The 222,493-nt window shown below is 72.4% G+C and carries 212 protein-coding genes and 7 pseudogenes (1 of these 219 cut by a window edge); 116 read left to right on the top strand and 103 right to left on the bottom strand.

From position 1 onward, the window contains the following. Positions 1–648: 648 nt before the first annotated feature. Positions 649–1,233 (bottom strand): DsbA family protein, encoded by a 585-nt coding sequence (locus tag AB0J76_RS20810; protein WP_352328406.1) that lies wholly within the window; start codon positions 1,231–1,233, stop codon positions 649–651. 71 nt (positions 1,234–1,304) lie between these two features. On the opposite strand from AB0J76_RS20810, the gene AB0J76_RS20815 reads away from it, so the two are divergent. From AB0J76_RS20815 to AB0J76_RS20825, 3 genes are all read left to right on the top strand, one after another. Continuing rightward, positions 1,305–2,189 carry a LysR family transcriptional regulator gene (locus AB0J76_RS20815; protein WP_352328405.1) on the top strand — a complete coding sequence of 295 codons (885 nt, stop codon included), beginning with the start codon at positions 1,305–1,307 and terminating at the stop codon, positions 2,187–2,189. A gap of 68 nt (positions 2,190–2,257) precedes the next feature. Further along, complete coding sequence (locus AB0J76_RS20820) at positions 2,258–2,737, top strand: VOC family protein (protein ID WP_352328404.1); 480 nt, start codon at positions 2,258–2,260, stop codon at positions 2,735–2,737. Between the two features lie 259 nt (positions 2,738–2,996). Further along, positions 2,997–3,512, top strand: a complete 516-nt coding sequence (locus tag AB0J76_RS20825; protein ID WP_352328403.1) for a hypothetical protein — start codon at positions 2,997–2,999, stop codon at positions 3,510–3,512. 112 nt (positions 3,513–3,624) lie between these two features. Here AB0J76_RS20825 and AB0J76_RS20830 read toward each other — a convergent pair whose 3' ends face one another. Both AB0J76_RS20830 and AB0J76_RS20835 read right to left on the bottom strand, forming a co-directional pair. Then, positions 3,625–4,239 carry an MFS transporter gene (locus AB0J76_RS20830; RefSeq protein ID WP_352328402.1) on the bottom strand — a complete coding sequence of 205 codons (615 nt, stop codon included), beginning with the start codon at positions 4,237–4,239 and terminating at the stop codon, positions 3,625–3,627. Then, entirely contained in the window at positions 4,236–4,691 is a 456-nt protein-coding gene (locus AB0J76_RS20835; RefSeq protein WP_352328401.1) for an Rrf2 family transcriptional regulator, read from the bottom strand. Before AB0J76_RS20835 ends, AB0J76_RS20830 begins: the two co-directional genes overlap by 4 nt. 81 nt (positions 4,692–4,772) lie before the next feature. Between AB0J76_RS20835 and AB0J76_RS20840 the strand changes: the two genes are divergently transcribed. Both AB0J76_RS20840 and AB0J76_RS20845 read left to right on the top strand, forming a co-directional pair. After that, positions 4,773–4,919 carry a hypothetical protein gene (locus tag AB0J76_RS20840; protein ID WP_352328400.1) on the top strand — a complete coding sequence of 49 codons (147 nt, stop codon included), beginning with the start codon at positions 4,773–4,775 and terminating at the stop codon, positions 4,917–4,919. 101 nt (positions 4,920–5,020) lie between these two features. Beyond that, the gene (locus AB0J76_RS20845; protein WP_352328399.1) at positions 5,021–6,157 is read left to right on the top strand and encodes a hypothetical protein; all 1,137 of its coding nucleotides are present in this window, start codon (positions 5,021–5,023) and stop codon (positions 6,155–6,157) included. 40 nt (positions 6,158–6,197) lie between these two features. Here AB0J76_RS20845 and AB0J76_RS20850 read toward each other — a convergent pair whose 3' ends face one another. Then, on the bottom strand, positions 6,198–9,611 hold the full coding sequence (locus AB0J76_RS20850) for a tetratricopeptide repeat protein (RefSeq protein WP_364390162.1): 3,414 nt from the start codon (positions 9,609–9,611) through the stop codon (positions 6,198–6,200). 146 nt (positions 9,612–9,757) lie between these two features. Here AB0J76_RS20850 and AB0J76_RS20855 point away from each other — a divergent pair, with 146 nt between their 5' ends. After that, positions 9,758–10,903, top strand: coding sequence for a helix-turn-helix domain-containing protein (locus AB0J76_RS20855; RefSeq protein WP_364390164.1), 1,146 nt, complete (start codon positions 9,758–9,760; stop codon positions 10,901–10,903). Here the strand turns inward: AB0J76_RS20855 and AB0J76_RS20860 are convergent. Next, a complete protein-coding gene (locus tag AB0J76_RS20860; protein ID WP_364390166.1) occupies positions 10,809–15,254 on the bottom strand; it encodes a LamG domain-containing protein in 4,446 nt (1,481 codons plus the stop codon). The genes AB0J76_RS20855 and AB0J76_RS20860 overlap by 95 nt on opposite strands. Before the next feature lie 236 nt (positions 15,255–15,490). Between AB0J76_RS20860 and AB0J76_RS20865 the strand changes: the two genes are divergently transcribed. Beyond that, positions 15,491–21,772 carry an RHS repeat-associated core domain-containing protein gene (locus tag AB0J76_RS20865; protein WP_364390167.1) on the top strand — a complete coding sequence of 2,094 codons (6,282 nt, stop codon included), beginning with the start codon at positions 15,491–15,493 and terminating at the stop codon, positions 21,770–21,772. Between the two features lie 123 nt (positions 21,773–21,895). Here AB0J76_RS20865 and AB0J76_RS20870 read toward each other — a convergent pair whose 3' ends face one another. Continuing rightward, on the bottom strand, positions 21,896–22,351 hold the full coding sequence (locus tag AB0J76_RS20870; RefSeq protein WP_352329696.1) for a hypothetical protein: 456 nt from the start codon (positions 22,349–22,351) through the stop codon (positions 21,896–21,898). 265 nt (positions 22,352–22,616) lie between these two features. Here AB0J76_RS20870 and AB0J76_RS20875 point away from each other — a divergent pair, with 265 nt between their 5' ends. Both AB0J76_RS20875 and AB0J76_RS20880 read left to right on the top strand, forming a co-directional pair. Next, complete coding sequence (locus AB0J76_RS20875) at positions 22,617–23,921, top strand: NB-ARC domain-containing protein (RefSeq protein WP_352329694.1); 1,305 nt, start codon at positions 22,617–22,619, stop codon at positions 23,919–23,921. Then, positions 23,921–25,168: a tetratricopeptide repeat protein gene (locus AB0J76_RS20880; RefSeq protein WP_352329692.1), complete on the top strand. Its 1,248-nt coding sequence runs from the start codon at positions 23,921–23,923 to the stop codon at positions 25,166–25,168. Before AB0J76_RS20875 ends, AB0J76_RS20880 begins: the two co-directional genes overlap by 1 nt. Before the next feature lie 90 nt (positions 25,169–25,258). Here AB0J76_RS20880 and AB0J76_RS20885 read toward each other — a convergent pair whose 3' ends face one another. From AB0J76_RS20885 to AB0J76_RS20895, 3 genes are all read right to left on the bottom strand, one after another. Then, positions 25,259–25,834 carry a GNAT family N-acetyltransferase gene (locus AB0J76_RS20885; RefSeq protein ID WP_352329690.1) on the bottom strand — a complete coding sequence of 192 codons (576 nt, stop codon included), beginning with the start codon at positions 25,832–25,834 and terminating at the stop codon, positions 25,259–25,261. Between the two features lie 392 nt (positions 25,835–26,226). After that, complete coding sequence (locus tag AB0J76_RS20890) at positions 26,227–26,700, bottom strand: MerR family transcriptional regulator (protein ID WP_364390168.1); 474 nt, start codon at positions 26,698–26,700, stop codon at positions 26,227–26,229. Positions 26,701–26,719: 19 nt separating this feature from the next. Beyond that, positions 26,720–27,610: an SDR family NAD(P)-dependent oxidoreductase gene (locus AB0J76_RS20895; RefSeq protein WP_352327293.1), complete on the bottom strand. Its 891-nt coding sequence runs from the start codon at positions 27,608–27,610 to the stop codon at positions 26,720–26,722. Positions 27,611–27,648: 38 nt separating this feature from the next. Between AB0J76_RS20895 and AB0J76_RS20900 the strand changes: the two are divergent. Beyond that, positions 27,649–27,825 (top strand): annotated as a pseudogene (locus AB0J76_RS20900) (hypothetical protein); the annotation flags it as partial. A gap of 104 nt (positions 27,826–27,929) precedes the next feature. Here the strand turns inward: AB0J76_RS20900 and AB0J76_RS20905 are convergent. Together AB0J76_RS20905 and AB0J76_RS20910 are read right to left on the bottom strand one after the other, a co-directional pair. After that, a complete protein-coding gene (locus AB0J76_RS20905; RefSeq protein WP_352327294.1) occupies positions 27,930–28,802 on the bottom strand; it encodes a PhzF family phenazine biosynthesis isomerase in 873 nt (290 codons plus the stop codon). Between the two features lie 107 nt (positions 28,803–28,909). Next, on the bottom strand, positions 28,910–29,221 hold the full coding sequence (locus AB0J76_RS20910) for an EthD family reductase (protein WP_352327295.1): 312 nt from the start codon (positions 29,219–29,221) through the stop codon (positions 28,910–28,912). 182 nt (positions 29,222–29,403) lie between these two features. Between AB0J76_RS20910 and AB0J76_RS20915 the strand changes: the two genes are divergently transcribed. Both AB0J76_RS20915 and AB0J76_RS20920 read left to right on the top strand, forming a co-directional pair. Then, on the top strand, positions 29,404–30,306 hold the full coding sequence (locus tag AB0J76_RS20915) for a LysR family transcriptional regulator (RefSeq protein ID WP_352327296.1): 903 nt from the start codon (positions 29,404–29,406) through the stop codon (positions 30,304–30,306). Between the two features lie 512 nt (positions 30,307–30,818). Beyond that, a complete protein-coding gene (locus tag AB0J76_RS20920; protein WP_352327297.1) occupies positions 30,819–31,181 on the top strand; it encodes a nuclear transport factor 2 family protein in 363 nt (120 codons plus the stop codon). A 93-nt stretch (positions 31,182–31,274) separates the two neighbouring features. Here AB0J76_RS20920 and AB0J76_RS20925 read toward each other — a convergent pair. After that, positions 31,275–31,550: pseudogene (locus AB0J76_RS20925) on the bottom strand (ISKra4 family transposase); the annotation flags it as partial. Positions 31,551–32,879: 1,329 nt separating this feature from the next. Between AB0J76_RS20925 and AB0J76_RS20930 the strand changes: the two are divergent. After that, entirely contained in the window at positions 32,880–33,245 is a 366-nt protein-coding gene (locus tag AB0J76_RS20930) for a hypothetical protein (protein WP_352327298.1), read from the top strand. A 430-nt stretch (positions 33,246–33,675) separates the two neighbouring features. On the opposite strand, the gene AB0J76_RS20935 is transcribed toward AB0J76_RS20930, so the two are convergent. Next, positions 33,676–34,080 carry a hypothetical protein gene (locus AB0J76_RS20935; RefSeq protein ID WP_352327299.1) on the bottom strand — a complete coding sequence of 135 codons (405 nt, stop codon included), beginning with the start codon at positions 34,078–34,080 and terminating at the stop codon, positions 33,676–33,678. Between the two features lie 146 nt (positions 34,081–34,226). On the opposite strand from AB0J76_RS20935, the gene AB0J76_RS20940 reads away from it, so the two are divergent. From AB0J76_RS20940 to AB0J76_RS20950, 3 genes are all read left to right on the top strand, one after another. Continuing rightward, positions 34,227–34,835, top strand: a complete 609-nt coding sequence (locus AB0J76_RS20940) for a GNAT family N-acetyltransferase (RefSeq protein WP_352327300.1) — start codon at positions 34,227–34,229, stop codon at positions 34,833–34,835. A gap of 296 nt (positions 34,836–35,131) precedes the next feature. Then, a complete protein-coding gene (locus AB0J76_RS20945) occupies positions 35,132–35,341 on the top strand; it encodes a hypothetical protein (protein WP_352327301.1) in 210 nt (69 codons plus the stop codon). A 185-nt stretch (positions 35,342–35,526) separates the two neighbouring features. After that, entirely contained in the window at positions 35,527–36,390 is an 864-nt protein-coding gene (locus tag AB0J76_RS20950; protein ID WP_352327302.1) for a hypothetical protein, read from the top strand. Between the two features lie 276 nt (positions 36,391–36,666). Here AB0J76_RS20950 and AB0J76_RS20955 read toward each other — a convergent pair whose 3' ends face one another. Then, positions 36,667–38,448, bottom strand: a complete 1,782-nt coding sequence (locus AB0J76_RS20955) for an amidase domain-containing protein (RefSeq protein ID WP_352327303.1) — start codon at positions 38,446–38,448, stop codon at positions 36,667–36,669. A gap of 176 nt (positions 38,449–38,624) precedes the next feature. Between AB0J76_RS20955 and AB0J76_RS20960 the strand changes: the two genes are divergently transcribed. After that, entirely contained in the window at positions 38,625–39,722 is a 1,098-nt protein-coding gene (locus AB0J76_RS20960; RefSeq protein ID WP_364390172.1) for a hypothetical protein, read from the top strand. 121 nt (positions 39,723–39,843) lie between these two features. After that, positions 39,844–40,924, top strand: a pseudogene (locus tag AB0J76_RS20965) (IS630 family transposase). A gap of 145 nt (positions 40,925–41,069) precedes the next feature. Here the strand turns inward: AB0J76_RS20965 and AB0J76_RS20970 are convergent. Beyond that, positions 41,070–41,849: a neutral zinc metallopeptidase gene (locus AB0J76_RS20970; protein WP_352327640.1), complete on the bottom strand. Its 780-nt coding sequence runs from the start codon at positions 41,847–41,849 to the stop codon at positions 41,070–41,072. A 407-nt stretch (positions 41,850–42,256) separates the two neighbouring features. Further along, complete coding sequence (locus tag AB0J76_RS20975) at positions 42,257–43,771, bottom strand: DNRLRE domain-containing protein (protein ID WP_352327641.1); 1,515 nt, start codon at positions 43,769–43,771, stop codon at positions 42,257–42,259. Between the two features lie 178 nt (positions 43,772–43,949). Between AB0J76_RS20975 and AB0J76_RS20980 the strand changes: the two genes are divergently transcribed. Beyond that, the gene (locus tag AB0J76_RS20980; protein ID WP_352327642.1) at positions 43,950–47,135 is read left to right on the top strand and encodes an RHS repeat-associated core domain-containing protein; all 3,186 of its coding nucleotides are present in this window, start codon (positions 43,950–43,952) and stop codon (positions 47,133–47,135) included. A gap of 981 nt (positions 47,136–48,116) precedes the next feature. Here the strand turns inward: AB0J76_RS20980 and AB0J76_RS20985 are convergent. Further along, positions 48,117–48,509 carry a hypothetical protein gene (locus AB0J76_RS20985; protein ID WP_352327643.1) on the bottom strand — a complete coding sequence of 131 codons (393 nt, stop codon included), beginning with the start codon at positions 48,507–48,509 and terminating at the stop codon, positions 48,117–48,119. 127 nt (positions 48,510–48,636) lie between these two features. On the opposite strand from AB0J76_RS20985, the gene AB0J76_RS20990 reads away from it, so the two are divergent. The 3 genes from AB0J76_RS20990 to AB0J76_RS21000 all read left to right on the top strand — a co-directional run bounded on the left by AB0J76_RS20990 (position 48,637) and on the right by AB0J76_RS21000 (position 50,504). Beyond that, positions 48,637–49,536, top strand: coding sequence for an SDR family NAD(P)-dependent oxidoreductase (locus AB0J76_RS20990; RefSeq protein WP_352327644.1), 900 nt, complete (start codon positions 48,637–48,639; stop codon positions 49,534–49,536). 9 nt (positions 49,537–49,545) lie between these two features. Then, complete coding sequence (locus AB0J76_RS20995) at positions 49,546–50,115, top strand: TetR/AcrR family transcriptional regulator (protein WP_352327645.1); 570 nt, start codon at positions 49,546–49,548, stop codon at positions 50,113–50,115. A gap of 200 nt (positions 50,116–50,315) precedes the next feature. Further along, positions 50,316–50,504: a hypothetical protein gene (locus AB0J76_RS21000; protein ID WP_364390176.1), complete on the top strand. Its 189-nt coding sequence runs from the start codon at positions 50,316–50,318 to the stop codon at positions 50,502–50,504. On the opposite strand, the gene AB0J76_RS21005 is transcribed toward AB0J76_RS21000, so the two are convergent. From AB0J76_RS21005 to AB0J76_RS21015, 3 genes are read right to left on the bottom strand one after another with little or no spacing between them, the layout of a single operon-like run. Further along, the gene (locus AB0J76_RS21005; RefSeq protein WP_352327849.1) at positions 50,501–51,886 is read right to left on the bottom strand and encodes a serine hydrolase domain-containing protein; all 1,386 of its coding nucleotides are present in this window, start codon (positions 51,884–51,886) and stop codon (positions 50,501–50,503) included. The genes AB0J76_RS21000 and AB0J76_RS21005 overlap by 4 nt on opposite strands. Continuing rightward, the gene (locus AB0J76_RS21010; protein WP_352327848.1) at positions 51,883–53,958 is read right to left on the bottom strand and encodes a DPP IV N-terminal domain-containing protein; all 2,076 of its coding nucleotides are present in this window, start codon (positions 53,956–53,958) and stop codon (positions 51,883–51,885) included. Before AB0J76_RS21010 ends, AB0J76_RS21005 begins: the two co-directional genes overlap by 4 nt. Further along, a complete protein-coding gene (locus AB0J76_RS21015; protein WP_352327847.1) occupies positions 53,955–55,358 on the bottom strand; it encodes an MFS transporter in 1,404 nt (467 codons plus the stop codon). The genes AB0J76_RS21010 and AB0J76_RS21015 overlap by 4 nt, the downstream gene beginning before the upstream one ends. Positions 55,359–55,488: 130 nt before the next feature. Here AB0J76_RS21015 and AB0J76_RS21020 point away from each other — a divergent pair, with 130 nt between their 5' ends. Together AB0J76_RS21020 and AB0J76_RS21025 are read left to right on the top strand one after the other, a co-directional pair. Continuing rightward, positions 55,489–56,664: a histidine kinase gene (locus AB0J76_RS21020; RefSeq protein ID WP_352327846.1), complete on the top strand. Its 1,176-nt coding sequence runs from the start codon at positions 55,489–55,491 to the stop codon at positions 56,662–56,664. After that, positions 56,661–57,314: a response regulator transcription factor gene (locus AB0J76_RS21025; protein WP_352327845.1), complete on the top strand. Its 654-nt coding sequence runs from the start codon at positions 56,661–56,663 to the stop codon at positions 57,312–57,314. Before AB0J76_RS21020 ends, AB0J76_RS21025 begins: the two co-directional genes overlap by 4 nt. A gap of 68 nt (positions 57,315–57,382) precedes the next feature. Here the strand turns inward: AB0J76_RS21025 and AB0J76_RS21030 are convergent, their stop codons facing one another. Together AB0J76_RS21030 and AB0J76_RS21035 are read right to left on the bottom strand one after the other, a co-directional pair. Continuing rightward, positions 57,383–58,654 (bottom strand): serine hydrolase domain-containing protein, encoded by a 1,272-nt coding sequence (locus tag AB0J76_RS21030; RefSeq protein ID WP_352327844.1) that lies wholly within the window; start codon positions 58,652–58,654, stop codon positions 57,383–57,385. A 117-nt stretch (positions 58,655–58,771) separates the two neighbouring features. Next, positions 58,772–58,927, bottom strand: coding sequence for a hypothetical protein (locus AB0J76_RS21035; RefSeq protein WP_352327843.1), 156 nt, complete (start codon positions 58,925–58,927; stop codon positions 58,772–58,774). Positions 58,928–59,623: 696 nt separating this feature from the next. On the opposite strand from AB0J76_RS21035, the pseudogene AB0J76_RS21040 reads away from it, so the two are divergent. Then, positions 59,624–59,824 (top strand): annotated as a pseudogene (locus tag AB0J76_RS21040) (IS701 family transposase); the annotation flags it as partial. Positions 59,825–59,982: 158 nt separating this feature from the next. On the opposite strand, the gene AB0J76_RS21045 reads toward AB0J76_RS21040, so the two are convergent. The 3 genes from AB0J76_RS21045 to AB0J76_RS21055 all read right to left on the bottom strand — a co-directional run bounded on the left by AB0J76_RS21045 (position 59,983) and on the right by AB0J76_RS21055 (position 63,725). Then, positions 59,983–61,632, bottom strand: coding sequence for a hypothetical protein (locus AB0J76_RS21045; RefSeq protein ID WP_364390180.1), 1,650 nt, complete (start codon positions 61,630–61,632; stop codon positions 59,983–59,985). Positions 61,633–61,727: 95 nt separating this feature from the next. Further along, positions 61,728–62,135, bottom strand: coding sequence for a hypothetical protein (locus tag AB0J76_RS21050; RefSeq protein ID WP_352330904.1), 408 nt, complete (start codon positions 62,133–62,135; stop codon positions 61,728–61,730). Positions 62,136–62,813: 678 nt separating this feature from the next. Continuing rightward, a complete protein-coding gene (locus tag AB0J76_RS21055; protein WP_364390182.1) occupies positions 62,814–63,725 on the bottom strand; it encodes an SDR family oxidoreductase in 912 nt (303 codons plus the stop codon). A gap of 121 nt (positions 63,726–63,846) precedes the next feature. Between AB0J76_RS21055 and AB0J76_RS21060 the strand changes: the two genes are divergently transcribed. The 4 genes from AB0J76_RS21060 to AB0J76_RS21075 all read left to right on the top strand — a co-directional run bounded on the left by AB0J76_RS21060 (position 63,847) and on the right by AB0J76_RS21075 (position 65,855). Further along, complete coding sequence (locus tag AB0J76_RS21060) at positions 63,847–64,458, top strand: TetR family transcriptional regulator (protein WP_364390184.1); 612 nt, start codon at positions 63,847–63,849, stop codon at positions 64,456–64,458. A 376-nt stretch (positions 64,459–64,834) separates the two neighbouring features. Then, entirely contained in the window at positions 64,835–65,011 is a 177-nt protein-coding gene (locus AB0J76_RS21065; protein WP_352325412.1) for a hypothetical protein, read from the top strand. Positions 65,012–65,028: 17 nt separating this feature from the next. Beyond that, on the top strand, positions 65,029–65,415 hold the full coding sequence (locus AB0J76_RS21070; protein ID WP_352325411.1) for a hypothetical protein: 387 nt from the start codon (positions 65,029–65,031) through the stop codon (positions 65,413–65,415). 50 nt (positions 65,416–65,465) lie between these two features. Next, on the top strand, positions 65,466–65,855 hold the full coding sequence (locus AB0J76_RS21075; protein WP_352325410.1) for a hypothetical protein: 390 nt from the start codon (positions 65,466–65,468) through the stop codon (positions 65,853–65,855). A gap of 60 nt (positions 65,856–65,915) precedes the next feature. Here the strand turns inward: AB0J76_RS21075 and AB0J76_RS21080 are convergent, their stop codons facing one another. Next, positions 65,916–66,740, bottom strand: coding sequence for an aminoglycoside phosphotransferase family protein (locus AB0J76_RS21080; protein WP_352325409.1), 825 nt, complete (start codon positions 66,738–66,740; stop codon positions 65,916–65,918). A 357-nt stretch (positions 66,741–67,097) separates the two neighbouring features. Between AB0J76_RS21080 and AB0J76_RS21085 the strand changes: the two genes are divergently transcribed. From AB0J76_RS21085 to AB0J76_RS21100, 4 genes are all read left to right on the top strand, one after another. Continuing rightward, entirely contained in the window at positions 67,098–67,301 is a 204-nt protein-coding gene (locus tag AB0J76_RS21085) for a hypothetical protein (RefSeq protein ID WP_352325408.1), read from the top strand. A gap of 171 nt (positions 67,302–67,472) precedes the next feature. Then, the gene (locus AB0J76_RS21090) at positions 67,473–67,793 is read left to right on the top strand and encodes a DUF6342 family protein (protein ID WP_352325407.1); all 321 of its coding nucleotides are present in this window, start codon (positions 67,473–67,475) and stop codon (positions 67,791–67,793) included. Between the two features lie 349 nt (positions 67,794–68,142). After that, positions 68,143–68,457, top strand: a complete 315-nt coding sequence (locus AB0J76_RS21095) for a hypothetical protein (RefSeq protein WP_352325406.1) — start codon at positions 68,143–68,145, stop codon at positions 68,455–68,457. Positions 68,458–68,520: 63 nt separating this feature from the next. Further along, positions 68,521–69,324, top strand: coding sequence for a hypothetical protein (locus tag AB0J76_RS21100; RefSeq protein WP_352325405.1), 804 nt, complete (start codon positions 68,521–68,523; stop codon positions 69,322–69,324). A gap of 135 nt (positions 69,325–69,459) precedes the next feature. Here AB0J76_RS21100 and AB0J76_RS21105 read toward each other — a convergent pair whose 3' ends face one another. Together AB0J76_RS21105 and AB0J76_RS21110 are read right to left on the bottom strand one after the other, a co-directional pair. After that, positions 69,460–70,218 (bottom strand): methyltransferase, encoded by a 759-nt coding sequence (locus AB0J76_RS21105; protein ID WP_352325404.1) that lies wholly within the window; start codon positions 70,216–70,218, stop codon positions 69,460–69,462. Positions 70,219–70,477: 259 nt separating this feature from the next. Further along, positions 70,478–71,281 carry a hypothetical protein gene (locus AB0J76_RS21110; RefSeq protein ID WP_352325403.1) on the bottom strand — a complete coding sequence of 268 codons (804 nt, stop codon included), beginning with the start codon at positions 71,279–71,281 and terminating at the stop codon, positions 70,478–70,480. Between the two features lie 507 nt (positions 71,282–71,788). Here AB0J76_RS21110 and AB0J76_RS21115 point away from each other — a divergent pair. Together AB0J76_RS21115 and AB0J76_RS21120 are read left to right on the top strand one after the other, a co-directional pair. Next, the gene (locus AB0J76_RS21115; RefSeq protein ID WP_364390566.1) at positions 71,789–72,433 is read left to right on the top strand and encodes a serine hydrolase domain-containing protein; all 645 of its coding nucleotides are present in this window, start codon (positions 71,789–71,791) and stop codon (positions 72,431–72,433) included. Beyond that, a complete protein-coding gene (locus tag AB0J76_RS21120) occupies positions 72,396–72,548 on the top strand; it encodes a hypothetical protein (protein WP_352325401.1) in 153 nt (50 codons plus the stop codon). The genes AB0J76_RS21115 and AB0J76_RS21120 overlap by 38 nt, the downstream gene beginning before the upstream one ends. 376 nt (positions 72,549–72,924) lie before the next feature. Here AB0J76_RS21120 and AB0J76_RS21125 read toward each other — a convergent pair whose 3' ends face one another. After that, positions 72,925–73,764, bottom strand: coding sequence for a LysR family transcriptional regulator (locus tag AB0J76_RS21125; RefSeq protein WP_352325400.1), 840 nt, complete (start codon positions 73,762–73,764; stop codon positions 72,925–72,927). Positions 73,765–73,853: 89 nt separating this feature from the next. Between AB0J76_RS21125 and AB0J76_RS21130 the strand changes: the two genes are divergently transcribed. Both AB0J76_RS21130 and AB0J76_RS21135 read left to right on the top strand, forming a co-directional pair. Next, on the top strand, positions 73,854–74,591 hold the full coding sequence (locus AB0J76_RS21130) for an SDR family oxidoreductase (RefSeq protein WP_352325399.1): 738 nt from the start codon (positions 73,854–73,856) through the stop codon (positions 74,589–74,591). A 60-nt stretch (positions 74,592–74,651) separates the two neighbouring features. Next, positions 74,652–74,759 (top strand): annotated as a pseudogene (locus tag AB0J76_RS21135) (NADP-dependent oxidoreductase); the annotation flags it as partial. 160 nt (positions 74,760–74,919) lie between these two features. Here AB0J76_RS21135 and AB0J76_RS21140 read toward each other — a convergent pair. Then, positions 74,920–75,747 (bottom strand): SDR family oxidoreductase, encoded by an 828-nt coding sequence (locus tag AB0J76_RS21140; RefSeq protein WP_352325398.1) that lies wholly within the window; start codon positions 75,745–75,747, stop codon positions 74,920–74,922. 57 nt (positions 75,748–75,804) lie between these two features. On the opposite strand from AB0J76_RS21140, the gene AB0J76_RS21145 reads away from it, so the two are divergent. After that, complete coding sequence (locus AB0J76_RS21145) at positions 75,805–76,287, top strand: MarR family transcriptional regulator (RefSeq protein WP_352325397.1); 483 nt, start codon at positions 75,805–75,807, stop codon at positions 76,285–76,287. Positions 76,288–76,314: 27 nt separating this feature from the next. Here AB0J76_RS21145 and AB0J76_RS21150 read toward each other — a convergent pair whose 3' ends face one another. Beyond that, positions 76,315–77,043 carry a TetR/AcrR family transcriptional regulator gene (locus AB0J76_RS21150; RefSeq protein ID WP_352325396.1) on the bottom strand — a complete coding sequence of 243 codons (729 nt, stop codon included), beginning with the start codon at positions 77,041–77,043 and terminating at the stop codon, positions 76,315–76,317. Positions 77,044–77,128: 85 nt separating this feature from the next. On the opposite strand from AB0J76_RS21150, the gene AB0J76_RS21155 reads away from it, so the two are divergent. Beyond that, complete coding sequence (locus AB0J76_RS21155) at positions 77,129–77,962, top strand: alpha/beta hydrolase (protein WP_352325395.1); 834 nt, start codon at positions 77,129–77,131, stop codon at positions 77,960–77,962. Positions 77,963–78,007: 45 nt separating this feature from the next. On the opposite strand, the gene AB0J76_RS21160 is transcribed toward AB0J76_RS21155, so the two are convergent. Beyond that, positions 78,008–78,826 carry an alpha/beta hydrolase gene (locus AB0J76_RS21160; protein WP_352325394.1) on the bottom strand — a complete coding sequence of 273 codons (819 nt, stop codon included), beginning with the start codon at positions 78,824–78,826 and terminating at the stop codon, positions 78,008–78,010. A gap of 59 nt (positions 78,827–78,885) precedes the next feature. Here AB0J76_RS21160 and AB0J76_RS21165 point away from each other — a divergent pair, with 59 nt between their 5' ends. Next, on the top strand, positions 78,886–79,764 hold the full coding sequence (locus AB0J76_RS21165) for a LysR family transcriptional regulator (RefSeq protein ID WP_352325393.1): 879 nt from the start codon (positions 78,886–78,888) through the stop codon (positions 79,762–79,764). A gap of 103 nt (positions 79,765–79,867) precedes the next feature. Here AB0J76_RS21165 and AB0J76_RS21170 read toward each other — a convergent pair whose 3' ends face one another. The 4 genes from AB0J76_RS21170 to AB0J76_RS21185 form a co-directional block, all read right to left on the bottom strand. Beyond that, positions 79,868–80,260: a hypothetical protein gene (locus AB0J76_RS21170; protein ID WP_364390192.1), complete on the bottom strand. Its 393-nt coding sequence runs from the start codon at positions 80,258–80,260 to the stop codon at positions 79,868–79,870. A 150-nt stretch (positions 80,261–80,410) separates the two neighbouring features. Beyond that, complete coding sequence (locus tag AB0J76_RS21175; protein ID WP_352325391.1) at positions 80,411–81,181, bottom strand: alpha/beta hydrolase; 771 nt, start codon at positions 81,179–81,181, stop codon at positions 80,411–80,413. 116 nt (positions 81,182–81,297) lie between these two features. Next, complete coding sequence (locus AB0J76_RS21180) at positions 81,298–82,746, bottom strand: alpha/beta hydrolase (protein ID WP_352325390.1); 1,449 nt, start codon at positions 82,744–82,746, stop codon at positions 81,298–81,300. 77 nt (positions 82,747–82,823) lie between these two features. Further along, positions 82,824–83,426 carry a TetR/AcrR family transcriptional regulator gene (locus AB0J76_RS21185; RefSeq protein WP_352325389.1) on the bottom strand — a complete coding sequence of 201 codons (603 nt, stop codon included), beginning with the start codon at positions 83,424–83,426 and terminating at the stop codon, positions 82,824–82,826. Positions 83,427–83,504: 78 nt separating this feature from the next. Here AB0J76_RS21185 and AB0J76_RS21190 point away from each other — a divergent pair, with 78 nt between their 5' ends. The 3 genes from AB0J76_RS21190 (at position 83,505) to AB0J76_RS21200 (ending at position 86,753) form a co-directional block, all read left to right on the top strand. After that, positions 83,505–84,512 carry a hypothetical protein gene (locus AB0J76_RS21190; RefSeq protein ID WP_364390194.1) on the top strand — a complete coding sequence of 336 codons (1,008 nt, stop codon included), beginning with the start codon at positions 83,505–83,507 and terminating at the stop codon, positions 84,510–84,512. A gap of 103 nt (positions 84,513–84,615) precedes the next feature. Next, positions 84,616–86,142 (top strand): MFS transporter, encoded by a 1,527-nt coding sequence (locus AB0J76_RS21195; RefSeq protein WP_352327574.1) that lies wholly within the window; start codon positions 84,616–84,618, stop codon positions 86,140–86,142. A gap of 26 nt (positions 86,143–86,168) precedes the next feature. Next, positions 86,169–86,753, top strand: a complete 585-nt coding sequence (locus tag AB0J76_RS21200; protein ID WP_352327575.1) for a TetR family transcriptional regulator — start codon at positions 86,169–86,171, stop codon at positions 86,751–86,753. A 94-nt stretch (positions 86,754–86,847) separates the two neighbouring features. Here AB0J76_RS21200 and AB0J76_RS21205 read toward each other — a convergent pair whose 3' ends face one another. The 6 genes from AB0J76_RS21205 to AB0J76_RS21230 all read right to left on the bottom strand — a co-directional run bounded on the left by AB0J76_RS21205 (position 86,848) and on the right by AB0J76_RS21230 (position 92,577). After that, a complete protein-coding gene (locus AB0J76_RS21205) occupies positions 86,848–87,717 on the bottom strand; it encodes a bile acid:sodium symporter (RefSeq protein ID WP_352327576.1) in 870 nt (289 codons plus the stop codon). A 40-nt stretch (positions 87,718–87,757) separates the two neighbouring features. Next, on the bottom strand, positions 87,758–89,092 hold the full coding sequence (locus AB0J76_RS21210) for a Dyp-type peroxidase (protein ID WP_352327577.1): 1,335 nt from the start codon (positions 89,090–89,092) through the stop codon (positions 87,758–87,760). Between the two features lie 10 nt (positions 89,093–89,102). Then, positions 89,103–90,122: a hypothetical protein gene (locus tag AB0J76_RS21215; RefSeq protein WP_352327578.1), complete on the bottom strand. Its 1,020-nt coding sequence runs from the start codon at positions 90,120–90,122 to the stop codon at positions 89,103–89,105. A gap of 26 nt (positions 90,123–90,148) precedes the next feature. Next, positions 90,149–90,709, bottom strand: coding sequence for a hypothetical protein (locus tag AB0J76_RS21220; RefSeq protein ID WP_352327579.1), 561 nt, complete (start codon positions 90,707–90,709; stop codon positions 90,149–90,151). A gap of 153 nt (positions 90,710–90,862) precedes the next feature. Beyond that, complete coding sequence (locus tag AB0J76_RS21225; protein ID WP_352327580.1) at positions 90,863–91,804, bottom strand: zinc-binding dehydrogenase; 942 nt, start codon at positions 91,802–91,804, stop codon at positions 90,863–90,865. Positions 91,805–92,007: 203 nt separating this feature from the next. Beyond that, a complete protein-coding gene (locus AB0J76_RS21230; protein ID WP_352327581.1) occupies positions 92,008–92,577 on the bottom strand; it encodes a TetR/AcrR family transcriptional regulator in 570 nt (189 codons plus the stop codon). Between the two features lie 90 nt (positions 92,578–92,667). On the opposite strand from AB0J76_RS21230, the gene AB0J76_RS21235 reads away from it, so the two are divergent. The 4 genes from AB0J76_RS21235 to AB0J76_RS21250 all read left to right on the top strand — a co-directional run bounded on the left by AB0J76_RS21235 (position 92,668) and on the right by AB0J76_RS21250 (position 96,219). Continuing rightward, positions 92,668–94,071 carry an MFS transporter gene (locus tag AB0J76_RS21235; protein WP_352327582.1) on the top strand — a complete coding sequence of 468 codons (1,404 nt, stop codon included), beginning with the start codon at positions 92,668–92,670 and terminating at the stop codon, positions 94,069–94,071. Positions 94,072–94,136: 65 nt separating this feature from the next. Further along, positions 94,137–94,631, top strand: a complete 495-nt coding sequence (locus AB0J76_RS21240) for an NUDIX domain-containing protein (protein ID WP_352327583.1) — start codon at positions 94,137–94,139, stop codon at positions 94,629–94,631. Between the two features lie 127 nt (positions 94,632–94,758). Next, positions 94,759–95,205: a hypothetical protein gene (locus tag AB0J76_RS21245; protein ID WP_352327584.1), complete on the top strand. Its 447-nt coding sequence runs from the start codon at positions 94,759–94,761 to the stop codon at positions 95,203–95,205. A 111-nt stretch (positions 95,206–95,316) separates the two neighbouring features. Next, positions 95,317–96,219, top strand: coding sequence for an aminoglycoside phosphotransferase family protein (locus tag AB0J76_RS21250; protein ID WP_364390199.1), 903 nt, complete (start codon positions 95,317–95,319; stop codon positions 96,217–96,219). A 306-nt stretch (positions 96,220–96,525) separates the two neighbouring features. Here the strand turns inward: AB0J76_RS21250 and AB0J76_RS21255 are convergent, their stop codons facing one another. The 5 genes from AB0J76_RS21255 to AB0J76_RS21275 form a co-directional block, all read right to left on the bottom strand. Next, complete coding sequence (locus AB0J76_RS21255; RefSeq protein ID WP_352325311.1) at positions 96,526–96,951, bottom strand: hypothetical protein; 426 nt, start codon at positions 96,949–96,951, stop codon at positions 96,526–96,528. Positions 96,952–97,128: 177 nt separating this feature from the next. Beyond that, complete coding sequence (locus tag AB0J76_RS21260; protein ID WP_352325310.1) at positions 97,129–98,037, bottom strand: NmrA family NAD(P)-binding protein; 909 nt, start codon at positions 98,035–98,037, stop codon at positions 97,129–97,131. Between the two features lie 184 nt (positions 98,038–98,221). Beyond that, entirely contained in the window at positions 98,222–98,698 is a 477-nt protein-coding gene (locus AB0J76_RS21265) for a MarR family transcriptional regulator (RefSeq protein WP_364390202.1), read from the bottom strand. Between the two features lie 346 nt (positions 98,699–99,044). Then, the gene (locus AB0J76_RS21270; RefSeq protein ID WP_364390204.1) at positions 99,045–100,340 is read right to left on the bottom strand and encodes a hypothetical protein; all 1,296 of its coding nucleotides are present in this window, start codon (positions 100,338–100,340) and stop codon (positions 99,045–99,047) included. A gap of 33 nt (positions 100,341–100,373) precedes the next feature. After that, a complete protein-coding gene (locus AB0J76_RS21275; RefSeq protein ID WP_352328197.1) occupies positions 100,374–100,901 on the bottom strand; it encodes a ricin-type beta-trefoil lectin domain protein in 528 nt (175 codons plus the stop codon). A gap of 156 nt (positions 100,902–101,057) precedes the next feature. Here AB0J76_RS21275 and AB0J76_RS21280 point away from each other — a divergent pair, with 156 nt between their 5' ends. Both AB0J76_RS21280 and AB0J76_RS21285 read left to right on the top strand, forming a co-directional pair. Beyond that, positions 101,058–104,336, top strand: coding sequence for a hypothetical protein (locus AB0J76_RS21280; protein WP_352328196.1), 3,279 nt, complete (start codon positions 101,058–101,060; stop codon positions 104,334–104,336). Between the two features lie 50 nt (positions 104,337–104,386). Next, positions 104,387–105,256: an oxidoreductase gene (locus tag AB0J76_RS21285; protein WP_352328195.1), complete on the top strand. Its 870-nt coding sequence runs from the start codon at positions 104,387–104,389 to the stop codon at positions 105,254–105,256. A 68-nt stretch (positions 105,257–105,324) separates the two neighbouring features. Here the strand turns inward: AB0J76_RS21285 and AB0J76_RS21290 are convergent, their stop codons facing one another. Next, on the bottom strand, positions 105,325–105,888 hold the full coding sequence (locus AB0J76_RS21290) for a dihydrofolate reductase family protein (protein ID WP_352328194.1): 564 nt from the start codon (positions 105,886–105,888) through the stop codon (positions 105,325–105,327). A gap of 92 nt (positions 105,889–105,980) precedes the next feature. Between AB0J76_RS21290 and AB0J76_RS21295 the strand changes: the two genes are divergently transcribed. Further along, positions 105,981–106,727 carry a TetR/AcrR family transcriptional regulator gene (locus tag AB0J76_RS21295; protein WP_352328193.1) on the top strand — a complete coding sequence of 249 codons (747 nt, stop codon included), beginning with the start codon at positions 105,981–105,983 and terminating at the stop codon, positions 106,725–106,727. A gap of 193 nt (positions 106,728–106,920) precedes the next feature. On the opposite strand, the gene AB0J76_RS21300 is transcribed toward AB0J76_RS21295, so the two are convergent. Then, on the bottom strand, positions 106,921–107,046 hold the full coding sequence (locus AB0J76_RS21300) for a hypothetical protein (protein WP_352328192.1): 126 nt from the start codon (positions 107,044–107,046) through the stop codon (positions 106,921–106,923). A gap of 885 nt (positions 107,047–107,931) precedes the next feature. On the opposite strand from AB0J76_RS21300, the gene AB0J76_RS21305 reads away from it, so the two are divergent. Continuing rightward, positions 107,932–108,786 (top strand): hypothetical protein, encoded by an 855-nt coding sequence (locus tag AB0J76_RS21305; protein ID WP_352324632.1) that lies wholly within the window; start codon positions 107,932–107,934, stop codon positions 108,784–108,786. Then, positions 108,783–109,337 carry a hypothetical protein gene (locus tag AB0J76_RS21310; protein ID WP_352324631.1) on the top strand — a complete coding sequence of 185 codons (555 nt, stop codon included), beginning with the start codon at positions 108,783–108,785 and terminating at the stop codon, positions 109,335–109,337. The genes AB0J76_RS21305 and AB0J76_RS21310 overlap by 4 nt, the downstream gene beginning before the upstream one ends. Positions 109,338–109,403: 66 nt before the next feature. On the opposite strand, the gene AB0J76_RS21315 is transcribed toward AB0J76_RS21310, so the two are convergent. Then, on the bottom strand, positions 109,404–110,372 hold the full coding sequence (locus tag AB0J76_RS21315) for a YafY family protein (protein WP_352324630.1): 969 nt from the start codon (positions 110,370–110,372) through the stop codon (positions 109,404–109,406). Between the two features lie 61 nt (positions 110,373–110,433). Between AB0J76_RS21315 and AB0J76_RS21320 the strand changes: the two genes are divergently transcribed. From AB0J76_RS21320 to AB0J76_RS21330, 3 genes are all read left to right on the top strand, one after another. Then, complete coding sequence (locus AB0J76_RS21320) at positions 110,434–111,420, top strand: NADP-dependent oxidoreductase (RefSeq protein WP_352324629.1); 987 nt, start codon at positions 110,434–110,436, stop codon at positions 111,418–111,420. Further along, on the top strand, positions 111,417–112,475 hold the full coding sequence (locus AB0J76_RS21325) for a winged helix DNA-binding domain-containing protein (protein ID WP_352324628.1): 1,059 nt from the start codon (positions 111,417–111,419) through the stop codon (positions 112,473–112,475). The genes AB0J76_RS21320 and AB0J76_RS21325 overlap by 4 nt, the downstream gene beginning before the upstream one ends. Before the next feature lie 132 nt (positions 112,476–112,607). After that, a complete protein-coding gene (locus AB0J76_RS21330; protein WP_352324627.1) occupies positions 112,608–112,877 on the top strand; it encodes a hypothetical protein in 270 nt (89 codons plus the stop codon). Positions 112,878–112,901: 24 nt separating this feature from the next. Here AB0J76_RS21330 and AB0J76_RS21335 read toward each other — a convergent pair whose 3' ends face one another. Continuing rightward, a complete protein-coding gene (locus tag AB0J76_RS21335) occupies positions 112,902–114,320 on the bottom strand; it encodes a hypothetical protein (protein ID WP_352324626.1) in 1,419 nt (472 codons plus the stop codon). 134 nt (positions 114,321–114,454) lie between these two features. After that, positions 114,455–115,276, bottom strand: a complete 822-nt coding sequence (locus AB0J76_RS21340) for an NAD(P)H-binding protein (RefSeq protein WP_352324625.1) — start codon at positions 115,274–115,276, stop codon at positions 114,455–114,457. A gap of 131 nt (positions 115,277–115,407) precedes the next feature. On the opposite strand from AB0J76_RS21340, the gene AB0J76_RS21345 reads away from it, so the two are divergent. Both AB0J76_RS21345 and AB0J76_RS21350 read left to right on the top strand, forming a co-directional pair. Further along, entirely contained in the window at positions 115,408–115,872 is a 465-nt protein-coding gene (locus tag AB0J76_RS21345) for a MarR family transcriptional regulator (protein WP_352324624.1), read from the top strand. A 198-nt stretch (positions 115,873–116,070) separates the two neighbouring features. Then, the gene (locus AB0J76_RS21350; protein WP_352324623.1) at positions 116,071–117,063 is read left to right on the top strand and encodes an MBL fold metallo-hydrolase; all 993 of its coding nucleotides are present in this window, start codon (positions 116,071–116,073) and stop codon (positions 117,061–117,063) included. On the opposite strand, the gene AB0J76_RS21355 is transcribed toward AB0J76_RS21350, so the two are convergent. Next, on the bottom strand, positions 117,060–117,875 hold the full coding sequence (locus tag AB0J76_RS21355; RefSeq protein ID WP_352324621.1) for an MBL fold metallo-hydrolase: 816 nt from the start codon (positions 117,873–117,875) through the stop codon (positions 117,060–117,062). The genes AB0J76_RS21350 and AB0J76_RS21355 overlap by 4 nt on opposite strands. Then, a complete protein-coding gene (locus AB0J76_RS21360; protein ID WP_352324620.1) occupies positions 117,869–118,018 on the bottom strand; it encodes a hypothetical protein in 150 nt (49 codons plus the stop codon). Before AB0J76_RS21360 ends, AB0J76_RS21355 begins: the two co-directional genes overlap by 7 nt. An 80-nt stretch (positions 118,019–118,098) precedes the next feature. Here AB0J76_RS21360 and AB0J76_RS21365 point away from each other — a divergent pair, with 80 nt between their 5' ends. After that, on the top strand, positions 118,099–118,602 hold the full coding sequence (locus AB0J76_RS21365) for a helix-turn-helix domain-containing protein (RefSeq protein WP_352324619.1): 504 nt from the start codon (positions 118,099–118,101) through the stop codon (positions 118,600–118,602). An 86-nt stretch (positions 118,603–118,688) separates the two neighbouring features. Here the strand turns inward: AB0J76_RS21365 and AB0J76_RS21370 are convergent, their stop codons facing one another. The 3 genes from AB0J76_RS21370 to AB0J76_RS21380 are packed head-to-tail and all read right to left on the bottom strand — an operon-like array spanning position 118,689 to position 121,920. Beyond that, positions 118,689–119,453 carry an ABC transporter permease gene (locus AB0J76_RS21370; RefSeq protein WP_352324618.1) on the bottom strand — a complete coding sequence of 255 codons (765 nt, stop codon included), beginning with the start codon at positions 119,451–119,453 and terminating at the stop codon, positions 118,689–118,691. Then, positions 119,450–121,006, bottom strand: coding sequence for an ABC transporter permease subunit (locus tag AB0J76_RS21375; RefSeq protein ID WP_352324617.1), 1,557 nt, complete (start codon positions 121,004–121,006; stop codon positions 119,450–119,452). The genes AB0J76_RS21370 and AB0J76_RS21375 overlap by 4 nt, the downstream gene beginning before the upstream one ends. Continuing rightward, positions 121,003–121,920 (bottom strand): ATP-binding cassette domain-containing protein, encoded by a 918-nt coding sequence (locus tag AB0J76_RS21380; protein WP_352324616.1) that lies wholly within the window; start codon positions 121,918–121,920, stop codon positions 121,003–121,005. The genes AB0J76_RS21375 and AB0J76_RS21380 overlap by 4 nt, the downstream gene beginning before the upstream one ends. Before the next feature lie 123 nt (positions 121,921–122,043). Here AB0J76_RS21380 and AB0J76_RS21385 point away from each other — a divergent pair, with 123 nt between their 5' ends. From AB0J76_RS21385 to AB0J76_RS21410, 6 genes are all read left to right on the top strand, one after another. Next, complete coding sequence (locus AB0J76_RS21385) at positions 122,044–123,213, top strand: HAMP domain-containing sensor histidine kinase (protein ID WP_364390212.1); 1,170 nt, start codon at positions 122,044–122,046, stop codon at positions 123,211–123,213. Next, the gene (locus AB0J76_RS21390) at positions 123,210–123,881 is read left to right on the top strand and encodes a response regulator transcription factor (RefSeq protein WP_352324614.1); all 672 of its coding nucleotides are present in this window, start codon (positions 123,210–123,212) and stop codon (positions 123,879–123,881) included. Before AB0J76_RS21385 ends, AB0J76_RS21390 begins: the two co-directional genes overlap by 4 nt. Before the next feature lie 123 nt (positions 123,882–124,004). After that, on the top strand, positions 124,005–125,165 hold the full coding sequence (locus AB0J76_RS21395) for a serine hydrolase domain-containing protein (RefSeq protein ID WP_352324612.1): 1,161 nt from the start codon (positions 124,005–124,007) through the stop codon (positions 125,163–125,165). A 163-nt stretch (positions 125,166–125,328) separates the two neighbouring features. Continuing rightward, the gene (locus AB0J76_RS21400; protein ID WP_352324611.1) at positions 125,329–125,523 is read left to right on the top strand and encodes a hypothetical protein; all 195 of its coding nucleotides are present in this window, start codon (positions 125,329–125,331) and stop codon (positions 125,521–125,523) included. A 60-nt stretch (positions 125,524–125,583) separates the two neighbouring features. Continuing rightward, on the top strand, positions 125,584–127,107 hold the full coding sequence (locus AB0J76_RS21405) for an ABC transporter ATP-binding protein (protein ID WP_352324610.1): 1,524 nt from the start codon (positions 125,584–125,586) through the stop codon (positions 127,105–127,107). Further along, the gene (locus AB0J76_RS21410; protein WP_352324609.1) at positions 127,104–128,831 is read left to right on the top strand and encodes an ABC transporter ATP-binding protein; all 1,728 of its coding nucleotides are present in this window, start codon (positions 127,104–127,106) and stop codon (positions 128,829–128,831) included. The genes AB0J76_RS21405 and AB0J76_RS21410 overlap by 4 nt, the downstream gene beginning before the upstream one ends. 51 nt (positions 128,832–128,882) lie before the next feature. Here AB0J76_RS21410 and AB0J76_RS21415 read toward each other — a convergent pair whose 3' ends face one another. The 3 genes from AB0J76_RS21415 to AB0J76_RS21425 form a co-directional block, all read right to left on the bottom strand. Beyond that, positions 128,883–129,380: a flavin reductase family protein gene (locus AB0J76_RS21415; protein WP_352324608.1), complete on the bottom strand. Its 498-nt coding sequence runs from the start codon at positions 129,378–129,380 to the stop codon at positions 128,883–128,885. Beyond that, the gene (locus tag AB0J76_RS21420) at positions 129,377–130,600 is read right to left on the bottom strand and encodes a styrene monooxygenase/indole monooxygenase family protein (RefSeq protein WP_352324607.1); all 1,224 of its coding nucleotides are present in this window, start codon (positions 130,598–130,600) and stop codon (positions 129,377–129,379) included. The genes AB0J76_RS21415 and AB0J76_RS21420 overlap by 4 nt, the downstream gene beginning before the upstream one ends. A gap of 98 nt (positions 130,601–130,698) precedes the next feature. Beyond that, the gene (locus AB0J76_RS21425) at positions 130,699–131,682 is read right to left on the bottom strand and encodes an AraC family transcriptional regulator (RefSeq protein ID WP_352324606.1); all 984 of its coding nucleotides are present in this window, start codon (positions 131,680–131,682) and stop codon (positions 130,699–130,701) included. A 143-nt stretch (positions 131,683–131,825) separates the two neighbouring features. Here AB0J76_RS21425 and AB0J76_RS21430 point away from each other — a divergent pair, with 143 nt between their 5' ends. Then, a complete protein-coding gene (locus AB0J76_RS21430) occupies positions 131,826–132,149 on the top strand; it encodes a YciI family protein (protein ID WP_364390216.1) in 324 nt (107 codons plus the stop codon). Further along, a complete protein-coding gene (locus AB0J76_RS21435) occupies positions 132,146–133,384 on the top strand; it encodes a DUF6596 domain-containing protein (RefSeq protein ID WP_364390218.1) in 1,239 nt (412 codons plus the stop codon). The genes AB0J76_RS21430 and AB0J76_RS21435 overlap by 4 nt, the downstream gene beginning before the upstream one ends. On the opposite strand, the gene AB0J76_RS21440 is transcribed toward AB0J76_RS21435, so the two are convergent. The 5 genes from AB0J76_RS21440 to AB0J76_RS21460 all read right to left on the bottom strand — a co-directional run bounded on the left by AB0J76_RS21440 (position 133,385) and on the right by AB0J76_RS21460 (position 138,145). Next, positions 133,385–134,716 carry a tetratricopeptide repeat protein gene (locus tag AB0J76_RS21440; RefSeq protein ID WP_352323294.1) on the bottom strand — a complete coding sequence of 444 codons (1,332 nt, stop codon included), beginning with the start codon at positions 134,714–134,716 and terminating at the stop codon, positions 133,385–133,387. It lies immediately after the preceding gene. A gap of 87 nt (positions 134,717–134,803) precedes the next feature. After that, positions 134,804–135,547, bottom strand: a complete 744-nt coding sequence (locus tag AB0J76_RS21445) for a glucose 1-dehydrogenase (RefSeq protein ID WP_352323293.1) — start codon at positions 135,545–135,547, stop codon at positions 134,804–134,806. A gap of 151 nt (positions 135,548–135,698) precedes the next feature. After that, complete coding sequence (locus tag AB0J76_RS21450) at positions 135,699–136,211, bottom strand: N-acetyltransferase (RefSeq protein ID WP_352323292.1); 513 nt, start codon at positions 136,209–136,211, stop codon at positions 135,699–135,701. An 89-nt stretch (positions 136,212–136,300) separates the two neighbouring features. Then, the gene (locus AB0J76_RS21455; RefSeq protein WP_352323291.1) at positions 136,301–136,972 is read right to left on the bottom strand and encodes a hypothetical protein; all 672 of its coding nucleotides are present in this window, start codon (positions 136,970–136,972) and stop codon (positions 136,301–136,303) included. Between the two features lie 198 nt (positions 136,973–137,170). Further along, positions 137,171–138,145: a VOC family protein gene (locus AB0J76_RS21460; protein WP_352323290.1), complete on the bottom strand. Its 975-nt coding sequence runs from the start codon at positions 138,143–138,145 to the stop codon at positions 137,171–137,173. Between the two features lie 115 nt (positions 138,146–138,260). Here AB0J76_RS21460 and AB0J76_RS21465 point away from each other — a divergent pair, with 115 nt between their 5' ends. Both AB0J76_RS21465 and AB0J76_RS21470 read left to right on the top strand, forming a co-directional pair. Then, on the top strand, positions 138,261–138,842 hold the full coding sequence (locus tag AB0J76_RS21465) for a TetR family transcriptional regulator (protein WP_352323289.1): 582 nt from the start codon (positions 138,261–138,263) through the stop codon (positions 138,840–138,842). A gap of 112 nt (positions 138,843–138,954) precedes the next feature. Continuing rightward, positions 138,955–140,448 (top strand): FAD-dependent monooxygenase, encoded by a 1,494-nt coding sequence (locus AB0J76_RS21470; RefSeq protein WP_352323312.1) that lies wholly within the window; start codon positions 138,955–138,957, stop codon positions 140,446–140,448. Between the two features lie 4 nt (positions 140,449–140,452). Here AB0J76_RS21470 and AB0J76_RS21475 read toward each other — a convergent pair whose 3' ends face one another. Together AB0J76_RS21475 and AB0J76_RS21480 are read right to left on the bottom strand one after the other, a co-directional pair. Then, positions 140,453–141,721, bottom strand: coding sequence for an MFS transporter (locus tag AB0J76_RS21475; protein WP_352323288.1), 1,269 nt, complete (start codon positions 141,719–141,721; stop codon positions 140,453–140,455). A 59-nt stretch (positions 141,722–141,780) separates the two neighbouring features. Next, positions 141,781–142,569, bottom strand: coding sequence for an MBL fold metallo-hydrolase (locus tag AB0J76_RS21480; protein WP_352323287.1), 789 nt, complete (start codon positions 142,567–142,569; stop codon positions 141,781–141,783). 86 nt (positions 142,570–142,655) lie between these two features. On the opposite strand from AB0J76_RS21480, the gene AB0J76_RS21485 reads away from it, so the two are divergent. Next, positions 142,656–143,255: a CGNR zinc finger domain-containing protein gene (locus AB0J76_RS21485; protein WP_352323286.1), complete on the top strand. Its 600-nt coding sequence runs from the start codon at positions 142,656–142,658 to the stop codon at positions 143,253–143,255. A 195-nt stretch (positions 143,256–143,450) separates the two neighbouring features. Here the strand turns inward: AB0J76_RS21485 and AB0J76_RS21490 are convergent, their stop codons facing one another. Beyond that, entirely contained in the window at positions 143,451–143,846 is a 396-nt protein-coding gene (locus tag AB0J76_RS21490) for a RidA family protein (protein ID WP_352323311.1), read from the bottom strand. A gap of 103 nt (positions 143,847–143,949) precedes the next feature. Between AB0J76_RS21490 and AB0J76_RS21495 the strand changes: the two genes are divergently transcribed. The 12 genes from AB0J76_RS21495 to AB0J76_RS21550 all read left to right on the top strand — a co-directional run bounded on the left by AB0J76_RS21495 (position 143,950) and on the right by AB0J76_RS21550 (position 159,311). Further along, entirely contained in the window at positions 143,950–144,957 is a 1,008-nt protein-coding gene (locus tag AB0J76_RS21495; RefSeq protein ID WP_352323285.1) for a WYL domain-containing protein, read from the top strand. Between the two features lie 182 nt (positions 144,958–145,139). Beyond that, positions 145,140–146,597: a rifampin monooxygenase gene (gene rox / locus AB0J76_RS21500; protein ID WP_352323284.1), complete on the top strand. Its 1,458-nt coding sequence runs from the start codon at positions 145,140–145,142 to the stop codon at positions 146,595–146,597. Between the two features lie 115 nt (positions 146,598–146,712). Continuing rightward, complete coding sequence (locus AB0J76_RS21505) at positions 146,713–147,219, top strand: pyridoxamine 5'-phosphate oxidase family protein (RefSeq protein ID WP_352323283.1); 507 nt, start codon at positions 146,713–146,715, stop codon at positions 147,217–147,219. A gap of 101 nt (positions 147,220–147,320) precedes the next feature. Further along, positions 147,321–149,168 (top strand): S9 family peptidase, encoded by a 1,848-nt coding sequence (locus AB0J76_RS21510; RefSeq protein ID WP_352323282.1) that lies wholly within the window; start codon positions 147,321–147,323, stop codon positions 149,166–149,168. Beyond that, positions 149,132–150,445 carry a serine hydrolase domain-containing protein gene (locus AB0J76_RS21515; protein ID WP_352323281.1) on the top strand — a complete coding sequence of 438 codons (1,314 nt, stop codon included), beginning with the start codon at positions 149,132–149,134 and terminating at the stop codon, positions 150,443–150,445. The genes AB0J76_RS21510 and AB0J76_RS21515 overlap by 37 nt, the downstream gene beginning before the upstream one ends. 9 nt (positions 150,446–150,454) lie before the next feature. Beyond that, positions 150,455–151,774, top strand: coding sequence for a serine hydrolase domain-containing protein (locus AB0J76_RS21520; protein WP_352323280.1), 1,320 nt, complete (start codon positions 150,455–150,457; stop codon positions 151,772–151,774). Further along, positions 151,767–152,621 carry a serine hydrolase gene (locus AB0J76_RS21525; RefSeq protein ID WP_364390224.1) on the top strand — a complete coding sequence of 285 codons (855 nt, stop codon included), beginning with the start codon at positions 151,767–151,769 and terminating at the stop codon, positions 152,619–152,621. The genes AB0J76_RS21520 and AB0J76_RS21525 overlap by 8 nt, the downstream gene beginning before the upstream one ends. A gap of 29 nt (positions 152,622–152,650) precedes the next feature. Continuing rightward, on the top strand, positions 152,651–154,234 hold the full coding sequence (locus AB0J76_RS21530; protein WP_364390226.1) for a helix-turn-helix domain-containing protein: 1,584 nt from the start codon (positions 152,651–152,653) through the stop codon (positions 154,232–154,234). A gap of 96 nt (positions 154,235–154,330) precedes the next feature. Further along, the gene (locus AB0J76_RS21535) at positions 154,331–155,908 is read left to right on the top strand and encodes an ABC transporter substrate-binding protein (protein WP_364390228.1); all 1,578 of its coding nucleotides are present in this window, start codon (positions 154,331–154,333) and stop codon (positions 155,906–155,908) included. After that, complete coding sequence (locus tag AB0J76_RS21540) at positions 155,909–156,838, top strand: ABC transporter permease (protein ID WP_352328368.1); 930 nt, start codon at positions 155,909–155,911, stop codon at positions 156,836–156,838. Beyond that, a complete protein-coding gene (locus tag AB0J76_RS21545; protein WP_352328367.1) occupies positions 156,838–158,637 on the top strand; it encodes a dipeptide/oligopeptide/nickel ABC transporter permease/ATP-binding protein in 1,800 nt (599 codons plus the stop codon). The genes AB0J76_RS21540 and AB0J76_RS21545 overlap by 1 nt, the downstream gene beginning before the upstream one ends. Beyond that, positions 158,637–159,311 (top strand): ATP-binding cassette domain-containing protein, encoded by a 675-nt coding sequence (locus tag AB0J76_RS21550; RefSeq protein WP_352328366.1) that lies wholly within the window; start codon positions 158,637–158,639, stop codon positions 159,309–159,311. The genes AB0J76_RS21545 and AB0J76_RS21550 overlap by 1 nt, the downstream gene beginning before the upstream one ends. On the opposite strand, the gene AB0J76_RS21555 is transcribed toward AB0J76_RS21550, so the two are convergent. From AB0J76_RS21555 to AB0J76_RS21565, 3 genes are all read right to left on the bottom strand, one after another. Further along, positions 159,257–160,081 (bottom strand): GNAT family N-acetyltransferase, encoded by an 825-nt coding sequence (locus AB0J76_RS21555; protein WP_352328365.1) that lies wholly within the window; start codon positions 160,079–160,081, stop codon positions 159,257–159,259. The two genes, AB0J76_RS21550 and AB0J76_RS21555, sit on opposite strands and share 55 nt — an antisense overlap. Before the next feature lie 100 nt (positions 160,082–160,181). Beyond that, positions 160,182–160,994, bottom strand: a complete 813-nt coding sequence (locus AB0J76_RS21560; protein ID WP_352328364.1) for an SDR family oxidoreductase — start codon at positions 160,992–160,994, stop codon at positions 160,182–160,184. Positions 160,995–161,020: 26 nt separating this feature from the next. Continuing rightward, positions 161,021–161,503, bottom strand: a complete 483-nt coding sequence (locus AB0J76_RS21565) for a TetR/AcrR family transcriptional regulator (RefSeq protein WP_352328363.1) — start codon at positions 161,501–161,503, stop codon at positions 161,021–161,023. Here AB0J76_RS21565 and AB0J76_RS21570 point away from each other — a divergent pair. After that, on the top strand, positions 161,472–162,110 hold the full coding sequence (locus AB0J76_RS21570) for an FAD-dependent monooxygenase (protein WP_352328362.1): 639 nt from the start codon (positions 161,472–161,474) through the stop codon (positions 162,108–162,110). The genes AB0J76_RS21565 and AB0J76_RS21570 overlap by 32 nt on opposite strands. Before the next feature lie 56 nt (positions 162,111–162,166). Here the strand turns inward: AB0J76_RS21570 and AB0J76_RS21575 are convergent, their stop codons facing one another. Then, a complete protein-coding gene (locus AB0J76_RS21575) occupies positions 162,167–163,387 on the bottom strand; it encodes a glycosyltransferase (RefSeq protein ID WP_352328361.1) in 1,221 nt (406 codons plus the stop codon). Positions 163,388–163,481: 94 nt separating this feature from the next. Between AB0J76_RS21575 and AB0J76_RS21580 the strand changes: the two genes are divergently transcribed. The 9 genes from AB0J76_RS21580 to AB0J76_RS21620 all read left to right on the top strand — a co-directional run bounded on the left by AB0J76_RS21580 (position 163,482) and on the right by AB0J76_RS21620 (position 173,299). Further along, entirely contained in the window at positions 163,482–164,072 is a 591-nt protein-coding gene (locus AB0J76_RS21580) for a TetR/AcrR family transcriptional regulator (RefSeq protein WP_352328360.1), read from the top strand. A gap of 582 nt (positions 164,073–164,654) precedes the next feature. After that, positions 164,655–165,983: an exopolysaccharide biosynthesis polyprenyl glycosylphosphotransferase gene (locus AB0J76_RS21585; RefSeq protein WP_352327029.1), complete on the top strand. Its 1,329-nt coding sequence runs from the start codon at positions 164,655–164,657 to the stop codon at positions 165,981–165,983. Next, positions 165,965–167,269 carry an O-antigen ligase family protein gene (locus tag AB0J76_RS21590; RefSeq protein ID WP_364390233.1) on the top strand — a complete coding sequence of 435 codons (1,305 nt, stop codon included), beginning with the start codon at positions 165,965–165,967 and terminating at the stop codon, positions 167,267–167,269. Before AB0J76_RS21585 ends, AB0J76_RS21590 begins: the two co-directional genes overlap by 19 nt. Continuing rightward, on the top strand, positions 167,224–168,597 hold the full coding sequence (locus tag AB0J76_RS21595) for a lipid II flippase MurJ (RefSeq protein ID WP_364390235.1): 1,374 nt from the start codon (positions 167,224–167,226) through the stop codon (positions 168,595–168,597). Before AB0J76_RS21590 ends, AB0J76_RS21595 begins: the two co-directional genes overlap by 46 nt. Next, positions 168,594–169,307: a polysaccharide deacetylase family protein gene (locus AB0J76_RS21600; protein ID WP_352330452.1), complete on the top strand. Its 714-nt coding sequence runs from the start codon at positions 168,594–168,596 to the stop codon at positions 169,305–169,307. The genes AB0J76_RS21595 and AB0J76_RS21600 overlap by 4 nt, the downstream gene beginning before the upstream one ends. Further along, positions 169,304–170,404, top strand: a complete 1,101-nt coding sequence (locus AB0J76_RS21605) for a glycosyltransferase (protein ID WP_352330454.1) — start codon at positions 169,304–169,306, stop codon at positions 170,402–170,404. Before AB0J76_RS21600 ends, AB0J76_RS21605 begins: the two co-directional genes overlap by 4 nt. After that, the gene (locus tag AB0J76_RS21610; protein ID WP_352330456.1) at positions 170,401–171,015 is read left to right on the top strand and encodes a hypothetical protein; all 615 of its coding nucleotides are present in this window, start codon (positions 170,401–170,403) and stop codon (positions 171,013–171,015) included. Before AB0J76_RS21605 ends, AB0J76_RS21610 begins: the two co-directional genes overlap by 4 nt. Then, entirely contained in the window at positions 171,012–172,130 is a 1,119-nt protein-coding gene (locus tag AB0J76_RS21615; RefSeq protein ID WP_364390238.1) for a GNAT family N-acetyltransferase, read from the top strand. Before AB0J76_RS21610 ends, AB0J76_RS21615 begins: the two co-directional genes overlap by 4 nt. Next, positions 172,127–173,299, top strand: coding sequence for a glycosyltransferase (locus AB0J76_RS21620; protein ID WP_364390240.1), 1,173 nt, complete (start codon positions 172,127–172,129; stop codon positions 173,297–173,299). The genes AB0J76_RS21615 and AB0J76_RS21620 overlap by 4 nt, the downstream gene beginning before the upstream one ends. Here the strand turns inward: AB0J76_RS21620 and AB0J76_RS21625 are convergent. Beyond that, positions 173,245–174,399 carry a glycosyl hydrolase gene (locus AB0J76_RS21625; protein ID WP_352330802.1) on the bottom strand — a complete coding sequence of 385 codons (1,155 nt, stop codon included), beginning with the start codon at positions 174,397–174,399 and terminating at the stop codon, positions 173,245–173,247. The two genes, AB0J76_RS21620 and AB0J76_RS21625, sit on opposite strands and share 55 nt — an antisense overlap. Positions 174,400–174,752: 353 nt before the next feature. On the opposite strand from AB0J76_RS21625, the gene AB0J76_RS21630 reads away from it, so the two are divergent. Further along, entirely contained in the window at positions 174,753–175,280 is a 528-nt protein-coding gene (locus AB0J76_RS21630; protein ID WP_352330804.1) for a DUF1062 domain-containing protein, read from the top strand. Here AB0J76_RS21630 and AB0J76_RS21635 read toward each other — a convergent pair. Then, complete coding sequence (locus AB0J76_RS21635; protein WP_364390242.1) at positions 175,219–176,469, bottom strand: MFS transporter; 1,251 nt, start codon at positions 176,467–176,469, stop codon at positions 175,219–175,221. The two genes, AB0J76_RS21630 and AB0J76_RS21635, sit on opposite strands and share 62 nt — an antisense overlap. A 72-nt stretch (positions 176,470–176,541) precedes the next feature. Between AB0J76_RS21635 and AB0J76_RS21640 the strand changes: the two genes are divergently transcribed. After that, entirely contained in the window at positions 176,542–177,384 is an 843-nt protein-coding gene (locus tag AB0J76_RS21640; protein ID WP_364390244.1) for a LysR family transcriptional regulator, read from the top strand. Positions 177,385–177,396: 12 nt separating this feature from the next. Here AB0J76_RS21640 and AB0J76_RS21645 read toward each other — a convergent pair whose 3' ends face one another. Beyond that, positions 177,397–178,302, bottom strand: a complete 906-nt coding sequence (locus tag AB0J76_RS21645) for an NADP-dependent oxidoreductase (protein ID WP_352331236.1) — start codon at positions 178,300–178,302, stop codon at positions 177,397–177,399. Between the two features lie 41 nt (positions 178,303–178,343). Further along, positions 178,344–178,808, bottom strand: a complete 465-nt coding sequence (locus tag AB0J76_RS21650; protein ID WP_352331238.1) for a MarR family transcriptional regulator — start codon at positions 178,806–178,808, stop codon at positions 178,344–178,346. A 129-nt stretch (positions 178,809–178,937) separates the two neighbouring features. Here AB0J76_RS21650 and AB0J76_RS21655 point away from each other — a divergent pair. Continuing rightward, positions 178,938–179,240: pseudogene (locus AB0J76_RS21655) on the top strand (multidrug efflux SMR transporter); the annotation flags it as partial. 135 nt (positions 179,241–179,375) lie between these two features. Beyond that, positions 179,376–179,696 carry a multidrug efflux SMR transporter gene (locus tag AB0J76_RS21660; RefSeq protein ID WP_352330784.1) on the top strand — a complete coding sequence of 107 codons (321 nt, stop codon included), beginning with the start codon at positions 179,376–179,378 and terminating at the stop codon, positions 179,694–179,696. On the opposite strand, the gene AB0J76_RS21665 is transcribed toward AB0J76_RS21660, so the two are convergent. Next, positions 179,674–180,999, bottom strand: coding sequence for an MFS transporter (locus AB0J76_RS21665; RefSeq protein ID WP_352330782.1), 1,326 nt, complete (start codon positions 180,997–180,999; stop codon positions 179,674–179,676). The two genes, AB0J76_RS21660 and AB0J76_RS21665, sit on opposite strands and share 23 nt — an antisense overlap. Further along, complete coding sequence (locus AB0J76_RS21670) at positions 180,999–181,679, bottom strand: winged helix-turn-helix domain-containing protein (RefSeq protein WP_352330780.1); 681 nt, start codon at positions 181,677–181,679, stop codon at positions 180,999–181,001. The genes AB0J76_RS21665 and AB0J76_RS21670 overlap by 1 nt, the downstream gene beginning before the upstream one ends. Before the next feature lie 231 nt (positions 181,680–181,910). On the opposite strand from AB0J76_RS21670, the gene AB0J76_RS21675 reads away from it, so the two are divergent. Beyond that, positions 181,911–182,774, top strand: a complete 864-nt coding sequence (locus AB0J76_RS21675) for a YwqG family protein (RefSeq protein WP_364390247.1) — start codon at positions 181,911–181,913, stop codon at positions 182,772–182,774. 216 nt (positions 182,775–182,990) lie between these two features. On the opposite strand, the gene AB0J76_RS21680 is transcribed toward AB0J76_RS21675, so the two are convergent. Further along, the gene (locus AB0J76_RS21680) at positions 182,991–183,587 is read right to left on the bottom strand and encodes a TetR/AcrR family transcriptional regulator (protein WP_352327348.1); all 597 of its coding nucleotides are present in this window, start codon (positions 183,585–183,587) and stop codon (positions 182,991–182,993) included. A gap of 597 nt (positions 183,588–184,184) precedes the next feature. Between AB0J76_RS21680 and AB0J76_RS21685 the strand changes: the two genes are divergently transcribed. Then, positions 184,185–184,763, top strand: coding sequence for a TIGR03086 family metal-binding protein (locus AB0J76_RS21685; protein WP_352327347.1), 579 nt, complete (start codon positions 184,185–184,187; stop codon positions 184,761–184,763). 227 nt (positions 184,764–184,990) lie between these two features. On the opposite strand, the gene AB0J76_RS21690 is transcribed toward AB0J76_RS21685, so the two are convergent. Next, positions 184,991–185,338: a GNAT family N-acetyltransferase gene (locus tag AB0J76_RS21690; RefSeq protein WP_352327346.1), complete on the bottom strand. Its 348-nt coding sequence runs from the start codon at positions 185,336–185,338 to the stop codon at positions 184,991–184,993. A gap of 92 nt (positions 185,339–185,430) precedes the next feature. On the opposite strand from AB0J76_RS21690, the gene AB0J76_RS21695 reads away from it, so the two are divergent. Further along, a complete protein-coding gene (locus tag AB0J76_RS21695) occupies positions 185,431–185,793 on the top strand; it encodes a hypothetical protein (protein ID WP_352327345.1) in 363 nt (120 codons plus the stop codon). Between the two features lie 434 nt (positions 185,794–186,227). Beyond that, positions 186,228–186,821, top strand: coding sequence for a pentapeptide repeat-containing protein (locus AB0J76_RS21700; RefSeq protein WP_352327344.1), 594 nt, complete (start codon positions 186,228–186,230; stop codon positions 186,819–186,821). Between the two features lie 131 nt (positions 186,822–186,952). On the opposite strand, the gene AB0J76_RS21705 is transcribed toward AB0J76_RS21700, so the two are convergent. Further along, positions 186,953–187,789, bottom strand: a complete 837-nt coding sequence (locus AB0J76_RS21705) for a helix-turn-helix transcriptional regulator (RefSeq protein WP_352327343.1) — start codon at positions 187,787–187,789, stop codon at positions 186,953–186,955. A 102-nt stretch (positions 187,790–187,891) separates the two neighbouring features. Here AB0J76_RS21705 and AB0J76_RS21710 point away from each other — a divergent pair, with 102 nt between their 5' ends. Then, the gene (locus AB0J76_RS21710) at positions 187,892–188,617 is read left to right on the top strand and encodes an SDR family oxidoreductase (RefSeq protein WP_352327342.1); all 726 of its coding nucleotides are present in this window, start codon (positions 187,892–187,894) and stop codon (positions 188,615–188,617) included. Positions 188,618–188,625: 8 nt separating this feature from the next. Further along, on the top strand, positions 188,626–188,997 hold the full coding sequence (locus tag AB0J76_RS21715; protein WP_352327341.1) for a hypothetical protein: 372 nt from the start codon (positions 188,626–188,628) through the stop codon (positions 188,995–188,997). 295 nt (positions 188,998–189,292) lie between these two features. On the opposite strand, the gene AB0J76_RS21720 is transcribed toward AB0J76_RS21715, so the two are convergent. Next, positions 189,293–189,427 carry a hypothetical protein gene (locus AB0J76_RS21720; protein WP_352327340.1) on the bottom strand — a complete coding sequence of 45 codons (135 nt, stop codon included), beginning with the start codon at positions 189,425–189,427 and terminating at the stop codon, positions 189,293–189,295. 63 nt (positions 189,428–189,490) lie between these two features. Between AB0J76_RS21720 and AB0J76_RS21725 the strand changes: the two genes are divergently transcribed. Next, positions 189,491–190,075 carry a DinB family protein gene (locus AB0J76_RS21725; RefSeq protein ID WP_352327339.1) on the top strand — a complete coding sequence of 195 codons (585 nt, stop codon included), beginning with the start codon at positions 189,491–189,493 and terminating at the stop codon, positions 190,073–190,075. Positions 190,076–190,182: 107 nt separating this feature from the next. Here AB0J76_RS21725 and AB0J76_RS21730 read toward each other — a convergent pair whose 3' ends face one another. From AB0J76_RS21730 to AB0J76_RS21740, 3 genes are all read right to left on the bottom strand, one after another. Continuing rightward, complete coding sequence (locus tag AB0J76_RS21730) at positions 190,183–190,728, bottom strand: isochorismatase family cysteine hydrolase (RefSeq protein ID WP_352327338.1); 546 nt, start codon at positions 190,726–190,728, stop codon at positions 190,183–190,185. Between the two features lie 157 nt (positions 190,729–190,885). Further along, a complete protein-coding gene (locus AB0J76_RS21735) occupies positions 190,886–192,598 on the bottom strand; it encodes a C39 family peptidase (RefSeq protein WP_352327337.1) in 1,713 nt (570 codons plus the stop codon). A gap of 167 nt (positions 192,599–192,765) precedes the next feature. Further along, on the bottom strand, positions 192,766–193,446 hold the full coding sequence (locus AB0J76_RS21740) for a polymer-forming cytoskeletal protein (protein ID WP_352327336.1): 681 nt from the start codon (positions 193,444–193,446) through the stop codon (positions 192,766–192,768). Between the two features lie 48 nt (positions 193,447–193,494). Here AB0J76_RS21740 and AB0J76_RS21745 point away from each other — a divergent pair, with 48 nt between their 5' ends. After that, positions 193,495–194,601, top strand: coding sequence for a hypothetical protein (locus AB0J76_RS21745; protein ID WP_352327335.1), 1,107 nt, complete (start codon positions 193,495–193,497; stop codon positions 194,599–194,601). Positions 194,602–194,824: 223 nt separating this feature from the next. Further along, positions 194,825–195,682 (top strand): helix-turn-helix domain-containing protein, encoded by an 858-nt coding sequence (locus AB0J76_RS21750; protein ID WP_352328415.1) that lies wholly within the window; start codon positions 194,825–194,827, stop codon positions 195,680–195,682. A gap of 110 nt (positions 195,683–195,792) precedes the next feature. On the opposite strand, the gene AB0J76_RS21755 is transcribed toward AB0J76_RS21750, so the two are convergent. After that, positions 195,793–196,347, bottom strand: a complete 555-nt coding sequence (locus AB0J76_RS21755) for a GNAT family N-acetyltransferase (protein ID WP_352328416.1) — start codon at positions 196,345–196,347, stop codon at positions 195,793–195,795. Positions 196,348–196,518: 171 nt separating this feature from the next. Here AB0J76_RS21755 and AB0J76_RS21760 point away from each other — a divergent pair, with 171 nt between their 5' ends. The 4 genes and pseudogenes from AB0J76_RS21760 (at position 196,519) to AB0J76_RS21775 (ending at position 197,789) form a co-directional block, all read left to right on the top strand. Then, a complete protein-coding gene (locus AB0J76_RS21760; protein ID WP_352328414.1) occupies positions 196,519–196,911 on the top strand; it encodes a GntR family transcriptional regulator in 393 nt (130 codons plus the stop codon). A 20-nt stretch (positions 196,912–196,931) separates the two neighbouring features. Next, positions 196,932–197,117: pseudogene (locus AB0J76_RS21765) on the top strand (ATP-binding cassette domain-containing protein); the annotation flags it as partial. Positions 197,118–197,151: 34 nt separating this feature from the next. Further along, positions 197,152–197,529 (top strand): hypothetical protein, encoded by a 378-nt coding sequence (locus AB0J76_RS21770; RefSeq protein WP_352328417.1) that lies wholly within the window; start codon positions 197,152–197,154, stop codon positions 197,527–197,529. Beyond that, the gene (locus AB0J76_RS21775; RefSeq protein ID WP_352328413.1) at positions 197,478–197,789 is read left to right on the top strand and encodes a hypothetical protein; all 312 of its coding nucleotides are present in this window, start codon (positions 197,478–197,480) and stop codon (positions 197,787–197,789) included. Before AB0J76_RS21770 ends, AB0J76_RS21775 begins: the two co-directional genes overlap by 52 nt. Before the next feature lie 17 nt (positions 197,790–197,806). Here AB0J76_RS21775 and AB0J76_RS21780 read toward each other — a convergent pair whose 3' ends face one another. Both AB0J76_RS21780 and AB0J76_RS21785 read right to left on the bottom strand, forming a co-directional pair. After that, positions 197,807–199,036, bottom strand: coding sequence for an MFS transporter (locus AB0J76_RS21780; protein WP_364390254.1), 1,230 nt, complete (start codon positions 199,034–199,036; stop codon positions 197,807–197,809). Next, entirely contained in the window at positions 199,033–199,725 is a 693-nt protein-coding gene (locus AB0J76_RS21785; RefSeq protein WP_352328411.1) for a TetR/AcrR family transcriptional regulator, read from the bottom strand. Before AB0J76_RS21785 ends, AB0J76_RS21780 begins: the two co-directional genes overlap by 4 nt. A gap of 53 nt (positions 199,726–199,778) precedes the next feature. Between AB0J76_RS21785 and AB0J76_RS21790 the strand changes: the two genes are divergently transcribed. After that, on the top strand, positions 199,779–200,903 hold the full coding sequence (locus tag AB0J76_RS21790) for an NAD(P)/FAD-dependent oxidoreductase (RefSeq protein ID WP_352328410.1): 1,125 nt from the start codon (positions 199,779–199,781) through the stop codon (positions 200,901–200,903). Between the two features lie 7 nt (positions 200,904–200,910). On the opposite strand, the gene AB0J76_RS21795 is transcribed toward AB0J76_RS21790, so the two are convergent. The 5 genes from AB0J76_RS21795 to AB0J76_RS21815 form a co-directional block, all read right to left on the bottom strand. Beyond that, positions 200,911–201,981, bottom strand: a complete 1,071-nt coding sequence (locus AB0J76_RS21795) for a P1 family peptidase (protein WP_352328409.1) — start codon at positions 201,979–201,981, stop codon at positions 200,911–200,913. A 103-nt stretch (positions 201,982–202,084) separates the two neighbouring features. Continuing rightward, a complete protein-coding gene (locus AB0J76_RS21800; RefSeq protein ID WP_352328408.1) occupies positions 202,085–202,834 on the bottom strand; it encodes an SDR family oxidoreductase in 750 nt (249 codons plus the stop codon). A gap of 87 nt (positions 202,835–202,921) precedes the next feature. Next, positions 202,922–203,308, bottom strand: a complete 387-nt coding sequence (locus AB0J76_RS21805) for a MerR family transcriptional regulator (RefSeq protein ID WP_364390257.1) — start codon at positions 203,306–203,308, stop codon at positions 202,922–202,924. After that, positions 203,305–204,777: a DHA2 family efflux MFS transporter permease subunit gene (locus AB0J76_RS21810; protein ID WP_364390259.1), complete on the bottom strand. Its 1,473-nt coding sequence runs from the start codon at positions 204,775–204,777 to the stop codon at positions 203,305–203,307. Before AB0J76_RS21810 ends, AB0J76_RS21805 begins: the two co-directional genes overlap by 4 nt. Then, positions 204,774–205,358 carry an NAD(P)H-dependent oxidoreductase gene (locus AB0J76_RS21815; RefSeq protein WP_352324763.1) on the bottom strand — a complete coding sequence of 195 codons (585 nt, stop codon included), beginning with the start codon at positions 205,356–205,358 and terminating at the stop codon, positions 204,774–204,776. Before AB0J76_RS21815 ends, AB0J76_RS21810 begins: the two co-directional genes overlap by 4 nt. Positions 205,359–205,481: 123 nt before the next feature. Between AB0J76_RS21815 and AB0J76_RS21820 the strand changes: the two genes are divergently transcribed. Together AB0J76_RS21820 and mltG are read left to right on the top strand one after the other, a co-directional pair. After that, positions 205,482–205,994, top strand: a complete 513-nt coding sequence (locus AB0J76_RS21820; protein WP_352324764.1) for a SigE family RNA polymerase sigma factor — start codon at positions 205,482–205,484, stop codon at positions 205,992–205,994. Then, positions 205,991–206,929, top strand: a complete 939-nt coding sequence (gene mltG / locus AB0J76_RS21825; protein ID WP_352324766.1) for an endolytic transglycosylase MltG — start codon at positions 205,991–205,993, stop codon at positions 206,927–206,929. Before AB0J76_RS21820 ends, mltG begins: the two co-directional genes overlap by 4 nt. Before the next feature lie 12 nt (positions 206,930–206,941). On the opposite strand, the gene AB0J76_RS21830 is transcribed toward mltG, so the two are convergent. The 3 genes from AB0J76_RS21830 to AB0J76_RS21840 form a co-directional block, all read right to left on the bottom strand. After that, complete coding sequence (locus tag AB0J76_RS21830; RefSeq protein ID WP_352324767.1) at positions 206,942–207,595, bottom strand: class I SAM-dependent methyltransferase; 654 nt, start codon at positions 207,593–207,595, stop codon at positions 206,942–206,944. 267 nt (positions 207,596–207,862) lie between these two features. Further along, a complete protein-coding gene (locus tag AB0J76_RS21835) occupies positions 207,863–208,228 on the bottom strand; it encodes a hypothetical protein (RefSeq protein WP_352324769.1) in 366 nt (121 codons plus the stop codon). A gap of 155 nt (positions 208,229–208,383) precedes the next feature. Continuing rightward, a complete protein-coding gene (locus tag AB0J76_RS21840; protein ID WP_352324770.1) occupies positions 208,384–209,865 on the bottom strand; it encodes an MFS transporter in 1,482 nt (493 codons plus the stop codon). Positions 209,866–209,969: 104 nt separating this feature from the next. Between AB0J76_RS21840 and AB0J76_RS21845 the strand changes: the two genes are divergently transcribed. After that, positions 209,970–210,818, top strand: coding sequence for a helix-turn-helix transcriptional regulator (locus AB0J76_RS21845; RefSeq protein ID WP_352324771.1), 849 nt, complete (start codon positions 209,970–209,972; stop codon positions 210,816–210,818). A 111-nt stretch (positions 210,819–210,929) separates the two neighbouring features. On the opposite strand, the gene AB0J76_RS21850 is transcribed toward AB0J76_RS21845, so the two are convergent. The 4 genes from AB0J76_RS21850 to AB0J76_RS21865 all read right to left on the bottom strand — a co-directional run bounded on the left by AB0J76_RS21850 (position 210,930) and on the right by AB0J76_RS21865 (position 213,104). Then, positions 210,930–211,286, bottom strand: coding sequence for a PRC-barrel domain containing protein (locus AB0J76_RS21850; RefSeq protein ID WP_352324772.1), 357 nt, complete (start codon positions 211,284–211,286; stop codon positions 210,930–210,932). A gap of 78 nt (positions 211,287–211,364) precedes the next feature. Continuing rightward, on the bottom strand, positions 211,365–211,802 hold the full coding sequence (locus tag AB0J76_RS21855; RefSeq protein WP_352324773.1) for an SRPBCC family protein: 438 nt from the start codon (positions 211,800–211,802) through the stop codon (positions 211,365–211,367). Positions 211,803–211,862: 60 nt separating this feature from the next. Then, complete coding sequence (locus AB0J76_RS21860) at positions 211,863–212,741, bottom strand: AraC family transcriptional regulator (RefSeq protein WP_352324774.1); 879 nt, start codon at positions 212,739–212,741, stop codon at positions 211,863–211,865. 18 nt (positions 212,742–212,759) lie between these two features. Then, positions 212,760–213,104 (bottom strand): VOC family protein, encoded by a 345-nt coding sequence (locus AB0J76_RS21865; protein WP_352324775.1) that lies wholly within the window; start codon positions 213,102–213,104, stop codon positions 212,760–212,762. Between the two features lie 157 nt (positions 213,105–213,261). On the opposite strand from AB0J76_RS21865, the gene AB0J76_RS21870 reads away from it, so the two are divergent. Then, entirely contained in the window at positions 213,262–214,524 is a 1,263-nt protein-coding gene (locus tag AB0J76_RS21870; protein ID WP_352324776.1) for a serine hydrolase domain-containing protein, read from the top strand. 66 nt (positions 214,525–214,590) lie between these two features. Here AB0J76_RS21870 and AB0J76_RS21875 read toward each other — a convergent pair whose 3' ends face one another. Next, on the bottom strand, positions 214,591–217,896 hold the full coding sequence (locus AB0J76_RS21875; protein ID WP_352324777.1) for a BTAD domain-containing putative transcriptional regulator: 3,306 nt from the start codon (positions 217,894–217,896) through the stop codon (positions 214,591–214,593). A 108-nt stretch (positions 217,897–218,004) separates the two neighbouring features. Here AB0J76_RS21875 and AB0J76_RS21880 point away from each other — a divergent pair, with 108 nt between their 5' ends. After that, entirely contained in the window at positions 218,005–218,442 is a 438-nt protein-coding gene (locus AB0J76_RS21880) for a cupin domain-containing protein (protein ID WP_352324779.1), read from the top strand. On the opposite strand, the gene AB0J76_RS21885 is transcribed toward AB0J76_RS21880, so the two are convergent. Next, positions 218,415–219,395 carry a helix-turn-helix domain-containing protein gene (locus tag AB0J76_RS21885; protein ID WP_352324780.1) on the bottom strand — a complete coding sequence of 327 codons (981 nt, stop codon included), beginning with the start codon at positions 219,393–219,395 and terminating at the stop codon, positions 218,415–218,417. The two genes, AB0J76_RS21880 and AB0J76_RS21885, sit on opposite strands and share 28 nt — an antisense overlap. Before the next feature lie 70 nt (positions 219,396–219,465). On the opposite strand from AB0J76_RS21885, the gene AB0J76_RS21890 reads away from it, so the two are divergent. Continuing rightward, positions 219,466–220,539: a saccharopine dehydrogenase NADP-binding domain-containing protein gene (locus AB0J76_RS21890; RefSeq protein WP_352324781.1), complete on the top strand. Its 1,074-nt coding sequence runs from the start codon at positions 219,466–219,468 to the stop codon at positions 220,537–220,539. Positions 220,540–220,572: 33 nt separating this feature from the next. On the opposite strand, the gene AB0J76_RS21895 is transcribed toward AB0J76_RS21890, so the two are convergent. Continuing rightward, positions 220,573–221,238: an SDR family NAD(P)-dependent oxidoreductase gene (locus AB0J76_RS21895; RefSeq protein ID WP_352324782.1), complete on the bottom strand. Its 666-nt coding sequence runs from the start codon at positions 221,236–221,238 to the stop codon at positions 220,573–220,575. A 171-nt stretch (positions 221,239–221,409) separates the two neighbouring features. Here AB0J76_RS21895 and AB0J76_RS21900 point away from each other — a divergent pair, with 171 nt between their 5' ends. Continuing rightward, on the top strand, positions 221,410–222,493 hold the 5' portion of the coding sequence (locus AB0J76_RS21900; protein ID WP_352324783.1) for a sugar ABC transporter substrate-binding protein. It continues 233 nt past the right edge of the window; the window shows 1,084 of its 1,317 coding nt (coding positions 1–1,084); its start codon is at positions 221,410–221,412; its stop codon lies beyond the right edge, outside the window.

The raw sequence follows: 222,493 nt of genomic DNA on the forward strand, positions 1-222,493 counted from the left end.
TGGTGACCAGGGTGACAAGAGCCGTATAAACCGAGAGGTTTACGTACGGATCTGTGGGAGCCGGGAGGTGAGATCCCTCCCGGCTACCCGACCAGATCCGGAGTGATCGTTTCCCGATCTAAGCGAATGAAAGCTCGTATGGTTCGGATTCGCCTACGGCGGTCGGGAGACAGTCCGGCGTGGTTCGCTCGGCCGTCGAACGCATGAGCTCACAGTCATGGCCATGTGGCGCGATTCTCGCAGGCGGGCCTGCACGGGGGACGGCCGGCAGAAAGGGCCGCGGGCTGAGCGTCGCTGAGCAGGGTGATCGTCGTCGTGTTGGTGGCGGTCTTGCGGGTTACGGGTGACCTCGGTCGATCGGTCGGCGTATCCCGGGTTCGCCAGGGTGGTGTCGGCACGGGTGTTGGCCGAGTCGTTCACGCCGACAGAGGCCGAGATCGAACGGGCGCGATGCCGTACCCAGGATGAGAATCACCTGCTGGCGCTGGTGGTGTGGTGGAAGTCCTACCAGCGGCTCAACGCGGCGTTGGAGGAGCTGATCCGGCAGCGGTGTGAGCTGCCGGGTCACCCCGCGCTGGACGCGACCGGCCAGCCTGACACGCGCTCGCGCAGGACCGGCTCGGCCGTCACGGGCGCGGCGAGCCCCGATCACGTCAAGGCGTTCGCGACGACGGTCAGCTGGCCGTACAGGGCCTCCTCCGACAGGGTGCCGCCGTGGAGCGCGGGCTTGCGGCCGAAGCGGAACACCGGCACAGCGGTCACCTCCCGAGCCCACGGCACGGTGACCGTCTCATCCCATCGCACGCCCTGCTCGGCGGCCAGGGCACGCAGCACGCCGAGGCTGCCGATGTGGGCGCCGTCAACGAAGTGGGCCTGGAACAGCCGCGCGGTCATGGCCTCGCCCAGTCCCTGGTCGGCGGCCATGGCGATGAGCTGGTGCGCGTGCCGGGTGTCGGCCGTCACCGCTTTGGCGAAGTCCAGCGGAATGCTCTCGGCCGCCGCCAGAGCGTTGACCCGCGCCACCCCGCTCTCGCCGAACCGGGCCAGGCTCTGCGCGAGCTTCGACTCGCCGCCCACCGCGCCGGGCTCCACCTGCCAGGACCGGATCGTCAGCTCGACGTGCCCGCCCTCGGCTCGGAAGCGTGCGGCGGCTCGCCGGTATCGGGTGAAGGCCAGGTAGGACCAGATGCAGCTGATGTCGAGGGTGATGTCCACGGGTACGGTGTTCGTCATGGTGTCCAGCCTCGCCACTGCCTCCACCTGCGGCAACGCCCGTTCTCGCAACGATCGCTAACCTACGGGTTATGGAACGGCGTGACATCGAGATCTTCCTGACCCTGGCCGAGGAGCTGCATTTCGGTCGTACGGCGGAGCGCCTGGGCGTCAGCGGCGCCCGGGTGAGTCAGACGATCAAGCAACTGGAGCGCCGGTTCGGTGTCGCGTTGTTCCAGCGGACCAGCCGCCACGTGACACTCACCCCGGTGGGCAGCCAGCTCCGCGACGACGTGCAGGCGGGCTACCAGCGCATCCAGGAAGGCATCGCCAAGGCCGTCGCCGCCGGCCGGGGGTTCGCCGGGACCCTTCGGGTGGGCTTTTCCAGCCCCCTGGTGGGCGAGGCCATCATGGCCGCCGCGCAGGCGTTCCGCGCCCTCCATCCGGACTGCGAGGTGCGCATCCGCGAGGTGCACCTGTCGGACGCCTTCCGCGCGCTGCGCGGCGACGAACTCGACCTGCAGATCACCGAGCTGCCCGTCCGGGAGAACGACCTGTCGAGCGGGCCCGCCCTGCTACGCGACCCCCGCCTGCTGGCCGTCTCCGCGCGGCACCCCTTCGCCCGCCGTACCGACGTCACGGTGGAGGACCTGGCCAGGGACACGGTGCTCGTCCCCGCCGACGCGCCCGCCTACCTGCTCGACGCCCTCATCCCGGCGCAGACCCCCAGCGGCCGTCCCATCCGGCGGGAGCAGGTGCTGACCTCGCGGCAGGAACTGCTCACCCTGGTCAGCGGCGGCGCGGGCATGGCCGTCGTGGGCGGACAGGCCACGCGGTACCACTCCCGGCCGGACCTCGCCTACGTGCCCATCGCCGACCTGCCGCCGATCGAGTACGGCCCGGTCTGGCCGGTGGGCGGCCAGACCAGCAGGGTGCGCTCCTTCCTCACGCTCCTGCAGGCCGAGCTCGATCGCTGACCCAGGGGTTAAGGATCGTTTCGGATCTCGTCGTTGGTGCAGGTCGGCGCGGCGCCCAGGATGGAGGCATGACAACGACGAAGGAGCACACCATGACGAACCCCATCCCCGAGGAGTACAAGGGCGGCGTCCCCTACCTCAACGTGCACGACGCCAAGGCGGCGATCGCCTTCTACCGGGAGGCCTTCGGCGCGGACGTGCGCATCGAGATCCCCCGCCAGGGCGACAAGATCGCGCACGCCGAGTTCCGGATCGGCGACGCCGTCTTCATGCTGCGCGACGAGTACCCCGAGTACCGCTTCCGCAGCCCGAAGACGATCGGCGGCACTCCGGTCAACCTGATGGTCTTCGTCCCGGACGTCGAGACGTTCGCGACGCGCGCCATCGCGGCCGGAGCGCACGTCATCCGGCCGGTGGAGATGCAGTTCCACGGCGATCTGCAGGTCGAATTGGAGGACCCCTTCGGGCACTCCTGGTTCTTCACCAGCCGGGTGGCCCACATGGACGAGGCGGAGCTGAAGGAGACCGCCTCGGCGGTGAACCTCTGATCCGGCCGAGCCCCCGTCGCGGCGTCCGCCATCCTTGGCATCTGCGGCGACGCCGGCCTGCACACGCCGTTGTCGACGTTGCGCGCAGTAGGCCTCTGCCCGTACATGGCGATCTACTCGGCGCTGGTGACTGTCAGTCGTTGGCCATTTACAGTGTGGAGTGATTGCCTGTACGCGTGCACACCCGCAGCAGCCGAGCGGGCCCACGCCGACCATCTTCGCCGGCAGCTCACAGCCGTGCAGGCACGGCTGTGAGCGGTTGACCATCACCTTGGAAACCCTGCACGAGTACGCCGAGGCATCTGTCGAGACCGAGCGGACGGCGCACGCCCCGGAGCCCGCGATCGAGCCAGACGATGGCGATGACAGCGCAGATCCGGATGCTCAGGAGGCCGCTCCTGCCGTTTTTCCGAAACTGCGGGGCAGCCGCAGACAAGTGGTGATGTTGCTGGCCAGCTCACAGACGGGATTGAGACCACGGGAGATCGTGCAGGCTCTGGGCAAGCCGGACACCCGCTCGCAGGTGGAGACGATGCGGGCATTGCTGCGCCGCCTGACCGCGGACGGATGGCTTCGTCAGCTGGAGGACATGGACACGATCAAGCAGAAGCTCCGACTAACCAGCCTCATTCATTCACCCGTGACGACCACGGACCGCAATCGTGATCACTCACGCAGTTCCTTTGGGGCTGGGTCAGCTTCGGGGGCGGAGGGCCTTGATGGTGCGCGCGCAGGAGCGGGAAGCGTAGGAATGAGGGGGCCCCTGGACGTATGAATCAGGGCCAGCTCGGGCGCATGGCTTCACGCTAGCAGCCAAGATTCTGGTCACTTTGAGTGGCCATCGGTGGCGTAGCGGCTGCAAGGGCTTCCGACTGTTGCAGCCAGTGTCATACGGGCGGGGCCCGATGAGACGGATCGCTCAACGGACAACTCGCCGGAGCGCAGGGGAGAGCGATGGGACCGGTGGGGCCGGTCGCACCGAGCAGCCGCTGTTGCTGGGCGGGGTTGAACAGCCAGCCGATCAGCGACCAGAGCCCGAGCACCACGCACAGCACCACCACGTGGGTACCGGTGAACCCGAGCGCGGCGAGCACCAGCGTGAAGACCAGCAGACCGGCCATGCCGGCCGCCGAGGCGGCGGGCGTGAACAACGCCGCCGACAATGCGGCGAGAACCCGGCTGACCACCATGACCGGATAGTTGGGGGCGACGGCGGCGAGCAGGTTGGCCGCGACGAAGACCGCCATGGCCACGAACAGCGCGGCACGCCGGTTCCAGTTGCCTGTCAGCACCGCGAGTACGGGAGCGGCCGGCGCGTAGACCGCCGAGAAGATCGTGATCAGTTGGCCGGCCGCGCCGACGCCGACGCCGAGGCTCTGCCCGATCACGGGCAGCACGCCGCTGATCACGAAAGCGTCGGTGCCCAGCGCGAAGGTGCCCAGCGACAGCAGCAGGACCGGCTTGCGGGCCCGCCCTGTCGGCAGTACGGAGTGGAGTTTCATGCTGATGCCGTAGGGGTGACAGGTGTGGGGACCCGGGCGGCGAGGCCGGCGACGGTGACCGTGCGCAGCGAGTCCCGCCAGGCGCGTTCGGCCTCGCCCATCGCGGCGTTGATGAGGCAGGGGCGGACGCACTGTTCGGGTGACAGGGCGCCGCTGCCGCGCCGGCGGATCTCCGTGCACACGAACAGCTGGGAGGTTCCGTCGATCGCCTCGACGACGTCGAGCACGGTGATGTCGGCCGCCGGCCGGCCGAGGCGGTAGCCGCCCTTGGGCCCTGGCGCGGCGTGCAGTACTCCGGCCCGGGTCAAGGCGTGCAGGTGCTTGGCCAGATTGGGCTCGGCCAGGCCGTGGTAGTCGGCGAGGTCGGCACGACGTACGACGGTTTCGGCGGGCAGGCGTGCCAGCAGCACCACGCAGTGCAGACCCCACTCAACGCCTTGGGAGAGCTTCATGTGATCCACTCTAGACCTATTGTCGATATTGTTTATCCACGATTCAGCTATTAGGTAGGGGTTCGAGACCGGCAGGAGTCGTTGATCACGCGGGAGGTGGCCGAGCGACGGTCGCACACCCGGCTGGTCACACTCCGGGGCGACCAGTTCGTACGCGTCCAGGACTCCGCGGGATTCATCGGCGCGATCCAGGACTTCCCGCGAACGCTCGACGTCGCCTCCGCGTGACGGGCGGCTGACGGTTCTCCTGCCGAGGTGGTTTCACGCCATCATGTGGTGCACCGGCCGGAGAGGGAGAAACCGGCACAACATCCACGGAGGAGATCATTGTGGCCCGGCTGATCCGCAGCGTCCACGACGAGGCGCCGACCTCGTACGGGCGGTTCGTCCTGTACGACGCGTGCCGAGACGGCGAGATCGAGCAGGAGAGCGAGCACGGCGCGGTGGTGGCCGAGCCCGACGGCATCGCGCTGGGGGCCGTCGAGCTGGTGAGCCGGGTCCGGGCGCGGCTGGCCGGCGTACGGCTGGAGGCGTGGGACGCCGAGCCCGCGGACGCACCCGGCGAGTCGTGGGCGCCGGCGGGGCGGGTGCTGCTGTGGAGCCCCGGCGGCATCGTGGCGGTCAGCGGCACGGGCTACAGCCCCACCGGGCAGAAACTGCTCCTGGGACCGCCGTGTTTCGCCTACTGGCTGAGCGCCTGCACCGGCCCGGTGCGGAGCGAGCCGACCCCTTGGGATCCTGACGAGGTCGAGGCCGTCGAGGAGAGCTGGCTGCTACGGTTCTGGCCGGCCGCGGACGCCGCGGGGCCCGCCCTTCGGGGGGAGGACGACGACGGATGCAGGGCCAGGATGCGCGAGATCCTGGCGCTCGCCCCCGGGTCGGGGGCGCCGCGGGCGGCGGAGTGGCCGGCGCTGCGTCCGCATCCGCGCCCCGACCCCGCCACGGCTGTCATGCGTTACGACGCGTCGGTTCCGCCGGCCGAGTGGAACGAGCCGAAGGCCGGAGAAGGGCACGCCGACGCCACCGGCCCCGAGCTGGTGCACGAGACGCTGGGCGACCTGGTGTACGACGTCCTCGGCAACCTGCCGCAGAACCTGTGGTCCTGGTCGCGGCCCATGCTGGACGACTACGCGAGACGGTTGCGCGTGGACCGGCGCATCGGCCGCGAACTGAACCCCGACGGCGCGCCCACGCTCGTCCTGCCGGCGTCCAGCGTGCGGACGCCGTTCTTCGGCGTCGAGCCGGGTTTCAGCGGGCGGGCCTGGGTGTGGGGAGCCGGTGAAGACGCCTACGCCGACGTGCTGTCGGTCGACCGGGAGACCGTGGCCCGTGACCGGATCCGGCAGAACACCCTGTTCACCGGGATCGTCACCGTCCTGCGCGTGGAGAACGACTTCGTCGAGGTGCGCGCGGCGACGAGGGCGGAGGCCGCGCGAGTGCTCGACGTGGAACGGCTGCGCGGCTGACGTCCCGCGCACCCGGCGGCGAGCTCTTGGGCGCCGGGTGTCACGGCACCGCGAGCGCCCGGAGCACACGGGCCTCTCCTGGACGGTGACCGGTCTCACGGTGCACGGCCAGGGCGAGGTGGCCCTGGCGGACCGCCTCGGCGCGATCACCGGCGGCCAGCGCCGCCTCGGCGAGCACCGTGTACGCGAGCCCCTCCAGCAGGCGGAAGGAGCGTTCGCGGGCGATCAGCAGAGCCTGTCCGGCGAAGCCGGCCGCCTCCGCGCCGGAGTCCGCCGCACCCGCCAGGCCGATGAGCGCGGCCGCCCGGACGGCCAGATGGACGTCGCCGGCCAGGAACAGCGCCTGACGATGGTGCTCGGCGGCCTCGGCCCGGCGGCCCGCGCGCCCGCAGATCGTCCCGAGGCTGTTGCGCGCCATCGCCTCCGACAGGCGGTCGCCCACGTCGCGGCTGACCGCCAGGGCCCGTTCGGCCAGGGACCGCGCGACGTCGTGCTCGCCGAGCTCGCCATGCACCTCGGCCAGGTCGACCAGGCAGGGCAGGAGGACGGCGGACGACCCGGCCGCCTCGGCCCGGGAACGGGCGAGGCGCAGGTGCCGCAACGCCTCGTCGAAGCGGCCGAGCAGGCGGCAGACCTCGCCGAGGTTGCGGGCGATCATGCCGTCGGTGTCGCCGGGACGGAGCCGCAGCGCCCTGGTGAGATGGCGGTGGGCGGACTCCAGGCGCCCCAGCCGGGCGTGGACCGCCCCCAGGTTGACGAGCTTGGGCGCCTGCCAGATCGGCGGGCCGTCTGCCTGGTCGCGAGCGATGCCCTCCCGCAGGCAGCGGGCGGCCTCGTGCAGACGCCCCATCCGCAGGTGGAGGACGGCCAGATTGTTGCGGACGGAGGAGACACCCTCCGTCCAGCCGCCCTGCTCGGCCAGGGCGAGCGCCCGGGTGTAGAGCGGCAGCGCCACCGGGTCCTCCTGGAAGGCGTGCGCGTTGGCCAGGGCGAGCGTGGCGGCCGCCCGCCCGGCCAGGTCGCCCTCCTCGAACGCCGCCGCCATCGCCGAGCGCGCGCACGACAACCAGTGCTGCATGGTGCCGGTGTGCCAGAAATGGCTGCGCAGCGCGTCGGTGAGCAGCCATGCCGAGGTCCGGGGGCCCGACCGGGCCGCCTGGTGGACCGCGGCCACGAGGTTGCACTGCTCGGCCGTCAGCCAGGCGGCGGCGGAGGCCGGGTCGTCGAAGGAGCGGACGGCCACGCCCGCGGGCGCCGGGCCGAGCGGCAGCCTGGCGTAGTAGGGGTGGCAGCGGCCGACGGCGGCGCGCGTGTTGAGCAGGTACCAGGTGTGCAGCCGCTGCCTGGCCTCGGCGAGAGCGCCGGAGCTCTCCTCCGCCGCGGCCCGCTCCGAGGAGTACAGCCGCAGCAGGTCGTGGAAGCGGTAGCGGCCGGGCACGTGCTGATCGACCAGGTAGGCGCCGGTCAGCGCGGACAGCTGCCTCCTGGCGACGTCGGCGCCCGAACCGGTGAGCGCGGCGACCGCGTCGAGCGTGAAATCCATCCCCGGCACCAGGCTGAGCAGCCGGAACACCCGGGCCGCCGAAGGGGCCAGCGCCGAGTAGGAGAGCTCGAACGCCGCCTCGACCGCCGTGCCGCCGGTGCCGCCCGTGCCGTCGATCGCCAGCTCTGCCAGGCGGTCGCCGCCGCGCAGGGCCGTCACGTACGCGGCCGCCGTGCCGTAGCCGCCCCGCCGGATGTTGGCCGCCGCGATCCGCAGCGCGAGCGGCAGGTTCGCGCAGAGCCGGGCCAGCTCGGCGAGGACCTCGGGCGGCGTGTGGGCGGCGGCCGCCCCGAGGACTTGCGTCAGCAGGCCGGCGGCGTCGCCGGGGGCGAGCACGTCGAGCCGCGTGATCAGGGCGTCGCCGTGGACGTTGAGCCCCGACAGGTCGTTGCGGCTGGTGACCAGGACGGCGCTGTGGCCGCTGGCCGGGATCAGGGGGAAGACCTGCTCGGGACTGGTGACGTTGTCGAGCACCAGCAGCAGCCGCCGGTCGGCCGTCAGGGACCTGAACAGGGAGACGCGGGCCTCCACGTCGGGCGGGACGGCCCCCGGCCGCACGCCGAGCGCGAGCAGGAAGCTGGTCAGGGCGTCGGCGGCGGTCCTGGCGGCCTCAGGGGAGTAGCCGTGCAGGTTGTAGAAGAGCTGGCCGTCGGTGAAGCGCCGGCGGACCCGGTGGGACCAGTGGACGGCCAGCGCCGTCTTGCCGACGCCCGCCGTGCCGCTGACGACCGCGACCCTGGCCGCCGTGGGGGCCGGGTCGCCGGTGCCGAGATGGGCGGCCAGCTCCCGGAGCTCCCGCTCCCGGCCGGTGAACGTGGCGATGTCGGGCGGGAGCTGGGCGGGAGTGGGCGACCCGGCGGGCAGCGACGGCGGCGGACGCTCCGCTGACCGGCCGCCGCCGGACGTCACGGCCTGATCGGAGGCCACGGCAGGCGCCGGGGGCGCTCCTGGGTCGCGGGGCGCGACGGCCTCGCGGCGCAGCACCCGGGCGTGGGCGTCGTGGAGCTCGGGGCCGGGCTCGACGCCCAGCTCGTCGCGGAGCCGGCCGCGCAGCTCGCCGAACAGCCGCAGCGCCGCGGCCCGCTGACCGGCCCCGGCCAGGGCGCGCAGGACGCGCGCGTTGAGGCCCTCGTGCAGGGGCTCGGCCGCGGCCACCTCCCGCAGCCGCGCCAGCGCCGGCTCGTGCCGCCCGTGGGCCATGGCCAGGTCGGCATAGGCCAGGACGGCGGTCAGCCGCTGCTGGGACACCGCGACCACGACAGGATGGTGGGCGGCCCGCGGGGCGAGACCGGCGAGCACCTGCCCGCGCCACAACAGCAGCGCCCGCTCGTAGGCCCGCTCCGCCTCCTCCGGCGCGCCCGCCGCCAGGTGGGCGGCGGCGCCCGCCACCGTGCCGGTGAAGGCGAGGAGATCGCTCTCGTCGCCCGCCAGCCCCAGACGGTAGCCCTCGCCGGCACGGCCGATCAGGTTGGCGCCCGCGCCGGCCCGGACCCCGGCGAGGAAACCGCGCAGCCGCGACACGTGGGTGTGGACCAGATTGTGGTAGCTGGCGGGGATCTCCTCGCCCCACAGGAACTCCACGATGTCGGCCATCGTGACGACGTGGCCGGCGCGCAGCGCCAGCAGGCCGAGGAGCCGGCGCTGCATGGGCGGCCGCAGGTCGGCGGCGCACCCGCGCACGCGCAGCGTCAGCGGACCGAGCAGGCCGACCCGCAGCGCCGGTTCGGGGTCGGCGACGGGCAGGCCGGCCGCCTCCGCCACCAGACGGACCGACCGGGCGCGCGGATCGCGCAGCAGGCCCCGCTCGATGTCGCGCAGCGTGCGCACGCTGACGCCGGCGCGGCCGGCCAGATCCTGCTGGGTGACGCCCTCCCGTTTGCGGTAGGCGAGCAGGCTCTCCGCCAACTTCATGCCGACACGCTACTGCCCCGCGCCGACAGGATCTCCTGACCTCCTTCCGGTACGGTGCCGGTGCCCGCCGTCCCCGCAGGTCATCCGGAGGGTGGGGGCTACAGGTGGCGTCCAGCGCCCGGCAAACAGGCTCTCCTACGCTCGGCGTGTCGATCGCAGGGGGGACGATGTTCCGGTCCGTGGTGGCGTTCGCCGCGAACGGGGTCAGCTCGTACGGGGTGAGCGCGGTGAGCGGCATCTTCGCCGACCGCTCGCACCTGGGGCTGCCCGCCTTCTCCTTCACCGTCTGCGCCGAGGCCGGCGGCCGGCTGCGGACGGACCTCGGCCTGTGCATGCAGGTGGAGCACGGCCCCGAGGCCATGGACCGGGCGGACCTGGTCATCGTGCTGCCGGTCGGCTCCGGCACCCTGAAACTGGGCGAACCGGTCTCCCGGGCCCTCGTCGCCGCCTACCGTCGCGGCGCCGTCGTCGCCGCCTACTGCAGCGGGACGATCCTGCTGGCCGGCACCGGCCTGCTGGACGGACGGCGCGCCACCACCAACTGGCGCCTGACCGGCCTGCTGGCCGACGGATACCCCAAGGTCACGGTGGACCCCGACGTCCTGTACGTCGACGAGGGACGGGTGGTGACCGGGGCGGGCGTGGCCGCCGGCGTCGACATGTGCCTGCACCTGCTGCGCCGGGAGTACGGCACCGCCGTCTCCAACGCGGTGGCGAGGGAGTCGATGGTGGCGCCGCGCGGCGAGCGCGGCCAGGTTCGGTACGTCCCGGCGCCCTCCGGGGACGCCGGGCACGCCGGGCACGGGGACGCGGGCGGCGACGGCCGCCTGGCCGAGGTGCTCGCCATGACGCCGGACCGGCTGCGGGACGTCCTGACCGTGGACGACCTGGCCAGGAACGCGCTGATGAGCCCGCGCACCTTCGCCCGCCGCTTCCGCGAGGCCACCGGCACCACGCCCCACGCCTGGCTGACCGACCAGCGGCTCGACCGGGCCGAGGAGCTTCTGGAGACCACCGCCCTGCCCATCCAGGAAATCGCCAGGCTCGTGGGCTTCAGCTCGGACGCCGTGCTGCGTGACCACTTCGTCAGGCGGCACGGCATCTCGCCCCGCCGTTACCGGCGCACCTTCAGGGAGCGGGCCGAGGCCGTCCGGGCGCGGCAGACGTCCGGACGGCCAGGGCCCTTCCCCGAGCCCGTCAGTTCTCCTGACCCCAGTCGATCCCGGCAGAGTAGAACGACGTGCCGAAACCGGCTCCGGCCGACGGCGTGCACCCCATCCCCTGGGCGGTGAGCGAGCCGGTCCTGCGGCAGTAGTCGGCCCTGCCGTCGCCGTTCACGTCCGCCCAGGACCGGCTGGCGGCGTAGCCCCAGTCCAGGTTCGCGGAGACGATGTCGGGGCCGAAGCCCGTGCCGGTCGAGGGCATGCAGCCGACGCGGGCGTCGGTGTGGTTCTGCGTGCCCAGGACGCGGCAGTAGTCGGCCTTGCCGTCGCCGTTGACGTCCGCCCAGGCCCGGCCCGTCTCCTGGCCCCAGTCGAGCGGCTGGGAGAGGAACGACGTGCCGAAACGGTCGCCGGTCGAGGGCGTGCAGGCCATCGCCTGGCTCGTGGGGGCGCCCACGCCGCGGCAGTAATCGGCCCTGCCGTCGCCGTTGACGTCGGTCCACGCCCGGTTGCCGGTGTAGCCCCAGTCCAGGTTCGCCGAGACGATGTCGGGGCCGAAGGCCGTCCCGGTGGACGGCGTGCAGGACACGTGGGCGTCGGTGTGGTTCTGTGTGCCGACGACGCGGCAGTAGTCGGCCTTGCCGTCGCCGTTGACGTCCGCCCAGGCCCGGCCCGTCTCCTGGCCCCAGTCCAGCGGCCGGGACAGGAACAGGGTGCCGAACCCGCTTCTGGAGAACGGCGTGCAGGCCACCCGCTGGGCGTCCGCGCCGCCCACCCGCCGGCAGTAGTCGACCTTGCCGTCACCGTTGGCGTCCACCCACGCGCGGTCGGCGGCGTAGCCCCAGTCGGTGTTGCCGGAGTTGACCTCGGGGCCGAAGTCGGTGCCGTTCGAGAGCGTGCAGCTCAGGTACGCGTCGGTGTGGTTCCGCGTGCCGCGGACGCGGCAGAAGTCCGACTTGCCGTCGCCGTCGGCGTCCACCCACGCCCTGCCGGTGTCCTGCCCCCAGTCGAGCGGGCCGGAGGTGACCGTGATCCCGAACCCCGTACCCGTGGACAGCGTGCACGCCAGACGGCCGTCGCCGGCACGGCGGCAGTGGTCCGCCCTGCCGTCCCCGTTGAAGTCCACGCGCCCGGCGACGCCGGGGACGGACGCGCCCGGGTTCGGCACCACGCCCTGGAACAGCTGGACCTCGTCGATGTCGCCCTTGACGAAGGCCGCCGCGTAGTTGCCCCCGATCCGCAGCGGCGCCCGGGAGCGCCACGGCTGCCAGGCCGCGCTCATCGGCGTGGTGACCTTCAGCGTGCCGTCCACGTAGAGCCGCAGGTGGCGCTGCTGGGCGTCGAAGACGCCGACCAGGTTGTGGTACTCGCCCGGCGTCACCACCGAGGTGATCGCGAACGTGCCGCCGGACCAGTCGGTGGCGGAGGCGGGGAGCGCGAACACCCATTTGCCACCGTTGATCGGGTCGTAGTACAGGTGGAAGCCCCCGGCGACGAACGTCTGCGCCCGCCCGAGGTCTGCGTGGCGCACCCACGCCGACACGGTGAACGACTGGTCGATGCCGACCACCGCGTCGGCCGGCGCCACGTAGTCGTCCACGCCGTCCAGCCGCAGGCCGGTGCCCGCGTAGCCGGCGCCGCTCTCCGGGATCTGCGCGCCGCCGTAGAAGGTCAGGTCGCGGTACATGCCGGAGGAGTCGTACGCCGGTCCAGGGCCGACCTCGTCGAAGTGCCACTCGGCGACCTTGGCGTTGATCTTCGGGTCGGCCAGCGCCGCCGCCTCGGTGTCGGCGACCACCCTGTTCCACACCTGGACCTCGGCCACGGCGCCGTCGAACGACCCGCCGCCGACCTGGAAGTCGCCGGAGGCGTCCCAGGAGCCCGAGGCGGTCGCCGAGCCCTCCAGGGCGCCGTTCACGTAGAGGTGCACCTTCTTGGTCGCGGCGTCGTGGACGCCGGTGAGGTGGGTCCACACGCCGGCCCGCGGGACCGTGGCCGACCTGGCCGTCGCCGCGGCCGCGCCCGCCGCGTCCCGCGAGGTGACGGTCATCGCCCAGCGGTCCGCACCGGCGTCGTAGGACAGGGAGAAGGCGCGGTTGGCGCCGCCGGGCTGCGCGACCACGTCGCCGTCGGCCCCCTTGCGGGCGAGCTTCACCCACGCCGACACCGCGAAGCTCGTGCCGGTGTCCATGAAGTCGGGCCGCGCGGCGCGGTCGTCGGCGCTGTCCAGGCGCAGCGCGCCGCGCGGCCTGCCGTCGGGGCCCGGCAGCAGCCGGCCCGGCTCGCCGAAGGACGCGCCGCCCCCCAGCGTGAGGTCGCGCCCGTTCCCGGTGTCGTCGGACGCCGTGGCCGTCCCCTCGGGCTCGTCGAGCTTCCATCTGGCCAGCGCGGGCGCGGGTGAGCCCACGATGAACTGGTAGGTCCGGCGCGGCGACTGGTTCCCCGCGCGGTCCACCGCGATCACGGACAGGGTGTGGCCGCCGCCTTCGGCGGGCGTCCAGCTCACCGTGACCGGCGCGCCGGGCCTGGCGGGCGTGGCGGACTCGGCCGGCGGGTCGGAGAGGCCCCATTTGAACATCGCCACGTCCGGCGAGCTCGCGAAGGTGAACGTGCCGGTCTGTCCCACGCCGCCCGAGACCGTGTCGCCCTCCTGGTAGACGTCGCCGGTCACCCGCGCCGCGTCCGGCCTGACGGTGTCGGTGACGAACTCGCACCTGACGGACTCAGCGCCGGTGGCGTGCGCGTCCGACGCGGTCGCCCAGAAGCTGTAGGTGGCGTTCTCCGCGATGCCGGAGGACGGCGTGACCACCGCGGTCGCGCCCGACGGCACGCCGTGCTGATCCAGCGGCCCCTGCCGGGGCGACCACTCGGCGGGAGTGCCGTCGTCGTGGATGAGCTGCCAGTAGAAGGAGGTCTTCAGGCCCTCGCCGTCCCCGTCGGACACGCGGGCCCGCCAGGTCGGGGTGAGCGTGCTGACGTACGGCCGCGAGGCGCCCGTCGCGCACGCCTTGCCGTCCACCGTCAGGTCGGCGGGCGCGGCCGGGACGATGTTGGTGCTGACGATCAGCCGGGCCGTGGTCGCGTCGAACTTCTTCCAGCCCGCCGACGTGCCCTCGTCGGCGGCCCGCAACCCGAAGGTGAGCCAGCCCGCGTGCTGGCGGTCCGACACCACCCACGAGGGCAGCGCGAACTCGGTGAACGTCCTGGCGTAGTGGCAGCTGTTGTTCGCCACGCCGACGACCTCCGTCCCGCTCCACTTCCACGCGTCCAGGTCCCACGTCGTGCCGGGGCTCAGCGTCGTCGGGACGGTGTGCAGCCACGTCGTGCTGTCGGCGCACGAGGCCGAGCTCAGCAGGTCGATGGTGAACCGGGCGCCGTCGAGGATCTGCCTGCCCTGGAAGGGCGCGGCGGAGAACTGGAACATGGACCGGTAGCGGGAGTAGGCGGCGCCGTCGTTGCCGTCCGGGTAGTAGCCGACCTTGGCGCACTCGGTCTCCCAGCCGCCTGAGCAGTTGCTGCGGTCGTAGCTCCAGTACGACGTGCCCTTCGCCGCTTCGTTGATCATCGTCCAGTACGTGTAGCCGATGGTCGGGTCGACGTACAGCGGGAAGGCGGCGGCCGGGTCGGCGAGCAGGCGCGGGTCCGGCTTCAGGACCAGCCGCCCTTGCCGCACGCTCAGCCCGACGGCCGCGGTCCTGGCGTCCTCCGCGGGGGCGGCGGCGGAGGAGCCGCGTCCCGAGGAGTCCCACATCGCCGGGGCGTCGGCGGAGAACAGCGCGCGACCCGACCTGTCCACGGCGCGCGGCCCGTCCCAGGTCAGGCCCGACAGCGTGGTGGTCAGCGAGACCTCGCGCAGCGCCGGGTCGCGCGCCGCCTCGCGGGTCCTCACCACCAGCACGAAGGAGAAGCCGGTGCCCAGCGCCGTGGCCACCAGGTCGAGCCCCGGCCGCACGTCGCGATAGGTCGCCCGCGCGCCGTCCACCTCGGGCGCCGGCAGCGGCTCCGGCCAGGAGAGGGTCAGCTCGCCGCCGTCGCGCCCGGCCCGCACCAGCGGGCCGGGCCCGCCGCCCGAGAAGCGCACGTCCGCGGTGGTGGCCCTCGCCGCCAGCGTCCCGTCCGCACCCCGTGTCAACGTGGTGTCCGGCTTCGTCCAGCTTCCGTCGGCGTGCCGCACCCGCTGAGGGGAGGCGTACTGCTCGACGGTGCCGGTCCCGTCGGGGTTGGCGAAGACCTGCGTGGTGGGGGTGCGCTCGCTCTCGACCTCGACCCGGTCGTCGCACGCCCTGGCCATCGCCAGCGCGACGGCGGCCTTCGCCGCCGACGCCGCGCAGACCGGTTCCTGGGACGGTGGCCGCGCGACGGCGGGTCCGGCGACCATCACCGTGCCCACCGCCGTGCTGGTCACCGTGGCCATCACCAGCGCCACGGCGGCGGCGCGGGCCTTGAGGCGCCGGCGCGGACTGCGTAACAGGGCTGACATTCATCCCCCATCAGTGGCGAAACGTTAGACGTGGCACGCTAACCACCGATCAGCCCAATCGGCCGACTTTGGCTCTCATCACGCGAAAAATGGCGCTCATTAGGCGTTTTTAAATGGTCGAGGGCTCTTGGCGGAAAAGAGCGCTTTTTCGGCAATAAATCTGCTTTTTGTGCTCAATCTCCGGCCGCATGATCGGGAGCATCCCTGCCCGTTCCGCCATGACAAGGATGTGCTCGATGAGACGAAGCCGAAGGTGGGCGTCCGCGGTGTCGGCGACGGCGTTGGCCGCCTCCCTGACGACCGCCGTGATGCTGGACGCCGGAGGCCCGGTGTCGGCCGCCGCGAAACCGCCGGGGGAGCGGGTGGTGGCGGTGCGCCGGCTCGAACCGCCGCCGAAACGCGCTGCGCCGGCGCTGCGGCCCTGGAAGGCAGCGGCGCCCGCGTGGCCGGGCCGGGGCTCGGCCGACGTCACGTTGCCCGCGGCGCCGCCCGCGGCCTCCGCGGCGGAGCGCGTCCCGGCCGGGCAGGCGGTGCGGGCCGGCGACCTTCCGGTGTGGGTCGCGACGGCGGGCGGCGCCGGCGCAGGCCCGTCCGCGGTCCGGGTGGAGACCGTGGAGCGGGGGGCCTTCGAACCGGCGTCCGGCCGGGGAGCACCGGGACGGCAGGCGCTGCTGCTGCGCGTCTCCCGCACCGACGGGAACGCCGCGGCCGCCCCCGTGCGGCTCACCGTGGACTACCGCCGGTTCGCCGCGGCGTTCGGCGGAGACTGGGCCTCGCGGCTGCGGTTGTGGAACGTCCCCGGGTGCGCGGACGCGGCCTCGTGCCGGCCCGCCGAGCTGCCCTCGGCCGTCGACGCCCGCAAGGGCACGGTCACGGCCCAGGTGGACACAGGCTCACTGGTCGCGCTGGCCGCCTCCGCCTCCGGAGCCACCGGCGACTACGCCGCCACCTCGCTGTCGCCGTCGGCGACCTGGAACACCGGCGGCAACAGCGGCGACTTCACCTGGTCGTACCCGCTGCGGGTGCCTCCGGGGCTCGGCGGGCCGGAGCCGCGGGTCTCGCTGTCGTACTCGTCGGCCCGCGTGGACGGCCGCATGGCCGCGGCCAACAGCCAGCCCTCCTGGATCGGCGAGGGCTTCGAGTGGCATCCGGGGTTCGTCGAACGCCGGTACGGCCTGTGCTCCAGGAACATGGGCGACGGCGCGAACAACCAGGAGAAGACCGGCGATCTGTGCTGGATCACCGACAACGCGACGCTGTCGCTGCCCGGCCACTCCGGCGAACTGATCAGGAACGGCGACCGGTGGCACCTGCGCGACGACGACGGCATGAAGGTCGAGCGCAGGACCGGCGCGTCCAACGGCGACGACGACGGCGAGTGGTGGGTCGCCACCGCGACCGACGGCACGCAGTACTGGTTCGGCGGGCGCGCGGGCGCGCAGTCGACGCTCAGCGTGCCGGTCTTCGGCAACCACCAGGGCGAACCCTGCCACCAGAACACCTTCGCCGCGTCGAGCTGCCGCCAGGCCTACCGCTGGCAGCTCGATCACGTGGTGGACACGCACGGCAACACGATGCGCATCTCCTACGCCAAGGAGACCAACCGGTACGGACGCAACCTGAACCCGGCGGACGCGGCCGACTACGACCGGGCGGGCCACCCGGAGACGATCGAGTACGGCACACGCGGCCTCGACGACGCCGCGCCGATGCGCGTGCTGTTCACCACCGCCGATCGCTGCCTGTCCGACTGCGGGGTGAAGGACGCGGCGCACTGGCCCGACGTCCCCTTCGACCAGGAGTGCGCGGCAGCGCCGTGCAGGCCGCAGCAGGTGTCGCCGACGTTCTGGACGACCAGGCGGCTGGCGTCGGTGACCACCCAGGTGCGGGACGCCGCCGGTAGCGACTGGCGCCCGGTCGAGTCGTGGGGCTTCAGCCACGCCTTCCCCGATCCGGACGACCGGGGCGCCGGCAACACGGTGACCCCCGTGCTGTGGCTGGCCGGGATCTCCCACACCGGCCGCGCGAGCACCGAGCCGGGCTCGCAGGCGAACCTGCCCGACGTGCTGTTCACCGGCAAGCTGCTGGCCAACCGGGTGGACACCGCCGGCGACCAGTTCCCGGCCATGAACCGCTACCGGATCGGCGCGATCAGCACCGAAACGGGCGCCAGGATCGAGGTCGTCTACGGGCCGCCGGACTGCGTCGCGGGCGCCAGGATGCCCGCGCCGGACCACCTGCACGACCACGGCCTGCGCTGCTACCCGGTCAAGTGGACCCCATCAGGCCGCACCGCCCCGATCGACGACTTCTTCCACAAGTACGTGGTGACGCGGGTGTCGCAGGCCGAGGCGATCGGCTCGTCGCCACGGGTGATCACCGGCTACGCCTACGGCGGCGCCCCCGCATGGCACTACACCGACGAGGACGGCCTGCTCCAGGAGGAGGACAGGACCTGGTCGGTGTGGCGCGGCTACGACACGGTCACCACGACCACCGGTGAGGGCGGCGCGCGCACCCAGGTCGAGACCCGCTACTTCCGCGGGATGAACGGGGACCGGCTGCCGTCGGGCACCCGCTCGGTGCAGCTGCCCGCCGCGGGCGGCGCGCCCGCCGTCGCCGACGAGGACGCGTTCGCCGGCCTGGTACGCGAGGTCGTCACCCGCGACGTGGGCGACGGCGCCGAGGTCAGCGCGACGGTGAACCAGCCGTGGCAGTCGGAGCCGACCGCCACCCGGACCATCGGCGGATCCAGCGTGCACGCCCGGTTCGTCGGGACGGCCGTCACCCGCACCCGCACCGCCCGCGACGGCGGACGGGCGCCCCGCACCACCACCGCGACCACGGAGTTCGACGCCTACGGCATGCCCACCTGGGCCGAGGACCAGGGGGACGACGCGGTCGACGGCGACGAGAGATGCACCGCCACCGAGTACATCCGCAGGACCGACCTCTGGCTGGTCGACCGGGTCTCGCGGGTGCGCCGGTTCGCGATGGGCTGCGCGGCGGCCAAGGCCAAGGCGGCGGCGGGCACGCTGACCGAGGCCGACCTGATCGGCGACGAGCGCACCGCCTACGACGGCGCCCCGGCCTGGGACGGCGCGCCGGCCCCCACCAAGGGGGAGGCCACCCTGGTCGAGACCGTCAAGGAGATCAAGAACGGCACGCCCTCGTACGTGGCCGAGCGGAAGCGGACCTACGACGCCTACGGACGCGTGCTGACCGAGACCGACGCCCGCGGCGCCACGACCGAGACCAGGTACACGCCCGTGACGGGCGGCCCGGTCACCAGGACGGTGACGACCGGACCGCTGGGCTGGCAGACCACCACCGACCTCGACCCGGCGCTCGGCCTGCCGGTCACCACCACCGACCCCAACGGCCGGGTCACCGACCTGGCCTACGACGGGCTGGGACGGCTGACGGCGGCGTGGCTGCCGGGCAACGACAAGGCCGGCCACCGGGACCGGCCCACGATCAGCCACGACTACCGGGTCCGCGCCGACGGGCCGGTCGTGGTGACCAGTCGGCGGCTCAACCAGGCGGGCACGTACGTGACGACCTACGCCTACTACGACAACCTGCTGCGTCCCCGGCAGACCCAGAGCGCCGACGGCGCGGGCGCGGCCGACCGCGTCGTGGTGACCGACACGTTCTACGACGCCGCCGGCCGGGCCTACAAGACCCACAACCCCTACCTGGCGGGCGCGGTGCCGGGGACGGCTCTCGTCGTGCCCGCCGAGGACGTCCCCTCGGCGGAGGTCACCCTGTTCGACGGCGCCGGCCGCAGGAGCGCCGAGGTGCATATGGTCGACGAGTCGCCGGCCAGCCCGAGCGGCCTCGACGAGCGCTGGCGGACGACCTACTCCTACGGCGGCGACCGGGAGGACGTCATCCCGCCCGCGGGCGGCACCGTCACCTCGACGGTGCAGGACGCCGCCGGGCGCGTGGTGGAGATGCGCCAGTACCGCACCGGGCACGCGGCCGGTTCGGCCTCCGGGTTCGTGCGCACGTCGTACGACTTCGACCGCAAGGGGAAGCTCGCCAAGGTGACCGACGCGGTGGGCAACACCTGGCTCTACACCCATGACCTGCGCGGCCGGCTGGTGCGCAGCACCGACCCCGACGTCGGCACGCTCACCCGCACCTACGACGACGCCGGCGACCTGCTCACCACCACCGACAACGCCGGGTCCGTCGTCGCCTACACCTACGACGCGACCGGCCGCAGGACGACCGTGCGCGACGACTCGGCCACCGGCCCCAAACGCGCCGAGTGGGTGTACGACACCCTCGCCAAGGGGCAGCTCACGAAGAGCGTCAGGTACGACGGCCCCGACGAGTACGTCAAGACCATCGGCGGCTACACCGTCGGGTACCAGCCGACGCAGGTGACGTACACGATCCCGGCCGCGCAGGGCGGGGTGAACGGCGCCTACACCTACGTCCACACCTACCACCCCGACGGCTCGCCCAGGACGACCCGGCTGCCCGCCGCGGGCCAGCTGCCCCAGGAGGAGCTGAGCCACGGCTACGACGCCCTGGGGCTGCCCGACACCCTGGGCACGACCAGCACGTCCGGCGGCACGTACGTGACCGGGACGGACTACACCAGCTTCGCGGAGGTCGCCAAGATCAAGCTGAAGAACAACGCGGGCCGGACGGCCGACATCAGCCGCGTCTACGAGACCGACACCCGGCGCCTGGAGACGATCACCACCGTACGGGAGGCCGCACCGGCGGCCGTCAGCCAGCTGAGCCTGGCCTACGACGCGGCCGGGAACGTCACCCGGCTGTCCGACCTGACCAGCGGCGACCACCAGTGCTTCGCCACCGACTTCCTGCGCAGGCTGACCGAGGCGTGGACGCAGACCTCCTCGGCCTGCCCGGCCGCCCCCTCGGCGGCGGCGGTCGGCGGGACGGGCGCGTACTGGCACTCCTACAACTACGACGACATCGGGAACCGGGTGCGGATGGTCAGGCACGGCGCCGCCTCGGGCGACTCGGTCACCACCTACACCGTCCCCGGCGGCGCCCACCAGCTCAGCGCGTCCTCGACCACCGACGGCACGGGCACGCGGACGACGTCCCAGACCTACGACGCCGCGGGCAACATGAGGACCAGGGCGACGGCGTCCGGAACCCAGACGCTGACCTGGGACAGAGAGGGCCACCTGACCGCGGTCCAGGACGCCGCCGGCACGACCGGCTACGTCTACGACGCCGACGGCGAGCGGCTGATCCGCAAGGACCCGGGCGGCACGACGCTGTACCTGCCCGGCCAGCAGATCCGGTACGCAGCCGGAGCCAGGACCGGCACCCGCTACTACAGCCACGGCGGGCAGGTCGTCGCCGTCCGCTCCGGCGGCACGGCGGCGGGCGTGAGCTGGCTCAGCGGCGACCACCACGGCACCACCGGCGCCGCGATCGCCAACACCGACACCCAGGCCGTCGCCACCCGCCGCCACACGCCCTTCGGCGAGCCCCGCGACGGCGGCGCCGGCGCCTGGCCCGCCTCCATGGACCGCGGTTTCGTCGGCGGGACCACCGACGGCACCGGCCTGACCCACCTGGGCGCCCGCGAGTACGACCCGGGCACGGGCCGGTTCGTCTCGGTCGACCCGCTCGTGGACGTCCAGGACTCCCAGCAGGTCAACGGCTACACCTACGCCAACAACAACCCGCTGGCGCTCAGCGACCCCGACGGGCGGATACCCCGCTCCTGCCCCGACGGGGTGTGCAACGACGGGAAGGGCGGCGGCGCCCACCAGAACCGGGAGAACAACCCGGCCGACTCCTACAACCCGCCGGTCGGCCGGGGCGTCAGGGGCGGCCCGTGCGGCGCCCGCCCGTGCGCGCCCGCCGACGGCCAGGCGGCGACCCGCCCGCGTGGTGACAACCTGCTGCCCAAGGGCGGCCCGTGCGGGGCGCGCCCGTGCCGCGAGTACGAGCAGGCGCCCTTCGTGTGGCATCCGAAGAAGTACCACAAGACGGTGGAGTCGTCGGGGTTCTGTGACGGCTTGTTCAACTGCGCCTGGGAGGTCGGCTGGCGCGGGGCCGCGGCCACGAACCCCCTCACCCTGGTCGGGCAGGCCACGGCAGACCTGACCGGGACGAGCCTCACCCCCGACTATGTGACGGTGGACGGGAACTTCCCCTTGGTCCCGTCGCTCGTCGGGTACGGGCTGACCGGCGGGATCACGATCAGCAAGTACGGCCAGGTGACCGTCAACGCGCCGCTCGGCTCGGGGGGCGTCTCGGCGCCCGGCGGGAGCGCCCGCATGGGATGGACGAACGTCGCCGACGACAGGGCGGCGGTCAACGGGTTCCTCCAGGGGGCCGCGGTGGGCCTGGGCGGCAGCGTGCCGTACATGCCTCCCCTCGCGCTCGCAGGAGGGATGGTGATCTCCATGTCCAGCCCCGACCAGATGGCCTTCGAACTCGGCGCCGCGGTGCCGAGGGGCAGCGGCGTCGGCCTGGCGTCGACGTACGGCATCGTGGTGTGGCCCGGCTGGTGACCACACCGAGGTGAAGGGCCTCCCCGTCCTTCCAGGGCCTCCCCGTCCTAGCAGGGACGGGGAGGCCCTGCGCTCGCCCGCCCGCCCCTGACCGGCTCCGGACCGTCGGCCCGCTGACGTCGTCTACCCGCCCAGGAGGAGGGTCACGACGACGCCGGCGACGAAGAAGAACGCTCCGCTGACGATGTTCAGCCACATGCCTTGCTTGAACGATTTCCTGCCGCTCTCCTCCAGTCGTGCCGCCAGCCGCGCATCGAGCATCTTCTCGACGGCAGCCTGAGCGTCCTTGTGCATCGAGGCGATGCTCTCGGCGTGTCGGGCCTCGGCTTGCAGCTCACGGACTGTCGCGGTGCGTGCCTCCATCTCCGCCGAGAGTTCGGCGAGCAACGCCGTCGAGCGCTTGAGGAGATCAGCCAACTCGTCGGCCCGCTCCTCGATGCCGGGAGCGCTCTGTGCTGGGGACTCCTCCGCGCTGCCAGGCCGTCTGAGTCTGCTCTGCACCTTTTCCAAGGCGCCTGATCCCAGCCCGCTGAGCACGGCGCCGACGATGGTCGAGATGAGAAGGGGGTCCACGTCCACGCGGGCAGGTTAGGAGCGGCGACCCGACATGCGCGCCACAACGAACAAGCGGTGATCGGATCGATACATGCAGCCACGTCACGGCGCACCATGAGCTCACCCGTCGACGAAGTGAGCCCCGCACCACCTCCGGGCCGCCCGCTTGCCCGGCCCCCCTCCCAGCCCACCTGCGGTGACAACGGCCCTGCCGGCCGTGCAGTGGGCGGTCCCACCGGAGCTCACCGAAGCCGCCCGCGCGGACCGGACGATTACTTAGAGTACGGACATGGATCCCGTGAGCGTTGTGGGGGTGTTGACGGGAGTGGCCGCGGCCGTCATCGCAGCCCTGCAGTTGCACCGGACTCCCCGCCGGAGGAACGCGGTGCCCGTCGTCCCGCCGTCGCTCGTCGTGCCCGCGGTCGAGGGACAGCCGGGAGCGCTCGTCGTCCCGGTCCTCCGTGCACCGGTGGGGCGGCTTCCTCAGGTGCACGGCAGGCAGGGCCTGCTGCTGGACCTGGAGCAGCGCCTGACCGAGCCGGACGGAAACTTCCATGTGCTGGGCGGTCTCGGGGGAGTCGGCAAGACCACGGTCGCGCTGGCGCTGGCCGAGCGGGCTCAGAATGCGGGGCGGCCCGTCTGGTGGATCGCCGCCACGGACGTGCAGGCCGTGACGTCCTGCCTGCTGGCGCTGGCCGCCGAGCTGGGCGCGTCGGCGACCGAGATCGAGGAGGCGCGAACCGGACGGCGCGATGCCGCCGACGTCCTCTGGGGGCGGCTGGAGGAGCGGACCGGCTGGCTCCTCGTCCTCGACAACGCCGACGACCCGGCGACGCTGGAAGTGGCGGGGGCGCCGGTGCGCGACGCGACCGGCTGGCTGCGGCCCACCACGTCCGGGCTCCTCGTCGTGACCAGCCGCACCGTCGAGCAACGCGTCTGGGGCCGGTACGGCCGGGTCCACCACCTGTCGTGCCTGTCCGAGGACGACGGGGCACGCGCACTGCTGGACCTCGCCGGGCACGCCGGCAGTCCGGAGCAGGCCCGCACGGTGTCCAGACGGCTGGGTGGGCTGCCGCTGGCGCTGTCCCACGCAGGCAACCACATCGCTTCTCCCTTCAGCACCGAGCAGACCTTCCCCGACTATCTGCTTGCCCTGGACGACCGCTTCCCCAGGCTCCTCGGCAGCAGCGGCGCGGCACCATCGATCGCCACCACCTGGGAGATCTCCCTCGACGCCCTCGCTGAGCGCGGGTGCGCGCAGGCCCGGCCGCTGTTGCGGGTGCTCGCCTGCCTCGCACCCGCCGTGGAGATCGACGCCGCGCTGCTGGACGACACCATGCTGGGCGAGATCTGCGGCGGGGAGCACCAGGTGCGCCCGGGGCTGGAGGCGCTGAGCTCCATGGGCCTGATCGAAGTCCGCGGGCCCACCCGTACGGCGCGTTCGGCGCTGGTCGTTCATCCCCTGGTCGCCGAGGCGAGCCGGACGCACGTCACATCGGTGATCACCACCGTCGCGATCGCCCTCATGCGTGGCGCGGTGGACGGCAGACGGCATGACACGCCGTCCGACTGGCCCGTGTCTGGCAGCAGCTGATGCCTCACCTGCGTGCCCTGCTGTCCCTGGCCCCCGCCGTCCTGGAAGAGCGCGCCCTGGGGGAGCTGGCGGGGGTGGTGAGCCGAGGGTGCGGCGCGTTGCGGGCAAGCGGCTACTACGCCGCCGCCGCGGAACTTGCGACGCTCTCGCTACGCCAGGCCGACGTCCTGGGGGCGGATCACCCGCGGGTTCTGGCCCTGCGCCATCAGCGCGGTGGCGCGTGGGCGTCCATGGTGCACGCCGTCGAGGCGGAGGCGGAGCTGGCCGACGTCCTGCGGGCCCGGTCCGCCGTCCTGGGCGAGGAACATCCCGACACGCTGGCGAGCCGGCACGAGTTCGGTTTCGCCCTGTTCGAGCAGGGCCGCTACGTCGAGGCTCATCGTTGTTACGAACAGACGCTGTCCGTCAGGGCGCGGGTCCTGGGTGCCGACCATCCGGACACCCTCGCCACCTGGCACGAGATCGGCCGTGTCCTGTCCATCCGCGGCCTCCTCGACGAGGCGGAGGCGGTGTGCCGGAGCGTGGTGGAGGCGCGCGCCCAGGTTCTCGGCCCCGAGCATCCCGACACGCTGGCCAGCCGCTTCTACCACGTGCGCGCCATCGGCGATCTCGGCGACTACGCGATGGCGGAGAAGGGCTACGCCGAACTTGTCGCCGCCCGTGCCCGCGTGATCGGCCCGGATCACCATCTCACCCTGCGTACGCGGTTCAACATGCTGATGAACGTGGCTCTTCAGGGGCATACGGCCGAGGCGGCGACGGGCATGGCCGACCTGGCGGCGCACCAGAGCCGGGTCCTCGGCCCCGGGCATCCCGATATCCTGCTCACCAGGTCGAACAGGGGCTGGATGCTTCGTGACCTCGGCCGGCATGCCGAGGCCGAACACGAACTGGGCACGCTCGTGGCATCGGCCCGGCGGGTGTGGGGCGATGACCACATCTACACCTTGGACATACGTTACGAACTCGCGCGGACGTGGCGGGTCGCCGGCGCCCCCGATCGAGCCGAGCGCGAGCTGCGCGACGTCCTGCGACGGCAGGTCCGGGTGCTGGGCCCGGCGCACCTCCAGACGATCGCGACCCGTTACGAGATCGCCCGCGTCCTGGAGGAGCGCAACCTTCAGGAGCAGGCGTGCCGCGAATACCGCGCGGTGATCGAGCTGTACCGGGGCACCTGTGGGCCCGACCATCCGCAGACGAAACGCGTGGAGGAACGACACAGATGTGCGTCCCTGCAAGCCCCGTAGACGATGGCCACTTCGAACCGCCCAAATCCGGGACGAACGGCACCCACTGCCACCAAGGTGGCTGAGGGCTCCCAGGCGTCTTCGCCGCAATCACTCGTGGGCGGGCCATTCCTCGGCCAGGAGCGCGTACGAGAGACCGTCGATCCATCCCTTGGTGCGGTGGAGCGAGTCTCTCACCGTGTGCTGTTCACGGCGCATCCCGACCCGCTCCATCAGCCGCCACGAGGCTTCGTTGTCGTAGAAGCAGTCCGCGTGCAGGCGGCGCAGGCCGAGCCTCCTGAAGGAGATGTCGATGAGGGCGCGTACCGCTTCGGTGGCGTAGCCCTTGCCGCCGTAGGCGGGATCGAGCGTCCACCCGAGCTCTCCTTGGACGCCTTTCGCCTGGTCGGCGACTTCTTCCTGGGCCCAACCGTCCTGGATCCTCAGTGTCAGGTCGCCGATCACCCGGCCGTCCAGTTCGATGAGGAGCAGGTCTGCGAGCCGCTCCTCGCTGAGGAAACGCTCACGGTAGTCGTCGTAGGTCTGTGTGGCGGCCGCGATCCATTCGTGAGTCTCCGGCAGTTGCCGGAAGGCCCAGGTCGCGTCCAGGTCGTCGGGGGCAGCCCGGCGCAACAGCAGCCGCTCGGTGGAAATCGGCCAGTCCAGCGTGTCAAGAGGGTGACTCATGGGCCTTCATGGTGACAGCGGGCTGTGGTGACACACAAACGGATTTCCTGCGGACGACGTCGGTAGAAGACCTCGGGATCACCTTCGTCGAGGCCGTGCACCATCCCTGCCGGCCCCGCCGGCCAACCCGCTGGAGCAGCTGCTGCACGGGATGGTTGGACAGGTTCGTTGAGGTGAACAGCTTCGCGGTCCGGCATGAGCTGCTGCTTCCTGGAGCCGGAAGCCCACGTTGATCGCGGCCTGGCCGTCAAGGAGGTGCCGTCCGGCCTCGCTCTCCACGATGCCGACCGCGACCGACAACCGTGCTGAGAGCGCGGCCACGAGCAGCGCGAGGACGGCGACGCCGTACCATCGTCCGTGGATCACGGCCACGCGGTCACCCCGGCCGCCGGTCAGCCTTCCGGGTGCCCGTCGTAGACGCGGATCTTGTATTCGGTCGTCTCCAGGGCGAGAGTGAGCTCGCGGATCTGCCGCACGATGCGGTCGCGCTGGTCGAGCATGATGCGCCGGCGTTCCGGGACGGTGCTCGGGCCCTGCTCGACGAGGGCGATGTAGCGCTTGAGATCCTGCATGGTCATTCCCGACAGCCGCATCCGGGTGAGGAAGACGAGGCGGCGCAGGTCGAACACCGAGTATTCGCGGTAACCGGAGGCGTTGCGGGCCGGCCGCAGCAGTCCCTCCTGCTCGTAGTAGCGGAGGGTGTGGGGGGACAGGCCGACCAGGCGGGCGGCCTCGGCGACGCTCCTGGGCGTCGCCGAGGCCTCGATCGTGGTGTCGTCGAGGAGGTCGTGCAGCGCGTCGATGACCGATGCTGACGGTTCGTCACCGGCGGCGAGAATGCGCTCGATCAGGTCTTCGGTGGCCATGTTCGACAGGCTACGGAGCTCAGAACGCGCGTAGCGCCGGCGGCATGCCGGGAAAGTCGGCCGTTTGGCTGACATGCGCCCACTTCTCGACGTCGCTGAGCGCGTTCTGGTAGGCGCGGGTGAGATTGCGCACGGCCTCGGCGCCGAGCGGAAGCCTGAGCGGCGCGTCGGGCGTGTCCAGCATGTCGCGGATGGCCGAGGCGGCACGTGCCGGGTCGCCCTCCTGGATGCCGTCCGCCTCGGCCATGTTCGCGCGGACGGCGCCGAGCACGTCGTCGTAGACCGGGTGATGGTCCACGGTCCTGAGCACGTCGGCGGAATTGAAGGCGGTGCGGAAGCGGCTGGGCTCGGCGATGAGGACGCGCACGCCGAACGGCGCGACCTCGCCCGCCAGCGCCTCCGACCAGCCTTCGAGCGCGAACTTGCCGGCCGAGTAGCTGCCGACGGCGGGGAAGGACATCCGCCCGCCCTGACTGCTCATCTGCACGATCGCACCGGAACGACGCGCACGCATGTGCGGCAGCACCGCGCGCACGTAGGCGGCCGGGCCGAAGAGGTGCTGCTCGAGCATGTCGCGCAACTGCGCGTCCGTGACCTCCTCCGCGGCGCCCACCTGCCCGGCTCCGGCATTGTTGACAAGGACGTCGACGTGCCCGAATGCGTCGAGCGCGCGCCGTACGACCGCCGCGGCCGCGTCCGTGTCGCGCACGTCGTGCTCGACCGGCAGCAGCCGGTCACCGTACTGAGCCCGGAGCGCGTCGAACCGGTCGGCACGCCGCGCCGTGCCGACCACCTGTTCGCCCGCGGCCAGTGCCGCCTCGGCCAACGCCAGGCCGAGCCCGGAGCTCGCACCGGTGATGATCCAGGTCTTGGTCCCGTTTGTCGTAGTCATGACGGCGAAGATAGACATTCGAGCGCGCTCGAAGGCAAGCAGGCCTCACCCGCCAGGCCGGCGTCGCGATCGGCACGCTCTACGGCCACTTCTCCAGCCGTCGCGCGCTGGTCGGCGCGCTGCTCCGGGAGCGCGACGAGACCCCGTTCGCGTACGGGGACCGGTTGGCTGCCCTCGGACGCCAGGAATACCGCTGGCGGCACATGCTCACTGTCGCCCAGCGGAACTGGTGACCACGAGGTCGACCAGATGCGATCTGCCTCCGCGGTTCTCGACCGACCAGCAGCCCACCGCCCGGCAGAACCTCGTCCTGGACGCAACCGCAGAAGTGGACGGTCTAGTTGTCGCCGTCGCGGACCACCGCCAACCCGCCGACCCGGGTCGTGATGCCCGCCGGTCCGCGTCGGGCCGAAGCGAGCACGCTGGCCGGTCGCCCCAGGGCGTCGCCCTGCTCCACCTCGATCGCGAGCGTCTGTGCCCCTGTCGTGTCGAGCAGGTGGGCGGCCAGGCAGCCGGTGCTGTTGGCGTTGGCGACGTCCTCGTCGACACCGATCGCCGGCGCGAACATCCGCGCCGCCCCCGGGCGTTCGCCCACCGGCGGTACGTACACGAAACAGCCGAGGAGCCCGTACCGCCGGCACGCCGCCGTCAGCCTGCCGAGGTGCGGGTGGATTCGCAGTAGCGCCGACCGGTCGCGGACCGGTACCAGCATGCGCGGCGCGCCGGGCGCGGCGATCCGTGGCGCGTCGGTCGGATGCGGGTCGTCCGCGGTGAGCCCGAGCGCGGTGACGATCGCGGCGCGTTCGTCCGGTGCCGGGTGACGCAGCTCGACGATGCCCTGGTCGAACCACACCTCGATGCCGGCGGGGCGGCGGATCGCGACGGTGTCGAACGTGCGCCCGCCGGTGTGCTGGCGGTCGTTCAGCTCGCCCAGCGTGGTGCGGGCCAGCCGGACGGCCTGCGCGGCAACGGTGCCGTGGCCGCAGCCGGACAGTTCGGCGGTGGCGGTGAAGAACCGGACCGGCCGGCCACCGTCCGGCGTCCGCCCCGGGCCGAGGAACGCCGCGTGCGAGGTGCCGGCCGCGGAAGCGACCGCACGCCGGTCCGCGTCCGTCGCGGCCGGGTCGTCGTCGGTGACGGCGGTGGGGCTGCCGCCCCGGCCGTCGCGCCGCACGCACGCGTCAACCACCGTGACATCCGGCCAGGTCATCGGCCCTCCTTTGACGCTCGGCGAACCGGCACCCGCGAACGGCGTCCGCCGACAGCCGGGCTTGGCCGGCGGCCGACCGAACGTGTCCCGGAGCGTACCGTCCTGCCTCAGCCGGTGCCGTCCTGCACCGGATAGTGGATGACGACCGCACCGCCGGTGGCGTAGTTGGCGACATCGGCGGTCAGCCGCTGCCCTTGCGGCGACGACTGGGCCGCGGCCATGGCGGCGGCGTCCGCGAATTCGGCCTCGAAGACCGCGAAGTACGGCTTTTCTCCCCTGGTCGCCGCCACGTCGAAGCTGTAGCGCCACGCAAGCAGACCGGGCCATTCCATGACCAGTGGAAGGTGCTTGGTCACGTAGTAGTCGCGGAAGTGGTCAGGGTCGGCGGGCTCGGGATACAGGACCAGCAACTTATGCATGACGACCTCCGTCCAGAGCCGTGAGGGCGGACTCGAAGTCGGCGGTGTGCGTGGGTGCGAAGTCCCGTATCGCGGTCAGTTCTGTCGTCATATGCGCAGGTTAGGGCTTGATGTGCGGTCGAGGGAAAGATCGGTACGGGATAGACTCAGAACGGATCGTTATCAATCGGCGGGGAGGCCAAGTGGCGCCGGATACGGTGAGCCTGCGGTACTTCCTGGTGCTGGCGCAGGAGTTGAACTTCACCCGCGCGGCCGCACGGATCGGTATCGCACAGCCCGCACTCAGCGCCCGGATGCGCCGACTGGAGGCCGAACTCGGTACGGCCCTGCTGATCCGCAACACGCGTAGCGTCGTACTGACCACGGCCGGTGCGGCTTTGGCGGAGTCCGCGCCGCCCGCGCTGGCGGCGCTGGACCGGGCATGGGACGCCGCCCGGAGCGCGGCGGCCGGTGACCTGGGCACGCTGCGCATCGGATACAGCCTCAGCACCGGGGCCGAGACGGCTCCGGCCCTGGTGGACAGGCTGATTCGCGACAACAGCGGACTTGAGGTCAGCGCGGTCCCGATGGCGACACCGGAGATCTCCCCGGCGGTCGCCGACGGCCGCATCGATGCCGGGATCACCCGCGGTGAACAGCCGGGCCGTGGTGTGCGCCGGTTCCTGCTGCGGCGTCAGCGCATCGGGGTCCAGCTGGCGCAGCACCATCCGCTGGCCGTACACCCGGAGATCGAGATCGCCGACGCGGCCGCGTATCCGCTGCGACTCCCCGACCGTGCGGCCAACCCCGTGATCCACGATCAGCTGGCCGCACTGTTCCGAGACACCCGACCCCACCCCCGGTTCCACACGCCCGCGGTCTCTTTCGACATGTCTCAGCGCGACCTGCGCGACGGGCTCACCCTCGCCCCGGCCGGAGAAGCCGCGGTCGCGGCATCACCGGCCGACATCACCTGGCGACCGCTACGGGGCGCCCCCAGCCTGACGATCCACCTGGTCCTCCCACGCGACCCGTCGCCCCTGCACCGCCGCGTCCGTGCTGTCGCCAGAACCCTGGCGTACGAGCTGCACTGGCTGCCGGGCTGACGCGTAAAAGATCAAGCGAGACGGACGTCCAGTGGCGAGGCCGAAGACCTTGCGCTCAGCGGACTTCCCCTGCGCCGTGTTCGGCATCGACGACAAGACCGCCATCCGGCCACGCCAAAGCCGCCCGCCACCTCCTGCAAACGCCACGGAAACGCCCGAACCACCGTGACACCATGGCGTCGTGCCCCCCGCGGATGAGCTTGTCAGCCGGAAGCTGCTCCAGGTGACGGTGTCCTGGCACACCTATCCAAGCGATGATCACGGGTCACTGGTGCACATGTGGTTACACCTGAGCGATCTCGGCCCGGTTCGCTTCCACACCCCCCCGACTCCCGGCGCAGCTCACCGTCGGTCCCGCCGCAGAGAACTCTCTGATGAGCGGATGGCCAGTCGATCCGAGCCGTTCACCGCATCACGGCAACGGCCTGTCGGGAAGCCTTCTGGACTCGCGAAGATCAGCCGAGCGTGAACGCCCTGGCACGGATGCGGCCCCGGCTGGGAGGGTGGACCTCATGACGGAGGACTTGCGGGACGCCGAGCGCCGGCTCCAGGCCGCGCAGCTCGCTGGAGATGTCGAGGCGCTGGATCGGCTGCTGGATGATCGGCTGATCTTCACCTTCGGCGCGAACACTGCCACCAAGGCGGACGACCTGGAGCTGCACCGCACTCGGACACAGGTGATGACGAAGGTGACCGAGGAGGATTTGACCGTGCTCGCCGACGGGCGCACCGGAGTGACGTGGTTTCTCGGCACCGTCGAAGGGACCGTCTCCGGTACGCCGTTCGCGGCCAGGATGCGCTACACCCGTACCTGGATATACGACGAGACACACGGCTGGCGAATCATCGCCGCGCACGCCAGCACGGCCGATTGACCTAGCCGACGAGTTGTCCGATGACCAGCCGGCCGGATGGTCGTCGGAAAGGATCAAAGCCAGAGCGAGACCGGGAGAAACCGTGGGAACGGGTCAGGCCGCGAGGCTGAGTGCTTGATCTGAGCCGGGGTACCAGCGGGCGAAGTCCGCTTCAAGGTCGCGGTTGAGGACGCGGGTACGGATCTGCAGGAGGAGGTGGGCGCCGCGGGGTGTCCATCTCATCTGCTGTTTCTTGACCATGCGGCGGCTGATGACGTGGTTGACGGTGGCTTCGGCGGTGGCGCTGGAGATGGCTTCGCCGTTGCGGTGGCGTTCGCCGTAGTTGGGGATCTCGTGCTGATTGCGGTCGATGTAGGTGCGGAACTCGGCCAGCCGGGTGTGGAAGGCGCGCTGCTTGTCGTCGGGCTCGTTCGCGCAGAGGAGTTCGTAGTCCTCGACGTCCGCGGCCGGCGGCCGAAGGGAGCGGGTGCTCTGTCGCAGGACGGTGAGGCGCATGGTGATGTGGAAACCAGTCGAGGTAGTGCTCGGCCTGGGGGTTGAGGTAGCGGGGCAGGTCGCGGATGTCCTCGCCGCCACCGGTGGGGTGGAGCGGCCGGTGACGGCTTCGAACCAGCCGTCCCGCCGGGAGGTCTGGTTGCTGGAGTGGACATGGCCGCCGTCCAGGGCGACGACCAGCGGCAGGTTGGGGCGGGGCATGGTCTCCAGGTCCCGCGGACAGGTGTCGATGAAGCTGAAGCGTACGTCGCCGAGTTCGTTCTCCAGGCGGGTCGCGGTGCGCTCGACCTGCTGGCGGATCGTGGTGGCGTGCAGGGGCCGACCGAGCGGGAAGGCCTCGGCGAGCAGGGTCGCGGCGGTGCCGTAGGAGGTGAGCGCGGCGTACTTGGCCTCCCACAGCAGCAGCTCCGGGGCAGTGCGCTCGGGCAGCGCCGCGGCGATGGGTCTGAACGTCGCGGCCTCCGACGGCGTGCACGGGCAGGTCTTCATTCGTGGGCTGTCCAGGCGGAGGGTGCCGAACAGGGTGCGGAGCACGATCTGCCGGGTGTCCTTGCGGGCGCGGGCCCGGCCGCAGTGGGCGCAGTTCTGTTCGGCGTCGACGGCGGCCTGGGCCTGGGCGGTGAGGAGGTGATGCTGGAGGCCGGACAGCACCTCGTGCGCTTCGGCGAGCGCCAGCCCGGCGGTCGCGAGGCTGAGGTCGTCGCGGGCGAGGTGTAGGGGCCGGGACCGCAGGCTTCGATGATCGCCGCGCGCGCGGCTTGCACGAACTTCTCGACCCGGTCTCCCAACAGGTCCGCGGTCGAGTAGGAGTAGGTCAGCTGCTGACCGATCGCGGTCTCCAGGTCGACGGACCGGTTCACGGTGCGTGCCGAGCACGATCTGCTGGACGTGCTCGGCACGGCCATCGAGGTCGAGGATGCCGCCGTTGCGGGCGCGGCCGCCGGGTCGCGCAGGCGGTGGCGAACGTGTTCGACGCGGTCAACCTCGGGCGGCGGGCCATGTATGGGGGCGGGCCATGTATGGGGGATGGTAAGAATCCCTCCGCAGAAGCCCTGAACGAGGGGAGAAGCCCCCGTTAGGCTGCTTGACGTGAACCAGCCCCCATATCGGCAGTATCCCGCGCCAATACCGCCGCCGGGTCACCGTCCGGTCCGGAAGCGGCCGGGGCTGCTCGCTGTGATCATATTGGCGGTTTGTCTCGGCGTGAGCCTCATGGGCGTCGGCGGATATCTGGTCGTCCGCGCCATGACCAAGCCAGCTCACAGCGACGTGACCGCAGTCATCTTGCAGCCGACCGCCTCGCAATCGACAAAGGACGCGATCAGTCGGCGCCTGGTGTCGATGCCGCAGACTGATACGGTCTACTACGCTTCACCCGACGAACTGCCTGAGTGGTTTCCCGGCAGCCATCCATGGGGCGCCACTCACCCTGATGCGTATCTGGTGAAGCTGCGGCCGGGCATCGATCCCGACACCGTGCAGGCGAGCCTGCGCGCCTGGCCGGGGGTGTTCATGGTCACCTACGTGACGGTCACTGATCTGACCATCGGCACGGGCGGGACCGAGTGAGCACCGGCTACTGTCGCACGATCCGACTCACGCGGGTCACAGGCCGTGACCGGCTGCCATCCCTCTCGCTTGAGGCTCCTGCCACGATTCTTACGATCATCTCGTGTAGGTAGCCGAACGAGATGAGCGTCAATGCCATGATGCTGTGTGCGGTTGAGGCGAGGCTGGTCAGCGAGGTCAGCGGCGTCGGGACCGTCGGCGTTCGGTTTCCGACAGGGCGGCGCGTCGAGCTCATACAGCCGCTGAGGGTCGGCGTCCGGCAGTTCCCGGAACTCGGGGCTGGCCAGGAACTCGGCCTGGACCTCGGGCCGCAGCTTGCGCAGCAGCGCCACGGCGATGCGGTCGATGTCTCCGTCCGCCATGTCGATCCCTCCTTCCGCAGGCCGGGGGCCCGTCCCCGGCCTGACGTCTTTGCGGCGTCCGCGGCTGGTCAGGCCGGCGTGTCGCGCTGGCGCAGCAGTGCCAGGAGCTCGCCGACGCGGGCGTCCGCCTCCCGGGCCGATGCCTGCGCGGTGGTCTTGGCCTCCTCCAGAGCGGCCGCCCGGGTCTCGGCGACCTCCGCCCGCGCCGTGGCGGCCTGGGCCACGGACTGCGCGTCGGCCAGCTGGCCGCGCGTCTCCTCCAGGCGCCGCGCGGCGACGGCCAGGTCCTTGCCGAGCTCCCGGTTCGCCCTGGTCAGCTCCTGGTTGCTGCGCTGAAGCTGCTCGGCGCGCTCCCACTCCTTCTGCTGTTCCTCCTGGGCGTGGACGGCGGCGGCGGTCTGGCTGGCGGCCTTGCTCTCGGCGGCCGTCCGCGCGCTCTTGTGCTCCAGGGCCGTGGTCCAGGCAGCGTTCACCTCCGCACATCAGCAGCCATGGGACCACAGGCAAGCCGTGTCCCCGTGGCGGGGGCAACCAGGCAGCCAGCGGGATTCAGGGTCCTGCGCTCGGGTTCATGCGAAATCGGATCGCTTCGCCGCCGGCAATGTGCGACGGTCACTGCATGCCTCAACCGATCTTGCGTACCGAGCGTGTGCTGCTGGTCCCGCTCGCCGACCGGCACCTCGACTTGGAGGTTCGACTCGACTCCGATCCCGAGGTGCTTCGCTATCTCGCTGGACGGCCGCCGACCAGGGACGAGGTGGTAGCCGCTCATGCGCGGCGGATGGCCCTGACGCGCAAGGTGGACGGCTTGGGTTTCTGGATGGCCTTCGTCCGCGATGGCGGGGGGCGAGGTTCGACGCCACCGGAACGGGAGGAGGAGGGGGAGTTCATCGGACTCATGATGCTGCCACCGGCGCATGGTCCCGATCAGCCCGACGATCCCACCGTCTCGGATCTGGGGTATCGCCTCGTTCGCCGGTACTGGCGTCGAGGCTTGGCCAGCGAGGCGTCCCTGGCGCTTTTGCGGCATGCCTTCGACACGGTCGGGCAGAGTCGCGTGATCGCGCAGACCATGGCCGTCAACGCCGGATCCCGGGGGGTGATGCAGGCCATCGGCATGCGGTACGTACGCACGTACTACCCGCAGTTCGACGATGCGCTACCAGGTACGCACCTGGGCGAGGTCGAGTACGAGATGACCCGCGCCATGTGGGAGAGGATTCGCTGAGCCGGAGACCCCAGGTGTCAAGGTCACCCAAAGCGACCTGCGGTGATGCCCCCCGTTTGGGCCGTGTGGCACGTTTCTTACTGGCACCCGGTATCGGCCGGGCCGCCCGCTTCCGCCAGTCGCAGGACGTCGTGCGGGGCGCTCATGACGACGACGTATTCAGCAGGCTCGTCGGCCAGCCCGCGCGCGCGCCGCTGAGCCGCCGGGCCCCGCCGACGCCAGCAGGACGGGTTCCAGGTGGGCGGTCAGGCCGAGCGGGAGCCGGATCGGGGCAGCCAGGAACTGGAGGCCGGGCAGTGCTCAACCAGCTGCGCAGCGAGGGCGAGACGGCGCATCGCGAAAACGTCGCCATCATGTCGCCCTACCAGGAGGACAACGTACGCCGCTTCGACGACTACATCCACGACCTGAACGCGCCACTGGAGGTTATGGAGACCCGCGACCGCCGAGATCATCGACACCGTGTCCCGGATTCTGGCGGACGCGTCGCGCCCGGTGGTGATTGAGGTGAACAACGCCACGAGCCGCGTGCTTCGCCGGTTCCGCGGCTCCCACGCGCACGGCGCGGCAGGCCCTGAGGCGGCGGAGCAGGCAGCCCGCGATGTCCGCGGGGTGGCCGGTGAGCGGGAACGCCGAGCAACCACATCACCCGTTGATACGTCTACCGGATATGCGGATCTTTCCAGCCGTAGTGCTCCTCGTGCTCACGGCGGCCTGCGGCTCCGACGCGTCGGTCAGTGCTGACCCGTTCACCGGCCGGGCCCGGCACATCGCCGAACGCTGGCGGAACTCGGTCGAGCGCGGGCCCTGGACCGAGGGATACGTCCCACTGCGCAACTTGACCTTGGAACTCGATTGGGCGCACATGCCCCACTGGGTCGGACAGAGCATGATGAACAGCGCCTGGAAGCTGGAGACCGAACTGCCGGCCGAGGTGCCCGCTCCTGCCGAACTACGCTGGGCCGACGGCGGCACCATGAGCGTGCCGGTGCTGGCCGCCACGGCCGTCTACGCAGGCCTCAGCAAGCCCAAGTCCTTCGTCGACGAGGAGTGTCCCGCTAACGGCTGCCGGCCGCTGCGCGTGATCGCGGTCGCGCGCGGCGAGGCCACAACGCCCAGCAGCCGGGGAGACGTGCGGGTGCCCACGTGGGAGTTCACCGTGAAGGGTATGCCGGCGCCGATCCGGCGGGTCGCCGTGGACCCGGCCGCGATGGGCGGGCCACCGCGACCGCTGGCCGACGGGATCCAGGAGGTGGAGACGTACGAGGTGCGCGCGCCGACGAATCTTCAGCTGAGCTATCTGCACGGCACCTGCGACACAACGTACGGCTCGCGCGTTCATGAGACGGCCGAAGCCGTAGTCGTGGACGTCGACGTCCGGCAGGACGAGGTGGAATTCTGCAATGCGATGGGGAAGATCGACCGGATCGGCGTCACGCTGCGCGAGCCCCTGGGCCGCCGTGTGGTCCTGGACTCCAGCAGCGGGCTCCCGCTGCTCCCGCGGAGCGACATTCGCCTGGCTGAATTCCGGAACTACGACCCACGCCGTTCCTGACCGGCGCCTCGGCGCCGACGCACCCGTCCTCCTGCCCTCCCGCGGCGAGAAGCGCCTCGGTGGCCGGCATGCGCTCGATCCACGTAACGCACAACATCACGTCCGGGTTCTCCGCGAGCAGCTTGCGATAGTGCGTCCGCGCATCGGAGTCCGATGTCGTCTCCCGGCGAAGAGAAAGGGCCCGGCCCACCGAAGAAGCCGGAGGCCGGGCCACACCCTAGACGAAGGACGGACGGTCAAGAAGCGCTCCGGCGTCCTCCTGCCGTGGCAGGCGGGTCAGCCCGTGACGTGGGCTATGTAGACGCGCATCTTCGGGTACTGCCGCCACTTGGCGTTCAGGTGCACGTTGTAGGCGTTCTTCGTGTGCTGGGCGTACCAGATGTGGTTGTCCTTGACGCCATTGATGATGGCCGCGTGGTCGATGGAGCCGTTGCCATTGAGGTCGAAGTAGAGGATGTCGCCCTTCACGGCCTGGTTGAAATACCTGCGGAAGACGGCGCGCCGTTTCTTCCACATGTGGTTCCAGTTATTGTGGGCGGCGTACCAGGTGAACGAGCCGTAATTCGGCCAGACGCCGTTGTACCACCAGTAGCTGTCACTGCGATACCAGCCGCGCCGCATCTTCAGCCCGCCGTGACGCATGGCCTGGGAGACGAAGTTCGTACAGTCGGTGCCCGATTTAACCTTGTACGATTTGTTGCGGTTGTAGGCGTATTTCCAGGCGTACCAGGCGATCGCGTCGGAGCTGACCTTCGTCTGGAGCAGCGGCGGGCCCTCGACGAATCCGTTCTCGTCCATGGCCAGGGGCTCCGGCGGCGGTCCGTCGTCGTCGTCCTTCGTCGTGATCCCGGCCGGCGGGAGTCCTGAGTCGGGGGCGGCGTCCTCGGTGGTCGCCGCGGTGAGCACGGGCGGGGCGGCCGAGGCCGTGCGGGCGGCGGCGGGGGTGGCGAAGGTGAAGGTGAAGCGGTTGCCGTCCTCCTCCGTGACCTGCTCGGTCTGGCCGTCCTTGTAGGTGGCCTGCTGGGTGAGGTGCTCGGTGACGGTGGCGTACACGGTCACCGCGCGGCCGTCGGCCGAGGGCACCACGGCGACGTCGGACAGGCCGGAGTCGTAGCCGGTGTAGCGCAGCTTGGCGCGGCTCTGGTCCTCGCGCTGGTCCACGGCGGTGGGCCCGTTGGCGAGCACGACGTCGCGGATGGCCTCGCCGTACGCGCCGGCTTCGGCCGCGTCCTGCGGCGTGGTGGCGGCGCCGGTGAGCAGTCTGCCCTGGGCGGTCAGGTACTCGCCGGCGACCTGGGTGTACAGCTCCGGCTGCTGCGGGGCGGACGCGGGCCGCGCCGGCGCCGATTGGACGAGCGGTCCCGCGTGCCAGTCGTTGAGCGCGGTGACGGTGTAGACGTAGTCGCCGTCGGCCAGGCTCGTGAAGGCGGCGTAGTTCTGGGTGCCGGGCACGACGACCTGGGCGATCGCGGGCCCGGAGCCGTTGGCCGGCAGGGCCTCCAGGACGTAGTTGCCCACGCTCGCCGCGGGGCCGGGATCGGCGGCCTGCCAGGTCAGGTAGGCGCCGCCGACGGCGGGAGCCACGGTCAGGCCCTCCACCGCGCCCGGGGTGGGCGGTTCGGCGGGGATGTCGGCGCCGTCCACGGTGTCGACACCGATCGGATGGAACTCCGACCAGGCGCCGACCGCGCCGCCGTCGGTGACGCGGGTGCGCCAGGCGTACTCGGCGGTGTCCACGAGTTTCCCGGCGGGGACCGTCCAGACGACCCGGCCGGTGGTCGTGCGCGTGCCCGTGCCGGTGGCCAGCGCGGCCGTCCGGTCGCCGTCCCAGATCTCGAAGTCCACCTTGGGGACGGGCCTGCCGGGACGGGCAGGGGCGTGAACGGAAAGAGCGGGCGTCGCGGACTTGCTGGCGCTGTCGTCGCTCGGATAAGGACCGTTCGAGATGAGGTTGGCGGGCGGGGCGGCGGCCGACGCTCCGGTCGCGGCGAACTGGTCGGTGACGAGCAGCGCGGCGAGCAGGCAGAATGCCGCGGGAATTCGCATTCGTAATCGCACGGATCCTCCTCGGGATCAATTGCCGACGCTCCAGAATTGAGTCGGTGGCAATTTTTGTCAAGAGCCTGCATTTGTTTGAAAGAATTCATCGTCCGGACATCGTTCGTGCATTGACAGCGCTCTCCCCGGTGCATTCTTCTGTTTCCGACACAGAAAACGGAAAGAGGAAATTCAACATGTCGGAAACCTCGCGACGGCGCATGCTCGCCGTCGGCGCCGCGGGGCTCGCCGCGGGCGCGGCCGCCGCCTTACCCTCGGCCGCCTCGGCCTCCGCCGGCGACCCCCTGCTGGTGGGCCGGACCAACGACGCCGGCACGGACGCCGGACCCACCACCCTGGTCACCAACTCGACCAAGGGCCACGGCCTGCACGTCTGGCAGAAGGGCACCAAGTACGGCCTGCTCGGCCAGGCCCAGGCCAGCTTCGGCACCGTCGGCCGTACGGAGAGCGGGGCGAGCTGCGGCCTCTGGGGCACCAACGCCGGGACGGCGGCGGACGCAGGCGCCGGCGTCCGAGCCACCGGCAACCTGCAGCACGGCCTGGAGGCGACCACCGCCAACGCCGGGCGCTGGGCCGTGGTGGCGACCAACGCGGCCACCCAGGCGGCGGGGGAGCCGGGCGGCGCGGTACGGGCGATCGGCGGCGAGTACGGCGCCGGCGTCAGCGCCGAGGGCTCCGACGGAGTCGTGGGCATCGCCGTGTCGCCGCTGGGCTTCGGCCTGGTCGGTCATGCCCCCGCCGGCACGGAGGGCGCCGCGCTGTACGCGCGCGGCCCGTCCATCCTGCAGGGCTTCACCGCCGTGGACACCGGCCTCGACACGCTGGGCCCGGTCACGTACCTGGAGAACGCGTTCCTCATCCCCCACCCCGCCGCCTCCGACCGCTACCTGCAGCACGCGGGGGTCCACGCGGCGGAGCGCAAGAACCTCTATGACGGCACCGTCACCCTCGACGCCGCCGGCGCGGCCACCGTCGTCCTGCCCGCCTACGTGTCGGCGCTGAACGCCGCCTTCTGCTACCAGCTCACGCCGATCGGCGCGGCCGCGCCGAACCTGCACGTCAGCCAGGAACTGGCGGGGGACAGGTTCGGGATCGCGGGCGGCGCCCCCGGGCAGAAGGTCTGCTGGACGCTCACCGGCGTGCGCAAGGACCGATACGCGGCCGACCATCCGTTCCGGGTCGAGGTGCAGCCGGGGACCGCCGCGGCGGCCAGCCGCTCGCAGGACGCGCGACATCGACTAGCGGCCCGCGCCACCGCCACCCGCCTCACCTGACGACGCCCCCGCTCATCCCGGTGCCGCAGCCGTCCTGAACCCCGCGTCGAGCGCGGCCCGCTCGGCCGCGCGCTAGGGTTCTGAGTCGTTAATTCGATGAATAAATAGGCATGATGTCTGCATGGCGAAGCGTGGCAGACCTCGACGGCCCTTGCTTGTCAGCGAAGAGGATCGGCGCGTACTGGAACAGGTCGCGCGCCGGCGAACATTGGCGCAGGTCATGGCACAGCGCGCACGCATCATCCTGCGCTGCCAGGTACCGAGGTCGCCCGCGACCTCGGTATCTGGCCGCAGACGGTCGGTAAGTGGCGCAACCGCTACATCGACGGCGGCCTACAGGCACTGTCCGACAAGGACCGCCCCGGCCAGCCGAGAAAGATCATCGACAGCCACGTCGAGGACGTCATCAGGCAAACCCTGGAACAACCCCCGCCCGACGGCGGCACGCACTGGTCGACCCGGATGATGGCCGAGCGCACCGGACTGAACCAAACCGCCGTCTCACGGATCAGGCGGGCCTTCGGACTCAAACCCCACCTGGTCGACAAGTGGAAGCTATCTGACGACCCCTTCTTCATCGAGAAGGTCCGCGACGTCACCGGCCTCTACCTCAGCCCGCCCGAGGCGGCCCTGGTGCTGTGCGTGGACGAGAAGTCCCAGATCCAGGCGCTGAACCGCTCCTCGCCGGTGCTGCCGATGATGCCCGCGGTCCCCGAGCGCCAGACCCACGACTACATCCGGGCGGGCACCACCACTCTGTTCGCGGCCCTGGATGCGGCCTCGGGCAAGGTGATCTCCGCCCACCGCCGCCGGCACCGTTCGGTGGAGTTCCGCACGTCCTCGACCAGATCGACCGCGAGACACCCGCCGAGCTGGACGTCCACCTCGTCTTAGACAACTACGGAACGCACAAAGCACCGGTCGTCAAGGCTTGGCTGCTGGCTCACCCCCGCTTCCGCCTGCACTTCATTCCCACCTACTCCAGTTGGATGAACCTGGTGGAGCGGTTCTTCGCCGAGATCACCCGCCGGATGATCCGGCGCGGGTCCTACACCTCGGTCACCGATCTGGAACGCGCACTCAAAGCCTGGATCGACACATGGAACGACAATCCCCGGGCGTTCGTCTGGATCAAGACCGCAGAGGAGATCTTCGAGACCATCGCCGCATATCTCAATCGAATTAACGACTCAGAACACTAGCTGCTGGGGTCTACCCCCCAGACCGACTACACGGTCATTGAAGACGCCAGGCCACGGCCCTTTCCGCCGGATCTTTCCCGAGGACTACGGCAACCCTCCTATGGCGATCAGGCTGTTTTGGACAGCCGGGCCGGGGTGAATCGCGTCAGGAGACCTTGGACGAGGCTGCCGCCCAGGTGTTGCAGGAGGCCGGGTCGGCGGTGCGGAAGCCGGCCTTGACCCACCGCTTGCGGTTGGCGGCCTTGCCGTACTCGGCGGAGTCGCGGTAGAAGGACGCCGCAACCTTCTCCCAGTCCCGCTCGGTCTTGCCCGGCAGCGGCCAGACGCTCTTGGTGAAGGCCGCGCCCAGGCATTCGGCCTGCTGGTGGATGCGCCGCCCCTGCTCGAGGTGCTCGGCTTTGCTGGCGGCTCTGAGGTTCTCGCCGGCGTCGTAGAGTCCGGCCTGCTTCTGCACGTGGTAACTGTAGGTGCCGGCGACCGTGTTGAAGAGATCGAGGCCGGTGATTGGCCCGAGGAGCCAGTACTTGCCGATCTTGAAGGACAGCGTGCGGTCCCAGTCGCAATACCACACCTCGGACGCCTGGATCGTCCTGCCGTCCTCGGACCCGCAGTAGTTCTTCGGCAGGCGGGTCACGTACCGCACCTTGACCGGCTCATAGGGCAGGCCGGCCTTCTGCAGGTGCTGTCCCCAGGTGTTCTCCAGGCAGCGCAGGGCCTCGTTGATGTAGGTGCGGGCCTCGGCGGGCGTGGTGGGCTCGTCCGGCAGGTTGTCACAGGTCGTGGTGGGCAGCGGCCCGGCCTGGTACAACGCGTTCTTGACGAGCACGGGGTTCGTCACGGGATACGCCGAGGCGTGCGCGGCCGCCGTGACGGTCAAGGGGGTGAGGACGACGCAGGCGAGTGCCGCGATCTTGAGGGGCTTCACGATGGGCGACAATAGGGCTTGCGGGGTTGGAGCGCCATATCGGTACCGGCCCGGAGCCGAAGCCATTGATCCGCGACGCACGCCGGACCAAACAGCTGAGCCCACACCAGCCGCAGCCTCGGCGCCACGATCGCCGCTCGTGCGGTCGGGCCTCGTCTCACCGCGCTCCGGCAGCGGTCTCCTCCAGCCACCGCCGCGCTGCTGTGCAGCCGGTCTGCGTGGCCTGGCATTCCGGGCAGCGGCACCCGTACTGGCTGTACGTCCGTGGCGAGCCGTGCCGCAGCGACGGATCGCGCCGTTCCGGTGGCACCCCTGGAGAGGCCCGACGGAGTGGTCAGCCAGGCAGCTGGCCTGACCCTCAATTTCGTCAGGCGTCAGCTCTCACCGCCTCGGCACCGCCCGGACGATCAAGCGCCGCGCTCACCGGCCCCCGCGGTGGGCGAGGTCGGGACGCCCGTTCCGGGCAGGCGGACGTAGCGGTAGCCCGTCCAGGGGCCGGTGTCGGTGCCGTCGTCGCCCCTGACGCGCCAGCGGTACAGGACGTCCGGTCGCAGCAGTGCCCGGTCCACGGTGACCGTGCCCGGCCGTCCGGCTCGGGTCGAGGCACTGCCCCGCCAGATCACCATGCCCGTACTCGTACTCGTGCCGTGGGCCGGAGCCACGGAGAGCTCGAACTCGGCGTCCAGCCATTCGCCGTCGGGGTCGGCCACGGCGGCGCTCAGGGTCAGCGAGGTGCCGATGGACTGACCGAGCATGGACGGAGTCCCGGGGACGGCGTTGTAGACGATGTCGAGCCGGGGCGCCGCGCCCTCTTCGCCGCGCTCACCGGCGTAGAACCTGCGCCAGGCGTGCGGGTCGTCCTCGTCGTGGGCGCGTACCTGGAGGCCGTCCTCGGGCTCGCCGGCCGCCCACGCCCGGACGATGCCGGTGACATCGAAGCGCAGGTAGCCACCATCGCAGTGCGGGCCGCCGTGGGCGGCGCGGCTGACCGCCGCTCCCTCGGTGGTGGTGCCGGGCTGGCGGCCAGGCGTGAGAGTGCTGTCCGACCAGGAGGAGGTCACGCGGCGGACCTCGATCCCCCCGTCCAGGGCGGCCCCACAGCCGGGTGAGGCGTGGTTCCAGAGCAGCAGCCGGGCGCTCTTCACGCGCCTGCCCGTCGCCGGTGGCAGGTCAAAGGCGAGATAAGCGCGGTACGAGGCCCCCGCCTGGAGCGTCGTGCCCGTGGCCAAGACGCGGTCGCCGGAGACCGACACGTCGAGCCTGGCGGCCACCTCGACGTTGGCGGCGGGGGCGGCCTTGGCGGGTGCGAGCGGCGCCGCCCGGGTGGGAGGGGAGGCGGGCGCGGGATGGTGCGGCGGTCGTGTGGTGCTCACGGAGTATCCCCATACCAGAACGCCCACCAGAAGGATCGCCGTCATGGTGTGGCGCCGCGTCCGCCGCCCCGGCGAGGAGCCCTTCACCTCGCGCGGGACCGTCGCAGGAGCACCACCGACGACCTCCGGGACGGCGGCGGGGACCGTCGTGGGAGCTCCGGGGTCCGGTGAGGGCGGCGGGGGAGGGGGCTGGCCGGTGGCGGGGCGGGCCAGGCGGCGCCAGGCGGTGACCCAGCGCTCCACCTCGGGGCCGCTACTCGCCGGGTCGCCGCAGGACGCCAGGCAGGCCCCGACGAACCCCCGTACGAACTCCAGCTTGGGAAGCCGAGGCAGGCCGCGCCCGGTGAGCACGTACGACATCGTGCTCGGCGCCAAGGCGTGCACCTTCGCCCCCGAGGGCGCGACAACGAGGCCGCCGAGCTGGCGCAGCCGCCGCAGGGACGGGTTGCCGCACCACAGCCGCAGCTCGTTGAGAAGGGCGACATAGTCGTCCGGAGTGCGGGCCTGAGAGGGATCGGGTGCCCGGTCGGCGAGACGATGATCGGTCATCGGCGTCCCCTGTGGCGTCTGCCGGCTGACGAAGGTACGTGCTGATCGCTGTGCCGCCGCCAGATCTACCCGGACGAGAGCGTGCAATACCGTCCATTTCTGTTCCATCCCTTGCGGCGGTCCAGACCTGGGCTGATCTTCAGGTGTCCCCACCCCCTCCGTGAAGGAGTTCGCGCCCATGCGCCTGCGAACGCTGTTGTGCGCCGGTGTCGTCACCGCGCTCATCACCGCTCTGGCCCCAGCCGCGCCGGCCGCGGCCTTCTGGCCGCCGCAACCTGACCCTCCCGTGGGCACCGGCCCCACACGCAACGGCACCTTCCTCACCTACCAGGTCTCCGACCACGTGGAGGTGAAGGTCAACGTCGGCTCGGGCAACGCGCTCGTACGCACCGCGGACCTGACCCAGCCCGCGCTCAGCCGCACCGTCACACTCGGGGCCGTCTACAACAGCCTGCTGCTCGGTCACGGCATGGACGAGGGCCTGCTCGGTAACGGCTGGCGTACCCGCGAGGGGTTCGAGCAGCAGTTGTTCGAGGCCGAGGACGGCGCGGTCCTGCTGGTGGACGGTGACGGCGTGAACGGGAAGTTCACTCTCAAATCGGGCTCGACCACCTCCTACGCCTCGCCCAAGGAGTTCAAGGCCGACCTCACCAAGAACTCGGCGGGCGACTGGACGCTCACCTACCACGACGAGGGCCGCAAACTGCTGTTCGACAGCTCAGGACGGCTCGACTCCAACAAGGATCGTAACGGCAACTACACCCACTTCTCCTACGTCGACGGCGACCCGGTGGACGTCGAGTTCATCGCGCGCGGCACTCTGTCGGCCGCGGCCGCCCGCGCGGCGGCGGGCGACGACCCCGGCCTGGTGTACGTCACCACCAACGCCGACGGCACCATCAGCGGATACCGGCAGAGCGACGGCACCGGCACCACCCGCACCGTGACCTACGCCTACAACTCCGGCAAAGAACTCGCCTCGCTGACCGACCCCACAGGTGCACGCGTCGAGTTCGGCTACGCCTCCGGCCACCTGCTCACCTCGATCAGGAACGCCCGGGGCAAGGAACTGCGGCTGGCCTACGACGCCGACCGGCGGGTGACCTCCGTCACCCAGGTCAACGACTCCGGGGCACCCTCGATCACCAGGCTGACCTATCCTTCCGCCACGCAGACCCTGGTGGCCGACGCCGGCACCGATCAGGCGCAGCCCGTCTCCTCGGTGCCGCACACAACGTACAAGGTGAACTCCTCAAGCAAGCGGATCACCGAGACGACCGACCCGGCAGGGCACACCCGCAAGCGGGCGTACACACCCTTCTTCGACGTGGCCTCGTCGGTCACGGCCACGGGCGGCACCACAACCAACACCTACGGCGCCAACAACGGCGAATCGATGACCACCAGCAAGGCCGCGACCGGCGCCACCACCACGCTCGCCTACGCCAACCCGGCCACCTCGACCAACCCGACCGCCGCCTTCCAGCCCTCCTCCTTCACCGACCCGCAGAAGAACAAGACGACGCTGACCTACAACGGCGCCGGCAACCTGAGTTCCTCCGCAGACGCAACGGCCGCCAAGGCCAAGGTGGACTACAACGACGACGGCACCGTCAAGTCCTCCACGGACCCCAAGAACGGCAGCAACTCCACCACGTACGCCTACGACACCGACCCGTGGGACGGCACCCCGTTCCGTACCCTCACCAAGATCACCCCGCCGACCGGCAACAGCCTCGGCGTACGGACCTTCACCTACGACGGCTTCGGCCGCCTGCTCACCGGCACCGACGGCGCCGGCCGCAAGGCCAGCTACGAGTACGACCTGAGCGACCGCATCACCCGGGCCTCCTTCTCCGACGGCACCCCCGCCGTCGCCTACGTCTACGATGCGGCGGGCAACCTCACCACTCGCACCGACGCCTCCGGCGCGACCACCTGGACCTACGACGCCCGCAACCAGGTTCTCACCCGGACCTCCGCCTCCGGCGGAGGCACTCTGCGCTACGCCTACGACCTGGTCGGCAACCTGATCTCCCTCACCGACGGCCGCGGCACCACCACCTACGCCTACGACAGCCGCAACCTCATGTCGTCCATGACCGGCGCGAGCGGCCACAAGTGGCGCTTCACCCATGACGACGACGGCCGCCGTACCGGCACCTCCTTCAACTCCCCCGACGACTCCCACTACGCGCTGCGTACCAAGACCTCCTACGACGACTCGGGCCGGATCAAGCGCATCACCTCCACCCGCGCCTCCTCGGACTCCGACGTCGTCTCCGACCTCTCCTACTGCTACTCGGCCGGCACGCCCTGCGCCACCACCTCGGGCAACGACAGCGATCTGCGGTACTCGGCCAAGGACGAGCAGAGCGGCGAGGTCACCGTCTACAGCTACGACAAGGCCAACCGGCTGACCAAGGCCACGAACGTCCACGGTCACGACTACACCTACACCTACGACGCCGACGGCAACCGCACCACCGACAGCAAGGACGGCGCCCAGCAGCACTCCTACACCTTCAACTCGGCCAACCAGATCGACGGCGACAACGCCGCCTTCGACGGTGCGGGCAACCAGACCACCAGCGGCTTCCTCGGCACCATGACCTACAACGCCGCGGGCCAGCTCACCAGCCGCGGCAAGGACGGCACCACGACCACCAACCGCTACGCCGACCGCGGCAACACCGAGCTCGTGTCCGCGGGCGCCTTCAGCCTGGTCTACGGCAAGAGCGACCAGAACGAGCAGCCGTGGCTGCAGTCGTACGCCAACGGCTCGGTCACCAACTACGTGGAGCGGGACGGCCGCGGCACCCCGCTCGGCCTGATCAGCTCCTCCGGCGCCTACGCTTACGTCCTGGACGCCCTCGGCTCGGTCACCGCGGTCGTCGACGCGTCCGGCACGGTGGCGGCCACCCACTCCTACGACGCCTACGGCCAAACCGTCGCCACCACCGGCAGCGTGCCAGGCACCAACATCCTGCGCTACGCAGGCGGCCTCAACTTGGCCCCCGACATCTCACCGGTCAAACTGGGCCAGCGCTGGTACAACTCGGCCACCGGCCGCTTCACCCAGCAGGACTCGCTGACCTTCCTCGGCGACACCAAGCGCGGCAACCGTTACGCCTACGCCGCCTGCAACCCGGTCAACTACACCGACCCGACCGGGCGGGTGCTCAGCGAGACCCAGAACTGCGCCGTACAAGGGTTGATCTGGGGCGGGGCCGCCGCCCTGGCGGGCGGCATCGCCGGAGCCTTCAGCGGAGGTCTCGGCATCGCGGTCGGCGTCATCGGAGGCTTCACCACCGGGCTGGCCGCCGGCGCGGGAAGCTGCCTGGTCTCCTACGCCTCCGAATGACACCCTCCACGCGGGCACGGCAAGCGAAGACATGTCCCACGGGGCACTGAGCTCCTGCCGGCACGTGCGGGCCGCCGCAAAGCGGACCCGCACGTGCGCCGGACGCGATCGTCCGGCGCGCAGCCCCCGGGAACGCCCGCGGGTTCCAGTCCTCGTCGTAGCAGGCCCCCGCTCGGGTCGGCAGGCTGCGGCCGACGCTGCTCACCGGGGATGGCACTGGGCCACTGCCAGCATCGTCATCGGCCTCGTATACCTGGTGGCGACGCCCCTGCTCCTACCACGAAGGAAATGCGTGCCGCGGCCGAAATCCTCGAGGGAACGAAGAGGCTCCCAGCCGAGACAGACGTGGAGATCGAGTGCAGCGACACCGTGTTGGCGATCACCCGCCGGCGGTCGCTGTGGGGACCGCTCAGTCGTCATGAAGTCCTCCGACAAGGAGCGGGAGGAGGCGTTCAACGAAAGCGCGTTATCGTGGCTTCTTGCCATCTTGTCGCAGGTCAGAGACCGATGAGCTTGTCAGGCACGTCAGGCACGTCAGGCACGTGGGCCGGGTTCTCACAGCACGCGGTGTGGCCGCGATCCAGCTCACCATGATCGACGGTCAACTCCGGTACCGAAGTACTCAAGCACGTCAGATTCCGCGCCGTTCCCGCCTCCGTAAGTTGGTGGTCACAAGAGAGCACGATCACTGAGGAGAACGACATGAGCGACATGAACGAGTTAGTCCAGCGCTACCTCGCCGCGTGGAACGAGACCGACGCCGCCGCGCGGCAGGCCGTCCTGGCGGAGGTCTTCGCGCAGGACGCGGTGTACACCGACCTGCTGGTCTCCGTGCGGGGCAGGGACGGGCTCGACGCCACCATCGCGGCGGCCAGGGGGTGCGCCTCACCGAGGCCGGCCGGCGTTTCCTGGAGCCCGCCCGGCAGGCGCTGGCCGCCGCCGACATGGCCGCCCTCCCCGCGATCGTCCCCCGCCGGTTCCCTACCAGAGGGTGGACGGTCCCGCGAGGACCCAGCCGGCGTCCGTGGGCTTGACCCAGAAGCCCAGCGACACCTCGATCGTCCGCGCGCGGTAGGTGACCTCGGCGCAGACATGGCTGTCGGTGTGACCCCAGCGGATGCCTCCCAGGTCGAGCTCGCCGAGCCAGGACAGGTCCCGCTCCTCCTCGCCGGCGGCGGGGCCGCGATCCGCCTCCTCCGCATCGGCGTCCGCTCCGGCCGAGCCCGTCCACAGCGCCCTGAGCACGTGCCGGATCGAGGAGTGGTCGACGAGCTGCTCGGCCTCGGCGATCCGCCCGGCCCGGAGCAGGCCGAAGTAGCGGCGGACGACCGCCTCGACGTCGGTTCTGCCAGGGCGCTCCGTCCATGTCCGCACCGCGCGATCATAAGCGGCTGCCGGCCTGCGGTCCCCCACAGGCCCCCCGCGTAAAGCGGATGGGTCATCCGGATAGGTGCTACAGTGCCAATAAATGGATGACTTATCCGGTATGAGGGGGCAGGGCATGAACAGGACCGCTGTGGTGACGGCCGGGACGGGCGGGATCGGGCTGGAGACGGCGTCGGGGCTGGCGAGGGCGGGGTTCGCGGTCACCGTGGTCGGCCGTGACGCCGGGCGGGGCGCGCAGGCGGTCGAGCAGATCAACGCCGCGGGGGCGGCCCACCCCGCCCGGTTCCTCGCGGCCGACCTCGGCTCGCTCGACCAGGTCCGCATGCTCGCCGCGCGGATCACCGACGCGCATCCGGAGCTGACGGTGCTGGTCAACAACGTCGGGGCGATGTTCCCCGACCGGCAGGAACGCGACGGGGTCGAGGCGTCGTTCGTCGTCAACCACCTCTCGCCGTACCTGCTGACCGAGTTGCTGCTGCCCGCCCTCGCCGCCGGAGCCCCGAGCCGGGTCGTGAACGTCACCTCGGGCGCGGTCGTCGCGGCCAAGCGGGTGTTCGACGCCGCCGAGCCGCCTGGCGGCTACTACGGCTTCCACTGGTACGGCCGCGCCAAGCTCGCCAACCTGGCCTACACCCTCGACCTGGCCGCACGCCTGGACGGCACGGGCGTGTCGGTCTTCGCCGCCGACCCGGGCGGCGCCGCGACCGGCATGACCGACGGCACCATGACCGACCCGAAGATCGTCTCGCCCGCCCTGCGGCTGCTGTGGCCGCTGGTGCGCCGCAGATTCGAACGCTCGACGTCGGGCCCGGCCTCCGCCGCCGCCCGGTCGTCCGTCGTCGCCGCCACCGACGAGGCACTGAAGGGCCGGACCGGGGTGGTCATCGGCCCGCACGGCGGCCCGGCCGCGCCCTTCCGCGTGGCGACAGACCCCCGCATCGCCGACGCGGTACGCGCGCTGAGCGAACGCCACGCGCCGCTGACCCGGCCGCAACTGGATGGACGATCCGGTTAACCTGGGCCCATGACGACGCCACTGCGCAAGGACGCGGCCCGCAACTGGGACAGAATCGTCACCGTGGCCCGTGCCCTGGTCGACGAAGGCGTCCCCTTGCAGCTCAACGACGTCGCGCGCCGCACCGGCGTCGGGGTCGGCACCGTCTACCGCCACTTCGCCACGCCCGAGGCGCTGCTGGAGACCGTCGCCACGCCGTGCCTGGAAGCCCTCGCCGCCCACGGCGAGCGGGCGCTGGCCGAGGCCGACGCCTGGCGCGCGCTGGAGGGCTTCCTGATGCGTACCGTCGAGGCCCAGGTGAGCGACGCCTCCCTGGCTCCGGTCGCCGCGGCGCCGGCCGACGCGCTGCCGCGTACGACGGAGCTGAAGAAGGCGTTGTGGTCGGCGGGCGACACGCTGCTCCAGCGAGCGCGGGAGGCCGGAGCGGTCCGGCCAGGCCTGGCCGCCGACGACCTCGTCCCGCTGATGTGCGGCGTCGCCTACGCCGCGCAGGTGCACGGCGGGGCGACCGCCGACCGGGCCGCCACCGCCCGCCGCTACCTCGCCACGCTGCTGGAGGGCCTGCGGGTCACGCCGTGAACCAGGGCGAACGTGAGCCGATGAACTATCGGTCCTTCGGCCGATGCGGCCGGTCCCAAAGGCCGATGGCGGGGGCCGGTGGGCCGGAGACGATCTAGATCATCAAATGGCCCCCTCTCGTCACGGGCTTGGCGCTGATCGCGGCAGCGGTCCCGGCGGCACCCGCCGCCGGGACGGCCCAGGCGAGCCGAGCAGTACGCGTGACCAGCACGGACGCGATCGACTGGCGAGCCTGCGGGAAGGAGCCGGGAGCCGAGTGCGGCACCCTCGCCGTGCCGGTGGACTGGGCGAAACCGGACGGGCCGCAGGTCTCGCCGAACATGACGCGACGCAAGGCCACCGGACAACGGATCGGGGCGCTGTTCTACAACCCCTCCGTGCCGGTCTAGCCGGCAGTCCGGCCCAACGGTCCTCGCAGGGGATCGCGTACGTTCAGCCGTCCGGTGTGCAGGTAGCGGGCCCGGCCGTCGTCGTCGCCGACGAAGGCGACGGCCGCGTGCGTCCCGCCTCTCGCCTGCGCGAACACGAAGGTGTCGCCGCGCAGCCTGGCCAGCTCGAACGTCTGCGGCGCGCCGTGCTCGGCCATCGCGCCGAGCGGCGTGACGGTCACCCACAGCCGGCCCTCGGCGTCGCCGGTCACCTCCCATGCCGTCACCTCCGAGACGTAGCGCCCGGCGTAGCGGCCGACGTCGAAGGGTAGCGGGGGCACGGGCGGCTTCACGGGCGGCGGCGCGCTGATCCCGGCCAGGCGGCCGAGCACGGGCGTCAGCAGCTCGGCCACCAGCGGGTCGGGGTCGCCGCCGTTCGTCAGCAGCACCGCGGCCACCCCCGCCTCCGGTACGAGCTTCAGCGTGGCGGCCTGGCCGGGGGTGGAGCCGTCGTGCCCGACGACCGTGCCGCCCGCCCATTCCTGCACCTCCCAGCCGAGACCCCAGCTGGAGGGCCGGCCGAGGTCGGGGAGGGCGACCTGCGGCTCCCGCATCGTCCTGGCCAGTTTCGCGGGCAGCACCTGCGCGCCGTCGGCCAGATGGGCGCGGGCGAAGGTCAGCAGATCTGCGGCGGTCATCGCCAGGCTCGCGCCCGCCGGGTCGTTCGAGCGCATCAGCGACCAGGTGGAGACCGGCTCGCCGGCGGCGTGCCCGACCGCCGTCCCGTACAGGATGGCCTCGTCGGCGCTGGTGGCGGTGTGCGTGAGCCCCAGCGGGCCGATCAGGTGCGCGCGCAGCGCCGCGTTGAACGGCAGGCCGCGCAGGACCTCGACGACACGCCCGAGGACGACGTACCCGGCGTTGTTGTACGACCAGATCGCGCCCGGCGGCGACAGCTGCGGCACGTCGGCGAGCAGCGCGACCAGCTTGTCGACCGCGTCGTCACCCCTGCCGGTGTCGGTGAAGACGTCTCCCTCGAACCCGCCGGTGTGCGCCAGCAACTGCCGGATGGTCACCGGCTCCGGCAGCGCGAGCCCGGGCAGCACCGACTGCGCGGTCTGGTCGAGGTCGAGCCGTCCCTCGCCGACGAGCTGGAGCACCAGGGTCGCCGTCCACGCCTTGGTGATCGAGCCGATCTGGAACAGGGAGTCGGTCGTGACGGGCTGGCCCGTACGGGTGTTGAGGACTCCCGTAGCGGCGGCGGCCACCTCCGCGCCAGCGGTGGAGCCGGCGGTGGAGCCGGCGGTGAAGGCGAGGACCGCGCCGGTGACGCCGTGCTCGCCGGCCAGCGCGTGGAGATCGGCCCGCAGATCGGGGAGCAGGTCGGGAAGGGCGGCGCTCATGCGGCGGCTCCGAAGGTCGGGTCGATCCGGTATCCGGCGGGCGGCTCCGCGCCGATCAGGTGGCGGGTGAGGAAGTCCCAGGTGCGGCGCAGCACGTGCGCCTCCGCGTGCAGGTAGCCGTGGGCGGCGTTGGGCACCATGAGCATCTCGAAGTCGGTATCGGCCTCGACCAGCGCATTGACCAGCCGCAGCGACAGGCCGGGATGGCAGTTGTCGTCCATCTCGCCGAAGATGATCAGCAGCTTGCCGGCGAGCGCGCCGGCGTGCGGCAGCATCGAGCCCGCGGCGTAGTCCTGCGGCGGCGGCCCCTGGTACGTCTCGCCCCAGACGGCGTAGTAGCCGTCGTGCTCGTAGTCGCCCGCTGAGGCGACGCCTACGTGGAAGAAGCCGGGATGGGTCAGCATTGCTCTGGCCGTGGCCGCGCCGCCGCCGGAGTGCCCGGTGATCCCCACCCGCTCCAGATCGAGGTAGGGCCGTTCGGCGGCGAGTTGCGTGATCGCCGCCACGTGGTCCTCCAGCCCGGCCGTCACCGCCGGGTCGCCGTAGGAGACGTCCTGGAACGCCTTCCCCCGGTATGGCGTGCCGCGCCCGTCCAGCACCACGACGGCCATGCCGAGCGCGGCCAGCGACGGCGCGCCGCCCGCCGGATCGAGCAGCCACGGGTCGAGCGTGTAGCCGCGCAGGGTGGTGCGCAGTTGCCGGGTGATCTGCGGCCCGTTGTAGATCGAGTCGAGGACGGGATACCGCTTGCCCGGGTCGAAGTCGCCCGGCAGGAACAGCAGCCCGTGGACGTCGGTGACGCCGTCGGCGGCCTTGACGGTGAAGCGTTCGGGCGCCCGCCACCCGGCCTTCTCCAGCAGACTGAGGTCGGCCTGCTCCAGCTGCATGACGAGCGCTCCGGCTGCGTCGCGCAGCACGGTGACGCTCGGCGTGCCGGGTGTGGCGTAGGTGTCGACGAGCCATCGGCCGTCGGGGGAGACGTGGACCTGGTGGTCGGCGTCCTCGTGGGTGAGCACGGTGACCTCGCCCCCGTCCAGGTCCGCGCGGCACAGGCGGCGGTCGTAGGGGTTCGACCCGTGCCCGCCCGACAGGAACAGCACCTGCCTGGCCGTCCAGTCGACCTGAAGCAGCTCGCGGACGAGCCATTCTCCGGTGGTGACGGCGTTCGCGAGCTCGCCGCCTCGGTACAGGTACAGGTGGCCCCAGCCCGACCGGTCGGAGTACCACAGCACCTCCTCGCCGCGGGTGCGCACGAGGGGCGCGACGACGATCGTCGGGGCCGTTGCCACCACCGTCTCGGCGTGCTCCTCCAGGACGACCTCGACGCGGCCGGTCCTGGCGTCGACGCGGTGGAGTACGACTCCCCGGTTGCCGCGGGTGCAGTGCAGCAGCCACAGCGTGTCGTCGTCCTCCCACCAGATCCGGTCGAGGTTGAGCGGGGCGTCGTGCGTGAACGGCAGCGGCCCGAGCGCGACGTCGACCCGCTCGCCCGTCTCCGCGTCGAAGATCGCGTGCGTGACCGTCGGCAGCGGGTCGCCGGGCATCTCGTAGTGCAGGGTGTGCGCCAGCGGACGGCCGCCGCCCGGGGGGCACGACTGCGTGATCGTCAGCGTGGGCACGTGCCGCTGGTCCACGCGGTGGGTGACGAACCGGCGGCCGTCGGGCGCCCAGGCCAGCAGCGGGGGCGTGGTCATGCCCTGCTGGGCGGCGACGATCGGCATCCGGTTCTGGTCGCTCGGCAGGCCGTAGGCGTGGCCGGGCTCGCCGTCGCGGGTGACGCGCGTACCGTTCACCAGCAGGTCGCCGGCCTCGCAGGTCACGGTGAAACGGCCGTCGGGCGAGGTCTGGGCACCGGTGAGCTCGGGCGGGAGCACCGGCTCGGCGGCCGGGGCAGGGCCCTCCACCCGTTCCTTCCGTTCGGGGAAGACCCTGACCTGGCGGGGGCCTTCGGGGGTGCTCGCCAGGTACCAGAAGGAGTCCTCCTCCCAGACCGGCGTCACGGCCGAGCGGTGCACGAGCTTCGCCTCCCGCGAGACGTGCAGCGCCTCGGCGCGGCGATAGGCGTCGATCACTTGGTTTCTCCGATCGCGTGGTCGATGAGGGCGTCGAGATCGCCCATGAGGGTCTTGCGGATGGTCGCGATGAACCACGACCCGAGGACCGCGGGGACGAGCAGCAACAGCAGCGCGCCGCGCAGGTCGAGGAAGGCGGTCGCCAGGGCCAGCAGCCCGGCGCCCACCAGGCCGCCGGCCGCGATGATCAGACCGAGCGCGGCCATGGCGTGCGGACGGTCGGCGGGCCGTACGACCGAGAGGGCGCCGATGAACAGGCACGGCCCGATCACCGCGAGGAAGGCCTGGCCCAGCGCCAGCAGGGCCAGCATCACCCACAGCACGGGCACCACCGAGGACAGGGCGAACGCCGTGGCCGCCGCGGCCAGCGCCGCGCCCGACAGCGCCATGAACCGCGCCGGACCCGCCCGGTAGGCCGCCTCCGCCCTGGTCCCGAAGGCGGCCAGCGCCGCGATCGAGACCGCGGCGGCGGCGCCGGTGAACAGCCCGCGCTGGCCGGGCGTGAGCGCGTACTCCTGCTCCAGCAGGGTCGAGACCACCACCCCGTACGGCGCGGCCAGCGCCCCTACCGCGGTGAAGCCGACGCACATCCGGCGGACGGTCGGGATGCGCAGAGTCCGCGCGAACGCCGCCCGGAATCCGCCGAACTCCGCCGTCCCCGCGTCCGCGGCCGGTACGGCGCTGCCCGACCTGGCCTGGAGCTCGGCCACGTCCCAGCGGCCCAGCACGGGCTCGCGCAGCCGCAGCGCGTACAGGCAGGCCGCCAGCGACAGCCCGCCGAACGTCGCGAACACCGCCCGCCAGTCCATGCCGAGCCACGACACCAGTCCCGCCACGACCAGCGGCGCGAGGACGCCGGCCAGCGGTGACGAGGCCGAGTACAGCGACATGACCCGCATGCGGGCGGGCGGCGGGTAGGCGTCCACGAGAAGCGGCGGGTGCAGCACCGCCACCGTGCCGGTGGTGGCCCCGTTGACCAGCATCAGCACGGCCAGCGAGACGGGCCCGGCCACCGATCCGGTGAACAGCGTGGTCAGGCTCCAGGCGAACCCGGTGCCCACCGCCAGCCGTACCCGATGGGGGTGGCGGCGCAGCAGGGCCGCCACCGCGAACGGGGCGATCCCCGTCGCCACGCCCTGAGCGGCGACGATCCCCGACAGCGAGCCCGCGTCCATCCCGAGCGAGGCGGCGATCTCGGGCGCGAGCACGCCGAACACCTGGGTCTGGAAGTTGTCCACCACGGCCAGCACGGTCAGCGCGACCAGGAACGACAGGCCGACGCCGTGCTCCCTGAGCGTGCGCAGCAGGGGAGCGGTGTCGCCCTCCTTGCCGGTGACGCCCAGGATCGCGCGGGCGTCCTGCCTGGTCAGGGAGGCGTGTTCGCCTGGAAGATCGTTCACGCATCGAGGATCACGCGACGCGGCAGGCCCGCACGAGCGCCGAACGGGGGCTGTCCTGTGGGGATCGTAGGCACCGGCATCCTACTTTCGTCGGATCCTTCCGGCCTGCGCGGATCGATAGCGTGGCGGTATGAACGCGCGGGTCAGAAGGCTGTCGGGGGACGTCGCGCTCGCCACGGCCGTGGGCGTGGTGGGCGTCGGCAGCGATCTGGCCATCAGCGGCGCGGTGCCGATGGCGCTGGTGCCCGACGTGCCCTGGCAGGGGCTGTGGGTGCAGGCCGTGGCAGCGGTCGCGCTGCTCGGCCGGCGGCGCTTCCCCCTCGCCGTCGCGCTGGCGATGATCCCGCTCGGCTTCGTCGAGGTGCCGGTGGCGATGCCGTTCGCGCTGTACTCGCTCGGCGCCCACCGCGGCGACCGGCGGCTGCTCGTGGCGGTGGCCGGGCTGGCGCTGGTCGTCCTGAGCCACCTGTGGGAGGCGCCCGACCTCGCCACGGCCCTGAACCTCGTCGCGATCTGCGGCCTGGTAGTGATCCCCGCGACGCTGCTCGGCCTCTACGCCGACAGCCAGCGGCGGCTCAACTCCGCGCTCGCCGAACGCGCCGAACGCGCCGAACACGAGCAGCGGTTGCTGGTCGAGCAGGCCAGGCTGGAGGAACGCACGCGGCTGGCCCGCGAGATGCACGACGTGGTCACCCACCACGTCAGCCTGATGGTGCTGCAGGCCGGCTCGTTGCGGATGGCCGCGCCCACGCCCGAGGTGCGTACGGCCGCCGAGGAGCTGCGCGCCACCGGCCGGCGCGCGCTCGGCGAGCTGCGCGAGGTCGTCGGGGTGCTGCACGACCGGCAACCGGCCGATCTCGCCCCGCCGCCGACGCTGCTCGACGTCTCCCGCCTGGTCGCCGAGTCGGGGCTGCCGGTGTCGCTGAGCCAGGACGAGCGGATCGAGCTGTCGGCGCCGCTCGGCCGTACCGCCTACCGGGTGGTGCAGGAGGCGCTGACCAACGTGCGCAAGCATGCGCCGGGCGCGCCGGTCTCCGTCCGGCTGAGCCCTCGGGACGGCGGGGTCCGCGTCGAGGTGCGCAACCATCCGGCCGACCCGGCGCGCGCCGAGCCGATGCGCCTGAGCCTGCCGTCGTCCGGCACCGGGCTGCTCGGCCTGCGGCAGCGGGTGGAACTGGTCGGCGGCGCGTTCGCCGCCGGGCCGACCGAGACGGGAGGATTCGAGGTGCTGGCGACACTGCCGGCCAGACTGCCCGGGCAACTGCCCGGACACCTGCTCGAAAAGGGGAGGGGAAGCGCCCGATGATCAGGGTCCTGCTTGTGGACGACGAGCGGATGGTCTGCGCCCACCTGCGAGCGATCCTGTCCCGCGCCGCCGACATCGAGGTGGTCGGTGAGGCGCACGACGGCGCCGAGGCCGTCGAGGCGATCGTCCGGCTGGCGCCGGACGTCGTGCTGATGGACATCAGGATGCCCGGCGTCGACGGCCTGACGGCGACCGAGCGAGCCTGCCGGCTGCCGCGCCCACCGAAGATCATCATCCTGACCACATTCGACCTCGACGAGTACGCGGTCCGGGCGCTGCGCGCGGGCGCGGTGGGCTTCCTGCTCAAGGACACCGACCCCGAGGACATGACCGGCATCGTCAGGGTCGCCGCCGACGGGCACGCCGTCGTCTCGCCCGAGCTGACCAGGCGGCTGGTGGCGGCCTTCGCCCCCGCCGAGCCCGCGAGGCGGGCCGCCAGGCGACTGGTCGACAGCCTGACCGAGCGCGAGACCGAGGTGCTGGTCTGCCTGGCCGAAGGGCTGTCCAACTCCCAGACGGGCAGCAGGCTCTACCTCAGCGAGACGACGGTCAAGGGCTATGTGTCACGGCTGCTCGGCAAGCTCGGCTGCGCCAACCGCACCCAGGCCGCGCTGCTGGCCCACGACGCGGGGCTGGTCGGCCGGGCCTGAGCCCGCGACGCCGGACTGGTCGGCCGGGCCTGAGCCCGCGACGCCGGGCCGGTCGGCCGAGCCTGGGCTCAGGCGATGCGGCGGGCGGCGAAGCCGCCGTTGAGCAGGCGTACCGCCCGGCCGTCCTGGACCGCGAACGCCAGATCCCAGCCCCGCCCGCCGGACAGGTCCTGCTCGGGCAGGAACCGGTGCTCGTCCAGCGGCAGCAGCGCCACCGGCGGGCTGACGGCGCCCGAGGCCACGTCCTCCAGCGTGATCGTCAGCACCCCGTCCACCGAGGTCACCTTGTAGCGCAGGTCGCAGGCGGCGTATCGGCCCTCGTACGGGCCCGCGTCGGCGGTGAGCCGCGTCACCGGCTCCACGTCCACGGCACCGGCTCCCAGGAGCTCGCGGGTCACGGCGGCCGCAAGCGGATAGCCCGCGTGCGGGCTGTTGCACACCACCGCGACGACCACGCCGGTGGACGGCACCCACAGCAGCGTCGAGGAGCCGCCCAGGTTCGTCCCGCTGTGACCGAGCACGGTCGTTCCCCCGAGATCGCGCTGGTAGGGCCCCAGGCACCAGCGGTCGGCGAACCTCCTGGTCGGCAGCGACACCTGCGGCGCCTGCATGGCGGCGCACGCCTCCGCCGACAGCACACCGGCCCCCGCCCGTACGAACAGCTCGCCGAACCTGACCAGATCGGCGGCCGTGGAGCACAACGTGCTCCCCGCGGGCCCCGAGGCGCGCGAGAACGTCCACGGCCGTACCACCGATCCGTCGGGCGCGTGCCCGACCGCGACCCGGTGATACGGCAGCTCCTCCCACGACGTCAGGCTCTCGCGCAGCCCCAGCGGCTCCAACACCCTGCGCCGCAACGCCTCGTCCCAGCTCGACCCCGTCAGTCGCGCCACCAGCGCGCCCGAGACGACGGTGGAGGCGTTGCTGTAGGAGTAGCCCTCACCCGGGGCGAACAGCATCGGCATACCGGACAGCGTCGCCAGGTAGTCGGCCGGGTCGTCGTAGAACCCGTTGTCGATCCCGCTGGTCATGGACAGCAGGTGACGGGCCGTCACCGACGCGGTGGCGGCGGCGTCGGACAGCCGCAGCTCCGGCAGCCGGCGTACGACCGGCGCGTCCAGGTCCAGCACACCCTCGTCGACCAGCGTCATCACCAGCACCGCGGTGTGCAGCTTGGTCGTCGAACCGATCTGGATCAGCGTGCGGGGGTCCATCGGCGTGCCCAGCTCGGCGTTGGCGACCCCAGTGGCGGCCTCACGCAACTCGCCGTCGGCGAGCACGGCGACCTGCGCGCCGGTGACACCCAGGCGGCGAGCGGCCTCGGTCAGCATCTCTTCCATGGCGACCGAGTCTCGGCCGCCCTGCCGTGCCCGATCAAGGAGATGGCGGGCGAAGCCGACCTTCGGCACGGCAGGACCGTACTTTGGTGGGCGTTCGAGCGCGGCGGGCGGGGACGGTCAGCTGGGCTGGCCGGTGGGCATGATGGTGACCTGCTGGAGGTTCGCCCGGGGCGGCAGGCTCGCGATGAACCCCACGGTCTGCGCGACGTCCTGCGGCGTGAGCCACTCCATCGTCACCTTGGAACCCTCCAGCCACGCCCGCGCGCCCGGCATCGAGCAGACAGCAGACCTTAGCCCACGGGGGCTCCCACATCGGCACCCCGCCGACGCGGAGTGAGCGTCGTTCACCCTGATCAGCCTCGCAGTCACGTGGTGTCTTCAGCGGCCCCCCATGGGAAGACCAGCATCGGCCACGTGCCCTCAAAACTGTCGGGCATCCTCAATCAACTGATCCTGCTTCCTGGCCGGGACATGCGGGGGCGTAGGCGCGACCTCGACTCGCCTACGCCCCCGAACCTTCGCCGCACAGGGCTCACACAAGAAGCTCACCAGCATGAATCTGTGTCAGGGACTTCACCCTCCTCGTCCGCGGCCGACCTACCGAAAGGAACACCCATGCCCTTCTCCGGCAAGGCAGCGCTCGCCACGCGAGCACTGGTCGCGCCCCACACCACACCGCCGCCACCGCCGCCACCGCCGCCACCGCCGCCCGCCACCGTGGCCGGCTGACGTCGGAGCGGCTTAGACGGCCTGACGGCGATCGTCGGTCGAAGCGGCCCGTTGACGAAGGAGTTGATCCACGTGGTCGAGACCAGGCCCCGAAGCCCCGGCCATCCCGCTACGAAGTCGATCATGGGGGACATCAACTACTTACAGGCAAGGGGGCAGGAGAAGTGAAGTTTCGTCGGCATGAGGACCATGAGATTCCGGCACGGCTCACGCCGGCCGAGCGCCGCCTGGTGCGGGGCATTGGTCAAGATCGCCGGTATCCGCTGGGCGGGCGAGGAGTCCTTCCAAGCCGCCAAGGGCCAGGTCGGGCTGGACCACTACCAGGTCCGCGGCTGGACGGCCTGGCAGCGGCACATCACCCTGGCCATGCTCGCCCTGGCCCTCCTGACAGTCAACGCCGCCGCCCAACCGCCCAGGGTCACCGACGACCGCATCCCTTGACCTTGCCCGAGACCCGCCGGTTGCTGACGGCACTCGTATCGCTCGACGTGCAGGAGCGCGGTCGCGGCCGAGCCTTTGGCCAGTGACTGCCGCTCCACCTCGCGCGGTCGGATTCCGGCCGAGGTGCCCGGCCCGGCGGCCGGGCACCGGTTGTCCGGTTACTTGACGATGATCTGATGGGTGGCCTGGGCCGGTCCGGTGCCGCCGTCCCCCGCGTAGCTCGCGAGGTAGCTGTACCTGCCGACGCTGGCGGGCGTGTCGGTGAACGTGTACGTGCCGTCGGCGTTCACCCTCACCGCCGGGAGCTTGACGGTCTTACCGCTGGTGCCCTTGACGTACAGGGTGCGCTGCACGGTGAGCGTGGCCCCCGGAGAGGGCTGCCTGCCGCCCTCCGTCAGGACGCCGCTCAGCTCCACGGCCGTGCCGGCGACGCCGGACTGTGGCCCTGTCAGGGTGAGCGCGGCTTCGCGCTTGACCGTCACGAGGCCGGAGACGCTACTGCGGCGGTGGCCGTCGTCGCCGTCCCAGAACACCCAGTAGATCACCTCGCCGACGTACGGCGGCAGCTCGAAGACGGGCGTGTCCTGGAAGGTGAACGTGCCGTCCTGCCGCGTCGTCACGCCGGTGATCGGCAGTTTCGTCCAGCCGGGCAGGTACTGGATCACCGTGAGCGGCCTGAGCCCCAGTGCCTCGCCATCGGCGCCGGTGAGCCGCCCCTCGACGGTGATCGGCGAGCCGACGTACGCGACTGCGGGGGCCGTCACCGTGAGCTTGGTGGCCGGCAGCGCGACGCCCGTCACTCGCCACAGCAGCAGCCGGTCCGTGGAACTGCGCAGCAGCGCGAAGACGTCCGTGCCGGAGAACGCGACGCCGTCCGGGAGCAGTTCGGCGTCGGGCTGGTCGGCCGCGAACAACTCCGCGCCCGTCGCGGCGTCGTAGAGCGTGAGGTCGGTGCTGCCCCACGGGCCTCCGGCCGCGACGTACGCGCCGTCCGAGCCGAGCGCCACGGCGGACAGGTACCCGTTCCAGCCGGCGCCGTAGGTGCCGGTCGCCGCCAGGGTCCTGGTGTCGTACCTGGAGAGGTGACCGGGAGCGTCGGCCGCGCTGAACAGGGTGCCGCCGTCGGAGCTCAGGGTGAGATCGCGCAGGGAGTCGATGTGCGACTCCTCGCCCTCGATCGTGCCGCGCAGCGCGGGGGCGCCCTCGCCCAGGTCATACACCAGCACGTCGGCGTCGTGCAGGGCGGTCTGGCCGACCACGAGCGTGTCGCCGGCGGCCGCAAGCACGGGCGGCCGCAGGTGCTCGCCCCCGACAGCCACGGGCGCCGGGATGCTCGCGCTGAGATCCAGGCCGACGACGCCGCCGGTGCCGTTGTCGCATCCGTGCCCCACCCACAACCGCTCGCCCAGCAACGCCAGGGTGGACGGGCAGGGGTGGGCCGACAGGTCGATCCGGCGGGTGACGGCGAGGCTCGCGGTGTCGATCTCGGCGACCTCGTTCGAGGCGGTGAGAGCGGCGTACAGGCGGGTGCCGTCCACGTTCACGGCCAGTTGTTGGACGCCGGGCAGGCCGGTGACGACGCCGTCGGTGAGGTTTCCGTCAGTGTCGGCCACGATGATGCGGTCGCCGGCGGGAACGAACACCCGGCCGCCGCCGACGGCCAGGTCCGCGGCGTAGGAGTCGGCGACCCCGAGGTCGGTGGGGGTGCCAGCTGCTGAGGCGGCGGGGGCCGTGACAGTAAGCAGGCCGGTGATCAGGCCGGCGGCGCCGCAGTAAGCGGCTAATCGGCGAACCAGGGATGGAAACACGAGAGCCTCCCGCCAACATGGGAACATGAGTTCTAATAACGTCTCATGGGTGCTCCCACGTCAAGATCATCCGGTCGCGCGACACCAAACCGTGATCAAGCACCCTCCGGCGTTCGAGACCGGAACGATGGTCGGTGCTCGCAGAAGGCGTCGATGCCCAGCGTGGTGGCGTTGGTGCCGTCGGCGTCCATGACCACCAGGTCGCTGCTGGCGGCATAGACGATCTGGGTGCCGCCGGCGGAGAAACCGGCGGGGCCATTGGCCGCATCGGAGCCGCTGGTGAGCTGGGTGACGCCGGTGCCGTCGGGATTGACGGAGTAGATGTCGCCGTTGCCGGTGAGCTGATAGTAGTAGATCTTGCTGTTGGTGCCCGGGAACGCGGCGTGTGCCGGCACAGTGAGAGCGGGCCTGCCCGCCAGCGCCAGCGCCAGAGCGGCGGCCAGGGCAAGCCGGCGGCCGAACCGTCCGCGGGCACGCCGAGATGAGGACAGGGACAAGCGCACTACTTCTCCTCGCCCACCGTCACGGCCCGTCCTGCCGGCCGGAAACATCCGTGACAGTGCTGCCTTGGGGCGAAGACCCACGTCCACTCGGCGCAAACGACGCAGGCGAAGATCGCTCACCTGAACCGGCACGCAAGCGACCAACCCCAAAGCATGGAACACGCTCCGCTTGCTCGCGAAGGCGGACGTGACCTGGGGTGCTCTCGAGTGCCGACCCAGTTGTCGGCTCGCCCGCCTCTGCATCATGATCCCGGCACGCCCCCGACAAGGAAACGAGCGTGGCCTGATGCGGCCATTCCACACCCGTGCCAGATACCGAGCCCGCACGGCAGCAGCTGACCCGGCGGAGCTCTGTCAACGCCGGATCCTGTCTCCAGTACCCCGGGGCTCGCCGTCCAGAGCGCCCCACGCTGTCGAGGTCGGTCAGCAGCAGGTCGGGCCTGAGTCGTGCCCGGTCCTCGGCGCCGGCGACGGCCCGTACTCGGCCCCCGGGCAGGCGACAAGCCAGAAGGTGCCCCGGCCGCACCGTCGAGGACTTGTTCCGCGACTGCCTGGACCGGATCGTCCACGGCCCCGCCGTGAGGCCGGCCCCACGCCCTGACCTGCCGGCCGTTCCGTGACACGGCCATGACACCACGCGGGCGCCGTCCCAGCAGGTGCCGTTCCGCAGCGACTTCCTCAGTGCTGCGGGGACCTCAGGTAGTCGCCGTGCTCCAGGTCTTCGAGCAGGGTCGGGTGTACGGGTGACCAGCCGAGCAGCTCCTGCGTGCGGAAACTGGAGACAGGCCCGTCGAACCCGTACGCGACGGCCATGAACGGGCTGACGAAGTGCGTGGCGGCCTCGGCGGGCGTCAGCGAGACCGCAGGCACCCCCAGGCCCCGGGCGATCGTCTCGGCGATGCTCCGCAAGGTGACGCCGCTTTCGGCCACCCCGTGCAGCACGCTGCCCGCGGGCGCCTGCTCCACCGCCAGGCGGAACAGGACCGCCGCGTCGAGCCGGTGCACCGCGGGCCACCGGTTGGTGCCGTCTCCCACGTAGGCGGATACGCCGGTCTTCCGCGCGGTGGCGATGAGCATGGGGATGAAACCATGATCTTCGGGACCGTGAACGGTGGGAGCCAGGCGCACCACGGCGGCGCGTACGTCCCTGGTGGCGAAGTCCAGGCACGCGCGCTCCCCGGCGAGGCGGAAGGCGGCGATCCCGGTGGCGTCGGGCTCGTCCTGCTCGGTGCTCTCCCGGCCGGCGGGCATGACCAGGGTGCCCGAGGTGACGACGAGCGGCTTGCCCGAGTGTTCCAGCGGCCGGCCGAGCGTCTCGATCGCCGTCCGGTCGCGCCTCGTCATGTCGTCGAGAGCGGAGAAGTCGCCGCCGTAGGCCATGTGCAGGACTCCGTCGGCGGCCTCGGCGCCGCTGCGCAGGCTGTCGAGGTCGTCCAGGGAGCCGCGGTGGGGTGTGGCCCCGAGCGAGGCCAGCCGGGCGGCCGCGGCGTCCGAGCGCGCCAGAGCGGTGACGGTGTGACCGGCCGCGATGAGTTCGGTGACGACGGCGGGGCCGGTCTGGCCGGAACCGCCGGTGACGAAGACATGCATGAGACCTTCTCCCTTAATGCCAGTGACTGGCGCTACGTAGCGCCAGTCGCTGACTGTAGGTAACGCCAGTCGCTGGCGTCAAGTAGCGTCAGTCACTGGCATATGCGGTATCCTGCGGAGCGTGCCAAGGAGCGGAGCAGAAGCGCGCCGCCGCCTGCAGCAGGCGGCCCTGGAGCTGTACCGGGAACGCGGGTTCGACCGGACCACCACGGCCGAGATCGCCGCCCGGGCCGGCCTCAACGAACGCACGTTCTTCCGGCACTTCCCCGACAAACGCGAGGTGCTCTTCGACGGCGAAGCCGACCTGCGCGCGTCCCTGGTACAGGCGGTGGCGGAGGCACCCGACGGTCTCCAGCCGCTCGACCTGCTGCTCTACGCCTTCCGCAAGGTCGAGCACCTCCTCGAGGACAACCGCCCCTTCGCCGAACCGCGCCTGCAGGTCATCGCGGCGACGCCGGCGCTGCGTGAGCGGGACCTGGCCAAGGCCGCGTCGATCGCCGAAGCCGTGGCCGAAGCGCTGCGGCAGCGCGGTGTCGCCGACCGGTCGGCCCTCCTGGCCGCTCAGATCGGGTGGGCCGCCTTCCACCAAGCGGTCCAGGCCTGGATCGACGACCCCTCGCAGAGCCTGGACGCGCACCTCCTGCAAGCCTTCGGCGACCTGCGCGCCCTCTGCCGGACCCCCCTGGCCGGCCGGCCACCGGCACCCTCTCCCAAGGCGCCGGCCAGCACCTGAAGCGCGCCCGCGGCGCTCGCCGTACCGATCAACAGCACACCGAGAGGCCGAGCGCCGGCCCAGGAGACCGCGTGATCGGCTTGAGGCGCATCATGGCGGCGAGGCCGGAGAAGGCGCCGGCTGCGATCGGCACCATGGCGGCCACGTCAGAGGAGCTCCACAAGATCGTGATCCCTGCGTGGTACTGGCCTGAAGCGCCACAGCGTGGGGCTGCTCAGCCTGTAACAGGTGGGCCCGGAGGCACACCTACAGATCGGTAGCGTCGTGACCGGATGACTGCTCCACGGCGGCTTGCGCGACGTCTTGGCGCCCCACATGGCTGCTCCCGCTCGCCATCGGCTGGCCACCCAGGCCGCCCCGCGGCTACCCTGAAGCCATGGACGCCACCACGCCGGCCGCCGACGAGCAGCCCCAGGAACTCACTGCGGAGCAGCGCGCCGACATCAAGGCGCGGCTGCGCAGGTTGTTCGACGGCGAACCCCCCGTTGAGATGCTCGATCTCGCCGCCTGCCGCGAGCAGCAGTTCGAGGAAGCGCGCGCGGCCGCCCAGTGATCGCCACCGTAGGCCGCGTGCTCGACACGTCGGCTTTGACCGACTTCGCCACTCAGCGCACCCGCTACATGGAAGCCGTCGTGTGGATGCACGATGCCTATGTGGGGTCGCTCGTCATCCCGGCGCCCGCTCTGGCCGCGGCCTGTGCCGCCGTTCCTGATCGGGCACGTCCCGTTCTGGACGTCCTGGTCGGACTCGAGACGGTCGTCGTCACGCCTATCGACCAGCACAACGTGGCCGCCATCGCCGACACGCTGGGCGCCGCGGGCATCGCCGCCCCCGAGGCCGTTACCGCGGCGAGTGTCGTGAACGCCGCGCTCCGGCGCCGCGTTCCCATCGTGACCGGCCAGCCGTTCCCGATCCGCTCGATCAGCGCCGACGTGGAACTCGACCTCATCCCCTGAACAAGGCGAAGACGTAGGCACAGCAGGTCCCCCGCTGTCCGATGTCCTGCTTGCCGGCCAACCATGCGGCACGAGCGGCAGCCCGCCGCCTCAACCGCCGCCTCGACCCCTGGATCCCGTCCACCAGCCCTCGCCGGCAGCACACCGCGCCGGCGGCCTACGACTGGACCGCCGCCCAGCGCCAGGCGTATGCGAATGACCTGGACGAGTCCTTGCACCTGGTGGCAGTGACGGCTCGCAGCAATAGGCAGAAAGCGGACCAGGATGTGGCCACCTGGCAGCCGCCCTTCCAGCCGGCCAGGTGCCGATATGCGGCCGAGTGGACCGCGATCAAACTCCGTTGGCAACTGTCCGTAGACGCAGCCGAGGAGCAGGCCCTGAGGGCTCTGGCCGACGACTGCCCGGACCAGCGTCTCCCCGAGGTAGGCGATCAGGTCTGAGCAGGCCGCCAACAAGAAGCCCCCGGAAGCCGCGGGGCCCCACGCCTTTCGGCAACGGGCTCAGCCGAGCAGCTGCAGAACGCGTTCGGCTTGGATGTGCAGGGTGCCGGGCGGGTTGTGCGGCGTCGCTGGCCCTGTGGGGCCGAGCTGGAGGAACCAGCCCAGCGCGATCAGGCGGCGGAAGTCACGTACCCGTTCCGCTTCGCCCGGGGCCAGGTCGATGTGGGGCAGGAGCCGGTCTGCGTCCAACGTGCCGTCGAGGCGTGAGATGTGTTCGCAGACCTCGCCGAGCTCGAAGGCGCGGTCGTTGCGGCCGGAGTCTTCCCAGTCGATCAGTCGTACGCAACCCTCGTCGCTGGACCACATGTAGTTCGCCCGGTTCCCGTCGGCCAGGCCAAGGACGGGTGGTAGTGGGTTGTCCGTGAGCTTGTCAGGGGCGGTGGAGGCCAGCCATGTGGCGCCCGCGCGGAACGCCTCCCGCACGAGGGGATCGTCGCCTAGGTCCGGCTGCTTGTCGGCCCAGGCCCGCGTCTTGCGCACCGCGGCGGCGGGTCCCCACGGAGCAGGCTCGATGGATTCCACCGCGTGGGCCGGGATCTGGTGCAGCTGGTTCAGGGCGGCAGCCATGGCGTGGATCTGCTCGCCGGTGGCGTGCTGGCCGCGCAGGACGTGGCCGGGCAGCCTGCTCATCACGATCTGGGGCGGGTCTGCCTCCAATGCGGCCTGGATGGGCGCGGGTGCGAGGCCGGGCGTGTGCTCGGCCAGCAGGGTAAGCGCTGCCCACTCTCGGCCCGGTTCACCTCTCCCCCATGAGGAGTAGCGCTTGACGACGACGTCGTCTCGGATGTCGAGGTTGTGGGTGCATCGGCCGAGCGTCACGTCCACCTCGCTCTTTCTGCCCCTCGGACCGGAGGGCGCGCTGCCCTCCGGCTACGTCCGGGGCAGGGAAGAGAAGCGGCTGAGACTACCCCAGGCGGCGGCCCACTCTCAGGCGAGCGGGAACCAGGGTTTCGGGTCAGTGCTTGCGCTGCTGCTCGCTGTCGGGGAGCGTGAACCGGGCCCGGCCCAACGCCGTGTCGCGCAGATCCGACAGGCGCGGCACCAGCGTGAGCGGCAGTGCACGCGCTGGGGGGACGACCAGATCGTCTCCGGGTCTGCGACCGCCTGCACGAACGCGGGCGGCCCGTCCGGAAACCTCGGGTCGGCCAGCGGCCGGGCGTTGAGCCGCTCGACCATCACGGCATGGTCGACGGGCGTCGGTGCGCGCGGTTCAACGAGGTCTTCCCTGAGATCGTGGAGGCGATCTTCGAGCACGTCCCGGCGCGGACGGTCCTGGACGGCGAGATCGTCCGCTGGTCCTCCGGCCGGCTCGACTTCAGCGCGCTGCATCGCCGGCACATCGCTGGGAGCGTCGCGCGGCTTACCCAATCCCATTCGGACAAGTAGCACGCCAGGGAATTTAGCGTATCGAAAGCATATAAAGCAGCCAATTCTCGTATTCGGAAAAATGCCCGAAAGATCTATGGAAAATCCCTCAAGGACCACATATTCTTCGCTATGGAGCGGTCCAAAGGGGGCGCACCTTTCCCAAACGGGGAGAAATTGAAAGGAGCCGGCATGCCGGATATCGACCTCGGACTGGCCAGCGACTGGGGTGCTAACGGTGGTGACGATCACGGCCGAATCAAGCTGCGCCAGAACCAGGTCTACCAGAACTCTCCCGACAAGAAGGATGTGCTCATAGGTTCGCCGCACAGCATCGAGATTTCGGTGAACACCGACTGCTCCAGCAGTCAGGAGGCGGACAAGGTTTACTTCACGACCTACCACGGGTCGACCAAGAAGATCATCGCGATCCTGGACTCCAGCGGGAACCTCCACATCGCTGGCCAGCTTAAAACGGGCCAAACGAACATGACCTATCAAACGGGCATGTAGCGCCTCGTGGAGCGTGGGCACTGGTTCGTCGGCCGGCACAGTCCCGACGGGTGACGCCAAATCGACCGATAGCGTCCTACCGGGACAACAAAATGCTCGCGGCCAGCAGCGACGAGCCAGTGCCCGTGCGCGACACGCGTGTTATATCCATCGCAAGATGTCGAGCACTTGTTGGCGCGGACGATGATTGTGCTCCGAATGCTCATCCCCGCAAGATCTCGATGGATTTGCACCATCAGGTCGAATTCCCTCGAAGTGGTCAGCTAATTGGTGGTACGCCCGCTCTTCAGCCTCCCGAGAGAGAACTCCCGGCCGCTCTTGCTGTGAATACGAAATACGAAAAGCAGTCATGGCTGACGAGCACGACGATACCGCCGAGGTGCGAGGCGCGTTGCTGCCCGCCGAGGCCGGCCCACGTCAACCGCAAGCCGACATTGCCCGGCCTGGCGGACTACTGGCGGGCGATCCTGTTGCGCTCGACGAGGAACGCCTCCTGGGCGCGCTGCAGAGCACGCTGGTGGTGCCGGCCACCCGTCTGGACGCCAGCGAGCGCGAGGTCGCGTGCTGCACCGGAGAGGGCTGCATCACCTCGGCGGCCTACCTCCAGGGAAGCAGCGCCGACCGCTTGGGCAAGGATGGGGACCGCCTGAGCAACTGCCGCTGACCTCGCTTGGTCCCAGCCGAAGACGGCCTGGCTGCACCGGCCTATGGCTGCGTATGGCTTGCGGTGGACGATGTGGCCTTCGATGGCCAGTGCGACAGCGGTCAGCCCGATCAGCCCTCTGGCCCGTGGAGACGCCCACGCCTGTTCCTGGGCAGTGATCGCTCCCTGGACTACTCCGACAGCGACGAGCAACTGGTCGCAGGCGGCGACGAGCTGATCGCGCTGCTCGGCTCGGCGTTGCCGCCGGACGCGAAGGAGGCCGATGAGTCCGCCGACGCTCGTCAGGAAGAAGATGATCGTGGCCGTGGCGGGGTCGATAAGGTCAGCCCAGGCGAGGTTCATCCGTCAAGGGTGGCGGTGGGCGGCCAGGCTGCGCCGCGGATTCCGTGCGGTGAAGCTGGTTCGTTCCCACCGGGCCGGTCAGTCCTGGGCGGCTGCCCGGCGGTAGCCGCGCCGGTTCTTCATGACCTGGTCGATGGTGCTGCGCTTCCACCGCTTCCACCGCTTCCACCGCTTCCACCGCTTCCACCGCTTCACGCCGTGCTCGGTGTCGTCGGGCGGCAGGAAGTGGCCACAGGAGATCTTCGTCGATCACGCCCCCACGCCAGGCTGGTGTGCTCGACGACACCGCTACAGAAGTGGCGGGCGCTGGAATTTGCGCACGACCCGGCCGACCGCCGCCTGTTCGGACGGACCACGATGCAGGTGCGCCTGGCCGCCGCCGGATGGGACAACCAGGGCAACAGGTCCACGATGGCCGCGCCGACTGAGCGCGGCCAGATCACCCAGAGCGCCAGGCCCACCGTCTTCGGCCAGATGCTGACGGTCACGTTCACCCGCGGGCCGCGCCGCCGACCAGGACGGTGAGCACCTGGAGTGGCGGCACTCGCCCACCATCGAGCGGGGCGGCCAGCGTGTACGGCGTGTACGAGTTCCCGTGACCTGGTGAGAACACCGCGCCCCAGCGGCGGAGGCCGGAAGACGGCGGGTCGGGCTCACCTGTCACCACTCGCGGCAGGCGGCCGGGCCCTCCCCGGGACCGTCGGCGATCGCCGTCAGTTCGGTGACGCGCAGCCAGGCGTCGACGGTGAGGGCCGAGGCGACCGTCAGCCTGGCGGCCGCGGCGAGTACGGCGAGCTGCGCCGTGGTGCGCTCACGTCCGCCGAACCAGGTGAGCATGCGCAGGTCCATCTCCGTGCTGAACTCCTGCGCGGACGTGCTGGTGCCGTCGACGACGAGGACGGATCCGCGACGACCGGCGGCCTCGGCACAGCGGCGCAGGATGGCGGTGGCGGCCGCGTCGTCCCAGTTGTGCAGTACGTCGCACAGCAGGTAGCGGTCGGCGTCGGGCGGGAGCGGGTCGAAGCAGCTGCCGGCGGTGACGCAGGCCCGGTGGGCGAGGCAGGCGTCGGCCAGTCTGGCGAGCGCGATCTGCGCCTGGGCGGGCTGCTCGCCGAGCGTTCCCCGAAGGCCCGGATGGCGGATCAGCAGCTCGGTGAGAACGGTCGCGTCCCCGCCGCCGACGTCGACGACGTGCTCCAGCGCGGCCCACGGGTGGCGGGCGGCGAGGACGGGCGCGAGCCTCGCCGACTTGACGGCCATGAACGCCTGGAAGGAGGCCGCCAGGGCGGTGTCGCCGGCCAGGTCCTCCCAGAGGGTCCGGCCGTAGCGTCGCGGGTAGGCGGCCTGGCCGGTGCGCACGCTGTGCAGGAGGTCGGCGCAGGACAGTTCGGCGCGGCCGAAGGCGCCTTCGATGTCCAAGACGGCGCGGGCTCGGCTGGGATGCCTTCGCACAGGATCCTCCCCTCGGGGGCGAGCGTGTAGCGGCCGTCGTGGTGGCCGAGCAGGCCGGCCGTGACCAGGTGCCGCATCAGGCGGTCGAGGCCGGTGGCGTCGGCGCCCACCTCGGCGGCCAGGACGGTCGCCGTGCGGGCCACCTGGGCGAGGCGGTCGGCCAGGCGCAGGGTCGCGGCCACGCGGATCGCCATGGCGGTGATGAGATCGCTCTGCGCCCCGATCGTCACGTCCCGGCCCTTGCCGTGCGGTCGTCGGCCGCCGGGGACGGGGACGCGACGCGGATGTTGACCCGGCGCAGCACCCGGGGAGCGTCGGCGGCCCAGGCGGCCGCGACCAGCCGCAGCGGCAGGTACGCCTCGGCCAGGCCCGCCCACGGCCGGAGGGCGTTCAGCTCGGCGCAGACCGGCTGCCAGGCGTCCCGGTCGAAAGCACGGGCCGGGCCGGTCAGGATGGTGTCGTGGCGGATCAGCTCGTCCCGGCGGCGGGCGGGCGCGTCGTCACGGTAGCCGAGCAGGCCGCGCACGCGGTCCGCGGCGCGCTGGGCCGGCCGGCAGGCTACTGTCCCGTCCCGAGCCGCCGGGTGCAGCCGCCGGTCGAGGGCGGCGGCCTCGCACACCTCCTCGGGCACCTCAGGCCCGCCGCTCAACGCGCGCCAGGGCGCGGCGTCCTGGTCGGCGAACGGCAGGCGCTGTTCCAGCAGTCCCAGCTGGACGAGGGTGGCGACGAACCGGTGCAGCCCGGCGCGTGAGGGCCGCTCGCCGGGGGCGTCCCCGGCCGCGCCGAGCAGTTCCCGCAGCTCCTCCGCGGACGGTGCCGGCCGGCCGCCGACGGCCCGCAGACAGGCGCGAACCATCGGCGTCAGCCGGATCTCGTGCATCGGCTCCCCGGCGGCGGCGCCCAGGAACGTCACGGCGTCGGCTCCGGCGACCGCGCTGGGGTTGAGCCGCAGCGGCAGACGCGAGCCCACGTCGTCGCGGGCGGCCAGCGTCCACGCGCACCAGTGGGTGAACCACGCGTCCGCCTGCACGACGGCGACTGGCGTCTCCGACGTCTGGGCTGTCTCCGGCGTTTCCGGCGGGGACGGCGGTTCGGTGAACCGTCCCAGCCCCCAGGCGGTGAACGTAGTGAACGGGTCGCGCAGCTCGCCGGGTGGCCGCGCTGGTCGTCGACGACGACGGCCGCCGGCACCAGGCGTGGCTGGAGGCCAACGACGCGACCAACGCCGCCCGCCGCGCCGAATTGGTCCAGATGGCCCGCGACCTGGCCGGTCGGTTCGGCACGGCCCGTCTCTGCGCCGAACAGGACCGCCTGGACGCCCGCCCCCCCGGCTCCGAACCCTGCACGGCCCTCCGAAGGCCTCAGCGCCCTTCGATCCGGACCTCAAGGCAATGGTGCCAACGCAACCAATGGCGCCAACGCAACCGCGTTCGCCTCCTCAGGGCCGCTACGCGCCGCCATGGAACCCGGAGAGATCTTCCGGCGCGAGGTCCAGCTCGCCGACGAGCGGGCCGCCGACGAGCTGACCATCCGGCACCTGCTCACCCACACCGGCGGATTCCTCGGCGATATCGACGACGGCGAGAGCTGGGACACCGGCGCGCTGGCCGCCTCGATCGGTACCTACGACCAGCTGCCCCAGCTCTTCCCGCCCGACGCGCTCGCCTCCTACAACAACGCCGGGTTCAGGCTGCTCGGCAGGGGCATCGAGGTCGTGTGCGGCGAGCCGTACGAGAGCGCGGTCAGTCGGATCGTGCTCGAACCCCTGGGCATGAGCTCCAGCTTCTTCTTCCCCTGGGAGGCCGCGACGCGGTCGCACGCCGTCGGGCACACCTTAGGAGAGGACGGCCCGCAGGTCGCGCACACGTGGGGGCTGTTCCGCGAAGGCATGCCCGAGGGCGGGCTGGTGTCGTCGGTGCGCGACCAGCTCCGCGCCCGGCAAGGTGCTGGGCAAGCTGGTGACCGACTGGTGCCTGGAGCATCTGCTCGACGCCAAGCCGCAGGCCGTACGGCTGGCGCTGCGCGAACCCGCGCCGGAGTACGCGGGCAGCTACGACGCGGGGCAGTGGACCTTCGAGGTCGACGAGGGTCTGACGGCGCGATTCGTGCTGCGACCCGAGCTGGTGGCCGCGGGTGTGGAGGGCATGCCCGACATGCCGCTCGCGCTGGTCGAGGGCTGTGACGACGTGACGATCGCCGCCGATCCGCAGCGTGCCGTCGGCCGCTTCCTGCGAGACGACGCGGGTGAGGTCGCGTTCCTGCACCTGGGCGGTAGGGCGGCCAGGCGGATCCGCTGAATCGGCCTGCCGTCGACGAAGCTGCTACCGGGCACATCCGATCGCATCGAACCTGGTCAGCAGCTCCCCGCTGCTGAGCGGAAGAGCCGGCGGAACGGGGGTCCTATCCGGTATCGCCGTGCCCACCACCTGACTCGGCCCAGGACTCCCGAAGCTACGGCCAGGGGCAGAGTGGGGGACCGACCGGACAGAACCTGGCTTTTGTCTGATCAGCCGCCTACGCGGCCCGTTTCCGCCGTATTCCGGTGGCACCCCCAGAGGGGAAAGAGGCAAGGATTCCACCGCGTTGGGCCTTCCTGGATCTCCGCTGTAGGACCCGGAGACGAAGATGGTCTTCCGGCACATCGGTGACGCGCGGCACAGCCGTGCGGCCCGGCTAAAGGCGTGTCGCGGTTCGGACGAGGTCGGCGACGGCCTTGGATCTGCTGTGTGGCGGCCACGCGATGACGGTCGTGACGGCCGGTGCGTCCGGCACCGGCAGGATGGCGTAGTCGTCGCGCAGCTGGTCGCGGAGCGACTCGGGCACGACGGCGCAGGCCAGTCCGAGCGCGATCAGCTGGAACAGTTGGGTATGGTCACGCACCTGCGGGCCGGGGCCGTCCGGATGGCCGCCATCCCGCCCAGGCCAGCGCGGCAGGGGCAGGTGGGTCTGGGCGTTGACCTCGGCTGACGACAGATACGCCCGGTCGGCAAGGGGATGCCCCTTGGGCAGGACCACGACCTGCTGTTCGGTGTGCAGATCCTCGGTGTCGAATCCGGCTGTCGTGTCGTAGGGCCGGTGGAGCAGAGCGACGTCGGCACGCCCGGTGCGCAGCAGAGTTTCCGGCTCGCCCGGCCCGCACAGCATCACCTCGACCGGCACTGAGCCCGGTTCGGCGGCGTAGGCGTGCAGGAGCTTCGACAGCAGTTCCCTGGACGCTCCGGCCTTGGTGGCCAGGACCACGCCGGGCTGGTCGGCAGCGGCGCGGCGGGTGCGGCGCTCGGCGGCTTCGACCGCATCGAGCGCGAGCCGGGCCTCCCGCAGCAGCACCGACCCGGCCTCGGTCAAGGCGATACCGCGAGCGCCGCGGTGCAGCAGAACGACTCCGAGCCGCCGTTCCAGTTGCTGGATCGCCCGCGACAGGGGTGGTTGAGCCATCGAGAGCCGTTGTGCCGCCCGCCCGAAGTGCAACTCCTCGGCCACGGCGACGAAGTAGCGCAACTCCCGCGTCTCCACGAGCTCATCGTAGCGTTGACCACGGCCGATACCTGTGCGGTATCGGCGTCCACCTGACCGGTCCTGGACGCCCCGCCCGGGTCCGCAACATGATCGACGGCATGAGTGAACGGAAGATCGCGCTGGTGACCGGCGCGAACAAGGGAATCGGATACGAGATCGCCGCAGGGCTCGGCACGCTTGGCTGGCGGATCGGTGTGGGCGCGCGGGATGCACACCGCCGCGACACCGCGGTCGAGAAGCTGCGCGCGGCCGGGACCGATGCGTTCGGCGTGCCGCTCGACGTCACCGACGACGAAAGCGTCGCCGCCGCGGCCGAGCTGATCGCCGGCCATGCCGGAGGGCTCGACGTCCTGGTCAACAATGCCGCGATCACCGGCGGCATGCCACAGACAGCCACCACACTGGAACCCGCGACCGTGCGAGCGGTCGTGGAAACCAACGTGATCGGCGTCATCCGGGTCACCAACGCGATGCTGCCGATGCTGCGCACCTCAGCGTCACCGCGGATCGTCAACATGTCGAGCAGCGTCGGGTCCCTCACCCTGCAGACCACCCCCGGCATCGACATGGGCGCGGTTCCCGCCGCCTACTTGGCCTCGAAGACCTTCCTCAACGCCCTCACCGTCCAGTACGTCAAGGAACTGGGCGACACCAACATCCTGATCAACTGCGGCTGCCCCGGCTTCACCGCCACCGACCTCAACGGCTTCCAGGGCGTTCGCACACCGCAACAGGGCGCGGCCATCGCGATTCACCTCGCCACCCTGCCCGACGACGGACCGACCGGCGGATTCTTCGACGACGCCGGAACGGTGCCCTGGTAACCGCCACACCGGCACGAACCGTTCCCGTTCTCGACGTCAGCCGCGCAGCGCCCGCCCGCAGCAGCCGGAGGAGTCGGCTCGCTCGCCGTTCAGCTCGCGCGCCGCGCCGGAGCCACGGTCACCGGCCTGGCCGGCGAGCACAACCATGAGCGGCTGCACACCCGCGGCAAGATCGTGCCCATCCCCTGACCGGCACCGTGTGACGCAGCACGCTCAAGGCTCCGGCGCCAGGATGCTCGCCGGGCGGTCCCGCGTCCACGCCGCGATCCGCCTGCTCGACAGCCCCGAAGTGATCGACTGCCCGACCCAGGCCGTCGATCCGGCGGGGTCAGCTGAACGCCGCGGCGTTGCGGGCCGCCCAGTCGGCGTAGGTGTGCGGTGCGTCGCCGGTCAGTTCGCGCACGACCGGGGACACGTCCGCGGCCCTGCCGACGAACGAGGCGAACAGCGTGAGCATCGAGTCCACGACCGGCGCGGGGACCTGCGGGATCAGCTGCTCGCGGGCCTGCTCCGGAGACAGTTCCTCCAGACGCAGGTCGCGGCCCAGGACCTCGCCGAGGATCCGTACCCGCTCGGCCGTCGTCAGCGAGGCGGGCCCGCTCAGCTCGTACGCCTTGCCCTCGTGCCCGTCGTCGAGGAGCGTCCGCGCGGCCACCGCGGCGATGTCGCGTTCGTCGATCGGCGCGGTGGCGGCCTCGGCGAACGGGGCGCGCACCACGCCGCCGTTCTTGACGCCGGGCGCCCACCGCAGGTCGTTGGCCATGAACGCGCCGGGACGCAGGAACGTCCACGGCAGCCCCGACCCGGCCACGGCCCGCTCGTACTCGGCGTGGGCGCTGCCCAGCACGCCGGCCTGCTTCATGGTCACCGCCAGCGCGGACAGCAGCACCACGTGCCCGAGGCCGGCCCTCGCGGCCTCGCGCAGGAAGCCGTCCACCTGGCCGGCGGCCGGGAGCAGGAATGCGCGGTCGGCTCCCCGCACCGCGGCCCGCAGGTCCTCAGGCTGCGACATGTCGGCTCTGACCACCTCCACGCCGTCGGGCAGGCCGGCCCGCTCGGGGTTGCGGCTGATCGCCCGGACCTGCGCGCCCGACCCGAGCAGCAGATCGACCAGATGACGCCCGACGTTACCCGTGGCGCCTGTCACCAGAATCACGTCTACCTCACTTCGGATATCCGAACTGTTTGGATATGGGCACTGTAACCTGTGACCGTGACGGACCCCGTTTCGCCCCCGCGACTGCCACGCCCCGAGGAGGTCAGGGAAGCCCTCGGCTTCGTACCCCTGGTGGAGGCGTATTTCCGGCGAGCCCAGGCCGAGATGCCGGACCGGCTGCGGGAGATCTTCCGCAGCCACGGGCTCACCGGGAGGCACGGCGCGGTCATCCCGCAGCTGACCGTCGAGTCCTCGCTCAGCGTGAGCGAGCTGGCCGACAGGATGGGCATGTCGCTGCCGACCGCGAGCGAGCTGGTGGGCGACCTCAGCAGGGCCGGCCTGGTCGAACGCCGGGAGGATCCGGCCGACCGCCGCCGCACCCTGGTGTCGCTGGCCCCTGACCATCGGGCCATGGTCGAGGGGTTCGTCGCCCTGCGTGCCGCGCCGCTGCTGCGCGTGCTGGACAACCTCTCGCCGTCGGACCGTCAGGGGTTCGTGGCGGGGCTGATCGCGTGGGCGCACGAGGTGCGCACATGGTGACGCGAGGCCCGCGACGGAACCGTGCCCCTATGACCGGGACGGGGACGCGCAGCGAGCGGCCAGGCCGTCCAGGAGGCAGTCGAGGCCGAACGTGAAGCGCCGCTCGCTCTCGCGTTCGACGTCGATCTCGCCCGTGGCGGCCATCCGGCCCGCCAGCGTCGGGTGGCGTTCGGCGACCTGGCGGAGGTAGTCGGCCGCCTGCTCGTCCCAGCCGGACCCGGTCCCGCTCATGCGGGCCAGCGTGTCGCGCCAGGCGACCTCCGCGATGACCGCGCCGACCACATGGTCGTTGACGGCGGCCATGGCGGCGTCGAGGTCGGAGCCGGCGAACCCGGCGTGTTCCAGCAGCCGCAGCCCGGTCTCGGCCAGGGCGAGCGCGTTCGGGCCGAGGTTGGGCCTGACGGTCAGCTCGGACAGGGCCCATCGGTGGCGCAGCAGCATGGCGCGGTTGCTGCGGGCCAGCGCCGCCAGGCCGTCCCGCCAGCCGGACGTGCCGGGGCCGGCGCGCACCTCGCCCAGCACACGGTCGAGGGCCAGCTCCAGCAGGTCGTCCTTGGTGGCGACGTACCAGTACAGCGACCCGGCGGTCACCCCCAGCTCGGTGGCGACGCGGCGCATCGACAGCCCGCGGTGACCCTCTGCGTCGAGGACGGCGACCGCCACCTCGACGATCCGCTCACGGGTGAGCTGGCGGTCGCGCGGCGGCCGCTCGGGACGCAGCCACACGGACCCGCCGGACAACTCTGACGACGGCACGCGATCACCCTACCCGCCTTGACGTCGCCTTCCATTCCCTTATACAACGTTCAAAAGCATTGAACGCTGTTCAAGGAGGAGTCGGATGTCCACCCCCGCACTGATGTTCCGCGCGAACGGCCCGCTGCCGGGCGACGTGCACGTGACCGCGCTCGGTCCCGAGTCCGGGCCGCCGGCGGTCTTCGTCCACGGCTCCACGAGCTGGGGCGACGACCCGGTGTACGGGTTCGCGGCGCAACGCCCGCTGGCCGGCCGGTTCCGGCTGCTGCTGATGGACCGCCGGGGCTACGGCGGCAGCCCGGACGCCGGGGACAGGTTCCCCGGCGACTACCTGGCCGACGGCGACGACGTCGCCGAACTCCTCGGCGCGGGCGCGCACCTGGTCGGCCACTCCTACGGCGCCGTCGGAGCCATGATCGCGGCGGCGCGCCGGCCCGAGGCGGTGCGCTCGCTCACCTTGATCGAGCCGGGCGGCTACCAGGCGGCCGCCGACCACCCCGCTGTGGCCGAGGCGCTGCGCGCCAACCGCGCCGCCTACGCCGACCTTCCCGACCTGACGCCCGAAGAGTGGCTGCGCGCCGCCGCCGGCTCGACCGGCATGCCCGAGCCCGGCACGGGGGATCGGCGGTTGCGCGCGGCCGCCACGGCGCTGCGCGAACGCGTCTGCTGGGAGGCGGGCCTCCCGCTGCCGGCGCTGCGGGCGGCGTCCTTCCCCAAACTGGTCGTCTCGGGCACCTGGGAGGGCGCGCCCGGGCCGTACCGGGAGCGCGGGGGCGTCCCTCTCATGGCGTGTGCACGAATCACGGCCGAGCGGATCGGCGCCCGGCACGAGCAGGTGCCGGGCAGCGCCCACTACCCGCACGTCGAGGCGCCGGAGCGGCTGAACGCGCTGCTCAGCGCCCTCTGGTCGGACGCCTGACCGCCCCTCGGACGCGTCATGACCGCGCCGGAGGGGCGAGGCCCGTCAAGCCAGGAAGAACCTGGCCAGCGTGCGGGCGACCAGCGCGGGGTCGTTCTCCATGGGGATGTGACCGGCCTCGGCGACCCGCACCAGCGTCGTGTTCGGCACCTCGCCGGCGAACCGCTGGGCGTAGCCGACCTGCTGGAAGGTGTCGTCCTCGCCCCACACCAGCAGCTTCGGCGCGTCACAGGCGAGCAGGGCGGGCATGAGGTCGAGGGTGTAGCGGCTGTCGGCGGCGCCGGCCAGCGCCATCCAGGACCGCCCCACGCGTGCTTCGCGCCACGGGTCGAGATAGTCGTCCACCTCGCCTTCGGCGACGGGCCGGGCCAGGGCGGTGGTGACGGCCACGCGCCGGGCGGCGAGCAGGTCCTCCACGGTGGTGGCGGCGACCACGGCGGGGTCGCGGTAGCGCGCCACGCCGGGCACCGGCCAGGAGTCGTAGCTCACCGAGTTGACCAGCGCCAGCCGGGGAACCGTCAGCTCGCCGCCGACCAGCAGATGCTGGGCGACCGCGCCGCCGATGTCGTGCCCGGCCACGCCCGCGGGCGCGTCCATGCCGAGCGCCGCCGCGAAGCGCGCCACCCAGGCGGCCAGCGCGGGCACGGTGGCCGTCTCCAGCGTCAGCTCCCCTTCCGAGCGGCCCAGGCCGGGCAGGTCGACCGCCACCGGCCGCAACCCGGCCGCGGCCAGGTCGTCGAGCACCGGCAGCCAGACGCGGCTCCAATACGTGCCGTGGAGCAACAGGACCTGCGGGCCGTGCTCGCCCGCCGTCAGATAGCTGGCCGTACGGCCGTCGACGTCGATCGTCATGCGTGTGGACATGGCCATAACCATCGGGGAATGCGGCAATGTCGGTCAAATACCACTTAGGGTATGGCCCCATGACGTTGACGCAGCTCCGAGCGCTGATCGCGGTGGCCGAGCAAGGCGGGTTCACCGCGGCGGCGGACCTGCTCGGCATGTCCCAGCCGGCTGTCAGCCGCGCCGTCGCCAGTCTCGAACGCGAGCTCGGCGCCCCCCTGTTCGTCCGTCACAGCGACGGCATCGCCCTCACCGAGGCCGGGCGGCGCGCCCACCTTCGCGCCCGCGAGGCCCTGCGCCACTTCGACCTGATCCGCGCGGAGGTGGCAGCCGCCGCCGGTCAGGTCACCGGGCCGCTCCGGCTGGCCAGCCTGCCCAGTGCCACCGGCACTCTCATCGCCCCCCGGTTGCGGACCTTCACCGATCGCCACCCCCAGGTCCAGGTACGCCTGTTCGAGGGGGCCGACGACGACGTCCGCGGCTGGCTGCGCAGGGGCGCGGCCGAGGTCGGCGTGGTCACGCTCCCGGCTCCCGGCCTGCACACGATCCCGATCAGCACGCACGAGATGGTCGCCGTGGTGCCGGCCGGCCATCGCCTGGCCGGGCAGGAGACCGTCCACATCACCGACCTGACCGGGCAGCCGTTCATCCTCACCACGGCGGGCTGCCGTCCGCTCATCACCGAGGCGGCACGCCAGGCCGGCGCCCAGCTCGACGTCGCCTACGAGGCGGGCGGCCAGTCGGCCATCCTCGAAATGGTGGCCGCCGGCCTGGGGGTCAGCATCGTGCCCACGCTCGGCCTGCCGGCCCAGCTCGGACCAGTCACGACCAGGCCGCTCGAACCGCGCCTCACCCGGACGCTCGCCCTGGCCGTCCTGTCGCCGAGCGACTGCGGGCCCGCCGTACGCGCCTTCCTGGACCTGGCCGACGTCCCGTACGGACAGCCCTTCGGCGGGTAGGCCGACGGGCGGGGCGTCGTCCCACCGGCCAGGCGGTGGTGATCGGCGGGGCCCGGGCTCCCGATACCTGTGCTGGAGGGGCCGGGCGGTGGCCGGGGGGCCTTCAGCGGATGGTGATGCTGCGGCTGTCCTCGTCATTGAAGGGCGGCATGATGCCGACGAAGGTGGCGCTGGCGTCCACCTGGTCGCCGCGCTGGAAGGTGTTGAAGGTTGCGTTGATGGTGAGGTTCTCGTTGTGGCGTCGGCCGTCGCAGACGACCTCGTCGGTACCGCCGTTGGGAGAGCCCCAGCTGAACCACAGGGTGCCGACGACTCTGGCCAGCTGAATGTCGGTGCAGGTGTAGGTGACGTTCATGATGGCGGTTCTGGTGGGGCTGCCTGGCGCGGTGACGGAGTTCAGGGTGATGGAGGCGTCCTGTGCTGCCGCGGGTGATGCTGTTGCGGTCAGGAGCGCGGTCGCCAGGAGGAGGCTGCCGGCGAGAGGGCGTGGTCTCATGGGGGAGATCCTTCCTTTGGTAACTCTCTGTAGCTAACTATTACCCTTAGTGGTGACTGGGTACACCTGCGGGCACTTGTCCGCATGCCCACGTGCCAGGCAGATCGCCGTTCGCGCGTTTCGGTGGGGTGTGAGTGCCGACCTGTTTGGTCAGGACGGCTGGCCGGCGGCGCGCCGGATCGGCATCCAGGTGGAAGCCGGGGCGCTGGTCAGGAAGTCGCCGACCAGCCGGACGCACAACTCGGGCCTTTCGTGCAGCAGCAGGTGCGAGGTCTGCGGCACGACGGCCAGCTGCGCCGCGGGCAGCGTCCGGTACAACTCCAGGGTGTGCTCCAGGGTGATGATGTCGTCGTCGGCGGACATGACCAACGTGGGGCAGGTGACGGCGGCCAGGTCGTCGGGGGTCAGCGGCCGGTCCTCGGTGACCGACCGGGCCGCCTTGGCGATCACGACGGGGAAGTGGCCGGCCCCGTCCGGCGACACCTCGGCGTAGGCGGAGAGCAGCGGCGGCGGAGGCGGCGCGTCGGTGCTCGGCCGCAGGATCATCCCGTCCGGGTGGAAACCGCCACTGATCAGGACGAGCCGTTCGACGAGGTGCGGATGGCGCACGGCGGTCCACAGCGCCACCATCGCCCCGGCGCTGTATCCGGCCAGCCGCAAGGGACCGCCGACCGTCACGCCGATGAACGCTGCGGTGTCGTCCGCGAAGGCCTCCATCGAGAACGGCCCCGGCACGTCGGGCGTGTGGCCGTGGCCCCGGCGCTCGGGAAGCAGGAGCCGGAACCGTTCGGCCAGCGCGTCCAGGTTGCCGGTGAAGTTCCGGCTGTCGGTCAGGCCCCCGTGCAGGAGCACCAGCGGGTCTCCGGCGCCGCGCTCGTCGTACCAGGTGCGCACGCCGTTCACTTCGATGTGGTCGGCCATCGTGCCGCTCGTTCCCTTCGTCGCGTACGGGTCTACGAGACTGGTACGACACGGCGGCCGGAAACTCATCGCACGTCACCGTCAGGGAGCCCGAGCGAGCCGGGAGCCCGCGGAGTTCAGCGGCAGACCGTGCGGGGCACGGGGAGCGTCCCGGAGATCAGGTAGCGGTCGACGCTCCCGGTCGCGCAGGCGTTACGCAGGTACGAGGTGTGCCCATCGCCGTCATAGGTCAGCACCTGGGCCGCCTTGATGCCCCTGGCCAGGCTCTTGGCCCAGGCGAGCGGCGTGGCGGGATCATGCGTGTTGCCGACCAGCAGAACGGGCGGCGCCTGGGTGATGCGCACCGGCCGCTGCGGATTGGACGGCGGCACGGGCCACCCCACGCACCCGGTCGTCATGTCCCAGAACTCCGACGTCCCGCGCATGTGCGGGGCCCTCCGGACGACATCCCGCGTCCGCGCCCTGAGCTGCGTGAATCCGTTGATCCCAGGGGTGATGTCCTGGCAGAGGACCGCCCGGTAGGCCGAGGTCGTCGCGGGGTGGTCCAGCGCCTCGGCCCGCATCTGCCCGAAGAGCACCGCATCGCCCTGCTCCGCCTGGACGATGCCCCGGGCCAGGCCGCCGTTGAAGTCGGGGGCCATCGTGAGCATCGCGTACGCGACGTAGCGCAGTTCGTCCGCCGTCAGCGGACGTCCGCCGGTGACCGGGATCGGCCTCTCCTCCGCCCTGCGCACCAGCGCATCCCACACCTGCGGTACGGACCGGCCGTGCAGCACACATTCCTGCGTCCGCTCGCACCAACCGGCGAACCTGCCGAACCCGTCCTCCACCGCCGTCGCGGCATCGCGCACCATCTGGCGCGAGCTCATCCCGTGATCGACGATCCCGTCCAGGGCCATCGCCCGCACCCGGCCGGGGAACCGTCGCGCGTACTCGGTGCCGAGCATGCTTCCGTAGGACCGTCCCAGGTAGCTGATCTGCTCCTCGCCCAGCGCGGCCCGCACGGCGTCGAAGTCCCGCGCCACGCTCCCGGTGTCCATGTGCCGGATCAACGGCCCGCAGCTCTCGCCCACGGCCCGGTTGTGCGCGACGAGCCGGTCGTACTCCTGCCGCGTCTCGGGGAACTGCGTGACGGCCGGATCGTGCACCGCCTTCCCGCATTGGATCTGCTCGCTGCCGCCGACCCCGCGCGGATCGATCCCGACGATGTCGAACCGCTCGCGCAGCGCCTCGGAGAAGTAGTACGGCGCCCAATCCCGCACCAGGTCGGCCGCACCCGTCCCTGGTCCGCCGGGGTTGTAGAACAGCGCTCCGATCCGTTGTCCGGTGGCCTTGCGTCGCGTCATGTTCAGCGAGACCTGCGGCCCGTCCGGCTTCGCCCAGTCCACCGGCACGGCGAGGGTGCCGCACTCGGCTCCCGGCTCCTTCCCGCAGGCTCGCCAGTCGATCGCGTCCTTACTGGTCACGCCTGCTGCTCGGGTCGCTTCGCCGGTCGCGGAAGCGGGGGCCGCCGGGATCGCCACCGCGATCAGCGCCAAGCCCGTGACGAGAGGGGTCCATTTCATGATCTAGATCGTCTCCGGCCCGCCGGCCCCCGCCATCGGCCTTTCGGACCGGCCGCATCGGCCGAACGGCCGACAGTTCATCTCGTACGGCTCCTGGGGGCTGCGGCGTCGATGCTGCCGACGATCAGGTCCGTCAGCGCCGCGATGGCCGTGGCGACGGTGGCGCGCCCCCGGTTCAGCTCCGCGGCGATCGCCTCGGCCGCGCCCAGCACGCCGACGCAGCGAAGCCGGAGGTCTTCCCGCGGGAGCCCGGAGTGCGGCCGCAGGGCGGTGACCATCAGGTCCGTGTAGGCGTCGAGCAGCTCGCGCTCGATCGCCTCCATCTCCTGGCTGCCCTTGAGCGCGGCCGAGACGGCGGTCCACTCCGGCATGTCGGCGGCGCAGGCGAAGTAGGCGGCGCTCAGGACGCGCGCGATCTCGCGGGGGACGGCCGGGGCGTCACGCAGAGCCTGCTCCGAGGCGGCCCGGTGCCGTTCGTCGAGCCGCCGGTAGAGCGCGATCAGCAGCCCGGGACGGGTGCCGAAATGGTCGTAGACGACCGGCCTGCTCACCCCGGCGGCCTCGGCCAGGCTGAGCAGCGTGAGGCCGTCGGTGCCGTGGGCGCGCACGATCGTCATGGCGGTGTCGAGCAACTGCTCCCGCCTGGCCGGCTTGGACAGGCGAGTCGATCCCGTGGTCATCGTCCTCCCTTGCGTCGCCTCACAGCTTAAGCTACAAAATGTAACTTACAGAATGTAGGTTAGCGGAAGGACGTCACCGTGGAGCACTCCGTACTGATCATGGGTGGATCCGGCCAGGCAGGCGCGGGGACCGCCACCCTGCTGCGCCGCTGGTACCCGGAGCTGCCGCTGACGATCGCCGGCCGCGATCTCGGCCGCGCCAGACGGGTCGCGGGCGAGCTCGGCGGCGCGACGGCCGCGACCATCGATCTGCGGCGAGGCGACCTGGGCCTCCGGGAGACCGGCCGCTACTCGGCGGTCGTGGCGACGGTGTGGGACAGCCACCTGAACGGGCTGCGTTACGCGCAGGACCGCGGCCTGCCGTACCTCAGCATCTCCAGCGGCCTGGTCGACATCGGCCCCGAGGTTGTCGCCGCCGGCCTGCGGGCCGGCGCGGCGCCGGTCCTCCTGGCCAGCCACTGGTACGCGGGGCTCGTCGTCCTCGCGGTGCTCGGCCTCGCCAGGGAGTTCGGCCGGCTCGACGCCATCGAGGTCGGCGGCGTGCTGGACGAACAGGACAGCGGCGGCCCCGCGGCCGTGGCGGACATGGAACGCCTGCTGGCCGCCGTCTCGGCGGGGCACGTTCGCCGCGACGGCGTCTTCCGGTGGATCGCCGGCCCCGACGCGGAGGTGGCGGTCACCGGCATCGACGGCGCCGTGCTGCCCGGCCAGGTCGTCCCCATCCTCGACGTGCCGAGCCTGGCCCTCGCGACGGGCGCGTCCGACGTGCGTTTCGCGTTCGCGGTCGGTGAGTCGGCGGGCAGGCGGCGCGGCGGGCCGGCCTCCGCGGAGGTCAGGATCGACCTCGAAGGCGTGGACCGCGCGGGCGCGCCGCTCAGGACGAGCCGTTACCTCTTCCATCCGGAGGGGCAGCGCCCCCTGACGGCGCTCGGCGTCGCCCTCGGCGTCGAACGACTGCTCGGCCTGCGCGGCGGTCCCGTGCCGCCCGGCCTGCACACCCCCGAGGCGTTGATCGACCCCGGGTACGCGGCCGAGCGGATGGCGGAGATCGGCGCCACCCTCACCGGCGCGCACGGCGATAGCTGACTCCGGTTCCGCCAGACCTTCCGACCGGCCCGCCGTGCCCATCATGTTGAACGCACGTACAAGTTGTACTAGCGTTCAACATGATGAGAGCGAGGGGGATCTGATGACGCGGCAACAGTTCACGCGGGCAGGGGCGCGCCAGTGGGCGGGCCTGGGGCTGCTGGCCATGCCGACGGTGCTGCTGGGGCTGGACGTCACCGTCCTGTACCTGGTGGCGCCGAGCATGGCGGCCGACCTGTCACCGTCAGCCGGCCAACTGCTGTGGATCATGGACGCCTACGGGTTCCTCGTCGCCGGGTTCCTCATCACCATGGGCACCCTGGGCGACCGGATCGGACGGCGCCGGTTGCTGCAGGCCGGGATGGTCGCCTTCGCGGCGCTCTCGGTGCTCGCCGCGTTCGCCCCCACGGCCGAGCTGCTGATCCTCGCGCGCGCCCTGCTGGGGGTGGCCGGGGCGACGCTCATGCCGTCCACGCTGTCGCTGATCTCGAACATGTTCCCCGACGCGCGGCAGCGCGCGGTCGCGATCGGGGTCTGGGCCACGATGTTCGCGCTCGGCATGGCCGCCGGGCCGATCGTGGGCGGAACCCTGGTGGACTCCTTCTGGTGGGGAGCGCCGTTCCTGGCGGCGGTGCCCGTCGCCGTCGTCGTCCTGGCCGGGGCGCGCGCCCTGCTTCCCGAGTACGCGGCCCCGTCCGGCGGCCGGCTCGACCTGATCAGCGTGGGCCTGTCCCTGGCGGCGATCCTGCCGGTCGTCTACGCCGTCAAGCACCTCGCCTCCGACGGCCCCGGCGGGCCGGCCCTCGTCTGTGCCGTGGCGGGCGTTTCGGCCGCGATCGTGTTCGTCCGCCGCCAACGCCGCCTGCCCGATCCGCTGCTGGACGTGACGCTGTTCGGCGACCGGGCCTTCGTCGTGGCCTCGGGCGTGCTGCTCATCGGCCTGGTAGGGGCCGGCGGTTCGATGTACCTGGTCACGCAGTACCTCCAGCTCGTCGAAGGGCTCACCCCCTTCGACGCGGGGCTCTGGATGGGACCGCCGGCGCTGGCCATGTTCGCCGCCGCCATCGGCGCCCCGCTGGTCGCCCGGCGCTTTCGTCCCGGCTCGGTCATGGGCGCCGCCCTCGGGGCGTCCCTCGCCGGTTACGCGCTGCTCGCCACCGCGGGGCTCGACGACGAGGTGCCGGTGACGGCCGGCTTCACGTTCGTCTATCTCGGGCTGGGCGCCCTCGCCGCGCTGGGCACCGACATGGTGGTGGGCGCGGTGCCGGCCGCGCGGTCGGGGTCGGCGGCGTCGATCTCCGAGACGGTCCAGGAACTCGGCATCGCCATCGGCGTCGCCCTGCTCGGCAGCCTCACCACCGCCGTCTACCGTGCTCAGGTGACGGTGCCCGAAGGTCTGGCGCCGGAGAGCTCCGGCCTCCTCACCGACAGCCTGAACGCGACCGTGGCGATCGCCGACAGCCTGCCGCAGGGGACCGTCGAGGCGGCCCGGCACGCCTTCACCACCGGGCTCAACGTCGCCTCCCTGGTCGCGGGGATCGCCATCGCCGCCGCCACGGCGCTGTGCCTCGCGCTGCTGCGTCACCAGCCCGCGCTCGGGGCGGCGCAGAACCGCGACACCGGCGTTTGAACGATGGTCCGACTATCCTGGGGCCCGTGCCGAGGAGCAGCAAGGACGACCCCGCCGAGGACAGCGAGCACGTCGACGGACGCCGCGCGCGTGGCGAGAGACGACGCGCGGAGATCATCGAGGCCACCCTCGCCGTGGTCACCCGCGACGGCGCGGCCGGCGTCACCCATCGCACGGTCGCCAAACAGGCCGGCATCACGACGTCCCTGAGCACCTACTACTTCGCCACCCTCGACGACCTGCTGGTGGCCGCCCTCACGACGGTCGCCGACGCCTACACCGCCCGCATCCGCGACATCATCGACACCCCCGGCGACAAGCTCAGCGGCCTGGCCCACCTCATCGCCGAGTCCGCCGGCTCCGGACGCGAACGCGCCCTGGCCGAACGCGAGCTGGCGACCCTGGCCGCCCGCCGTCCCGCACTGCGTCCCGTGGCACGACGCTGGCGGCAGAACATCGCCGAACTCGCCACCACGCTGACCGACGACCCCGCCGCCGTCGCCGCCCTCGTCGCGGCCTCCGACGGGCTGTGCACCGCGATCCTCCTCGACAACGTGCCCGCCGACCCTGATCACATCCAGGCCGTCCTGCGACTGGCCGTCCGCGGCTGAGCGTTCGCGTACGTTGCCGTGCTGTGCCCAGGCTCAGAACCGGTAACGGAGAACACGTGCCCCTTGGCGGGGCTGGTGCTGCGCGGAGGAGGGTTCATGTCGTGGAGTCGTCCCGGCGGCGGCTCAGCACCGCGGCGATCGGCAGGGCCGCGGCCAGGCCGCTGAGCAGGACGGCCGCGAGCGCGCCCAGAACGGCCGGCTCGTCGCCGAAGGCGATGCCGACGGCGGCGAGTGCCGGCCCGGCGTTGCGTACGGCCGCGACGCCGCCCATGGTGGTGCGGCGTGGCCATGTTCCGGTGGCCAGGACCGTACCGAGCACGAAGGCGGCGGCGGCCAGGAGGAAACCCGCCAGCAGGCTGCGTGAGGTGATCAGCGCGACGACGTCGCGCCAGTTGCCGACGAGCATGCCCGCCAGCACGGCCAGGAACGTCACGTTCGAGACGGTCGCGGCCGCAGGATGCCATGCTCGTGCTGCGGATGGCGCGTGATGGCGCATGATCAGGCCGACGGCGAACGGAACGAGCTGCAGGACCGCCACGGTCAGCATCAGGGTCGCGACGTCCAGGGAGAGCCCGCCGCCCACGTCGGCCGCGTTGAGAAGGATGTTCGCCGTCGGGCCGAAGGTGATGCTGCCGATGGCGGCCAGCAGGACCTGCATCGCCGCTCCTGCGGCCACGTCACCGTGCTGCACCATGCCGAGTTTGGCGCCGAACGGCCCGCCGGGTGAGGAGGCGATCAGCAGCAGCGCGACGAACGCCGGCACCGGCAGGCCGAACAGCGCGGCGACGCCCCAGCCGAGCAGCGGCAGGACGAGCAGGTTGGTCAGGAGCACCAGGGCGAGCAGCGGGCCGTCAACGAGGACGGCGCGCAGGTCCGGCAAGGTCGTGCCGAGCCCGGCGGCGAACATGGTGGCCGCGATGAAGATGACGGTGACGGCGTTGAGCAGCAGATGCAGGGTGTTCACCAACACCTCCGATCATCGGCCCGGAGCGGTGCCATCACCCTCACCCGGTGAGGTCGCCGAGCCAGCGCAATGCGCTCAGGCTCGGCATGAAGCAGTACTCGCCGCCACGCGTGACGACGAATCGGGGCAGGGAGCACAGGCGCCGCCGTACGGGACGCCGGGGAATGGTGAAATCGCCGGAGCCGTCGGCGGAACCGGTGAGAGGGTCCCTGGCCGGGCCCGCGCCGAAGAAGACGCCGTCGTTCATCCATTCGGTCTGGACGAACTCGAACTGCCGGCCGAGGTGGGCTCCGACGAAGGCGAACATCAGCCCCCGGTCGGCGCCGTCGTCGTCCAGGACGCCGTCGGGCAGCGGCGGCCCGTAGACGGCGCCACGTCTGATCATGCGGTGCAGCCTCGGGACGCCGGCCACCGCCGCGTCACGAGGGTTGGCCCGGCGGATGTGGCAGCCGCCGGGGGTGACGAAACCCGCCGGGTCGTCCCGCTGGTAGAGGAAGGCGTTGCGGCGTGCGTCGTCGGCGCCGAGGACCGGGTCATCGTGGTCCGGGCAGAGGGCCAGCGGCGCGCCGCTGCGCCAGCGACCCATGATCTTCGCGGCCAGCAGTTCCTCGTCCTGCGGGCTCGTGGCGTTGTCCTTGAGGTAGCGCCGGAACAGCGCGACCCGCTGGTGCAGCTTGCGGAAGGCCACGTAGGTGCCGTTGCGTCCGAGCACGTCGGGCCGTGGCGCCTGGGTGCCGCCGAGCTCGTCGGGGTAGCCGAGCACGAACTCGCCCGCCTTGAGCGGCACCTCCAGCGGGTTGGAACCGGCGACGCCGCTGCCCTCGATGGCGGGATGGCTGATGCCGTCGCGGTAGCCGAAGGGCTCGGTCTCGGTGGGCAGGGCGTGACAGTTCTGCCGCCAGATCGCCGTCACGCCGGGAAGGGCCTCATAGGCCGGGCGGGCGCTGTCGAGGGCGGCCTCCAGCCGCCCGTCGTCGGGCGCGAGCGCCACCAGCAGCACATGCGCGTCGGACGTGCCGAGCGGCGGCTCCCAGCGGGCCGGGCCGCTGTCGCCGGTGTCGCCCAGCGCGGCGGCACGCGCCGCCATGCCCTGCCGGAACTCCCACGCGAACGTGTCCAGCGACGCCTGGGGCACCCCGAGGGCCTTGAGACCCTGGTAGGTGAGCGCGACGCTGACCCAGGTGTCCCCCAGCGGGCTCGCGGAGTCGGCGGCCGAGGTCACCACCGCGCTCAGCCGCCGCATCAGCTCCCGGCCCTGTCCGCGGTCGTCCACGTGGAACAGGACGTAGGTCGCCGCGTACGGGGTCGGCCGCGGGCTGAGGACGCCGCGCTGGATGTCGTCCAGGTCGAGCACGGCCGGAAGGCGTTCGTTCACCGGATCCCGCTCACGTGGCTCTGAGGAGGTTGTTCCAGAAGGCGCGCAGGCTGTCGTCGATGCCGAACAGCGAGCTGAAGATCGTGGAGTCGGCGAAGATCACGTCCCCGGCCCGGTCGCCGCGCGGAGGCAGCCACAGGAACATGTTGAACTCGGTGTTCCCCGCCTCGACGAACGGGTGCGTCGGCCTGGTCAGGTCGATCGGCTGCCGGCCCAGCACCCGGACGGCGTCGGGGTCGTCGGTGGTGACGGCGTAGTGGGGGAGGTGCATGTGGAAGTTGAAGTGGGACACCCCCTCCAGCCATCCCTTGGTGTCCAGGTCCCTGGCGATGGACAGCGGGGCGTTCTGCCCCGTTCCCATCACGGCGGGACGCAGCCCGTACCGGTTCTCCACCGGCAGCCCCAGCCCCGCCATCAGCGACCGGGTGTACCGGCCGAAGCGCTGCTGGCGGGGCACGAGCGCGTCGCCGTGATGGTGGTACTCGACGTCGCGCATCGCCAGGTCGTCCGTAGCGCCGACGTCATGATGGGGCCCCAGGGCCAGGCAGGTCCCTTCGCGGGTGAGGAAGTCGCGTACCGCCTCGATCTCGGCGGCCGTGGCCTCCTGTGCCGTGATCATGTGGTCCAGTCCCCACACGAACAGCGTGTCGGTGTCGGCCAGCACCCGCTCGTCCAGCGGGGTGTGGAACCCGGCCTGATCCACGCGCTGGTAGACCGGCACCTGATATCCGGTGGCCTCCTGGACGAACCGCTGGAAGGGCAGCCAGCCCCAGAAGAACAGCTCCAGGCCGCCCGCGATGCCCTGCTGGAAACGCAGCGGGTCGGACCACTGCGGGTCCTCGTAGGCGGGCCACTGCACGCGGCGCACCTCGGTCATCGTGGAGAACCGGTTGTCCAGCCCGGTGACGTCCCGGCCCGCCTCGGCCGGATAGCTCCATGCGACGTAGACGCTCACCCGCCGCCGGCCGGGGGCGTACGGGCGCGGCACGTGGTTCTGGTTGTAGGTGCGCGCCGTCTTCGGCTCACTCATCTGATCTCCTGCGCCGTCCGTGGCCGTCACTGCAGCTGGTCGAGCATGTCCGACAGAGCGCTCTTGATCCGCAGAGCCTTCTTGATCTCGTCGGCGGTGACGTACGGGTACTCGCCGTACTCGATGAAGCTCGGGCAGTGGTGCTCGCGGACGAACCTGACGAACGCCTCCGGGTTGGTCTTCCAGTCCTCGGGGAAACCTTCGAGGTTCTCGAAGACCGTGTTCACCCCCGCCCTGGTGAACAGCGCGATGGCGTCTTCGGTGTACTTGTCGAAGTCGGTGTCGAAGATCCCCTGGTACATGAAGCGGGTGTCGTCGTCGAACAGCACCCAGCGCAGGTAGTGCAGCTTCAGGGGGGCCAGCAGGTCGGGATCGTCCTTCAGCGCCTCGGCGAGCGTGTGGCCGTAGCCCCGGATGGCGTCGGCGCGGCCGGGCTTGACCCTGGCGATGACGGTGAATCCGTAGCAGGCGGGGCTGCGCGGGAAGACCGGCCCGTACTTGCCCTGTTCCAGGTGGTCGGTCTCCTTCGGGATGACCATCGCCTGCGGCCTGATCTGCATGGCCGTCCTCTCCATCGTCGTGCTCATGGGAGGAAGGCTGACGCGACCTGACTGACACCAGTGTCCCATAGTGGGGCACCGGGTCCTGTTCTCCCACGCGTACCCTGGGCGTGCACTTTCGCCGCTGCTGGAACGCATCACCGCCCGCCGCGTCGAACGGGCGCGAATGGCTGATGGCGGCTACGTCATGCGGAGGATGACCTTGCCGGTGGTGCGGCGGGTGGTCAGGGCGGTGAGGGCGGTGGCGGCCTCGTCGAGCGGGTATTCGGCGCCCACCACGGGGTGGACGCGTCCCGAGGCGGCCAGGGCGAGCAGGTCGTGCAGCGGCTCGGCGGCACGGCTGCCGGGAAGGCGCAGGTGGGCGCCCAGCCAGTAGCCGCCGACGGTGATGTTGCGCTCGCTCAGGATCCCGGGGTCGATGGGGGCGGCGTCGATCCCGCCGGAGGTGCCGTAGGCGATCAGGCGGCCGAAGGGGGCCAGCGCATGGGCGGCTGCCTCGAGGACGGGGCCGCCGACGGCGTCGAGGATCACGTCGGCGAGGGCGCCGTCGTTGGCTTCGCGGACGCGCTCGGCGTAGCCGTCGGCGTCGCCGGGGATGGCGGCGTCGGCGCCGAGCCGGCGGACCAGCGCACGTTTGCCGGGGGTGGAGGCGGTGCCGACGACTCGTCCGGCGCCGAACTCCTTGGCCAGCTGGACCGCCAGGTGCCCGACGCCTCCGGCGGCGGCGTTGACGACGACGGTCTCGCCGGGGCGGACCCGCGCGGCGGTACGCAGCAGGTGCCAGGCGGTCAAGCCCTGGGCCAGCAGGGCGAGCGCGGCGCCTGCGGAAAGGTCTTCGGGGATCTCGACCGGATCCGTCACCAGCGCCTTGGTGGCGAAGGCGGCGCCGGCGAAGGCCAGCATGCGGCGACCGTCCGGGGCCCGGCCGACGACCTCACCGCCGGGGATGAACGGCAGTTGCGGCGGCAGGTAGGTGCCGCGCAGACGTTCGGCGTCGGCGAAGTTGAGACCGGCGGCCTCGACGTCAAGGAGGATCTGGCCGGGGCCCGGCGTCGGGTCGGGAAGGTCGGCGGGGGTCAGGACATCGGGTTCGCCAAGGCGTTCCGCAACCATCGCTCTCATGCCGTAGACGCTAGGATCCGCACGGTCGCGCAGGTAGCGGGCACGATTTGTGGATGAGACGGAATCCATGAAGAGTCTTCATGCATTCTTGCGGCGGCTGACGGTGAGGCGGCGCGTCACTCGGGCGGGGGCCTGCGGGCCGGCACTCGGGGATGTCCGGGGTTCACGCATTGCTCCTTGGGCCGCCGGTTCCGCGGACCGGGTCAGGCGAGCAGCCGGTCCACCAGCCCGTCGAGGTAGTCGGGGGTGAGCGGCCCCGCGCCGAACAGGACGCGCATGTAGATCGGCGCCAGGAGATGGTCCAGCACCTCCAGCACGTCAGGCGGGTTCTCGCCGCGGTCGCGGGCGCGGTCGAGCACCGCCTGCAACTGGCTGGTGCGATCGGCCAGAAGCTCGTCCCGCGCCTGAAGGCCCTGCTGACCCTCGCCGGACAGCGCGAGGGTCAGCCGCACCAGCGCCAGGCCGTCGGGGCCGGTGACCTCGCGGGCCACGTTGGCGGCGTGAGTGCGCAGGTCGCCGGCCAGGCTGCCGGTGTCAGGCATCGGCGACTGCGCGTTGAGCCGGGTCAGCAGCACATCGCTGAGCAGGGCCTGGAGGTTGCCCCACCGGCGGTAGAGGCTGGTGTCGGCCACGCCCGCACGGGCCGCGATGTCGCCGATCGTGAAATGTCCGTAGCCGCGCTCCCTGACCAGCTCGGTGACGGCTTGATGCACTGCCGCGCGGACCCGGGCGCTGCGCCCGCCGGGCCGCTTGGCCCGCCCCTGCTCATCCATGCGTCCCACCTTAACGCAGTTGGGACTTGCGTTAGAGCCCAAGTGGGTCTACGTTAACGCAGTCACCAACTGCTTTTAGGAGAGATATACGTGAGAGCGTTGCTCACCCTGACCTGCGCAGGTCAGTTCATGGTGCTGCTCGACAACACGATCGTCGGCGCCGCCCTGCCCGACATGCAGCAGCGGCTTCACACCGGGCTGACCGGCCTGCAGTGGATCGTCGACGCCTACGTGCTGCTGGTGGCCATGCTGCTGCTGTCGGGCGGCGTCTTCGCCGACCGGTTCGGCCGCAAGCGGGTGTTCCTGGCCGGGGTGGTGGTGTTCACGGCGGCCTCGGTGGTGTGTGCGCTCGCGCCCTCGCTCGGCTGGCTGATCGCCGGACGGGTGCTGCAGGGCGTCGGCGCCGCGGCGCTGAGCCCAGCCTCACTGGCGCTGCTCGCCGCCGCGTATCCCGGCCCGAAGGAGCGCGTCAGGGCGATCGGGTTGTGGGCCGGGTTCAGCGGCATCGGCCTGGCCGCCGGACCGCTGGCGGGCGGGATCCTGGTGGAGTCCTTCGGCTGGCCCGCCATCTTCCTGGTCAACGTGCCCATCGGGGCGGTCCTGCTGGTGGCCGGGCTGCGCGTGCTGGGGGAGTCCCGCAACGCGGGCGCGCCGCCGATCGACGTCCCCGGCACGGTCCTGTCCGCCGCGGGCGTGGGCGCTGTGACCTACGGCCTGATCGAGGGCGGTTCCCGAGGCTGGACCTCGCCGGTGATCCTCGGCAGCTTCGCCGCCGGACTGGCGCTCCTTGCCGCGTTCATCGTGGTCGAGGGCCGGGTGCCGACGCCGATGCTGCCGCTGCGGCTGTTCCGTCAGCGGCTGTTCACGGTGTCCAACACGGCGATGGTCGTGGTCGGGTTCGCGCTCATGGGGTCGTCGTTCTTCTTCTCCCAGTTCTTCGTGTACGTCCAGGGCACTTCGATCCTCGTCGCCGGGCTGCAGACCCTCCCGGTCTCGCTGACCATGGTGGTCGTCAGCCCGTACGCGGGCCGGCTCGCGGCCAGGTACGGCTTCCGCGTCGTCGCCGGCGTCGGCCTGGCGCTGGCCGGGCTGGGGCTGCTGGCGCTGGGCTTCGTCCACGCCGACACCGGTTACGGGAACGTGTGGTGGCGGCTGGCGGTCGTCGGCATCGGGTTCGCGCTCACCATGTCGCCGCTGACCGGGGCCGCGATCCAGGCGGTCAGCCCGCAGGAGGGCGGCCTGGCCTCGGGCGTCAGCAGCACCACCCGGCAGATCGGCGCGGTGCTCGGCGTGGCGGTGCTCGGTGCGATCGTGCACCTGCGGGAGTCCGGCGGTGCCTCGTTCGAGTCCGGCCTCAACAGCGCCTTCCTCGTGGCGGGTGCCGTGACGCTGGTCTGCGCCGTCTTCACCGGCCTGTGGCTGACCGCGGCCCGGACGCCGAGTGGCGTCCGGACGGACAGTCAGGCGGCCGAGCGGTCAGCGAGCGTCCGCTGACGGCTCGGCCCGGCCGGCTCACGTCCTTGAGCGGATTGTCAGTGGCGTCTGCGACCGTGTGCCGCATGGGCGAGCTGGTCGAGCGGGTGGATGAACAGGACCACGTGCTGGCCGTCGTGGAGCGCGCAGAGGCCGTGCGCCGGCGGTGGATGCACCGGATCGCGACGACGATCTGCCGCGATCCGGTGGGGCGGATCCTCGTGCTGCGCCGGGCCGAGGAGCATGTTCGTTTTCCCGGCCACTATGACGTGCTGGTCGGCGGCGGCGTGGGCGCAGGCGAATCGTATGGGGACGCGGCGGTTCGCGAACTGGTCGAGGAACTGGGTGTCGGCGTCCCGGTCCGGTTCTTGTTCAAGTTCCTGTGCCAGGCAGGGGTCAGCCCTGTCTGGTTCGGGGTGCACGAGGCCTTGATCGCCGAGCCGTTGGCCCCGGACCCGTCCGAGATCGGCTGGCACGCCTGGCTCACGGAGCCGGAACTGTGGAAGCTGGTCGACCGAGGGCCCTTCGTCCCAGCTGGACGACATGCCCTGCGCCGATATCTTGGCCACTCTGCTGCATGACGAACAGCCGTCCCCCGGCAGAAAGGCCGGGCGGGCGGTGTGTGGGCCGCGTCTGGAGGGTTGAAAGCGCGTTGCAGGTGGTCTGCCGCTCAATAGTGGTCAAGCCCGCATACAACAGGAGGTTCCGATGAACCGCAGCTTGCGCACCCTGTTCGGCCTGACCGCCACCGCCGCGACCATCGCCCTGACCGTCCCGGCCATGAGCGGCGCCGCGAACGCGTCGACGGCCTCGCCTTCCGACCTCGACAACACCAGCCACGTCCAGGATCTCGCGCAGGCGCGCTCCTTCCTGTTCACCTACACCTTCGACAACCACCTCAAGGTCGCGGGCGGCAACTTCACCGTCGACCACCGCGTCTTCCTGACCGTCAAGTTCAACAACGGCGTCAGCAAGTTCTCCAGGTGGGTGGTCGCGCGCACCCACCCCGTCACCCCCGGCGGCGCCATCTACGTGGAGACGACCATCGCCGCCCCCTGCTACGGCGGCAAGAACGGCTACGCGCAGGCTTATGACGAGGCCACCCGCACCTGGTCGCCGCGTCTGCCGGTGACGATCTGCCAGCGCATCGACTGAGCGGGTGCTGACCGGCCGATGCCCCGGCTTCCCGGACGAGCCAGGTGTGCGCCGCGGCCTCGAGGCACTCGTCGCGCGGCGCGGCCTGCCGCTTGATTACTGTGACGTCCCATGACCGACACCGAGATCGACGTCACCGCCGACCTGGTCCGTGACTTGCTGCAGGAACAACATCCAGACCTCGCCGGGCTGGCCATCCGGGAGGTGGCGGGTGGCTGGGGCAACCAGATGTGGCGTCTCGGGGACGAGTTGGCCGTGCGCATGCAGCGGATGGACCCCACCCCGGAGCTCCAGCTCAAGGAACGGCGGTGGCTACCCGTGCTGGCCCCGCGCCTGCCGCTGCCGGTGCCGACTCCTGTGCGGTTCGGCGAACCGTCCGGGCGCTTCCCCAAGCACTGGACCGTGATGACGTGGGTTCCCGGCGAGCCGCTGGACCACGGCTCGATCAGCAGGGGCGCCCACTCGGCCGACACGCTGGCGGGCTTCCTCAGAGCGCTTCATGTGCGGGCCCCCGCCGAGGCCCCCGCCGGTTCGGACCTCGGCGCTCACCCCAGGAGGTGTACGAGCGGCTTCGAGCGGTTCCTGCAGGCCGTCGCCCCCGACGCCGTCGGCGATGTCGACGCCGTCCGTGACGTGTGGGCCGATGCGGTCGCCGCTCCCGAGTGGGAGGGCCCGCCGGTGTGGGTGCACGGCGATCTCCATCCCGCGAACGTCGTCGTCTCGGACGGGACGCTCTCGGGCATCGTCGACTTCGGTTGCCTGTTCGCCGGCGATCCGGCGTGGGACCTCGCCGCCGCCTGGACGCTGCTCCCCGCGGGCACGGCCGCCCGCTTCTTCGACGCGTACGGACGTGCGGACGAGGCGGCGATCCGGCGCGCCCGCGGGCTGGCCGCCATGAAGAGCCTGTTCCTGCTGCTCATGGGGCAGAACGGAGATCGGGGCCTGCCCGGCGGCAAGCCGAACTGGGGACCCGCGGGCCGGGCGGCACTTGATCGGGTGCTGACGGGCGTGTGAGGCACACTTCCCGCACACGCTGGGGCCGCCCGGCGTTCGATCGCCGCAGCCCGGCCTGCGCCGGGGCGATTCCGTCACCGGAAGAGGTGGAGTTCGGCCGTCCGATGAGCGGTCGGCGCCGCACTTGACCGATGCGCCCCTTGCTCAACCGATTTCCCCGCACGCGTCGGCGAGCAGGAGCGGAAGGAGTGGCGCGCCGGCCTGGACCCGAAGATCCAGGCCGTGCGGCGGCTCGCCCGCGAGCACGGCACGCACCCGCTCGCCGCGGGTTGGTTGCGCCTGGTCGCGTGACCGTGCCTGTGGGCGTCAGGTGGCCGGGGTCACGGGGATGCACACGGCGTAGACCGTGTAGGTGCCCGTGGTGCCCGCCGGGTTGTTGAAGGACACCGTCCAGGTGTTCTCGGCGGACGGGAAGGACTCGTACACCTGGACGGTGAGGTTGTTGCCGCCGAAGGGCGTCACCAGTCCGCCGCCCGTGATGACGGTTCCCGCCGGGCAGGTGGCGCTTCCCGTGTTGAGCCCGGGCGTCAGCATGTGCGGGGTCCGGACGATCTGGGTCGGCTGGGTCGGCCCGGGCGGGCCCGGCCGTCCCGGCGGGCAGGCGTGCGGGCAGGGGCCCTTTCCGTCACCGTCGCCGCCGGCCGCCGCGTGGGCCGTCGAGCCGACTCCCATCAGCAGTGCGGCAGCCAGCGCCGGTACGGCAGCACGCCGTAGAAGGGCTGTGCGTCTCATCGTGTCCTCCGTGGACTGTTCGCCTCCTGACGCTCGATGCGCATCACGTGCCAGGAAGAAGGCGTGGGCATGACGAATCCGCCCAGGAGGGCCGTCCAGCGAGAGCGAGCCACTGGGCTGATCAGTACCTCATGGCTCATTCTGGACGCATGTTACGCAGAGTGACGAAGTATTTACTCAGGACGTCGGTGCGGTCGCGCGCACGAAGTCCGTCACCGGAGTCGGTGTGATCTGGGGGTACCGGTCGTTGTCGAGGACGGCGAACTTCCCCTTTCCTGTCACCATGCACCACTGGTACTGGAGGGCGACGTAGTCGAACGGGTTCTGGGTTCTGGCGGCCTGGCGTTCGATCTCGGCGCGCAGGTCGTCGGCGGTGCCGAGGTGCCGCAGCTCCAGAGTGCGGCCCGAGCCGCGCTGGACGGCCTCGTGGAACTGCCGCATGGACAGCACGTCACCGGCGAATCGCAGCGTGCCGGTGGCCTGCTGATCCAGGGCGACGGCGGCGGTGTAGGCGGCGGTGTCGGACACCGAGGTCAGGTCGAGCGGCTGATCGGGGTCGCCCCAGTGCGACAGGGTGCCCCGATGCCAGTCGATCAGGCCCATGAAGCCGACCATCACCTCGTAGAACGCGCCGTTGAGCACGGAGACCACCTCAAGGCCGGCGTCGGCGTACGCGGTGGCGGCGCGGCGGCGCCAGTCGGTCATGACGTTGTCGCCGTCGTCGAGTCTGGTCAGGTCGATGGCGAAGTCGGAGGGGATGAACCGGCGGGCGCCGGCCTTCGCGGCGGCGCGAGCCAGGTTGACCTGGCCGTCCACGATCACGTCGGGGCCGCCTTGCACGACCGAGACGACGGTGTCGGCGTCGCCGACGGCCTCGGCCAGCGCCTCGGCCGGGTCGGCGACGTCGCCCTCTGTCACCTCCACGCCGCGCGACCGCAGTGCCGCGAGCGCGGACCGCCTGTTCGCGTCGGCGCCGGGCCGGACCAGGACGCGGACGGCTGCGTTCTGGTCGAGAAGGGAGCTGACGATGTGGCGGCCGAGCAGTCCGGTCGCGCCGGCCACGAAGACCTTCGGGGAAGTGGACACGTTCAACAGCTCCTTTTCGAGATTGAATCGGGGTTTCGCCCAGGCCGGTGACGGCTCTTCGGGCGTCTGGGGGAGTCCGTGCCGGACTCAGGGAAGGAGGGGGCCGGGTCCGGCGCCATTAGTGGACGGATGTCCGCAGCGCAACAGCGAGACTGCCGCACTTCGTCCGGCCCGCGACGCAGGGTCATGCGCCCTTTTTGATCGCCTCCGCGAAGGCGGCGAGACCGTCGGCCAGCTGCTCGATGTCGGACGGTGCCCAGCCCTCCATGAGCGCGGCGACGGCGGTCGTCCGGGCCTTCCAGAGTTCGCGGATGGCGAGCTTGCCCGCCCGCGTGACGCTCACCAGCCTCGCCCGGGCGTCGTCCGGATCGGGCTGACGCTCGATGAACCCGCGCGACTCCAGGCGTTTGGCGGGGGGCGAGAGCGTGGACTTGTCCACCTCCATCAGTTCGGCCAGCACCGACAACCGCACGGGGGCGTGCAGGGAGATCTGCGCGAGCAGCGTGTAGTCGCCCAGCGACAACTCCAGCCCGGAGGCGGCCATGATCCGCCGCCGCGTGGTCGGGGCGAACATCCAGTTGCCCACGGTGGCCAGCGCCGCGGCCACCCGGTCAGTGGCCTCCCGCGCCCGGACGTCGCCGTTCTCCGCCGTTCCTGCCACCCCGACCTCCTCGTGCAATTGGTTGGTTGGCTCAAACCAACCATAGGAGTAAGTGGCGGTTCATGCAAGTGCATTCACCGTGCCGATCGAGCCGGGAATCGTGGGGGCGACCGTGCACGACATGGTCAACGGCAGGAAGAGGACATTGCGGCTGGCGGTTGCGCAGGGCACGGTGCCCGCGAACCCCGCCGATCCGGATGCGCTGCGGGCGGGCGGCGCGGAAGTGCGCGGCCTGATGCGGGAGGCGAGCGCGGCCGGGGCGTGGCTGGTGCCGTTCCCGGAGGGGGCCGAGGCGGGCCCGTGCGGACGGTTGGTCCGTTCGGGCCCGCCGGGGAGGGTGCGGAGATCAGGGTGCGAGGTTGCCGAGCGCGACCGAGTAGACGACCCGCTGATCTTCGCCTTCGGTCAGCCCCCACAGCTCGCCCCCGGTGCCCGAGTACCACAGCGACAGGTCCTCCGGCCGGTAGCCCCAGTCCGTACGGGCCGTCATCGTCATGGAGGCCAGGTCCACCGACGCGAAGCGCCTGGAGTACGGGACGTTGACGAACTTGCCGGCGCTCATGTTGACGTAGAGCCGGCCGTCGTGGAGCTGGACGCCCTGGACGTCGCTGATGGCGTGGGTCTCCGCCGTCGTGGGCGTGGTGGACTCCCAGGCCGCCGTCGGGGTCAGGTCGAGCCGGTAGTCGCCGGTCTCGGCCGAGCGGAAGGCGTAGCGCGCGATCCGGGTGCCGTTCAGCGGCTGGGGCTGGCCGTTCAGCCAGGTGGCCCGGTAGTCGCCCACCACGAGGGCCTGCCGGCCGGTGCTCGTCCGGTCCAGCGAGATGTAGTCGAAGTGCAGGTCGGGGCTGACGAAGTTGGCCACCTCCGGCATGACGTACTGGTAGTCGTCGAGCTTGGTCTGATGGCGGTAGATCCGGCGGGTGTCGAACACGCGGATGGCGCTGCGCTTGGCGCTCGGGGCGCCGGTGCCGTCGGGCCAGCCGGGGGTGGTGGCCATGAACAGGTACGGGCCGCTCCAGGCCAGGCCGCCGCCGTGCCCGTAGATCCGGCTCAGGGTCCCGTCCGGACGGACCCAGACCGGCAGGACGGTCCGGTAACGCATGTCGTTCAGGTTCACCACCGACAGCCGCACCGAGTTGGCCAGCGAGTGGGTGGGCGGGTTCTGCCAGGACCAGCTCGTGATCAGCGCGTCCTTCGAGGTGGGCACCGGAGCGGCGTCGTTCCTCGCCTCACCGGAGGTGGCCAGGCCCTGCGGCACCCAGGCCGTCTCGCCCGTCAGGCCCTGCAGCTTGGCGTCCCAGCAGAACGCCCTGCCGACGCCGCCCGTCGTCGGCCCGAAGGACTGCATGCGCGAGGCGCAGGCCGGGTCGCCGGCGGGCGTCGGGAGCGGGGACCGGTCGTCGCCGCTGAGCACCTGGTCCAGGGTGGTCAGCGCGAACGCGTCCTCCATGGGCTGGGTGTACGGTTCGGCCCCGACCGTGAGCGACAGGCCGGTGAGCGCGTCGCCGGTCAGGCGCTTGAGCGGCGCCACCACCTGGGCCGCCGCGGCGGCCTCTGTCACCGCGGACGCGGGGGCCGCGGTGGTGGCGGCCGCCGGCGCGGCGCTCATGACGGCGGCCGTCATCGTCAGCGCGATCAACATCTTTCCCAACGGATCCTCTTCTCGCTGTGATCGTCAGGCGTCGCAGGACGCCTTCTGGGTGGGCCAGGCCCGCCGGCACCACCGGGTGTTCACGCCGGGCCGGGCGTCACGGGCGACGCGGACGTGCAGGGTGCCCGCCTCGTCGTAGAGGGCGGCCTTGCCGTACCGGTAGGCCAGGATCCTGGCGCCGTCGAACGTCCACCATTGCCCGCTGTCGCCCGGCGCGCAGGGGGTCAGGAGGGCGTCCTGCTTCCTGGGCCCCCGAGCGGTCAGGCATCGGCGGTCGTACCTCTCGTGGTCGTTCCGGATCATGAACGTCCCGGGCACCCCTGTGGCCCGGGAGATGTCCTCGACGTGCCAGAGCTGCCAGCCGTCCTCGGGCTTGCCCGCCTCCCGGTTGCAGGCCAGGGAGCGGACGTCGGCGCCGTCGTTGGCGTCCAGGCAGTCGCCGGTGCCCGCGTTGACGAACCTGACGACGCCGGTGCCGCCCGCCGCCGGAACGGCGGTTCCGGCGAGCGCCGGCGTGAGCAGCGACAGGGTCAGGGCGACGAGCAGGCGCATGGATCTCCTCGGCTTCTCGGCGGCGTGGCAGGGCCCAGTCTCGGCGTGGCGATCATTGTCCGGAAGCCCGTTTCGCAGCATGGACAAACTTGATCGAATCGGGGTGAAGTCGTATTTGCGCTGGTTTGTGGTTCTCAGGGGACATGGGGGGAGCGCATGGGACGTCGTGAACAGGCCGTGGATCCGATGGACGGCCCGGTCGCCGCTTTCGCGGTCGAGCTGCGCAAGTTACGGGAGCAGGCGGGGTCACCGTCCTACCGGGTGATGGCCGCGCGGGCCCACTTCGCCGCCTCCACGCTGGCGCAGGCCGCCGCCGGGGAGAGGCTGCCGACCCTGCCGGTCACGTTGGCCTACGTCCGCGCCTGTGGCGGCGACGAGCGGGAATGGCGGGTCCGCTGGGAGGAGACCCTGGCCGCCGACCGGGAGCGGGCATCCGTGGCCGCCGCGTGCGAGCGGGCGCCGTACCGGGGGCTGGCCGGCTTCGAGGAGGCCGACCGGGCCTACTTCTTCGGCCGGTCCGCGCTGGTGGAGCGGCTGGCCGGCATGGTGAAGGCGCACCGGGTGGTGATGGTGGTCGGCCCGTCGGGCTGCGGCAAGTCCTCGCTGCTGCGCGCCGGGCTGGTGCCGGCGCTGCGGCCGCGCGCGGCGCGCGTCGTCACGCCGGGGGCCCATCCGGTCCTGCCCGCCGCCGCCGCGGGGGAGCTGGTCGTGGTCGACCAGTTCGAGGAGGTGTTCACGCTGTGCGAGGACCCCGCCGAGCGCGGGGCGTTCGTCGACGCGCTGGTGGCCGCCGAGTGCGGGGTCGTGCTCTCCGTACGCGCGGACTTCTTCGGACGGTGCGCCGACCATCCCCGGCTGATCGAGGCCGTCGAGGACGCCACCGTCCTGGTGGGCCCGATGAGCCCGGCCGAGCTGCGCCAGTCGATCGTCAAGCCCGCGGCCACCGCCGGCCTGATCGTGCAGCGCGAGCTGACGGCCCGGATCCTGGAGGAGGTCACCGGGCAGCCCGGCGGCCTGCCGCTGATGTCGCACGCCCTGCTGGAGACCTGGAAACGCCACCACGGCAAGGCGCTGACGCTGGCGGCGTACGAAGCCGCGGGCGGCATCGCGGGCGCGGTCGCCCGCACCTCCGAGGAGCTTTACGCCGGCCTGACCCCGGCCCAGCAGGACAGGCTGCGCCATCTGCTGCTGCGGCTGGTCATGCCCGGCGAGGCGGGCGCGCAGCCCACCCGCCGCCCGGTAAGGCGCTCGGAGCTGCTGACCGGCGACCCCGGCGACCCGGGCCCCCTGCTGCTCGAACGCCTGACCGCCGCCCGCCTCGTCACCCAGGACGGCGACACGGTCAACCTGGCCCACGAGGCCCTGCTGACCGCCTGGCCCCGGCTGCGCGCCTGGGCCGAGGAGGACCGCGAACGCCTGAGAGTGCACCGGCGGCTCACCGAGGCGGCCGCCACGTGGGAGGAGCACGGCCGCGACCCCGGCGCCCTCTACCGGGGGCTGCGCCTTGAGCTGGCCCGCGAACACCTCACGGCCCGGACGCTCACCCCGGCCGAACGCGCCTTCCTGGCCGCCAGCGACGGCGAGCGCAGGAAGGGCAGGCGGCGCACCGCCGTCCTGGCCGTCCTGGCGGTGTTCCTGCTGGTCACGACGTCCCTCATCTGGCAGCGGAGCCTGGTGAACGGCCAGCAGAAGCGGGAGCTGCACGCCCGCGACATCGCCGGGACGGCCGAGACCCTGGCCCTGTCGGAACCGTCCCTGGCCATGCGGCTCAGCCTGGCCGCCTGGAAGCTGGCCGATCTCCCCGAGACCCGCGCGGCCCTGCGCGCGGCGAGCCTCCAGCCGCAGCAGGACGTCTTCGCCGACCAGGACGTCTCCCCGGACACCCGGCGGAGCCTGAGCGCCGACGGCCGCTGGCTGATCAGCGCCACGGCCACCCGGGTCACCCGCTGGGACCTGCGCACCCACCAGCCCCAGGTCACCGACGCGCCGGCCCACTCCGAGGCGGCGCCGCCGCCGTCGCTCGTGTGCAGACCCAGCGAACCGCTGCGCCTGCCCGACCCCGCGACCGGCGTCCTCGCCGCCCCCGCCTGGGCGCCCACCCCGACCGCCGAGCAGTGCCGCGAGGGACGCCTGCGCCTCTCCCCGGACGGACGGACGCTGCTCATGGCCACCCCCGCTCTGGTCAGAGTGTGGGACGTGGCCTCGGGAACGGAGGCCGCCGCACTCAGCGCGCCGGGCGTGCGCGAGATCGGCTTCAGCGCCGACGGCGCCTTCGTCGCGACCGCCGGCGAGGACGAGCTCCAGGTACGCGCCACGAACCACCTCCAAGGAGTGCTCCTGCGGCACCCGCTCCACGGCGACCTGGTCGACGACCTCTGGATCGGCCCCGACGCCGGGGAGATCCGCTACCTGACCGGCCCGACCGTGCAGACCCTGCGCGTCGGCTCGGCCTTCACCCGCGACTGGCGCGAGGAGAGGGCGACCTCCGCCGCCTTCAGCCCGGACGGCGGGAGCCTGCTCGTCACCTACCGCGACCGTGTCGAGCTGCGCGACGCGCGGACCGGAGAAGAGCTGCCCGGTCCGCCCCGGCCCGCCTGCCCGACGCCCTGCTGGATGCAGGCCGCCTTCAGCCCCGACGGCCGGACCCTCGCCTACGGCGACGCCTACGCCGCCTCCTTCACCGCGACGTTGTGGGACCTGGCCGGCCGGCGGATCACCGGCCAGTCGCCGCCCTTCCGTCACGGCGGGCCGCTCGCCTTCGCCCAGAACGGCGAGCTGCTGCTCATCAGCGGCGCCTCGGTCGGGCAGGAGGCGCTCACGAGCTGGAACACGCGCACCGGTGCCGTCACCTCGCCCTCCGGCGTCGCCGGCAGCCGGATCGCCGTCGCGCCGCGGGGAGAACGCCTGCTGACCGACCGGGGCGACGTCGCCTCGCTCCCGCCGCTGCGGCGGGCCGGCGGCGGCTCCGGCCCCGGCCCCGCGGAGGCGCTGGCCTTCAGCCCCGACGGCCGGTTCCTCGCCACCGGCGACACCAGAGGACGAACCGCCCTCTGGGACGGCGACCTGCGCCGCAACCTGGGCACGCTGCCCCCAACCGCCTCGGGAGCCGTGACCGCGCTCGCCTTCTCACCGGACGCCGGCCTGCTCGCCGTCGGCACGGAGGGAGGCGTCGTCCAACTGTGGGACACCGCCGGCCGCCAGCCTGTCGGCCCGCCCCTCGCCACGCCGGGCGGCGCGGTCCTCGCGCTGTCCCTCAGCGGCGACGCGCTGTCGGTGGCGGGCAAACACCTGCCCTTCCAGCGCTACGACCTCAGCACCGCCGGGGCCGCGAGCACCGTCTGCCGGCGGGTCGGCCACGGGCTCGGCCGGGAGGAATGGGCGAGGTACTTCCCGGACTTCCCCTACCAGCCGACCTGCGGGCCGCAGGACCGCTGACCGGCCTGGGAGCGGCTCCGGACGCTGGCTCACCGCTAGAGTGGGTGATCATGACGAGTGGACGATGGGCGTTGGGCGGCGACCTGAGCGTCGCCAGGGTCGGGTACGGCGCGATGAAGCTGACCGGCTGGCCGAAAGGCGACCGTCCCGGCAGGGACACCGCGCTCGCCGTCCTGCGCCGGGCCGTCGAGCTGGGCGTGAACCACATCGACACCTCGCACTACTACGCCCGCGACGGCGTGGCGGCCAACGAGCTGATCCGGGAGGCGCTGCATCCCTACCCGGGCGACCTGGTGATCGTGACGAAGGTGGGCGCGCTGGTCGAGGGCTCCGACCTCGCCCTGCCCGCCGCGGGCAAGACCGGCCTCACCCCCGACGGCCTGCGCCGCGGCGTCGAGGCGAACCTGCGCTCGCTCGGCGTGGACCGCCTCGACGTCGTCAACCTGCGCATGGGCGACCTCGACCGCGCCGGGACGCCGGTCGCCGGTGCGCTGGAGACGTTGCTCGCGCTGCGTGAGGAGGGGCTGATCCGCCATCTCGGCGTCTCGAACGTGACCCCCGCCGAGTTCGCCGAAGCCCGGAAGACCGCGCCGATCGTCTGCGTCCAGAACCTCTACAACCTGGCCAGGCGCGAGGACGACCCGCTGGTGGACGCCTGCGCCGAGGCGGGCATCGCGTATGTGCCGTTCTTCCCGGTCGGTGGGTTCCAGCCGCTCACGGCCCAGCGCCTGGACGCCGTCGCCGCCCGCCACGGCGCGACCGTGCCGCAGGTGGCGTTGGCCTGGCTGCTGGCCCGATCGCCGAACATCCTGCTCATCCCCGGCACCGGCTCGCTCGCCCACCTGGAGGAGAACGTCGCCGCCGCGTCCCTGAAGCTGACCGAGGAGGACCTGGCCGACCTCGCCGGCCAGGTGCACTGACCACGGAGCCCGAAGGACCACGACAGGCGCCAGCCGTTGACGGTCGGGGTGGTCCGTGGCCGAGCGGCTCAGCGGCGGACGCGGTAGCGGATGTGGGTGGCCTCCGGGGTGTCGATCACCTGAAGGATCTCCAACTCGATCTCCGACGGCAGGACGTCGAACAACCGGCGTCCTGCGCCCAGGAGTACGGGAATGTGGTGGATCTGCACTTCATCCAGCACACCGGCCTGGAGGGCCTGCTGCACCGTGTACGCGCCGCCGCGAATCTGGACGTCCCGTTCCCCGGCGGCGGCCTTCGCCTGCGCCATCGCGCTCTCGATCCCGTCGTTCACGTAGGTCACCAGCGGATAGCCCCATCGGGCGGCCGGACCGGGCGGCCGATGGCTGGGGACGAAGATCGGGAGACCGTTGTGAGAGCCGCCCCAGTGGTCCATGAGCTCAGCGGTCCGCCGTCCCGCGAGGATCGCACCAGCTCCGTTCCATTCGTCCTGGAACTGCTTGACCGGCCCGGGATGCTGGTCCGAGTCAGCCCACTTGTGCAGCCGCTCACCGTCGTCGCCGCCGAGGTAGTCGTTGGGATCGGCGATGTACCCGTCGAGGGACATCGACATGTCGAGCACTGATTTGGACATGGCCCACTCCCTGTCTGCCACGGCGCTAACTGTGTCCTTAGGACACTGTGTACGCTAGAGACAGTTTTGACCGCTGGCAAGTGGGAGGCGACATGTCGGCCAACGAAGATCCGAGGGCGCTGGCCGAGCTGTTGTGGGGCCTGCGGAAGCCGCACACCAGAGGCCCCAGGCCCGCCTTCGACCTCGCCCGGCTGGCCGACACCGCCGTCAAGGTCGCCGACGCCGAGGGCCTGGAGGCGGTCTCCATGCAGCGCGTCGCCGCCGAGCTCGGCCTCACCAAGATGGCCCTGTACCGCTACGTCAACGGCAAGACAGAGCTGATGGCCATCATGATCGAGGCGGCGGTCGGCACACCCCCCGACCTGAGCGGGGCGGCCGGCTGGCGGGCCAAGCTGGAGGAGTACGCCCGCGCACTGTCCGCCGTCTGGCGGCGCCACCCCTGGCTGCCCTCGATCACCGTGGGCGACCGCGTCATGGGCCCACGTGAGACCGCATGGTCCGAAAGAGCCCTCAGCGCCCTCACCGACACCCCCCTGACCGAACGCGAACGGCTTGACGCGGTCATGATGGTGTCCCACCACCTCCGCGCCACTCACCCGTCGGCCGCCCAAGGCTCTCAGACCTGGACGGACGGCAACGCCGCCGCCATCATGCGAGACCTGCTGCTCCTCAACGCCGGCCACTTCCCGCTGCTGGCCACCACCGTGGCCACCCCGTCAACCACCACCACCCGGGAATTCGGCCTCCTCGCCCTCCTCGACGGCCTCGAACGCACCATCACTCAACGCACCCACAACAACGGCGACGACCGAACGGCTTCGCGCTCCGACCCTCCGTGAGCGGCGACCGAACACGATCTGCCCACCGCCGGCCGGATTCCGGCCGGCGCCACTCCCGCGGCCTCTGTGAGTCTCGTCCAGTTGCGTCTGCACCTCCTGGGGGAGGGAACCGCAGCGGGCGTACCCCGATCCGGGGTGTCCGCGCCGACGTTCCTCGGCCTGCCCTGACCCGTCGAGCCCGGCCTGTACTGGATCAGTCCAGGGCGCGGAAGCTTCCGATGTTGCCCTGTTTGGTGGTCCCGGGCTCCACGGGGTCGAAGACCTGGATCCGGCAGTTCGAGTCCGGGAAGACCAGGACGATGCCCGAGGTGCGGTTCAACAGGCTGCTGCCGGGGCCGAAGCCGGGGTGGCATTGGTTGGGCTGGGGTTCGTGATGATCCTGCTCTGACCGTCGGGAGAGAACAGGCGCACGACGCCGGGGGCGGCGGCCGCGGGGGTGGCGCAGACGAGCGCCAGGGCGACGGCGGCTGAGACGGCGGGGATGGGTCGCACGAGAAGTCCTTTCGAAAATGACCGATTCCATCACACTATGCAACTATAAAATTACTTAGAGTAACTATCCTTGACGGTACAAGGACCTCCCTGATCCGAGGTGAGCCAGGTGACGGCCTGGACCTCCGACAGCTACTGCGACCCCCGACAGCGCGGGGACGACGCTGGGACCGAATCAGAGGCTGGGCCTGCGCCATGGCGTTGACCTGGCAGGATCCCCTTCGGTTGAGCAGACCGTCGCTGTGACGCCAGGACGCTCGAATCCCCGAGCGGGGCGCATGCGATGGTCAAGGTCTACGGCGACCGCGCTTACAAGTACGTGGCGATGGTTCGCCATCAAGGAACCACTGTGGCGTTGGCGATGGACGCGGCGCGCCGAACGTCGCCTCTCCCGACCGTCCGCGCAGCATGGTCAGGCTGAACAGGGTCTCGGCCATCGGGCCCAGCGTCGGCGCCACCCTGATCCGCGCCAGGTCGTCGCCGGTGAAGTGAATTCTGTGCATTCGCCCCCGAACACGTCGCCGTATCGGTAACGGAATGCCGCCGATCGGCCACGCACGTCGCTGAGCGGCGGGATTAAGCCAGGACTTACAAGCCTCCCGGCAGCTGATTTCTTCCTGCGACAGTGAGCGGGCCGCCTTTCCGTGGAAAGGCGGCCCGACCCGACCTCAGGCGAGTCCACTTCGGGGGAATTCACGTGTCAGGACGACAGTTGCGGCATGCCCTCATCGGGCTGGCCGTGCTTGGCGGATGCGCGGTTGCGCCGGTTGCGCCGGTGGAACCGGACGTTCTCCAGCAGGCCGAGCAGGTTCTCATCGGCGCCTGCATGAGCGGGCGGGGCCTGCGGTACTGGCCGGAGCCGAAAAGCAGGACTCCGGACATGGACCGTTTTCCCTTTGTCGTGGACGACGAGGAATGGGCGCGGAACAACGGGTACGGCAGGGCGGCGAGAAAGGAGCTGGAAAAGGCGGCCGTCCCTGCGCAGAACTACTTCCGCGGCCTGCCGGAGGGGAAAAGGCGCGCCTGGCTGACCGCCTACCACGGCGACCGGTCCGCCGTCCTGGAGGCGGCGCTGCCCGTCGGCGGCACGGTGGGTCACAGTGCCGGCGGCTGCGTGGCGCAGGCGTGGCAGGAGCTCTACGGGGACAAGGCGCGCTGGTTCCGCGCCAGCAGGGTCACCCAGACGCTCGTCCAGATGCGGATCGGCCGGACCCAGGCCGACCCCGCCTACGGGGCCGCGCGTCAGCGCTGGTCCGCGTGCATGAAGGCGGCCGGGTTCACCGCCGACACGCCGCTGGCTCTGCGCAGGGAGCGTCTGGCCGACCAGGAGGGCGGCGCGGAGGACCGTGACCGGCGGGCCGCGACGGCGGAAGCACGCTGCGCGGCCTCCTCCGGCTTGTCGAGGACGGCACGCGACCTCGACCAGGCCAACGCCGCCGCGCTGGAGGCGCGCTATCCGGCCGAGTACCGGAACGCGCGCAGCCTGCGCGAGGCGGCGCTGCCGAGGGCGCGTGCGCTGATCAGGAAATCGCTCATCGCTGAACAGGGAGAGGAAACCCCATCGTGAAGGTTCTGAGGAACGCGTTGCTCGGCGTCATGACCGTGGCCGCGGTGCTGACCGCCTCGACGGCGGCCTACGCCGAGCCGGCCCCCGCGCCCACGTCCGAGGCGGCGAGGCCGGCGGTCGAGGCGGTGAAGCCGCAACGGCCCGAGGGCAAGCCGAAGATCCAGTCGGGGCTGCCGGTGCGGGCGCTCAACGCCGACGGCAACTTCTACGTCTGGTCGGACGACATGAACAAGGCGCTGCTGTACACGGGCGACGCCTACAACGGCTGGCCGTCCGGCTGGAACAACAAGGTGGACGTGGTGTGGAACAACGGCTACCCCGGTCCGTACGACGACGTGAACATCTACGACTACGCGCCCTGGTCCGGCAGCGCCTACGCGTGCATCGGCAACGGCGACTACTGGGACCTGCGCCGCACGGACATCAACTACGTGTTCTCCTGGGTCAACGACGGCGCCGACGCGTGGCAGCGAGAGCCGCTGGGCAGGCGCGTGCACGACAACGGCAGCGGCCACATCTGGGTCGACTGGTGCGGTAACAACAACCGCTAGACACGCATCCGGCCCGTCTTCCCCCACGGCGGGAAGACGGGCCTCAAAGATGGCCTGCCGCAGCTGTCACCGCGTCCGAGGGGCCGATCTGTCGGCGGCGTCGAGGAACCGGGTGCCCCAGTTTCTGAGGTGATCGACGAACTCCGGCGATTCGAGCACCTCGAATTCGGCGCCGATGTTGCCCAGCGCCTGCGTGGGCCAGTCCAGGCTGGTGGAGACCATCGTGAGCCGGCATCGACCGGGGGCGACCGGTTCGATCTCACCCCATCGGCCGGCCGTCCGGCGCACCTGTTCCGCCGGTGCGTGCACCAGCGCGACGACTGTCTTGGCGGTGGGAACCTGGGCCGCGGCGCGGACGAACGCGGCGGCGTCCCCGCCGGGCAGCGGCCGTGGCAGGAAGGAGGCGCCGGTGTTGCGTGGCCGGGCCAGCCGGTCGAGGCGGAAGCTGCGCCAGTCGTGCCTGGTCAGGTCGTAGGCCACCAGATACCAGCGGCCCGCGAGCGCGACGAGGCGGTGGGGCTCCACTTCGCGTTCGGTTCGCGCGCCGGCGCGTGTGACGTAGTCGAAGCGCAGCCGTTCCTGGTCCCGGCACGACTGGGCGATCATCGTCAGCACCTCGGCCGGGATCACCGGCCCGGCCGAGGCCGCCGAGACGGTCATCGCGCGAAGCGCGTTCACCCGGGCCCGCAGACGGGGCGGCAGGACCTGCACCACCTTGGTCAGCGCGCGCACCGCCGCCTCCTCCAGCCCCGCGATGCCGCTCTGCGCCGCGTCTCCCATGCCGACCGCCAGCGCGACCCCTTCTTCGTCGTCGAGCAGCAACGGCGGCAGCACGGCTCCGGGCGCCAGCTGGTAGCCGCCGTCGGTGCCTCGGGAGGCGTGCACGGGATAGCCCAGCTCGCGCAGGCGATCGACATCCCGGCGAAGGGTGCGTTCCGACACGCCGAGCCGTTCGGCCAGATCCGCGCCGGGCCAGTGGCGGTGCGTCTGCAGCAAGGACAGCAGGGTGAGCGTGCGGGAACTGGTGTTGGCCATATCGCCATTATCGGGATACTTCCGGTCAGAAACTGGCCGGAAGCCTCCCTAGGGTGGTCATATGATCACTCACGAGGTTCAGTTGACCGCCCAGATCGCCGCCGTCCCTGGCCCCGAGCACTTCACCGTCGTTCCGGCCGAGATCGAGGGCGAGGTCGTGGTCCGTACCGACCACCTCGGGCTGGCCGCCACCTATCTCGAACTCATGCGCGCCGACTGCCATCTGCCGATCCCGGCCTGGCAGCCCGGCCGGCGGGTGGGCGTCATGGCGATCGGCACCGTGCTGAGCTCGGCAAGCCCTGACCTGCGGGAGGGCGACCTGGTCCAGTCGATGAGCGGCTGGAGCACGCACTCGGCGGGACCGGCGGCCTCCTACGTCAAGCTCGACCCGGACGCCTACCCCGACCCGAGCTACCACCTGGCCCAGGGCCCGACCGCCTACCACGGCGTCGCGGACGTGGCCGAGGTCGGCGAGGGCGACGTCGTCTTCGTCTCCGGCGCGGCCGGCGGGGTCGGCTCGCTGGCCGGGCAGATCGCCCGCAACCTGGGCGCCAGGAAGGTGATCGGCAGCGCGGGCAGCCAGGCCAAGGCCGACTACCTCGTGGACGAACTCGGCTTCGACGCCGCTTTCGACTACCACCACGACCCGCTCGCCGCGCTCAGGAGACTGGCCCCGGAAGGCATCACCGTCTTCTTCGACACCGTCGGCGGCGCGTTGTACGACGCCGCGCTCGAAGTCGCCGCGCCGGGTGCCAGGTTCGCCCTGTGCGGCTCGTTGTCCACCCAGCTCGGCGCCGCCGCCGACCGTTTCCCCGTCCCCGACCGCGACGCCGCCCTGGCCAGAAGCGTCGAGCTGCTGCCGTTCTCCTGCCACCACACCCCCGACCAGGTCGCCGCCTGGCACCGCCACTTCCGCGCGGCGCTCGACCAGGGCCGCTTCGTCCACCCGCAGACCGTCGTCGAGACCGGCATCGACGGCGTGCCCGGCGCGTTCCTGGCCCTGCTGCGCGGCGAGTACCGCGGCAACGTCTCGGTGCGGCTGGCATGACCGTCCTGTCCCGCCGGACGCTCAACCGGGCCCTGCTCCAGCGGCAGTTCCTGCTGGAGCAGACCGACCTGACCGCCCTGGAGGTGATCGGCCGCCTGGTCGCCATGCAGGCGCAGGAACCGAACTGGCCCTACGTCGGCCTGTGGGCCCGCATCCGCGACTTCTCCCACGCCGACCTCACCGCCCTGCTCGCCCAGGGACGGGTCGTGCGGTCCGGCTTCCTGCGCAGCACGATGCACCTCGCCGCAGCCGACGACTTCCGCCGGCTGCGGCCGGTGTTGCAGCCCGTCCTGAACCGCACCGCCGACTCGGCGCACTTCCGGCGCAGCAACGCCGGACTCGACCCCGGAACGCTGGTGGCCGAGGGACGCGCCCTGCTGCGGGCCGGGCCGCTGCCCAGAAGGGAGCTCGCCAAGCACCTCGCGACCGTCCATCCGGGCCGCGACGGCCGAGCCCTGGCGGGTGAGATCGAGCTGCGCACGCCGCTCGTCCACGACGCGGCCACCGCGTCCTGGGGCGGGTGGGGGACGCGCTCGTCGATCACCGTCAGCGACGCACCGGTCGACGCCCCGCAGCCCGCCGCGCTCCGCGACCTGGTGCGCCGCTACCTGGCCGCCTTCGGGCCCGCCACCGTGGCGGACGTCCAGACGTGGTGCGGGCTGACCCGGCTGGACGAGATCGTCTCGGACATGGGCGCGGATCTGCGCCACTACACCGGCCCCGACGGCCGGCGCCTGCTCGACCTGGCCGACGTCCCGCTTCCTGACCCCGACACCCCCGCGCCGGTGCGGCTGCTGCCCGCCTACGACAACGCCCTCCTGGGCCATGCCGACCGCAGCCGCATCATCGCCGACGCCGACCGCAGGCACGTCTTCCCCGGACAGGCCAGGGTCCTGCCCACCGTGCTCGTGGACGGCCACGTCCGCGGCACCTGGTCCTTCACCGCAGGCGAAGTACGACTGGCCCCGTTCACAAGCTTCTCCCGGGACGAACGGCAGGCGATCGACGACGAGATCAGCCGGCTGCTGCCGTTCCTGTCGCGCCGCCGAACGTGACGACCCGTGCGTCCGGCCGGCACCAAGCCGGAGTTTCCGGAGAAGACGCCATCCTTCATACGTTCGTCGATCTTGGGTCAATTGTCGGCGAGGGCAGGCTTTCGGGTGCGTCCTGCAGGGGAGAGTCGCGGCATGACCACGGATGCCCGGCCCACGGCCGATGACCTGCTGAATTACGCCAGGAAGCTCCATGAGCTGGCCGTCCTGCTGAAGTTCGACAAGGACTTCGAGAGCAGGTTCAGCGCCGCCGTCGAGGCGGGCGACGAGCGTGAGCTCTCCGGTCTGCTGGCGCCTTTGGGGTTCGAACGGACCTCGATCGCGGACGAGATGGCCGAACGGGGGGTGTGCGAGCGGTGCACCTTCTGGCACGGGAAGTGGGTCTGCCACCCGATCTGCAGGTAGCCCCCGCATCTGTTCCGCGGGCCGTCACAGGACGGTCAGGTGGCCGTAGCTGGACAGGGTCGCGGCCAGGTCGCCGGAGCTGCCGCGGAGTGTGGCGTCCAGAAAAGCGACGGTGGCCGCCGCGGTGATGCGCGGCCCGGACGTCCGGCCGAGAGAGCCGACGAGCGCGGGCAGGGGCGGCATGAAGAGCGGGGCGTCGGTGAAGGTGAGGTGCGCCGTGCCGGGGACGGTGAGCCGGTAGCCGGTCGCCGTGCTGAGCTGGAGCACCTGCGTGAGGCGCGGGATGTAGTCCGGCGTCTCGCCCGGTTCGAGGTCGTGGGTGAGCGCGAGCACGGGCTGGTGGAACGGTCGCGCGGCGGGGTCGCGGGGGAAGCCGTCCAGGTCGATGACGGCTGCGAAGCGGGGGTCCTGGCGGGCGGCCTGCAGGGCGGCGGCGCCCCCGAGGGAGTGACCGGTCGCCGCGGCGCGGCGGGTGTCGAGCCGCCCGCTCAGGAGGCCGGGGATCTCGCCACGGTCCAGGCGGCCGAGCTGGGTGAGCACGAAGCTGAGGTCCGCGGCCCTGACCGCCGTCCATCCGGCCGCGCGCCTGTTGTCCTCCGCCTGGTCGCCGGTGACCGCGACCTGGGTGCGGACCGTCCGGCCGTCGGCGAGGGTGACGACGGCCGAGTCGTACGGGTGGTCGAGGGCCGCCACGACGTATCCGCGGCTGGCCAGTTCCTCGGCCCACGCGGTGTTCTGGGTGCGCACGCCGCCGAGCCCGGGCGAGAACAGCACCACGGGGAACCGGTCGCCGCCGGCCGCCGGCGCATCGGGCACCGAACGTGTGCGGGCGCGTGGCGGCTCGTCCAGGATGAACGCTGGAAGGCCCAGGTAGTCGGCCTGGCCGCGGGCGACGACCTGGGCGTCTCGCGCCGTGCGGCCGAGGTACCGCGCGCGCTCGGCGTCCGGGGGGACGTCCTGCGCGGGATACCAGAGCTGGACGACGACCACCCGCTTGTCATCGGTCCGGGACGTGGCGGCTTCCGCGCGATCAGGGTCGGCCCACTGGACGACGGTGGTGCCGACGGCGTGGGCGCCCGACGGCTCCGGGAACACGGGCAGGGGCAGCGCCCACGCCGCCGTCGCGCCCACGACGATCAGGGCCAGGCATGCCGCCGACCCCGGCAGCGCCACCCACCACCGAGCCCGCCGCCCGGCACGCCACCCCAGCAGCGAGGGCGCAGCGAACGCCAGCGCGACGCCCCCGCCTGCGAGGACGGGGAGGAGTTGCCAGCGGATCCCGAGCACGGCCAGCACGCCCGCGGACACCACGAGGGCCGCCGCACCGGCCAGGGCCGACGGCCGGCGCGCTCCGGGCGGCAACCAGCGGGCCAGCACCAGCACGACGGCGGAAGCCAGGGCCAGGAGCTCCAGCAGGGACAGGCCGAACGCGGTCACATTCATGTGCTCACAGTCGCGCAAGGACCTCGGCCGAACATCGGGCCCGAGGCCGAGAGCCGCATGCGACCCCGGTATGACCCCCGCGACCAGTCTGCGCCCGGAGTCGCAAGCGGCCGCGCTGCGGCGATCACGGCGGGCTAGCCGAGGAACGCCGCCCGGTTCTCCTCGGCCCAGGAGGCGAACGTCCGCGCGGGCCTGCCGGTCAGTTCCTCCACGACCGCGGTGAGCTCGATCGGACGGCCGTCGCAGCTCTGCCAGTAGTCCAGCAGGGCGTCCGCGAAGGTCGCGTTCATGTACTGGGCCATGTCGGCCTTCCACTCCTGCCTGGTCACGGGCGTGATCGCGATGTCCCGCCCGATGACGCGGGAGAGGATCTCGATCTGCTCGGTGAACGTGAGCGACTGGGGGCCGGTCAGTGTGTACGTCCTGCCGCCGAGGCCGGGGTCGGCCAGAACGGCGGCCGCCACCGCCGCGATGTCCGCTTCGTGGATGGCGTCGACGTGCGCGTGCGGGTAGGGCAGGTTGATCGGCGTCCCGGACTTGACGGCCCACGACCACGCCATCGCGTTGCCGCAGAAGGTGCCGGGCCGCAGAACGGTGCTCGGCACGGGCGAGGCCGCCAGGGCGCGTTCCGAGACGAGATGCGTGGCGGCCAGGGGGCTGCTGTCGGGATCGGGCATGAGCACGGCGGCGGACGACAGCAGCACGACGTGCTCGACCCCGGCCGCCTCGGCCGCCGCGGCGAACTCCTGCGCGTGCGACGGCTCGGCGTACAGGAACACCGAGGTCACGCCGGCAAGCGCAGCGCCGAAGGTGGCCGGATCGCCCAGGTCGCACCTGACGACGGACGGGTCGGCGGGGGCCTTGGAGGCCGGACGTACAGAAAGGCCCTGCTCGCGCAGGAGGCCGATGAGGGCGGTCGCGACGGCGCCGCGAGCGCCCGTGACAAGAACGGTCATGTGGGTGCAGATCCCTTCGCAGACGCTTCGCGACGTGAGCGCGACGCCTGTCGATAGAATGAGAGCGCGACACAGAAGTTGTGTCACGCAAATAGTGTGTGACGAAGATTATGAACAGTATGGAGCCGCACGTGTCAAATCGAGCCGAGATGCTCAAGCGCATCAGCGACGAGAGCCAGCGCCACTACGCGGCCTACACGCTGTTCAACCAGGCCATGGCCGACCAGCTCGGCCTGCACCCCACCGACCTGCAGTGCGTCGCCCTGCTCGACCTGGAGGAGCGGCCGGTCAGCACCGGCGAGATCGCCCGCCTGGCCGGCCTCACCCCCGGATCGGCCACCCGCCTGGTCGACCGCCTCGACAAGGCCGGTCTGGTCGTACGGCACGCCGACCCAGCCGACCGCAGGCGCGCCCTGGTCGCCCTGACCCCGGAGGCCCGCGCCCGGATCGGCGCGGCCTGGGACGTCCCAGGCAGGGCGTTCGTCGAGATGCTCGACCATTACGACGACGACGCGCTCGCCCTGATCGCCGACTACCTGGAGCGGGCCGCCGCGGTCGGCCGCGCACAGGCGCAGCGCCTCACGACGTCCGCCTAGGGCGTGCGTTCCGCGGCATGCGGCCCACGGTTGGCGACGGCCTGCTGGAACAGCGCTGATATCCACTCTGCAATCGCCTGGCCTCCCCTGCCAATATTGGACGCCGCAAGATCTGTTCTGATCTGCTGGGCGGGCATCGATGTCCCTCCGGGCCGATCAGATCAAGGTCTGGGCCCGTGAAAGAGCAGGTGTTCGACCATGGCCCTCGGGCAGCCCGTCTCGTCCCGCCGTGCGTTGCTGGCCGCCGCGGCTCTCCTGCCGCTGGCCGGCCGCCCGGTCGAAGCCGCCGCCGCCCCCAGGCGTGCTCGGCAGTACTACGACCGCGCCGCCGCCCTGGCCGGCGACGACCCGGTGCTGCGGGCCCTGGTCAAAGCGCTCGCGCCCGGCCTTGCGATGCCGAAGCCGAAGCCCCTCCGCCCGTTGCGCGTCTTCGACGACGTGGCGGTGCTGGGCACCACCTTCGTGCAGGCCACAGCGCTGTTCACCGCCGGCGGCATCGTCCTCGTCGACGCGATGGGCTCCCCGGACGATGCCGAGAAGATCATCGTCCCGGGGCTGCGCGCCGTGGGCGCGGACCCCGCCCGGATCAAGTACGTGGTGGTCGCCCACGGCCACGCCGATCACTTCGGCGGCGCCCGGTTCCTCGCCGACCACTACGGCGCCCGCGTCATGATGAGCCGGAGGGACTGGGACCTCATCGCCGCCGAACGTCCCGCGAACGCGCCCGTACGCGACCTGGAGATCGCCGACGGACAGCAGCTCACCGTCGGCGGCACCACCATCGCCTTCCACCACACCCCCGGGCACACGCCCGGCACCGTCTCGTCGATCTTCCCCGTGCACTGGAAGGGACGGCGGCACACCGCGATGTTCTGGGGCGGCACCAACCCGCCCGCCGCGACCGCGGACAAGCGCATCGCCCTGGCCTCCGTGCGCGCCTTCGCCGCCACGATGCGGCGGGCGGGTGTGGAGGTCGAGCTCACCAACCACGGCGGCGTCGACGACGGACTGACCCGCATCGAGCAACTGCGCGCCGGTACGACGGGCGCGGTCAACCCGTTCGTCATCGGCCGGGCCAGGACGCAGCGTTTCATGAAGGTCATGGAGGTCATGCTGCGCGGCCGCATCGCCCAGGACGAGGAGACGTCCGCCGGCCCGGTGACGGCGGCACGGGACGTCCCGTCGCGCTAGCCTCTGCGGGCGAGGCGCTGGAGCTGCCCTTCGTGCACGCTGCTCACCCACTCCCAGCCAGGCCTGGCCGACGGGCCGATCCGCGGATCGGCGGAGACGTGGCCGTCCCGCAACGCCAGCACGTACGCCCGGTCCTGTTCGATCCGCGCCTTCACCTGCTCGCATCCGCCGACGGAACCATGGCCGGGGACGACGACGTCCACGCCGCCCGCCACCTCCTCCAGCAGCCGTAGCGCGGTGAGGTAGTCCTCGATCGGGTCGGCGGTGCCGTCCAGGTCGAGCATCGGAACCAGGACGTCGGACAACATGTCGCCGGCGACGAGGACCCCGCGTTCCCCGATCAGCAGCGCCGCGTGGCCCGGGGCGTGTGCTTGATGCTCGACGATCCGGATCTCGGGGCCGTCCCAAGGGATCTGTGTGGTTCCGGCGGGCAGGCCGGTGATGAGGCCGAGCAGGTCCAGCGGCACCTGGCCGGCGATCTCGGTCTCCAGCAGGTGGTCGGCGACGCGGGCCTTCGCGTCCTCGTCCGGCAGCTGCTCGCGGACGGCGGCCGCGCAGCGCGCCGTGCCGTATCGGGGCGCCTCGCCGAGCCGGGGGTGCCAGAGCAGGTGATCCCAGTCCGGATGCGTGGAGAACCCCGCCACGACGGGCCGGCCCAGTTCGCCGAGGTCGTCCGCGAGGCAGTCCATCTCGGCGCCGGTCACTCCGGGGTCGATGAGCAGCACACCGGCCCGGCCCCGCACCGCGACGGCGTTGCTCTGCACGAACTCGCTCTCGTGGACCCACACCCCCTCCGCGACCTGCCTCAGCATGAGCTCGCCTCCTTCGCGTCCCGGACGGCGTAGTGATGCGGCTCCTCTTCGACACGCAGCCGTTCGCCGGCGCCGGCGTCCCTCGGAACCTGCTCGATCCGCAGGTCGAGGGACACCTGCATCGAGTAGACGAAGCGACCCATGAGTTTCTCCCCAGCAAAAGTGCTTGCAATTTGCAACTACTATAGAGGGAGCGAAAACCCTGTCAATGAGGAGAGGAATCGTGGAACCACGGTCCGGATGCCCGATCAACGCCGCCGTCGAGGTGCTCGGAGATCGCTGGACGTTGCTCGTGCTGCGCGACGTCATGTTCGGCGACCGCCGTCACTTCCGGGCGCTGCTCACCGGGTCGGTCGAGGGCATCGCCTCGAACATCCTCGCCGACCGCCTGGTGCGGCTCGTCGAGGCGGGGCTCCTCACCCGCGGCACCGCCGTGCGGGGTCAGCGCGCCCGCTACAGCCTCACCGAAGCCGGCATCCAGACCCTTCCGATCATCTACGCCCTCGGCAACTGGGGCCTCGACTGGCGTCCGGGCAGCGACGACCTCCACAACCGGCAGCAAGCCATGCGGGACGAGGGCCCGGCCTTCATCGAGGAGCTCATGGACGAGCTGCGCGTCCGCCACCTCGGCGCCCCGCCGAAACCGCACGACGGCCCGGGCCCGTTCGAACGCCTCGACGCCGCCCGCGCCGAGGCCACCCCGCAGGACCACGTCGACCGACGGTGACGGCGGTCCGCTACCGACTGGCCGGTCTCGCGGCGAACCGTTGGACCGGCACGGTGACGGCGCGGCGCGGTAGGGGCGCTGCGCGGCTATGCGTCGCGCGTCCGTAGCAGCAGTCCGCCGGCCAGGAGCGCCGCGGTGGCCCAGGCCGCGAGTACGCTCAGGCCGGCCCATGGGCTGAGAGGGAGCGCGGCGAGGCCGGTGGTGGCCTGGACGGCGAGCCCGGCGTTCATCGGGGAGATCTGCCAGAGAAGCCGCTGCCAGTCATCGTCGGCGATCATGAGGATGAGGGCGGGGAAGAGGTAGAGCAGGCCGAGCACGACCCCGATGGCGGTGGCGGAGTCCCGTACGGCGGTGGCGACCCCCAGGCTGAACAGGGCGATCAGCGCCAGGTAGAGGACCGAGCCGACGGCCGCGCGCAGCATCGGACCGCTGGTGAGGACGAGCGTTTCGGTGGGGAAGCCGTTGCCGAGCAGGATGGGCCGCGCAGCCAGCGCGGAGGCGAGCACGGCGACGCTCCCCGCGATCAGGGTCAGGCCGGCCAGGATGATCGCCTTCGCGGCCAGGACGCCGGTCCGGCGCGGCATGGCGGTCAGGGTGAGGCAGATCATGCCGGTGCCGTATTCGCCGGTGATCGCCAGGACGGCCAGGACGGCGACGACCGCCTGGCTCACCTGGACCCCGAAAAGGCCGATCCTGGCGGGGTCGTAGCCGCAGCCCTGCGCGGCACAGGACACGACGGCGCAGGCCGCGACGCCGGCGGCGACGGTCAGCACCACGATCGCGAGCAGCAGCCAGGCGGCGCCGGGCAGGGTGCGGAGTTTCGTCCACTCCGCATGCAGGTGCTCTCTCATGCGTCCCTCCGGCGGAGTCGAAGGACGGCCAGGCCGAGGGCGAGCGCGGCATAGCCGGCCGGCACGGCCAGACCGGCCCACGGCGGCAGCGGGTAGAACCCGGCGATGGGCGAGTAGTGGCCGAGCACGTGCGCGTACTGCGGGATGCTCTGCTGGACGGCGAAGCCGGCCGCCGGGGTGAGCCGCAGCAGCCACTGCGCCGCGCTGTCGGGCAGGACCGAGGTGGTGGCGAGGACGTGCGGGACCACGATCACCGCGATCGCGGTGATGACCGCCGCGACGCTGCGCCGCAGCAGCGCGCCGAGGGCGAGGGAGAGCACGGCGGCCAGGGCGAACAGCGCCGCCGTGCCGACCACGATGCGCGCCTGGGTGAGCAGGGACACCGGGAGGACGGCGTTGCCGTTGTCGCGCAGAATCCGCCCGCCGGCCGCGAACGTGATCGCGACGGCGGGCAGCGCGGCGGCGAAGGTGACCAGGCCGAGCGCCAGGGCCTTGGCGGCCAGCATCCGGCCGCGGCGCGGGCCGGCCAGCAGGGTGACGCGGATCAGGCCGTGCCGGTACTCGGCGGTGATGAACATGACCGCCACCACGATCACCAGGATCAGCCCGGCCGGCACGCCGCTGAGGGGACGTTCGGCGGTCGGCCCCTCGATGGCCGGCGCGATGTCGCCGACGCCGGTGACGGAGAAGGTGCCGCCGGACTGGCCGGCGCGGCCCGGGTGATGCTCGGCCCCGTCGGGACCGACGGTGACGCCGATGTCGTCGTTGCGCCACCCGCCGGACGCGCTGCCCTGCAGCCTGACCTGGTCGAACTCGCCGGTGGCTTCGGTGAATCGGGCCGCCGCGACGGACCCGCCGAGATCCCCCTGCGTGACCGTCAGATCCCCTGGGGAGGTCGCGAACAGCCCGGCCTGTACGGTCTGCGGGAGTCCGGCCAGGGTCACGGTGCCGATCCGCGTCCAGTTCGTGCCGTCGGCGGATTCGGATCCGGTGAGGGTGTCGCCGGAGCGGGTCAGCCGCAGCCAGCGCGGCGACTGCGGGGAGACGCCGCCCGCCCGGCCGGCCAGGTCGTGGGTGAAGTTGTGCTGCATCCGCACGCCGTGCGCGCCGGTCATCATCACCGCCGCGTAGGCAGAGCCCTGCTTGGTGCTCTCCTTGATCATGACGCCGGCCTTCGCCCACGGCACGAGGCCGGGAACCACGTTGCGCTGCCCGGGGGTGACGCCGGGCTTACGGATCTGGCCGGTCATGGAGGTGAGGCGGACGGTGATGCCGCCGTCTCCGGCCAGCGGCCGGTGCACGAAGAAGAACTTGTCGTCCACCGCCTCGCCGCCCGGACCCACCACAGGCGGGGGACAGGCGACCTCGACCGGACCGGCGCCGCACGAGGCGTGGCTGCCGGCCGCGGACAGCAGCCCGAGCAGCACGGTGACCAGCGCCGCCGCGGTCATGGCCACCACCCAGCCGCGCACCGTCCGGAATTTGATCCACTCGGCGCGCAGCAACCGCCCGAAGCCCCCGCGCGCGGCGGGGCGTTGAGTGTGTGTGGTCATCGTGTCGTTCCCCGGTATTCGACCGCGTCGGCGGTGAGGTCCATGTAGGCCTGCTCCAGCGTCACCCGGTGCGTCGCCACCTCGGAGAACGGCACCCCGTTGGTGTTGAGCACCGCCACGATGCGCTCCGATGGCAGCCCTGAGACGACGATCGTGTCGCGATCGGTCACGGCCATCGTGGCGCCGGCGTGACCCAGCACGGACATCGCCTCCGCGTGCGCCGCCGTGCGCAGGGTGACCCGGCCGCGGGAGGCGGTCGTGAGGAGCTCGGCCACGCTGGTGTCGGCGATGACGCGGCCCTTGCCCACCACCACGAGATGGTCGGCGGTGTCCTCCAGTTCGCTCATCAGATGGCTGGACACCAGCACGGCCCGCCCCTCACCGGCCAGCGACCGCAGGAAGCCGCGCATCCACACGATGCCCTCGGGATCAAGACCGTTGACCGGCTCGTCCAGCATGAGCACCGGCGGGTCCCCGAGCAGCGCGGCCGCGATGCCGAGCCGCTGGCGCATGCCCAGCGAGAAGCCGCCCGCCTTGCGCCGGGCGGCGGACTGCAGCCCGACCTGCCGGAGCACCTCATCGACCCGCCTGCCGTCCAGGCCCTGGGAGTGGGCCAGCCACAACAGGTGGTTGCGCGCGGTGCGGCCGGGCTGCAGCGCGCCGGCGTCCAGCAGCGCGCCGACGTGGGTGAGGGGGTTGCGCAGGCTGGTGTACGGCCGTCCGCCGATCAGCGCGTGGCCCTCCTCGGCCGCGTCCAGGCCGAGGATCACCCGCATCGTGGTGGACTTGCCCGCCCCGTTCGGCCCCACGAACCCGGTGACCTGGCCGGGCAGCACGGTGAACGACATGCCGTCCAGTGCCAGGGTCGGGCCGAACCGTTTGCGCAGCCCGCTGACTTCAATGGTTGCTCGCATGCGACCCGTTGTACGGACCCGGCCCTAACACGGGCCGAACAGAGGCTGTCACATCGCTGTTAGGTCCGGCACGGCATCCTGGAACCCATGCGAAAGTGGCGACGACCGGCACGTACCGTACGAATGCGCTTCACCGTCCTGTACGGTGCCATGTTCCTGCTGTCCGCCGTCGGACTGCTGGCCATCACCAACCTCGTGGGCCTCGGAGGGACGCGGGTCAGCCAGTCCGCACCTCCCGGGACCCCGCCGGGCGAGCCGGCCACGCTCGCCGCCGCCGTCGATCGCATCGCATGGCTCCAGGCCCAGCTGTCGGACACCCACACGGCCCAGTCACGTCAGCTCCTGATCGGCTCGGCGCTGGCGCTGGCGGTCATGGGGGTGGTGTCGCTCGTCCTGGGCCGCCTCATCGCCGGCCGGGTGCTGCGCCCGCTACGGATGATCACCATGGCCACCCGCCGCATCTCCGCCGACAACCTGCACGAGCGGCTGGCCGCGCAGGGCCCGGCCGACGAGGTCAAGGATCTCGCCGACACCATCGACGAGCTGCTGGAACGCCTGGAGAACTCGTTCGCCGCACAACGCCGGTTCGTCGCCAACGCCTCCCACGAGCTGCGCACCCCGCTGGCCACCATGCGCGCGTCCCTGGACGTGGCCCTGGCCAAGCCGGAGCCCATACCGGCGCAGACCGCCACGCTGGCCGACCGGCTCCGCACCGAACTCGACCGGATCGACCGCCTGCTCGAAGGTTTCCTCATGCTCGCCCGCACCGAGCACGGCGCCGTGACCGACCGCACCACGCTCTCACTCCACCACCTGGCCGGCGCCGCCCTGGACGCCCGGACCGCCGACATCACCGCCGCCAACCTCACCGTCCACCTCCCGGCCGCCCCCGGCACCCCGGGCGCCGCGCAGGACAACGCGTGGACGCAGGGAAACCGGACGCTCCTCACCCGCATGATCGACAACGTCGTCGACAACGCCATCACCCACAACCACCAGGGCGGCTGGATCCGTCTCGCCACCACCACCGACGGCACGACAGCCCGGCTCGTCGTCGAGACCGGCGGGCGCGTCCTCGACCAGGAGCAGGTCGACCGGCTCGCGCAGCCCTTCCAGCGACTCGGCGCCGAGCGCACCCACTCCGGCAACGGCACCGGGCTCGGCCTGTCGATCGTCGCGGCCATCGCCGCCGCGCACGGCGGCGCCCTCGACCTGAGGGCCCGGCCGGAAGGCGGCCTCCGCGTCGCCGTCTCGCTGCCGGCGGTGGCCGTGACGGCGGAGGTCGCGGCATGAGGGTGCTCGTGGTGGAGGACGCACGCCCCCTCGCCGCCGTGCTCGTCGAAGGTCTGAGCGATCAGGGCATGGCCGTGGACGTGGCCCACGACGGCCTGGAGGCCGCCGCCAAGCTCGATCTCAACGCCTACGACGTGGTCGTCCTCGACCGCGACCTGCCAGGCATCCACGGCGACACCCTCTGCCAGATGATCACCGAACGCGACGACCGCGTCATGGTCCTGATGCTGACCGCGGCCGGCGAGCCAGGGGACCGGGTCACCGGTCTGACCCTGGGAGCCGACGACTACCTGGCCAAGCCCTTCCACTTCCCCGAGCTGGTGCTGCGCATCCGCTCCCTGGCCCGCCGCCGGCCCACCGCCCGGCCCCGCACGTTGCGCGCGGCCGGCATCGAGCTCGACCCGCTGCGCCGCACCGCCACCCGCGACGGCCGCCACCTGGATCTGTCGGTCAAGGAGTTCGCCCTGCTCGAAGCCCTCCTCAGCGCCGCCCCGGCGTTCCTCAGCGCCGAGGACCTGCTCGAACAGGTGTGGGACGAGCACGCCAACCCCCTGACCAACACCGTCACGGTCACCATCGGCCGCCTGCGCCGCAAACTCGGCGACCCGCCGGCCATCACCACCACGCCCGGCGTGGGGTACCGGATCGCGGCCGACGATCTTCCTTAGCCATGGGGGTCCGGTAGGGGGAGCCTTACCCGGACAAATCGGGCGTACGGGATCGTTTGTGACATAACTCTGCCGCCATGCTGGTCAGCGTCAGACTTTCGCGTTCCAGCAAGGAGCCACTAAGTGCACCTCGTTACCGCCAAGCCCCCGGCGTCCACCCGCTTGCTGGCCCTGGTCGCCGCAGGAACCGTCGCCGCCGGCGTTCTTGGTCTGGGTACGGCTGCCGTCAGCGCCGCGACGCCGAGCGCGTCCGGCGACGCCGTACAGACAAGCTTGGACAAGCTGGTTCGCTCCGGCGATTTCCCCGGGGCCGTGGCCGCGGTGCGGGGACGTGACGGGCGGGTGCGTGACTACACCGCCGGCGTGGGGGACCTGGAGACGCGCGCCGAGGTGCCGGTCAACGGGATGGTGCGCATCGGCAGCCACACCAAGACGTTCGCCGCCACCGTCGTCCTGCAACTGGCCGGCGAGGGCAAACTCGACCTGGACGCGCCGGTCGAGAAGTACCTGCCCGGCGTCGTCCGCGGCAACGGCAACGACGGCCGCAAGATCACGGTCCGCCAGCTGCTGCAGCACACTTCCGGCCTGCCGAATTACACGAACTTCCCGACGTTGTCCGGCATCCGGCACACCTATTTCGAGCCGCGGGACCTGATCGACAAGGCCCTCAAGCAGAAGCCGGAGTTCGCCCCCGGCACGAGCTATGAATACACGAACACGGGATACGTACTGCTGGGCCTGATCGTGCAGAAGGTCACGGGCCGGCCCATGGGAGAAGAGGTCACCAACCGGATCATCAAGCCGCTCGGCCTGCGGGACACCTGCTGGCCCGGCGTCGGCGAGCAGACCATCCGCGGCAAGCACCCGAACGGCTACCACGCCGAGAACGGCGGAAAGCTGGTGAAGTTCACCGAGATGGATCTCTCCTGGGGGTGGACGTCCGGCAACCTCATCAGCACTCCGCGCGACGTCACCCGGTTCCTGGGTGCGCTGCTGGGCGGCGACCTTCTCAAGGCGGCCCAGCTGAAGGAGATGAAGCAGACCATCGGCTCACCGGCACTCCCGCCCGGCGGGGGGTACGGGCTCGGCCTGATGAAGATCAAACTGAGCTGCGGCGGCCACGCCTGGGGCCACGGCGGCGACATCCCCGGGTTCGAGACCCGCAACGGCATCACCGAGGACGGCCGGAGCGCCACGCTCACCGTGACCGCGCTGCCGACCTCGGACGACAGCGGCGACCGCGTCGAGAGCACCCTCGACGCCATGCTCTGCGCCACGAAATAGGGTCGCCCCCGGGGTCGGGCTCGTCCGTGTGGACAAGCCCGGCGCCGGGCTTCCCGGCAAGTGGCGCTCAGCCGTCATACTGCGATTCGTGACCCTCGAAGAGGTACGCGTCCTCCACCGCACCGGGCAGTAGTGCTCCGGCGTCCGGACCGGCGGCAACGTCGTGGCCTACGACGTCGAGATCCTTCCGCCGTGGCGGGTTCCCGGCCGTCCCACGACCGACCGCTGCTTCGTGATCGCCGACGAAGGGGGGCAGATCCGCAGGCCGGTCACCTTCGACCAGGATCCGCCGGACTTTCCGCCCGCGGCCATCGCGGCCCTAACCGACCTGCCGCCCTTCGACGTCGCCCAGGGCTGAACGCCGCTACGGACAAGCCCCGTCGGCGGGCCGGTACGGCCATGGTCTAGCGTGATCGCCATGAAGGCGGCTGCTCGGTATTTGTGCTGGTTGGCGTGGGCGCAGAAGGGCCGGGTCGCCTTAGGCGCGACGCTGGGCACCCTGTGGACGGTGGGCCTCACGCTGCCGCCGTACCTGCTGTCCAGGGCGATCGACGACGATCTGGCGCCCGGCTGGGTGCTCGCGCTGCTCGGCGCCGGCCTCGTCAACGCCTGGCTGGCGATGATGCGGCACCGTACGATGACCAAGATCCGGATGGACGCCAACTTCCGCACGGTGCGCGCCCTGGTGGAGCAGATCAACACGCTCGGCGCGGATCTGAACAGGCGCACCTCGGCAGGCGAGGTCGTGACGATCGGCATCGGCGACGTCATCACGATCGCCGCCGCGCTGACGGTGACCGGGCCCGGAGTCGGCGCGGTGATCAGCTACGGGGTGGTGGCGGCGCTGCTGCTGCAGGTCTCCGTGGTGCTGGCCGTGGTGGTGCTGCTCGGCGTGCCGGTGCTGGGGGTCGTGCTCGGGCCGCTGCTCGGGCGGTTGATGAAGGTGCAGAACGGCTACCGCGAGAGCCAGGGCAGGCTGACCGCCCGGCTGGTGGACCTGATCGAGGGGCTGCGGGTGCTCAACGCGTTCGGCGGCAAGGACGCCTACGCCGAGCGTCACCTCGCCGACTCGGCGCGCCTGCGCGAGCAGGGGTACCGGGTGGCGTCGCTGACGAGCTGGATCGGCGCGCTGGGCGTGGGGCTGCCGGCGCTGTTCCTGGCCGCGGTGACCTGGCTGGGCGCCAGGCTGGCCGCGGAAGGCACGATCACGGTGGGCGAGCTGGTCGGCGTGTACGGGTACATCGCCATGCTGGTCGTCCCGGTGTCCTTCTTCATCGAGGGCAGCTTCCAGATCAGCCACGGCCTGGTCTCCGCCCGGCGGGTCACCGACTTCCTCGCGCTGCGGCCCGGCGACCGGCCCAGCTCCACCGAACCGGAGATCACGCCGGGCAGCTTCGTGGGGCTGGTCAGCGCCCGTCCCGAGGAGAGCGTGGCGCTGCTGGAGGGCCTCGGCGGGTTCGACGGCACGTCGCTGATCGCCGATCACGACGCCGCGCTGTTCACCGGCACGCTGCGGGAGGTCCTGCAAGGCAGGGGCGAGGCCGACGACGAGACCATCCGCCGCGCGGTCGCCGTCGCCGCCGCCCAGGACGTGGTCGCCGGGCTGCGCCACGGCCTGGACTCCGTGATCGAGCCGGGTGGCCGCAACCTGTCGGGCGGCCAGCGTCAGCGGGTGCGCCTGGCCAGGGCGCTGGTGGCCGATCCGGAGCTGCTGCTCGCGGTGGACCCCACCTCCGCGCTGGACGCGCACACCGAATCCCTGCTCGCCCGGCGCCTCCGTACGGCGCGCGCCGGCCGTACGACGGTCGTCGCCACCACGTCCCCGCTGCTGCTCGCCCAGGCCGACGAAGTCCTCCTGATCGAGGACGGCCGGGTGACCGCGACCGGCACCCACCGCGACCTGCTGGAATCCAGCGACGAGTACCGGGCGGTGGTGTCGTGACCCGCGACCTCCCCGTCGCCGACCGCAGGCGCGTACGGCAGGCGGCGCTGCGCCTGATCCGCCGCGACGTCCGCGGGTTCGCCGCCACCCTGCTGCTCAACGGCCTGGCGGCGGCCGCGGCCCTGGTCAGCCCGTGGCTGCTGGGCCGCATCATCGACACCATCGCCGCCGGCGGGACGATCGACCTGCTCGCCGCGGTCGCCGTGGGCGGGGCGCTGCTGCAACTCGTCCTGTCCCGATACGCCGAGCGCACCGGCACCCGGTTCAGCGAGCGCGTCCAGGAGCACATCCGCCAGGAGTTCCTGGACCGGGTGCTCGCCCTGCCCGCCGCCACCGTCGAGCACGTCCGCACCGGAGACCTGACCGCCCGCGGCACCACGGACGTCGCCGTGGTCGGGTACACCCTGCGCGACGCCGCCCCGGCCGTGCTGATCTCCGCACTGCAGGCGCTCTTCCTCGTCGCGGCCGTCTTCCTGGTCGATCCGCTGCTGGGAGCCTGCGGCCTGGTCGCGCTCGCCGGCGTCGCGGCCGCCTCCCGCTGGTACCTGCGCCGCGCCCGCGACGCCTACCTGGAGGAGGGCGCCGCCCGCTCGGAACTGGCCGAACACCTGGCCGCGGGCGCCGCCGGCGCCCGCACCATCGAAGCCCTCGGCCTGCAGGACCGGCGCACCCGCGCCGCCGAGCGGGTGATCGAGCGCAGCCGGGTCGCCCAGCTGCGCACCCTCTTCCTGCGCAGTGTCCTCTGGCCGTCGGTGGAGGTCTCCGCCCTCCTGCCGCCGGTGCTCGTCCTGCTGCTCGGCGGCCTGCTGCTGGACGGCGGCCAGGTCACCCTCGGCGCCGTCGTCTCGTGCGTGCTCTACCTGCGCCAGCTCCAGCAGCCCGTCGAGACCGTCCTCATGTGGATGGAACAGCTGCAGAGCAGCGGCGCCGCCTTCGCCCGGATCGAAGGTCTCCAGCTCCCGGCGGCGCGGACCGATGTGGCCGCCCCCGAACCCCGGGACGACCACATCGTGGCGACCGGCGTGCACTTCGCCTACGAATCCGCCGCCGACGTCGTCACCGGCGTGGACCTGACCGTGCGGCCCGGCGAGCGCCTGGCCGTCGTCGGCCCTTCCGGGGCCGGCAAGTCCACGCTCGGCAAGCTGCTGGCCGGCATCGACCGGCCCCGCCTCGGCACGGTCACCGTCGGCTCGGTCCCGGTCGCCGACCTGTCTCCCGCCCAGCTGCGCAGGCACGTCGTGCTGGTCACGCAGGAGCAGCACCTGTTCCTCGGCACCGTCCGCGACAACCTCCGCCTGGCCGACCCCACGGCCGACGACAACCGGATGGAGAAGGCCCTGGCGGCGGTCGGCGCCGACTGGGTGACCTCGCTGGACGACGAGCTGGGTCCGCACTCCTCCGGCGCCGAACTGGGCCCCGACCGGGTGCAGCAGCTCGCCCTGGCCCGGGTCATCCTGGCCGACCCGCACACCGTCATCCTCGACGAGGCCACCGCCATGCTCGACCCGCGTACGGCCCGGCGCGCCGAACGGTCGCTGGCGGCGGTGCTGGACGGACGCACGGTGATCGCGATCGCGCACCGCCTGCACACGGCGCGGGACGCGGACCGGGTGGTGGTGATGGAGGGCGGCCGCGTCGTGGAGGTCGGCGCGCACGACGAGCTGGTCACGGCCGGCGGGGTCTATCAGGGGTTGTGGAACTCCTGGCACGGCTCACGTCCTTAGCTGGCTGCCGTCCCGGGCGCGGTTCGTGGCGGTGGAGACCCCCGGCGGCCGTCACGCGTGGCTGGCCACGCGGCCCTCGCCGGCGCTCAGCTCGGGCCAGAACTCCCGGTACCGGCCGGAGTGGAAGACGAGCGGCTCGCCCCCGGCCCACTGGTACCGTTCCACCGCTCCGACGAGGATGTGGTGGTCGCCGCCGTCGTGGACGCGCTCGGTGCGGCAGACGAAGCTGGCCAGCGTCCCGGCGAGGATCGGCAGCGGCGTGCCGAGCAGCTCCACCCCGGCGAACTTGTCGGCCGCGGGGGTGGCGAAGCGCCTGGACAGGTGGCCCTGGTCGGCGGCCAGGACGTTGACGGCGAACCGCCCGGCCCGCAGGAAGAGCGGCGCGCTGGGCGCCCGGTTCGACAGGCACCACAGCAGCAGCGCCGGATCGAGCGAGACCGAGGTGAGGGAGTTGACGGTCACGCCGGCCCGCTCCCCGTCGGCGGTGACCGTCGTGATCACCGCCACCCCGGTCGCGAACTGCCCGAAGGCCTCGCGGAGCGACCTCATGCCGTCACTCTGCCCAGATAGGTCTCGGCACGGCCGGCGTCCAGGAACCACTCGGCGTAGTCGGCCGGGTCGTCGAAGCCGTTGACGAACCGGGAGGCGATCTCCGGGCGCCGGCCGGCGGCGCCCAGCAGCGCCAGGTGGTGCGGCTCGGCCGGCGCGAGCAGGGCGTTGGTCCAGTTCGTGACGTGCTGGGCCTGCGTCCAGAACAGGTCGAAGGTCTGCTCCATCCAGCCGGCGTCGAACGGCCGGTCGCCGCGTTCCACGATGGCCCGCAGGTAGGTGGCGGCGCACTTGGCGGCGTTGTTGCTGCCCTGCCCGGTGATCGGGTCGTTGAGCACCACGACGTCGGCGACGCCGAGCACCGGCGCGCCGGAGGGCAGCACGGCCACCGGACGCCGGACGGTGGGGGCGAAGCGGCCGGTCAGCACCGCGCCGGCGTCGGTGAGCTCGATGCCGGCGCAACGCTCGGCCTCCCACGGGAAGAAGGTCTCCAGGATCCGGCGGCTGCGGGCCAGATGCTCGGCGGGGCCGCGGACGTCGCCCCAGCAGTCCATGGGGCCGTCCGGCACGCCCTCGAACACCATGATCTCGCAGGGGCCGGTGTGCGTGAGCGCGGGGAAGACGAAGTACTCGCCCACGCCGGGCAGCAGGTTGAAGCAGACCGCCGAGTGACCGGGGCGCGGGGCGAGGCCGTTGACGTAGGTGACGGCCAGCGCGCGCTGCGGGGTGGCGTAGGGGGAGCGGGCCGGGTCGCGTTCGAAGAGCGAGGCGATCTGGCCCTTGCCCGCGGCGACCAGGACCAGGTCGTAGCGGGCGGCGTAGCTCTCCAGGTCGTCGGGGGTGGCGTCGTGCAGGACGAGCTTGCCGCCGAGCCGCTCGAACTCGCCCAGCCAGGCCGGCATCTTCAGCCGCTGGTCGACCGAGCGGGCGGGGACGTCCAGCCGCGCCGCCCAGTCGAGGGCCTTGCCGCCCTCCGGGCTCGGGACCGTGAGCGCGATGCCCTCGATGGGCGGGCAGACGTCGGCCCACCAGTCGAGGCCGAGCTCGCGTTCGTGGGCCTGCGCGGTGCCGAACATGGCCTGGCCGGACATCACCCGGCCGTCGCGGATGGACTCGGGGGTGCGGTTGGAGACCACGGTCACGTCGTAGCCGTGCTGGAGCAGGCCGATGGCCAGGTGGAGACCGGCCTGGCCGGCGCCGACGATGAGGATGTCGCGCATGGTGGTGTCCTTCTGGTGTGGTGTGGAGGATCTGGTCGGCGCCTGACAAGAACGGTACGGGCGGCGCGTGCGCCCGTACCATCCGCTGAGCGCGGATCTCATCCGCCTGACGCGGGACCTCTGCGCAACGTCTCCGACGGCGGCTGCCCGTACCTCTCGCGGTACTGGGCGGCGAAGCGTCCCTGGTGCAGGAATCCCCATCGGGCGGCCACCGTGGTCACCGTGACCCTGGCCGGGTCGGCCGTCCTGAGCTCGTCGTGCACGCGCGTGAGCCGTACCTGCCTGAGGTGGGCCATCGGGGACAGCCCGAGATGCGCGCGGAACCCCTCCTGGAGGGAGCGGCTGCTGACCGCGACGGCGCCGGCGATGTCGGTGGTGCTCAGCGGCAGGTGGGCGTGCCCTTCGATGAACTCCATCGCCCGGCGCACCACCTTCGGCAGCGCGGGCGGCCTGGGCGCGGTCAGCCGGTCCAGGTAGTTGGAGGGCTGCATGGTCAGCAGCAGGGTGATCAGGGCGTTCTCCAGATGCGCGACGGCCAGCGGGTGGCCGGCCAGCCCGTCGTCCCGCTCGGCCTCCCTGACCAGCAGGTCGGCCATGTCGCGCCAGGACCGGGTCCAGCCCGTCGTCAGGTCCATGCCGAGGTCGAAGACGACCGGGCCGTCGAGCGGCTCGCCGAGCATCTGCTCCAGCGCGCGTTCGATCGCCACCCGCTCGAACTTGACCAGCAACTGCGGGCAGCCGGCGGCCCAGCGCATGTCGAGGTGGCGGGTCGGCGAGGGCAGCGAGGCCAGGGACGGGGAGGAGACGACCTCCTCGTCGCCGGCGCGGATCAGGCTGCGTCCGGCAAGCGGGATCATGACCAGGAAGAACGTGTCGAGGTCGCCCGGCTCGATGTGCACGTCGGCCCCGTAGTCGAGGTAGCTCACGCGGACCGAGCCGAGCTGCACGGAGTTGAACCGGGCCGCCAGCAGGTTCGCGTCCCCGGCCAGGTCCAGCCGGTGCGGGCAGAACACCTTGGCGACCTCGCCGCGGACCTCGTCGAGGTCGGAGCTGGCGAAGACGGCACGGTTGCTGAGGAGCACACCAGATGATCGGGCGTCCCGCCCCCGGCGTTCCAGGTAAAAGTACGTACAACAGATCCGGCGGCGGTGTCGGATCGCGGCGGTCGCGTTCGTGGCAGGGGTGAGCCCGCCCGCTGCCTTGACCGACAGGAGACGATCTTCACATGCAATACCTGATCTCAGTGATCGACGGCCGGACCAATTCGGCCACCCCGGAGGAGCATGCGGCGATCGACGTGTTCAACGACCGCCTCCAGGCCCAGGGCCACTGGGTCTTCGCCGGGGGCCTCGCCGCGCCTGCCACGGCGACCGTCATCGACAACCGGGGGGCGGAGGCGATGGTCACCGACGGGCCCTTCCTGGAGTCCAAGGAGTACCTCGCCGGCTTCTGGATCATCGAGGCCCCCGACCTCGACGTGGCGCTCCGGCTCGCCGCCGACGGGTCGAAGCACTGCAACCGCAGGGTCGAGGTGCGACCGTTCCTGTGACCGACGCCCGCGAGGCGGTCGCCCGGGCCCACCGCGAGGAGTGGGCCCGGGTGGTCGCCGCCCTGACCAGGCGCTTCGGTGACCTCGACATCGCCGAGGAGGCGGCCGCCGAGGCGTTCGCGACCGCCGTGGAACGGTGGCCGGCCGACGGCGTGCCGCCCAACCCGGGCGCCTGGCTGACCACCACCGCGAGCCGCAAGGCCATCGACCGGATCCGGCGCGAGAGCAAGCGCGACGACAAGCACAGGAAGGCTCAGATGTCCTCCGCCGACCCACCCGAGCCTGCCGTCGCCATCGACGACGACCGGCTCCGGCTGATCTTCACCTGCTGTCATCCGGCGCTGGCGATGGAGGCCCGCGTGGCGCTGACGCTGCGCCTGGTCGCCGGCCTGACCATGCCCGAGATCGCCCGCGCCTTCCTGGCGCAGGAGAGCGCCGTGGGGCAGCGGATCACCCGCGCGAAGGCCAAGATCAAGGCGGCTCGCATCCCCTACCGGGTGCCGTCCGCCGAGGATCTCCCGGCGCGCGTCTCCGGCGTGCTCGCCGTGCTGTTCCTGGTCTTCAACGAGGGCTACCTGGCCACCGGCCCCGGCACCGATCCCGTACGGCACGAGCTGACCGCCGAGGCGATCCGGCTCACCCGCCTGATCCGGGCCCTCCTGCCCGGCGACGGCGAGGTGACCGGGCTGCTGGCGCTGATGCTGCTCATCGAGGCCCGCCGCCCCGCCCGGGTCTCGGCCGGCGGCGAGCTGGTCGCGCTCGACGAGCAGGACCGCGGGGCCTGGGACCCGGCGCTGATCGCCGAGGGGCACCGGCTGGTGCGCGAGCGCCTGGCCGCGGCCGCCGCCGGGGTGGCGCCGGGCCGCTACCAGATCCTCGCGGCGATCAACGCCGTGCACACCTCCGCCCGCGACATGCGCGACACCGACTGGTCGCAGGTCCTCGCCCTCTACGACCAGCTCGTCCGCCTGGACCCCTCGCCGATCGTCGCGCTCAACCGGGCCGTCGCGGTCGCCGAGCTCGACGGGCCCGAGGTGGCGCTGGCGGCCGTCGACCGTCTCGGGCCGAGGCTGGCCGGCTACCACGCCTATCACGCCACCCGCGCCGACCTGCTGCGCCGGCTGGGCCGCGACCGGGATGCGCGAGCGGCCTACGACAGGGCCATCGAACTGGCCGGCAACACCGCCGAGACCGCCTCGCTGACCCGCCGCCGCGACCGGCTGCGGCCGGGGTGATCAGGCGGCCTTGCCGCGGACGATCCAGAGCTTCATGTCGGTGAAGTCCAGGGTGAGGTTGTAGGGCTTGAAGAAGCAGTGGGCGAAGTGGGCGATCCCGTCGAAACCCGACCCGTAGGGCCAGGGCACGTTGACCGGCATGTTCGGGTCCGCCTCGCAGTAGACCCGCTGGGCGACGGCGTCGCCGAGGCGGATCTCCTCCGGATAGCAGGGGTGCGTGACGGTCGGGTGGCTGTGGGCGAACGTCTCGATCGGGCGGTCGAGGTCGACCCGGACCCCCAGACGTGTGGCCACCTCTCCGGGCATGCCCGCGGCGATCTCGCCGACCCCGCCGAGGTTCACGCCCACCACCCGCGGGCCGGACCCCGCGATGCTGCCCACGCTGTGCACGTCGTGGTCACGGGCCAGCCACATCGGCAGCGGCGCGGCGCCCGCCCGCGCGGCGGCGGCGCGCGCCTTCCTGGCCGTCTCGGGGGTGCGGCGGCGCAGGATGAGGTGCCGGCCCGCGTAGTCGAACGTGGTCAGCAGGTGGTAGAAGACCCACGTGCCGATCAGGCCGTCGCTGTCGGCGCCGACGTCCGCGCCCGACTCCGTCGACGACCAGCCCACGGGGACGTTGCGCAGTTCGATGCCGCCCAGCCTGAAGGAGTCCAGCAGCCCGTAGTGCACCCAGATGGGCGTGCCCTCGAAGTCGGTCTTCTGGCTGACGACGGCCTTCAGCCCGGCCTCCTTGGCCACCGACGCGGTCAGGCTCAGGTTCGGGGCGCCGGTGTAGAACGACAGGCGCTTCGCCGGTCCGCCGTTGATCGAGGCCTCCACCAGCGGCCGCGGGTCCATCTGCAGGAACGGCACCCGGCCGACGTCGCCCTTGATCTGGTACGCGTCCCCGCTGATCGACGCGAACCACTTGGCGTAGTCCTCCGCGCCGGCCGCCTTCCAGCACGGGACGGAGAGGGCGAACTTGTCCTGCCGGATGTAGCAGTCGCCGAGCAGCTCGTTGGCCTCCTTGTCGCCGGGCGCCAGGCGGACGGCCGTCCTGAGGTATTTCTCGGCCTCGGGGAACCGGTTGGACAGCAGCGCGACGTGGCCGCGCCGGCGGGCCGCGTGCAGGTTCCCCGGGTCCTTCTTCAGGATCTCCTCGTACGCGCGGCCGGCCTGCTCGAACTTCCCGGCCTTGAACAGCGCGTCGGCGTCGCCGCCGTCGGCCAGCGCCGTGGCCGCCCCGTTCAGCAGCGGCGCCGTCGCGGCGGCGCCGGCCAGCACGGCGGCCCCCCGGAACAACGAACGCCGGTCCCATCTCCCGTCATCGGCCGAAGCCTTGTCCCTTTCCATGCCCGCCAGTCAAGAGGGACGGCCGTTGCCGGGATGTATGCGTTTTTCGATACGCCCGCGATACACGAGATCGCGGCGGCTCGCCGGTCAGATCGCCAGGCCGCCGGAGACCCGCAGGTTCTGGCCGGTGATCCATTGGGCGTCGGGCCCGGCCAGGAAGGCGACGACGTTGGCGATGTCCTCCGGACGTCCGAGTCGTTGCAGCGGCGTCAGGGCCACGGTGTGCTCGATGGCCTGCTCCAGGTGCTCACCGGCGGCGGCGCGCATCATGTCCGTGTCGGTGGCGCCGGGGGAGACGCTGTTGACCGTGATGCCCCTGGGACCGAACTCGCGGGCGGCGACCGCGGTGATCGACTCCAGCGCGGCCTTGCTGGCGAAGTACAGGGCCAGGCCCGGCACCGCGCCGCTGGAGGAGATGTTGACGATCCGTCCGCCCTCGCCGAGCCGTTCGGCGGCGGCCTGCATGACGAAGAACGGGCCCTTGGCGTTGACCGCCATCACTTCGTCGAAGTCGCTCTCGACGGCGTCGCGGATGTCTCCCATCGGATTGATCGCCGCGTTGTTGACCACCACGTCCAGACCGCCCAGGCACCGGTCGACCTCACCGAAGAGGTGCTTGAGGTCTTCCAGGCGCCCCTGGTCCGCCCGTACGGCGATCGCCCGACCGCCGAAGGCCGTCACCTCGGCCACCACCGCCTCGGCCGCCGCCTGGTCGCGGACGTAGGTGAACAGCACCGCCGCGCCCTCGCGGGCCAGCCGCAGCACGATCGCCCGCCCGATGCCCCGCGATCCGCCGGTGACCAGTGCGTTCTTGTTCTCCAGTGTCCCCATGTCGACTCCTCGCCGTCGGCGGCTCCCCTGATGGGAGCCGGTCACAGCGGGGTCGGAGCAGGATCGCCGGTCTCGACGTCCGCGCCGGAGAAATTTTCGGCGTGCCCGGCCGTACGGCCCCCAGCCGTGCTGAGGGCCGTACGGCCGCGTGTCAGACGCCGAACGCCGCCGCGTAGCGGATGACGCCGTTCGGGACCGGCCGCTCGGGATCGAGGGCGAGCGCCATCATGTACTTGTCCTCGACCTCGAACGACGGCCGGATGCCGAACCCGGAGGCCGGGGTGAAGCCGAAACGCGGGTAGTACTCGGCGTGACCGAGCACCACCACCAGGTTCTCGCCCTGCTCACGGGCCGCGCGCAGGGCGGCGCGGATGGCGGCGGAACCCGCCCCCTGCCGCTGGTGTCCGGGCCGGACGGCGCACGGGCCCAAGGCGAGAGCGGGGGAGTCGCCGACATGGCAGCGGGTGAGCAGCGCGTATCCGGCGAGCTCGCCGCCGGGAGCCTCGGCCAGCCAGGCCAGGCCGGGCAGCCACGCCTGCGGGTCGGCCCGCAGCGCCTCGACGAGGTCGGCCTCGTGCGGGCCGGGGAAGGCCGCGAGGTTGATCTCGCGGACGGCGGCGGCGTCGGCGGCGTTCTCGGGGCGGGTGATCCAGGAAGAGGTCATGATCGGGTTCGTCTCCTTGTCCTTCTGCGGATGCGGGACCTGGCCGGTGTTCGTGGTGGACGGAATGGACGGACGGGGGATGCGGCCCGTCATGACTGCCGGTCCCGGAACCGGTAGGTGGCGCGCAGGTGACCGGTGATGGCCTTCTGATGGTTGACGCGCTCGTCGCGCAGCCGGGCATCGGTCCGCGAGGCCGCCCAGGCGTTCTCCCGTTGCAGCTTCCGGTAGCTGCTCAGGCGGCGTCCGGACAGCTCGCCCGACGCGATGGCGGCCTGAACCGCGCATCCCGGCTCGGTGTCGTGGGCGCAGTCGGCGAAACGGCAGCACGCGGCGAGCTCTTCGATCTCGGCGAAGACCTGCTCCAGGCCGTCGGCGGCGTCGTGCAGGCTGATCCCGCGCAGGCCCGGCGTGTCGATGAGGACCCCGGCGGCGAGCACCTGTCCATGGGAGGACCTGGACGCCGACGAACGCACGATCGCGCTGTGCCGCGGCAGCAGCGCCACCAGGTGCGGCTCGGCGCCGGGGCGCAGCGCGGCCCAGTCGCCGGTGCACGGCGTCAGGAGCGGGTCGGGCGGATGCGGCGCGGCGAACGTGGCCCGCGTCGGTCCCGCGGCGGTGACCGCCGTGCACAGGCCGCGGTCGACCCGGGAGATCCGAGCCGGGACGAGGCCCGCTTCGTAGTGTTCGGTGAAGGTTCGGTCGAGTGCGCCGGTCCACCCGTACCGGGACAGGCCGGATGGATCGGTGTACGTGTGTGACAACGTGAGACCCTTGCGGAGAAGGGGCCCCGACGAGACGTGGACGTCACCCCGCCTGGTTCACGGCAGGGAGCGGAAGTGGGTCAGACCGGGGCCCGGGACGTGAGGTCGGTCCGGGCGCTGCACGGGGCAGCGGTCTTCACCGCGGTCATCGAACCTCACCTCCCTTCCACACAGATCCAGTACCGAACGAACGGCAGCCTAGCATCTCGGCCGGACCTCCTGGCGGAAGATGATCGCGGTGCCCGACGCGGCCTCGGCGGGCACGAAGATCTCCTGACGGCCGGTCACGCGTACCTGGACGTCGTTGTCGCGCAGAAGCTGCCGCGTGGCGGTGAGGTCACGCACCGACACCGTGCAGGCGACGAACGCGGGCAGGGCCGCAGGCTGCTCACCAGGCAGCAGGTCGCCGAGCGTCGAGGCGGTGACGACGGTGACGCCTGCCCGATCGAAGACGTGCGGCCGACCGTCGCGCGCCTGCCCGAAGTAGGTGGCATAACGCCGCGTCAGCGCCGGGAGCGCCTCGTCGGCGACGCACAGCACACATTCGACCAGCCCGGTGGCGCCGTTGGGGTGGACGGCGTGCGGCTGGACGCCGCCCGGTCGGGCCGGCGCGTTCTCGGCGAATCCGATCCTGCCTTCCGGCACGCGCCCGGCGGGCAGGCCGGGTGCGGAGATCTCCAGGTACCGGACCGGTTCCATCGTGGTGCCGGTGCGGGTCTCGACGGGGCGCTGCACGGCGTGCACGCCGGCATGGTCGACGCCGGCCGCGGTCAGCCCCGCAGCGATGACGTCGATGTCCGGCGTGTCGGCGATCATGATGTGCAGGCCCTGGAACCGCTGCAGGAACGACGCGATGTTGGCGGTGGTGGCGTCGATGGCGGCCAGCAGTCCGGGCAGCCTGTCGTCGGGCACGCGCAGCGGGATCGGCCGGGCCTCGCCGGGCAGGCGGCCGGCGTCGTCGATCACGGTCACCAGCTCGATGAAGTTGCGCGGGAACTGCACGTGCGCGTTGGCCACGCCGAACGGCTCGGCGGCTCCTCCGGCGACCCGCGGCAGCAGGGGGTAGGTGGGTGCGGCGACGGTGAAACCGAGTCGGCGGTAGGTGTTCATGGCCCGGGTCATGTCGTCCACGATGTGGCCCACGTGGTGCAGGCCGGTGATGTCGTCGCCCATGGTGAAGAGCCTCCAGGCGTGCGGGGCCGGGGTGCGTTCGCCCCGGTCAGAGCTTTTGAGAGTATACTATCTTTAGATAGTGAGCTCTCATTATTGCTTCGGTAGAGTGTCCCGCATGGGAGAGGGCGGGTTGCGCGAACGCAAGAAGGCCAGGACACGGGAGACGATCCTGCGCGAGGCGTTCAGGCTCTTTCGTGAGCACGGCTACCACGCCACCACCACCGAGATGATCGCCGAGGCCGCTGAGGTCTCTCCGGCCACCTTCTTCCGCTACTTCCCGACCAAGGAGCATCTGGTCGTCCTCGACCGCTTCCCGCCGCTCACCGAGGCGCTGGCCGCTCAGCCGCCAGGCGCCCCCGTCCCCCTGCTGCGGGGCGCGTTCCGCGCCGCCTTCGCCGCCCTGTCGCCGGAGGAGATCGCCGCCGGGCGCGCCCGGGAGGTGTTCGCGGTCACCGTGCCTGAACTGCTGGCCGCCAACCTGCGCAGGAGCCCCGGCTTGATCGCGGAGGTGCGCCGGCTCGTGGCGGACAAGGCCGGCTGTGCTCCTGACGACCCGCGCGTACGCGACACGGTCGGCGCGGTCTTCGGGATCGTGGCCATGGTCTGGATGCAGTGGGCCCACGATCCCGGCCTGGACGGCCCGGCCGAGATCGACACGGCACTGGCACGCCTGGAAGCCGGCCTGAACCGCACGTAGCCCGGTCAGCGGCGCGGGTGACTATCGTTGCGGGAACCGGCACCCTCGCCGTTACCGTCTGCGCAGTGGTCGGCGGCCTCATCGCCGATCCCTGTCGAACGGAGCATCCGTGATGAACGTCGATGTGATCGTCGTCGGAGCCGGGCCGACCGGGCTCATGCTCGCCGCAGAGCTGGGCCTGGCGGGGGTGGCGGCCGTGGTCGTCGAACGGCTTCCCCGGCGCAGCGGGCAGTCCAAGGCGCTCGGGATCCAGCCACGCTCCGCGGAGGCGCTGGAGTTACGCGGCCTCCTCGAACCCCTCATGGACCGGGCGATCCAGCGGGTGCCCGGCGGGCATTTCGCCGGGCTTCGACTGGATTACACTGCCTGGGACACCCGGCATCCGTACTCGATCGGCATCCCCCAAGGGCGCGTCGAGGCGCTGCTGGAGGAGCGGCTCGGCGAGCTGGGCGTCCGGGTCCTGCGCGGGCACGAGGTGACCGCGCTGTCGCAGGACGCCGAGAAGGTCGAGGCGACCCTGCTCGGCCCGGCGGGCGGCGAGTCACGGCTCACGGCGCGTTACCTGGTGGGCTGCGACGGCGGCCGCAGCACCGTCCGCGAGCTGCTGGGCGTCGGCTTTCCCGGCCTGGACGGCAAGCTGCTCTCGGTGGTCGCCGACATCACGATCTCCGACCCGGACGGCGCCGTGCCGGAGACCTGGACCCTGCCCGTCATGACGCCCGACAAGACCGGCAAGGGCTACATCGCGCCCATCGGCGATGGCGTGCACCGGTTCCTGTTCTACGGGGCCGAGCAGCAGGCGCTGTCCCGCGACACCCCGATCACCGAGGAGGAGGTGCAGCGGGCGCTGCGCAACGAGTTCGGCCCGGGGGTGCGGCTGACGGGCGTGCGGTGGGCGTCCCGGTTCACCGACGCCTCGCGCCAGGTCGAACGGTACCGCCACGGCCGGATCCTGCTCGCCGGGGACGCCGCGCACATCCACTCGCCCATGGGCGGGCAGGGGCTCAACCTCGGGCTGCAGGACGCGTTCAACCTGGGATGGAAGCTGGCGGCCGAGATCGGCGGGTGGGCGCACGAGGGGCTGCTCGACACCTACCACGCCGAACGGCATCCGGTCGCCGCGCGCGTCCTGGCCAACACCCGGGCGCAGGCCGTGCTGATCGTGCCCGAGGAGGAGAACCTGGCCCTGCGGGACATCGTGGAGCAACTCGTACGGGTGCCCGAGGCCAACCGGATCGTCGCCGGCATGATCTCGGGGCTGGACATCCGCTACGACCTGCCCGGCCGGAACCACCACCTGCTGGGACGCCGCGTCCCCGACCTCGACCTGGTGACGTCGTCCGGGCCCGGCCGGGTGGCTGAGCTGCTGCGCGACGGCCGCGGCCTGCTGCTGACGACCGCCGACGAGGCGGCGTTCGCCCGGGCCGCCGGGCCGTGGTCGGCCAGGATCGGCCGGGTGCACGGGAAGGCGGAGCTCGGGGCGGACGCCGTCCTGGTACGGCCCGACGGCTACGTCTCCTGGGCCGGTTCCGTCACCGACGTCTCGGGCCTCACCGACGCCCTGACGCGCTGGGCGGGCGCTCCCGCCGCCGGTGCACGTCCCTGAACGATCATCGGTCGCGCGCGGCCCTGACGGCCACCGGCACGATGGCCAGCGCGAGAACGCCGCCGCCGACGGCGAGGAGTGGGTATCCGGCGACCTCGACGACGAGGCCCGAGGCCATGCCGCCGGCGGCGCCGGCGATCGCGATGGAGACGTCGACCCAGCCCTGCGTCCTGGCGCGGGTGGCCGGCGGGACGGCGTCGGTGATGATCGCGGTGCCGGTGACGAGACCGAGGTTCCAGCCCAGCCCCAGCAGCGCGAGGGCCGCCGCGTACGCGGCGACGGAGTCGTCGGGGGCGAGGGCGGCGAGCGCTCCGGCGGCCAGCAGGACCAGCCCGGAGGCGGCGGCGACCGCGAGCGGGCCGTGGCGGTCGACGAGCCGGCCGGTCAGCGGCGAGGGCAGGTACATCGCGCCGATGTGGATGGCGATGACCAGGCCGGACGCGGCGGCGCCGGAGCCGCTGTCGTGCATGTGGACCGGCGTCATGGTCATGATCGCGACCATGACGGCCTGGGTGAGCACCATGACCAGCACCCCGGCCGGCACGCCGGGGCGGCGCCTCGCGGCGTCCGCACGCGGCCGTCCCGCGGCGTCGTCCGGCGCGCCGGTGGGGTCGGCGGTGGGGTCGGCTTCGAGGGCGCGGGCCAGCAGCAGCGGGTCGGGGCGCAGCCAGACGGCCAGGACGAGGGCGGCCAGGGCGTAGGCGGCGCCGGCGAGCAGGAACGGCCCGGCCAGGTACGGGATGCCGAGGACGGCCGCGAGGCCGCCGGTGGGCGCGGCGAGGTTGGGCCCTGCCACGCCGCCCAGGGTGGTGGCGACCAGCACGGTGGACACCGCGCCCGCCCTGCGCGCGGGGGCGGCCAGGTCGGCCCCGGCGTAGCGGGCCTGGAGGTTCGTGGCGGTGCCGGCGCCGTACAGGAAGAGTGAGAGGAACAGCAGGACGGGGTGGCCGGCGACGGCGGCGACGATGACGCCGCCGCTGCCGACGGCCCCGGCGAGATATCCCAGGGCCAGGCCGGGGCGGCGGCCGCGGGCCTGGGAGAGGCGCCCGACGGCGACGGCCGCCAGGGCTGACCCGGCGGTGCCCACGGCACTGGGCAGCCCGGCCAGGCCGGTGGAGCCGAGCATGTCCTGGGCGAGCAGCGCGCCGACGGTCACGCCGGCCGCCAGCCCGAGCCCGCTGAGCACCTGGGCGATGACCAGGACGGTCAGGGAGCGGCGCTGCGCCTCGACGCGCGGGACGTGGTCTGCCCGGACGGGCACGTTGGTCGTCACGAGTGAGTTCTTTCGAAGAGGGGTCGCATCGGCGGCGTGGCCAGGGCCCGCGGGCGTGGTCAGGGTCGGTCGCCCAGGTCGAGGCGGTCGAGCAGGCCGCCGGCGGCGAAGGCGGCCACCAGGTCGTCGCGGCCCTCGGTGAAGTGGGCCCAGCTGTCGTAGTGCACGGGCACCACCCGGCGGGCGCCGAGGATCCCGGCCGCCGCCACGGCCTGCGCGCTGTCGAGCACGATCAGCCGCCCATCGAACAGGACGGAGAACCGGGGCCCGCCGGCGAAGAGCACGGCGGTGTCCACCGGGCCGAACCGGTCGGCGATCTCCCGGACCGCGTCCAGGGAGGCGTTGTCGCCGCTGACGTAGACCGTGGGCAGGCCCTCCCCGGTCAGGACGAACCCGACGACCTGGCCGGTGATCGGTTCGACCTCCTCGCGCGGGCCGGGGCCGTGCACGGCGGGCACGCCGGTGACGGTGATCGTGCCGCCGTCGCGGCGGTCCAGCTCGATCGACTCCCAGTCGGCCAGACCCCTGGCCCCGCCGCCCAGGCGTTGGCCGCCGCCGGGGGTGGTGAGCGTGAGCGGGACGTCGGCCAGCAGCGCGCGGCCCGCATGGTCCAGGTTGTCGGGGTGCTCGTCGTGGGAGAGCAGGACCACGTCGATGCGGCCGAGGTCGGCGGGCGTGGCGGACGGGGGAGCCGTCTTGGTCAGCCGGCCGCCCGGCACGTGGTAGTCGCCGGGCGGGTCGAAGGTCGGGTCGGTCAGGAAGCGCAGGCCGCCGTACTCGAAGAGGGCGGTGGGACCGCCCAGGACGCGGACGGGGATCTGCTCGATGGGCGCGCCGGAACTGGCCATGCGAATACCTCACGGATGGGAAGTGGTTTATCCGTGATGACGGTAACGGCGTCTCACGGACGAGCGCAAGCCGTACCATGAGACACATGAGCGAGACGCCGACCGCCGAGTCCGTGCTGCCGCCCGCGCCGGGGGCGGAGGACTACCTCGCCCTCGACTTCGTCAACAGCGCCATCGCGCTGCCCGGCGGGCAGTTCGTCGACCTCCTCGGCACGCCCGCGGCGACGAATCGGTGGCTCGCCGAACGCGGCCTCGCGCCGGCCGACGCCGGGGTGCAGGAGATGTGCGCGACGCAGCTGCGCTCGCTGCGTGAGCACGTCAGGGCGTTGTTCAGCGCGCGGGTCGCGGGGCTGCCCGTCCTGCCCACCGCCCTGTCCGCCGTCAACGACGCGCTGAGCAAGGCCCCCACCGCCGCCCTGCTGTACTGGGACGAGAAGAACGGCCCCTACCGCGCGACGCCGTGCCCCACCAACGAGATCCTCGACCGCGCCCTCGCGACCCTGGCCGCCAACACCGCCGACCTGCTCACCGGCCCCGACGCCGAACGCCTCACCAGCTGCGGATCTCCGCCCTGCAACCGCTACCTGCTGCGGCACGGCCGCCGCCACTGGTGCTCCACGCGGTGCGGCGACCGCGCCCGCGCCGCCCGCGCCTACGCCCGGCGCACCCAGCCCACGCCTGGCTGACCGGCCAGCGGGTGTGGCGCACGTCACGTCCTCATCTGTCACAGGACGCGGGTCTCCGGCATCTCTTGGGCGAAACCAGTGAGAAGCAAGGAGCACATGCGCCTACCAGCCCGGCGCCCGCTGAACGACCCCGACGCCATCCCCGCTGCCGATTGTGGCGGGGTGGCGGGGGCGGCGGAGCGCGGCGCGGTCGCGTCAGGCGACCGCGGTGCCCTCCAGCTCGACCATCAAGGTGGGGATCGCCAGCCGGGTCACGCCGAGCATCGTGGTGGCGGGCGCCGCCCCGGCGGCCCCCAGCCGCGCCGCCAGCACGCCGTAGTGCTGGAAGAGCAGGTCCACGTCCGTGGTGTAGACGTTGAGCCGGACGAGGTCCGCCAACGACATGCCGGCCTTGCCGAGGACGGCGTCCAGGTTGTCCAGGCTCAGCGCCAGCTGCGCCGCCATGTCACCGTCATGCCGGGGCGTGCCGTCGTCGCCCATCGCGGTCTGCCCGGAGCAGTACAGGGTGCGGGTCTGCCCGGAGACCAGCTCGCCCTGGTTGAATCCCATCTCGACCGACCAGGTGACCGGGTTGATCGCCGTTCGTTGCAGTGTCATGCCGGCTCCGTTCGATGTCAGGTTCTTCGACGTCATGGTGATCAGCCTCCCAACGAATCACGACATCCTGTGTCGTGTATCTCGATAGGGTTTTCGCATGCGTGCCGACCGGCTGGTCTCCCTGGTGCTGCTGCTGCGGCAACACGGACGGCTGTCCGCGACCACCCTCGCCCGCGAGCTGGAGGTGTCCACCCGCACGGTGCTGCGCGACATCGAGGCGCTGTCCGCGGCGGGCGTCCCGGTCTATGCCGAACGCGGCCGGCACGGCGGCTTCGCGTTGTTGCCCGGCTTCCGGACCGAGCTCACCGGCCTCAACCCCGACGAGGCGCTCGCCCTGCTGGTCGCCGGGTCGCGGCGCGGCGCGCAGGCGTTCGGCCTCGGCTCGGCGCTCGCCTCGGCGATGCTCAAGGTGGTCGACGCGCTCCCCGACAGCTACCGGGACACCGCGGCCGGCGCGGCCGAGCGGCTGCTCATCGACCCCGAGACCGACCTGCTGTCCCGCCGGCTGGCCGCCGAGGAGGTTCCCGACGCCGTGGCGGCCGAGGTCCTGCGCGCGGTCTTCGCCGGACGCAAGCTGGAGATCCACTACGCGCCCTTCGGCGGAACGCCCGAGTGGCGGACGGTCGACCCGATCGGCCTGGTCACCATCCGCGACCGGGGCTACCTGCTGGCCACGAGGTCGGGGGCCGACCGCACCTACCGGCTGTCGCGCGTCCAGGCCGCCAGGGCGCTCCCCGAACCCGCGCAGCGGCCCGACCGGGTCGACCTGGACCGGGCCTGGCAGGAGCGCAGCACCCGGTTCCGCACCGGCGGCGACCAGGTCACCGTGACGGTACGGATGGCCCCGAGGCGGCGGGAGGAGCTGCTGGGCACCGCGCTGGCCGTCCTCGCCGAGGAGGCCGGCCCCGACGGCCTGCTGCGGCTGGAGGTGACCTTCCAGGACGACAGGCACGCCGTCTGGGCGTTGTGGCAGCTCGGCACGGACGCCGAGGCCCTGTCCCCGCAGTGGTTGCGCGACTCCCTGCACGCCCGCGCGACCACGCTCGCCGCCCGCTACCAGGACCCCGCCGCGGAGCCGGCCGCCCGCCGCGAGGAGCCCGCGTGAAAACCCGTTGGCGGCCTGCCGCGGCCACTGCTAGTTTGCCGGTGGCCGTGCGAGAGACCGAGGAGGTGGTACCCGTGGACACAACGACGACATGGGTGCTCCCCCTGGGGGTCACGGTCGGCGACTGAGACAGGTGTCGCCGGGAGCGCCACGCCAGCAGGCACTCCCGAAAGGCACCAACCATGCATTCTCCGCAGCCCACCGCAGCGCCCCTCGCCTACGACGTGGTCATCGCCGGATGCGGGCCGACCGGCGCGATGCTCGCCGCCGAACTGCGGCTGCACGACGTACGGGTCCTCGTCCTGGAGAAGGAGACCGAGCCCAAGTCGTTCGTCCGCATCGTCGGCCTGCATATTCGCAGCCTCGAACTGATGGCGATGCGCGGCCTGCTGGAGCGCGTGCTCCGGCACGGCCGGCGGCGTCCGGCCGCCGGTTTCTTCGCCGCCATCGACAAGCCCGCGCCCAAGGGCCTGGATTCCGCGCACGCCTACATGGTGGGCATCCCGCAGCCGGTCATCGAGCGGCTGCTCGAAGAGCACGCGCTCGAACTGGGCGCGCACGTCCGGCACGGTCAGGCGGTGACCGGCCTCGACCAGGACGACGAGGGCGTGACCGTCGAACTGGCCGACGGGGAACGGGTGCGTGCCCGCTACCTCGTCGGCTGCGACGGGGCGCGCAGCACGGTGCGCAAACTGCTCGGCGTCGGCTTCCCCGGCGAACCCTCGCGGACCGGGACGCTGATGGGCGAGATGGAGGCGGGCGTACCGCAGGAGGAGATCGCCGCCACGATCGCCGGGCTGCGCGAGAGGCCCCAGCCGTTCTGGGTGCGGCCCTTCGGCCAGGGGATCTACAGCGTCGTCGTGCCCGCGGCCGAGGCCGGCGACCGCGCGGAGCCGCCCACCCTCGACGAGTTCAGGCGACAGCTGCGCGCCGTCGCAGGAAGCGACTTCGGCGTGCACTCCCCGCGCTGGTTGTCCCGCTTCGGGGACGCCACCCGGCTGGCCGAGCGGTACCGGGCCGGGCGGGTGCTGCTGGCCGGCGACGCGGCGCACATCCACCCGCCCATCGGCGGACAGGGTCTGAACCTGGGCGTTCAGGACGCCGTCAACCTCGGCTGGAAACTGGCCGCGCAGATCCGCGGCTGGGCGCCGGAGCCGCTCCTGGACACCTACCAGGCCGAACGCCGGCCGGTCGCGGCGGACGTGCTGGACAACACCCGCGCCCAGACGGAACTGCTGTCCGCCGGACCGGGCCCGCGGGCCGTGCGCAGGCTGCTCACCGAGCTGATGGACTTCGACGAGGTGAACCGGCACCTGATCGAGAAGATCACCGCGATCGGCGTCCGCTACGACTTCGGCGAGGGCCCCGACCTGCTCGGCCGCCGCCTGCGCGACATCGACGTGAAACAGGGCCGCCTCTACGATCTGCTGCGCCGCGGCCGCGGCCTGCTGCTGGACCGCACGGAACGCCTGACCCCCAGCGGCTGGTCGGACCGGGTGGACCACCTCGCGGATCCCGGTGCGGCCCTCGACGTCCCGTGCGTGCTGCTGCGTCCGGACGGCCACGTCGCCTGGGTCGGCGACGACCAGCGGGATCTGGACGGGCACCTGTCCCGCTGGTTCGGCACGCCCGCCGGCTGACGTCCCCGCCACGAACCAGGTCCGCCGCCGAAAATTGTTCGGCGGCGGATGTCGAGAACCCTCAGGCGGCTCCGTCCCAGGGCCGGAACACGAAGACGACCCTGAAGGGACGACCATGCGACCGCACGAGATCACCGAGATCCTGGACCGGCCGATCAGCCGGGAGCTGCTGGCCCGCGACCTGACCCGGCTGGCGTACGTGGCCAAGGACGGCACGCCGCGGAACATCCCCATCTCCTTCACCTGGAACGGCTCGCAGATCGTCATGTGCACCACGAAGAACGCACCCAAGCTCCCGGCCCTGCGCCAGAACCCGACGGTCGCCCTGACGATCGACACCGAGGTGCACCCGCCCAAGATCCTGCTGATCCGCGGCCGGGCCGAACTGGACGTCGTGGACGGCATCCCGGAGGAGTTCCTCCAGATGAACGGCTCGTACGAGATGACGGCCGAGCAGCGGGTCGAGTGGGAGGCCGAGGTCCGCTCGCTCTACGACGGCATGGTCCGCATCGTCGTCACCCCGACGTGGGTGAAATTGATCGACTTCGAGACGACCCTGCCCAGCGCGGTCGAGGAGCTGATCAGGGAGCGGGCCGAGCGCGAGAAGGCCACGACGCGGTAGGCGGGCGGCCCGGGGGCGCTTTGGCCCCGGGCACAAGGTCTCAGACGCTATTCGTCGTCCACGATGAAGAGGACTGCGGCGGCCTGGCCTAGCGTTCGGTCATGCGCCGCCTCTCCCTCGACGACCTGTACGGCCTGGCCGTACCCGGTGACCCACAGCTGCGTCCGGACGGCTCCGCCGTCGCCTACACCCTGACGACCGCGGACCGCGAGTCCGACGCCAACGTGACCGAGATCTGGCTGGCCACCCCGGGCGCCGCCCCGCGAAGGCTGGCGACCGGCGCGGCCCCCCGCTGGTCGCCCGACGGCCGCACCCTCGCCTTCCTGCGCCCGGCCGGCGGGCCGCCGCAGATCCACCTGCTGCCCATGGACGGCGGCGAGCCGCGTGTCCTCACCTCCGCGCCGCTGGGCGCCGGCGTGCCCGTCTGGTCGCCCGACGGCACCCGCATCGCCTACGCCGGGCCGTCCGGCGAGGTGGACCCGAACGCGCCGATCGTCATCGACACGCTGGAGTACAAGGCCGACGGCGCCGGGCTGCTGTGCGGCCTGACCACGCACCTGTTCGTCGTGGACGTCGAGGACGGCGCCTCCGTGCAGGTGACCTCGGGCGACTTCCACGCCGGCGCGCCCGCCTGGTCCCCGGACGGCGGCCTGCTGGCCTTCACCGCCGGCCTGGACCCCGACCGCGACCTGGACATCTGCGGCGGCCTCTACCTGGTCGAGCCCAAGCAGGACGGCGCGCTCGAACGCGCGGGCGGCGACGGCGTGATCTGCATGGGCGTCTGGTGGCTGGGCGGCCGCTGGATCGTGGCCGGTTACCGCGGCGTGCCCGAGGGCCACACCCGCCTGTTCGCCCTCGAAGGGGACGACTTCGCCGAGATCGAGACCGGCCTCGACCGCAACGTGATGATCGGCGCGCCCGGCTACCCGGGGGCGACGCCCGCGATGAACGGCGACGACCTGCTGTTCTGCGTCCGCGACCGCGGGTTCACCCACCTGTACCGGCTGGCGCCCGGCGGCGTCGCCGAGCGGATCGTGGACGAAGACCGGAACGTGGCCGGCGTCAGCGTCGCGGCCGGACGGGTGGCCTACGTCGCCTCCACGCCGCGCAGCGCCGGTGACGTCTACCTCGACGGCGCGGCCCTCACCGACCACGCCCCCGAGGGCGTCGAGCTGTTCCAGGCGCGCAGCCGCACCTTCACCGCCCCCGACGGCACGCCGGTCGAGGCGTTCGTGCTGCGCGACGAGACGCTGACCGAGCCGGGCCCGCTGCTGCTGGACATCCACGGCGGCCCGCACAACGCCTGGGCGCCCGTCTTCGACGGCGTGCACCTCTACCACCAGGCGCTCGCCGCGCAGGGCTGGACCGTCCTGCTGGTGAACCCGCGGGCCAGCGACGGGTACGGCGAGGCGTTCTACAACGCCGGGCTCGGCGCCTGGGGCCTGGCGGACGAGGACGACTTCCTCACCCCGCTCGACGTCCTGGTCGAGGAGGGCGTCGCCGACCCCGCCCGGCTGGCGGTCACCGGCTACAGCTACGGCGGCTACATGACCTGCTGGCTCACCGGCAGGACCGGGCGGTTCGCCGCGGCCGTCCCCGGCGGGGTCGTGGTCGACCTGCGCAGCATGGCCGGCACCGCCGACCTCGGCTACTTCCTGGCCAAGCACGAGGTCAGGGACGAGTTCGTCGAGCAGTCGCCGATCACCTACGCCGGCGACGTCGTCACCCCGACGCTGATCCTGCACGGCGGGTCGGACGACCGCTGCCCGATCGGCCAGGCCGAGCAGTGGTTCGAGGCGCTGCGCGAGCGCCGGGTGCCGGTCCGCCTGGTCCGGTATCCCGGTGGTTCACACCTGTTCATCCTCAACGGACGCCCTTCACACCGTTTCGACTACAACGAAAGGATCCTCGCGTGGCTGGATCAATGGGTCAGCGTCTCGCCGAACTGATCGAGAAGTACGAGGTCCCGGGCGCGGCGCTCGCCTACCTGCACAACGGGGAGCTGCACGAGTTCGCCGCGGGCGTGCTCAACGTCGACACCGGCGTGGAGGCGACCCCCGACTCCCTGTTCCAGATCGGCTCGGTCTCCAAGGTCTGGACGGCCACCCTGCTCATGCAGCAGGTCGAGCGCGGCCGGCTGACCCTGGACACCCCGGTCGCCGAGCTGCTGCCCGGCTTCCGGGTCGCCGACGCCGAGGTGACCAAGACCGTCACGGTCCGGCACCTGCTGTCGCACACCAGCGGCATCGACGGCGACCTGTTCCTCGACACCGGCCGCGGCGACGACTGCATCGAGAAGTACGTCGAGGCCTGCGCCGACCTGGCGCAGAACCACCCGCTCGGCGCCACCCAGTCCTACTGCAACTCCGGCTTCGTCATCGCCGGGCGCATCCTGGAGGTGCTGGAGGGCAAGACCTGGGACGAGGTGCTGCGCGAGAACATCTGCGAGCCGCTCGGCCTGACCCACACCTGGACGCTCCCGGAGGACGTGCTGCGCTTCCGCGCCGCGCACGGCCACGTCGAGGACGGCAAGGCGGCCCCGGTGTGGGGCCTCATGCGCTCGTGCGGCCCGGCCGGCCTCATCTGCGCCCGTCCGCGTGACGTGGTCGCCTTCGGCCGCGCCCACCTGGAGGGCGGCCTGCTGGACGACCCGCGGGCGATGTGGGAGCCGCAGGTCGACATCCCCAACCCGCACACCCTGGGCAGGCAGTGGGGCATCGGCTGGATCCTCGACGAGTGGTCCGGCCACCGCGTCATCTCGCACGGCGGCAACACCATCGGCCAGCACGCCATGCTCTGGGTCGTGCCCGACACCGGCACCGTCGTGTGCGTGACCACCAACGGCGGCCACAGCGGCGCCCTCACCCACGCCGTGGCCACCGAGCTGTTCGCCGAGCTCGACGGCCTGGCCGTGCCGCCCGTGCTGGGCCCGCCGGAGACCCCCGTGCAGGTGGACGTCGAGCGTTACGCCGGCGTCTACGAGCGGGTCGGCGCGCGCATGACCGCGAGCGTGCACGACGGCGCGCTCAGGCTGCGCGTGGAGTCGACGGGCGCGCTCGCCGCCCTGCAGGAGCCGTTCGACCTCGACCTCGTCGCCGTCGACGACGTCACCTTCGTCGGCCGCCGCGAGGGCGACCCCGACTGGGTCTCGGGCGTGTTCTACCAGCTCGACGACGGCTCGCCCTACTTCCACCTCGGCGTCCGCGCCACCCCCAAGATCGCCTGAGGAGACCGCATGGATCTGCAGAAACGCCTCGACGAAGCGGCCAGGGCCCACGACGTGCCCGGCGCCGCCATCGCGGTGTGGAGCGGCGGACAGCTGCACGAGGCCGCCACGGGCGTCGTCAACCGGGACACCGGCGTGGAGACCACCCCCGACAGCGTCTTCCAGGTCGGCTCCACCACCAAGGTGTGGACGGCCGCGCTGATCATGCAGCTGGCCGAGGAGGGCCTGCTCGACCTGGACGAGGAGATCGGGGCGTACCTGCCCGAGTTCGCCCTGTCCTACGATGCCGTGATCAGCGTCCGGCAGCTGCTGACGCACACCGGCGGCTTCGACGGCGACCTGTTCGAGGACACCGGGCGCGGCGACGACAGCCTCGAGAAGTTCGTGGCCTACCTGCACGGCGCGGGCAAGGTGCACGAGCCGGGCGAGCTGTTCTCGTACTGCAACGCCGGCTACTGCGTGCTCGGCGCCATCGTGGCCAGGCTGCGCGGCACGACCTGGGAACAGGCCATGCGGGACCACCTGGTGAAGCCGCTCGGCGCCACCCACGCGGCCCTGCTGGCCGAGGAGGCCGTGCTGTTCCGCGCGGCGGCCGGGCACATCGGGCCGGGCAACGACGTCTATCCCCAGTGGCAGATGCCCCGCTCCAACGCGCCCGCCGGGGCCACCATGTGCCTGGCCCCGCGCGAGCTGGTGCGCTTCGGCCGCATGTTCGCCGCGGACGGCCTGGCCGAGGACGGCACCCGGGTGCTGTCGGCGGAGAGCGTCGCCGCGATGCGCACCCCGCAGGTCGCGGTGCCGGGCGTGCCCGGCCTGATGGCCGCCAACTGGGGGCTCGGCTTCGAGCTGTTCACCTGGGGCGCCTACGGCCACGACGGCGGGACCCCGGGCCAGAGCACGTTCTGGCGGGTGGCCGACGACGGCTCGTACGCGATCGCGATGAGCATGAACGGCGGCAACTTCATCGGCGTCATGAACGACCTGCTGCTGCCGCTGCTCAGGGAGGGCGGGCTGGCGGCCCCCGACCTGCCCGCGCCGCCGGAGCAGCCGCGCGCCGTGGACCCCGCGCCGTACGTCGGCCGGTACGAGGGGCCGCAGCTGGCCTACGAGGTCTCCCCGGCGGCCGACGGCGTCGAGGTCACCCTGATCCCCGGCGCGTTCATGGCCAGCATGGGCGAGCAGGGCAGCACCGCCAGGTACGTCCACCTCGCCGAGGACACCTTCATCGCCGAGCAGCCCGAGGAGGGCAGGCACGACACCGTCACGTTCGTCCTGCGGGACGGCGTCGCCACGCACCTGCACAACGGCCGGGCGGTCCCGCGTGTTTGAGCAGGACGCGCGGAAGGTCTTCGCGGCGGCGGGCGTGCGCGGCTTCGTGCACGCCCGCGACCTGGACGGCGAGGCCGAGATCGGCCTCGACCCGGACGCCCCGGTCGTCCTGGCCTCGGTGTTCAAGCTGCCGATCCTGCTGGAGTACGCCCGGCAGGCCGCGGCGGGCGAGGTGGACCGCACCGAACGGCTCACCGTCACCGCGGCGGACAAGGACGGCGGCGTCGGCACCTCGGGCTGCGCCGACGACGTGTCGCTGACGCTGCGCGACCTGGCCCACTTCATGATGTCGATGAGCGACAACGCGGCCACCGACGTGCTGCTGCGCCGGGTGGGCCTCGACCGCGTCAACGCCACGCTGGCCGAGCTCGGGCTCGGGCGCACCCGGCTGATCGGCGGCTGCGCGACGCTGTTCGAGTCCGTGGTCGAGGAGCTGGGCACCATCGACGTGGCCGGCATCCCCGAGGAGCGGATCAGGGCGCTGGCCGTACGCGATCCGGAACGGACCACCGCGGGCACGCCCCGCGAGATCACCACGTTGCTCGGTCTCGTCTGGCGCGACCAGGCGGGCCCCGCCGAGGCGTGCGCGGAGGTCCGCGACATCATGAGCAGGCAGATCTGGCCGCACCGCCTCTCCTCGGGCTTCCCGGACGAGGTGCGGGTGTCGGCCAAGACCGGCACCCTGTGGGGCGTGCGCAACGAGGCGGGCGTCGTGGAGTACCCCGACGGCGGCCGGTACGCCGTCGCGGTGTTCCTGCACGGCGACAACCTGGCCTTCCGCATTCCGGCCGCGGACGCCGCCATCGGCGAGGCCGCCCGTCTCGCCGTCGAGCACCTGCGCGGCTGATGACGGTCTACGTCGACTATCGTGAGCGGATGAACAGCCGTCCGCGTGCCAGCCTTGAGCGGATCCTGTTCGATCTCGGCAGCACGGTCCTCGACGTGGCAGCCTCGCCCGGTGACCTCGACACCGAGGTCACCGGGGTGCACATCTACGACCCGCTCGACGAGCTCTACGTGCCGCCGGGCGGGCTGCTGCTGGCCGTCGGCGTGCAGGGCGCCACCGCCATCTGCGGCCTGCTCGACGCCGCCCGCGAGGCCAGCGGCATCGTCGTCAAGCTGCCGGTCGACGTCGACGAGCAGGTGCGCAGCAAGGTCCTGGAGACGGGCGTCGCCGTGCTCGGGCTGACCAGGGCCGCGTCCTGGTCGCAGGTCGCCGCGCTGCTGCGGTCCCTGCTGGCCGAGGGCGACCTGGCCATGCCGGAGAAGGGGCCGCAGGGCGATCTGTTCGCGCTGGCCAACGCCGTCTGCGCGCTGCTCGACGCGCCCGTCACCATCGAGGACAGGTCGACCCGCGTCCTGGCCTTCTCCGGCCGGCAGGACGAAGCCGACCCCGGCCGGGTCGAGACCGTGCTCGGTCGTCAGGTGCCCGAGCGTTTCCAGCGCATGCTCGACGAGCGCGGCTTCTTCAAGAAGCTCTACCAGAGCCGCGACCCGATCTACATCGAGCTCGACGGCGACAGCATCAACCGGGCGGCCGTGGCCGTCCGGATCGGGGACGAGATCCTCGGCTCCATCTGGGTCGCCGTGCGCGAGCCGCTCACCCCGCAGCGCGAGCGCGCCCTGGCCGACGCGGCCAAGATCGTCGCGCTGCAGCTGCTGCGCGAGCGCGCCGGCGCCGACACCCAGCGGCGGCTGCGCGCCGACCTGCTGTCCACGGTCCTGGCCGGCGGTTCCGACGCGGCCGACGCCGCGGGCCGGCTCGGCATCGCGACCGAGCGCCTGTGCGTGCTCGCCGCCCAGCTCGCCGATGGCGACGCGGCCGACCCGGCGCGCGCCGAGAGCGACCGGCAACGGTTCTGCGACGCCCTGGCGCTGCACGTCGGCGCCATCCATCCCAAGGCCGCCGCCGCGATGATCGGCTCGGTCGCCTACGCCGTCCTGCCGCTGAGCTCGGGCGGCGACGAGGAGACGCGGGCCGTGCGCGTCGCGGAGTCCTTCCTGTCCAGGGTCGGGCCGCGGCACGCGGCCAACATCGGGGTCGGCCGGCTGGCCGCCAACCTCTCCCAGGTGGCGCGCGCCCGCGCCGACGCCGACCGGGCGCTGCGCGTGCTGCGCGCCCGCGGCCAGGCCGGCCAGGTCGCCGGCTACACGGCCGTGCACTTCGAGTCGCTGCTGCTCCAGGTCTCCGACGTGGTCGCCGCCGAGGAGCAGGTGCCCACCGGCCCGTACGAGCGGCTGCTGGCGCACGACGCCGAGCACGGCAGCGAGCTGGTGGCCACCCTGCGGGCCTACCTCGACGCGTTCGGCGACGTCAACGCCGCCTGCGCGCAGGTCCACGTGCACGCCAACACCTTCCGCTACCGGCTCAAACGGCTCACCGAGATCAGCGGGCTCGACCTGTCCGACCCCGACGCGCGACTCACCGTGATGTTGCAGATGCGGATCTTCGGACGCTAGCACGAGGTCGTCCGCGCTTTTTGTGAAGGGCGACGAAGAAGGTCGGGCCGCGAGGGACGAAGGTGGGTCACCACCCCACGCTCTCCTGGAGTCGCCATGAAGAAGACAGCGGTGCTCACCGCGTTGGCCCTGCTAGCGGCCGCGTGCGGCAGCGGCGGAGGTACGGCGGGCAGCACGGGCAAGCCTGTCACGGGCGGCACGTTCACCGCCGCCATCAGCGCGGACCCCGGGGTGCTCGACCCCGCCACGGGCGTGCTCTCGGTCACCAACGAGGTCCTGTCGGTGGCCTACGACACCCTGGTGTCCGTCTCGGCGGACGGCAAGACCGTCCCCGCCCTGGCCGAGAAGTGGGACGTCAAGCCCGACAGGGTGACCTTCACCCTGCGCAAGAACGTCACCTGCTCCGACGGGTCCAAGCTCACCCCGTCCGACGTCGCCGAGAACATCAACCACATCGCCGACCCCGCCACCAAGTCGCCCATCTACGGGGTGCTCGTACCGGCCGGCATGAAGGCCGAGTCCGACGAGTCCGCCGGCACCGTGACGCTGTCGACGCCCGAGCCGTTCAGCTTCATCCTGGAGAGCTCACGGCTGCTGTTCATCGTCTGCGGCAAGGCCGTCAAGGACCGTTCGCTCATCGCGCGGGCCACCTCAGGGACCGGCCCGTACCAGCTCACCGAGGCCGTCCCCGGCGACCACTACACCTTCAAGGTGCGCCGGGAGTACGCCTGGGGCCCCGAGGGCGGCACCGCCAAGGACCTCCCCGAGACGCTCGTGCTCAAGGTGGTGCCGAACGAGCAGACCGCGGCCAACCTGCTCCTCGCCGGCTCGCTCAACTCGGCCACCTTCTTCGGCCCCGACCGGACCCGCCTGGAGGCCAACCCCGCGCTCGGCAAGATGATCGAGCCACAGGGCAACGGCCAGTTCTTCTACCACCAGGGCGAGGACAGGCCCGGCCACGATCCCGCCGTGCGCAAGGCGCTGACCCAGGCGCTCGACATGAAGGAGCTGGGCGGCATCGCCACGGGCGGCACCGGCAAGCCGGCCACCGCACTCGTGCCGCCGCCCCGCCCGTGCCAGGGCGACACCGTCACCGGTCACGTCCCGGCCTTCGACACGGCGGCCGCCACCGCGGCGCTGGACGCGGCCGGCTGGAAGACCGGGGCCGACGGCGTCAGGGAGAAGGACGGCAAGAAGCTCTCCCTGCGCCTCTTGTACGCCACCACCAAGGGCCCCAGCATGGTGGCCGCCGCCGAGTACATGGCGGCGGTGTGGAAGAAGATCGGGGTGGACGTGAAGCTCAACGGCGTCATCGACACCAAGCTGTCGGAGTCGCTCAACGCCACCCAGGACTGGGACGTCGTCTGGCTGCCCATCGGCGTCACGCTGCCCTCGCAGCTGGTCGGCTTCCTGTCCGGCCCCGCCGCCCCCAAGGGCGCCAACTTCGCCCACCTGAAGAACGCCGAGTACGAGCGGCTGGTCGCCGAGGCCGCCAAGCTGACCGGCCCCGAGGGCTGCGCCAAGTGGCTGGCGTCGGAGTCGGCCCTGTTCGACAACGCCGACCTGGTGCCCGTGGTCGAGATGAACACGCTGACCGCCACCAAGGGCGCCACCTTCCGGACGATGGCCGGCCTGTACCTGCCCTCGACGATCCGCCTCACCCAGGGAGGCTGAGTGACCGTACGGCGCCTCGTGCGCTTCGTCGTGTCGCTGGCGGTGCTGCTCGTGGCGTCGTTCGCGATGATCCACCTCATCCCCGGCGACCCGGTGCGGGCCTCGCTCGGCCCGGCCGCGCCGGTCGAGCTGGTCAAGGCCCGCGAGCAGCTGCTCGGGCTGGACAAGTCGCTGCCCGAGCAGTTCGCCGCCTACGTCGGGCACATCCTCACCGGCGACTTCGGCACCTCGTTCCTGACCGGCGAACCGGTCGGCCAGGTCATCGCCACCCGGCTGCCCAACACGCTGGGCCTGGCGCTGCTGGCCACCGTGGTGGCGCTGCTGCTGGCCGTGCCGCTCGGCATGTGGGCGGCCATCCGCACGGAGAACGGCCGGAACCGGGGGACCGAGATCACCTTCAGCTCGGTCACCGGCACCGCCGTCGCCGTCCCGGAGTTCCTGTACTCCATCGCGCTGGTGGCGGTCCTGTCGATCGGGCTCGGCCTGTTCCCGCCGGCCGGGAAGGAGGGGATGATGTCGTACGTCCTGCCGGTGGCCGCGCTGGCGATCGGCCCGGTCGCGATGATCGCCCGCATCTCCCGGGTGGAGACCCTGCGTGAGCTCGGCACCGACTACGTGCGGCTGGCCCGGTCGAAACGGCTGCCCGCGGCCCGCCTGCACCTGCGGCACGTGCTGCCCAACACGCTGACCGCGACGCTGACCGTGGGCGGGCTGCTGCTCACCTCGCTGATCGCCGGCAGCGTGCTGGTGGAGTACGTCTTCGCCTGGCCGGGGCTCGGCCTGAAGATCGTCGAGTCGATCACGCAGAAGGACTATCCCGTCGCCCAGGCCGTCATCCTCGTCTACGGCGCGATCGTGCTCGTCGTGAACCTCGCCGTCGATCTGATCCTGGGCGCGCTCGACCCCACCTCCAAGATCAAGGAAAACTGATGCGTTTGCGCACCCCGGCCGCCGTCGCCGGAGCCGTGCTGGTCACGCTCATGGTGGTCCTGGCCGTCGTCGGCCCGCCGATCTGGGGCGCGGCGGCGGAGAAGATCGACGCGGGCGCCATCCTGCAGGGCTCCTCGGCCGCCCATCCGCTCGGCACCGACAACCTGGGCCGCGACCTGCTGGCCAGGGTCCTGGTCGCGGGCCGGTTCTCCCTCCTGCTCGCGCTGGCGGCCACGCTGTTCGGCGCGGCCGTCGGCACCGTGCTCGGCGCGCTGCCCTCGGTGCTGCCGCCGCGCGGCGCCCGCTTCGTCACCGGCGCCGTCAACGCGCTCGTCGCCTTCCCCGGCCTGCTGCTGGCCATGTTCACCGCGGTGATCGCCGGGCTCGGGGCCAAGGGCGCGGTGCTCGGCATCGGCGTGGCCATCGCCCCCAGCTTCGCCCGGCTCACCCAGACGCTGGCCGCGACCGTCGCGGGCGCCGACTACGTCGCGGCCGCCCGGATGCTCGGCGTGCCGCGCATGCGCGTGCTGACCAGGCACGTGCTGCCCAACATCGCCGAGCCGCTCATCCTCAACCTCACCCAGGCGCTCGGCGGCGCGCTGCTGGGCCTGGCCGGGATGTCGTTCCTGGGCCTCGGCGTGCAGCCGCCCGCCTTCGACTGGGGGCGGCTGCTCTTCGACGGGTTCGGCCGCATCTACGTCACGCCCGAGGTGGCGCTGGGGCCCGCCCTGGCGGTCGCGCTGGCCGGCATCGGCTTCAACCTGCTGGGGGACGCGCTGGCCAAGGCCGCCTCCCGCACCGCCGTGCACACGCGCGAGGCCAGGCCCGCCGCGCCGCCCGCCCCCGGTGAGCCGGACCCCGAGGCGGTGCTGGAGGTCAGGGACCTGACGGTGACCTTCCCCGGCGGCGTCACGCCGGTGCGCGGGGTGTCGCTGACCGTCGCCCCCGGGCAGATCGCCGGGCTGGTGGGGGAGTCGGGCAGCGGCAAGAGCCTCACCGCCGCCGCGATCGGCGGGCTGGTGCCGTACCCGGGCGTGGTGACGGCGGGCAGGCTGGCGCTGGCCGGCCGGGAGATCTCCGAGATGTCGCCCAAGGAGCTCGGAACCGCGCTCGCCATGGTCTTCCAGGACCCGATGGCCTCGCTCAATCCCGCGCTGAAGGTCGGCGGCCAGCTGGCCGAGGTCGCGATCGTGCACCAGGGCGCCGCCAAGGCGGAGGCCCACCGGCGCGCCGTCGACCGGCTCGGCCACGTGCACCTGCCCGCGCCCGAACGGGTGGCGCGCCGGCACCCGCACGAGCTGTCCGGCGGCATGCGGCAGCGCGCCGTCATCGCCATGGGCCTCATGGGCACCCCCCGGCTGCTCATCGCCGACGAGCCCACCACCGCGCTCGACGTGACGGTGCAGCGGCAGATTCTCAAACTGCTGCGCGAGGTCACCGACGAGACCGGCGCGGCGGCGCTGTTCATCTCCCACGACATCGCCGTCGTCGGCGAGCTGTGCGACGTGGTCGTCGTCATGTACGCCGGCCGCGTCGTCGAGCAGCTGCCGGTCGAACTGCTGGCCACCGGCGCCGCGCATCCCTACACGCGGGCGCTCATCGACTCGCTGCCCGACATGGACACCGACAGGTCGCTGCCGCTGGCCAGCATCCCCGGCCGTCAGCCCGCGCCCTCCGACGTGGGCGACGGCTGCGCCTTCGCCGCCCGCTGCGAGCTGGCCACGGCCCGCTGCGCCGGCGAACGTCCCCCATTGACGTCGTACGGCAAGGCGCACCAGGTCGCCTGCTGGGAGGTCTGATGATCATCGAGAACCTGACGGTGCGGTTCGGCTCGTTCACCGCCGTCGACGACATCACCCTGGAGGTGCCGAGCGGGTCCATCGTCGGGCTGGTCGGCGAGTCCGGATCGGGCAAGTCGTCGGTGGCCAGGGCGGTGAGCGGCCTGGTGCCGCACACCGGCACCATCACCGGCGCCAGCCGCGTCCAGATGGTCTTCCAGGACCCCTACGCCTCGCTCGACCCCCGGATGAAGGTGGGGGCGTCGATCGCCGAGGGCTGCGGCAAGGGCTCCGTCGAGCGGCTGCTGTCGCTCGTCTCGCTGCCGCCCGAGGTGGCCACCCGCTATCCGCGCGAGTTGTCAGGCGGCATGCGGCAGCGCGTGGCCATCGCCAGGGCGCTGGGGGCCGAGCCCGACCTGCTGGTCGCCGACGAGATCACCAGCGCCCTGGACGTGTCCGTCCAGGGCTCGGTGCTGAACCTCGTGCGCAGGCTGCGCGACGAGCTGGGCCTGTCGATGTTGTTCATCTCGCACAACCTGGCCGTGGTCCGCTACGTCTCCGACGTGGTCGCGGTGCTGCACCAGGGGCGCATCGTGGAGCTGGGGCCGACCGAGGAAGTGGTCGGCGCCCCCTCCCACGACTACACCCGGTCGCTGCTGGAGGCCGTGCCCAGGCTGGGCCGCTCCACCACGTAGAACGTCTTGTCGTGGAAGGCGGTCACCACGCCGCCTTCCACGAGCAGGCCGCCCAGGACCTCCCGGACGGCCAGCCGCCACGCCTTGGCGGCGCCGGGGTCGGTGACGCGCAGCGCCTCGATGTCCTCCGGCAGCGCCACGAGCAGGGTGGCGGCGTCGCTGTCGCGCGTCACCGGCCGCCCGTCCTCGTCGGCCAGCACGATCGCGGCGTCCGCCGGGAGGGGCCGCCGGCCGGGCTCGCCCCGTACGAGGGCGGCCACGTGCGGCGCCGACAACGCCCAGGAGGCCAGCACGCGGTCGGAGTCGCTGCCCTGGTTGATGGCGTCGGTCATGACGCCGTAGAAGCTCGGCAGGTACTCCTCGGGACGGGCGCCCAGCTTGGCCAGGTTGAAGTGGGCGTTCCTGCGCACCAGCGGGTCATAGGTCCAGGTGATGCGGTCGATGCCGCGCTCCAGGGCCCAGCGGCGCTGGTGCAGCTTCAGCTCGAAGCCGATGCCGTGGCCGCCGGCCGCGCCGGTGATGTGGGAGTGCAACGTGTTGGCCGCCCCGAAGAAGCCGACGGAGGCGCCCACCAGGCGGCCCGCGTCGTCGTACGCGCCGGCCACGTAGTTGCCCGCGTGCGACATCGCCCGCATCAGCTCGACCGTGATCGGCCGGCTGTCCGGGTCGAAGTGCCAGATCCCGTCGAACAGCTCACTGACCTGCTCGAACTCCGCGATCCCATGGAGTTCCCTGATCGCGATCAACGTGCCGGCCCTCCGAATGCTCAAGTGTCACGGTGACGCTACGGCACTGTGCGGCGGGACCGAATCGTGCGGGACACCAAAGAGCACCCGGGGCTTCGTGGGATCAGACAGCGGCCGGACGCCTTCAGTGAGCGGTCCAGCCTCCGTCGACCGGCAGCACGGCGCCGGTGAGGTAGGAGGCCGCCGGACCGGCCAGCAGGACCGCCGCGCCGACGAGCTCGCCCGGGTCGGCCCAGCGCCTCATCGGGACCTGGTGGTCGAGGAACTCCCGCACGTGCGGGTCGTCGTCGACGCCTTCGTTCAGCGGGGTGCGGAAGGGGCCGGGGGCCAGGGCGTTGACGCAGATGCCGGTGCCGGCGAGCTCGACGGCGAGGCTGCGGGTGAGCTGGACGACCGCGCCCTTGCTGGCCGCGTAGCCCGCCCGGCCCGCGGCGCCGACGAGGCCGAGAGCGCTGGCCAGGGTGACGATGCGGCCGTACCCGGCTTCTCGCATCACCGGCACGGCGGCCTGGCAGGCGAGGAAGGTGCCGACGACGTTGACGTCGAGGCAGCGGCGCAGCGTGGCGGCGTCGAGGGCCGCCAGTTCGCCGCGGGCCTGGATCCCGGCGCTGGTCACCAGCACGTCGAGGCGGCCGTGCGCGGCGACGACGTCCCGCACGAGGGCGTGGACCGCCTCTTCGTCGGTGACGTCGCAGGCCATGCCCGAGGCGGCGACGCCGGTCGCGGCGGTGATCTCGGCCGCCGCCTCCCGGCACGCCGACAGCCGCCGGCCGGCCGGCACCACCGTGCAGCCGGCGGCCGCCAGACCGTGCGCGATGGCCCGGCCGAGCCCCGCCGAGCCGCCCGTGACGACCGCCACCTGCCCGGCCAGGGGCGCCTCCGGTCCGGCGGACCCCGCATTCACGGGCCGGCCGATCGTGTCTTCCTGGGACGTCATGGAGCTCCCCTTCGCCAGTGTTCCACCTACGGAACAGTAACGTGTCCGCAGCCGTCCAGGATGGCGCGGACCAATGCCTGGACGGCGCCCCTGTCGACGTCCGGCGCGGTGACCAGCGTGAACAGGGCGCCCTCGTAGAGCGCGATGAGCGTGGGGATCCGCTCGCGGGGGACGGGGTGGCCGAGTCGGTCGTGCTGCCCGGCGGTGACCAGCGCCGCCGCGCCGGACAGGCCCGCGAGGGCCGCGGCGAGCACCGGACGGCGCACGGCCTCCAGCTGGAGCTCGAAGATCGCCAGGTAGCGGTTGCGCAGCGTGGTCGCCGCCGTGAACAGCGACTCGGTCAGCAGGTCGGCCAGTGTCGCGGGCTGCCCGGGGGCCAGGTCGGTGGCCCGGCCGGTGTCGGCCAGGTGCAGCTCGACGATGCGCTCCGCGGCGGCCACCAGCAGCGCCTCCCGGTTGCGGAAGTCGTTGGAGGCCGTGCCCGGCGGCAGGTCCGCCTCCTTCTCCACCGCGCGGTGGGTCAGCCCGTGCACGCCGGACGACGCCAGCAACGCGATGTTCGGCCTGTATCCCGTCGGCGGGGACCTGCTGTACTGGTTCACCGACTCGGCCCTGCACGGCGAGCCGCCGGACGCGGAGGAGGCACGCCGGCGGATGTCGTCCCTGATGGCCGACTGGCATCCCCTCGTCGCCACACTGATCGAGGCCGCCCCGCCCGCCGACATCTACGTCGACCCGATCACCCGCCTGGCCGCGCCCCTTCCCTCGTACGCGGCCGGCAGGGTCGCGCTCCTGGGCGACGCCGCGCACGCCATGCCCCCCGACCTGGGCCAGGGCTCCAGCCAGGCCTTCGAGGACGCCGCCGCGCTGACCCGCCACCTGACCGGCGCACAGCCCGCGGACGCCGCCCGGCGGCTCCTGGCCTACGACGCCGAACGCAGGCCCAGCGCCAACCGCATGATGCGGGCGGCGTCCCGGCAGTCGTGGCTGACAACCCAGACCGGCCTGGCCGCGGTGCTGCGCGACGCCCTGCTGCGCGCGGTGCCGTCCGCGCTGGCCACGCGGCAGCTCGCCGCCCTGTGGCGGGTGCAGAGCCGTGCCGTCCCGCCGTCGTAGGCGGTGCCGCGTCCCCGGGCTCGGGAGCGTGGCGGGCCGCGCGGGGGAGCGGGCGGTCACGCCAGCCTGGCCACGGCCGCCACCACGGCCGCGCTCCCGTCCTCCGCCCGGATCCGCTCCGACAGCTCAGCGGCCCGCCGCCGGTACGAGGGCTCGTCCACGGCGGCACGCAGGGCGTCGGCGAGCCGTTCCGGGGTCAGCCGGCGGAACGGGACGGCGGCCGGGCCCGCCCCGAGCGCGGCGAGCCGGGACGCCCACAACGGCTGATCGTTCAGCGCGGGCAGGCCGACGGCGGGCACGCCCGCGCGCAGCCCGGCCGCCGTGGTCCCGCTGCCGCAGTGGTGGGCGACGGCGGCCATGCGCGGGAACAGCCAGTCGTGCGGCACGTCCCCGACGCCGAGCGCGTCGTCGTCCAGCGCCCCGGGCACGCCCGTCTGCAGCACGCCGCGCAGCCCGGCCCGCCGCAGGGCGCGAAGGGCCAGGTCGGTGTAGTGCTCGGCGCGCGGGCCCGCCTGGCTGCCGAGGCCGACGAACACCGGAGCAGGGCCCGCGGCCAGGAAGTCGCTCAGCAGGGGGTCGGGCCGCCATCCGGCCGGACGCGCCGGCCACCAGTAGCCCGTCACCTCCAGCCCGTCCCGCCAGTCGGCGGGCCGGGGCAGCAGCGCCGGGCTGAACCCGTGCAGGACCGGCCAGCGCGCGCCCTCCCGCCGCCGGTACGCCTCCCGCGAGCTGATCGGCGGCAGCCCGAGCCGGGCCCGTAACTCCTTGGCCGACCCGGCGTTCGCGGGCGAGGGCACGGCGAAGGCCAGCCGGGCCGCCGTCCGGTTGCCCCACCGGCCGAGCGAGCGGCGCAGGACGCTCATGACCGGCGGGAAGTCCCCCGTCGGCGCCACCGGCTGCAGGTGCACGCCCATGCTCGGCACGCCCATCGCCTCGGCGACGTGCTGCCCGGCGGAGGCGGCCACGTTCAGCAGCAGGACGTCGGCGCCCGCCGCCGCGGCCCGCACGATACCGTCGCAGACCTGCCCGGCGTACTCGGCGAACATGGCGAGCTTCGCGGGCAGCGGGACCCGCGCGCCGCCCTTGCCCGCGGGCAGCAGGGGCAGCGGGTCGCCCGGGATGTCGCGATGTTCCAGTCCGGCGCCGGTCACCAGGGCGGCGTGCGGCCGGTGGCAGGCGATCGCCACCTCGTGCCCGGCGTCCCGCAGTCGCACGCCCAGCCCCGTGTACGGGGCCACGTCGCCCCGCGTGCCCACGCCGACGATCAGTACGCGCATGACGCCCTCCTCGCCCGCCGTTTATCATGCACTCGCATGGTAAACGGCGGGCACGCGCTTCACAATGCGACCGCATGACAAAAACTGGGAACCGATGCCGAAGATCGTCGACCACGAGACCCGCCGGCGGCACATCGCCGACGCCGTGCACCGCGTCATCGACGCCAAGGGCATGCACAGCGTCAGCCTGCGCGAGGTCGCGGCCGAGGCGGGCATGTCCATGGGCGCGGTGCAGCACTACTTCGCCACCAAGGACGAGATGCTCACGCTGGCCCTGCAGCATCTCAACACCCGGATCGCCACCCGCGTCGCCGCCGCCCCGCACGACGGCACCCCCTTCGGCCTCCTGCGCGTGGCGCTCCTGGAACTGCTGCCCCTGGACGAGGAGCGCCGGTTCGAGGCGCGCGTCGGGCTGGCCTTCCTCGCCCGCTCCGTGGTGAGCGAGCCGCTGGCCGCGTTGCTGCGCGCGGGCCTGCCGATCGTCCTCGACTTCTACGCCGGTCAGCTCAGGGCGGCCCAGGCGGCCGGGCAGGTGGCCGCCGACGTCGACGCGGCCAGGGAGGCCGACATGTTGTTCGCCCTCGCCCAGGGCCTGGTGAACCCCGTCCTCATCGGCCACTACACCGCCGAGGACGCCGAGGCGATCGTCGACCGGCAGCTCGGACGGCTGTTTGGGCGGCGTTAGCCGGACCGGCCGCAAAACGTCCGGAAATCGACGGACGGAATGTCTCCATCGCCCGGTTCCCCCGGTGTGGCGATAACGCCAATTCGGACTATGTCCTCAGTTCGCGGCTCAACCGCCGGCGCCCATCAGCGGGCGCCGGCCCACCGCTGATCTCCCACGCCGTCCTGCGGCGTCATAGCGCCGCCATGACCCGGCAAAGATCTTCATCGCTACCTGAACGGCGAACCGGGACAAATAGCCGGGCTTTGCGACACCCGAAAATTCGCAATCTTTGTGGGACGCCATCCCGTCCGCACGGCCGTACCCGTGAACGCTCCAAGTAAGTTGGTCGCTGCCCGCGAATCGGGGCGATTATCAGAATGGAGGCCAAAGATGAGCGAATTTTCGCGATAAGTAAGACAGCCATATCCACCCCCTGTTCGTGGATATCACGCTCTGAAATGATCGCCGTTGTTTTTCCGCAGTGGAGCAGATATGGTCACACCCCTTCGGGAAGAGGAACCCTTCCCGCACTCCGCGTCAACGGGCATGCTGCTGCCGCAGCGAGGCGCTGCACGCCACGCCCCAGGCCGGCGGCGTCCGGTGACATGCTGGACCATCTGCTCCCTGGCCGACGCGAGCGTCGACGCCGCCGCGCTGGCCGCGCCCGTGCTCGACGCCGGGTACGGCGCGCTGCTCGCCGGCCTGGCGGCGGGGCTGCTCGTCCTGCTGAACCTGGCGGGCGGCACGTACCGGATCCGGCTGTCGCCGTCCGTCATGGACGGATGGATGTGGCGCGGCGGATGCGCCGCCGCCATCGCCGGCGCGCTGACCGTCGCCGCCCTCGACCACCGCACGACGCTGGCCGCCTGGACGGGCGAGTCGGCTCGGATCGTCGCCGTCTACCTCGGGCTGACCCTGGTGGGGCGCGGGCTGGTCTGCGCGGTGCTGCGCCAGGCCCGCCGCCGCGGCGCACGCGTGCCCACGCTGGTCGTCGGGTCCGGCGCGCACGCCAGGAACCTCGCGCTGACCCTGCTCCGGCACACCGAGTACGGCCTGCTGCCCGTCGGCGGCGCCTGCGACGTGCTGGGCCAGGCCCCGTACGCGCCGATCGTGGACGATCCGGAGACCCTGCTCACCATGGCCCGCCGGCACCTCGCCCGCGTGGTGGTCCTGGCCCCGCCGCCGGGCGGCGAGGAGCAGACCCACCGGCTCGCGCAACAGGCCCGGCAGGCGGGGTACCCGGTGTACCTGGCGCCGCAACCCGGCGGCGTGCTGGTCGACTTCGTCCCCGCCGGCGAGCACGTCCGGGGGTTCCCGATGTTGCGCATGCGGCCGTTGCCGCAGCGGCGCGCGTCCTGGCCGCTCAAGCGCGCCCTGGACGTCGTGCTGGCGGCGGCCGGGCTGATCGTCAGCGCTCCGGTGCTGGCCGCCTGCATGCTGCTGCTGCGCGGGCAGGGAGGGCCCGGGGTGCTGTTCCGCCAGGTCCGGGTGGGGATGGCCGGGACGCCCATCGAGATCATCAAGCTCCGGACGTTCGCCCCGCTGCGTGCCGGCGAGTCCGACACCCGCTGGAGCATCGACGACGACCCCCGCCTGACCCGCGCGGCCCGGCTGCTGCGCTCCTGCTCGGTGGACGAGCTGCCACAGCTGTGGAACGTGCTGCGCGGCGACATGAGCCTGGTCGGCCCCCGCCCCGAACGGCCGCACTTCGTGGAGCTGTTCTCCCGCGGCGACCACCACTACGGGCGCCGCCACCGGCTGCCCGTCGGCCTCACCGGCTGGGCCCAGACCCACGGCCTGCGCGGCGACACCTCGATCGAGGACCGGGCGCGGCTGGACAACCACTACATCGACACCTGGTCCCTGCGCCGCGACATCAAGATCATGATCCGGACGGTCGGTTGCCTGCTGTGGCCGGGACGATCGTGATCAGGGCGCTCCCGCCGTCCCTGTGCCGCCTGGCGGCCCGTCCCAGCGTGTGGGCCGCGCTGACCGTGATCGCGGTGTGCGTGCCCGCCGGACCGCACGCCGCCGACGTCGTCCAGCCGCAGGTCGCCGACCTGATGTCGCTGGGGTTGCTGGCGTCCGTCGCGGTGGGCCTGGCGCGCGGCGGCGCGCGTCCTGGCCGGTGGGCCCTGCTCGCCGCGCCCGCGGTGCTCGCGGCGACGGCGGCCGCCCTGGCGGCGCCCGACCTCCTGACGGCGCTGCCCGGCCTGGCCCGGTACCTCCAGGTGTTCGTCCTGGTCCCCGTGGCCGTGACGGTGGCGGTGCGGCAGCGGTCCGACCTGCTGCTGGTGGGCGGAGCCGTCGCGGCCGTGTCGATCGTCCAGGCCGGGCTCGGCTGCTGGCAGGCGCTCACGGGCAGCGGCGCCTCCTACGCGGGCCTGCCGATCCGCGCGGTCGGCACGTTCGGCGCCGGCGAGGTCATGGCGCTGGCCGGCGTGGTCAGCTTCGGGCTGATCATCGCCGTGGCGGCCGCGCTCACCGGCGGCCCGGCCCGGCGCGCCGCCGCCCTGGTCGCGGCGGCGGCGCTGTGCCCGCCGCTGGTCATGTCGCTCAGCCGCGGCACCTGGCTCGCGGTGGCCTGCGCCGTCGCGGTGATGCTCGTGCTGCGCGGCGCGCGGCTCGCCGCGCGGGCCGCCGTCGCCGCCGGGGCCGCCGCCGTGCTGCTGACGTTCCTGGTCGGGCCCACCGGCGGCGTCATCGCCGAGCGCGTCACCTCCATCACCTCCTCGGTGGACCAGCCCGACCGGTCGGTGGCGGACCGGTACCAGCTCTGGCAGGCGGCGGCCGGCATGTGGCGGGACCACCCGGTGACCGGCGTCGGCCCCAAGGGGTTCGCTGCCTGGCGGGACACCTACGCGCCGCTGGCCCTGTCCTCCGGCAGCGACGTCGAGGACCCGGCCGGCGGGTACCGCCGCGAGCCGCTGCTGTCCCCGCACAACATGTACCTGCTCGTGCTCAGCGAGCAGGGACTGCTCGGCCTGGCGGCGTTCGCGCTGCTCATGGGCGGGGCCCTGGTGCGCACCCTGACCCGGCCCGGCCGCCGCGGCCCGGCGGGGCTGGCCGCCGCGGGCTTCGTGACGTGGCTGGCGGTGGACTTCGCCTACGCCGACATCGGCGGCGCGACGAGCCTGGTCATGTCGGTCATGCTGGGCCTGGCGACGGGATGGACCGGCACCGCCGCGCTCCCGTCGCGGCGGCCCGCGTGCTGAGCCGGGGCGCGGCCGACCTGCGCGCCGCGGCCCTCACCACGATGCTCGTCGGCGCCGGCTCGGCGCTCGGCTACGTACGCGACCTGCTGATGGCCGCGCTGTTCGGCGCCAACGCCGACACCGACGCGTTCCTGGTCGCCTGGACCGTGCCCGAGACCGCGGCGCCGCTGCTCATCGAAGGGGCGATGGCCCTGTGGCTGGTCCCGCTGTTCAGCACGGCCGCCGGGGCGCGGCAGCGGGCGGCGCTGGTGGAGCGGACGTTGCCCGCCCTGGCCGCCGCGCTGGCCGCCGTCGCCGTCTGCGCCGCGGCCGGGGCGCCCTGGCTGGTGGCGGCGCTGGCCCCCGGCCTGCCCCAGGGCGGGCTGGCCGTCCAGTGCTGGCGGATCTGCTGCGGCTGCATCCTGCCGTTCGCACTGGCGGGGTACGCCAGCGCGGCCCTGCGGGCCCACCACGTCTTCGGCCCGCCCGCGGCCACCGGCCTCGCCTACAACCTGGCGCTCGTCGGCTGCCTGGCGATCTGGCACGACTCGCTCGGCGTGCGGGCCGCCGCGTGGGGCGTGGCCGCAGGCGCCGTCCTCATGGTGGCCACGCAGGCGCCGGCGTACCTGCGGCGGGTCGGCATGCCCCGGCGGCTGCCGCGGCGCCTGGTGCTGCCGGTCGCCGCGCTGCTGCCCATCATCGCCTTCACGCTGCTGCGGCAGGGCCAGGTGCTGGTCGAGCGGGTGCTCGCCGCCGACCTGCCCGCGGGCGCGATCTCCCATCTCAACTACGCCCAGAAGATCGCCCAGGTGCCGATGGTGGTCTCGCTGATGCTGGCCACCGTCACCTATCCGCACCTGGCCCGCAGCATCGCCGCGGGCGACACCCGCCGGGCCTGGCGGCTGCTGGTCCGCGACCTGGCGACGGCGGCGGCCGTCACGGTCACCGCCGCCGCGCTGCTGGTCGCCTTCGCACCCGCGATCGTGGACGTGCTGCTGCGCCGCGGCGCCTTCGACGCCGCCGCCGCCACCGCCACCGAGCACGTCCTGCGGCTCTACACGATCGGCCTGCTGGGCCACACCGTCGTGGGCGTGGTCTGCCGGGCCTACTTCTGCGCCGGAGGGTGGCGCGGCCTGTGGTACCCGGCCCTGGCGATGGCCGCCGGGCTGGCCCTGACCGCGGCGCTGGCCGCGGCGCTCGTCCCCGGCATGGCGCAGGGCGGCATCGCGCTGGCCAACGCCGCCGGGATCACCGTGACCGCCGCCCTCATGCTGGCCGGTCTCCAACGCCTCGGCCTGTCGCCGCTGCGGGGGGCCGTCACGACCGTCAGGGAAGGAGAGCGCGTATGAGCACGCGCACCGGCGCGCTGCCGCTCATCTGGATGTACCACTCCGTCGCCGACCGCGGCGAGGACCCCTTCGACATCGTCGTCACCCCCGAGCGCTTCGCCACCCACATACGCTGGCTCGCCCGGCGCGGGCTGCGCGGCGTGTCGGTGCGCGAACTGCTGAACCATCCCGGCGACCGGCGCGGCCTCGTCGGGCTCACCTTCGACGACGGCTACGCCGACTTCGCCACCGACGTCGTCCCGGTGCTGGCCGGCTACGGCTTCACCGCGACCGTGTACGTCGTCGCCGGCCGGATCGGCGGCCACAACGCCTGGGACCGCGGCGTCAGCCCCCGCCCCCTGATGGACGCCGGCACGCTGCGCCGGGTGGCCGCCGCCGGCATGGAGGTCGGCTCCCACACCCGCAGCCACCCCCACCTGCCGGCCGCTGGCCCCGGCGAGCTGGCCGACGAGCTCACCACCAGCAAACTCATGCTCCAGGACGTGCTCGGCGCCCCCGTCACCGGCTTCGCCTACCCCTACGGCGAGCTGACCGCCCGCGAGGTCGCCGCCGTCCGGCAGGCCGGCTACGAGCACGCCTGCGCCGTCCGCCCCGGCCGGCTCGCCGGGACGCACGCCCTGCCCCGCCGCTACGTCGGCGACCGCGACACCGCCGCCCGGCTGCTCGCCAAGACCGCCTGCCACCGGCTGCGCTGGGGGCGGCCCCGATGAAGGTCCTGCACGTCATCACGGGGCTCGCCGCCGGCGGGGCCGAGCAGCAGCTGCGTACGCTGCTGCCGCACATGGACTGCGCCAGCGAGGTCGCCGTCCTGACCCGGCCCGGCGCCCTGGCCGACGCCATCCGCGCCGCCGGGACCCCCGTGCGCGCGGTCGGCATGGGCGGCAACCGCGACCTGCGGGCGCTGCCCCGGCTCACCGCCCTCATGCGCGCCGGCCGCTACCAGGTCGTGCACGCGCACCTGTACCGCGCCTGCGTCTACGCGCCGCTCGCCGCCCGGCTGGCCGCCGTGCCGGTCGTCGTCAGCACCGAGCACTCTGCGGGGGCCCGGCACATCGAGGGACGGCCGGTCACGGCGTCCGTCCGCACGCTGTACCGGGCCAGCACCCGGCTGACGCAGGCCGTCGTCGCCGTCTCGCCCACCGTGGCCGACCGGCTGCACGGCTGGGGCCTGCCGCCCTCCCGCGTCGTCACCATCCCCAACGGCGTGGACCTGGTCGCCTTCCGCCACGATCCGCGGGCCGGGAGCCAGGCCCGGCGGAGCCTGGGCATCCCGCCGGAGTCGTTCGTCGTCGGCGGGGTCGGCCGCCTGGTGGCGGGCAAGAACTTCCACCTGCTCGTCGAGGCGCTGCCGCGGCTGGACGGCGCGGTGCTGCTGCTCGTCGGCGCCGGCCCGGAACAACCCCGGCTGCGCTCGCTGGCCGAGCGGCTCGGCGTCGGGCGGCGCGTCGTCCTCGCCGGGGAGAGCGTGCAGGTGCCCGCCCTGCTGTCGGCCATGGACGTGCTGGCCGCCCCCTCGCAGGAGGAGACGTTCGGCCTGGCCGTCGTCGAGGCGCTCGCCGCCGGGCTGCCCGTCCTGTACGGCGCCTGCCCGGCGATCGACGACCTGCCTCCCGGGACGGTCCCCGGCGCCCGCCGGGTGCCGCCCCACCGGCTGGCCGCCGAGCTGGCCGCGCTCCTCGCCGGGCCTCGCACCCGCCTGCCGCCGCCCCCGGCCCTCGACCGCTACGACGTGCGCCGGCAAGCCCGGCGCCTGCACGACCTCTACGACCGCCTGCTCGCCAGGCGCCATCAGGAAAGGCTGTCATGACTCACCCGGTCCAGCGCGCCGCCGGCGCGCTCCGCACCTGGTCCCTGCTCGCGCTCCCGCTGATCGGCATGGGGGCGGGGCTGGCGTACTCGCTGACCCAGGAGCCCGTCTACACCGCCGACGCCTACGCGGTCGTCAGCTCGGTACGGCAGGGCGTGCCCAGCCAGGAAGCCGACTTCGCGCAGGCCTACGCCAGGGTGACCGTCCACCCCGGCCTGCTCGCCGGGACCGGCGACGCCTACCTGGCCGACGGCGAGCTGCTGCGGACCACCCTGCAGGCGTCGGCCTCGCCCGACGCGCCGCTGATCCGGCTGGCCGCCCTCGCCGCCACCCCGGACGAGGCCGCCCGGCGGGCCAACAGCGCCACGGCCGCGCTCACCGCCTACGCCAACCGGCACAGCGCCGACACCGGCGTCCGGCTGTCCAGCTTCGCCCCCGCCGTGCCGCCCGCCACGCCCAGCTCGCCCCGGCCCCTGCTCGCCACCGCCGTCAGCACGGCCGGCGGTCTGCTGCTGGCCGCCCTGGTCTGGCTGGCGGCCCCCGCCGGGCGACGGCGGGACGACCGGCAGGTCCCGCCCGCGCGCCGGCCGGCCGAGACGGCGTCGGCATGACCACCGCGACCCGCCAGGCCCCGGACCTGGCCACCGAGGTCGTGACCGGCACGGGACACCTGCGCGCCCTGGCGGGGGAGTGGGCCGGCCTGCACGACCGCTCCCCGGCGGCGACGCCGTTCCAGTCGCACGCCTGGCTGTCGTCCTGGTGGGAGAGCTACGGCGACGACCCGGCCCTGAACGTGGTCCTGCTGCGCCGGCGGGGACGGCTGGTGGCCGCGGCCCCCGTCATGACCGTCCGCCGCGCGGGGCTGCGCGTCCTGCGGCCGCTCGGCGACGACCAGTCCGACTACACGGACGTGCTGATCGAGGACGGCGACCCCGACCTGCCGGCGGCGCTCGGCCGGGCCTTGTCCGAACTGCCCGGATGGGACGTGCTGGACCTGCCGGAGGTACGCCCGGGGGCCGACGCCGAGCGGCTCGCGGCGGCCTGGCCGGGCCGCTCCTGGCGGTTTCCCGCCTCGACCTGCGTCGAACTGCCCGGCGTCCCCCTCCACGAGCTGCTCGCCGGCCTGCCCGGCCGGAACGGCACCAAGCTGCGCCGCGAGCTGCGCCGCGTGGACGACGCCCCGATCCAGGTCCGGGACGTGCCGGCCGGCGAGGCCGAGCACGCCGTCGCGCGCCTGCTCGACCTGCACGCCCTCCAGTGGCAGGGCCGCGGCGTCAACGTCGAGCACACCAGGCCGCGCTTCCACGCCCACCTGGCCCGCGCCACCCGGCGGCTGCTGGCCGACCGGCAGGCGAAGCTGACCGAATACCACCTGGACGGCCGGGTCGTCGCGGTGGACCTGCTGATCGTGGGCAAGGACTTCGTCGGCGGCTACCTCTACGGCACCCATCCCCACCTGCGCGGCCAGATGGACGTCGTGACCATGCTGCTGCGCACCGACCTCGGGCTCGCGCACCGGCTGGGCCGGCCGACGATGTCGCTGCTGCGCGGAGCCGAGTCCCACAAGACCAAGTGGGGCGGCCGGCAGGCGGTCAGCAACCGGCTCCTGCTGGCCAGGACGCCGGCCGCGACGCTCTACGCCCTCGCCGCCCGCGCCCGGGTGGGCGGCCGGGCGCTCCGCGGCCGCTGGCCGGCGCTCGACCGGGCCCTGCGCAGGCCGCGATGACGACCTTCATCCCGCACGCCCCGCGCGTGCTGCACGTCACCCAGCCCACCGAGGGCGGCGTCGCGGCCTACGTCGAGAGCGCCTGCGCCGACCAGCGCCGGCGGGGCTGGACGGTCGCCGTCGCCGCGCCGCCGCGCGGGCCGCTCGGCGAACGGCTGGCCGCCCTCGGGCTGCCGCATCTGGCCTGGCCCGCCGTACGGGCGCCGCATCCGGCCGATCTGGCCGCCGCCGCAGTCCTGGGCCGGATCGTGCGCCGGTTCCGTCCCGACGTGGTGCATCTGCACTCCTCCAAGGCCGGGCTGGTCGGCCGGGTGGTGTTGCGTGGCCGCGTGCCGACGCTGTTCCAGCCGCACGGCTGGTCCTGGCTGGCCGGCCGGGGCACGCTGGCCGCCGCGGCCGCCTCCTGGGAACGCGCCGCGACCCGGTGGACGGATCTGATGCTCTGCGTCGGCGAGGGCGAGCACCGGCAGGCCGGGGACTCGGGCGTGCGCGGCCCGCTGGCCGTCGTCCGCAACGGCGTGGACCTGGCCCGCTTCCGTCCGGCCACGCCGGACGAGCGCGCCGCCGCCCGCCGGGGGCTCGGCCTGTCCCCGCACGGGTCGTTGGTCGTGTGCGTCGGCCGGATCACCCGGCAGAAGGGCCAGGACCTGCTGGTGGAGTCCTGGCGGCAGGTCGCGGCCCGGGTGCCGGACGCCTGCCTGGCACTCGTCGGCGACGGGGACGACTTCGCCCGCCTGCGCCGGGACGCGCCGCCCGGCGTCCTCATGCCGGGGGCCAGCGCCGATCCGCGGCCCTGGTACGCCGCCGCCGACCTGGTCGTGCTGCCCTCCCGCTGGGAAGGGCTGCCGCTGACCGTGCTGGAGGCCATGGCCTGCGGGCGGTCCGTGGTGGCGGCCGCCGTCCCCGGTCTCACGGAGGTGGTCACCCCGGCCACCGGAGCGCTCGTCGAGCCGCAGGACCCGCGGGCGCTGGCCGCGGCGATCGTGGCCCGGCTGACCGACCCGGCCGTGCGGCGCGCGGAGGAACGGGCGGCGCCGCCGCGGGCTGCGGAGTTCGACCTCGGCGTCACCCTCGACCGGCTGGCGGCGCACACGCTGCGCCTGGCCCGGCCGGGTCAGGCCGCGGGCGGTGCCGCCGTGGGCGCGTCGGTGACGGCCGGGCGCGGCTGAGGCGCCGGCGACCCGCTCCCGCCCGGCGCGGACCCGCTCGGCGCGGACCCGCTCGGCGCGGAGGGGGCTGGGGACGTCGGGGCGGGCGGGGTGGTCGGCGGCGCCGACGGGCCGGGCCGGAAGCCGGGGTCGCGCATGAGCTGCCGGAACACCCGCGACGACCGCGGGTTGGCCGGGCACTGCCAGACGCCGTGCGGGCAGTAGTCCACGATCGAGTGGTAGGCCACGTCGTGCCGGGCGATCCAGTCGAGCATGTCGCGCACGAACTCCGGCCGGTCCCCGTACCGGAACAGCCCCCACTCGGGGAAGGAGATCGGCTTGCGGTGCGCGGCGGCGAAGTCGGCCTGCGCCGCCAGCCCGAACGGCTGGTCGACGTAGTCGGCGAACCGGTCGCCGGGGCCCTGGTCGTAGCTGTCCATGCCGATGATGTCGACCACGTCGTCGCCGGGGTAGCAGTCGGTCCAGCCGATGGCGTCCGGGCCCCGGTTGGGGCTGAAGTCGAAGCGGAAACGTTGTCCGGGCACCGCCCGCATCACGGCGACGATCCGCCGCCAGTACGCCTGCCACGCCTGCGGATCGGCCGAGCAGCGGCTGGAGTAGGTCAGGCCGTTCATCTCCCAGCCCGGGACGATCACCGTGTCCGGCGCGCGTCCGGCCACCAGCGTCCGGGCCAGCCGGTCGAAGTACGGGTCGAACGCGCCGTCCGCGCCGGCGTTCAGCAGCACCGCCACCGCCTCGTCCGGCAGGCCGCCCTCGTTCGGCATGACCATCGGCACGTTGAGCACCAGCATGCGTCCCGGCTTGGCCGCCCGCCACCGCATCCACGGCTGCAGGACGAAGTCCGGCCCGCCCAGCGCGTTCCACGCCTCGCCCGGCACGTACGTCCGCCCCACCCGGACCTCCGCCCCCAGCCAGGACTCGAACGAGCCCAGCAGGTGCGGCCCGCGCCAGTCGGAGGCGAGGAACACCCCGAACGGCACGGCCGACAGGTCGGCGCGGGCGGCGGACGGCTCCTTGACGCGCTTCGTGCTCAACGCCGGCGGGACCACCGCGGCGACCACGGCCAGCAGCGCGCAGACCCATGCCATCCTCACGGTCATCGCCCGCCCCCTCCCTTACAGGGTGTATCAGCTCCCGTACCCCGAGACGGAACGATGGTGATCAAGCCACTGCAAAGTGATCGCCGCGGATGCCGGGGCCGCACGTCGCCGGCGGGCCGTTATTCATTGGAGGGCGGCGGCCGGCGACGGGTAGGGTGCCGATCATGGCGCTCCCGCTCGCTCTGAGCGCCGCCCCCTGACCCACCCTCAGTGAGGACTTCGCGCGCATGACGCCGCCTGCTCTCTAGACCTGACACCTTCCTGCGCATCGGTCGCCGACGGACGCCGTCGGCTCTGTTTCCCGTGCTCTTCGTCAGGTCTTCAGAGAGATCATGTCTTCACATCCTCATATCGTGCTGCCCTGGGTGGTGCGGCGCACCCGCCTGCCCCTGCTCGTCCTGCGGTGCGTGGCCTGTCCGTCCGGGCGGGCCACCGTCGGTGACGGCCGGTTCCGCGTCAACGCCAACGGCAAGCTGCTCGACGTCTGGCTCCTGGTCAACTGCGTGGCCTGTGACCGGACGGGCAAGCTCACCGTGCACGACCGGGTTCCGGTGCGCTCGCTGGACGCCGGCCTGCTGGCCGGGTACTCGGGCAACTCGCCGTCCCTCGTGGCGCGGGCCCTGCTCGACCCGGCGACCGCCCGCCGGAACCGGTACACGTTCGACTGGGACGGGTGCTGGGAGCTCGACGCGCCGCCCGTTCCGGAGAGTCCGTGGCCCGTCCGGATCACGGTCGCCTTCGACGATCCCGTCCCGCTGCGCCCCGAACGGCTGATCAGCCTCGGGCTGGGCGCCGGCCGGGACGAGGTCGCCCGTCGCATCAAGATCGACATCCCACCGAATCGGAGGACGAGACAGGACTTCTCCTTTCTGCTGATGTAGGTCGAGGCCGCCGGCCCGGCGGGCGGTCGTCCGCCCGCCGGGAGCGGGACAGCAGGTGCCCGGCGAGGGCCGCGGCCAGGCCCGCCAGCCCGGCGGCCGCGAAGCCGCCGCCCGGCAGCGCGGCGTCGATCGCCAGCCCCGCGATCGGCGAGCCGAGCGCGAAGCCCGCGCTCGCCGCCGACGCCTGCAGGCCCGTGGCCTCGCCCCGCACGCCCGCCGGGGCCAGCCGGCTCACCGCGTCGGCCACCGTGGACAGGGTCGGCGCGGTGAGCAGCCCGGCGCCGACGACGGCCAGGCACAACCAGCGCCAGTCGTGGGCCAGCCCGGCGGGGATCGTCAGCAGCCCGAGCAGGCCGAGCAGCAGCCACGTCGGCATCGGACGGCGCGACGTGCCGTAGACCAGCCCGCCGGCGACGGAGGTCACGCCGAACACGGCCACGACCACGGCGGCCCAGGACACCTGGCCGGCCTCCTTGAGCGTGGCCACGATGGCCAGGTCGATGCCGCTGAGCAGGGCCGTGGCGCCGAACCCCATCGCCAGCACGGCGACCATCCGGCGGTCCAGCCACTCCCGGCGCGCCGGACGGACGGGCGAACCGGTCGCCACCTCGCCCTCGGCCCGCAGCGGCGGATCGAGCAGGGCGATCCCGATGCCGCCGGCCACGATGACCGCCCCGAGCCCCCACGCCACGGCCTGGGGGGACAGCTCCGCCGCGCAGAGGATCACCAGCGCCGGCCCCACCAGGTACGCCAACTCGCCCTGCACCGACTCCAGCGCGAACGCGGCCCGCCGCTGCCCCGGCGTCGTCATCGCGGCGATCGCCTGCCGGGTCACCGCCTGGACCGGCACCATCAGCAGCCCCGCCGCGAAGGAGGCGCCCAGCAGCACCGCGTACGGCAGGACGGGCACGCTCGCCCAGAACACCGCCTGCGACGCGACGGTGATCGTGAGCACGGCGCGCAGCCCCCGCCGGTCCGTCACGCGGCCCAGCAGCGGCCCGCCCAGCGCCACCCCGGCGGTCAGGGCCGCCGCGACGCCGCCCGCTGCCACGTAGCCCAGGTCCAGGCGCAGCACCACGTACATGGTCAGCGCGGTCACGTCGGCGGTGATCGCGGCACGGGCGAGCAGCGAGACGCCCAGCAGCGCCGCCATCCCCCGCACGGCGAGAACCTGTCGGTATCCGGTCACCCGGGCGACGCTAGGTCACCGCGAAAGCCATAGGAAGACGTTGTTTCGTTGGACCCGGCATAATGGCTGCTTATGGCCAAGGACCTGGAGACGGCGTTGCTGCGGTCGTTCGTCACGGCCGTGCGGGCGGGCAGCATCAGCCGCGCCGCGACCGCGCTCGGGCACACCCAGCCCGCGCTCAGCCAGCAGTTGCGCAAGCTGGAGAGCGCGGTCGGCCGCCCGCTGCTCCACCGGTCGCCGTCCGGCGTGTCCCTGACGAGGGCGGGGGAGGAGCTGCTGCCCTACGCCGAGCGCATCCTGTCGCTCTCCGCGCAGGCGCTCACCGCGACCGGGCGCGCGCTCACCGGCCGCTGCGGGGTCGGGCTGCTGGAGGACCTGGCCGCGGCGCAGCTGCCGCAGGCGCTCGCCGACCTGGCCCGGCTGCACCCCGGCGCGACGCTGGAGGTGCTGAGCCTCTCCGGCGTCACGATCCGGGAGGCCTACCACGCGGGCCGCGTGCAACTCGTGCTCGACGAGGCGACCGACCTTCCCGCGCCGCCGCGCTGGACCGTGCGGCGTCCGCTGGTGTGGGCGGTCGGCCAGGGCGTCGATCCGGCCGCCGACCCGCTGCCGGTGGTGCTGTTCACCGGGACGTGCGCGTGGCGTACCTCGGTGGTGGAGACGCTCGACCGCACCGGCCGCAGATGGCGGCCGGTGTTCGAGAGCAACAGCCTGGCCGGCGTGCTCGCGGCGCTGCGGGCCGGGCTCGGGGTCGCCGCGCTCATGCCCGGCAACCTCGAACCCGACATGGCCTGTCACGACCCGGGCGCCCTGCCCGCCCTGCCCGACGTCGAGCTCGGCCTGGCCCGGCATCCGGCGAGCGAGGGCGATGCGCTGATCGACGCCGTGGAGACCGCGCTGCGACGCATGATCTGAGCGCCGCCGGCCTCAGAACATCAGGGCGATCTTGCCGCTCAGCCGGCCGCGCCGGAAGTGCTCGTGGGCCGCCCGTACGTCCCGCAGGCCGTACTGGGCCTCGACCCGGGCCCTGACCTGGCCCGCGTCGACGGCCTTGGCCAGCTCGGCGAGGCCGGGGCCGTCCTCGCGCACCTGGTTGACGGCGGTGCGGACCGATCGACGGGACAGGTCGGGCACCGGCCCGGCCTGGGTGGCGACGGAGGCGTAGCGGCCTCCGTCGGCCACGGCCTCGACGGCGAAGGCCCCGAAGGTGTCGAAGACGGCGTCGTAGGCCCCCGCCGGCAGGTCGGCGGGGTCGGTCGTGACCCGTTCGGCCCCCAGGTCCGTGGCCGCCTCCGTCTGCGCCGGTCTGGAGACCAGGGCGTCCACCCGGACGCCGCGCGCCCGCGCCAGCTGGACGGCCAGCCCGCCCACCGCGCCGGCCGCGCCCGCCACCAGCAACCGCTCGCCCGCCCGGACGTCCAGCCAGTCGAGCGTCTGCAGGGCGGTGAGCCCCGGCAACGGCAGCGTCGCCGCCTCCACCAGGCTGACCGCTGACGGCGCCACGGCCAGCGAGCCGACCGGCATGGCCACGAGGTCGGCCCACGTCCCCCGGCCCGTGCCGAGCTGGTGGGACATGCCGAAGACCCGCTCACCCACGGGCAAGGCCTCGTCCCGGCTGTCCACGACGACACCCGCCAATTCCCATCCCAGGGTCGTCGGCAGGGGAGGGCTGCCCGCTCCGATGGCCCCTTCACGGGTCTTGTCGTCAACCGGGTTCAAGGCGGAGGCGACGACCCGCACCAGCACCTCGCCGTCCCGGGCCCGGGGCGGCGGCGCCTCGGCGACCGTCAGGACGTCCGGGCCGCCGAAGCGGGTGATCCGCACAGCACGCATGTTCAACTCCTCGATATTCGGGACAACAGGGATGGCCGGGGTCACCGGTCGAGCAGCCCCAGGGCCGGCAGCGCCGCGGCCAGCCGCGGGTCGGCCTGGGCGGCTTCCTCCAGGGCGGTCCTCAGCGTCGCCTCGTAGGTGACGTTCGCCTCGGTGTAGCGGGCCCGGCCCGCGTCGGTGATGACGGTGTAGACCCCGCGCTTGTCGTCCGGGCACAGGTCCCGGTACGTGAGGTCCGCCGTGTTCAGCCGGGTCACCAGGCGGGTCACGGAGCTCTGGTTGAGCCCGATCCGGTCGGCCAGCTCCTGCATGCGCAGCTCACCGGCGTCCGAGGTGGCGAGATGGCCGAGCGCCCGGTACTCCGACAGGCCGATGCCGTGCCGCCGCTGGAGGGCGGTGGCCAGGGCGTTCTCCACCCGGGCGTGCAGCAGCAGGACGTCGTTCCAGGAGCTGGACACCGCGGAGGGCGTGGGGGCCGGGTGCGGAGTCGGTGTCGTCGGAGCCATGGAAGCCTCCTCCTTCTCTGAGGACCCGGTCTCTGGGACGCGGGATTGACAAAAGCATACATGCACATGCAAGCTTCTCTCTGTCGGTCAACCGCTTGCACGTACATGCAAATAAAGAAGGGTCCTGAGATGGCCTGGATCTACCTGCTCATCGCCGCCGTCTTCGAAGTCGTCTTCGCCCTGGCCACCAACGCCACCGAAGGCTTCACCCAGCTGTGGCCGTCCCTGCTGACCGCCGCCGCCGCGGCCGGCGGGATCTTCTTCCTGAGCCTGGCGCTGAAGACCCTGGACGTCGGCGTCGGCTACACCGTCTGGACAGGCATCGGCTCGGTCGGCACCGTGCTGCTCGGTTCGGTGATCTTCGGGGAGGAGCTGACCGTCTGGAAGGGGCTGGCCTTCGTCCTGATCATCGGCGGCGTGCTGGGGCTCAAGCTCGCCGACCGCCTGTCCGCCAAGCCCACGGCCGAGCCTGCCGCCGGCCCCGCCTCGGGGTCCGCCACCGGGTCCGCCGCCACCAAGCCTGCCGCAGTCTGACCACCCGCCCACCACTGCCCAAGGAACGTCATCATGGCCTGGATCTATCTCTCCATCGCGATCGTCTTCGAGATCGGCTTCGCGCTCGGCACCAACGCCACCCAGGGCTTCACCCGGCTGTGGCCCTCCGTCTTCACCCTGCTGTCGGCCGCCGGCGGCATCTTCACCCTGAGCCTGGCCCTGAAGTCCCTGGACGTCGGCGTCGGCTACACCATCTGGACCGGCATCGGCTCGATCGGCACGGTCGTCCTCGGCGCGCTGATCTACAAGGAGAAGATCACGCCGGCCAAGCTCGCCTCGTTCGCGGCGATCATCGGCGGCGTGGTGCTCCTCAAGATCGCCGCAGGCGTCTGACCGGTGGCGCGGGCGGCGCCGGCGGCGCGGGTGGCGTCGGCGGCATCGGCGAGGCGGTCGGGGCGGGCGGGCCCTGGCCGCGGAGCCGGTCCATCTGCCGCCACTCGGGCCGCAGTCCCGTCAGGCTCGTGGTGAGGGCGTAGACCGCCCCGCCGGCGAGCAGCACCGGCGTCAGCCCCGCGACCGCCACCAGCGCCCCGCCCGCCAGCCCGCCGAGCGGGATGCCGGCCCAGGCAAGGGAGTCCTTCAGCGCGTTCACCCGGCCCAGCAGGCTCCGGGGCACCCGCTCGTAGGAGATCGCTCCGAGGATCGGGTTGAGGAACCCGCCGGCGAACCCGCCCACCGCGAACACCGCCACCATGGCCCACACCGGCGCGTCCACCGCCAGGACGAGGAACCGGGTCGGCCCGGCCAGCAGGAACGCCACGAAGAAGACGGGCCTGCGCCGCATCCGGTGCGCCACGGCGGCCGCGACCAGGCTGCCGCCGACCGCCGTCAATCCCATCACGCTGCTGTTCAGTCCGACCACGGCGGCGCCGTGGCCGGACTCCCTGGCCCACACGAACACCAGCACCTGGCCGAAGGCCGCGTCGAGCAGGTTCGTGATGCCGACCATGACGACCACGGACAGCAGCAGCGGCTCGCCACGCAGGAACGTGAACCCCTCGCCGAAGCGCCGCCAGTACCCCTGCTGCGTCTCCTCCGCCGGAGCGCGGTGCCCCATGCCGCGTGGCAGCGCCCACGTCACGATCACCGAGCCGAGCGCGAAGCAGATGACGCTGATGCCGAGGCCGGGCAGCGGTCCGAGCAGCGCCACCACCGCCCCGCCCGCCGCGGGCCCCACCGTCTGGGCCAGCCGCTCGGTCACGCCCATCAGCCCGGTGGCCCGCTCCAGCGGCACCCGCCCGCGCTCGGCCGCCTCGGGGATCATGATCTCCTTGGCCAGATCGCCCGGACCGCGGGCCGCGCCGACCACCGCGACGAGGGCGATCAGCGCCCCCAGCGGCAGCAGGTCGAGCGCGTGCAGGAGGACAACGGTTCCGGCCGCCGCGGCGCTCACCACGTCCCCGATCCAGGAGATCCGGCGCGGCCCCACCCGGTCGGCCAGCGGCCCGGCCAGCGCCTTGACCAGCACGTACGGGGCCATCTCGGCGAACGCCACCATCCCGGTCCGCGCCGGGCTCCCGGTCGTCGTCAGGACGAACCAGGGCAACGCGATGGCCGACACGCGCGTCGCGGTCAGCGACACCGCCATGGCCGCGAGCAGGCCGGCCATCGGGCGTAACGACGCGCCCGACCCCATCACGCACCCTCGGGCGACTCTGGCGACTCGGGCAGTCCGGTCGACTCGGCCGCTTCGGATGGTTCGCTCGCTTCTGGTTGTTCGCTCGCTTTGAGCGGTTCGGTCGCTTCGGGTAGGTCGGGTAGGAGCTGGGTGATCAGGGAGACCCGGGCGGCCCCTTCGGGGGCCGGCTGGCCGGGCGTGTCGCGGCGGTAGCGGTCGATGACCTCCGTCAGCTCCTCACGCAGCCGAAGCCCCTCCTGCGGGGTGATCCGCAGCGTGACGGAGCTGAGGTCGAGCACCCGCCGCCACTCCGCCGGCATGGTCGGCAGCTCGTTCAGCGCCCGCTGGGTTCGCAGACCGTACAGGGCGGCGATGGACTGCATGTAGGCCAGCACCGCCTCGGGCTCCCGCTCCGACAGCTCGTCGTCGCTGAGCCGGGTGACGTGGTGGACCGAGCGCCACCAGCGTTCGCGGGCGTTGCCGCGCTCGGCGTCCTCCGCCACGAATCCGGCGGCGCCGAGCCTGCGCAGGTGGTAGCTGGCGGTGCCCGAGTTCACCCCGAGGCGTTCTGCCAGGCGGGTGGCGGTGGACGGGCCGTGTTTGCGCAGCAGGTCCACGAGTTGCACCCGTACCGGGTGGGCCAGTGCCCGCAGGCCCTTGGCGTCGAGGACGACCACGCTCTCGGAGGGTTCGGTCATGTCCGGCAGCCTAGACCGCAAACATCTCTTCGCAAAGACTTGTTCGCGAAGAGATGTTTGCAATTGGCGGAGGTGACGTCAGAGCGCTTCGAGTCGCCGAGCCGCGCGGGGTTCCCTCGGACGAGACCTCGGCCCGCATCGCCGCATCCGAGGCCGGCCAGCGGCGGGACCGTCATTGGCCGGCCCAGGTGAACGGCTCGGATGTCAGTGAAGCGCTTCATCATGGCTCTCATGACTGATGAGCGATACTCCCGTCTCGCCGCCGAGCATCTGCCCGCCGACCTCGCCGAGCGGTGGACCGCGCTGCTGCGTCCGTGCGTACGTCTGCGCCGGGCCGCGGACGGCGAGCAGGCCGTCGCCACCCTCGGCGGGGAGCCGGAACTGCCGACCGGGGCCGTCTGGCCCGAGTGGCCGGGGCACGGCCCGCTGTCCTTCGTCGCATCGGTGCGGTGCTCGGCGCTCCCGCACGCCGGGCTGCCCGCGGCCTTCCCGCAGGACGGGACGTTGCTGTTCTTCTACTGCGACGGCCACGACGACATGGACGACGGCGGCTCGTCCGGCTCCCTCGACGCCCCGGAGACATGGGGCGGGGCCCAGGTGTTGTACGTCCCGGAAGGCACGCCGGTTCTCCGGGCGGAAACACCCCCGGAGCTGGAACCGTACCCGTACGTGCAACTGGCCGCAGGCGTCGAGGAGAGCGCCCCCGACCTGTGGCTGCCTCAGGCCCGGGAAGCCCTGCTCGGCGACGGCAGGCACTGGCCCGGGCCTCGCGAGACCCCGGCCCCGCTGCGGCCGTTCGTCCAGGCCTTCCGGCGGCTGCGCACCCGCATCGACCACCAGATCGGCGGCCACGCCGTACCCGTGCAGGGTCCGGTGGAGTACGAGGTGGCGAGCGCGGCGCTCGGCGGCGTTCACTCCTGGGGCACCCCCGCCCTGGACCGGGAAGCCGAGCGCTGGATCCTGCTTGCCCAGTTCGACAGCGACAGCGACGCGAAGATGACGTGGGGTGACACCGGCGCCCTCTACTGGCTGATCCGCCCCGAACACCTGGCCGCCCACCGCTTCGACCAAGCCCGTCTCACCATGCAGTGCTAGGGCGCGGGGGGGCTGAATCCGACGTCAGCGGGGTTCTCCCAGGTCAGTGAACCCTTGCCGTTGGGGGGCTTCCGAGCGTCATCCGCCACCTCAAGCGCCCTGCCCGACGACCCCGCGAACCTGCTGGCCGAGCACGCCGAGCGGCTGGATCGCGCCTACCGGGTGGTGCGAGCCGGGCCGGCCGTCAATACCTCCGTCACTTGGGATGGCACCTCGTCATGCCGCGAGGGCGGCCACCACCTTGTCCGCGAGCCGTTGCAGGCGGGCCGGGTCGGCGGGGGCCTGGCGGACGGTGGTGGTCCAGTAGAGGGGGCCCGCCAGCAGGTCGAGGCCGAGTTCGAAGTCAGTGTCGGGCGCGAGTTCTCCGCGTTCCACGGCCCGCCGCAGGACGCTGACCCCCTTCTCGCGTCGAGCTCCACCGACCCTGTCGCGCAGGGCGTCGGCGATGTTGGGATGGTGGACAGCTGCAGCGAACAGGTCGGGCAGAATTCGAGACACCAGTGGATGCCGGAGCGCCGCGTCGACTGCGGTCAGGAAGGCCAGGACGTCGCCGCGCAGACTTCCGGTGTCGGGGGTGTCGGTTGCGGCGATGGAGACTTGGGCGATCAGGTCGATGGTCACGGCTTCCTTGGACGGCCAGCGCCGGTAGATGGCGGCCTTGCCCGAGCCGGCCCGCCGGGCCACGGCCTCCAGCGACAACCTTCCGTAGCCGACCTCGGCGAGCTCTTCCAGGAAGGCGGTGCGGATCGCGTCGGTGACGGCATCCTGAAGCACGGGCCCGCCGGGCGGGCGAGCTGCTGGCGATCGACTCATGCCACCAAGCCTACCCGAGACGGAACGGTTGCGTCTCGGGTAGCGCCGGGACTATGGTGCGACGTATCGAGACGGTCCCGTTCCGTCTCGATTAGTGATGGGAGCCCGCCGTGAAGTTCCTCAACGACGCCTTCTTCAACGGCGAGCCCGCCCGCCTGCACCCGCCCCCCAAGGGGTCCAGCACCCTCATCACCCACCCCGAGGTCAGGGGAATCGGCGAGCACTGCGCCTACGGCGGTCGCTCCACTTACTCCCGAGAGGCGGGCTCCCTTCACCGATGCGATCTTCGCGATCGCGATGACGCTGCCGGCGGTGGAACTGGAGCACCCGGACGAGGAGCAACGGGGGTCCGGGCCCGCGCTGTGGGACTTCCTGGTCGACCAGCGGCACTCCTGTCGGCGTTCGTCCTGCCATGGTCGGTTTGGCGCCGTCACCACGAGCTGAAGGACATCGTCCGCCGGCTGGTCGCCTTCCTGCCGTCCCCTCCACACTCGCCCGCTCACTTCCGAAGCCGGGGCAACCCGTGAACCTCAGCGGAGAACCTGGGCTGGACCTGATCAATGCCCGAGCACGACGACTACCGAAATGAGCAACCAGATGACCAACGTCATCGGCCGGATCGACCAGGCCGTCCACATGACCGCGACCATCGTCAAGGGCATCACCGACGAGCAGCTCACCGCCCCCACACCCTGCCCGGGATGGGACGTGCGTACCGAGCTCAACCACCTGGTCGGCGGCATGCGCATCTTCGCCGCCGAGCTCACCGGCACCGGCCCCGGCGGCGAGCACGAGGATGACTGGCTGGGCGCCGACCCGCAGGACGCCTTTCTCGGAGCCGCCAGGCTCGACCTCGCGGCCTGGCACCGCGAGAGTGCCCTGAAGACGACCGTGCGGCTGGGATTCGGGGAAGTGCCCGGGCCGATGGCCGCACTCATCCATCTGACCGAGGTCCTGGTGCACGGCGTCGACCTGGCGATCGCCACCGACCAGGAAACGCTGGTGGACCAGCAGGCCTGCGACGACTTGCTCGCCACCATGCGCGGCATGGACTTCGATGCCTTCCGCCGTCCCGGAATGTTCGGCCCCGAACTTCACCAGCCCGCAGGCGCACCCGCCCACCGGCGGCTGCTGGCCTTCCTCGGCCGCGACCTCGCCCCGCATCGGCCCACGTGACGTGCAGGCGGCCGTGACCAGAACTCTGGCCAGGTGAGACGTGGCCAGCTCGACCGGTGCAACATCTGGCTCCACCTTCGACTGTGACCGGCGCGGCAGGGGCAAACCGCTGCTGGTCGGTGAAGCTCCGCCCGGATCACGAGCGGCGGTTTTCTTCAGCCTCTGCGGCTGCTCATGTGGCGATCATCGAGAAGACGGCCAGGTCATGAGCCGCGCACCCGTCCCGCTCAGCGACCCGCACGGTGCCCTCCCGCTGGTATCCGGCCTTCTCGGCAACCCGTAGGGAAGCGGCGTTGTCGATGCGGGAGCGCAGCTGAACACGCCGTATCCCACCGTTGACGAGCGCCCACCGTCCAACCGCGCGCGGCCTCGGTCGCGTAGCCGCGACCTCGCTGACCAGTGTGAATTCCGTAACCGATCTCGGTACGGCCGGCCTCCCAGTCCGTGTCGCGCAATCCGACACTGCCGACGATCTCGCCGGTGGCCTGCTCCACGATCGCCAGGTGCACGCCCTCGCCGTCCAGCCGTCGCCGGTGCACGGTGTCGGTCAGCCACTCATGCACGTCGGCGACCATCTGTGGAGAGCCGGGGGGCAGGGCGTCGGGGGTGCCGGCTGCTGAGCACAGACCGCACGAACCTTGAGTTCGCCGTGAACATCTAAGTGCACATGATGAAGACCTTCGCCCTGGGCCTGGTGGCTGCGGCAGTCACGGGAGCGCTGCTGACCCACCCCGCCCAGGCGTCCGCCAAGCTGTACACCAACCCCTGCCAGGGCGTCAGTCACTGCACGGCCGAGAAGACCGACGGGGAGGAGTGGATGGTCATGACGCCGGAGAAGAACTGGAAGAAGGCCGTCTACCGCTTCCACCATCTCACCAAGCAGGCCCGCTCGGTCTGCGGCAGCGGCAGCGGCACTGGTTCCGGCGGGAAGCTGCACATCGCGATGATCCTCACGGCCCCCGGCAGCTCCAAGACCAAGACCGTCGAGATCGAGGCTTCGGGACGCACCCCCCGAAAAGACTGCTTCTAACCGCTCAGAGCGCCGGGGGTTAGCGCTGGGGTGTGCCCGATTCCAGGCCCGGACAGAGTTCCGGGCCTCTGAGGGGTTGGGACTACCTGGCGGTTGGAGCCACGCTCGGGAAGAAGCCGCCAACACGACGGAACGGCCGTGGTGCCGTGACCCCTGAGCCAAATGGGTGGATGTTCGGGGATATGGCGAAGACTTCGGGTTGGGATGTCGAAGGGTGATCCTTACTATCGATGGGGACGGAGTGACGTCCAGCCGAGGCTGTGCTGTCGGAACCTCCAGCATCCAGGAGAACTGTGGGCTCCCTCGCGCAGGCCGCCTGACGCGCCATACGCATGACCTCGTCCAGGGGAAGGGCGGCGATGAGCGGGCAACCAGACGCGGGCGGTTCCGCGCCGGGTCCTGATCGGACCCAGAGACTCACGCTGATAGTCGCGATGATCACCGCTGTGGCCGCCCTGGGCAGCTCGGCCACAGCCGGGTTCGCCCTGATTTACACCGGCGACTCCGTGCAACAGGCTCGCGAACAGCTGAAACTCGCGGAGCAGGGCCAGACCACCGAGCGGTTCGGCCGCGCCGTAGAGCAACTCGGCAACCGTGCACTCGACGTCCGCGTTGGCGGGATCTACGCCCTCGAACGCATCGAGCACGACTCGCCGCAAGATCAGCCCGCGATCATGGGAGTGCTGACCGCGTTCGTTCGCGGACACTCCGCGAAGCGGGGCTCCCCGCCCCCGATCAGCAATGTGGGCGCGGAAAGGTTGCTGCCTGCGGCGCCCGCCGACCTCCAGGCGGCGCTGAACGTCATCGGACGCCGTGACCACACACGCGACGGTTCTCACAAGATCGACCTGAGCTACGCCAAGCTTTTCGGTGCCGACCTGAGTGACGCGTATCTCGCCGGCGCGGACCTGCAGTTCGCCACCCTGAATCAGACATTTCTCAGTGGAGCGACTTTGCGGGGCGCGGACTTGCGAAACGCCACCGTCACCAACCCTGTCGAGGCGAACTTCGCCGGCGCCGTCCGCTGAGCGACGCGGCCGTACCGGGCGATCTGCTCATCAGCGAGAAATCCGAAGGCATGCCCCAGGAACGCAGGCCCCGGCGACCTGCCCGATCGCCGTCATGCTCGCGTCCGGCCCTGGGGCGGTGCGAGTGCGGGTCAGAACCGCTGCAGCCCCGTCACCCGCAACAGATCAAGTGCGGCCGCTTCTGAGGAGCCCGGCTCGGCGGAGTACATCAGCACTGTCTGGTTGTCATCAGGAAGCAGGAGTGTGTCACAGTCGAGCGTGATCGTACCGAGTGCCGGATGGTTGATGCTCTTTGCCGCGGCACGCCATGCAGCGGAGCGCCCCTCCCTCCACAGCTCGTCGAAGCGGGGGCTCCCACGACGCAGCTCATCGATCATCCGGACGAGGTCCGGGTCGCGCGGATAGCGGGCCTGAGCGGCGCGCAGGGTGCCGACCGAGGCGCGGGCCGCGGCATCGTCGTCGCCTGCGTTCAGGGCGACCTGGCAGCGGCTGCTGCCGAGAAAGCGCTGCCAGATGAGGTTGCGCCGATGGCGGGGCCAGGCGGACATGTCGCCCTGCAACGCCGCCGCCAGCGGGTTCCAGGCCAGGACGTCGCCCTTGGCCGACAGCACCAGTACGGGCAGGTCCGACATGCGGTCCAGGAGTCGCAGAACGCTCCGCCGTACGACCATCTGGATGCGCCCGTTGTGGGGCGGCTCGTACCCGGCCAGCCGGAACACCAGGTCGCGGTCGTCGTCGTCGAGCCTCAGCGCCTGGGCCAGGGCGGCGATGACCTGACTCGACGGCCGGGGGCCGCGGCCCTGCTCCAGGCGTACGACGTAGTCGACACTCAGGCCCGCGAGCATGGCCACCTCCTCCCGGCGCAGCCCCTCGACCTGGCGGCGGGATCCCGCCGGCAGCCCGATGTCCTGCGGGCGCAGGCGTGATCGGGCCGTACGGAGCACTTCGGCGAGTTCGGCGCGGTTCATCCCTCGATCATGCCGTACCAGCCGGATCGACCGGGTGGTACGGCCAGTCCCAGGCCACACCGGTCCTGGCAGGCCGTGGGGCCCGTCCCGAGGATGGAGGTCATGACTGCAGATCTGAGAACGGTGGCCCTGGTGACCGGGGCGAACAAGGGGCTGGGCCTGGAGACGGTACGCCAGTTGTCGAGCCGTGGCTGGCGCGTGTTCCTGACCGCCCGGGATCGGGAACGGGGCCGGCAGGCCGCGGACTCGCTGGCTGGCCAGGGCCTCGATGTCACGTTCGTCGAGCTGGACGTCACCTCCGACGATTCCGTCGCGACCGCCGTGAAGAAGGTGGCCGAGCAGACGGACCGCCTGGACGTCCTGGTCAACAACGCGGGTGTCGGCGGCCCGATCATGGATCCGGCCGACATGCACGCCGGCCTGCTGCGACCGTTGTACGAGGCCAACGTGTTCGGTCCGGTACGGGTGACACACACGTTCCTGCCCCTGCTCCGCAGGTCGGAGCACCCCCGCGTCGTCATGGTGTCCAGCGCTCTGGCCTCGCTGGCCAACGCCGCCGACCCTGCCCGCCCTGAGCACGGTTTCCTGGCCCTGGACTATGCCTCGTCCAAGACCGCGCTCAACATGATCGTGTCCCAGTACGCCCGGGCGCTGCCGACGTTCAAGATCAACGCCGCGGACCCGGGCAACCCGGCCACCGACATGAACCATCACACGGGCGTCCACACGGTGGCCGAAGCAGCGGAGGTGGTCGTCGGTCTGGCTACCCTGGAGCCGGACGGGCCGACCGGCGGCTTCTTCGGCGGCAACGGCCCGATCCCCTGGTAGGAGACAACATGACCACAATCATCTCCATCGGTCTGCACCCCAGCGCGATCGACTACACCGCGCTTCCCGGTCTCGACGAGCAGGTTCTCACGGCCCGGATCGCGCAGGGCGAGGCGGCCCTGCGCGAGGCGGGACTCGACGTGACGTCCTGTCTCGTCGAAGCCGACCCGGAAGCAGCGGAGAAGACTCTGCGCGACTGTCTGGAGTCCGGGCCCTCCTTCGGCGTGGCGATGATCGGGGCCGGCGTGCGGACGATTCCCGAGCACACCCTGCTCTTCGAACGGCTGATCAACGTGCTGGCCACCGCGGCGCCGGGGATCCGGTTCTGTTTCAACACCTCGCCGGAGACGACGATCGACGCGATCCGCCGCCAGTTGTAGCCGCAGGCATGGTCACGCGCTTGCGGGCCGGCCGGGTCGTCGGGCTCAGGCGCGAGAGCACGGGCAGCAGGCGGCGGAGGGCATGGTGCATGAAGGCGCCGTACTGGGCCGGGAGGATCCCACCCACCCCGCCCTGACAAACCCCTACCGGATGCCGCCGCTCCGGAGCCTCCCGGCGTCCGCCGGGGGGCTCCACGCCTGACGCCGTGGGCCGCCCCCCAAGCCGGACAGGAAGGTGACCATGGGTGGTTCTGTCTCGGCGAGTGACCCGTAGAGCGAGGCGGCCGGGGGCGGGCTAACCGCCGCACAGGTAAGGCAGCACCTCGGCGGCGAACGCACCGGGGGCGAGGCTGTGGATGCGGTGGCCGACCGGATGCCCCGCACCGGTCTCCCGAACGGTCAACTCCACATCCCTCAGGGTGATCTTCATCCGCCGAGAACAACCACCTCGCGCAGGGCCGCTCCCCGGCACAGTCTGACAGGATCGGGACCCGTGATCGACGATTTCGCGAAGGACAACCTGCACGAGAGACTGCGCCGGGACCGCAGGGCGCTGCTCTGGAAACTCGACGGCTTGTCGGAATACGACGTCCGCCGACCCTTGACAGTCACCGGGACCAACCTTCTCGGCCTGGTCAAACACCTGGCCACCGCCGAGGCCAGGTACTTCGGCGAGGTCTTCGACCGCCCTTCCCCGGAACCGCTGCCCCGGTGGCAGGACTCCGACGGCAGCGATCTGTGGGCGACCGAGGACGAGACTCGCGACCAGATCATCGGGTTCTACCGGCGCACGTGGGACCACTCGGACGCGACGATCAACGAGCTTCCCCTCGACGCCCCCGGCCACGTGCCGTGGTGGCCGGAGTCGACGCCGGCCTGGCACATGAACCTGTTCGCCATCATGGTCCATGTCCTCGCCGAGTCCACCCGGCATGCCGGGCACGCTGACATCCTGCGCGAGGGCCTCGACGGCCGGACCGGGTTGCGCCCCGAACACGAGGAGCGGATCGACGAGGCAGCCCGTGCGGCCTACTGCGCGAAGATCGAGCACGCCGCCAGGACGGCCCGCACCCGCTAGGGCGCACCCTTGGCGGATCCAGGGTTCACCCCCGCTCCCACCACCACCGGTGCAGGCGTCCTCGTCGCGCGGGACCGTCCCGACCCGGCGCAATCGTCACAGTGCCGTCAACGACAGGCTTCCTCGCACGACACCACATCGAACCCCCGGCTCGGGAAGACCGCGTCCACGAAGAAGTCGTGCAGTGCCGGATCGCCGTCGCCGCAGCCGTCGCTCAGCACCGTCACCTGGTAGCCGCGGTCGGCCGCGTCGTAACACGTCGCGGCCACCATCGCGCTGGTGGCGACGCCGGCGACCAGCACAGTGGTGACGCCCCGCGCGCGGAGCACGAGGTCGAGGTCGGTGCCGGCGAACGCGCTGGCGCGGCGCTTCAGCACGACGACGTCCTCCTCTGCGACCGGCAGGGCGAGCTCGGTTCCGGCCGACCCCTCGTGGAAGGCGTCGCCGGCCTCGAAGAACGACTTCATCAGCGCGCTGCCGGGCGGCACGTCGGCGCCGTTGGCCCGGAAGGCGAAGTGCACGAACACCACCAGGACGCCGGCCGCCCTGGCACGGGGCAGCAGTTCGGTGAGCGGCGGCACGACCTGCTGGGCGAACGGGTAACCGCCCGTGATGCCCCGCTGGAGGTCGCCGATGATGAGTGCACTGGTCACGACATTGCTCCGTCCGATGTTTCCGGCGAGCGCGACGGCCCGCGCCCACCTCCTGCCAACTGGGATCACAGTAGGCAACAGTTGAGATATCAGCAACCGCGGCTGTGAGCGCGCCGGGGCCGGAGGTGGTTGCTCTCGGCCCCGGCGCGCGCGGGGGTCAGTTGCCCCAGACCTGGACGGGGCGCAGGTAGGCGGTGTCGTACACCTGGTCGGCGCCGCCGGGCCCGCCGTTCGTGTTCGGCCCGTACGGGTCGTTGACGACCCACCTGCCGTCATCGGTGTAGCCCTTGATGAGGACGATGTGCCCGGCGGAGGTCATCTGGCCGGACACGGCGACGAGGTTGCCGATGTCGATCTGGTCGCGGACGAAGGTCGGGTTCCAGTCGCTCTTCCTGGTCCAGCCGGTGTGCCGGTTCATGTATCCGAACATGTCCGCCCAGACCGCGCCGTACCGCGGGTCGTAGATCGTGCCGTGCGCGCCCTGCCACGCGCCGTTGCCGGAGTAGTCGGGCGCGGTTTCGGAGAACGTCGAGCCGTTGTAGTCGTACTGGTCGGTCACGTAGCGGCCGTAGGGCGAGTAGTGGCGTCCGCCGTAGTTCACCCACAGGCCCCACTCGCCGAGCTGATAGCCGGCCATGGTCATGACGGCGGTGGTCGGGCCGCACGAGCCGCGCCCGTCGAACTCGTCCCGCGTGTCGTAGATCTGGTTGATGTGCACGGCGCGGTTCGTCCGGCCGCCGGCCAGCGAGCGGGACACGCCGTCCAGGCTCGCCGCCGCGAGCGGCTGCGCCACGCCGCGCGCCACCGCGTCCGCCCCGACGGTACGCTCCCCGAGCCGGGCCGAGGCCAGCCGCACCCGGTCGCCGTCGAACCCGCCGATCCCGAACTCCGACGTCACCCCGCTGACCACTCGGACGGGCGCGCCGCCCGACACCCGGGCCACGAACGTGCCCGACTCCTCGCGGGTACGGGCGGCCGTCGCCGCCGGGTCGGCCGCGGCCTTCGACTGGGACGCGCACGGCTGGGCCGCGTAGGCGACCCGGTCGCCGTCCCCGCTCCACACCGCCTCGCGGTAGGCCGTGCCGGAGCTCGCGCCGTACGTGGCCACGGTCCGGCCGTCGAGGCCGGCGAGCCCGAGTTCGGAGCGTCCCGAGCACAGGTACGGTCCCGACCGCCGGATGAAGCTGACGAGCTGACGGTCGCCGGTCACCAGGCGGAAGTCGGCGTACACCTGGCCGTGGGCGGGGTCACTGGCGATGAGCGGCGTCACCGAGCCGTCGGCCAGCGCGACGCGCAGCAGGCTCGCCGCGTACCGACGGTCATCGCGGGCGTCGGGGTAGGCGGCCACGAACGCCGTGCTCGCGTCACCCGACAGGCCCACCACCTCGACGCGGGCGCCGGGGATCGCGGCGATCCGGCGTCCGGGCGCCTCGGCGGAACCCGCGTACAGGTCGGCGCCGGCCTGCCCGGCGACCGTGTAGGCGAGCCGGGTGCCGTCCGGGGAGAAGGCGGCGGAGACGACCTTGCCGCGGGCGAGGGTGCGGGTGCGCCCGGTGCGGGTGTCGTAGGTCATCAGGCGGCTGCCGCGCGAGCCGTCGTGGTCGGGGATGACGGCGACGTGGCCGGGACCGGCGGCGGTCACGACGCCGTCCGACTTCTCCGGCTGCGCGAGGTGGAGGCGGGCCTGGCCGCCGATCAGCACGTCGAACCCGTCACCGGTCCGTAAGGTGCTGACGCTCTGGTCGGTGGCGGCCGTGGCCGCGGCAGCGTGCGCGGTGGCGGCGCCGGTCAGCGCCGTCACTGCGGTCAGCGCGGCGACGGCGGCCGCCGCCAGGAGTGATTTCCGGCATTTCTTGAGCTGGAGTGACATGACCGTCCTTCGTGGTAGATCGCGGAATTCGCTCCCAAAGCGTGAACCGCGGCCCCCGTCGAAGGCACGTCGTCAAAATGTCTGACCGTGATCAGTGGTCGTGGGTGATTTGGGGGACATGGCCGGTGTGGCGGAAACACCTGTCATGCGCGATCGGCGTCCGGGGCTCATCCTGCGATCGTGAGGGGCAGACCGGACAGCAGGCGGTCGCGCAGGACGTCGCCGCGGACGCCGATCTCGGGCAGGTCGTCGGGGCCGGGGGCGCCGCTGACCAGCAGTTCCGGGACGAGGAGGCGGCTGAGCGGGACCTCGGGCGACGGGTCGGCCAGGGCGCCGACGGCGGCGTCGGACAGGTTGAGGTAGGCCGGCGTGAGCGCCCTGCCGTGCAGGGTGCCGGCGATCAGATCGGGACAGAACTCGTTCCAGAAGATGGAGACGGTGGTGCGCAGATCGCCATGGATCATCACCAGCTTGTCGGTCATGTCGCCGACGAACGTCTCGGCCGTCACGTGGCCGCGCACGACCAGCTTGGCGTCACCGGCCAGGTAGACGTTCCGCGCCCGCAGGTCGCCCAGGACGATCAGCGCGGCGGAGCCGTCGTCCACGTCGGTGACGTTCCCGTCGACGACCAGATCGCCGTCCACGATGTAGCCGGTCGCGGCGTCGGGGGCGCCGTCCCGCCATGGCGTGCGATCGTGCTCGTCGAGGGGGAGCTCGCCGGTCACCGTGGCGGGACCGGGCACGAGGATGTACTCCTCCTCGTACAGGTTCCCGTACGTCTCCTTGGGCAGGCCGCGCCGCTCGAACAGGTCAACCGCATCGTCCCAGCCGAGGTATGTCGATCGCATGCGCGTGACCCTAGCAATCAGACCGGGTGGTGATCGTGTCTGTGTTCCGTGCTGCGCAACTTCTACGCCGACCGGGTCGTGAACCGGCTGGAGGTGGGCTTCCGGCGCCGCCTGCTCGACCCGAACCAGATCTGGGACGGCGCGGAGAACGTCGTGCGGCTGGCCATGTCGGCGACCACCTGGCTGCGCGGCGAACGCGCGGCGCACGCGCCGTTGGTGGCCTTCGGGCCGCGGTTCGCGCGGCACCTGCTGGAACGCACGTCGGCGGTGGCGGACCCGGAGGACTGGTGGGTGCGCGCGGGCGCGCCCTCTGTCGTGGTGGAGGACTACCACTGGCGCTACAAGGCCGTCCATCATGCGTGGGTGCGGCGCGCGGCCGGGCTGCGGGTGTCGATGTGGAAGGTGATCCCCGCCCACGATCTGGACAGGCCGGACGAGGAGCTGCGGCGGATGCGCGTGCTGCTGTCCCGGCTGCACGCCGAGTACGCGGTCGTCGAGCAGGTGCTGGCGCTGTGCGAGGACGGCCGCCTGGACGTGGAGCAGCCGGAGGTCGAGCGATATCTGATGCGTGCGCTCGACCTGCTGCTGCGTCCCTCGCGGTACGGGTTCGCCGCGGCCGAGATGCTGGCGCAGATGCTCGCCCGCACCCAGGAGGTCTACGCCGACACCGTGCAGACCCTCGACCACCTGGCCGGCTCGTCGGGAAACGCGGTCATCGCCGCCCGGGTCGAGCAGCTCCGCGTCCTGATGGCCGCCGCCGGGTCCGACCGGCCCTTCCACTACTCGCCGGAGGTCAACGTGACCACGTTCAACCGCAACACCTTCAACAACAGCGCGATCAGCACCGGCAGCGGGGACGCCACGGTGCACAACGCCTCCGGCGACGACGCGGCCGAGCTGCGGGCGCTGGTGGAGGAGCTGCTCGACGCCGTTCACCTGCTCCGCGACGAGCTCCCCGAGGAGCGGGCGGCGGCGGTCGAGGACGCGGCCGAGGGCGTGCGGCGCGAGCTGGACAGGACGCCGGACGAACGCAGCGAGGGCGGCCTGAGGACCCGGCTGAAGACGATCTTCGAGATCGCCTCGGACGCGGGCGCGGCGGGCAGCGCGCTGGCCGGCGTGGTCACCGCCATCCAGGGCATCCTCGGCGTGACGTGAGGCGGCCTCCGGGGGCCGCAACCCCCGGAGGGTGACGCTTCGCCCGGAACGACGCGCGATCCGAGCAGGCTGTGACGCCTGAAGAGGACCTATACACAGTCGAGGCCGGGACTCCCAGGTGGCCGTCGGCCCCGGGGCGGCCTGCCGTCGAGTCTAGTGACCGATGCGGTGGCCGGCCAGCCCGCGCCCGTCACCGCGCATACGGGGCTCGTACGATGTCGGGGTGCGGTCAGTTGCGGCGGTTCGCGGTCATGTGCCCGGATGGGAGATCACCGTCCCGTCGCGGCCCGGCGGCCTGCCCGGGGTCGTCATGGCGGGGTTCAGCGACCGGGCGAACGAGTTCCGCGACCTCGCCCTGGTCCCGCACCCCGCGGTCACCCTGCTCTTCGACCTCGGCGACGAGCCGTTCACCATCGAGGACGACCGCGGCTCCCGCCAGCTCGGACGCGTCGTCGCCGGCCTCGCGCCCCGGCAGGTGCGGGGGAGCGGCCTGACCCGCCGGATGGAGTGCCTGCAGGTCCGGTTGTCGCCGATGGCGGCGCACGCCGTCCTGGGCGCGTCCGCCGAGCTGAGCGGCACGGTGGTCGCGCTCGACGACCTCTGGGGGCGCGAGGCCGAACGCGTGCAGGAGCGGCTGCGGGCCGCCCGGTCGTGGGAGGACCGGTTCGCGATCGCGCGCGACGCCCTGGCCAGGCGGGCCGACCAGGGCCGGGCCGCCGATCCGGAGGTCGCCTTCTCCTGGCGGCGGATGGCGGCCAGCGGCGGGCGGGTGCCCGTCGAGCGGCTCGCCGCCGAGGCGGGCTGGAGCCGCAAACGCCTGTGGGCCCGGTTCCGCGCCCAGGTCGGCCTCACGCCGAAGCGGGTCGCCCGGCTCATCCGCTTCGACCAGGCGGCCCACCGTCTGGCCGCCGGTGAGCGCGCCGCCCTGGTGGCGGCCGAGAGCGGTTACGCCGACCAGTCTCACCTGCACAGGGACGTCATGACCTTCGCGGGCGTGACGCCGGCCGGGGTCGCGCTCTCGCCGTTCCTCGCGGTGGACGACGTCGCCTGGCCGTCCGGGCCTCCCCGCGACCCCGCCTAGCGGATCATGCCTGCCCGCCGCCGACCAGGCACAGCGCGCCGGCCAGGCACAGGTCGGCCGCCTCGGGGGCGGTGAGGCGGCCGCCGGCGTCGGGCCGCCGTGCTCTTGCTCTACGTCAGGCGCGGGTGAGGTGGCGGCTCCTCCCGGGCGGCTCTGGTGATCTCGTGCACGGCGACCGGCCGTCCGTGGGCCGGGACCACCGTCTCGAACGCGAACCGCAGGCCGAGCTTGTCCATCACCCGGCGCGACCGCTGGTTGTCCACGTGACGGATGCTGACGATCCGGTCGAGGCCGCACTCGGCGAACCCGAACCGCAGCAGCCTTCCGGCCGCCTCGGTGGCGTAGCCGTTGCCCCAGTGCGCTCGTCCGAGCCGCCAGCCGATCTCCACGGCGGGCAGGATCTCGGGGAGGAACGCGGGCACCGTCAGGGTGACCCAGCCGGCCGTCAGCCCGGTCTCGCGCACGACGACGGAGAGGGGGCCGTGGCCGCTCTCCCGCCATTTCCGCCGGGCGCGCGCGATCCACGCCGCCGTGCGGTCCGGGTCCGGCGGCGGGACGGACCCGTCGCCGATGTACCGCATGACCTCGGGATCGGCGTTCATGGCGGTGAAGGGGGCGAGGTCGTCGTCGTCCGGTGGACGCAGGAGCAGCCGGTCGGTCGTCATGGGGATCACCCGGCGATGATGCCAGAACCGGCCGGCGCCGCCGATCACCCGCGCCCCGGTGAGCAGCGGCAGTGGCCGGCGACGACCCGCGCAAGAGGCCAGGAGACCAAGTTGACGAAGATCGCGGGCGCCAATACCCTTTTACTAATCTAATAGGAAAAGGGTATTGCGGTGATCAAGTTTCGCCTCGACCCCAGCTCCGGTGTGGCGACATATCTGCAACTGGTGCACCAGGTCAAACACGCCTTGCGGCTCGGCGCGCTCATGCCCGGCGATCGGCTGCCGACGATCAAAGAGGTCGTCAGCGACCTCGCGATCAACCCGAACACCGTGGCCAAGGCCTACCGCGAACTGGAACACGAGGGGTTCGTCGCCGGCCGGCCCGGGCTGGGCACGTTCGTACGGCGGTCTCTGGGCAGCGGGGCCACGGCCGATCACACCCGGCTCCGCCGCGACCTCGCCCGGTGGGCGCACGACTGCCATGCAGCGGGGCTCGACCAAGGAGACATGGAGGCGTTGTTCGCCATGGTGCTCGCCGACTCCGTGCAGGAGGGGATCGCATGACAGCGGATCGGACAGCGAGGATGTTCGGCGGCGGTTCCGGGGAGCTCACCGCTCCCGCACAGAGCCCGACGGCTCTGGAGGCCGTGAGGCTCGCCAAGCGGTATCGGGGCACGTGGGCGTTACGCGACTGCACGCTGTCCGTCCCCGCCGGCCGGGTGGTTGCGTTGGTCGGACCGAACGGCGCGGGCAAGTCCACGTTCCTGCACCTGGTCGCCGGGCTGATCGCCCCCACTCAGGGCGGTGTGCGGGTCTTCGGCGAACTGGTCGGGCAAGCATCGCCTGCAGGTGCTCGTCACCACGGTGCTGCTGGCCGTCCTCGGGGTGGTTCTCCTCATCAGCGGTCTCGGCGCGGCCGACTTCGCCGCCCGGTCCGCTCCGGCGGCCGGCTGCGTGGCGGACACGCCCGTGTGCAGCGCCTACCGCATGGAGATGAACGAGCGCATGTACTCGGTGGGTGAACTCCTCGGCTGGCTCACACTGCTGGCCCCGGCGTTGATCGGCGCCTTCTGGGGCGCTCCGCTCCTGGCCCGGGAGTACGAGCACGGCACGCACCAACAGAACGAGTCGTGCAGGCCGAGGTCGTCGACGAACTCGAACCGGAAGGCGCCCTGCATGTGAACAGCTACTGGATCGACAGGAGCGGCACGCAGTACACCTCTCAGGCGGCAGAGCTCGCGCTCGCCGGCCCCTGCGGGACAGACGAGTCGACCATGAAGTACGCCAAGTGCACGTTCAGCCACGGCTATCGACTCGTGGCGGAATACCACCCGGCGAGCAGGTTCTGGCAGTTCCAATGGATCGAAGCGGGCATCCTGCTCATCCCCGCTCTCGCCATGGGCGGTGTCGCCGTCCGGCGCACCCTCCGGCCCCGCATCTGAAGCCGATCATCGCCTGGTCACGGTGACGGGACGCCTGGCGCAGGACCGTCACCGCGGCGGGGGCCGCGGACGGCGAGGGCGATGAGGGGGCCGGCGGCGAGCAGGAGGGCGAGGGCGGCGTAACCGTAGGTGAGCGAGGCCAGGGTGGCGACGCCGGCCACGAGCAGCGGGCCCCCGGCGTCGCCCAGCTCCCGGCCGAGTTCGGCGGCGCCCATGGTCTGGCCCATGCGTTCGGCCGGGGTGCGGGCGGCGAGGGCGGCGAACCCGAGCGGGGTGATGAGCCCCGTCCCGGCCCCGATCAGCACGGCGGCCGACAGGATGCCGGCCAGGCCGGGCAGCATGGCGCAGGCCAGCCCGGCCGCGGTGACCAGCAGCCCGCCCAGCAGGCCGGTACGGGTCGACAGACGCTCTTCGTCGAGGGCCCGCCCGGCCCTGGGCTGGACCACCGCCGCACACGCCGCCAGGACGGACACCGCCGCGCCCGTCGCGACCGTGCCCAGTTCGGCGGCCCGGCCGGACACGGGCAGGAAGCCCACGCCGACCGACAGCGCGGCGGTGGCCCCGGCCAGGGCGGCGGTCGGCGCGAGGAAGGCCGGATCGGCCAGGCGCCGCGCCAGGTCCAGCACCGTCTGGCGGACCTTGGGCAGCGGCGGCACCCCGGGCACGGCCACCGCGGCCCACACGGCGACCGCCACGCCCAGCACGGTCAGGACCGCGAACAGCAGCCGCAGGCCGCCGGCCCACACCAGCACGCCGCCCAGCAGCGGGCCCAGGGTGTAGCCGATCGACTTCCAGAAGCCGTAGCCGCCGAAGGCCCGGCCGAGCTTGGCGGCCGGATTGAGCCGGGCCACCAGCGCCGAGGCCGACGGTGAGAACGCCGAGGCCGCCGCTCCCTGGCCCAGGCGGGCGGCCCACAACCAGCCGGGGCTGTCGGCGACGACGTACAGGCCGGAGGCGACCGCGAACGCCACCAGCCCGCCCACCAGCACCGGACGGGCGCCTATACGGTCGGCGAGGCTGCCGAACAGCGGTTTGAGCAGCACCTCGGCGCCGTCGTACAGGGCCAGCAGCCCGCCGAGGACGAGCAGCGAGGTGACCGCGTCCGAGGAGAACCCGCCGAGGTTGGCGGCGATGCCGTGCGCGCCGAACGCGGTGGTGAACCCGGCCGCGTACAGCGGCCACATCCGCCGTCGCGCCCCCGCGGGCGACGCCGCGGCGGGCCCGGAAGGCGGCACGGGGGGTGTCACGCCGACGGCCGGTCGAGTCTGGCGGACACGGCGTCGAGGACCCACTCCAGGCCGGTCGTGAAGGACTCCTCGGCGGCCACCTCCGTGCCGTCGTGCACGAATTTGGCCAGCGTGGGGTAGCGGCCGGTGGCCAGCATCCGGCTCACGTGCGGGCCGTAGGCGCGTTGCCAGTCGAGCTTGGACAGGCCCGTGGCGCGCTCGGCCCGCAGGTGCGCGATCTCGCGCCTGATCGCGCCGGTCATGTACGCGCCGACGGTCCGCACGGCGTGCATGACGGTGTCGAGGTCGGCGTGGCCGTCGAGGGCGGCCAGCGTGCCCTCGGTCACGGCGAGGGCGTTCGGGCCCAGGCTCGGACGGCCGCCGAGCAGGTCGGCCAGCCATTCGTGACGGAGGGCGGCTTGCCGGGTGCGGACCGCGTGGTCGCGCAGCGCCTCCCGCCAGCCGCCGGGCGGCCCGTCGGGCAGGATCTCGGCGTGGACTTCGTCCACCATGAGGTCGAACAGCTCCTCCTTGGTGGAGATGAATCCGTACAGCCGCATCGGGCCGACGTCGAGCCGGGCGGCGACCTTGCGCAACGACACCGCCTCCAGCCCGCCCTCGTCGGCCAGCGCGACGGCGGCGGCGACGATCCGCCGCCGGTCGAGCGGCGCGGGTCGGGTCGGCGGCTCCGGGCGGTCCCACACAGTCATGGATACATCGTACTGTTGCGATACGCCGTATCGGCGAAATACAGTGTATCGATATGAGACATCGTATCGCCGTTGTGGGAGGCGGGCCCGCGGGCCTCACCTTCGCCCGCGTCCTGCACCGCCACGGCCACCCCGTCACCGTCTTCGAACGCGATGCCGGGCCCTACGCCCGTCCTCCGGGCGGCACGATCGACCTGCACGAGGGGATGGGCCAGCGCGCCCTGGACAAGGCGGGGCTGCTGGCGGAGTTCCGGGCGCTGTCCCGTCCCGAGGGGCAGGCCATGCGCATCCTGGCCCCGGACGGGACCGTGCTGCGCGACTGGCGGCCCCGTCCGGACGAGCAGGCCAATCCGGAGATCGACCGCGGGCAGCTGCGCGACCTGCTGCTCGGCCCGCTGGACGTCCGGTGGGGGCACGGCGTGACGGAGGTGACGCCCGGAACGCGGGACGGCGCGCTGCTCCGCTTCGCCGACGGGCGGCAGGAGACGTTCGACCTCGTGGTCGGCGCGGACGGGGCCTGGTCCCGGGTCCGCCCGGCGCTCTCCGCCGCGATGCCGCACTACACCGGCGTCACCGCCGTCGAGACCTCACTCGACGACGTGGACACCCGCCACCCGGACCTCGCCCGGCTGGTCGGCGACGGTTCCGTGGCCGTCTACGGCGTGAACCGGTCCATCGTCGCCCAGCGCAACAGCGGCGGCCACGTCAAGGTGTACGCCCAGTTCCGCGCGCCGCTGGAGCGGCACGCGGGCACCGGCACGGGCCCGGACGGCGTCGAGGCCGTGCGGTCCCGCCTGCTGGCGCTGTTCGAGGGCTGGGCCGACCCCGTGCTCGACCTCCTGCGCCGCGGCACCGCGTTCGTCGACCGCCCCCTTCACGTCCTGCCTGTCGCCCACACCTGGGCCCACGTCCCCGGGGTGACGCTCCTGGGGGACGCCGCCCACCTGATGCCGCCCTTGGGAGTGGGCGCGAACCTGGCGATGCTGGAGGGCGCCGAGCTCGCCGAGGCCCTCGCCGCCGGACCCGGCGATCCGGACGAGGTCGTCCGCGCCTTCGAGGAGCGGATGTGGGAACGGGCCGGCAAGTGGGCGAAGATGACGGCGGACGGCCTGGAACGTCTCGTCGGCCCGGATCCCGCCACGGCCCTGGCCGTCTTCGACGCGCTCCAGCCGTCCTGACCGGTGGCTAGCCGACCTGCTGTCCCGCGCCGGTGCGCGGGAGCCGGTCGTAGGGAACGGCGTGACGGGTCCGGCCGCGCACGCCGGTGGTGGTCGTCGCGGTGAACAGGGAGTTGAGCAGCGCCTCCTCCACCGCGTCCATGACCGCGGCGAACAGCGGGTTCAGGCCGGCGTCGGGCAGGCGCGGGAGCTCGGGCGAGGCGGTGCTGAAGGCGATGGCGTAGTCGCCGCTCCCGTTGGAGTACGACGCCCCGACGCGGCCCATCGCGAAGATCGCCCGGCGGGCCAGGCGGGCGAGCTGACGTGCGTCGAGCGGCGCGTCGGTGGCCACCACGATCATGCAGGAGTTGCCGACGGGCTCCTCGCCGGCGGCCCCCGGGACGAGCTCCTCGACCGGCATCGGGACGCCGCCCACGGTCAGCACGCCGCCGAAGTTCGCCTGGACGAGCGCCCCGACCGTCACCGCGTCCCCCTCGCCTCCCGCGGCCCCCTCGATCACCGGCCGCCGGGACGAGGTGCCGATGCCCGCCTTGTAGCCCAGCGCCGTCGTCCCGGTGCCCGCTCCCACACACCCTTCGGCGGGCAGCCCGCCGGACGCCCCCTCCAACGCGTCGAGCACGTGCCGTTCGGTGATCGGGCGGCGCCGGATGTCGGACAGGAAACCGTCGTTGGTCTCGCCCACGACCGGGTTGAAGGAGATGCCCTCCGGGCTGCGGTCCATCAGGTAGGAGAGCAGCGCGTCCGCGGCCCGGAACGCCGACAGCGTGGCGGTCAGCACGACGGGCGACTCCAGCACGCCGAGTTCGTCGATCTGGGTGGAGCCGACCAGTTTGCCGTATCCGTTGCCGGCGTACACGGCCGCGGGCAGCGCCCGCCGTTCGGCGGTGAGCTGACGGGGGACGATGGCGGTGACCCCGGTGTGCAGGTCGGCGCCGTCGTCGAGGGTGGTGTGGCCGACCAGGACGCCTTCGACGTCGGTGATCGCGTTCAACGGCCCGGTCGGCAGGGCGCCGACGACGACGCCCAGCTCGCGCGCCCGCGCGCGTCCCCTCGTGGCTGCGGTGAGGTGATTGTCCATAATGCTCCCATTCTCGGGGCTCCCCTCCGCCGCCACGCCCGCTGGCGGTTCAGGCCGTGCGGGTGTTGCGGCTGCTCGGGTAGGGACTGCTCGGGTCGCGTCGTCAGAGGAGGGTGCCGCCCGAGGCGTCCAGCCAGTGGCCGGTCACCCAGCGGCTGTCGTCGCCGGCCAGGAAGGCCACCGCGCCGGCCACGTCCTCGGGGGTGCCCACGCGGCCCATGGGGGACAGCGACGACAACCAGGTCAGCGCGTCCCCGACGAGTCTGCCCTGGTGCATGTCGGTGTCGATGACGCCGGGCGCCACGGTGTTGACGGTGATGCCGCGCGGCCCGAGCTGCTTGGCCAGCGTCGAGGTGAGCACGTCGAGCGCGGCCTTGGACATGGCGTAGCTGATCGCGGTCGGCATCGCCGAGCCGCGGGTCAGCATCGTGGAGACGTTGACGATCCGGCCGCCGTCGCGCAGCCGGGGGAGTGCGAGCTGGGTGACGAAGAACGGGGCGGTGGCGTTGACCGCGAAGAGCCGTTCGAACTGCTGTCTGGTGACGTGCTCGATGCCGGGCTCGTCGCCCAAAATGCCGGCGTTGTTGACCAGGATGTCCAGCCCGTCGGCGCGGGCGTCGAAGGCGGCCCACAGGCGTTCGGCGTCGCCGGGCGTGCCCAGCTCGGCCCGCAGGGCGAACGCCTGCCCGCCCGCCGCCTCGACCGCGGCGACGGTGTCCGCGGCGGCCTGGTCGTTGCCGCCGTAGTGGACGGCGACGCGCGCGCCGTCCGCGGCCAGACGCTGGGCGATGGCCCGGCCGATCCCTCTGCTCGCGCCGGTGACGAGCGCGGTCCTGCCATGGAGGTTGCTCATGATGTGTTCCTGTCGATCAGGGGAGGAGTCACCCGAAGGCCACGCGCGGGCGGATGGCAGGCGTGCCGCTCGGCGCCCGCGGGGCGATCAAGGGGACTGGAGGAAGTCCAGGGTGGCCAGCTCGTTCACGGTCGTCTGCAGCTGGTCGATGCGGGCGCGGCCGATCCGGACGAGCTCCTCGCCCGCGGCGACCCACTGGCCGAGGTCGCGGGACATGGGCGGGATGCCGGAGAGGATGTCGGCGCTCTCCTTGAGGGTGATGCCGACCCGCTGCGCGGCGAGGGCGAGCTTGATCCGGCAGACCGCGTCGACGGTGAAGCGGCGGGCGTTGCCGCTGTTGCGGTGGCCGGTGATCACGCCGTAGCGCTCGTAGAAGCGGACGGCGTTGGGCGTCACCCCGGCGGCCCTGGCCACCTGCCCGACCGTGAGCGAGGCCGGGATCGTCTCGGAGCCGGGGCGGTCGGTGACGGTCATGGCGTGCTCACCGTCCTCTCAGCCGACTCCCGCCGGCCTGGCATCGCCGAGGGCCGGGCCGCAGAGCGCAATCGTACGACGAGGGCCAGCGCCATCACGACGAGGGCCGCCGCCTGGGTCAGCCGCAGGGCGTCGGTGACGGCGACCGCCTGCGCTGCCCTTGTCGTCGCGTCCATGGCGGCCAGGGCCGCGAGCGACAGGCCGCCGGTCATCGCGGCGGTCAGCGCCGTGAACAGCGCGCCGACCGCCACGGTGCCCATGCCGTTGGCGACCGTGCTCACCAGCGACAACAGCGCGGAACCCGAGGCCAGGTCGGGGCCGTGGAGGTTCCGGCTGGAACCGGACATCGTCGGCATCATGATCGCGCCGGTGCCCGCCCCCTGGAGCAGCGCGAACAGCCCGAGCACCGGATAGGGGGTGTCCGGCGCCAGGATGACCACCTGGACCGCGCCGGACGCGATCACGAGTCCGAGCCCGGTGCCGACGACCCGCCGGGGGCCGAGCCGTTCCAGCAGCCGGGCGGCGACCTGCAGGCTGAGGCCCATGCCGACGGCGCCGGGGACCATCAGCGCGGCCGTGACCGAGGCGCTGTCGAGACGCAGCGTCTGGACGTAGGTGGGCATCAGCAGAGCCGAGCCGAAGTAGGGGGCGGCGTACAGGGCGAGCACCGCGGCGCCCCGGCCGAACGTGGGATCGCCGAGCAGCCGGATCCGCAGCAGCGGTTCCGGACGCCTCAGCGCCCGGACGCAGAAGGCCGCGACCAGCACCGCGCCGGCGGCCACCGCGGCGATCCGCGTCCAGGCCGGGCTGTCCTGGGCGCTGATGCCGTACGCCACCGCGACGATGCCGGGCACCAGGAGCATCGCCCCCACCAGGTCCGGCCGGACCGGCCGGCCGCGCGCGGGGTCGGCCGGCAACCAGGCCGGCGCGCCCGCGGCGGCCAGCAGCGCCAGCGGCACGGTGACGTAGAACAGCGCGCGCCAGGAGCCGGCGCCCAGGAGCGCCGCGCCGAGCAGCGGGCCCAGGATCGGCCCGGCCAACAGCGGCACCCCGGTGACCGCCGTCATCCGGCTGCGGCGTTCGGGCGCGACCGCGCCGAACCCGATCGCCATCCCCAGCGGCGCCAGCAGGCCGCCGCTGAGACCCTGCGCCGCCCGCGCGGCGATCAGTCCGTCCAGGCCACCGGCCGCGCCGGCGGCGGCGGAGGCGACCGCGAAGCCGACCAGCGCCGCCAGGTACACGCGCCGGGCGCCCCAGCGCGCGGCGAGCCCGGCGGCCAGCGGCATCGTCGCCACCATCCCCAGCGCGTACGCGGTGAGGACCCATTGCACGGAGCTCAGCGACGCGCCGAACGCCGCCATCAGCGCGGGCAGCGCCACCACGACGATCGTGGCGTCCAGCACCGCGAGCAGCCCGCCGGCCATCAGGACGACCGCGGTGCGCAGCTCCGGCCCGGTCAGCCTGCTCACCGTCGACCGGCCAGATCCGGGACGCGGACGGGACGCAGTGCCCGCGCCCACGTGCGCAGCTCGCCCATGGTCGTGTGCAACGCCTGCGTCGTGCCCGGCGGGGGAACGAAACGGCCGTCGGCGTCCAGGTGCTCCCACGCCATCGGGATCAGCACCGACTCGCGGACCGTCGCGGCCCGCAGTTCGGGGAAGACCATGCGCAACTGCGCCACGGCCCTGATGCCGCCGGAGGCGCCGTACCCGACGAACGCGACCGGCTTGTACGCCCACTCGGTGAAGTGCCAGTCGATCGCGTTCTTCACCGCGGCGGGGAAACTGTGGTTGTACTCCGGGACGAGGAACACGAACCCGTCGGCGGCGGCGAGCGCGTCGCCGATCGGGGACGCGCCCCCTCCGCCGGGCTGCAGCTCGTGCATCGGCAGCGAGACCGCGGCCAGGTCGATCATGTCGAGGTCGAGCCAGTCGAACGTGCTGAGCTCGCGCTCCAGCCAGGCGGCGAGCGGGTCGGCCATTCTGGGCCTGCGCACGCTTCCGATCACCACGGCGATCCGGAGGCGGCTGCCGGCGTTGGTTTCCGTCATGGCACCGACGCTAGGAGTTCGCCTATGGGCGAACTCAAGTCACCGCATTCACGGCCTTCCGGCGTCCGGCATAGTTCCGGGACGCCCGCTCGTCCTTGGTGGGTGACATCAGGAGGAGGACGGGTGGATCCAGGCTTCGAGGCGGTTCTGCGGCAGTTCGTCATCGACCGGTCGGGGGCGCTGTTCCGCACGGCGTACCTGCTGACCGGCGACCGGCACGCCGCCGAGGACCTCGTCCAGTCGGCCCTGGCGAAGACGGCCGCGCGGTGGCGCGGCCTGCGCGACCCCGAGGCCGTCGAGGGGTACGTCCGCCGCACCATGTACCACGAGCAGGTGAGCCGGTGGCGCCGCCGGTCGCGGGTCGTGGAGGTGAGCACGGACGAGCGGCTCGACCGGCCCGGCGACGGGCACGCCGACGCCGCCGACCTGCGCCTGACGATGCGGGCGGCGCTGTCCCGGCTGACGCCCCGGCAGCGGACCATGCTCGTCCTGCGCTACTTCGAGGACAAGTCGGAGACCGAGATCGCGGACCTGCTGGGCGTGCGCGTGGGCTCGGTCCGCAGCCAGATCTACCGATCGCTGGAGCGGCTGAAGAAGACCGCCCCCGAGCTGAGCGCCGTGAGGGAGTTCCGTTGAACATCGAGAACCTGCTGCGTGAGACCCTCGCCGACATGGCGGACGAGCAGCCGCCACCGCCTCCCGCCCGGTTCCTCCCACGACATCCCGCCCGGTTCCTCCCGCATCGTCCTGCCCGCCGGAGGGGCGTCGCGCTGGCGGCGGCGGCCGCCGTCGTCATCCTGGTCGCCGGAGGCACGGTCGCCGTCCGGGCGCTCGCGCCGGAGGCGGGCCGACCGGCGCCGTCCGTGGCCACCCGGCCCGGTCCGGAACGGGCTCAGGTGGAGGTCGTCAACGACGGCGAACGGGTCTCCGGCCTGTTCGACGAGCTCGCCCGCGTGACCGGCAGGCCCGCGGAGTCGTTCGCGAAGGCCGCCGGGGACGGGCAGGCGCTCGGCCTGCCTCCGTACGCGAAGGACGGGCTGGAGGGCTTCGCGTTCCCCGGCACGTACCGGTTCGCCGGCTCCGCCGCCCCGGCCGAGATCCTGGGCGAGATGGTGGCCCGCTTCCGCGCGACGGCGGACGAACTCGGCCTGGCCGCCCGGCCCGACGCCCTGGACGTGGTCGTCGTGGCCAGTCTCGTCCAGGCCGAGTCGCCCACGGAGGCCGACATGCCGAAGGTGGCCCGCGTGCTGCACAACCGGCTGGCCCGCGGCATGCCGCTGCAGGTGGACAGCTCGGTCCGTTACGCGCTCGGCAGGCGCCGGGGGCCCGTGACGGTCGAGGACGTGCGGGTGCGTTCGCCGTACAACACCTACCGTCACAAGGGCCTGCCTCCCGGGCCCGTCGCCAACCCGGGCGCCGCCGCGCTCAGGGCCGCCCTGCACCCGGCCGCGGGCTCCTGGCTGTACTTCGTGCTCACCGACCCGAAGCGCGGCACCCTGGCCTTCGCCACGACCGGAAAGGAGTACGCCGAACTGGCCGAACGCGCCCGGAAGCCCGGCTACCGAGGATGAGCGCCCGTTCGTCTAGTGGGCGTCGCCGGGGGTTGCGGCGCGCATCAGCAGGTGGCCGCGGCGGAAGCGTTCGTCCTCCAGCGGCTCGCGGAGCAGCCTGCCCACCTCGACGAACCCCTCCTTGCGGGCCAGGGCGGCCAGTTCGTCGATCGGCCACCGGTAGGCCGGCGTGACCTTGTGGTCGAACTCCGTGACCGGGTCGCCCTCGGACTCGAAGAAGGCGACCAGGAAGTGGCCGCCGGGGGCCAGCACCCGGCGGAACTCGGCGAAGTACGGCGGCAGTTCCGCCGGCGGCACGTGGATCATGGAATACCAGGAGATCAGTCCGCCCAGCTCGCCGTCGGCCACGTCGAGGGCGTCCATCGAACCGAGCTCGAAACGCAGGCCGGGATAGTCCCTGCGGGCGATGTCGAGCAGCGCGGGGGACAGGTCGACACCGGACGCGTCCAGGCCGAGGTCGCGCAGGTGGGCCGTCATGTACCCGGGGCCGCATCCGGCCTCGACCACGGGCCGGGGTCCGGCGGCCCGGACGAGTTCGGCGAACGCGGCGACCAGCGCGCGGTCCAGCGGCAGGCGGTCGAGCGAGTCGCGGGCGAGGTCGGCGTACAGGTCGGCGACGGCGTCGTAGGCGTGCGCCGTCGCCGTGAGGTAGGAGGAGTCGGCCATGGCGGACGACTGTAGCCCATCGGCCGGGGTGTCGCCGCCGCCCCGGGCGGCCCGTTCTCGCCTATGCTGTGAACAAAAATCCAATCTGTTCATACGGTTACAGTGGGGGAAGGGATCCCCCATGCTGAACGACCTGCCGTACCTGTCGGCCGGGGAAGGGCCGCCGCTGATCGTCCTGATTCACACCCCGCAGGCGGCCAACCCGACCAGCATGACCCGCTGGTCCACGATGCGGCTGGTGCGGCCGTTCACCCGGGACTTCACCGTCTACGTCGTCAACCGGCCGCCCGGGCTGCCGTCCACCACGACGATGGCCGACCTCGCCGCGATCTTCGCCCAGGCGATCCGGGCCACGTTCGACGGACCGGTCAACGTGCTGGCCCTGTCCACGGCGGATCCATCGCCCTGCAACTGGCCGCCGACCATCCCGGCCTGGTCGACCGGCTCGTCCTGGCGGGCACGGCCTGCACCCTCGGCCCGGCCGGCCGGCCGGCCCAGCGCGGCTACGTCGAACGGGCCCGCCAGGGCAGGCGGCCGAACCCCGCGCTGGCCGAGATCGTCACCGCGTCGGCGCTCGGCCGCGTCCTGCTCAGGGGCCTGCTGTGGCTCTCGGACGGCGGGCGCGCCGACCACGCCGACGCCCAGCTCGTCGTATACCCGGCCGCAGCCACAGCGGCGCCTTCACCGACAAGCGGTTCGCCCCCGACGCCCTCGCCTTCCTGACCGACGGCTGAGGACGCGCCGTTCAGTGGCCGTCTCTCAGTGGCCGACCGGCCGTGTGGCACCCCTCAGTGGCCGACCGGCCGTAGGGCGTCCCGTGCCGGCGTGCGCAGCAGTCCGACGACGCCGAGCACCACGTGCAGGACCCCGGCCACCGCCGCGGCCACGTGCAGCCCGGTGACGAACGCCGTCTCGGCCTGCGCGGCCGCCGCCGGCACGAGGGCGGGCAGCTGGAGGGTCTCGTCCAGGGTGGGAGCCAGGTCCGGTCCGCTGAGCCGGAAGACCAGGGCGGCGAGCGAGCCGAGCAGCGCGATCCCCAGGGCGTTGCCGATCTCGTTGCTGGTCTCGGCCAGCGCCCCCGCCGCTCCCGCCCGTTCCGGCGGGACGGCCCCGACCGCGGTGTCGGCGACGACGCTGAACGAGACGCCGTACCCGACGCCCGCCACGACCGTGGACGCGACGTACCAGCCGACCCCGCCCGTGACGGCCGTCGGGAGCAGGAGCAGCAGCCCCGCCGCGACGGAGAAGTGGCAGACGGCGAGCGCGGCCCGCCGGCCGACGCGGTCGACCACGAAGGGCGTGACGACGCAGGTGACGGTCAGCACCACTGCGCCGGGCAGCGCGAGCAGCGCCGCGTGCAGCACGGGCAGGCCGAGGACGGACTGGAGGTAGACGCCCGACAGGTACGCCGTCGCCGACCACGCCGCCAGCGGCAGCAGCCCGGTGACGATCGCCACGGTGAACACCCGGTCGCGGAACAGCGAGAACTCGATCAGCGGCTGCGCGAGGCCGCGCTGCCTGCGGACGAACCACGCCAGCAGCCCCGCCCCGGCCGCCCCCGCGACGACCGGGACGGCCGACAGCCCTTCGGCGGCCGCGTGCTTGAGCGCGTAGATCGCGAGCAGCAGCCCGGCCGCGGACGTCACGACGCTGGGCACGTCCAGGCGCCCGGCGCGGGTCACCCGCACCTCGCGCAGCAGGATCGGCCCGAAGACCAGGAACAGGGCGAGGACGGGCAGGTTGACCAGGAAGACGGATCCCCACCAGAACCGTTCCAGCAGCACGCCGCCCACGATCGGCCCGGCGGCGAACCCGGCCGCGAACGCCGCGGCGAACACGCCGATGGCCTGCGCCCGCCGCCGCGGGTCGGCGAACAGCTCGCTCAGCACGGCCAGCGCCGACGGCAGCAGGGTCGCGCCCGCCACGCCCATCAGCGCGCGGGCCGCGATCAGCAGCTCGGCGCTGGGCGCGAACGCCGCCGCCGTGGAGCCGGCGCCGAAGACCGCGGCGCCGGTCATGAGCAGCCGCAGCCGCCCGTACCGGTCGCCGAGGTTGCCGAACGCGATCAGCAGGGAGCCGACGGCGAAGCCGTAGACGTCGAGGATCCACAGGGCCTGGCCCGCGGTGGGCGTGAGGGCCTGGCTGATCCGGGGCATCGCCAGGAACAGGATGGAGCCGTCCATGGAGACCAGCAGGACGGGCCCGAGGATCACCAGGAGGCCGAGCCAGGCCCGCAGGCCCGGGGGAGTGCGCGTGTGTTGTCGATACATGGCGCCGACACTCGGGCAGGACGCGTCCGGCAACCATCCCCCTGGCGTGGGTGCACCCAGCAGGTGTACCCACGCGGCCCGCCGGTCGGCCTAGGCTCGGTGGGGTGGAGAGTCTCGGAGCGTTTCTGAAGAGCCGTCGTGATCGGGTCACGCCCGCCGCGATCGGGCTGCGCACGTTCGGGACGGCCCGCCGGGTCCCCGGGCTGCGGCGCGAGGAGCTGGCGCAGCTCGCGGGGGTGAGCGCCGGGTACTACACGCGTCTGGAGCAGGGGCAGGCGGAGACCGCCTCGGAGCAGGTGCTCGACGCCCTGGCGCGGGTGCTGCGGCTCGACCGGATCGAGACCGTCCACCTGCACAATCTCGCCCGGCAACCGGCCAGGTCCCGGTTGTCCAGGCCGCCCGTGGAGGAGCCTCATCCGCGGGTGCTGGCGCTGCTGGAGTCGCTGAAGGACACGACGCCGGCGGTCGTGCTCGGCCGGCGGGGGGACGTGCTCGCGTGGAACCGTACGGGGCATGCGCTGATGGGGGAGCATCTGCCGTTCGAGGCGCCGCGGGATCCGGCGGACCGGCCGTCCGTGCCGAGGATGTTCTTCCTGGATCCGCTCTTCCGCGACCTGCACCGCAACTGGGACGAACTGGCCCGCATCCATGTCGCCTACCTCCGGCTCACCGCGGGCCGCTTCCCCTCGGACGCCCGCCTGGCGGAGCTGATCGGGGAGCTGACGATGCACAGCGCGGAGTTCGCGGCGTTGTGGGCGGTGGGCGAGGTCGCCGACTGCACGGTGGGCACGATGCGCCTGCGGCATCCCACGGTCGGCGCGGTCAGCGTCGACTACCAGGTCTGGCTCCAGCCCGACAGTCCTGACCACCGGGTCGAGATCTACACCCCGGCCGACCCGCCCTCCGCCGACGCCCTGCGCATCCTGACCCACCAGACCGGCCGGACGTCCTGAGACGTCCGGCCCTCGGGGGCCCGCCGGTCGCAGAGCTGTGGGGCCTTGGCAGCTGCTGCGGCGCGCGTCGCGCCCGGCGGGCACCCCGGCGGGTACCCGGGTTACGCGGGGTCAGACGGTGCCGTTGAAGCGGCTGTAGTACGCGCCCACCTCGTTGCGGTGGACGTCGTCGTTGTACGTGGCGTCCTCGTCGAACTTCGGCGAGTCCTTGATCTCCTGCTTGGTCCGCGCGAGGTGGACCTTGCGCTCCTGCGGGTCGATCCGCGTGACGGTGCCGGCCGGCAGGACGACCTTCTTGCCGAAGATCCACGGACCGGTGTCGACCACCAGGTAGCTGTCACCGACGGTGTGGCTCGCCTCGTCCACCGAGCCGATCGAGCCGTCGGTGGCCTCGACGTCGAAGCCGACCACGTCGAGAGTCTTGTCGCCGTAGACGTCGGAACCGTAGCTCCACATGTCCTGAGACAAGGGGTTTCCTCCTGATGATCTAGAGAACGTTGCCCACCCACTCTTCCCGGCTCAGCCGCGCCAAACATCGGGCCGCGGTCACGTCGTCGCGCGGGCGGCGTACGCGGCGAGGCCGTCGGCCATGCCCTGCATGAAACGGGTCAGGTACCACCGCCAGAAGCCGCCCGACAGCGGCATCCTCGGCTCGAAGGCGGCCGACCACGTGATGTCGGTGCCGCCGCCGGCGGCCGGCGCGAGCTCGACCGTCCCGCGGTAGGAGCGGAACGGGCCGCCCAGGTTGTCGTAGACGAACCGCCGGTCGGGGACCAGCTCGACGACGCGCTCGCGCGAGACGTTGCGCCCGGTGCGGAAGACCCTGGTGTCGCCCACCTGCTGCCGGGCCGCCGGATCGCCGCCCTCGACGTCGGCGGAGTCGATCGGCGACCACGACGGCCAAGTGGCGGCGTGCGTGAGCGCCGCGAAGACGGCCTCGGGGGCGGCCTGCGAGCGAGCGGTCACGGCGAAGGAGTACGGCATGAGCCCCAACGTAGGCAGCGGCCCCGCCCGTGGGCCAGGCGCACGATTGCCGTCGATCGGTCAGTTCTTGCGGTACGCCGACGGCCGCACGCCGGTCTGGCGCAGGAAGGCCGACGACAACGAGCCCGCACCGGCGAACCCGCAGCGCCCGGCGATCTGCTCCAGGCTGAGCGAGGTGGACGACAGCAGCCGCCGCGCCTCCTCCACGCGCAACCGGGTGAGGAACCGGTGGGGTGTCTGGCCGGTGCCCTCCCGGAAGACCCGGACGAAGTGGTACACGCTCAGATGCACCTCGGCCGCGATGGCGGCCAGCGTCAGCGGCTCGGCCAGGCGCTCGGTCATGATGGCGACACCCGCCCGGACGGCCGCGTGCTCGGGGCCGGGCAGGCGCTCGGCCCGGCCCTGGGTCAGCAGGTGCGTCACGAGGAAGGCGGCGGCGGACTCGGCGTACAGGTCGCCGGCCGCCGCGCGGCCGGGCAGCGCGCGCAGGAGCTGCTCGACGACCGGGTCACCGGCCGCCAGGGCCGCTGCCGTCGCCTCGAGGTCGGGCTCGCGACCGCCCAGCGCGTCGGCGGCCCGCCGCACGGCCGCCGCGGGGACGTGCACCTGGACGGTGCGCAGCCCGGCCGCCGCCCGGTAGCTGATCGACCCGGCCCGGCCGGGCACCATGAGCTCCAGGTGGCCCGGGACCCAGCGCCGCCGGACCGGCCTGCCGCCCGCGTGCATCCGCAGGTCGGCGTTGCCCGCCACGCAGAGCACGAGATGCAGGTCGGACACGGCGGGCAGGGCGAAGTGCTCGGCCTCGGGCGCGTGCCGGAAGCCCTGCACCAGCAGCGACCGCCAGCCGGCGTCGTCCCAGCTGTTGTACGTGTGCCGCACGTACGCCGTGGTGTCGAGGCCGGCGTAGGGCGCCAGGTCGAAGTCGGGCGAGTCGAACACGTCCCGAGCCTAACCGGATCACCGCGGCGGGGCCTCGGCGAGCGAGAGGCTGTTGCCGTCCGGGTCGAGGACATCCACGTGGCGCACGCCGTTGCCGTACGTCTCCACGGGACCGTGCTCGATGCCGTGCCCGGCCAGCCTGGCCAGGATGTCGTCGAGTCCGGACACGCCGAACGTGATCATGGTGCCGCCGACGCGCGCGGCCCGCATGTGCCGGTCATCGATGACGACCCACGCGTTCTCGCCGACCTGCCACAGGTGCTCCTCGCCGACGACCTCGTCCGCCGGGCGGCCGAAGAACGCCTCGTACCACTTCTGCGCCGCCGCCCGGTCGCGTACGCACACCACGCTGTAGAGATCCACTCGGACCACTCCCTCCTGTCGTTCCACGATGAAGACTCCGCCGGTGGGGCGAACTCATCGCCGCGGCGGCGTACTGACAGCGGGATGTGTGCGGTTTGTGAGCGGGGGGCCGGAAGGTGAGGGCGTTGGTGTCACCCGATGGAGGAGGAACCGGTTCATGTACCCCTGTGAGGTCCCGTCCCGGCGCGCGGCGCGGCCGCGGTGGCTGCGCGCGCTCACGGCCGCCGTGCCGGCCGTGAGCCTGGCCGTGGTCGCGGCGCTCCCGGCCGCCGCCACGTCCCGGCCCGCCCTGGACGGGACGCCCGCCCTGCTGCAGCGCCTGGCGCGGGAGGTGGTGGCGGCCGGGGCGCCCGGCGTGCTCGTCCGGGTCGACGACGGTCGCGGCCGGCCCGTCGAGATCGCCGAGCAGGCCGCCTGGACCAGACGGGACCACGTGCTCAAGGCGGGCGACGAGTTCCGGATGGGGTCCAACACCAAGACCATGGTCGCCGTGCTGGTCCTGCAGCTCGTCGCCGAGGGCAGGCTCGCCTTGACCGACCCGGTGGACAAGTGGCTGCCCGGCCGGGTGCCCGGCGGCGGCGCGATCACGCTGCGCATGCTGCTGAACCACACCAGCGGCCTGTACGACTACACCGACGACCCCGCGATCCGGCCCTCGATGCTCGGCAAGGACCGGCGGCGGTGGACCCCGGCGAAACTGCTGGCCCTGGGGGTGAGGCACGTTCCGCTGTTCGCGCCCGGCGCCAGGTGGTCCTACAGCAACACCGGCTACGCCGCCGTCGGCGCGGTTCTGGAGCGGGTCACCGGGGCGAGCCTGGCCGGCCTGGTCAGGGACCGCATCGCCCGGCCGCTCGGCCTCGCTCATACGTACTACGCCACCGGGCCCGACTGGCGCGGCCCGTACGCCCGCGGCTACGAGCCGGACGCCGCCCACCAGCCGCCCGCGGTGCCGGCCGCGTTCCGGCAGCTCGCCGGGCCGCGCCACGACGGCCACGTGGACGTCTCCGGCCACGACCCCAGCTGGGGTGGCCCGGCCGGGGCGGTGGTGTCCACCACCCGCGACTGGGCGCGCTTCCACGCCGCGCTCATGTCCGGCAGGCTGCTGCCCGCCGCCCAGCTCGCCGAGCTGCGCGCCACCGTCCCGATGGACCCGCGGCAACCGGACGGGCCCGGCTACGGGCTGGGCATCCAGACCGCCGACCATCCGTGCGGCACGTTCTGGGGGCACGACGGCGGCATGCCGGGCTACCTGACCACCAACCTCACCGACCGGACCGGCGGCCGCACGGCCACCGTGCTCATCGCGTCCGAGTTCTGGGCCGAGTTCGAGGCCGACCCGAAGCTCGCCAAGGCCGTCCAGGCCCTGCAGACGGCGGTGACCTGCACGATGTTCGGCAAGCCGGTGCCCGGCGCCGGCTGAGCGGCGCGTGGCTGGGCTTGGTGAGTGGCTGGGCCTGGCGCGTGGGCCGGCGCCGGCTGAGCGGCGCTAACTGGGCGGCGTGGTGACGGCTGCTGTCACCAGGCTCTCAGCCTGTGCTCGTGACATCGCCGCGCCGCCCGCGTGTGCGGCGGCGAAGCCGGCGGGGCCCAGGGCGGTCTCGGCCCGGCGGGTGAGCCGCCACAGGTCGGGGTCGCCGGGGCCGGTCCAGCCGCCCAGCACGGTGGCGGCCCCGAGCAGCCTGCCCGCCCGTTCCGGCCGGTCGCGGCCGAGCTCGATCGCGGCGGCCACCAACGCGGTCGCGGCCGCGACCGGCGTGTGCCAGGTCAGCGTCAGGCGCACCGCCGGATGGTCGAGCCGGCCGGCCGCGCGCTCGGGGAACCCCTCGGCGAGGTCCACCCGAGCCAGGACGCCCAGCAGCAGCGCGGTCAGCGGCGGCGTGGTCGAGCGGTCGGGAGGGGCGCAGGCCAGACCGGCCAGGGCGTGCTCGCGAGCCGCCGCCGCCCGCCCGGCGGCCAGCTCCAGCCGGGCCAGGCCCAGGCGCACCTGGGTGCTCGACTCGGCCGACCCGCTGCGCCCGGCCCTGCCTAGCAGGCCGGTCAGGTCCCGCCGGCCGCCGGCCACGTCGCCGGACTCGGCACGGTGCAGCGCGGCGGCCACCTCGTTCTCCATGGTGTGCTCGGGCATGCCGAGCTCGCGGAAGCAGCGGGTGGCGCGCTCGGCCAGGGCGGGCGCGTCGGCCGCTGCGCCGGACCGGACCAGCGCCGAGCCGAGGGCGCTCAACGTCATTCCCTGCCCCCACCGCTCGCCGAGCTGCTCGAAGCCGGCCAGCGCGCGGGCCAGCGTGTCCTTGGCTTCGGCGAGGTGGCCGGTGTTCATGGCCAGCACGCCGCTGACCAGCAGCGCCAGCGACCGGCTCCACAGGTCCGCCCCCTCCGCCGGCGCGGCGTGGTCGCCCTTCGCGGCTATGCCGACCGCCAGGCGGGCCATCTCGGTGATGGGATGTGTGCCTGGGACGAGCTGGGCCAGGGCCGCCCTGATCCGGTCGAGGGCGGCGTCGGTCTCCTCCGGCCCGGCGGCCTCGACGGTGGCGATCGCGTGGGCGGCGGCGACCAGCGCGCGGGATCGGGGGTCGGCCGGGCCGTCTGCCTGAAGGACCCTTCCGAGCAGGTCGAGCGACTCCGGCGGGAAGTCCCGCAGGAACCAGTACCAGCTCAGCGCGACGCCGAACCGGACGGCCCGTCCGGCGTCCCCGGACTCGACCGTCCAGCGGATGGCGGCCGACAGGTCGTCCCGTTCCGCCGACAGGCGGGCCAGCGAGCGGAGCTGGTCCGACGTGCGCAGGCGCGGGTCGGCGGACTCGGCCAGGCGCAGGAAGAACCGGGCGTGCCGGTCGCGCGTCGCGGTGACCTCGGCGCGTTCGGCCAGGCGCGCCAGGCCGTACTCGCGGATGGTCTCCAGCAGGCGGTAGCGCGGCTCGGCCGGGTCGGCGGAGTCCGCCGGGTGCAGCAGGGACTTGTCGACCAGCGCCGCCAACAGCTCCGGCACGTCCTCCGAACCGCCGATCGCCGCTGCGGCGTCCTCGGTGAAGCTGCCGCGCACGACCGACAGCCGTTCCAGCAGGGAGCGTTCGCCGGCGTCGAGCAGGTCCCAGCTCCAGGCGACGGCGGCGGCCAGGGTGCGGTGGCGCGGCAGCGCCGTCCGGCTGCCGGCGGTGAGCAGCCGGAACCGGTCGTCCAGCCGGGCGGCGACCGCCTCGACCGGCAGGGTGCGCAGCCGGGCGGCGGCCAGCTCGATCGCCAGCGGCAGGCCGTCGAGGCGGTGACAAATCTCGACGGTCGCCGCCAGCGCGCCGCCCTCCAGGACGAAGCCGGGCCGTACGGCGGCGGCGCGGTCGCGGAACAGCCGGACCGCCGCGACCGACCGGGCCGCCTTCGGCGTCGCGCCCGGTTCCGGCAGGTCCAGCGGCGGCACGGGGTGCAGGGTCTCGCCGTCGATGCGCAGGGGTTCGCGGCTGGTGGCGAGCACCCGCAGCCGTGGGCAGCGGCCGAGCAGCGTCCCGCAGAGCGCGGCGGCGGCCTCGATCACGTGCTCGCAGTTGTCCAGCACCAGGACCAGGTCGTCGTCGGCGAGGAGCTCGACCAGGTCGTCCGGCTCGGCCCGCGCGGGCGCGCCCTCCTTGCGCGTCCGGAGCAGGTCGAGCAGCACGCGGGGGACGTCGTCGGGCCCGACCGCGGCCAGCGGCACGAACCACACCCCGCCGGACGGCGTGAGCCGCCGGCCGACCGCGCCGGCCAGCCGCGTCTTGCCCGCCCCTCCGGGGCCGACCAGGGTGACCAGCCGGCCCTGCCCGAGCAGGCCGGTCACCCGGCGCACGTCCTCGTCGCGGCCCACGAAGCTGGTGAGCGGGACGTCGAGGTTGCCGTGCGCCCGGCCAGGCGACGACGGCCAGGGCGGTTCCGACGGCCCCGACGTCCCGGAAGGCACCGACGGCCGACGGGGGCCGGGAAGATCGCCGCGCAGGACCGCCAGGTGGGCTTGCTGGAGGTGCGGGCCCGGGTCGCCGCCGAACTCGTCGGCGAGCCGGACGCGGATGCGCTGGTAGGCGGCCAGCGCCTCGGCGCCGCGGCCCTCGCGGGCGAGCGCCCGGATGAGCTGGGCGTGCAGGCGCTCGCGCAACGGATGGGCGGCAGCCAGCGACTCCAGCTCGGCGACCAGGCCGAGATCGGCGCCCAGCGCCGGGCCGCTGCTCAGCCTCAGGTCACTGCCCAGCGCCAGGTCAGGGCCCAGCGGGTGAGCGCCCAGCGGGTCGCCGCTCAGCGTCAGGTCGGCCTCGACGCGGTCCTCCAGGGCGGCGAGCCGGGCGCGTTCGAGCCGGTCGGCCTCGGCGGCGGCGAACGGCGCCGCCCGCACGTCGGCCAGGGCCGGCCCGCGCCACAGGTCCAGGGCCTCCCGCAGGACGGCGGCCGCCTCGGCGGGCCGGTCCCGGGCGGCGGCCCGTCCCTGCCTGGCCAGCCGCTCGAACCGCACGGCGTCGACGGCGTCCGGCTCGACGGCCAGCCGGTACCCGGCGGGGCCGGAGGTGAGCAGCCCGGGACGCCCGAGGACGCGCCGGAGCCGGGACACCAGCGACTGCAGCGCGTGCATGGGGGCCTCGGGCGGCGCGTCGTCCCACAACGCCTCGGCCAGGGTCTCGGGCCGGACGGCCCGCCCGGCGTCCAGGGCCAGCCTGGCCAGCAGCACGCGCAACCGCGCGCCGCCGACCTGCGCCGGGCCGTCGGCGGTCACCAGCGCGAGGGGGCCGAGGACGCCCACGCGCACCTGTCCGCCGTCCGGCACGGTCGAATGCGCCATGGCCAGGAGTGTGGCACGCGGCGGCGGGTCGTGCCGCCCTTGACGAAACGGACCGCAGTCCGATACGTTCCCGGACATATTCGGACCACAGTCCACTTGGAGATCGAGATGTTCAGAGAAGTGATCACGGCCGGTTCGCTGGCTCTCATGGTGCTCGGCGCCCCCAGCGCGTACGCCGACTCGGGCCCTGACAAGGTCGTCCACCACTCGCACAAGGAGGCGGGCTCACCCTGCGAGGGGCTGAAGGGCTGCACGTTCGTGCAGCTGAAGGGCGACCCGAAGACCGGCCCCTCCGAGGCCCTGTTCACCCTCAAGGCCGGCACGCCCTTCTCCCCGCACTGGCACACCAGCCCCGAGCACGTCGTCGGCGTCTCCGGCGTGATGTTGTGGAACGTCAAGGGCCACAAGACGTACCGGATCGGCGCGGGCGACTACCTGTACTACCCGTCGAAGGCCGAGCACTGGGGCAAGTGCGCCGCGGGCGCCGACTGCGTCTACTACGTGTACGACTCCAAGCCCTACGACTTCCACCCGGCCGGCCGCTGATCGGGCGCAGCCCCGCGGGCGCGGAAGGTGCGGCGGTAGGCGTCCGGGGGCACGCCGACCGTGCGGTTGAAGTGCCGGCGCAGCGTGGCCGCGGTGCCCATGCCGGTGGCCTCGGCGATGGCGTCCACGCCGTCGTCGGTGGTCTCCAGGAGCTCCTGGGCGCGGCGGATGCGCTGGGTCAGCAGCCACTGCAACGGGGTGGTGCCGGTCATGGACCTGAAGTGGCGGCCGAGGTGGCGCGAGCTCAGGTTCGCCCGGCGGGCCAGGTCCTCCACGGTCAGGGGCTGGTCCAGGTGCCGGCCCGCCCAGGCGAGCAGGTCGCTGAGGGGATGGCCGTGCGGCTCGGGGACGGGGGTGGCGACGAACTGGGCCTGGCCGCCGGGCCGGTGCGGCGCCACGACCAGGCGGCGCGCGATCGCGTTGGCGACCGCCGAGCCGTGGTCGCGGCGGACCAGGTGCAGGCACAGGTCCAGGGCGGCGGCCTTGCCCGCGGCGGTGAGCACGCTGCCCTCGTCCACGTAGAGCACGTCCGGATCGACCTGGATGCGGGGATGGCGGGCGGCCAGCGTCTCGGTGTGGGCCCAGTGGGTGGTGGCCCGCCGCCCGTCCAGCAGGCCGGCCGCGGCCAGGACGAACGCGCCCGTGCACAGCGACGCGACCCGGGCGCCCGCCTCGTGCGCCGCCCGCACGGCCTCGACGAGGTCGGCCGGCGGCTCCTCGTCCACCTCGGCCCAGCCGGGGACGATCACCGTGTCGGCCCGGACGAGCAGGTCGAGCCCGGCGTCGGGTTCGAGCAGGAACCGCCCGTCGGCCCGTACGGGACCGGCTCCGCAGATGACCGGCTCGTACCAGCGCTCGACGGGGACGGGCGGGGGCGAGCTGAACAGCTCGTAGGCCAGGGCCAGCTCGAAGTGCAGGATCCCGTCGGCGACGGCTACCGCGACTGTGGTCACGTCCGGAATTGTACGCATCATGTCGTTCCGGACGCTCTGCGGCGACGCGGTGGGCCGCCAGGATGTCCGCATGGCTGATGAGCACATGACACAGATGAAGACGACGACGGGTTCCGCGGTGGCGGTCTACGGCGCTTACGGGCACACGGGCCGTTTCGTGGTGGCGGAGCTGCTGCGGCGCGGGCTGGTGCCCGTCCTGGCGGGCCGCGACGGCGACGCGCTGAAGGCGCTGGCCGAGGCGCACCCCGAACTGGCGGTCAGGCAGGCGTCGGTGGACGATCCGGCAGCCCTGGACCGCGCCCTGGACGGCGTGGCCGCGGTGATCAACTGTGCCGGGCCCTTCGCCGCCACGGCGGCCCCCGTGATCGAGGCGGCCCTGCGCGCCGGCGTCCCGTACGTGGACGTCGCGGCCGAGATCGAGGCCAACGTGGACACCTTCGAGCTGTTCGCGGAGCGCGCCCGGGAGGCCGGGGCGGTGATCGTCCCCGCGATGGCCTTCTTCGGCGGGCTCGGCGACCTGCTGGTCACGGCGGCGATGGGCGACTGGACCGGCGCCGACCAGGCGCACGTGGCCTACGGGCTGGACAGCTGGCACCCCACGGCCGGCACCCGGGCCGCGGGCAGGGTCTCCAGGGAGCGGCGCGACGGCCGGCGCGTCCGTCACGCCGGCGGCCGGCTGGAGTACCGCGACGACCGGGCGCCGGCCGAGAAGTGGGCCTTCCCCGAGCCGACCGGGACGCGCGACGTCATCGCGGAGTTCTCGATGGCCGACATCGTGACCGTCCCGAGCCACCTGGACATCCCCGAGGTGCGCAACTACATGACGGTCGAGGCGGCCACGGACGTGGTGCACCCCGACACCCCGGCCCCGGTCGCGGCCGACGAGCACGGACGGTCGGCGCAGCCGTTCGTCGTGGACGTGGTCGTGCGTTCGGGCGCCGCGGAACGCCGGGCGGTGGCCCGCGGCCGGGACATCTACGCCGTCAGCGCGCCGCTCGCGGTGGAGGCCGTCGAGCGCGTCCTCACCGGCCGGACCAGGGCCGCCGGGGTGGCCTCGGCGGGACGCATCTTCGACGCCCCCGACTTCCTGCGGGCGCTGTCGCCCCACATCGTGGTCGAGCTCGGCGCCGCGGCGCAGCGCTGAGGTGGGCGCCGATCCACGCCGCCGCGGCCGGGTTCAGCCCGGCAGCACCGACAGCTCGCAGGCGTAGGAGTCGGCAGGCGCGTTCAGCGCCCACACGACCATCTCGGCCAGCGACTGCGGCCGGATGCACGCCTGCGGGTCGTACGGGCGGCCGAAGGCGGCCCTGACCTCGCCGAGCAGGTCGGTCGCCGTGGCCGCGGGATAGACCGTGGTGACCCGGACCCCGTGGACGGCCTCCTCCTCGCGCAGCGAGTCGGCCAGTTCGCGCAGCGCCGCCTTGCTGGCCACGAACGCCGACCAGCGCGGGACGCCGGTCAGCCCGGGGGAGGCGTTCACGAAGATCACATGTCCCTTGGCGCGCCGCAACGCGGGCAGCGCGAGCCGGACGAGCTCGGCGGCGGAGGCCACGTTCACCGCCATCGTGCGCCGCCACGTGTCGGGGCCGGCCTCGGCGACGGCCTCCACGGGGGAGATGCCGGCGCAGTGCACCACCGCGCGTATCTCCGTCAGCTCCGCCGTCAGCGCCTCCATGGCGGGGGCCAGCGACGCGGGGTCGGCCAGGTCGGCCTCGATCCCGCGGACGTCCAGCCGCCCGACGTCACGTCCGACGGCGATCACCCGGTGCCCGGCCGCGCCGAGCGCGGCGGCCAGCGGCCTTCCGATGCCTCCGGTGGCCCCGGTCAGCAGCACGTTCCCCATGCCGGCCGATCATCCCGGCAGGACGGGCAGTACGCAACGGCCTTTCCGCCCGTCCGCTCACATCCATCGGGAACGGTTCGATTTCACCTCTGGTGCACCACGCGTATTCAGCGTACGTTACTCAGCACTCAGTATTCAGAGTGTGACATGTTACAGATCCAAGAGGTCACCGTGAAGATCCACACAATCGCCGCCGGGCTGCTGGCCACCGGACTTCTCGCCGCTGGATGCGCCACCGGCGGAACCGGCACGGCCAAGGGGCCCGCCCCCTCGATCGCCGCGTCCACCTCCGCGGAGTTGTCCGGCGAGGTCAAGGTGTGGTCGTTCGACGTGGGTGCGACCGCCCTGAAGCGCCTGGCGCCCGAGTTCACCAAGCTGCACCCCAAGGTGAAGGTCGACGTGACGGACGTCGGCTACGACAACATCTACGAGAAGGTCACGGTCGGCATGCAGTCGGGCACCGGCCTGCCCGACGTCGTGCACCTTGAGGACGAGCGGGTCCCCGGCTACGCCAAGAACTTCCCCAACGGGCTGGCCGACCTCGGCCCGGTCGCCGGCAAGCTGAAGGCCGACTTCGACCCGGCCAAGTGGCAGACTGCCTCCGGCGAGGGCGGCAAGCTGTTCGCGCTGCCATGGGACTCCGCGCCCGTCGGCCTGTTCTACCGGCGCGACTACTTCGAGCAGGCCGGGATCAAGGCCGAGGACATCCAGACCTGGGACGACCTGATCAAGGCCGGCGAGACGCTGAAGGCCAAGACCGGCAAGAAGCTCATGGTCTCCGACCTGGGCAACAGCGAGCCGCTGTTCACCACCTTGTTGCAGCAGCAGAAGCAGGGCAGGTTCGTGGACGGCAAGGTCGCGGTCAACACGCCGGCCGCCGTCAAGGCGCTGACCCTGATCAAGACGATGAACGACAAGGGCCTGCTCCAGAACGAGAAGGGCTGGGACGGCCGGGTCACCGCCACCAAGGAGGGCAAGGCGGCCGTCGCGCCCACCGCCGTCTGGTGGACGGGCACGCTGGTGTCGGAGATGCCGGAGCTCAAGGGCAAGTTCGGCGTGATCCCGCTGCCCGCGTTCGAGCCGGGCGGGGTGCGCACCTCGGCCAACGGCGGATCCATGCTGGCGGTCACCGGCCAGACGAAGAACCAGCAGGCGGCGTGGGCCTTCGTCGAGTTCGTCACGGCGAACAAGGACAGCCAGCTGTCGATGATGAAGCAGGAGTCGCTCTTCCCGGCCTACCTGCCCGCGCTGGCCG

The organism is Nonomuraea sp. NPDC049624 (assembly GCF_040675255.1).
Taxonomy (GTDB): Bacteria; Actinomycetota; Actinomycetes; order Streptosporangiales; family Streptosporangiaceae; genus Nonomuraea.

Bases quoted from the DNA above. Each gene is read 5' to 3' on its own strand.
- AB0J76_RS20810 (WP_352328406.1), bottom strand. From the start codon at position 1,233: ATGACGAACACCGTACCCGTGGACATCACCCTCGACATCAGCTGCATC.
- AB0J76_RS20815 (WP_352328405.1), top strand. From the start codon at position 1,305: ATGGAACGGCGTGACATCGAGATCTTCCTGACCCTGGCCGAGGAGCTG.
- AB0J76_RS20820 (WP_352328404.1), top strand. From the start codon at position 2,258: ATGACAACGACGAAGGAGCACACCATGACGAACCCCATCCCCGAGGAG.
- AB0J76_RS20830 (WP_352328402.1), bottom strand. From the start codon at position 4,239: ATGAAACTCCACTCCGTACTGCCGACAGGGCGGGCCCGCAAGCCGGTC.
- AB0J76_RS20835 (WP_352328401.1), bottom strand. From the start codon at position 4,691: ATGAAGCTCTCCCAAGGCGTTGAGTGGGGTCTGCACTGCGTGGTGCTG.
- AB0J76_RS20850 (WP_364390162.1), bottom strand. From the start codon at position 9,611: ATGAAGTTGGCGGAGAGCCTGCTCGCCTACCGCAAACGGGAGGGCGTC.
- AB0J76_RS20860 (WP_364390166.1), bottom strand. From the start codon at position 15,254: ATGTCAGCCCTGTTACGCAGTCCGCGCCGGCGCCTCAAGGCCCGCGCC.
- AB0J76_RS20865 (WP_364390167.1), top strand. From the start codon at position 15,491: ATGAGACGAAGCCGAAGGTGGGCGTCCGCGGTGTCGGCGACGGCGTTG.
- AB0J76_RS20875 (WP_352329694.1), top strand. From the start codon at position 22,617: ATGGATCCCGTGAGCGTTGTGGGGGTGTTGACGGGAGTGGCCGCGGCC.
- AB0J76_RS20880 (WP_352329692.1), top strand. From the start codon at position 23,921: ATGCCTCACCTGCGTGCCCTGCTGTCCCTGGCCCCCGCCGTCCTGGAA.
- AB0J76_RS20885 (WP_352329690.1), bottom strand. From the start codon at position 25,834: ATGAGTCACCCTCTTGACACGCTGGACTGGCCGATTTCCACCGAGCGG.
- AB0J76_RS20890 (WP_364390168.1), bottom strand. From the start codon at position 26,700: ATGGCCACCGAAGACCTGATCGAGCGCATTCTCGCCGCCGGTGACGAA.
- AB0J76_RS20895 (WP_352327293.1), bottom strand. From the start codon at position 27,610: ATGTCTATCTTCGCCGTCATGACTACGACAAACGGGACCAAGACCTGG.
- AB0J76_RS20905 (WP_352327294.1), bottom strand. From the start codon at position 28,802: ATGACCTGGCCGGATGTCACGGTGGTTGACGCGTGCGTGCGGCGCGAC.
- AB0J76_RS20910 (WP_352327295.1), bottom strand. From the start codon at position 29,221: ATGCATAAGTTGCTGGTCCTGTATCCCGAGCCCGCCGACCCTGACCAC.
- AB0J76_RS20920 (WP_352327297.1), top strand. From the start codon at position 30,819: ATGACGGAGGACTTGCGGGACGCCGAGCGCCGGCTCCAGGCCGCGCAG.
- AB0J76_RS20940 (WP_352327300.1), top strand. From the start codon at position 34,227: ATGCCTCAACCGATCTTGCGTACCGAGCGTGTGCTGCTGGTCCCGCTC.
- AB0J76_RS20960 (WP_364390172.1), top strand. From the start codon at position 38,625: ATGTCGGAAACCTCGCGACGGCGCATGCTCGCCGTCGGCGCCGCGGGG.
- AB0J76_RS20975 (WP_352327641.1), bottom strand. From the start codon at position 43,771: ATGACCGATCATCGTCTCGCCGACCGGGCACCCGATCCCTCTCAGGCC.
- AB0J76_RS20980 (WP_352327642.1), top strand. From the start codon at position 43,950: ATGCGCCTGCGAACGCTGTTGTGCGCCGGTGTCGTCACCGCGCTCATC.
- AB0J76_RS20990 (WP_352327644.1), top strand. From the start codon at position 48,637: ATGAACAGGACCGCTGTGGTGACGGCCGGGACGGGCGGGATCGGGCTG.
- AB0J76_RS20995 (WP_352327645.1), top strand. From the start codon at position 49,546: ATGACGACGCCACTGCGCAAGGACGCGGCCCGCAACTGGGACAGAATC.
- AB0J76_RS21005 (WP_352327849.1), bottom strand. From the start codon at position 51,886: ATGAGCGCCGCCCTTCCCGACCTGCTCCCCGATCTGCGGGCCGATCTC.
- AB0J76_RS21020 (WP_352327846.1), top strand. From the start codon at position 55,489: ATGAACGCGCGGGTCAGAAGGCTGTCGGGGGACGTCGCGCTCGCCACG.
- AB0J76_RS21025 (WP_352327845.1), top strand. From the start codon at position 56,661: ATGATCAGGGTCCTGCTTGTGGACGACGAGCGGATGGTCTGCGCCCAC.
- AB0J76_RS21030 (WP_352327844.1), bottom strand. From the start codon at position 58,654: ATGGAAGAGATGCTGACCGAGGCCGCTCGCCGCCTGGGTGTCACCGGC.
- AB0J76_RS21035 (WP_352327843.1), bottom strand. From the start codon at position 58,927: ATGCCGGGCGCGCGGGCGTGGCTGGAGGGTTCCAAGGTGACGATGGAG.
- AB0J76_RS21055 (WP_364390182.1), bottom strand. From the start codon at position 63,725: ATGCATGTCTTCGTCACCGGCGGTTCCGGCCAGACCGGCCCCGCCGTC.
- AB0J76_RS21065 (WP_352325412.1), top strand. From the start codon at position 64,835: ATGGACGCCACCACGCCGGCCGCCGACGAGCAGCCCCAGGAACTCACT.
- AB0J76_RS21085 (WP_352325408.1), top strand. From the start codon at position 67,098: ATGGTCGACGGGCGTCGGTGCGCGCGGTTCAACGAGGTCTTCCCTGAG.
- AB0J76_RS21090 (WP_352325407.1), top strand. From the start codon at position 67,473: ATGCCGGATATCGACCTCGGACTGGCCAGCGACTGGGGTGCTAACGGT.
- AB0J76_RS21095 (WP_352325406.1), top strand. From the start codon at position 68,143: ATGGCTGACGAGCACGACGATACCGCCGAGGTGCGAGGCGCGTTGCTG.
- AB0J76_RS21120 (WP_352325401.1), top strand. From the start codon at position 72,396: ATGCCCGACATGCCGCTCGCGCTGGTCGAGGGCTGTGACGACGTGACG.
- AB0J76_RS21130 (WP_352325399.1), top strand. From the start codon at position 73,854: ATGATCGACGGCATGAGTGAACGGAAGATCGCGCTGGTGACCGGCGCG.
- AB0J76_RS21155 (WP_352325395.1), top strand. From the start codon at position 77,129: ATGTCCACCCCCGCACTGATGTTCCGCGCGAACGGCCCGCTGCCGGGC.
- AB0J76_RS21160 (WP_352325394.1), bottom strand. From the start codon at position 78,826: ATGTCCACACGCATGACGATCGACGTCGACGGCCGTACGGCCAGCTAT.
- AB0J76_RS21165 (WP_352325393.1), top strand. From the start codon at position 78,886: ATGACGTTGACGCAGCTCCGAGCGCTGATCGCGGTGGCCGAGCAAGGC.
- AB0J76_RS21170 (WP_364390192.1), bottom strand. From the start codon at position 80,260: ATGAGACCACGCCCTCTCGCCGGCAGCCTCCTCCTGGCGACCGCGCTC.
- AB0J76_RS21175 (WP_352325391.1), bottom strand. From the start codon at position 81,181: ATGGCCGACCACATCGAAGTGAACGGCGTGCGCACCTGGTACGACGAG.
- AB0J76_RS21180 (WP_352325390.1), bottom strand. From the start codon at position 82,746: ATGAAATGGACCCCTCTCGTCACGGGCTTGGCGCTGATCGCGGTGGCG.
- AB0J76_RS21185 (WP_352325389.1), bottom strand. From the start codon at position 83,426: ATGACCACGGGATCGACTCGCCTGTCCAAGCCGGCCAGGCGGGAGCAG.
- AB0J76_RS21195 (WP_352327574.1), top strand. From the start codon at position 84,616: ATGACGCGGCAACAGTTCACGCGGGCAGGGGCGCGCCAGTGGGCGGGC.
- AB0J76_RS21215 (WP_352327578.1), bottom strand. From the start codon at position 90,122: ATGAGTGAGCCGAAGACGGCGCGCACCTACAACCAGAACCACGTGCCG.
- AB0J76_RS21220 (WP_352327579.1), bottom strand. From the start codon at position 90,709: ATGAGCACGACGATGGAGAGGACGGCCATGCAGATCAGGCCGCAGGCG.
- AB0J76_RS21225 (WP_352327580.1), bottom strand. From the start codon at position 91,804: ATGAGAGCGATGGTTGCGGAACGCCTTGGCGAACCCGATGTCCTGACC.
- AB0J76_RS21230 (WP_352327581.1), bottom strand. From the start codon at position 92,577: ATGGATGAGCAGGGGCGGGCCAAGCGGCCCGGCGGGCGCAGCGCCCGG.
- AB0J76_RS21240 (WP_352327583.1), top strand. From the start codon at position 94,137: ATGGGCGAGCTGGTCGAGCGGGTGGATGAACAGGACCACGTGCTGGCC.
- AB0J76_RS21245 (WP_352327584.1), top strand. From the start codon at position 94,759: ATGAACCGCAGCTTGCGCACCCTGTTCGGCCTGACCGCCACCGCCGCG.
- AB0J76_RS21250 (WP_364390199.1), top strand. From the start codon at position 95,317: ATGACCGACACCGAGATCGACGTCACCGCCGACCTGGTCCGTGACTTG.
- AB0J76_RS21255 (WP_352325311.1), bottom strand. From the start codon at position 96,951: ATGAGACGCACAGCCCTTCTACGGCGTGCTGCCGTACCGGCGCTGGCT.
- AB0J76_RS21270 (WP_364390204.1), bottom strand. From the start codon at position 100,340: ATGTTGATCGCGCTGACGATGACGGCCGCCGTCATGAGCGCCGCGCCG.
- AB0J76_RS21275 (WP_352328197.1), bottom strand. From the start codon at position 100,901: ATGCGCCTGCTCGTCGCCCTGACCCTGTCGCTGCTCACGCCGGCGCTC.
- AB0J76_RS21280 (WP_352328196.1), top strand. From the start codon at position 101,058: ATGGGACGTCGTGAACAGGCCGTGGATCCGATGGACGGCCCGGTCGCC.
- AB0J76_RS21285 (WP_352328195.1), top strand. From the start codon at position 104,387: ATGACGAGTGGACGATGGGCGTTGGGCGGCGACCTGAGCGTCGCCAGG.
- AB0J76_RS21290 (WP_352328194.1), bottom strand. From the start codon at position 105,888: ATGTCCAAATCAGTGCTCGACATGTCGATGTCCCTCGACGGGTACATC.
- AB0J76_RS21295 (WP_352328193.1), top strand. From the start codon at position 105,981: ATGTCGGCCAACGAAGATCCGAGGGCGCTGGCCGAGCTGTTGTGGGGC.
- AB0J76_RS21315 (WP_352324630.1), bottom strand. From the start codon at position 110,372: ATGGCCAACACCAGTTCCCGCACGCTCACCCTGCTGTCCTTGCTGCAG.
- AB0J76_RS21320 (WP_352324629.1), top strand. From the start codon at position 110,434: ATGATCACTCACGAGGTTCAGTTGACCGCCCAGATCGCCGCCGTCCCT.
- AB0J76_RS21325 (WP_352324628.1), top strand. From the start codon at position 111,417: ATGACCGTCCTGTCCCGCCGGACGCTCAACCGGGCCCTGCTCCAGCGG.
- AB0J76_RS21330 (WP_352324627.1), top strand. From the start codon at position 112,608: ATGACCACGGATGCCCGGCCCACGGCCGATGACCTGCTGAATTACGCC.
- AB0J76_RS21335 (WP_352324626.1), bottom strand. From the start codon at position 114,320: ATGAATGTGACCGCGTTCGGCCTGTCCCTGCTGGAGCTCCTGGCCCTG.
- AB0J76_RS21340 (WP_352324625.1), bottom strand. From the start codon at position 115,276: ATGACCGTTCTTGTCACGGGCGCTCGCGGCGCCGTCGCGACCGCCCTC.
- AB0J76_RS21350 (WP_352324623.1), top strand. From the start codon at position 116,071: ATGGCCCTCGGGCAGCCCGTCTCGTCCCGCCGTGCGTTGCTGGCCGCC.
- AB0J76_RS21355 (WP_352324621.1), bottom strand. From the start codon at position 117,875: ATGCTGAGGCAGGTCGCGGAGGGGGTGTGGGTCCACGAGAGCGAGTTC.
- AB0J76_RS21360 (WP_352324620.1), bottom strand. From the start codon at position 118,018: ATGGGTCGCTTCGTCTACTCGATGCAGGTGTCCCTCGACCTGCGGATC.
- AB0J76_RS21370 (WP_352324618.1), bottom strand. From the start codon at position 119,453: ATGAGAGAGCACCTGCATGCGGAGTGGACGAAACTCCGCACCCTGCCC.
- AB0J76_RS21375 (WP_352324617.1), bottom strand. From the start codon at position 121,006: ATGACCACACACACTCAACGCCCCGCCGCGCGCGGGGGCTTCGGGCGG.
- AB0J76_RS21380 (WP_352324616.1), bottom strand. From the start codon at position 121,920: ATGCGAGCAACCATTGAAGTCAGCGGGCTGCGCAAACGGTTCGGCCCG.
- AB0J76_RS21385 (WP_364390212.1), top strand. From the start codon at position 122,044: ATGCGCTTCACCGTCCTGTACGGTGCCATGTTCCTGCTGTCCGCCGTC.
- AB0J76_RS21390 (WP_352324614.1), top strand. From the start codon at position 123,210: ATGAGGGTGCTCGTGGTGGAGGACGCACGCCCCCTCGCCGCCGTGCTC.
- AB0J76_RS21405 (WP_352324610.1), top strand. From the start codon at position 125,584: ATGAAGGCGGCTGCTCGGTATTTGTGCTGGTTGGCGTGGGCGCAGAAG.
- AB0J76_RS21415 (WP_352324608.1), bottom strand. From the start codon at position 129,380: ATGAGGTCGCTCCGCGAGGCCTTCGGGCAGTTCGCGACCGGGGTGGCG.
- AB0J76_RS21420 (WP_352324607.1), bottom strand. From the start codon at position 130,600: ATGCGCGACATCCTCATCGTCGGCGCCGGCCAGGCCGGTCTCCACCTG.
- AB0J76_RS21430 (WP_364390216.1), top strand. From the start codon at position 131,826: ATGCAATACCTGATCTCAGTGATCGACGGCCGGACCAATTCGGCCACC.
- AB0J76_RS21440 (WP_352323294.1), bottom strand. From the start codon at position 134,716: ATGGAAAGGGACAAGGCTTCGGCCGATGACGGGAGATGGGACCGGCGT.
- AB0J76_RS21445 (WP_352323293.1), bottom strand. From the start codon at position 135,547: ATGGGGACACTGGAGAACAAGAACGCACTGGTCACCGGCGGATCGCGG.
- AB0J76_RS21450 (WP_352323292.1), bottom strand. From the start codon at position 136,211: ATGACCTCTTCCTGGATCACCCGCCCCGAGAACGCCGCCGACGCCGCC.
- AB0J76_RS21460 (WP_352323290.1), bottom strand. From the start codon at position 138,145: ATGGGCGACGACATCACCGGCCTGCACCACGTGGGCCACATCGTGGAC.
- AB0J76_RS21465 (WP_352323289.1), top strand. From the start codon at position 138,261: ATGGGAGAGGGCGGGTTGCGCGAACGCAAGAAGGCCAGGACACGGGAG.
- AB0J76_RS21470 (WP_352323312.1), top strand. From the start codon at position 138,955: ATGAACGTCGATGTGATCGTCGTCGGAGCCGGGCCGACCGGGCTCATG.
- AB0J76_RS21480 (WP_352323287.1), bottom strand. From the start codon at position 142,569: ATGGCCAGTTCCGGCGCGCCCATCGAGCAGATCCCCGTCCGCGTCCTG.
- AB0J76_RS21485 (WP_352323286.1), top strand. From the start codon at position 142,656: ATGAGCGAGACGCCGACCGCCGAGTCCGTGCTGCCGCCCGCGCCGGGG.
- AB0J76_RS21495 (WP_352323285.1), top strand. From the start codon at position 143,950: ATGCGTGCCGACCGGCTGGTCTCCCTGGTGCTGCTGCTGCGGCAACAC.
- rox (WP_352323284.1), top strand. From the start codon at position 145,140: ATGCATTCTCCGCAGCCCACCGCAGCGCCCCTCGCCTACGACGTGGTC.
- AB0J76_RS21505 (WP_352323283.1), top strand. From the start codon at position 146,713: ATGCGACCGCACGAGATCACCGAGATCCTGGACCGGCCGATCAGCCGG.
- AB0J76_RS21510 (WP_352323282.1), top strand. From the start codon at position 147,321: ATGCGCCGCCTCTCCCTCGACGACCTGTACGGCCTGGCCGTACCCGGT.
- AB0J76_RS21520 (WP_352323280.1), top strand. From the start codon at position 150,455: ATGGATCTGCAGAAACGCCTCGACGAAGCGGCCAGGGCCCACGACGTG.
- AB0J76_RS21530 (WP_364390226.1), top strand. From the start codon at position 152,651: ATGAACAGCCGTCCGCGTGCCAGCCTTGAGCGGATCCTGTTCGATCTC.
- AB0J76_RS21535 (WP_364390228.1), top strand. From the start codon at position 154,331: ATGAAGAAGACAGCGGTGCTCACCGCGTTGGCCCTGCTAGCGGCCGCG.
- AB0J76_RS21545 (WP_352328367.1), top strand. From the start codon at position 156,838: ATGCGTTTGCGCACCCCGGCCGCCGTCGCCGGAGCCGTGCTGGTCACG.
- AB0J76_RS21550 (WP_352328366.1), top strand. From the start codon at position 158,637: ATGATCATCGAGAACCTGACGGTGCGGTTCGGCTCGTTCACCGCCGTC.
- AB0J76_RS21560 (WP_352328364.1), bottom strand. From the start codon at position 160,994: ATGACGTCCCAGGAAGACACGATCGGCCGGCCCGTGAATGCGGGGTCC.
- AB0J76_RS21575 (WP_352328361.1), bottom strand. From the start codon at position 163,387: ATGCGCGTACTGATCGTCGGCGTGGGCACGCGGGGCGACGTGGCCCCG.
- AB0J76_RS21580 (WP_352328360.1), top strand. From the start codon at position 163,482: ATGCCGAAGATCGTCGACCACGAGACCCGCCGGCGGCACATCGCCGAC.
- AB0J76_RS21595 (WP_364390235.1), top strand. From the start codon at position 167,224: ATGGACCGGCACCGCCGCGCTCCCGTCGCGGCGGCCCGCGTGCTGAGC.
- AB0J76_RS21600 (WP_352330452.1), top strand. From the start codon at position 168,594: ATGAGCACGCGCACCGGCGCGCTGCCGCTCATCTGGATGTACCACTCC.
- AB0J76_RS21605 (WP_352330454.1), top strand. From the start codon at position 169,304: ATGAAGGTCCTGCACGTCATCACGGGGCTCGCCGCCGGCGGGGCCGAG.
- AB0J76_RS21610 (WP_352330456.1), top strand. From the start codon at position 170,401: ATGACTCACCCGGTCCAGCGCGCCGCCGGCGCGCTCCGCACCTGGTCC.
- AB0J76_RS21615 (WP_364390238.1), top strand. From the start codon at position 171,012: ATGACCACCGCGACCCGCCAGGCCCCGGACCTGGCCACCGAGGTCGTG.
- AB0J76_RS21620 (WP_364390240.1), top strand. From the start codon at position 172,127: ATGACGACCTTCATCCCGCACGCCCCGCGCGTGCTGCACGTCACCCAG.
- AB0J76_RS21625 (WP_352330802.1), bottom strand. From the start codon at position 174,399: ATGACCGTGAGGATGGCATGGGTCTGCGCGCTGCTGGCCGTGGTCGCC.
- AB0J76_RS21640 (WP_364390244.1), top strand. From the start codon at position 176,542: ATGGCCAAGGACCTGGAGACGGCGTTGCTGCGGTCGTTCGTCACGGCC.
- AB0J76_RS21645 (WP_352331236.1), bottom strand. From the start codon at position 178,302: ATGCGTGCTGTGCGGATCACCCGCTTCGGCGGCCCGGACGTCCTGACG.
- AB0J76_RS21650 (WP_352331238.1), bottom strand. From the start codon at position 178,808: ATGGCTCCGACGACACCGACTCCGCACCCGGCCCCCACGCCCTCCGCG.
- AB0J76_RS21660 (WP_352330784.1), top strand. From the start codon at position 179,376: ATGGCCTGGATCTATCTCTCCATCGCGATCGTCTTCGAGATCGGCTTC.
- AB0J76_RS21665 (WP_352330782.1), bottom strand. From the start codon at position 180,999: ATGGGGTCGGGCGCGTCGTTACGCCCGATGGCCGGCCTGCTCGCGGCC.
- AB0J76_RS21670 (WP_352330780.1), bottom strand. From the start codon at position 181,679: ATGACCGAACCCTCCGAGAGCGTGGTCGTCCTCGACGCCAAGGGCCTG.
- AB0J76_RS21675 (WP_364390247.1), top strand. From the start codon at position 181,911: ATGACTGATGAGCGATACTCCCGTCTCGCCGCCGAGCATCTGCCCGCC.
- AB0J76_RS21680 (WP_352327348.1), bottom strand. From the start codon at position 183,587: ATGAGTCGATCGCCAGCAGCTCGCCCGCCCGGCGGGCCCGTGCTTCAG.
- AB0J76_RS21685 (WP_352327347.1), top strand. From the start codon at position 184,185: ATGACCAACGTCATCGGCCGGATCGACCAGGCCGTCCACATGACCGCG.
- AB0J76_RS21690 (WP_352327346.1), bottom strand. From the start codon at position 185,338: ATGGTCGCCGACGTGCATGAGTGGCTGACCGACACCGTGCACCGGCGA.
- AB0J76_RS21695 (WP_352327345.1), top strand. From the start codon at position 185,431: ATGATGAAGACCTTCGCCCTGGGCCTGGTGGCTGCGGCAGTCACGGGA.
- AB0J76_RS21700 (WP_352327344.1), top strand. From the start codon at position 186,228: ATGATCACCGCTGTGGCCGCCCTGGGCAGCTCGGCCACAGCCGGGTTC.
- AB0J76_RS21705 (WP_352327343.1), bottom strand. From the start codon at position 187,789: ATGAACCGCGCCGAACTCGCCGAAGTGCTCCGTACGGCCCGATCACGC.
- AB0J76_RS21710 (WP_352327342.1), top strand. From the start codon at position 187,892: ATGACTGCAGATCTGAGAACGGTGGCCCTGGTGACCGGGGCGAACAAG.
- AB0J76_RS21715 (WP_352327341.1), top strand. From the start codon at position 188,626: ATGACCACAATCATCTCCATCGGTCTGCACCCCAGCGCGATCGACTAC.
- AB0J76_RS21720 (WP_352327340.1), bottom strand. From the start codon at position 189,427: ATGAAGATCACCCTGAGGGATGTGGAGTTGACCGTTCGGGAGACCGGT.
- AB0J76_RS21735 (WP_352327337.1), bottom strand. From the start codon at position 192,598: ATGTCACTCCAGCTCAAGAAATGCCGGAAATCACTCCTGGCGGCGGCC.
- AB0J76_RS21740 (WP_352327336.1), bottom strand. From the start codon at position 193,446: ATGCGATCGACATACCTCGGCTGGGACGATGCGGTTGACCTGTTCGAG.
- AB0J76_RS21755 (WP_352328416.1), bottom strand. From the start codon at position 196,347: ATGACGACCGACCGGCTGCTCCTGCGTCCACCGGACGACGACGACCTC.
- AB0J76_RS21785 (WP_352328411.1), bottom strand. From the start codon at position 199,725: ATGACTGTGTGGGACCGCCCGGAGCCGCCGACCCGACCCGCGCCGCTC.
- AB0J76_RS21790 (WP_352328410.1), top strand. From the start codon at position 199,779: ATGAGACATCGTATCGCCGTTGTGGGAGGCGGGCCCGCGGGCCTCACC.
- AB0J76_RS21795 (WP_352328409.1), bottom strand. From the start codon at position 201,981: ATGGACAATCACCTCACCGCAGCCACGAGGGGACGCGCGCGGGCGCGC.
- AB0J76_RS21800 (WP_352328408.1), bottom strand. From the start codon at position 202,834: ATGAGCAACCTCCATGGCAGGACCGCGCTCGTCACCGGCGCGAGCAGA.
- AB0J76_RS21805 (WP_364390257.1), bottom strand. From the start codon at position 203,308: ATGACCGTCACCGACCGCCCCGGCTCCGAGACGATCCCGGCCTCGCTC.
- AB0J76_RS21815 (WP_352324763.1), bottom strand. From the start codon at position 205,358: ATGACGGAAACCAACGCCGGCAGCCGCCTCCGGATCGCCGTGGTGATC.
- AB0J76_RS21830 (WP_352324767.1), bottom strand. From the start codon at position 207,595: ATGGCCGACTCCTCCTACCTCACGGCGACGGCGCACGCCTACGACGCC.
- AB0J76_RS21840 (WP_352324770.1), bottom strand. From the start codon at position 209,865: ATGTATCGACAACACACGCGCACTCCCCCGGGCCTGCGGGCCTGGCTC.
- AB0J76_RS21855 (WP_352324773.1), bottom strand. From the start codon at position 211,802: ATGCCGTACTCCTTCGCCGTGACCGCTCGCTCGCAGGCCGCCCCCGAG.
- AB0J76_RS21870 (WP_352324776.1), top strand. From the start codon at position 213,262: ATGTACCCCTGTGAGGTCCCGTCCCGGCGCGCGGCGCGGCCGCGGTGG.
- AB0J76_RS21875 (WP_352324777.1), bottom strand. From the start codon at position 217,896: ATGGCGCATTCGACCGTGCCGGACGGCGGACAGGTGCGCGTGGGCGTC.
- AB0J76_RS21880 (WP_352324779.1), top strand. From the start codon at position 218,005: ATGTTCAGAGAAGTGATCACGGCCGGTTCGCTGGCTCTCATGGTGCTC.
- AB0J76_RS21890 (WP_352324781.1), top strand. From the start codon at position 219,466: ATGGCTGATGAGCACATGACACAGATGAAGACGACGACGGGTTCCGCG.
- AB0J76_RS21895 (WP_352324782.1), bottom strand. From the start codon at position 221,238: ATGGGGAACGTGCTGCTGACCGGGGCCACCGGAGGCATCGGAAGGCCG.